At 59.3% G+C, this 228883-nt stretch carries 210 protein-coding genes, 6 tRNA genes, 3 rRNA genes, 1 other RNA gene and 9 pseudogenes (1 of these 229 running past the window's edge); 121 read left to right on the top strand and 108 right to left on the bottom strand.

Annotated features, from left to right (window positions below; translation table 11 throughout):
* Positions 1-115: 115 nt before the first annotated feature.
* From ACUN0G_RS03870 to ACUN0G_RS03850, 5 genes are all read right to left on the bottom strand, one after another.
* Positions 116-1027: an SDR family oxidoreductase gene (locus tag ACUN0G_RS03870; protein WP_258343771.1), complete on the bottom strand. Its 912-nt coding sequence runs from the start codon at positions 1025-1027 to the stop codon at positions 116-118.
* Positions 1028-1973: 946 nt separating this feature from the next.
* Positions 1974-2876, bottom strand: coding sequence for an alpha/beta fold hydrolase (locus ACUN0G_RS03865; protein WP_017476031.1), 903 nt, complete (start codon positions 2874-2876; stop codon positions 1974-1976).
* Positions 2876-3658 (bottom strand): class II aldolase/adducin family protein, encoded by a 783-nt coding sequence (locus tag ACUN0G_RS03860; protein WP_445572723.1) that lies wholly within the window; start codon positions 3656-3658, stop codon positions 2876-2878. Before ACUN0G_RS03860 ends, ACUN0G_RS03865 begins: the two co-directional genes overlap by 1 nt.
* A gap of 164 nt (positions 3659-3822) precedes the next feature.
* The gene (locus tag ACUN0G_RS03855) at positions 3823-4509 is read right to left on the bottom strand and encodes an LrgB family protein (RefSeq protein WP_445572722.1); all 687 of its coding nucleotides are present in this window, start codon (positions 4507-4509) and stop codon (positions 3823-3825) included.
* Positions 4499-4885, bottom strand: coding sequence for a CidA/LrgA family protein (locus ACUN0G_RS03850; RefSeq protein WP_177022708.1), 387 nt, complete (start codon positions 4883-4885; stop codon positions 4499-4501). The genes ACUN0G_RS03855 and ACUN0G_RS03850 overlap by 11 nt, the downstream gene beginning before the upstream one ends.
* 99 nt (positions 4886-4984) lie before the next feature.
* On the opposite strand from ACUN0G_RS03850, the gene ACUN0G_RS03845 reads away from it, so the two are divergent.
* On the top strand, positions 4985-5881 hold the full coding sequence (locus tag ACUN0G_RS03845; protein WP_258343768.1) for a LysR substrate-binding domain-containing protein: 897 nt from the start codon (positions 4985-4987) through the stop codon (positions 5879-5881).
* Here ACUN0G_RS03845 and ACUN0G_RS03840 read toward each other — a convergent pair.
* On the bottom strand, positions 5862-6317 hold the full coding sequence (locus tag ACUN0G_RS03840) for a flavodoxin (protein WP_003208486.1): 456 nt from the start codon (positions 6315-6317) through the stop codon (positions 5862-5864). The two genes, ACUN0G_RS03845 and ACUN0G_RS03840, sit on opposite strands and share 20 nt — an antisense overlap.
* A 112-nt stretch (positions 6318-6429) precedes the next feature.
* Between ACUN0G_RS03840 and ACUN0G_RS03835 the strand changes: the two genes are divergently transcribed.
* Positions 6430-6897 carry a PAS domain-containing protein gene (locus ACUN0G_RS03835; protein WP_445572721.1) on the top strand — a complete coding sequence of 156 codons (468 nt, stop codon included), beginning with the start codon at positions 6430-6432 and terminating at the stop codon, positions 6895-6897.
* Positions 6898-6955: 58 nt separating this feature from the next.
* Positions 6956-7561, top strand: coding sequence for a hypothetical protein (locus ACUN0G_RS03830; protein ID WP_445572720.1), 606 nt, complete (start codon positions 6956-6958; stop codon positions 7559-7561).
* Between the two features lie 2 nt (positions 7562-7563).
* Here ACUN0G_RS03830 and ACUN0G_RS03825 read toward each other — a convergent pair.
* A pseudogene (locus ACUN0G_RS03825) lies at positions 7564-8519 on the bottom strand (MerR family transcriptional regulator).
* 215 nt (positions 8520-8734) lie between these two features.
* On the opposite strand from ACUN0G_RS03825, the gene ACUN0G_RS03820 reads away from it, so the two are divergent.
* From ACUN0G_RS03820 to ACUN0G_RS03795, 6 genes are read left to right on the top strand one after another with little or no spacing between them, the layout of a single operon-like run.
* On the top strand, positions 8735-9295 hold the full coding sequence (locus tag ACUN0G_RS03820) for an antibiotic biosynthesis monooxygenase (protein ID WP_258343765.1): 561 nt from the start codon (positions 8735-8737) through the stop codon (positions 9293-9295).
* A gap of 57 nt (positions 9296-9352) precedes the next feature.
* A complete protein-coding gene (gene folM / locus ACUN0G_RS03815) occupies positions 9353-10063 on the top strand; it encodes a dihydromonapterin reductase (protein WP_445572719.1) in 711 nt (236 codons plus the stop codon).
* 20 nt (positions 10064-10083) lie between these two features.
* Entirely contained in the window at positions 10084-10644 is a 561-nt protein-coding gene (gene folE / locus ACUN0G_RS03810; protein WP_258343761.1) for a GTP cyclohydrolase I FolE, read from the top strand.
* Between the two features lie 2 nt (positions 10645-10646).
* Entirely contained in the window at positions 10647-11018 is a 372-nt protein-coding gene (folX, locus tag ACUN0G_RS03805) for a dihydroneopterin triphosphate 2'-epimerase (RefSeq protein ID WP_003208474.1), read from the top strand.
* A 23-nt stretch (positions 11019-11041) separates the two neighbouring features.
* Positions 11042-11338 (top strand): DUF1244 domain-containing protein, encoded by a 297-nt coding sequence (locus ACUN0G_RS03800; protein WP_008432302.1) that lies wholly within the window; start codon positions 11042-11044, stop codon positions 11336-11338.
* Positions 11331-11669, top strand: coding sequence for a HopJ type III effector protein (locus ACUN0G_RS03795; RefSeq protein WP_421525096.1), 339 nt, complete (start codon positions 11331-11333; stop codon positions 11667-11669). Before ACUN0G_RS03800 ends, ACUN0G_RS03795 begins: the two co-directional genes overlap by 8 nt.
* A 186-nt stretch (positions 11670-11855) precedes the next feature.
* Here the strand turns inward: ACUN0G_RS03795 and trxB are convergent, their stop codons facing one another.
* A complete protein-coding gene (trxB, locus tag ACUN0G_RS03790; RefSeq protein ID WP_010176992.1) occupies positions 11856-12818 on the bottom strand; it encodes a thioredoxin-disulfide reductase in 963 nt (320 codons plus the stop codon).
* Between the two features lie 293 nt (positions 12819-13111).
* Between trxB and cysZ the strand changes: the two genes are divergently transcribed.
* Together cysZ and ACUN0G_RS03780 are read left to right on the top strand one after the other, a co-directional pair.
* Positions 13112-13867, top strand: a complete 756-nt coding sequence (gene cysZ, locus ACUN0G_RS03785; RefSeq protein WP_177045937.1) for a sulfate transporter CysZ — start codon at positions 13112-13114, stop codon at positions 13865-13867.
* Positions 13868-13931: 64 nt separating this feature from the next.
* Positions 13932-15134, top strand: coding sequence for a glycosyltransferase family 4 protein (locus ACUN0G_RS03780; RefSeq protein WP_445572718.1), 1203 nt, complete (start codon positions 13932-13934; stop codon positions 15132-15134).
* Here the strand turns inward: ACUN0G_RS03780 and ACUN0G_RS03775 are convergent.
* The 3 genes from ACUN0G_RS03775 to ACUN0G_RS03765 all read right to left on the bottom strand — a co-directional run bounded on the left by ACUN0G_RS03775 (position 15103) and on the right by ACUN0G_RS03765 (position 17560).
* The gene (locus ACUN0G_RS03775; RefSeq protein WP_258343754.1) at positions 15103-16206 is read right to left on the bottom strand and encodes an NADH:flavin oxidoreductase; all 1104 of its coding nucleotides are present in this window, start codon (positions 16204-16206) and stop codon (positions 15103-15105) included. The genes ACUN0G_RS03780 and ACUN0G_RS03775 overlap by 32 nt on opposite strands.
* A 250-nt stretch (positions 16207-16456) precedes the next feature.
* Positions 16457-16939 carry a glutathione peroxidase gene (locus ACUN0G_RS03770; RefSeq protein WP_421553682.1) on the bottom strand — a complete coding sequence of 161 codons (483 nt, stop codon included), beginning with the start codon at positions 16937-16939 and terminating at the stop codon, positions 16457-16459.
* A gap of 135 nt (positions 16940-17074) precedes the next feature.
* Positions 17075-17560 carry an FKBP-type peptidyl-prolyl cis-trans isomerase gene (locus tag ACUN0G_RS03765; RefSeq protein WP_003208457.1) on the bottom strand — a complete coding sequence of 162 codons (486 nt, stop codon included), beginning with the start codon at positions 17558-17560 and terminating at the stop codon, positions 17075-17077.
* Between ACUN0G_RS03765 and ACUN0G_RS03760 the strand changes: the two genes are divergently transcribed.
* From ACUN0G_RS03760 to ACUN0G_RS03750, 3 genes are read left to right on the top strand one after another with little or no spacing between them, the layout of a single operon-like run.
* Positions 17529-17867 (top strand): DUF3565 domain-containing protein, encoded by a 339-nt coding sequence (locus ACUN0G_RS03760; protein WP_258343751.1) that lies wholly within the window; start codon positions 17529-17531, stop codon positions 17865-17867. The two genes, ACUN0G_RS03765 and ACUN0G_RS03760, sit on opposite strands and share 32 nt — an antisense overlap.
* 60 nt (positions 17868-17927) lie before the next feature.
* Positions 17928-20027 carry a phosphate acetyltransferase gene (gene pta, locus ACUN0G_RS03755; RefSeq protein ID WP_017476010.1) on the top strand — a complete coding sequence of 700 codons (2100 nt, stop codon included), beginning with the start codon at positions 17928-17930 and terminating at the stop codon, positions 20025-20027.
* Positions 20028-20930, top strand: coding sequence for an acyltransferase (locus tag ACUN0G_RS03750; protein WP_421525098.1), 903 nt, complete (start codon positions 20028-20030; stop codon positions 20928-20930).
* 165 nt (positions 20931-21095) lie between these two features.
* On the opposite strand, the gene cysN is transcribed toward ACUN0G_RS03750, so the two are convergent.
* From cysN to ACUN0G_RS03735, 3 genes are all read right to left on the bottom strand, one after another.
* Positions 21096-22994 (bottom strand): sulfate adenylyltransferase subunit CysN, encoded by a 1899-nt coding sequence (cysN, locus tag ACUN0G_RS03745; protein ID WP_008432291.1) that lies wholly within the window; start codon positions 22992-22994, stop codon positions 21096-21098.
* 9 nt (positions 22995-23003) lie between these two features.
* Entirely contained in the window at positions 23004-23921 is a 918-nt protein-coding gene (gene cysD / locus ACUN0G_RS03740; RefSeq protein WP_003208447.1) for a sulfate adenylyltransferase subunit CysD, read from the bottom strand.
* A gap of 194 nt (positions 23922-24115) precedes the next feature.
* Positions 24116-24874, bottom strand: a complete 759-nt coding sequence (locus ACUN0G_RS03735; RefSeq protein WP_063033108.1) for a Nif3-like dinuclear metal center hexameric protein — start codon at positions 24872-24874, stop codon at positions 24116-24118.
* A 103-nt stretch (positions 24875-24977) separates the two neighbouring features.
* On the opposite strand from ACUN0G_RS03735, the gene algW reads away from it, so the two are divergent.
* The 3 genes from algW to ACUN0G_RS03720 all read left to right on the top strand — a co-directional run bounded on the left by algW (position 24978) and on the right by ACUN0G_RS03720 (position 29084).
* Positions 24978-26132, top strand: coding sequence for a Do family serine endopeptidase AlgW (gene algW / locus ACUN0G_RS03730; RefSeq protein WP_063033109.1), 1155 nt, complete (start codon positions 24978-24980; stop codon positions 26130-26132).
* Between the two features lie 108 nt (positions 26133-26240).
* Positions 26241-28352 (top strand): TonB-dependent siderophore receptor, encoded by a 2112-nt coding sequence (locus ACUN0G_RS03725; RefSeq protein WP_445572717.1) that lies wholly within the window; start codon positions 26241-26243, stop codon positions 28350-28352.
* Between the two features lie 12 nt (positions 28353-28364).
* Complete coding sequence (locus ACUN0G_RS03720) at positions 28365-29084, top strand: DUF4198 domain-containing protein (protein WP_445572716.1); 720 nt, start codon at positions 28365-28367, stop codon at positions 29082-29084.
* Between the two features lie 465 nt (positions 29085-29549).
* Here ACUN0G_RS03720 and hemH read toward each other — a convergent pair whose 3' ends face one another.
* Together hemH and ACUN0G_RS03710 are read right to left on the bottom strand one after the other, a co-directional pair.
* On the bottom strand, positions 29550-30575 hold the full coding sequence (gene hemH, locus ACUN0G_RS03715; protein WP_445572715.1) for a ferrochelatase: 1026 nt from the start codon (positions 30573-30575) through the stop codon (positions 29550-29552).
* A gap of 14 nt (positions 30576-30589) precedes the next feature.
* Complete coding sequence (locus ACUN0G_RS03710; RefSeq protein WP_445572714.1) at positions 30590-31489, bottom strand: TIGR01777 family oxidoreductase; 900 nt, start codon at positions 31487-31489, stop codon at positions 30590-30592.
* A gap of 209 nt (positions 31490-31698) precedes the next feature.
* Here ACUN0G_RS03710 and ACUN0G_RS03705 point away from each other — a divergent pair, with 209 nt between their 5' ends.
* The 12 genes from ACUN0G_RS03705 (at position 31699) to ACUN0G_RS03650 (ending at position 41703) form a co-directional block, all read left to right on the top strand.
* Complete coding sequence (locus ACUN0G_RS03705; RefSeq protein WP_258343743.1) at positions 31699-32685, top strand: NAD(P)/FAD-dependent oxidoreductase; 987 nt, start codon at positions 31699-31701, stop codon at positions 32683-32685.
* Positions 32682-32897, top strand: coding sequence for a TIGR02450 family Trp-rich protein (locus ACUN0G_RS03700; RefSeq protein ID WP_003208432.1), 216 nt, complete (start codon positions 32682-32684; stop codon positions 32895-32897). Before ACUN0G_RS03705 ends, ACUN0G_RS03700 begins: the two co-directional genes overlap by 4 nt.
* A gap of 112 nt (positions 32898-33009) precedes the next feature.
* Positions 33010-33981, top strand: a complete 972-nt coding sequence (locus ACUN0G_RS03695) for a YbgA family protein (protein WP_421525103.1) — start codon at positions 33010-33012, stop codon at positions 33979-33981.
* A gap of 3 nt (positions 33982-33984) precedes the next feature.
* Entirely contained in the window at positions 33985-34914 is a 930-nt protein-coding gene (locus tag ACUN0G_RS03690; RefSeq protein WP_258343741.1) for a MerR family transcriptional regulator, read from the top strand.
* On the top strand, positions 34915-36360 hold the full coding sequence (gene phrB, locus ACUN0G_RS03685; RefSeq protein ID WP_258343740.1) for a deoxyribodipyrimidine photo-lyase: 1446 nt from the start codon (positions 34915-34917) through the stop codon (positions 36358-36360).
* Positions 36353-36775: a nuclear transport factor 2 family protein gene (locus ACUN0G_RS03680; RefSeq protein WP_445572713.1), complete on the top strand. Its 423-nt coding sequence runs from the start codon at positions 36353-36355 to the stop codon at positions 36773-36775. Before phrB ends, ACUN0G_RS03680 begins: the two co-directional genes overlap by 8 nt.
* Positions 36772-37554 (top strand): SDR family NAD(P)-dependent oxidoreductase, encoded by a 783-nt coding sequence (locus tag ACUN0G_RS03675; RefSeq protein ID WP_421525107.1) that lies wholly within the window; start codon positions 36772-36774, stop codon positions 37552-37554. The genes ACUN0G_RS03680 and ACUN0G_RS03675 overlap by 4 nt, the downstream gene beginning before the upstream one ends.
* A complete protein-coding gene (locus ACUN0G_RS03670; protein ID WP_445572712.1) occupies positions 37551-38798 on the top strand; it encodes an NAD(P)/FAD-dependent oxidoreductase in 1248 nt (415 codons plus the stop codon). The genes ACUN0G_RS03675 and ACUN0G_RS03670 overlap by 4 nt, the downstream gene beginning before the upstream one ends.
* Positions 38795-39601: a DUF1365 domain-containing protein gene (locus tag ACUN0G_RS03665; RefSeq protein WP_445572711.1), complete on the top strand. Its 807-nt coding sequence runs from the start codon at positions 38795-38797 to the stop codon at positions 39599-39601. Before ACUN0G_RS03670 ends, ACUN0G_RS03665 begins: the two co-directional genes overlap by 4 nt.
* The gene (locus ACUN0G_RS03660) at positions 39588-40859 is read left to right on the top strand and encodes a class I SAM-dependent methyltransferase (protein WP_445572710.1); all 1272 of its coding nucleotides are present in this window, start codon (positions 39588-39590) and stop codon (positions 40857-40859) included. The genes ACUN0G_RS03665 and ACUN0G_RS03660 overlap by 14 nt, the downstream gene beginning before the upstream one ends.
* Positions 40852-41343: a DUF2878 domain-containing protein gene (locus ACUN0G_RS03655; protein ID WP_445572709.1), complete on the top strand. Its 492-nt coding sequence runs from the start codon at positions 40852-40854 to the stop codon at positions 41341-41343. The genes ACUN0G_RS03660 and ACUN0G_RS03655 overlap by 8 nt, the downstream gene beginning before the upstream one ends.
* Positions 41344-41397: 54 nt before the next feature.
* Positions 41398-41703 carry a YkgJ family cysteine cluster protein gene (locus ACUN0G_RS03650; RefSeq protein WP_421525112.1) on the top strand — a complete coding sequence of 102 codons (306 nt, stop codon included), beginning with the start codon at positions 41398-41400 and terminating at the stop codon, positions 41701-41703.
* A 138-nt stretch (positions 41704-41841) separates the two neighbouring features.
* On the opposite strand, the gene ACUN0G_RS03645 is transcribed toward ACUN0G_RS03650, so the two are convergent.
* The 6 genes from ACUN0G_RS03645 to hemA all read right to left on the bottom strand — a co-directional run bounded on the left by ACUN0G_RS03645 (position 41842) and on the right by hemA (position 47207).
* Positions 41842-42360 (bottom strand): acyloxyacyl hydrolase, encoded by a 519-nt coding sequence (locus ACUN0G_RS03645; protein ID WP_258343732.1) that lies wholly within the window; start codon positions 42358-42360, stop codon positions 41842-41844.
* Between the two features lie 111 nt (positions 42361-42471).
* On the bottom strand, positions 42472-43266 hold the full coding sequence (gene murI / locus ACUN0G_RS03640; protein ID WP_445572708.1) for a glutamate racemase: 795 nt from the start codon (positions 43264-43266) through the stop codon (positions 42472-42474).
* A complete protein-coding gene (locus tag ACUN0G_RS03635) occupies positions 43259-44014 on the bottom strand; it encodes a molybdopterin-synthase adenylyltransferase MoeB (RefSeq protein WP_445572707.1) in 756 nt (251 codons plus the stop codon). The genes murI and ACUN0G_RS03635 overlap by 8 nt, the downstream gene beginning before the upstream one ends.
* Positions 44008-44838 (bottom strand): peptide chain release factor N(5)-glutamine methyltransferase, encoded by an 831-nt coding sequence (gene prmC / locus ACUN0G_RS03630; protein WP_445572706.1) that lies wholly within the window; start codon positions 44836-44838, stop codon positions 44008-44010. Before prmC ends, ACUN0G_RS03635 begins: the two co-directional genes overlap by 7 nt.
* On the bottom strand, positions 44839-45921 hold the full coding sequence (gene prfA, locus ACUN0G_RS03625) for a peptide chain release factor 1 (RefSeq protein ID WP_003208405.1): 1083 nt from the start codon (positions 45919-45921) through the stop codon (positions 44839-44841).
* Positions 45918-47207: a glutamyl-tRNA reductase gene (hemA, locus tag ACUN0G_RS03620; protein ID WP_076014969.1), complete on the bottom strand. Its 1290-nt coding sequence runs from the start codon at positions 47205-47207 to the stop codon at positions 45918-45920. The genes prfA and hemA overlap by 4 nt, the downstream gene beginning before the upstream one ends.
* Positions 47208-47510: 303 nt before the next feature.
* On the opposite strand from hemA, the gene ACUN0G_RS03615 reads away from it, so the two are divergent.
* From ACUN0G_RS03615 to ACUN0G_RS03525, 19 genes are all read left to right on the top strand, one after another.
* Positions 47511-49235, top strand: coding sequence for a tetratricopeptide repeat protein (locus ACUN0G_RS03615; protein WP_258343725.1), 1725 nt, complete (start codon positions 47511-47513; stop codon positions 49233-49235).
* A gap of 4 nt (positions 49236-49239) precedes the next feature.
* Positions 49240-49857 carry a lipoprotein insertase outer membrane protein LolB gene (gene lolB / locus ACUN0G_RS03610; protein ID WP_063033130.1) on the top strand — a complete coding sequence of 206 codons (618 nt, stop codon included), beginning with the start codon at positions 49240-49242 and terminating at the stop codon, positions 49855-49857.
* A 1-nt stretch (position 49858) separates the two neighbouring features.
* On the top strand, positions 49859-50710 hold the full coding sequence (gene ispE, locus ACUN0G_RS03605) for a 4-(cytidine 5'-diphospho)-2-C-methyl-D-erythritol kinase (RefSeq protein WP_063033131.1): 852 nt from the start codon (positions 49859-49861) through the stop codon (positions 50708-50710).
* A gap of 36 nt (positions 50711-50746) precedes the next feature.
* Positions 50747-50821, top strand: a tRNA-Gln gene (locus tag ACUN0G_RS03600).
* Between the two features lie 45 nt (positions 50822-50866).
* Positions 50867-51808: a ribose-phosphate pyrophosphokinase gene (locus ACUN0G_RS03595; RefSeq protein ID WP_003208392.1), complete on the top strand. Its 942-nt coding sequence runs from the start codon at positions 50867-50869 to the stop codon at positions 51806-51808.
* Positions 51809-51946: 138 nt separating this feature from the next.
* A complete protein-coding gene (locus ACUN0G_RS03590; protein ID WP_275710145.1) occupies positions 51947-52552 on the top strand; it encodes a 50S ribosomal protein L25/general stress protein Ctc in 606 nt (201 codons plus the stop codon).
* Between the two features lie 165 nt (positions 52553-52717).
* The gene (gene pth, locus ACUN0G_RS03585; RefSeq protein WP_017475979.1) at positions 52718-53302 is read left to right on the top strand and encodes an aminoacyl-tRNA hydrolase; all 585 of its coding nucleotides are present in this window, start codon (positions 52718-52720) and stop codon (positions 53300-53302) included.
* Between the two features lie 23 nt (positions 53303-53325).
* Positions 53326-54426 (top strand): redox-regulated ATPase YchF, encoded by a 1101-nt coding sequence (gene ychF, locus ACUN0G_RS03580; protein WP_258343724.1) that lies wholly within the window; start codon positions 53326-53328, stop codon positions 54424-54426.
* A 420-nt stretch (positions 54427-54846) separates the two neighbouring features.
* Positions 54847-55770, top strand: a complete 924-nt coding sequence (locus tag ACUN0G_RS03575) for a sigma 54-interacting transcriptional regulator (protein ID WP_445572705.1) — start codon at positions 54847-54849, stop codon at positions 55768-55770.
* Positions 55771-55953: 183 nt separating this feature from the next.
* Entirely contained in the window at positions 55954-56130 is a 177-nt protein-coding gene (locus ACUN0G_RS03570; protein WP_445572704.1) for a type III secretion effector protein, read from the top strand.
* Positions 56131-56192: 62 nt separating this feature from the next.
* Positions 56193-56567: an EscI/YscI/HrpB family type III secretion system inner rod protein gene (locus tag ACUN0G_RS03565; protein ID WP_445572703.1), complete on the top strand. Its 375-nt coding sequence runs from the start codon at positions 56193-56195 to the stop codon at positions 56565-56567.
* A 6-nt stretch (positions 56568-56573) separates the two neighbouring features.
* Positions 56574-57353 (top strand): type III secretion system inner membrane ring lipoprotein SctJ, encoded by a 780-nt coding sequence (gene sctJ, locus ACUN0G_RS03560; protein ID WP_421525120.1) that lies wholly within the window; start codon positions 56574-56576, stop codon positions 57351-57353.
* On the top strand, positions 57346-57885 hold the full coding sequence (locus ACUN0G_RS03555; protein WP_445572702.1) for a type III secretion protein: 540 nt from the start codon (positions 57346-57348) through the stop codon (positions 57883-57885). The genes sctJ and ACUN0G_RS03555 overlap by 8 nt, the downstream gene beginning before the upstream one ends.
* 16 nt (positions 57886-57901) lie before the next feature.
* On the top strand, positions 57902-58492 hold the full coding sequence (gene sctL, locus ACUN0G_RS03550) for a type III secretion system stator protein SctL (protein WP_445572701.1): 591 nt from the start codon (positions 57902-57904) through the stop codon (positions 58490-58492).
* A 104-nt stretch (positions 58493-58596) separates the two neighbouring features.
* A complete protein-coding gene (locus ACUN0G_RS03545; protein WP_445572700.1) occupies positions 58597-58815 on the top strand; it encodes a hypothetical protein in 219 nt (72 codons plus the stop codon).
* Between the two features lies 1 nt (position 58816).
* Positions 58817-59209, top strand: a complete 393-nt coding sequence (locus ACUN0G_RS03540; protein WP_445572699.1) for a type III secretion protein — start codon at positions 58817-58819, stop codon at positions 59207-59209.
* Between the two features lie 14 nt (positions 59210-59223).
* Entirely contained in the window at positions 59224-61365 is a 2142-nt protein-coding gene (gene sctC / locus ACUN0G_RS03535) for a type III secretion system outer membrane ring subunit SctC (RefSeq protein WP_445572698.1), read from the top strand.
* Positions 61362-61565, top strand: a complete 204-nt coding sequence (gene hrpT / locus ACUN0G_RS03530; RefSeq protein ID WP_445572697.1) for an HrpT family type III secretion system protein — start codon at positions 61362-61364, stop codon at positions 61563-61565. Before sctC ends, hrpT begins: the two co-directional genes overlap by 4 nt.
* A gap of 5 nt (positions 61566-61570) precedes the next feature.
* Entirely contained in the window at positions 61571-61933 is a 363-nt protein-coding gene (locus ACUN0G_RS03525; RefSeq protein ID WP_445572696.1) for a transcriptional regulator, read from the top strand.
* On the opposite strand, the gene sctU is transcribed toward ACUN0G_RS03525, so the two are convergent.
* Genes sctU through ACUN0G_RS03470 form a run of 11 tightly spaced genes read right to left on the bottom strand, consistent with a single transcriptional unit; the run spans position 61930 to position 72069 of the window.
* Positions 61930-63027, bottom strand: a complete 1098-nt coding sequence (sctU, locus tag ACUN0G_RS03520; RefSeq protein ID WP_445572695.1) for a type III secretion system export apparatus subunit SctU — start codon at positions 63025-63027, stop codon at positions 61930-61932. The two genes, ACUN0G_RS03525 and sctU, sit on opposite strands and share 4 nt — an antisense overlap.
* Positions 63024-63812, bottom strand: a complete 789-nt coding sequence (sctT, locus tag ACUN0G_RS03515; protein ID WP_421525129.1) for a type III secretion system export apparatus subunit SctT — start codon at positions 63810-63812, stop codon at positions 63024-63026. Before sctT ends, sctU begins: the two co-directional genes overlap by 4 nt.
* 10 nt (positions 63813-63822) lie before the next feature.
* A complete protein-coding gene (gene sctS / locus ACUN0G_RS03510) occupies positions 63823-64086 on the bottom strand; it encodes a type III secretion system export apparatus subunit SctS (RefSeq protein WP_179449122.1) in 264 nt (87 codons plus the stop codon).
* 7 nt (positions 64087-64093) lie between these two features.
* Positions 64094-64747 carry a type III secretion system export apparatus subunit SctR gene (gene sctR / locus ACUN0G_RS03505; protein ID WP_445572694.1) on the bottom strand — a complete coding sequence of 218 codons (654 nt, stop codon included), beginning with the start codon at positions 64745-64747 and terminating at the stop codon, positions 64094-64096.
* Positions 64744-65757 carry a FliM/FliN family flagellar motor switch protein gene (locus ACUN0G_RS03500; RefSeq protein WP_445572693.1) on the bottom strand — a complete coding sequence of 338 codons (1014 nt, stop codon included), beginning with the start codon at positions 65755-65757 and terminating at the stop codon, positions 64744-64746. Before ACUN0G_RS03500 ends, sctR begins: the two co-directional genes overlap by 4 nt.
* Positions 65754-66212, bottom strand: coding sequence for a type III secretion system HrpP C-terminal domain-containing protein (locus ACUN0G_RS03495; protein ID WP_445572692.1), 459 nt, complete (start codon positions 66210-66212; stop codon positions 65754-65756). Before ACUN0G_RS03495 ends, ACUN0G_RS03500 begins: the two co-directional genes overlap by 4 nt.
* Positions 66184-66624 (bottom strand): type III secretion system stalk subunit SctO, encoded by a 441-nt coding sequence (sctO, locus tag ACUN0G_RS03490; protein ID WP_421553293.1) that lies wholly within the window; start codon positions 66622-66624, stop codon positions 66184-66186. The genes ACUN0G_RS03495 and sctO overlap by 29 nt, the downstream gene beginning before the upstream one ends.
* A complete protein-coding gene (locus ACUN0G_RS03485) occupies positions 66611-67957 on the bottom strand; it encodes a FliI/YscN family ATPase (protein WP_445575514.1) in 1347 nt (448 codons plus the stop codon). The genes sctO and ACUN0G_RS03485 overlap by 14 nt, the downstream gene beginning before the upstream one ends.
* A gap of 8 nt (positions 67958-67965) precedes the next feature.
* Positions 67966-68865 (bottom strand): FHA domain-containing protein, encoded by a 900-nt coding sequence (locus ACUN0G_RS03480; protein ID WP_445575513.1) that lies wholly within the window; start codon positions 68863-68865, stop codon positions 67966-67968.
* A 10-nt stretch (positions 68866-68875) separates the two neighbouring features.
* On the bottom strand, positions 68876-70978 hold the full coding sequence (gene sctV, locus ACUN0G_RS03475) for a type III secretion system export apparatus subunit SctV (RefSeq protein ID WP_445572691.1): 2103 nt from the start codon (positions 70976-70978) through the stop codon (positions 68876-68878).
* Positions 70975-72069 carry a TyeA family type III secretion system gatekeeper subunit gene (locus tag ACUN0G_RS03470; protein WP_445572690.1) on the bottom strand — a complete coding sequence of 365 codons (1095 nt, stop codon included), beginning with the start codon at positions 72067-72069 and terminating at the stop codon, positions 70975-70977. The genes sctV and ACUN0G_RS03470 overlap by 4 nt, the downstream gene beginning before the upstream one ends.
* 264 nt (positions 72070-72333) lie before the next feature.
* Between ACUN0G_RS03470 and ACUN0G_RS03465 the strand changes: the two genes are divergently transcribed.
* Positions 72334-72885, top strand: a complete 552-nt coding sequence (locus tag ACUN0G_RS03465; protein WP_258343703.1) for an RNA polymerase sigma factor — start codon at positions 72334-72336, stop codon at positions 72883-72885.
* A gap of 108 nt (positions 72886-72993) precedes the next feature.
* Here the strand turns inward: ACUN0G_RS03465 and ACUN0G_RS03460 are convergent, their stop codons facing one another.
* The gene (locus ACUN0G_RS03460) at positions 72994-74211 is read right to left on the bottom strand and encodes an MFS transporter (protein WP_008430708.1); all 1218 of its coding nucleotides are present in this window, start codon (positions 74209-74211) and stop codon (positions 72994-72996) included.
* 426 nt (positions 74212-74637) lie between these two features.
* Between ACUN0G_RS03460 and ACUN0G_RS03455 the strand changes: the two genes are divergently transcribed.
* The 3 genes from ACUN0G_RS03455 (at position 74638) to rimJ (ending at position 75943) form a co-directional block, all read left to right on the top strand.
* The gene (locus tag ACUN0G_RS03455) at positions 74638-74958 is read left to right on the top strand and encodes a DUF6124 family protein (protein ID WP_445572689.1); all 321 of its coding nucleotides are present in this window, start codon (positions 74638-74640) and stop codon (positions 74956-74958) included.
* 269 nt (positions 74959-75227) lie between these two features.
* Positions 75228-75304 (top strand) — tRNA-Met (locus ACUN0G_RS03450).
* An 84-nt stretch (positions 75305-75388) separates the two neighbouring features.
* Positions 75389-75943 carry a ribosomal protein S5-alanine N-acetyltransferase gene (gene rimJ / locus ACUN0G_RS03445; protein ID WP_421553288.1) on the top strand — a complete coding sequence of 185 codons (555 nt, stop codon included), beginning with the start codon at positions 75389-75391 and terminating at the stop codon, positions 75941-75943.
* Between the two features lie 5 nt (positions 75944-75948).
* Here the strand turns inward: rimJ and ACUN0G_RS03440 are convergent, their stop codons facing one another.
* A complete protein-coding gene (locus ACUN0G_RS03440; protein ID WP_445572688.1) occupies positions 75949-76560 on the bottom strand; it encodes a hypothetical protein in 612 nt (203 codons plus the stop codon).
* Between the two features lie 34 nt (positions 76561-76594).
* Positions 76595-76999, bottom strand: a complete 405-nt coding sequence (locus ACUN0G_RS03435) for a hypothetical protein (RefSeq protein ID WP_258343683.1) — start codon at positions 76997-76999, stop codon at positions 76595-76597.
* A gap of 308 nt (positions 77000-77307) precedes the next feature.
* Here ACUN0G_RS03435 and ACUN0G_RS03430 point away from each other — a divergent pair, with 308 nt between their 5' ends.
* From ACUN0G_RS03430 to ACUN0G_RS03420, 3 genes are all read left to right on the top strand, one after another.
* On the top strand, positions 77308-77823 hold the full coding sequence (locus tag ACUN0G_RS03430) for a sigma-70 family RNA polymerase sigma factor (protein WP_445572687.1): 516 nt from the start codon (positions 77308-77310) through the stop codon (positions 77821-77823).
* A complete protein-coding gene (locus tag ACUN0G_RS03425; protein ID WP_445572686.1) occupies positions 77820-78764 on the top strand; it encodes a FecR family protein in 945 nt (314 codons plus the stop codon). Before ACUN0G_RS03430 ends, ACUN0G_RS03425 begins: the two co-directional genes overlap by 4 nt.
* A 75-nt stretch (positions 78765-78839) precedes the next feature.
* Positions 78840-81248 (top strand): TonB-dependent siderophore receptor, encoded by a 2409-nt coding sequence (locus ACUN0G_RS03420; protein WP_445572685.1) that lies wholly within the window; start codon positions 78840-78842, stop codon positions 81246-81248.
* Between the two features lie 42 nt (positions 81249-81290).
* Here the strand turns inward: ACUN0G_RS03420 and ACUN0G_RS03415 are convergent, their stop codons facing one another.
* On the bottom strand, positions 81291-82181 hold the full coding sequence (locus tag ACUN0G_RS03415; protein ID WP_445575512.1) for a bifunctional helix-turn-helix transcriptional regulator/GNAT family N-acetyltransferase: 891 nt from the start codon (positions 82179-82181) through the stop codon (positions 81291-81293).
* Positions 82182-82375: 194 nt separating this feature from the next.
* On the opposite strand from ACUN0G_RS03415, the gene ggt reads away from it, so the two are divergent.
* The 4 genes from ggt (at position 82376) to ACUN0G_RS03395 (ending at position 85729) form a co-directional block, all read left to right on the top strand.
* Positions 82376-84202, top strand: a complete 1827-nt coding sequence (gene ggt, locus ACUN0G_RS03410; RefSeq protein ID WP_445572684.1) for a gamma-glutamyltransferase — start codon at positions 82376-82378, stop codon at positions 84200-84202.
* 23 nt (positions 84203-84225) lie between these two features.
* A complete protein-coding gene (locus tag ACUN0G_RS03405) occupies positions 84226-84948 on the top strand; it encodes a polyphenol oxidase family protein (protein WP_445572683.1) in 723 nt (240 codons plus the stop codon).
* A 237-nt stretch (positions 84949-85185) separates the two neighbouring features.
* Positions 85186-85428: a hypothetical protein gene (locus ACUN0G_RS03400; RefSeq protein ID WP_218166266.1), complete on the top strand. Its 243-nt coding sequence runs from the start codon at positions 85186-85188 to the stop codon at positions 85426-85428.
* Positions 85415-85729: a helix-turn-helix domain-containing protein gene (locus tag ACUN0G_RS03395; protein WP_017478621.1), complete on the top strand. Its 315-nt coding sequence runs from the start codon at positions 85415-85417 to the stop codon at positions 85727-85729. Before ACUN0G_RS03400 ends, ACUN0G_RS03395 begins: the two co-directional genes overlap by 14 nt.
* A 13-nt stretch (positions 85730-85742) precedes the next feature.
* Here ACUN0G_RS03395 and ddlA read toward each other — a convergent pair whose 3' ends face one another.
* Genes ddlA through ACUN0G_RS03375 form a run of 4 tightly spaced genes read right to left on the bottom strand, consistent with a single transcriptional unit; the run spans position 85743 to position 88337 of the window.
* The gene (gene ddlA, locus ACUN0G_RS03390) at positions 85743-86837 is read right to left on the bottom strand and encodes a D-alanine--D-alanine ligase (protein ID WP_445572682.1); all 1095 of its coding nucleotides are present in this window, start codon (positions 86835-86837) and stop codon (positions 85743-85745) included.
* A gap of 43 nt (positions 86838-86880) precedes the next feature.
* Complete coding sequence (locus tag ACUN0G_RS03385; RefSeq protein WP_445572681.1) at positions 86881-87519, bottom strand: LysE family transporter; 639 nt, start codon at positions 87517-87519, stop codon at positions 86881-86883.
* 40 nt (positions 87520-87559) lie between these two features.
* On the bottom strand, positions 87560-87775 hold the full coding sequence (locus ACUN0G_RS03380) for a helix-turn-helix domain-containing protein (RefSeq protein ID WP_010177071.1): 216 nt from the start codon (positions 87773-87775) through the stop codon (positions 87560-87562).
* Between the two features lie 7 nt (positions 87776-87782).
* On the bottom strand, positions 87783-88337 hold the full coding sequence (locus tag ACUN0G_RS03375) for a DUF2975 domain-containing protein (RefSeq protein WP_134325736.1): 555 nt from the start codon (positions 88335-88337) through the stop codon (positions 87783-87785).
* Positions 88338-88540: 203 nt separating this feature from the next.
* Here ACUN0G_RS03375 and ACUN0G_RS03370 point away from each other — a divergent pair, with 203 nt between their 5' ends.
* Together ACUN0G_RS03370 and ACUN0G_RS03365 are read left to right on the top strand one after the other, a co-directional pair.
* The gene (locus ACUN0G_RS03370; RefSeq protein WP_076014932.1) at positions 88541-89344 is read left to right on the top strand and encodes an AraC family transcriptional regulator; all 804 of its coding nucleotides are present in this window, start codon (positions 88541-88543) and stop codon (positions 89342-89344) included.
* Positions 89345-89606: 262 nt separating this feature from the next.
* Positions 89607-89825 (top strand): annotated as a pseudogene (locus ACUN0G_RS03365) (LysR family transcriptional regulator); the annotation flags it as partial.
* Between the two features lie 74 nt (positions 89826-89899).
* On the opposite strand, the gene ACUN0G_RS03360 reads toward ACUN0G_RS03365, so the two are convergent.
* From ACUN0G_RS03360 to ACUN0G_RS03345, 4 genes and pseudogenes are all read right to left on the bottom strand, one after another.
* Positions 89900-90475, bottom strand: a complete 576-nt coding sequence (locus ACUN0G_RS03360; protein ID WP_258343669.1) for a flavin reductase family protein — start codon at positions 90473-90475, stop codon at positions 89900-89902.
* Positions 90476-90530: 55 nt separating this feature from the next.
* Positions 90531-90959 (bottom strand): annotated as a pseudogene (locus ACUN0G_RS03355) (methyl-accepting chemotaxis protein); the annotation flags it as partial.
* 111 nt (positions 90960-91070) lie between these two features.
* Positions 91071-91847, bottom strand: a pseudogene (locus ACUN0G_RS03350) (PAS domain-containing protein); the annotation flags it as partial.
* Between the two features lie 107 nt (positions 91848-91954).
* Positions 91955-92287: a DUF2790 domain-containing protein gene (locus ACUN0G_RS03345; RefSeq protein WP_258343667.1), complete on the bottom strand. Its 333-nt coding sequence runs from the start codon at positions 92285-92287 to the stop codon at positions 91955-91957.
* Positions 92288-92525: 238 nt separating this feature from the next.
* Here ACUN0G_RS03345 and ACUN0G_RS03340 point away from each other — a divergent pair, with 238 nt between their 5' ends.
* The 4 genes from ACUN0G_RS03340 (at position 92526) to ACUN0G_RS03325 (ending at position 96571) form a co-directional block, all read left to right on the top strand.
* Positions 92526-93854: an OprD family porin gene (locus ACUN0G_RS03340; protein ID WP_445572680.1), complete on the top strand. Its 1329-nt coding sequence runs from the start codon at positions 92526-92528 to the stop codon at positions 93852-93854.
* 236 nt (positions 93855-94090) lie between these two features.
* Entirely contained in the window at positions 94091-94276 is a 186-nt protein-coding gene (locus tag ACUN0G_RS03335) for a hypothetical protein (protein ID WP_445572679.1), read from the top strand.
* A 220-nt stretch (positions 94277-94496) separates the two neighbouring features.
* Positions 94497-95171 carry a heavy metal response regulator transcription factor gene (locus ACUN0G_RS03330; RefSeq protein ID WP_445572678.1) on the top strand — a complete coding sequence of 225 codons (675 nt, stop codon included), beginning with the start codon at positions 94497-94499 and terminating at the stop codon, positions 95169-95171.
* Positions 95168-96571, top strand: a complete 1404-nt coding sequence (locus tag ACUN0G_RS03325; RefSeq protein ID WP_445572677.1) for a heavy metal sensor histidine kinase — start codon at positions 95168-95170, stop codon at positions 96569-96571. Before ACUN0G_RS03330 ends, ACUN0G_RS03325 begins: the two co-directional genes overlap by 4 nt.
* A gap of 139 nt (positions 96572-96710) precedes the next feature.
* On the opposite strand, the gene ACUN0G_RS03320 is transcribed toward ACUN0G_RS03325, so the two are convergent.
* Genes ACUN0G_RS03320 through ACUN0G_RS03310 form a run of 3 tightly spaced genes read right to left on the bottom strand, consistent with a single transcriptional unit; the run spans position 96711 to position 102244 of the window.
* Positions 96711-99872, bottom strand: coding sequence for a CusA/CzcA family heavy metal efflux RND transporter (locus ACUN0G_RS03320; RefSeq protein ID WP_445572676.1), 3162 nt, complete (start codon positions 99870-99872; stop codon positions 96711-96713).
* An 18-nt stretch (positions 99873-99890) separates the two neighbouring features.
* Positions 99891-101003, bottom strand: coding sequence for an efflux RND transporter periplasmic adaptor subunit (locus ACUN0G_RS03315; RefSeq protein ID WP_445572675.1), 1113 nt, complete (start codon positions 101001-101003; stop codon positions 99891-99893).
* Positions 101004-101020: 17 nt separating this feature from the next.
* Positions 101021-102244, bottom strand: a complete 1224-nt coding sequence (locus ACUN0G_RS03310) for a TolC family protein (protein WP_445572674.1) — start codon at positions 102242-102244, stop codon at positions 101021-101023.
* A gap of 160 nt (positions 102245-102404) precedes the next feature.
* Here ACUN0G_RS03310 and ACUN0G_RS03305 point away from each other — a divergent pair, with 160 nt between their 5' ends.
* The gene (locus tag ACUN0G_RS03305) at positions 102405-103079 is read left to right on the top strand and encodes a heavy metal response regulator transcription factor (RefSeq protein ID WP_008437506.1); all 675 of its coding nucleotides are present in this window, start codon (positions 102405-102407) and stop codon (positions 103077-103079) included.
* Between the two features lie 3 nt (positions 103080-103082).
* On the opposite strand, the gene ACUN0G_RS03300 is transcribed toward ACUN0G_RS03305, so the two are convergent.
* On the bottom strand, positions 103083-103988 hold the full coding sequence (locus ACUN0G_RS03300; protein WP_063033176.1) for a cation diffusion facilitator family transporter: 906 nt from the start codon (positions 103986-103988) through the stop codon (positions 103083-103085).
* A gap of 217 nt (positions 103989-104205) precedes the next feature.
* On the opposite strand from ACUN0G_RS03300, the gene ACUN0G_RS03295 reads away from it, so the two are divergent.
* The gene (locus ACUN0G_RS03295) at positions 104206-105576 is read left to right on the top strand and encodes a GntT/GntP/DsdX family permease (RefSeq protein ID WP_023659163.1); all 1371 of its coding nucleotides are present in this window, start codon (positions 104206-104208) and stop codon (positions 105574-105576) included.
* Positions 105577-105682: 106 nt separating this feature from the next.
* Here the strand turns inward: ACUN0G_RS03295 and ACUN0G_RS03290 are convergent, their stop codons facing one another.
* Positions 105683-106966: an MFS transporter gene (locus ACUN0G_RS03290; protein ID WP_445572673.1), complete on the bottom strand. Its 1284-nt coding sequence runs from the start codon at positions 106964-106966 to the stop codon at positions 105683-105685.
* A gap of 188 nt (positions 106967-107154) precedes the next feature.
* Between ACUN0G_RS03290 and ACUN0G_RS03285 the strand changes: the two genes are divergently transcribed.
* Positions 107155-108573, top strand: coding sequence for a short-chain fatty acid transporter (locus ACUN0G_RS03285; RefSeq protein ID WP_063033179.1), 1419 nt, complete (start codon positions 107155-107157; stop codon positions 108571-108573).
* A 23-nt stretch (positions 108574-108596) separates the two neighbouring features.
* Here the strand turns inward: ACUN0G_RS03285 and ACUN0G_RS03280 are convergent, their stop codons facing one another.
* A complete protein-coding gene (locus ACUN0G_RS03280; RefSeq protein WP_445572672.1) occupies positions 108597-108941 on the bottom strand; it encodes a HepT-like ribonuclease domain-containing protein in 345 nt (114 codons plus the stop codon).
* Positions 108938-109228, bottom strand: a complete 291-nt coding sequence (locus ACUN0G_RS03275) for a nucleotidyltransferase family protein (protein WP_003214393.1) — start codon at positions 109226-109228, stop codon at positions 108938-108940. The genes ACUN0G_RS03280 and ACUN0G_RS03275 overlap by 4 nt, the downstream gene beginning before the upstream one ends.
* 159 nt (positions 109229-109387) lie before the next feature.
* Between ACUN0G_RS03275 and ACUN0G_RS03270 the strand changes: the two genes are divergently transcribed.
* The 3 genes from ACUN0G_RS03270 to ACUN0G_RS03260 all read left to right on the top strand — a co-directional run bounded on the left by ACUN0G_RS03270 (position 109388) and on the right by ACUN0G_RS03260 (position 113077).
* Positions 109388-111088 (top strand): acid phosphatase, encoded by a 1701-nt coding sequence (locus ACUN0G_RS03270; protein ID WP_445572671.1) that lies wholly within the window; start codon positions 109388-109390, stop codon positions 111086-111088.
* A gap of 122 nt (positions 111089-111210) precedes the next feature.
* The gene (locus ACUN0G_RS03265; protein ID WP_445572670.1) at positions 111211-112380 is read left to right on the top strand and encodes a hypothetical protein; all 1170 of its coding nucleotides are present in this window, start codon (positions 111211-111213) and stop codon (positions 112378-112380) included.
* 172 nt (positions 112381-112552) lie between these two features.
* Positions 112553-113077: an SET domain-containing protein-lysine N-methyltransferase gene (locus ACUN0G_RS03260; RefSeq protein WP_445572669.1), complete on the top strand. Its 525-nt coding sequence runs from the start codon at positions 112553-112555 to the stop codon at positions 113075-113077.
* On the opposite strand, the gene can is transcribed toward ACUN0G_RS03260, so the two are convergent.
* Positions 113074-113718 (bottom strand): carbonate dehydratase, encoded by a 645-nt coding sequence (gene can / locus ACUN0G_RS03255; RefSeq protein WP_003214385.1) that lies wholly within the window; start codon positions 113716-113718, stop codon positions 113074-113076. The genes ACUN0G_RS03260 and can overlap by 4 nt on opposite strands.
* Before the next feature lie 151 nt (positions 113719-113869).
* Here can and ACUN0G_RS03250 point away from each other — a divergent pair, with 151 nt between their 5' ends.
* Positions 113870-114274, top strand: coding sequence for a hypothetical protein (locus ACUN0G_RS03250; protein ID WP_063033183.1), 405 nt, complete (start codon positions 113870-113872; stop codon positions 114272-114274).
* Between the two features lie 120 nt (positions 114275-114394).
* Here ACUN0G_RS03250 and rimI read toward each other — a convergent pair whose 3' ends face one another.
* Together rimI and ACUN0G_RS03240 are read right to left on the bottom strand one after the other, a co-directional pair.
* Entirely contained in the window at positions 114395-114847 is a 453-nt protein-coding gene (gene rimI, locus ACUN0G_RS03245) for a ribosomal protein S18-alanine N-acetyltransferase (protein ID WP_003214382.1), read from the bottom strand.
* The gene (locus tag ACUN0G_RS03240) at positions 114840-115577 is read right to left on the bottom strand and encodes an energy transducer TonB (protein WP_445575511.1); all 738 of its coding nucleotides are present in this window, start codon (positions 115575-115577) and stop codon (positions 114840-114842) included. The genes rimI and ACUN0G_RS03240 overlap by 8 nt, the downstream gene beginning before the upstream one ends.
* Before the next feature lie 206 nt (positions 115578-115783).
* Here ACUN0G_RS03240 and mksB point away from each other — a divergent pair, with 206 nt between their 5' ends.
* The 3 genes from mksB to mksF are packed head-to-tail and all read left to right on the top strand — an operon-like array spanning position 115784 to position 120595.
* A complete protein-coding gene (gene mksB, locus ACUN0G_RS03235; protein ID WP_445572668.1) occupies positions 115784-117061 on the top strand; it encodes an Mks condensin complex protein MksB in 1278 nt (425 codons plus the stop codon).
* Positions 117051-117758 (top strand): Mks condensin complex protein MksE, encoded by a 708-nt coding sequence (gene mksE / locus ACUN0G_RS03230; RefSeq protein ID WP_003214375.1) that lies wholly within the window; start codon positions 117051-117053, stop codon positions 117756-117758. The genes mksB and mksE overlap by 11 nt, the downstream gene beginning before the upstream one ends.
* On the top strand, positions 117755-120595 hold the full coding sequence (gene mksF, locus ACUN0G_RS03225; RefSeq protein ID WP_017478597.1) for an Mks condensin complex protein MksF: 2841 nt from the start codon (positions 117755-117757) through the stop codon (positions 120593-120595). The genes mksE and mksF overlap by 4 nt, the downstream gene beginning before the upstream one ends.
* Before the next feature lie 170 nt (positions 120596-120765).
* Here mksF and ACUN0G_RS03220 read toward each other — a convergent pair whose 3' ends face one another.
* The 17 genes from ACUN0G_RS03220 to mrcB form a co-directional block, all read right to left on the bottom strand.
* Positions 120766-123069, bottom strand: coding sequence for a PqiB family protein (locus tag ACUN0G_RS03220; RefSeq protein ID WP_063033188.1), 2304 nt, complete (start codon positions 123067-123069; stop codon positions 120766-120768).
* Entirely contained in the window at positions 123062-123685 is a 624-nt protein-coding gene (locus ACUN0G_RS03215; protein WP_003214366.1) for a paraquat-inducible protein A, read from the bottom strand. The genes ACUN0G_RS03220 and ACUN0G_RS03215 overlap by 8 nt, the downstream gene beginning before the upstream one ends.
* Complete coding sequence (locus ACUN0G_RS03210) at positions 123672-124331, bottom strand: paraquat-inducible protein A (protein ID WP_177022667.1); 660 nt, start codon at positions 124329-124331, stop codon at positions 123672-123674. Before ACUN0G_RS03210 ends, ACUN0G_RS03215 begins: the two co-directional genes overlap by 14 nt.
* A 170-nt stretch (positions 124332-124501) precedes the next feature.
* Positions 124502-124617 (bottom strand): 5S ribosomal RNA (rrf, locus tag ACUN0G_RS03205).
* A 171-nt stretch (positions 124618-124788) separates the two neighbouring features.
* A 23S ribosomal RNA gene (locus tag ACUN0G_RS03200) occupies positions 124789-127682 on the bottom strand.
* 249 nt (positions 127683-127931) lie between these two features.
* Positions 127932-128007 (bottom strand) — tRNA-Ala (locus ACUN0G_RS03195).
* A gap of 30 nt (positions 128008-128037) precedes the next feature.
* Positions 128038-128114, bottom strand: a tRNA-Ile gene (locus ACUN0G_RS03190).
* A gap of 82 nt (positions 128115-128196) precedes the next feature.
* Positions 128197-129733: ribosomal RNA gene (locus ACUN0G_RS03185) — 16S ribosomal RNA — on the bottom strand.
* The 16S, 23S and 5S rRNA genes sit together here with 2 tRNA genes alongside, the layout of an rRNA operon.
* 544 nt (positions 129734-130277) lie before the next feature.
* A complete protein-coding gene (gene msrQ / locus ACUN0G_RS03180; RefSeq protein WP_445572667.1) occupies positions 130278-130898 on the bottom strand; it encodes a protein-methionine-sulfoxide reductase heme-binding subunit MsrQ in 621 nt (206 codons plus the stop codon).
* Positions 130898-131911 (bottom strand): protein-methionine-sulfoxide reductase catalytic subunit MsrP, encoded by a 1014-nt coding sequence (gene msrP / locus ACUN0G_RS03175; RefSeq protein WP_445572666.1) that lies wholly within the window; start codon positions 131909-131911, stop codon positions 130898-130900. The genes msrQ and msrP overlap by 1 nt, the downstream gene beginning before the upstream one ends.
* 63 nt (positions 131912-131974) lie before the next feature.
* Positions 131975-132832 (bottom strand): CDP-diacylglycerol--serine O-phosphatidyltransferase, encoded by an 858-nt coding sequence (gene pssA / locus ACUN0G_RS03170; RefSeq protein ID WP_003212123.1) that lies wholly within the window; start codon positions 132830-132832, stop codon positions 131975-131977.
* A 144-nt stretch (positions 132833-132976) separates the two neighbouring features.
* The gene (gene ilvC / locus ACUN0G_RS03165; RefSeq protein WP_003212125.1) at positions 132977-133993 is read right to left on the bottom strand and encodes a ketol-acid reductoisomerase; all 1017 of its coding nucleotides are present in this window, start codon (positions 133991-133993) and stop codon (positions 132977-132979) included.
* 50 nt (positions 133994-134043) lie between these two features.
* A complete protein-coding gene (ilvN, locus tag ACUN0G_RS03160) occupies positions 134044-134535 on the bottom strand; it encodes an acetolactate synthase small subunit (RefSeq protein WP_003176102.1) in 492 nt (163 codons plus the stop codon).
* A 2-nt stretch (positions 134536-134537) separates the two neighbouring features.
* Positions 134538-136262, bottom strand: a complete 1725-nt coding sequence (locus ACUN0G_RS03155; protein WP_003212127.1) for an acetolactate synthase 3 large subunit — start codon at positions 136260-136262, stop codon at positions 134538-134540.
* Between the two features lie 431 nt (positions 136263-136693).
* On the bottom strand, positions 136694-137023 hold the full coding sequence (locus ACUN0G_RS03150; RefSeq protein ID WP_445572665.1) for a YqcC family protein: 330 nt from the start codon (positions 137021-137023) through the stop codon (positions 136694-136696).
* Positions 137023-137757, bottom strand: coding sequence for a tetratricopeptide repeat protein (locus ACUN0G_RS03145; protein WP_258343643.1), 735 nt, complete (start codon positions 137755-137757; stop codon positions 137023-137025). Before ACUN0G_RS03145 ends, ACUN0G_RS03150 begins: the two co-directional genes overlap by 1 nt.
* 16 nt (positions 137758-137773) lie before the next feature.
* Positions 137774-140098 (bottom strand): penicillin-binding protein 1B, encoded by a 2325-nt coding sequence (gene mrcB, locus ACUN0G_RS03140; protein WP_063033193.1) that lies wholly within the window; start codon positions 140096-140098, stop codon positions 137774-137776.
* Between the two features lie 118 nt (positions 140099-140216).
* On the opposite strand from mrcB, the gene ACUN0G_RS03135 reads away from it, so the two are divergent.
* The 3 genes from ACUN0G_RS03135 (at position 140217) to ACUN0G_RS03125 (ending at position 142685) form a co-directional block, all read left to right on the top strand.
* Positions 140217-141773, top strand: coding sequence for a bifunctional aminoglycoside phosphotransferase/ATP-binding protein (locus ACUN0G_RS03135; protein WP_445572664.1), 1557 nt, complete (start codon positions 140217-140219; stop codon positions 141771-141773).
* 94 nt (positions 141774-141867) lie between these two features.
* Entirely contained in the window at positions 141868-142212 is a 345-nt protein-coding gene (locus ACUN0G_RS03130; protein WP_258343641.1) for a pentapeptide repeat-containing protein, read from the top strand.
* A gap of 200 nt (positions 142213-142412) precedes the next feature.
* Entirely contained in the window at positions 142413-142685 is a 273-nt protein-coding gene (locus ACUN0G_RS03125) for a TfoX/Sxy family protein (RefSeq protein WP_010206563.1), read from the top strand.
* Positions 142686-142933: 248 nt separating this feature from the next.
* On the opposite strand, the gene ACUN0G_RS03120 is transcribed toward ACUN0G_RS03125, so the two are convergent.
* The 3 genes from ACUN0G_RS03120 to ACUN0G_RS03110 are packed head-to-tail and all read right to left on the bottom strand — an operon-like array spanning position 142934 to position 145613.
* A complete protein-coding gene (locus ACUN0G_RS03120; protein ID WP_445572663.1) occupies positions 142934-143701 on the bottom strand; it encodes a heme ABC transporter ATP-binding protein in 768 nt (255 codons plus the stop codon).
* Positions 143701-144738 carry a FecCD family ABC transporter permease gene (locus ACUN0G_RS03115; protein ID WP_258343638.1) on the bottom strand — a complete coding sequence of 346 codons (1038 nt, stop codon included), beginning with the start codon at positions 144736-144738 and terminating at the stop codon, positions 143701-143703. Before ACUN0G_RS03115 ends, ACUN0G_RS03120 begins: the two co-directional genes overlap by 1 nt.
* Entirely contained in the window at positions 144735-145613 is an 879-nt protein-coding gene (locus ACUN0G_RS03110) for a heme/hemin ABC transporter substrate-binding protein (protein WP_421524262.1), read from the bottom strand. The genes ACUN0G_RS03115 and ACUN0G_RS03110 overlap by 4 nt, the downstream gene beginning before the upstream one ends.
* A gap of 206 nt (positions 145614-145819) precedes the next feature.
* Between ACUN0G_RS03110 and ACUN0G_RS03105 the strand changes: the two genes are divergently transcribed.
* Entirely contained in the window at positions 145820-146137 is a 318-nt protein-coding gene (locus ACUN0G_RS03105) for a Rieske (2Fe-2S) protein (RefSeq protein ID WP_258343636.1), read from the top strand.
* On the opposite strand, the gene sfsA is transcribed toward ACUN0G_RS03105, so the two are convergent.
* On the bottom strand, positions 146134-146847 hold the full coding sequence (gene sfsA / locus ACUN0G_RS03100) for a DNA/RNA nuclease SfsA (RefSeq protein ID WP_421524261.1): 714 nt from the start codon (positions 146845-146847) through the stop codon (positions 146134-146136). The two genes, ACUN0G_RS03105 and sfsA, sit on opposite strands and share 4 nt — an antisense overlap.
* Positions 146847-148019, bottom strand: coding sequence for a pyridoxal phosphate-dependent aminotransferase (locus ACUN0G_RS03095; RefSeq protein WP_445572662.1), 1173 nt, complete (start codon positions 148017-148019; stop codon positions 146847-146849). Before ACUN0G_RS03095 ends, sfsA begins: the two co-directional genes overlap by 1 nt.
* Positions 148020-148340: 321 nt before the next feature.
* Between ACUN0G_RS03095 and dksA the strand changes: the two genes are divergently transcribed.
* From dksA to ACUN0G_RS03020, 15 genes and pseudogenes are all read left to right on the top strand, one after another.
* Positions 148341-148775, top strand: coding sequence for an RNA polymerase-binding protein DksA (gene dksA, locus ACUN0G_RS03090; RefSeq protein ID WP_010174401.1), 435 nt, complete (start codon positions 148341-148343; stop codon positions 148773-148775).
* A gap of 84 nt (positions 148776-148859) precedes the next feature.
* Positions 148860-149747: a tRNA glutamyl-Q(34) synthetase GluQRS gene (gene gluQRS, locus ACUN0G_RS03085; protein ID WP_445572661.1), complete on the top strand. Its 888-nt coding sequence runs from the start codon at positions 148860-148862 to the stop codon at positions 149745-149747.
* 84 nt (positions 149748-149831) lie between these two features.
* Positions 149832-150008 (top strand): hypothetical protein, encoded by a 177-nt coding sequence (locus ACUN0G_RS03080; protein WP_003176118.1) that lies wholly within the window; start codon positions 149832-149834, stop codon positions 150006-150008.
* Positions 149992-152946, top strand: coding sequence for a sensor histidine kinase (locus ACUN0G_RS03075; RefSeq protein ID WP_173860361.1), 2955 nt, complete (start codon positions 149992-149994; stop codon positions 152944-152946). The genes ACUN0G_RS03080 and ACUN0G_RS03075 overlap by 17 nt, the downstream gene beginning before the upstream one ends.
* 22 nt (positions 152947-152968) lie before the next feature.
* Positions 152969-154405, top strand: coding sequence for a sigma-54-dependent transcriptional regulator (locus ACUN0G_RS03070; protein WP_063033203.1), 1437 nt, complete (start codon positions 152969-152971; stop codon positions 154403-154405).
* A gap of 712 nt (positions 154406-155117) precedes the next feature.
* Complete coding sequence (locus tag ACUN0G_RS03065; RefSeq protein ID WP_445572660.1) at positions 155118-156524, top strand: polynucleotide adenylyltransferase PcnB; 1407 nt, start codon at positions 155118-155120, stop codon at positions 156522-156524.
* Between the two features lie 4 nt (positions 156525-156528).
* Positions 156529-157017, top strand: coding sequence for a 2-amino-4-hydroxy-6-hydroxymethyldihydropteridine diphosphokinase (gene folK / locus ACUN0G_RS03060; RefSeq protein WP_445572659.1), 489 nt, complete (start codon positions 156529-156531; stop codon positions 157015-157017).
* A gap of 339 nt (positions 157018-157356) precedes the next feature.
* Entirely contained in the window at positions 157357-158157 is an 801-nt protein-coding gene (gene panB / locus ACUN0G_RS03055; RefSeq protein WP_421524257.1) for a 3-methyl-2-oxobutanoate hydroxymethyltransferase, read from the top strand.
* Positions 158154-159005: a pantoate--beta-alanine ligase gene (panC, locus tag ACUN0G_RS03050; RefSeq protein ID WP_445572658.1), complete on the top strand. Its 852-nt coding sequence runs from the start codon at positions 158154-158156 to the stop codon at positions 159003-159005. Before panB ends, panC begins: the two co-directional genes overlap by 4 nt.
* Positions 159006-159230: 225 nt before the next feature.
* Complete coding sequence (gene pgi / locus ACUN0G_RS03045; protein WP_076013744.1) at positions 159231-160895, top strand: glucose-6-phosphate isomerase; 1665 nt, start codon at positions 159231-159233, stop codon at positions 160893-160895.
* 105 nt (positions 160896-161000) lie between these two features.
* Positions 161001-162938, top strand: a complete 1938-nt coding sequence (gene acs, locus ACUN0G_RS03040; RefSeq protein ID WP_445572657.1) for an acetate--CoA ligase — start codon at positions 161001-161003, stop codon at positions 162936-162938.
* A gap of 6 nt (positions 162939-162944) precedes the next feature.
* A complete protein-coding gene (locus tag ACUN0G_RS03035) occupies positions 162945-163820 on the top strand; it encodes an oxygenase MpaB family protein (RefSeq protein WP_330208400.1) in 876 nt (291 codons plus the stop codon).
* 43 nt (positions 163821-163863) lie between these two features.
* Positions 163864-164880, top strand: a complete 1017-nt coding sequence (locus ACUN0G_RS03030) for a class I SAM-dependent rRNA methyltransferase (protein ID WP_421524253.1) — start codon at positions 163864-163866, stop codon at positions 164878-164880.
* A gap of 108 nt (positions 164881-164988) precedes the next feature.
* Complete coding sequence (locus ACUN0G_RS03025; protein ID WP_445572656.1) at positions 164989-167922, top strand: DUF748 domain-containing protein; 2934 nt, start codon at positions 164989-164991, stop codon at positions 167920-167922.
* Positions 167923-167955: 33 nt separating this feature from the next.
* Positions 167956-168045, top strand: a pseudogene (locus tag ACUN0G_RS03020) (outer membrane lipoprotein carrier protein LolA); the annotation flags it as partial.
* Between the two features lie 152 nt (positions 168046-168197).
* On the opposite strand, the gene ACUN0G_RS03015 reads toward ACUN0G_RS03020, so the two are convergent.
* From ACUN0G_RS03015 to rlmE, 16 genes are all read right to left on the bottom strand, one after another.
* Entirely contained in the window at positions 168198-168818 is a 621-nt protein-coding gene (locus tag ACUN0G_RS03015) for a BON domain-containing protein (protein WP_069078285.1), read from the bottom strand.
* A 296-nt stretch (positions 168819-169114) separates the two neighbouring features.
* Positions 169115-171220: a polyribonucleotide nucleotidyltransferase gene (gene pnp / locus ACUN0G_RS03010; protein ID WP_003212180.1), complete on the bottom strand. Its 2106-nt coding sequence runs from the start codon at positions 171218-171220 to the stop codon at positions 169115-169117.
* A gap of 194 nt (positions 171221-171414) precedes the next feature.
* Entirely contained in the window at positions 171415-171684 is a 270-nt protein-coding gene (gene rpsO, locus ACUN0G_RS03005) for a 30S ribosomal protein S15 (protein WP_003176135.1), read from the bottom strand.
* 115 nt (positions 171685-171799) lie between these two features.
* Positions 171800-172717 (bottom strand): tRNA pseudouridine(55) synthase TruB, encoded by a 918-nt coding sequence (gene truB, locus ACUN0G_RS03000; protein ID WP_003212182.1) that lies wholly within the window; start codon positions 172715-172717, stop codon positions 171800-171802.
* A gap of 3 nt (positions 172718-172720) precedes the next feature.
* Positions 172721-173122, bottom strand: coding sequence for a 30S ribosome-binding factor RbfA (gene rbfA, locus ACUN0G_RS02995; protein WP_017478568.1), 402 nt, complete (start codon positions 173120-173122; stop codon positions 172721-172723).
* Positions 173123-173281: 159 nt separating this feature from the next.
* Entirely contained in the window at positions 173282-175804 is a 2523-nt protein-coding gene (infB, locus tag ACUN0G_RS02990) for a translation initiation factor IF-2 (protein ID WP_003212186.1), read from the bottom strand.
* Between the two features lie 27 nt (positions 175805-175831).
* Positions 175832-177313: a transcription termination factor NusA gene (gene nusA / locus ACUN0G_RS02985; RefSeq protein WP_003212187.1), complete on the bottom strand. Its 1482-nt coding sequence runs from the start codon at positions 177311-177313 to the stop codon at positions 175832-175834.
* Between the two features lie 47 nt (positions 177314-177360).
* Positions 177361-177819, bottom strand: coding sequence for a ribosome maturation factor RimP (rimP, locus tag ACUN0G_RS02980; protein ID WP_003235029.1), 459 nt, complete (start codon positions 177817-177819; stop codon positions 177361-177363).
* Positions 177820-177959: 140 nt separating this feature from the next.
* A tRNA-Met gene (locus tag ACUN0G_RS02975) sits at positions 177960-178036 on the bottom strand.
* Positions 178037-178132: 96 nt separating this feature from the next.
* Positions 178133-178218 (bottom strand) — tRNA-Leu (locus ACUN0G_RS02970).
* 21 nt (positions 178219-178239) lie between these two features.
* Positions 178240-178623: a preprotein translocase subunit SecG gene (secG, locus tag ACUN0G_RS02965; RefSeq protein WP_445572655.1), complete on the bottom strand. Its 384-nt coding sequence runs from the start codon at positions 178621-178623 to the stop codon at positions 178240-178242.
* Between the two features lie 4 nt (positions 178624-178627).
* The gene (gene tpiA, locus ACUN0G_RS02960) at positions 178628-179383 is read right to left on the bottom strand and encodes a triose-phosphate isomerase (RefSeq protein ID WP_063033212.1); all 756 of its coding nucleotides are present in this window, start codon (positions 179381-179383) and stop codon (positions 178628-178630) included.
* Positions 179384-179449: 66 nt separating this feature from the next.
* A complete protein-coding gene (gene glmM, locus ACUN0G_RS02955) occupies positions 179450-180787 on the bottom strand; it encodes a phosphoglucosamine mutase (RefSeq protein WP_421524251.1) in 1338 nt (445 codons plus the stop codon).
* A 16-nt stretch (positions 180788-180803) separates the two neighbouring features.
* The gene (gene folP, locus ACUN0G_RS02950) at positions 180804-181655 is read right to left on the bottom strand and encodes a dihydropteroate synthase (protein ID WP_445572654.1); all 852 of its coding nucleotides are present in this window, start codon (positions 181653-181655) and stop codon (positions 180804-180806) included.
* A gap of 8 nt (positions 181656-181663) precedes the next feature.
* Complete coding sequence (gene ftsH, locus ACUN0G_RS02945) at positions 181664-183574, bottom strand: ATP-dependent zinc metalloprotease FtsH (RefSeq protein WP_017478564.1); 1911 nt, start codon at positions 183572-183574, stop codon at positions 181664-181666.
* A 199-nt stretch (positions 183575-183773) separates the two neighbouring features.
* Positions 183774-184424 carry a 23S rRNA (uridine(2552)-2'-O)-methyltransferase RlmE gene (gene rlmE, locus ACUN0G_RS02940; RefSeq protein ID WP_003212203.1) on the bottom strand — a complete coding sequence of 217 codons (651 nt, stop codon included), beginning with the start codon at positions 184422-184424 and terminating at the stop codon, positions 183774-183776.
* 105 nt (positions 184425-184529) lie between these two features.
* Between rlmE and yhbY the strand changes: the two genes are divergently transcribed.
* A complete protein-coding gene (gene yhbY / locus ACUN0G_RS02935; RefSeq protein ID WP_003212205.1) occupies positions 184530-184838 on the top strand; it encodes a ribosome assembly RNA-binding protein YhbY in 309 nt (102 codons plus the stop codon).
* Positions 184839-184847: 9 nt separating this feature from the next.
* Here the strand turns inward: yhbY and ACUN0G_RS02930 are convergent, their stop codons facing one another.
* The 8 genes from ACUN0G_RS02930 to grpE all read right to left on the bottom strand — a co-directional run bounded on the left by ACUN0G_RS02930 (position 184848) and on the right by grpE (position 195314).
* Positions 184848-185252: an MFS transporter gene (locus ACUN0G_RS02930; RefSeq protein WP_076013756.1), complete on the bottom strand. Its 405-nt coding sequence runs from the start codon at positions 185250-185252 to the stop codon at positions 184848-184850.
* A 28-nt stretch (positions 185253-185280) separates the two neighbouring features.
* Positions 185281-185757, bottom strand: a complete 477-nt coding sequence (gene greA / locus ACUN0G_RS02925) for a transcription elongation factor GreA (RefSeq protein WP_122540392.1) — start codon at positions 185755-185757, stop codon at positions 185281-185283.
* On the bottom strand, positions 185754-188975 hold the full coding sequence (gene carB, locus ACUN0G_RS02920) for a carbamoyl-phosphate synthase large subunit (protein ID WP_003212212.1): 3222 nt from the start codon (positions 188973-188975) through the stop codon (positions 185754-185756). Before carB ends, greA begins: the two co-directional genes overlap by 4 nt.
* A 105-nt stretch (positions 188976-189080) precedes the next feature.
* Positions 189081-190217 (bottom strand): glutamine-hydrolyzing carbamoyl-phosphate synthase small subunit, encoded by a 1137-nt coding sequence (gene carA, locus ACUN0G_RS02915; protein WP_258343621.1) that lies wholly within the window; start codon positions 190215-190217, stop codon positions 189081-189083.
* Positions 190218-190476: 259 nt separating this feature from the next.
* Positions 190477-191283 (bottom strand): 4-hydroxy-tetrahydrodipicolinate reductase, encoded by an 807-nt coding sequence (dapB, locus tag ACUN0G_RS02910; protein WP_445572653.1) that lies wholly within the window; start codon positions 191281-191283, stop codon positions 190477-190479.
* 10 nt (positions 191284-191293) lie between these two features.
* Positions 191294-192418, bottom strand: coding sequence for a molecular chaperone DnaJ (gene dnaJ / locus ACUN0G_RS02905; RefSeq protein ID WP_063033218.1), 1125 nt, complete (start codon positions 192416-192418; stop codon positions 191294-191296).
* A 316-nt stretch (positions 192419-192734) separates the two neighbouring features.
* The gene (dnaK, locus tag ACUN0G_RS02900) at positions 192735-194651 is read right to left on the bottom strand and encodes a molecular chaperone DnaK (protein ID WP_063033219.1); all 1917 of its coding nucleotides are present in this window, start codon (positions 194649-194651) and stop codon (positions 192735-192737) included.
* Between the two features lie 102 nt (positions 194652-194753).
* On the bottom strand, positions 194754-195314 hold the full coding sequence (gene grpE / locus ACUN0G_RS02895; RefSeq protein ID WP_003212224.1) for a nucleotide exchange factor GrpE: 561 nt from the start codon (positions 195312-195314) through the stop codon (positions 194754-194756).
* Positions 195315-195567: 253 nt separating this feature from the next.
* Between grpE and recN the strand changes: the two genes are divergently transcribed.
* Positions 195568-197241, top strand: a complete 1674-nt coding sequence (gene recN / locus ACUN0G_RS02890) for a DNA repair protein RecN (protein ID WP_017478557.1) — start codon at positions 195568-195570, stop codon at positions 197239-197241.
* Between the two features lie 97 nt (positions 197242-197338).
* Here the strand turns inward: recN and fur are convergent, their stop codons facing one another.
* On the bottom strand, positions 197339-197743 hold the full coding sequence (gene fur / locus ACUN0G_RS02885) for a ferric iron uptake transcriptional regulator (protein ID WP_003212228.1): 405 nt from the start codon (positions 197741-197743) through the stop codon (positions 197339-197341).
* Positions 197744-197841: 98 nt separating this feature from the next.
* On the opposite strand from fur, the gene ACUN0G_RS02880 reads away from it, so the two are divergent.
* Complete coding sequence (locus tag ACUN0G_RS02880; RefSeq protein WP_421524245.1) at positions 197842-198369, top strand: outer membrane protein assembly factor BamE; 528 nt, start codon at positions 197842-197844, stop codon at positions 198367-198369.
* Positions 198370-198431: 62 nt separating this feature from the next.
* Here ACUN0G_RS02880 and ACUN0G_RS02875 read toward each other — a convergent pair whose 3' ends face one another.
* Positions 198432-198746 carry an RnfH family protein gene (locus ACUN0G_RS02875; RefSeq protein ID WP_445572652.1) on the bottom strand — a complete coding sequence of 105 codons (315 nt, stop codon included), beginning with the start codon at positions 198744-198746 and terminating at the stop codon, positions 198432-198434.
* A complete protein-coding gene (locus ACUN0G_RS02870; RefSeq protein WP_177019335.1) occupies positions 198739-199173 on the bottom strand; it encodes a type II toxin-antitoxin system RatA family toxin in 435 nt (144 codons plus the stop codon). The genes ACUN0G_RS02875 and ACUN0G_RS02870 overlap by 8 nt, the downstream gene beginning before the upstream one ends.
* Before the next feature lie 166 nt (positions 199174-199339).
* On the opposite strand from ACUN0G_RS02870, the gene smpB reads away from it, so the two are divergent.
* Positions 199340-199822 carry an SsrA-binding protein SmpB gene (gene smpB, locus ACUN0G_RS02865; protein ID WP_017478553.1) on the top strand — a complete coding sequence of 161 codons (483 nt, stop codon included), beginning with the start codon at positions 199340-199342 and terminating at the stop codon, positions 199820-199822.
* A 55-nt stretch (positions 199823-199877) separates the two neighbouring features.
* Here the strand turns inward: smpB and ACUN0G_RS02860 are convergent, their stop codons facing one another.
* On the bottom strand, positions 199878-200645 hold the full coding sequence (locus ACUN0G_RS02860) for an FCD domain-containing protein (protein WP_063033222.1): 768 nt from the start codon (positions 200643-200645) through the stop codon (positions 199878-199880).
* 261 nt (positions 200646-200906) lie between these two features.
* Here ACUN0G_RS02860 and ACUN0G_RS02855 point away from each other — a divergent pair, with 261 nt between their 5' ends.
* The 6 genes from ACUN0G_RS02855 to ACUN0G_RS02830 all read left to right on the top strand — a co-directional run bounded on the left by ACUN0G_RS02855 (position 200907) and on the right by ACUN0G_RS02830 (position 208026).
* Positions 200907-202601 (top strand): lactate permease LctP family transporter, encoded by a 1695-nt coding sequence (locus tag ACUN0G_RS02855; RefSeq protein WP_445572651.1) that lies wholly within the window; start codon positions 200907-200909, stop codon positions 202599-202601.
* Between the two features lie 70 nt (positions 202602-202671).
* Positions 202672-205482 (top strand): FAD-binding and (Fe-S)-binding domain-containing protein, encoded by a 2811-nt coding sequence (locus ACUN0G_RS02850; protein ID WP_445572650.1) that lies wholly within the window; start codon positions 202672-202674, stop codon positions 205480-205482.
* A 186-nt stretch (positions 205483-205668) separates the two neighbouring features.
* Positions 205669-205953, top strand: coding sequence for a hypothetical protein (locus ACUN0G_RS02845; RefSeq protein WP_008436825.1), 285 nt, complete (start codon positions 205669-205671; stop codon positions 205951-205953).
* 102 nt (positions 205954-206055) lie between these two features.
* Positions 206056-206453, top strand: a transfer-messenger RNA (tmRNA) gene (ssrA, locus tag ACUN0G_RS02840).
* A 119-nt stretch (positions 206454-206572) separates the two neighbouring features.
* Positions 206573-207400: a hypothetical protein gene (locus tag ACUN0G_RS02835; RefSeq protein ID WP_445572649.1), complete on the top strand. Its 828-nt coding sequence runs from the start codon at positions 206573-206575 to the stop codon at positions 207398-207400.
* A 314-nt stretch (positions 207401-207714) separates the two neighbouring features.
* A complete protein-coding gene (locus tag ACUN0G_RS02830; RefSeq protein WP_445572648.1) occupies positions 207715-208026 on the top strand; it encodes a hypothetical protein in 312 nt (103 codons plus the stop codon).
* Positions 208027-208918: 892 nt separating this feature from the next.
* Here the strand turns inward: ACUN0G_RS02830 and ACUN0G_RS02825 are convergent.
* Both ACUN0G_RS02825 and ACUN0G_RS02820 read right to left on the bottom strand, forming a co-directional pair.
* Positions 208919-209683 carry a DNA adenine methylase gene (locus ACUN0G_RS02825; RefSeq protein ID WP_445572647.1) on the bottom strand — a complete coding sequence of 255 codons (765 nt, stop codon included), beginning with the start codon at positions 209681-209683 and terminating at the stop codon, positions 208919-208921.
* A 38-nt stretch (positions 209684-209721) separates the two neighbouring features.
* Positions 209722-210054 (bottom strand): annotated as a pseudogene (locus tag ACUN0G_RS02820) (DUF4113 domain-containing protein); the annotation flags it as partial.
* A 135-nt stretch (positions 210055-210189) separates the two neighbouring features.
* Between ACUN0G_RS02820 and ACUN0G_RS02815 the strand changes: the two are divergent.
* A complete protein-coding gene (locus ACUN0G_RS02815; RefSeq protein WP_421552233.1) occupies positions 210190-210603 on the top strand; it encodes a hypothetical protein in 414 nt (137 codons plus the stop codon).
* On the opposite strand, the gene ACUN0G_RS02810 is transcribed toward ACUN0G_RS02815, so the two are convergent.
* Positions 210596-210796 (bottom strand): hypothetical protein, encoded by a 201-nt coding sequence (locus ACUN0G_RS02810; protein WP_445572646.1) that lies wholly within the window; start codon positions 210794-210796, stop codon positions 210596-210598. The two genes, ACUN0G_RS02815 and ACUN0G_RS02810, sit on opposite strands and share 8 nt — an antisense overlap.
* Positions 210797-210831: 35 nt before the next feature.
* On the opposite strand from ACUN0G_RS02810, the pseudogene ACUN0G_RS02805 reads away from it, so the two are divergent.
* From ACUN0G_RS02805 to ACUN0G_RS02730, 16 genes and pseudogenes are all read left to right on the top strand, one after another.
* Positions 210832-211071: pseudogene (locus ACUN0G_RS02805) on the top strand (site-specific integrase); the annotation flags it as partial.
* A 26-nt stretch (positions 211072-211097) separates the two neighbouring features.
* Entirely contained in the window at positions 211098-211841 is a 744-nt protein-coding gene (locus tag ACUN0G_RS02800; protein WP_197900569.1) for a hypothetical protein, read from the top strand.
* A 482-nt stretch (positions 211842-212323) separates the two neighbouring features.
* Complete coding sequence (locus tag ACUN0G_RS02795; protein ID WP_445572645.1) at positions 212324-212617, top strand: DUF6124 family protein; 294 nt, start codon at positions 212324-212326, stop codon at positions 212615-212617.
* 235 nt (positions 212618-212852) lie between these two features.
* Positions 212853-215219, top strand: coding sequence for an EcoAI/FtnUII family type I restriction enzme subunit R (gene hsdR, locus ACUN0G_RS02790; protein ID WP_445572644.1), 2367 nt, complete (start codon positions 212853-212855; stop codon positions 215217-215219).
* 88 nt (positions 215220-215307) lie between these two features.
* Positions 215308-216777, top strand: coding sequence for an N-6 DNA methylase (locus ACUN0G_RS02785; RefSeq protein WP_445572643.1), 1470 nt, complete (start codon positions 215308-215310; stop codon positions 216775-216777).
* Positions 216774-217799: pseudogene (locus tag ACUN0G_RS02780) on the top strand (restriction endonuclease subunit S); the annotation flags it as partial. The gene ACUN0G_RS02785 and the pseudogene ACUN0G_RS02780, both read left to right, overlap by 4 nt.
* Positions 217788-219059 (top strand): restriction endonuclease subunit S, encoded by a 1272-nt coding sequence (locus ACUN0G_RS02775; protein WP_445575510.1) that lies wholly within the window; start codon positions 217788-217790, stop codon positions 219057-219059. The pseudogene ACUN0G_RS02780 and the gene ACUN0G_RS02775, both read left to right, overlap by 12 nt.
* 548 nt (positions 219060-219607) lie before the next feature.
* The gene (locus tag ACUN0G_RS02770; RefSeq protein WP_445572642.1) at positions 219608-219901 is read left to right on the top strand and encodes a DUF6124 family protein; all 294 of its coding nucleotides are present in this window, start codon (positions 219608-219610) and stop codon (positions 219899-219901) included.
* Between the two features lie 354 nt (positions 219902-220255).
* The gene (locus ACUN0G_RS02765) at positions 220256-221188 is read left to right on the top strand and encodes a chemotaxis protein CheV (protein WP_445572641.1); all 933 of its coding nucleotides are present in this window, start codon (positions 220256-220258) and stop codon (positions 221186-221188) included.
* A gap of 268 nt (positions 221189-221456) precedes the next feature.
* Entirely contained in the window at positions 221457-222410 is a 954-nt protein-coding gene (locus tag ACUN0G_RS02760; RefSeq protein ID WP_445572640.1) for an HD-GYP domain-containing protein, read from the top strand.
* 155 nt (positions 222411-222565) lie between these two features.
* A pseudogene (locus ACUN0G_RS02755) lies at positions 222566-223828 on the top strand (PDC sensor domain-containing protein); the annotation flags it as partial.
* Entirely contained in the window at positions 223823-224728 is a 906-nt protein-coding gene (locus tag ACUN0G_RS02750) for a methyl-accepting chemotaxis protein (RefSeq protein ID WP_442968487.1), read from the top strand. The pseudogene ACUN0G_RS02755 and the gene ACUN0G_RS02750, both read left to right, overlap by 6 nt.
* 27 nt (positions 224729-224755) lie before the next feature.
* Positions 224756-224998, top strand: a complete 243-nt coding sequence (locus ACUN0G_RS02745) for a hypothetical protein (protein WP_258343601.1) — start codon at positions 224756-224758, stop codon at positions 224996-224998.
* 83 nt (positions 224999-225081) lie between these two features.
* Positions 225082-225630: a nucleotidyltransferase family protein gene (locus ACUN0G_RS02740; protein ID WP_445572639.1), complete on the top strand. Its 549-nt coding sequence runs from the start codon at positions 225082-225084 to the stop codon at positions 225628-225630.
* A 111-nt stretch (positions 225631-225741) separates the two neighbouring features.
* Positions 225742-227199 (top strand): ArnT family glycosyltransferase, encoded by a 1458-nt coding sequence (locus ACUN0G_RS02735; RefSeq protein WP_445572638.1) that lies wholly within the window; start codon positions 225742-225744, stop codon positions 227197-227199.
* Positions 227200-227291: 92 nt separating this feature from the next.
* Positions 227292-228883, top strand: the 5' end (the start) of a protein-coding gene (locus ACUN0G_RS02730; protein ID WP_445572637.1) for a membrane-targeted effector domain-containing toxin. The gene runs 4153 nt beyond the window's last position; 1592 of the gene's 5745 nt are visible here — the first part of the coding sequence; it begins with the start codon at positions 227292-227294; its stop codon lies off the right edge, out of view.

Raw genomic sequence — 228883 nt, 5'->3', positions numbered from 1 at the left:
GCTCCTTGATCAAACGTCTTACTTCAGCCGCTGCCTTTGCAGCGGCTTTTTTTATGCCTGAAATAAACCGGGGCGCCATGGCGCCCCGGTTGATTAAAACTTTTTCATGCAACGATCACAGGCTGTATTTCTGCAGGTTGGCCATCATCTCTTTCAAGGCTTCGATGTTGTCCTTGGGGTGAGCGGCCCCTTCAAAATCGCAGATTTGCTGCCAGTGGGCGGCGACGTCATCCGGCGAGAACCCTGCCTCAGGGTCGAAGCCAACCCCCAGGCTGCGCTCCCAGCGGGTCTTGCCGATCCAGCCACCGCCCACCTCGAACAGCCCGGAGGTTTCCTGGCATGCCTCGCTGCCCAGGTACACCACCAGCGGGCTGACCAGTTCCGGCTTGAGGCGTTCGAAGACTTGCGGCGGGATCAGGCCTTCGGTCATGCGTGTGCCGCCGGTGGGCGCGATGGCGTTGACCAGGATGTTGTTCTTGCGGCCTTCCAGCGCCAGGGTTCGGGTCAGGCCGTACAGGCCGAGCTTGGCCATGCCGTAGTTGGACTGGCCGAAGTTACCGTAAATGCCTGAGGTCGAGGCGGTGAAGATCACGCGGCCGTAGGCTTGTTCGCGCAGGTGGGGCCAGGCGGCGCGGGTGACTTTGTAGGCGCCTTCGACGTGAACGCGGTAGACCAGGTCCCAGTCGCTGTCTTCCATTTTGTGGAAGGTTTTGTCCCGCAGGATCCCGGCGTTGTTGACGACGACGTCGATGCGGCCGAAGGCGTCGAGGGCGTTCTGGACGATTTTGTCGCCGTCGGTGACGGAGTCGTGGTTGGCTTCGGCGATACCGCCGGCCTCGCGGATTTCGGCGACGACGCGGTCGGCCGCCGAGGCGTTGGCGCCTTCGCCCTGGGTTGAGCCGCCAAGGTCGTTGACCAGCACTTTGGCGCCGTGTTTGGCGAACAGCAGTGCGTGGGCGCGACCCAGTCCGCCGCCGGCACCGGTGACGATCACGACCTTGTCTTGGAACTGCACAGGCTCACTCATTGGGGACTCCAGGGGGGGTTAGGGGTGGATGGGTTGAGTGTCAGGCACGGGGCTTGTGGTCACAATAAATACGGTTGGGGGTGAATGGTGCGCGATAAGGCTGGGGGATGATTGGTGTGGGTTGGATGGGGTACATATCCGTTATTTAGGTAACGGCGGCTTATGGTTCCGCTCTTACAGCGGCTCACTTTTGAAGAGCGCAAAAGTAAGCAAAACGCTCTTGCCCCACCACTCGGCTCCTCGCCTAGGCTCGGTGTGCCCTCACTCCGGCTTTGGACCGTGGGCCGCCGTCATGGGCCATCCCTGGCCCAGGACGGCTAACCTGGCGTCCTGCCAGGTTACCCACGCTCCAAAGCCTGCGTTCGGCCAGCGTGGTTTAACGGGGCGCCTAAGATCAAGATCAAAAGCAAAAGCACAGCGGCCTACCGGCCGGCTTGAGTGTTAAAAGCAAAATCAAAATCTAAAGCGGGCACGGTCCAAAAAATGTGGGAGCGGGCTTGCTCGCGAAGGTCGTTAACGATGACGCGGGCATTCTGGATGAACGCGGCGCTCTCAGGTTTTTCGCGAGCAAGCCCGCTCCCACAGAAAAGCAGATCTGTTTTCGCTCTGGTCTTTGCTTTTGCTTTTAACACTCAAGCCGGCCGGGAGGCCGCTGTGCTTTTGCTTTTGATCTTGATCTGACTGCCCCAATAAGCCCGAGGCCGAACGCAGGTATTGCGGAGCGGGTAAACCGGCAGGACGCCGGTTTAGCCGCGCCGGGCCATGGATGGCCCGTCGCGGCGGCCCGCGGAGCAATGCCGGAGTGAGGGAACACCGAGCCTAGGCGAGGTGCCGACAGGCGGGGCAGAGCCCTTTGCTTACTTTGGGGCTTTTCCAAAGTGAGCCGCTGTAAGAGCGGAACCATAGGTGGCCGTTACCTAAATAACGGATATGTACTCAACCCCAATCAAGAATAAGCCACCCGAGAAGCCCCCACCCCAAGCCCCTCCCGAAACGCCAGATAATGCTTCAACACCTGCACCGGCGCCTCAATCTGCGGATAGTGCCCAATATTCGCCAGCAACACCGTATCCGCATGCGGCACCAGTTCACGATACCGCTGAACCATATGCCCCCCAGAAATCGGATCAACCTCCCCATCGATCACCCGCAACGGCACCTCCCCCCGCTGCATGGCCGCCACCCATCGATCCCGCTGCCGCCGACGCTGAGGAATATACGCAATCAACTTGTGCAAAATCCGCGGCCCATCCTGGCTCTCGATCAAGCTCCAGAAATCATCCAGCGCACTTTCACTGGGCCGGGTCGAAGGCCCGAAAATCTGCCCGAAACTATTGGCCAGCGCATTACGCCCAAACGCCCGCCCGATCATCCACCCCAACGGGCTCAGCAACAGCTTCTGCACCAACGCCGGACGATGCGTCTCCGGAAACAACCCACCGTTGAGAAACACACCACTGGCCATCTGAAACCGCCCTTCGTAATGCCGCGCCAACAATTCCTGCGCAACACTGTCACCGTAATCATGAGCCAGCACATGCACCGGCTGCTGCACCCAAAGATGCTCCAGCAACGCCTGCTGCAAATCCGCCTGCTCCAGCAGGCAATAGGTGTGATCCAACGGCTTGGCCGAATCGCCAAACCCCAGCATGTCGCACGCAATCACTTGATAGCGCTGGGCCAACGGCTGCCAGAGGTAATGCCAGTCCCAACTGGCGGTAGGAAAACCATGGATCAGCAGCAACGGCTCGCCCTGCCCCGCCACCCAGTACCGAATGGTGCGGCCGCGAAACTCGAAGCTCTGGGCGCGCTGGCGCCAGATGCGCAGCGGGATCTCGGCGAGTGGCATCAGCTTTTATACCCGGGGTCGAGTGCGTCCAGTTTGCGCAGCAGCGCCGGCCAGGCCAGCGCGCCGCCCATGCCTTGGGCGCTTTTGGTGACCCCGGCGATCATCGCCCGGGCACCGGCCAATATCTGTGGTGCAATCGTGATCAATTCCGCACCACCGTTCTGCGCCATTACCTGGATATCGCAGGTGCGCTGGAAGATGAACATCATCAGGAACGTATCGGCGATGCTGGCGCCACAGGTCAGCAGGCCGTGGTTGTGCAGCATCAGGAAATTGTTTTCGCCAAGGTCAGCCTGCAAGCGGGCCTTTTCCTCGTGGTTCAGCGCCACCCCTTCGTAGGCGTGGTAGGCCAGGCTGGACAGCACAAACAAGGATTGCTGGCTGATGGGCAACACACCTTGCTTCTGCGCGGAAACGGCGATGCCGGAAGCGGTGTGGGTGTGCAGCACGCAGACCACGTCGTGGCGAACTTCGTGTACCGCGCTGTGGATGGTGTAGCCCGCCGGGTTGACCTCGTAGGGACTGTCCATCAGCTTGTTGCCGGCCTGGTCGACCTTCACCAGGCTCGACGCGGTGATCTCGTGGAACATCAGCCCATAAGGGTTGATCAGGAAGTCTTCGGTGCCCGGCACCTTGGCCGAGATATGGGTGAAAATCAGGTCATCCCAACCGTGCATCGCCACCAGTCGGTAGCACGCGGCGAGGTCGACGCGGGTCTGCCATTCGGCAGCGCTGACCTGATCTTTTACGCTGTGTATCGATTGAACAGTAGCTAGGCTCACGGCATGACCTCCTTGGCGCGCTTTATTATTTTTTTGAGTGAAGGGGCAATCCAGGCAGAAGAGGCAGTCTAGTCAGACGTCGAGGCTGCCGTAGTTGCATTGGCAGCCACCTTGATGACCGAGCGGGTCAGTCCTGAGAATAGTTCGAATTTGCTCAATGCGTGTCAGAGAAGCGACGCCAATAAAGGCGCGGCAAACAGGTTGAGCAACCCGGTCAGCACCATTACCAGGCCCGCCACCGAGCCCTCCTCGCCCCCCACTTCATGGGCACGGCTGACGCCGGCGCCATGAGCGCCCACGCCGAACAACGCGCCGCGAGCCAATGGCGTGCGCAACGGCAGCCACTTGAGCAGTACACCGCCGAGCATGGCGCCGAACACTCCGGTGAACATCACGAATACGGCCGTCAGCTCCGGCACGCCACCCAAGTCGGAAGACACCGGCATGGCGAACGGCGTGGTGATCGAACGGGGCACCAATGACATTGTCACCGAGCTGTCGAGTGCCAAGGCTTTGGCCAGGCCGTACGAAGTGCCAATGGACGCCGCGCTGCCCGCCACCATCCCCAGCAACAACGCTGACCAATGACGCATCAGCAATTGGCGCTGTTGCCAGATCGGAATGGCGAACGCCACGGTCACCGGGCCCAGCACCAGCATCAGCCAGTGGGTGTCGGTGGAGTATTCGGCATAGGCCGTCTTCATCGGCACGGCCACGGCCAGTAACAGCGCGGGCACCAGGATCAGCGGCGACAGCAGGTAACGCCCGGTGCGCCGGTAGATCCAGCGGCTGAAGGCGTAGGCGCCGAGGGTCAGCGCCAGCCAGAACATCGGCATCAGCTCAAGCTTCATGGCGCAGCTTCCAGCGGCAGACGAATTCGACGGTAAACGCCGTCACCAGCATTACCGACAAGGTGCTGAAACCGATCACCAACATGATCCGCCAGCCGTCGTGCTTTACCAGGCCGCCGTAGTCCAAGAGGCTCATCAACGCAGGAATGAAGAACAGCAGCATCTCCGCCATCAACACACCGGCGCCCAATTGCAGGGCCGCCGGCTTGACCAGGCCAGTGGCGAAGGTCAGCAGCAACAGGCCCAGGCCGACTACGCCACCGGGAATAGGCCAGCTCAGCCAGGCCGCCAGTTGGCAGCCCAGAAAGTAAATGGCCAGCAGGATGATCAGTTCAGCCAGCAACCGACCGACGAATTTGAAGGTGAAACGTTTCATGAGCTTTGGGTCCTCCCAGGGCACCCATTTTAAAGAGGCGCCTGGCATCTCCACAGCGAATTGTTAGACTGCAATCTATTCCAAACTGGAATCAGGCGAATGGAATTCAAACAGCTGCGCAGCTTTGTCGAAGTGATCCACCGGGGCGGTTTTACCCAAGCCGGTAAAACCCTGCACATCAGCCAGTCCGCGGTCAGCAAGCAGGTGGCGCAATTGGAACAAAGCCTGGGCACGCCGCTGCTGGATCGCCTGGGTTCGCAGATTCGCCTGACGGCGGCCGGGCAAGTGGTGTTGCAGCGGGCAGAAGCGATGCTGCGCCAGCAAGCCGAGTTGCTCAGTGAGCTGGATGACTTGAATCAGCTGACCCGTGGCGAACTGCGCATGGGCTTGCCGCAGTTGGGTGGCGACACGCTGTTTGCCGGGTTGTTTGCTGAATACCGCCGGCGTTATCCGAACGTCACCATCCAATTGCTGGAAGGCGGCAGCCGCAGCATCGAGCAGGCAATCTTGAGTGGAGAACTGGAGGTGGGCGGTAGCTTGATGCCCAGCGACCCGGCATTCGCCTGGCAGGCATTCTGCGATGAGCCGCTGGACGCCCTGCTGCCCATGGATCACCCGCTGGCCGATAACGCGCACATCCGCCTGGAAGAACTGGCTGATACGCCGTTCCTGATGTACCAGCGCAGTTTTGTATTGAACGACCGCCTGTTGCAGGCCTGTCAGCAGGTGGGCTTTACCCCGAAGGAAAGCGGGCGCAGTGGCCAGGCGGATTTTCTCGCCGCATTGGTAGCCGCCGGCCAAGGCGTGGTGCTGCTGCCCAGCGTAGTAGCCCGGGGCCTGGTAAGGCCCGGCGTGGTGCGCCTGACGCTCAAGGCACCGGAATACCTGCGCTGGGACATTGCCTTTATCTGGCGTGAGGGCGCCTATCTGTCGAAAGCCGCCCAGGCCTGGCTGGCGTTGTTGCGCGAGTTTCCGGTCAACCGCGCAGTGCAGTAACCAGCTCGGCCAGCCACGGCTCGGCGTCGGCTTCCGGGGTCACGCTTTCGCTGGCGTCCAGGCGCAGCATCGGCAGCACTTCGTGCACGCCCAACTCGGCAAACAGCTCGCGCATTTGCTCGCCGCCGCCGCAGAAGGTGTCGCCATAGCTGGCGTCGCCCAGGCCGATCACCGCGCCCGGCAGTCCGCGCCAGGCGGCCGGCAGTTGGTCGCGAATGGTCGAATACAGCGGTTGCAGGTTATCGGGCAATTCGCCCATGCCGGTGGTGGAGGTCACGGCTAAAAAGGCCTCGGGGGCAAAACCCTGCACATCGGCCAGGGTGGCGCGCGGGTTGTGCCAGGCGTCGAAACCGGCAGCGTTGAGAATGCTTGCAGCGTGACGGGCGACTTCTTCAGCGGTGCCGTACACCGAGCCGGAAAGGATGGCGACTTTCATCAATCTGATCCTGTAGCTGACTAAAAGCCTGGGATATTAACAGCTAGGGCAAGTGGACAGGCTGCTGGCATGTCTTAAACTGCAAATCCCCGAGACAAGCCCTGGACCGCTAATGATTAACGCCAAGCTGATGCAACTGGTGATCAACGCTTCCAACGACGGCATCGTTATCGCCGAGCGCGAAGGCAAGGATATGCCACTGATTTACGTAAACCCGGCGTTCGAGCGTATGACCGGCTACACCCTCGACGAAATCCTCTATCAGGATTGCCGCTTCCTGCAATCGGGTGACCGTGACCAGCCGGGGCTGATGGCGATTCGCGAAGCCTTGGAGAGTGGCGGCTCCTGTCGGGAAATCCTGCGCAATTACCGCAAGGACGGCACGCATTTCTGGAACGAGCTGTCGTTATCGACGGTTTACAACGCGGCCGACAAGCAAACCTACGTTGTGGGCGTGCAGAAGGATGTGACCGTTCAGGTCAAGGCCCAGCAGCGTGTCGCGCAACTGGAGGCCCAATTGAAGGACCTCAAGGCGGAGCTTGCGGCACTCAAGTCGACGAGCGGATCTAACAAAAACTAGAAAACGCGGTCTTTAAAGAGATAATGGCGTTTTAATACCTTTTTCTTGAGCAAGATCAATGCAACGCGACGCGCTTTTGACGCAGGACGAGCTGGATTTTATTCAGACCATGCACCATAACCCGCAACTCAACGTGCGGGACGCGTCGTCGAGCCTGACGGTCAATGGCGGTGCGCAAATTCGTGATTTGCTCACCCGCCTGGCCGCCCATGACCATGTCACCCTCCAGGCGCAATTCGACAACCAGCAAATGACCTTTCCGCTGCAATTGGTGGAAGACGAGTTTCATGCCGTGCATTTGCGGCTGGGTGTACCGAGTATTTTCGAGGACGGGCCGATGATTCGCCCGTGGCGCCTCGCGCTTGAAGGGCCGGTGCCGTTGGAAAATATCAAGGGCCAGCCGGGGGCACTCTGGGTGCATGAGGTGTCATTCAAAGGGTTGCTGGTGGAAATTCGCGGGCGGATCAAGGCGCCAAAAACCTTTTCCCTGTGGTTCAGCCCGTCCGGGTACGAGCGTATCTCGGTGCGGGGCACCCTGGAGCGGGAAACATCCCGAGGGTTGTTCGCCTATCGCCTAAACCAGAGTGATGTGGATGAAACCGAGCGCCTGCGCCAGTTTATCCTGCAGCAACACCGCCTGTTTCATCCCGAAGTCCACGCCTGACGTCAGGTATCCAGGCTGCCGCGTAGAAACTGCTGCAAACGGCGCTGCATCAACCGCCCTTCATTACCCAGGCAGCCGACGGGCGACCTCTTCAGTTGCTCCTGGGCCAATTCCGACGCATCGCCGGCCAGCAAAAGCGGGCAGTCGATGGTCAAGGCCAGCCGCTCGAGGCGCCCGGGCAACTCAAGGGTGGGCGAGTGATTGGAGAACACCACGAGGGCTTGTGGCTTGGTTTTTTCGCAGATAAGCGTCAGTTCATCGATCGGTTGGCCCACGCTCAAGACCTTGACCGCCAACTCGTCACTGCTCAGCAGCAAACCTGCCACCAACAGTTCAAGCTCTCGGCATTCTCCGGCGATTGCGGCCAGTAGTACCCGGGGCGCCGGGGAAGCGCAGCCTATTTGCAGGCGTTTCCAGGTGCGGCTGCGCAAGAACCCATCAAAAAACAGCCATTCGCTGGTTTGGCCAAAGAGTCCCTGGTGACGCAGCAACTGCTGCCAGAGGGGCATCAGGATGTCCTGAAAAACCACCGCAACCGGGTATGCCGCGAAAATCTGGCCATACAACCGATCCAGTTGCCGATCGTCGAAGGCACCGACGGCCGTTCGCAATTGCTGCTGCCACTGGCTCCATTCATGCTCGGCGCCTGCTGGCGTAACCGTCGCAACAGCGGCTTGCTGATCGTCGCGGCGAGGATTTTCCCGACTTTGCTCACCGCCACGCCACGCTCGATCCAATCGAGAATGCGATGAACGGTCTCTATGTCGGTGCGTGAATACAGACGATGCCCGCTTTCGGTGCGAATCGGCTGGATCAGCCCATAACGACGCTCCCAGGCACGCAGGGTGACAGGGTTGATGCCTGTCAATCTTGCCACTTCACGAATCGGGAACAGCTCATCGGAATCAGCGGAGTTGCCAAGGGCGATATCGGGGCATGGAGCAGTCATTACAGACATCAGGGCACTAATATACTGTGAGGAACTTGGATCCCATTTAACGCCGATACGACTGTCCGTTTCAAGGTCTTAGGCCAGCCGACCAATGTCGCTGGTGTATTTCTTCAAAACAGGAATAATCCTTGCCTGTTTTTTCAACGTGGCTGCTTACCCCGCAGCTTCGTTCGTGCGCCACCTACCCGGTTCAGCGCACCCGATCCTTATGGAGATACACAATGTCTACCTCCCCCGTTACCCTGATGGTTGCGCGCCGCGTGGCCAAGGGTCGTTACGAAGAGTTGATGGCCTGGCTGCGCGAAGGCGAGCAATTGGCCACGGACTTTCCCGGTTACCTGGGCTCCGGCGTGCTTGCACCGCCGCCCAACGATGATGAATTCCAGATTATTTTCCGCTTCGCCGACGAAAAGACCCTGCATGCCTGGGAGTTTTCCGCATCCCGTGGTGCATGGCTCGGGCGTGGCAGTGAGCTGTTTGCTGCGCCGTCGGAGCATCGCGTACGCGGTATCGACGGCTGGTTCGGCGCCGCCGCCGCACGACCGCCGCGCTGGAAGCAGGCCGTGGCCATCTGGCTGGCGTTTTTCCCGGTGTCGCTGCTGTTCAACTTCGGCCTTGAGCCGCTGCTCAGCGAGTTGGGTTTGTTGAGCCGTGTGCTGGTCAGCACCCTCGCGCTGACCCCGCTGATGGTTTACTTCTTTATTCCGTTGTCGACCCACCTGCTGGCCGGCTGGCTGCATCCGGCTCCGGCCCAGGTAAAGGCCACCGAAGCCACCGCTTGAGTACAAGGGAGGCCGCGCGCTGGTATAGTTTTAGCCTGCCAGCGACTCGAGCTTCCCATGTCTTCAACTCCCGCCCCGATCCTGATTACCGGTGCCGGCCAACGTGTCGGCCTGCATTGCGCCCTGCGCCTGCTGGACGAAGGGCAGCCGGTGATTTTCAGTTACCGCAGCGAACGTCCCGGCGTGCAGACCCTGCGCGAGCGCGGTGCGATTGGCGTGTTTGCCGACTTCTCCTGCGAGGCGGGCATTCTCGCCTTCATCGACGAGCTGAAGACGCACACCCAGAGCCTGCGGGCGATCATCCACAATGCTTCGGCCTGGGAGGCGGAAACGCCCGGCGACGAGCCCCGCGCCTTTGCCGATATGTTCAGTGTGCACATGCTTGCGCCCTACCTGATCAACCTGCATTGTGCTTACCTGCTGCAACGCTCCACGCCTGCGGATATCGTGCACATCAGCGATGACGTGACCCGCAAGGGCAGCCGCCAGCACATTGCCTACTGCGCCACCAAGGCCGGGCTCGACAGCCTGACCTTGTCGTTTGCCGCGCAACTTGCACCAACGATCAAGGTGAATGGCATTGCCCCGGCAATGGTGATGTTCAACGAGGGCGACGACGCGGCCTACCGCACCAAGGTCCTGGCCAAGGCGGCACTGGGCATCGAACCCGGCCCCGAGGTGATTTACCAGAGCGTGCGTTACCTGCTGGATAACCCGTATGTCACCGGTACCACACTGACCGTCAACGGCGGGCGGCATATCAAGTAAGCCGTTTGCGAGGATGTTGTATGACCTTATCCCTGCCCCACCACTACCGCGAGATCCTCAAGGGCCTGGGTGAAGACCCCGAGCGCGAAGGTTTGCTCGACACGCCAAAGCGCGCTGCCAAGGCCATGCAGTATTTGTGTCATGGGTACGAGCAGAACCTGGAGGAAATCGTCAACGGTGCGCTGTTCGCCTCCGACAACGACGAAATGGTGATCCTCAAGGACATCGAGTTGTATTCGCTGTGCGAGCATCACCTGCTGCCCTTTATCGGCAAGGCCCATGTGGCCTATATTCCGACCGGCAAGGTCCTTGGCCTGTCGAAGCTGGCGCGCATCGTCGACATGTTCGCCCGGCGCCTGCAGATCCAGGAGAACCTGACGCGGGAAATCGCCGACGCTATCCAGCAAGTCACTCAAGCAGCGGGTGTGGCGGTGGTGATCGAAGCCAAGCACATGTGCATGATGATGCGCGGCGTGGAAAAACAGAATTCAACCATGAACACCTCGGTGATGCTCGGCGCCTTCCGTGAGTCGAACACCACGCGCATGGAGTTCCTGCAACTGATTGGACGGAGCAAGTAGCAATGCCACAACTTCAGCCAGGCATGGCGCGCATCCGGGTCAAAGACCTGTGCCTGCGCACGTTTATCGGGATCAACGAGGATGAAATCCTCAACAAGCAGGATGTGTTGATCAACCTGACCATCCTGTATGCCGCCCAGGAAGCCGTACGTGACAACGACATCGACCACGCGCTGAACTACCGCACCATCACCAAGGCGATCATCGCCCATGTGGAAGGCAACCGCTTTGCCCTGCTGGAGCGCCTGACCCAGGAGATCCTCGATCTGGTGATGAGCAATACGTCGGTGCTGTACGCCGAAGTCGAAGTCGACAAACCCCATGCGTTGCGTTTTGCCGAATCGGTGTCGATCACCCTGGCGGCCAGTCGCTAACCCTTACCTTTGCAGTGAGTACCATGAACGATCAACAACGCCTCGAACTCGAAGCTGCCGCCTTCCGCCGGCTGGTGGCCCACCTGGACAGCCGCAAGGATGTTCAGAACATCGACCTGATGAACCTCTCGGGCTTCTGCCGCAACTGCTTGTCCAAGTGGTACAAGGCCGAGGCCGACGAGCGCCAGATCGAGCTGAGCCTCGATGACGCCCGTGAAGTGGTGTACGGCATGCCGTACGCCGAGTGGAAAGCCCAATACCAGCAAGAGGCCAGTGCCGAACAGCAAGCGGCATTCGCCAAAGGAAAAACCCATGACTGACCTGAACACCCTGCGCGCCAGCCTCAACAGTGGCGAACATGTTTTTGCCGATACCCTGGCCTTTGTAGCTGCCGGTTACGACTACCAGCCACAAGCGTTCACCAATGGCAACGTGGAAAACGCCGCCGGGCAGAATGAAGGTTCGTGCAAGACCCTAGGCCTGGCGTTGCTGGAAGGCTTGAGTGATGAGGAAGCGCTGTTGGCGTTTGGCGAGCATTACCGTTCGGTACTGGCCACGCCTGAAGGCAGCGACCATGGCAACATTCGTGCGCTGATCGAGCATGGGTTGGCGGGTGTGAAGTTCACTCAGCAGCCATTGACGCGCCGCTGATTCAATTTGAAACCCGGTCAATGTGGGAGCCGGGCTTGCCCGCGATGGCGGTGGTGACTGATACACCGCCATCGCAGGCAAGCCAGCTCCCACAGTGATTGGGTTACCAAGTTGAGATAGCGCTGAATCATCAAATCCCGCGCATAAAAAAACCGGCCTCGCAGCCGGTTTTTTTGTTTCAGCGGTTTAGAACGCAGCGTCTTTCAAACCGTCGAGGTAACGCTCGGCATCCAGGGCCGCCATGCAGCCAGCGCCGGCGGAGGTGATCGCCTGGCGGTAGACGTGGTCGGCCACGTCACCGGCAGCGAAGATGCCTTCGATGTTGGTGGCCGTCGCGTTGCCTTCACGGCCGCCCTGCACGATCAGGTAACCGTCTTTGGCATCCAGCACGCCTTCGAACAACGAGGTGTTCGGGGTGTGGCCGATGGCGATGAACACGCCGTCGACTTTCAGTTCGTCGAAGCTGCCGTCGTTGTTCTTAAGGCGAGCACCGGTCACGCCCATGTTGTCGCCCAGGACTTCGTCCAGGGTGGCGTTGAGCTTGAGGATGATCTTGCCTTCGGCCACGCGGGCATGCAGCTTGTCGATCAGGATCTTCTCGGCGCGGAAGGTCTCGCGGCGGTGAACCAGGGTCACCGTGCTGGCGATGTTGGCCAGGTACAGCGCCTCTTCCACCGCGGTGTTGCCGCCACCGACCACAGCCACTGGCTTGTTGCGGTAGAAGAAACCGTCGCAGGTCGCGCAGGCGGAAACGCCCTTGCCCATGAACGCTTCTTCCGACGGCAGGCCCAGGTAACGAGCGCTGGCGCCGGTGGCGATGATCAGCGCGTCACAGGTGTACACGCCGCTGTCGCCGGTCAGGCTGTAAGGCTTCTTGGAGAAGTCGACCTTGTTGATGTGATCAAACACGATTTCGGTTTCGAAACGCTCAGCGTGTTCTTTCATGCGCTCCATCAGCACCGGGCCGGTCAGGCCGTGGACGTCGCCCGGCCAGTTGTCGACTTCGGTGGTGGTGGTCAACTGACCGCCCGCTTGCATGCCGGTGATCAGCAGTGGCTTGAGGTTGGCCCGGGCAGCGTAGACGGCAGCGCTGTAACCGGCAGGGCCGGAACCGAGAATAATCACTCGCGAATGACGGGTATCAGACATGACTCACTCCTATCGACCGCCCGGACTACAGAACGGCTGGAATAAAAAAGGACCGCGAAGCACTTGGGGAAGGCTTGAACTCGCAGATCCTGAAAATAATGGGTGCAGCGTATAGAGGGAGGCAAGATTAAGGAAATACGGAATAACAATCCAGCTCATAGGTGGTCTCTATCCCGTGCCCTCTATTAATCGACACCTTTGTTACCGTTAATGTCGCGAGGCGGGCCGTGCTTTCCCGGTACTCCCAAAGCCGGTAAGGTCGGCGCGTTCGCCCCCATTGCCCGGAGTCACCCATGCCCGCCCCCGTTCTTTCAGGCCCACAATACCTGCGCGAAGGCCTCAAACTGGTACTCAGCCCCGGTTTGCGCCTGTTCGTGCTGCTGCCGCTGGCGATCAACCTGATCCTGTTCGTCGGATTGATCTACTTCGCCGGCCATCAGTTCAGCCTGTGGGTCGACACGCTGATGCCGACCCTCCCGAGCTGGCTGAGCTTCCTCAATTACCTGTTGTGGCCTTTATTTGTGGTGCTGGTGGTGCTGATGGTGTTTTTCACCTTCACCATGCTCGCCAACATCATCGCCGCGCCGTTCAACGGCTTTCTGTCGGAAAAGGTCGAAGTGGTGGTACGCGGCACCGATGATTTCCCGGCGTTCAGCTGGGGCGAACTGGCGGCCATGGTCCCTCGCACCCTGGCCCGGGAAATGCGCAAACTGGGCTACTTCCTGCCCCGGGCCATCGGCCTGTTTATCCTGTCGTTTATCCCGGTGGTCAACCTGGTGGCCGCGCCGCTGTGGCTGCTGTTCGGCGTGTGGATGATGGCGATCCAATACATCGACTACCCGGCCGACAACCACAAGCTGGGCTGGAACGAAATGCTCGCCTGGTTGCGCCAGAAGCGCTGGCAGAGCATGAGCTTCGGCGGCATCGTTTACCTGGTGCTGCTGGTGCCGGTGGTGAACCTGCTGATGATGCCAGCGGCGGTCGCTGGGGCGACGTTGTTCTGGGTGCGTGAGCAAGGCGCCGAGGCGATGATCGTTAAAAAGGCCTGAGCCGTCACAAATCCATCATCCAAAAGACACAATGACGACATGGCCCACGCCGACACTGTGGGTCATGACGACAGCTTCGCTCCACATCACCCTGATCACCGAAACCTTCCCGCCTGAGATCAACGGGGTGGCCAATACCCTTGGCCGCCTGTGTGACGGTTTGCGCGCGCGCGGGCATCAAGTTGAACTGGTTCGCCCACGCCAGGGCAGCGACCAGAGCCGGCCCAGTGACGATGGCCTGATGCTTTGCCGCGGCTGGCCGTTGCCGGGTTATCCGGGGCTGCAATGGGGCCAGTCGTCGATGCACAAGCTGTTGCGGCGCTGGACCCGCCAGCGCCCGGATGTGCTGTACATCGCCACTGAAGGGCCGCTGGGTTTGTCGGCGTTACGCGCGGCGCGGCGCCTGGGGATCAGTGTGGTGAGTGGCTTTCATACCAACTTCCAGCAGTACTCCAACCAGTACGGCCTGGGCATGTTGAGCCGGGCGTTGACCCACTATCTGCGCTGGTTCCATAACCGCTCGACCTTGACCCTGGTGCCCAGCGCCAGCCAGCGGCTGGAGCTGGAGCGCCGCCATTTCGAGCGCCTGGGCATGCTCGCCCGCGGTGTCGACAGCCAGCTGTTTCATCCGGCCAAGCGCGACAATGCGCTGCGTGAAAGCTGGGCATTGAACAGTGACCAGATCGCGGTGCTGCACGTGGGCCGCCTGGCCCAGGAGAAAAACCTCGGGCTGCTCAAGCGATGCTTTGAAACGCTGCAGGACACCTATCCACTGCGCCAGATGAAACTGATCATCGTCGGCGATGGCCCACAACGGGCGATGCTCGAGAAGGAACTGCCGGAGGCGATTTTCTGCGGCACCCTGCGCGGTGAAGAACTGGCCCGGCATTATGCGTCCGGGGATCTGTTCCTGTTTCCCAGCCTTACTGAAACCTTCGGCAACGTGGTGCTGGAAGCCATGGCGTCGGGGTTGGGTGTCGTGGCGTACGACCAGGCGGCCGCAACCCAGCATATTCGCCATGGCTACAGCGGTGTGCTGGCGATGCCGGGGGATGAGGAAGCGTTTTGCGATGCGGCCAATTGGCTGCTGGAAGAGCGGGAAAGTCTGAGGCGGGTGCGGCTCAATGCCCGGCAACACGCCAGCCGTCAGGGTTGGCCAGCGATTATCGAGCAGTTTGAGCGGCAGTTACGCGGGGTATGCGAGGACGAGCAACCGGTGCCCGTCCTGTCGCCCCTTACACCAACGTCGTCAACGCCTCACGACTGAACGGCAGGATGTCGCCTTCACGGCCTTCGCGAACCTTCAGCGCCCAATCCGGATCCACCAGCAGCGCGCGACCGACAGCCACCAGATCAAACTCGTCGTTGTTAAGGCGCTCCAGCAGGTTTTCCAGGCTGGCGGGTTGCGCGACCTTGTCGGTGTTGACCATGAACTGCAGGAATTCGCCGTCCAGGCCGACGCTGCCCACGGTGATGGTCGGCTTGCCGGTGAGCTTGCGGGTCCAGCCGGCCAGGTTCAGCTCGGAGCCTTCGAATTCCGGCTCCCAGAAACGGCGGGTGGAGCAGTGGAAAATATCCACGCCCGCGTCAGACAGCGGCTTGAGGAATTCACCCAGCGCTTCCGGGGTTTGCACCAGGCGCGCGGTGTAGTCCTGCTGCTTCCACTGGGAGAAACGCAAGATGATCGGGAAGTCCGGGCCCACGGCGGCACGGATGGCCTGGATCAATTCGATGGCGAAACGCGAACGGTTGGCCAGGCTGCCGCCGTATTCGTCGGTGCGCTGGTTGGTGCCTTCCCAGAAGAACTGGTCCACCAGGTAACCGTGGGCGCCGTGGATTTCCACGCCATCCATGCCGATGCTCTGGGCATCCTTGGCAGCTTGGGCGAACGCGGCGATCACGTCCTTGATGTCTTGTACGGTCATGCCGTGGACGACGACGGTGCCGTCCTTGAGTTTTTCGGTCGGGCCGTAAGCCGGGACGCTGGCATCCGGCTCGGTGCCGATGCGCCGTACGCTGCCCACATGCCACAGTTGCGGGACGATCTTGCCGCCTTCGGCATGTACGGCGTCGACCACTTTCTTCCAGCCGGCCAGGGCGGCCTCACCGTAGAAATGCGGGACGTTCGGATAGCCGTTGGACGCCGGGTGGCCGACCACGGTGCCTTCGGTGATGATCAGGCCGACACCGGCAGCGGCGCGGCGGCGGTAGTACTCAATGACTTTGGCGTTAGGCACGCCGCCCGGGGAGAACGAACGGGTCATCGGCGCCATCACCACGCGGGTCGGCAGTTGCAGTGCGCCGAGCTGGAACGGTTTGAACAAGGCTTGGACAGGCATGGGAGCACTCCATCAGAAAGGAATTTATGATGTGGATAATATGGAGTGGGCAGCGTGTTGGATAGCACTATTGATTGGGGTGATTAAGGGGTAAAAGCGGAAAGACTTTGGTGACTGGCTTTGTGGCGAGGGGGCTTGTCCCCCGTTGGGCTGCGTAGCGGCCCTAAAAAAAGCGGGAGCGCTTCGCACTCCAACGGGGGACAAGCCCCCTCGCCACAGGACAAGCCCCCTCACCACAGGACAAGCGCGCTCAGCTCAATGCTTTTTCAATCGCCTGCACGATGGTGGGATCGTCCGGCGGTGTACGCGGCGAAAAACGCGCCAGCACCCGGCCGTCTTTACCCAGCAGGAATTTTTCGAAGTTCCAGGTGATGTCCCCGGGAAATTCGGCGCCCTCGCCCGCCAGCAATCGATACAGCTGGTGGCGATCAGGGCCATTCACGTCGAGCTTGCTGCCCAGGGGAAAGGTCACGCCGTAGTTGAGGCTGCAGAATTCCTGGATTTCTTCTTCAGTGCCCGGTTCCTGCCCGGCAAATTGATTGCACGGCAGCCCTAGGACGGTGAAACCCTGGCTTTTGTATTGCTGATAGAGGTTTTCCAGCGCAGCGTACTGTGGTGTCAAACCACATTTGGAGGCGACGTTGACCACCAGCACGACTTGCCCCTTGAAGGGCGCCAGAGGCAGCTCCTGACCATCCAGGGCTTTGAGTTTAAGGTCGTGGAAAGCACTCATGACGAACTCCAGATATCCCATGTTCTTTGTAACGGCCACTCGAGATTACAGCCGCCAAGTCGGCAAGAATAGCCGCCAAATGAAAAAGGCGCCCGAAGGCGCCTTTTTCCAACTGACAGAGCGTCGCTCAGTCAATTAATGGTGGTGACCACCTTCGCCGTGCACGTGGCCGTGGGCCACTTCTTCCTGGGAAGCGTCACGGATAGCGACGATCTTCACCTGGAAGTTCAGGCGCTGGCCAGCCAGCGGGTGGTTGCCGTCGACGGTCACGTCGTCGCCGTCCAGGTCACGGATGGTGACGATCTGCATCTGGCCGTCCGGAGCGGAAGCGTGGAACTGCATGCCCACTTCCAGCTCATCGACGCCTTCGAACATGCTGCGGCTCAGGGTGCTGACCAGTTCGGCAGCGTATTCGCCGTAGGCATCTTCAGGTTCTACGGCAACGGTCAGTTCGTCACCGACCTCTTTGCCTTCCAGAGCCTTTTCCAGGCCCGGGATGATGTTACCTGCACCTTGCAGGTAGACCAGCGGCGCGCCGCCGGCAGAACTGTCGATGACCTCACCAGCGTCGTTGGTCAGGGTATAGTCAATGGAGACAGCCTTATTGGCGGCGATCGGCATGGGGCGAGACCTTTTGCAGAAGAATGAAGAACGGACAAGTCTAAACAAGGATTTGCCCGAAAGCGAACACAACCCGGACGGACGGGGTCGAACAACTGACCCGACGGTCGTCGGATTTCACCAGGACGAAGACCGGCACTGGGTCGTCGAGCTTTCCTGTGGCCACACCCAGCACCTGCGCCACCAGCCACCCTGGCAATCCCGCGCGTGGGTCACGGACCCGGCGCAACGCCTTGAAAAAATAGACAAGCCCTTTACGTGCGGCTGGTGTGCGCAAGGCTCAGATAGAGATAACCTTGGCACCTGATTCCCGGTAGGCAGCCAGCCATAGGCCGCCACCGAAGCCATGCACCTCCAGAGAATTCGCATGCAGACTTTTTTTATCGCGCCCACCGATTTTGGTGTGGGTCTGACCTCCATCAGCCTTGGGCTGGTGCGTACCCTTGAACGGGCCGGGCTGAAAGTCGGCTTCTTCAAACCGATTGCCCAGCCGCACCCCGGCGACACCGGCCCCGAGCGCTCCACCGAACTGGTGGCCCGTACCCACGGCCTGAAACCACCCCAACCCTTGGGCCTGGCCCACGTGGAGCGGATGCTCGGCGACGGCCAGCTGGATGAGCTGCTGGAAGAAATCATCACCCTTTACCAGCAAGCCGCCGTGGGCAAGGACGTGTTGATCGTCGAAGGCATGGTGCCGACCCGCAGCGCCAGCTATGCGGCCCGGGTCAACCTGCACCTGGCCAAGAGCCTGGACGCCGAAGTGATCCTGGTCTCGGCCCCGGAAAACGAAGTGCTCACCGAACTCTCCGGCCGCGTGGAATTGCAGGCCCAGTTGTTTGGCGGCCCGAAAGATCCAAAAGTGTTGGGCGTGATCCTCAACAAGGTGCGCACCGACGAAAGCATGGAGGCGTTCTCGGCACGGCTCAAAGAGCATTCGCCGTTGTTGCGCAGCGGCGATTTCCGTCTGTTGGGCTGCATCCCGTACCAACCGGAACTCAACGCCCCGCGCACCCGCGACGTGGCCGACCTGATGGGCGCGCAGATCCTCAACGCCGGTGACTACGAAACCCGGCGCATGACCAAAATCATCATCTGCGCCCGCACCATGCGCAACACCGTGGAGCTGCTCAAGCCCGGCGTTTTGGTGGTGACCCCCGGTGACCGCGACGACATCATCCTCGCCGTCAGCCTGGCCGCCATCAACGGCGTGCCGTTGGCCGGCCTGCTGCTGACCAGTGACACCCTGCCCGACCCACGGATCATGGACCTGTGCCGGGGCGCGTTCCAGGCGGGTTTGCCGGTGCTGTCGGTGAGCACCGGCTCCTACGACACCGCCAACCAGCTCAACAGCCTGAACAAGGAAATCCCGATTGATGACCGCGAGCGCGCGGAGATCATCACCGATTTCGTCGCCAGCCACCTCGACGCCCGCTGGCTGCACCAGCGCTGCGGCACGCCACGGGAGATGCGCCTGTCGCCGGCGGTGTTCCGCTATCAACTGATCCAGCGCGCCCAGGCCGCCAACAAGCGCATCGTGTTGCCCGAAGGCAGCGAGCCGCTGACCGTACAGGCTGCGGCCATCTGCCAGGCCCGCGGGATTGCCCGTTGCGTGCTGCTGGCCAAGCCGGCGGACGTGGAAGCGGTGGCCCGCGCCCATGGCATCGAGCTGCCCGAAGGCCTGGAGATTCTCGACCCTGACTTGATTCGCCAGCGCTACGTGGAGCCGATGGTGGCCCTGCGCAAAACCAAAAGCCTCAACGCGCCGATGGCCGAGCAGCAGCTGGAAGACACGGTGGTGATCGCCACCATGATGCTCGCCCTGGATGAAGTCGACGGCCTGGTCTCCGGCGTCATCCATTCCACCGCCAACACCATTCGCCCGGCCCTCCAGTTGATCAAGACTGCGCCGGGCTGCACCCTGGTCTCGTCGGTGTTCTTCATGCTGTTCCCGGAGCAGGTGCTGGTGTACGGCGACTGCGTGATGAACCCGCACCCAAGCGCCGCCGAACTGGCGGAAATCGCCCTGCAAAGCGCCGACTCGGCCGCCGCATTCGGCATCACGCCACGGGTGGCGATGATCAGTTATTCCAGCGGTGATTCCGCCACGGGCGAAGAAGTCGAGAAAGTCCGCGAAGCCACCCTGCTGGCCCACGAAGCCCAAAGCTCACTGCTGATCGACGGCCCATTGCAATACGACGCCGCCGCCAACGAAACCGTGGCCCGGCAACTGGCGCCCAATAGCCTCGTAGCGGGCAAGGCCACGGTGTTCGTGTTCCCCGACCTGAACACCGGCAACACCACCCACAAGGCCGTGCAACGCAGTGCCGATTGCGTCAGCCTCGGCCCGATGCTGCAAGGCCTGCGCAAACCGGTGAACGACCTGCCCCGTGGGGCGCAGGTGGACGACATCGTGTACACCATCGCATTGACCGCGATTCAAGCTGCCAACCGACCTATGGATGTCTAAATGCTGGATTTTCTACCTGCTGCCGTGCGCGGGGTGATCGCCTCGCTGTTGCTGGCGTTGAACACGATCCTGCTGTGCTCGTTCCTGTTTATCGTGGCGCTGTTCAAGGCGTTGCCGTTTGCCAAGCGCTTCAGTGAATGGCTGATGAACCAGACTCACGAGGCCTGGATCAGTAACAACAAGGCCTGGATGAACCTGGTATGTCGCACCCGCTGGCACCTGAAGGGCCTGGAAGGCCTGGACTATGAGCACTCGTACCTGGTGACCAGTAACCACCAGAGCTGGGTCGATATCATGGTGCTGCAATACGTGCTCAACCGGCGTATTCGTCCGCTGAAGTTCTTCCTCAAGCAGGAGCTGATCTGGGTCCCGGTGATTGGTTTGGCGTGGTGGACACTGGGCTTCCCGTTCATGAAGCGCTACACCAAGGCGTACCTGGAAAAGCACCCGGAGAAGAAAGGCAAGGACCTGGAAACCACCCGCAAGACTTGTGCGAAGTTTCGCCACAACCCGGTGGGCATTTTCAACTTTGCCGAAGGCACACGGTTTACCCCCGGCAAGCATGCACAGCAGAAGTCACCGTTTCGTTATCTGCTCAAGCCCAAGGCCGGTGGTATCGCGTTTGTGCTGGATGCCATGGGTGAACAGCTGAAATCGCTGGTGAACGTGACCATTCACTATCCTGGTGGGCGCCCCGGTTATTGGGATTTGCTGTGTGGGAATGTGAAGGAGGTGGTCGTGCAGTTTGAGGAAGTGCAGATTCCGGCCGAGTTCATCGGCAAGAATTATGAGCAGGATGGCGAGTATCGGCTGGCGTTCCAGGGTTGGATCAACCGGTTGTGGGAAGAGAAGGATGAGTTGCTCGAAAAACTTCACCGCGACTTTCCTGCTCGACACCTGTAGGAGCGAGCTTGCTCGCGAAGGTCGTTAACGATGACGTTGGCATCCTGATTCAACGCGGCGCACTCAGGTTTTTCGCGAGCAAGCTCGCTCCTACGGAGATCACGGTTCGCATGAAAAAGCCCGCCACCGAGTGATCGGTGGCGGGCTTTTTTGTGCACTTGAGGCTTAGATCGCGCCGCGCTGGCGCAGCAATTCCAGCACTTGCTTCACGCTGTCTTCCAGTGACAACGCCTGAGTGTCGATCACAAGGTCAGCATTCAACGGCACGTCATACGGGAAGGACTCACCGGGGATGTTATCCCCGCCCGCCGCGTACAAGCCTTGCGGATCTCGCTCGGCACACACCAGCGGCGAAGCCTGCACGTACACGGTCAGCAAACGATCACCGCCGATCAGCGCCTTGGCCTGTTCACGCCCTTCAGCATCCGGGGCAACGAACGCTGCCAGCGTCAGCAAGCCGGCTTCGTTGAACTGACGCGCCACGTGCGCGGCACGACGCCAGTTCTCGGTACGCCCGGCACGGTCCTGTGGCAGCCCCTTGTTCAGGTCGTGGCGCAGGTTCTGGCCGTCCAGCACAAACACCGCACGGCCCATGTCGAACAGCTTGCGCTCAACCGCGTAGGCCAGGGTGCTTTTGCCGGCGCCGGACAAACCGCTGAACAACACGGTCGCCGGTTGCTGGCCGAAGCGCTGGGCGCGCTCCTCAGTGGCCACGTGAGCCAACTTGCCATGCTGCGCCGCGCTGCCGTGAGTTACCGGCGGCGCGATGATCATGCCTGCGGCCACGGTGCCGTTGGTCAAACGATCGATGACGATAAACGACCCGGTGGTGCGGTTGCTCGCGTAACCGTCCAGGGCGATGACCGTGTCGAGGCTGACCTTGACCCGGCCGATCTCGTTCAACTGCAAGGCGCTCGCCGGGCCTTCTTCCAGGGTGTTCACATCAACGCGATGCACGATGCTGGTGATGGAACCCGGCACGTAGCTGGTGGCGCGCTTGATGTCGTATTTCTTGCCCGGCAACATCGGTTCTTCAGCCATCCACACCAGCATGGCGTCGAAGGCGTCGGTCACTTGCGGCACGTTGTCGGCATGCACCAACAGGTCGCCACGGGAGATGTCGATCTCGTCTTCCATGGTCAGGGTCACGGCCTGGCCTGGGCCGGCGTTTTCCAGTTCACCTTCAAAGGTGACGATGGATTTGACGCGGCTGCTCTTGCCCGACGGCAGCACCACGACTTCGTCGCCCTTGTGCACGATGCCACTGGCCAGGGTGCCGGCGAAACCACGGAAGTTCAGGTTCGGGCGGTTGACGTACTGCACCGGGAAACGCAGGTCGGTGTAGTTACGGTCGTTGGCGATCTCGACGGTTTCGAGAATCTCCATCAGCGACTGGCCGGTGTACCAGGGCGAACGCTCGCTCTTGTTCACCACGTTGTCGCCCTTGAGCGCCGACATCGGCACGAAGGCCAAGGTGCTCGGCTTGAACGCGATACCGTCGGCGAACTTCAGGTAATCGGCCTTGATCGACTCGAATACGCTTTGGTCGAAGCCGTTGATGTCCATCTTGTTGACGGCCACCACGATGTGTTTGATCCCCAGCAACGAGGCGATAAAGCTGTGGCGACGGGTCTGGGTCTGCACGCCGTAGCGGGCGTCGATCAGGATGATCGCCAGGTCACAGGTGGAGGCACCGGTGGCCATGTTGCGGGTGTACTGCTCATGGCCGGGGGTGTCGGCGATGATGAATTTACGCTTGGCGGTGGAGAAGTAGCGGTAGGCAACGTCGATGGTGATGCCCTGCTCACGCTCGGCCTGCAGGCCGTCGACCAGCAAGGCCAGGTCGATGTCGTCACCGGTGGTGCCGGACTTCTTCGAATCGCGGGTGATAGCTTCCAGGTGATCTTCGTAGATCATCTTGGAGTCGTGCAGCAGGCGCCCGATCAGGGTGCTCTTGCCGTCGTCGACGTTGCCACAGGTCAGGAAGCGCAACATTTCCTTGCGCTCGTGCTGGCCCAGGTAGGCGAGGATGTCCTCGCTGATCAAATCAGATTGATGCGACATGACAGCCCCTTAGAAATAGCCTTGACGTTTTTTATCTTCCATCGAGCCTGCACCATCGTGGTCGATGACACGGCCCTGGCGCTCGGAAGTTCGCGTCAGGAGCATTTCCTGAATGATGTCCGTCAGCGTCTCGGCTTCGGACTCCACCGCGCCCGTCAACGGGTAGCAGCCAAGGGTACGGAAACGTACTTTCTTTTTGACGATTCGGGCTTTGTCTTCGTCGGACAGGTGCTCGAGGATGCGGTCGTCGTCGATCATGATCAACGTGCCGTTTTTCTCGATCACTTCGCGTTCGGCGGCGAAGTACAGCGGCACGATCGGGATGCCTTCCAGGTAGATGTACTGCCAGATGTCCAGTTCGGTCCAGTTGGACAGCGGGAACACACGGATCGACTCGCCCTTGTTGACGTTACCGTTGTAGACGTTCCACAGCTCCGGGCGCTGGTTTTTCGGGTCCCAGCGGTGCTTGCTGTCGCGGAACGAGTACACGCGCTCTTTGGCGCGGGATTTCTCTTCATCGCGACGGGCACCGCCGAATGCGGCGTCGAAACCATATTTGTCGAGTGCCTGTTTCAGGCCCTCGGTCTTCATGATGTCGGTGTGCTTGGCGCTGCCGTGGGTGAACGGGTTGATGCCCTGCGCTACGCCGTCCGGGTTGACGTGGGTGATCAACTCAAGACCAAGCTCCTCGACCATCTTGTCGCGGAACTTGTACATCTCCTGGAATTTCCAGCGGGTGTCGACGTGCATCACCGGAAACGGCAGCTTGCCCGGGAAAAATGCCTTGCGTGCCAGGTGCAGCATCACGGCGGAGTCTTTACCGATCGAGTAGAGCATCACCGGGTTATCGAACTCGGCGGCGACCTCGCGGATGATGTGGATGCTTTCCGCCTCCAGCTGTTTCAGATGCGTCAGTTTGTCGACCATGGCTACTCACGGAAAAACGATCTTATGGACGGCCAGCGGGCCGTGTTCGAGCGGGGCATGCTAGCACAGCACCTGATTCTATTGAGGGAGCTGGCTAGATCGAAACGGTATATCAATATACCGCCCGGTTTGGCTCAACTCGATCAAATGTGGGAGCGGGCTTGCTTGCTCCCACATGTGTCCGGTGGTGTTCGTCAGATCGGGTTTGGGCAATCGATGAAGAGGTGTTCGAGGGCGAAGCGTCGCGCCAGGTAATCACCCAACGCCTGTACACCATACCGTTCGGTAGCGTGATGCCCGGCCGCTATGAAGCTGATGTCGTTTTCCCGGGCGCTGTGGAAGGTCTGCTCCGAAGCTTCGCCGCTCAGGTAAAGGTCGACACCGGCCAGCACCGCCTGGTCGATATAGCCCTGGCCACCACCGGTGCACCAGCCGACTCGGCGGATCATCTCGCTGCCTTCGATCAGCAGCGGTTCACGGCCCATGGCTTCCTGCACACGGCGGGCGAAGTCGCGGGGCGACACCGGTTCGGCCAGGGAGCCCACCAGGCCGACGATCTTGAGGTTGTCCGGGTCCAGTGGGCCTTCGACGGTGATGTCCAGTTGCCGGGCCAGTTGCACGTTGTTGCCGACTTCCGGGTGCAGGTCCAGGGGCAAGTGGTAGGCCAGCAGGCTGATGTCGTGCTTGAGCAGGGTTTTCAGGCGGCGCTGCTTCATGCCGGTGATGCACGGGCTTTCGCCTTTCCAGAAATAACCGTGGTGCACCAGCACCAGGTCGGCCTGGGCTTCGACCGCCGCGTCCAGCAGTGCCTGGCTGGCAGTCACGCCGCTGACGATGCGCAGCACCTGCGGGCGGCCCTCGACCTGCAGGCCGTTGGGGCAGTAATCGGCGATTTTTGCACTATTAAGGTAGCGGTCCGCTTCCTCGACTAGGGTGCTCAGGGCAACGGCCATAAAAGACTCCTAAATATCCCGTTCAGAGGCGCTCACGGCCTCGTATAATGCGCGACATTATGGGCGCTCTCCCGCCCCCTGCAACCCGTCAGGATTTTTCTTAATGCTCAAGGCACTGCGTTTTTTTGGATGGCCATTGTTGGCTGGCGTGCTGATCGCGATGCTGATTATTCAGCGTTATCCACAACTGGTCGGCCTGCCGACCCTCGATGTCAACCTGCAACAGGCACCGCAAACCAGCGCGGTGGTGCAAGGCCCGGTGACTTATGCCGATGCGGTGGTGATCGCCGCGCCCGCCGTGGTGAACCTGTACACCACCAAAGTCATCAACAAACCGGCGCATCCGCTGTTTGAAGACCCGCAGTTCCGGCGCTTTTTCGGCGACAACTCGCCCAAGCAGCGACGCATGGAATCCAGCCTCGGCTCCGGCGTGATCATGAGCCCGGAAGGCTACATCCTGACCAACAACCACGTGACCACCGGCGCCGACCAGATTGTGGTGGCCCTGCGTGATGGCCGGGAAACCCTGGCCCGCGTAGTCGGCAGCGACCCGGAAACCGACCTCGCGGTGTTGAAAATCGACCTGAAAAGCCTGCCTTCGATCACCATCGGTCGTTCCGAAGGCTTGCGCGTAGGTGACGTGGCGCTGGCCATCGGCAACCCGTTCGGTGTGGGCCAGACCGTGACCATGGGCATCATCAGCGCCACCGGGCGTAACCAGTTGGGCCTCAACAGCTACGAAGACTTTATCCAGACCGACGCGGCGATCAACCCAGGCAACTCCGGCGGCGCGCTGGTGGATGCCAACGGCAACCTGACCGGCATCAACACCGCGATCTTCTCCAAGTCCGGTGGCTCCCAAGGCATCGGCTTCGCCATCCCGGTCAAACTCGCCACGGAAGTGATGAAGTCGATCATCGAGCATGGCCAGGTGATTCGTGGCTGGCTGGGGATTGAAGTCCAACCGCTGACCAAGGAACTGGCCGAGTCGTTTGGCCTGACCGGGCGCCCTGGCATCGTGGTCGCCGGGATTTTCCGCGACGGCCCGGCGCAGAAAGCCGGCCTGCAACTGGGGGATGTGATCCTCAGCATCGACGGCGAGCCGGCCGGTGATGGCCGCAAATCGATGAACCAGGTGGCGCGGATCAAGCCGACCGACAAGGTGGCGATACAGGTGATGCGCAATGGCAAGGAAATCAAGCTGTCGGCAGAGATCGGCCTGCGTCCGCCGCCGGCGCCGGTGAAAGAAGAGGAATAACCTGGGAAGGAGCCCGCTCGCGGGCTCCTGTTACCTAATGTTTCAGAAGAAAATTACTCTCAATAGAGATGTTATATTGTTTCAATATCGCTATTGGAACGTTCTATCATGTCGTCTCGAAGATTTGCCCCACTGGCGGGAATCGCCCTGGGTTTGTTGGTAGACCCGGTCTACGCCGAAGACACTGCCACCCTTGAACTGGAGGCCACCCGCATCACCAGCGAGGCGTACGAATCAGCCACTGGCCCGGTCAAGGGCTATCGCGCCACCCGCTCCGCCAGCGCTACCAAAACCGACACCGCCCTGCGAGACATCCCACAATCCATCAGCGTGATTCCCGCCTCGGTGCTCACGGACCTGGGCAGTACCAACGTCGAGCGCGCCCTGGAATTTGCCGGCGGCGTATCCAGACAGAACAACTTCGGCGGCCTGACGCTCTACGAATACAGCGTTCGCGGCTTCACCACCTCTGAGTTTTACGTGGACGGTTTCAGCGCCAACCGCGGTTACCCAAGTACGCCGGATGCGGCCAATATCGAGCGCATCGAAGTGCTCAAGGGCCCCGCCGCCAGCCTGTATGGCCGTGGCGACCCGGGCGGCACGGTGAATATCGTCAGCAAGAAGCCGCAACCCGAAGCTTTCACCACCGTGCAGACCAGCGCCGGCAGTTGGGACCGCTATCGCACTGCGCTGGACGTGAACACGCCGCTCGACAGCGAGGGTAACGTGTTGTCACGGGTCAACCTGGCGGTGGAAGACAACCACAGCTTCCGCGACCACGTGGAGGCCAAACGGGTCTTCGTCGCGCCCTCCATCAGTTGGCAACTGGACCCGGACACCCGCCTGCTGGTGGAAAGCGAATTCGTGCGCCACCGCTCCACCTTCGACCGTGGCATCGTCGCGCCGAACAATCGCTGGAGCGGCGTCTCCCGCTCGACCTTCCTCGGCGAGCCCAACGACGGCGATATCCGCAACCACAACAACCGCCTGCAAGCCACCCTCGAACATCACCTCAACGATGCCTGGCAACTGCGCCTGGCCAGCCACTACAAACAGGGCAGCCTGTGGGGCGACGCCTCGGAAAACCGCCCACTGAGTGCCGACGGCCACACCCTCAACCGCCGCTACCGCGAACGCTCCACCGGTTGGCACGACAGCATCACCCAGTTCGAACTGCGCGGCCTGTTCGACATCGGCAGCTGGCAGCACGAGTTGCTGATCGGCACCGAATACGAGGATTACCGCAAGAAAGAACGAGTCACCGCGATTGCTGGCGGCGACTACACCATCGACATCTATAAGCCGGTCTATGGCAAGCCAAAACCCAACGGCGGACGCTCGGGCACCGACTTTTTCGAACAGGTGAAAAGCCAGGCGCTGAACCTGCAGGATCAGATCATCTTCACCGACCGCCTGCGCGGGATGATCGGCGCACGCTTCGAACACTTCGAGCAACACACCGACGACTTCGCCCGCAACCACGCCAAAAGCCGGCAGACTCATGATGCCCTGACCCAACGCGCCGGCCTGCTCTATCAGTTGACGCCCGAAGTGGGCCTGTTCGCCAACGCCTCCACCTCGTTCAAACCCAACAATGGCCTGGACGCCGGCGGCAAATCCTTCAAGCCCGAAGAGGGCGTGGGTTATGAAGTCGGGATCAAGAGCGAGCTGTTCGACGACCGCCTGAGCACCACCCTCGCCGCCTTCCATATCGAGAAGGAAAATGTTCTGACCCAAGACCCGGCCACCGACACCCAGCGGGCCATGGGCAAAGCACGCAGCCATGGTTTTGACCTGCAACTGACCGGGCAACTGACTGACGCGATACGGGTGATCGGCGCCTTTGCCTACATCGACGCCGAAGTGACCAAAGGCGACAAAGACATCCCTGCGGGCAGCCGGATTCTCGGCGTGGCCAAACGGAGCGGCAGTTTGCTCGGGGTGTATGAATTCCAGGATGGCCTGTTGCGTGGCTCCGACCTCGGCGCGGCCTTTACCTACATCGGCGACCGCTCCGGCGAAGCCGGCAAAAGCTTTGAATTACCGGCCTACCACACCGTCGATTTGCTGGCCCATTACAAGGCCAGCGACAACGTCACCGTAGGCCTGAACCTCAACAACCTGTTCGATGAAAAGTACTACGAGCGCTCCTACAGCAATTACTGGGTCAACCCCGGCGAGCCGCGCAATTTCACCGTCAGCCTGACCCTCAACCTGTAAAAGGACGTCTCCATGCAAGCCTTCAAATCCCTGGCCGTGCTCGGCCTGCTGTTTGCCACTCAAGTCTCGGCCCACGGGCTGTGGACCGAACAACGGCGCGGCAATATCGAAGTGATCTACGGCCACGGCGCCGAAGACAACGCGTTCAAGGCGCAGAAAATCAGCGGCGCCTGGGCTTATGACGCGGGCGGCAAAATGATCCCGGTGACCGTGGAACGCCTGCCCGACCATGCGCGCCTGAAGCCTCTCAAATCGCCGGCTGTATTGGCGGTCGCCCTGGATAACGGGATGTGGTCACAGACGCCTGACAAGAAGTGGATCAACGAGGGCCGCAGCAAAGTGCCGGGGGCGATTGAGTCGACCCAGACCTTCAAGTACAGCCTGGCGATCTACCAGCCGGGGGCGAAGTTGCCGAAGCTGGATCAGATCAAACTGCTGATCTTGCCGGAAGTTGATCCGCTGACGGTCGGCCCGGGTAAATCACTGCCGGTACGGGTGCTGCTGGATGGCAAGCCGGCGGCAGGAATCAAGCTGATCGGAGACTATCGCAACGCACCGAACACCCTGAGCACCGAGACCGATAAAGACGGTCGCGCCCAGGTACTGGTGAGGAATGAAGGATTGAATGTGATTGCGGCGCAGGTTGAGATCCCGCTTAAAGACAATGCTGATGTCGCGACTCGCGGACTGTTCAGTTCCCTGACCTTCCTCGGAGAACCACATCACGAGTAACACCAAAATTCAAAGTGGGCACAGCCCGCTCCCACATTCAGCCCTCACTCGGCTTGATTACAGTGCAACCGGCGCTTTTTCCAGTTCCCTGACCTTCCTGGGCGAGCCGCATCACGAGTAACACCGAAAATTCAGAGTGGGCACAGTCAGTGTGGGAGCGGGCTTGCTCGCGAAGGCGGTGGGTCAGTCGCTATCTTCATTAACTGACCCTCCGTATTCGCGAGCAAGCCCGCTCCCACATTCAGTCCTCACTTGGCTTGATTACAGTGCAACCGGCGCTTTTTCCAGTTCCCTGACCTTCCTGGGCGAGCCGCATCACGAGTAACACCGAAAATTCAGAGTGGGCACCGTCAATGTGGGAGCGGGCTTGCTCGCGAAGGCGGTGTGTCAGTCGCTATCTTCATTAACTGACACACCGTATTCGCGAGCAAGCCCGCTCCCACATTCAGTCCTCACTCGGCTTGATTACAGTGCCACCGGCGCTCTTTCACACAAGGTATTGAGCGCCACCGCCCACTGCGGGTCATCATTCAGGCAAGGCACCAACACCAGCTCCTCGCCCCCCGCTTTGCGGAATTGTTCCAGGCCACGATCGCCGATCTCTTCCAACGTCTCGATGCAGTCCGCGACAAACGCCGGGCACATCACCAGCAACTTCTTCACGCCTTGTTGAGCCAACGCTTCAAGGCGTGCCTCGGTGTAGGGTTCGATCCACTTAGCCCGGCCCAGCCGCGACTGGAACGCCACCGACCACTTGCCATCCGGCAACCCCAGGCGCTCCGCGAAGTCCCGCGCAACACTGAAGCACTGCGCGCGATAGCACGTGGCAAGCACCTCGGGTGAGGCGTTCTGGCAGCAGTTGGCGTCCTTGAAACAGTGCTGGCCAGTAGGGTCGAGCTTTTTCAGGTGGCGCTCGGGCAACCCATGAAAGCTCAGCAGCAGGTGATCGAAATCCTGCTCCACATAGGCCCTGGCACTGTTGGCCAAGGCATCAAGGTATTCCGGCTCATCGTAGAACGGCTGCAGAATCGAAAACTCGATCGCCAGCTTTTTGTCCCGCACCACGCGTCGGGCTTCTTCGATCACCGTGGTCACGGTGCTGTCAGCAAATTGCGGGTACAACGGCGCGAGGGTGACTTTCTTGATGCCCTGGGACGCCAGGCGCGTCAGTACGCTTTCAATCGACGGCTCGCCATAACGCATTGCCAGTTCCACCGGCCCCTGAGTCCACTGCGCGGTCATCTGTTGTTGCAGGCGGCGGCTGAGGACTACCAGCGGCGAGCCTTCGTCCCACCAGATCGAAGCGTACGCATGGGCCGACTGCTCGGGGCGCTTGATCAGGATCAGTGACACCAGCAAGCGCCGCACCGGCCACGGCAGGTCGATGACGTAAGGGTCCATCAGAAATTGATTAAGGTAGCTGCGCACATCCGCCACCGAAGTGGAGGCCGGTGAACCCAGGTTGACCAGTAACAACGCGTGATCCGTCATGCAACATCCTATTTCTAGAGGCGGCTGGACAAGTCGTCCAGGGCCGCGTGCAACTCAGTGAACTGGAAAGTGAAACCGGCGGCCAACAGCCGCTGTGGCAACGCCCGCTGGCCGCCCAGCAATAAACCGGACAGCTCACCCAGGCCGATGCGCAAGGCAAACGCCGGCATTGGCATGAACGCCGGGCGGTGCAGCACCTTGCCCAGGGTCTTGGCGAATTCGAGGTTGCGCACCGGGTGTGGCGCGCAGGCATTATAAGGACCGCGGGCATCGCTCTTGTGCAGAAGAAAATCAATCAGGGCGATTTGATCCTTTATATGGACCCACGGCATCCACTGCCGACCATTGCCGATCGGCCCGCCCAGCGCCAGTTTGAACGGCAATAACAGCCGCGACAAAAAGCCGCCCTCGGCCGCCAGCACCAGCCCGGTACGCACCAGAACTACGCGGATACCCAAAGCCTCGGCGCGCTGGGCGGTTTCTTCCCAGGCGATGGAGAGCTGGCTGGCGAAATCGTCCTGTACCGGGCCGCTGTCTTCGGTCAGCTCACGCTCGCCGCCGTCGCCGTACCAGCCCACCGCAGAACCGGAAATCAACACCGCCGGTTTTTGCTCAAGGCCCTCAAGCCACGCCAGCAAGGTTTCGGTGAGGCCTATGCGGCTGCTCCACAGCAGCGCCTTGCGCTTATGCGTCCAGGGCCGATCGGCAATCGGCGCGCCGGCCAGGTTGACCACCGCGTCCACCGGCTCGTTTACGTCTTGCAGGCGAGCAATGCCGCGCACTTGGGCGCCACACAATTTGGCTACTTGTTCAGGATGGCGGCTCCAGACCGTAAGGCGATGGCCCTGAGTAAGCCAGTATTGGCAAAGTTGGCGGCCGATCAAACCCGTACCGCCGGTCAGCAAAATGTGCATGAGTCGTTCCTCGTGTAACGTTCGCCGACCACCGTTAGTCTATTTTATAGACAGGGATGTTTTAATCAGGCGCAACGGTGGTTAAACCCTCACGGTTAACCATAGGTCACGCCAAACGATCAGGTACGCCAAAACTTATACCAAAAAACAATATTGTACAGCTATTGGTGTCGGCGTAGTCTGTACCCAACGGTAAAACGAGGCCTCCCATGACTGTTCCCATCGCGATCATCGGCACCGGCATCGCCGGTCTCTCCGCCGCCCGAGCGTTGAAAAACGCGGGGCACGTTGTACAACTCTTTGATAAAAGCCGCGGCAGTGGCGGCCGCATGTCCAGCAAGCGCAGCGATGCGGGGGCATTGGACATGGGCGCGCAGTACTTCACCGCCCGCGACCGGCGCTTCGTCAACGAGGTGCAACGCTGGCAGGCCGATGGTTGTGCCGAGCAGTGGAAGCCGCAGCTGTACAATTTCAAGTCCGGGCAACTGACGCCCTCCCCCGATGAACAGATCCGCTGGGTCGGCACGCCGCGCATGAGTGCGATCACCCGCGCCCTGCTGGATGACTTGCCGGTGCAATTCGGTTGCCGCATCACCGAAGTGTTCCAGGGCAAACACCACTGGAACCTGCTGGACGCCGACGGCGAAAACCACGGCCCGTTCAGCCACGTGATTATCGCCACGCCGGCACCACAAGCCACCGCCCTGTTGGCTGCCGCCCCCAAGCTGGCGAGTGCCGCCGCCGGCGTGAAAATGGACCCGACCTGGGCCGTCGCCCTGGCCTTCGACAAACCGTTGGATACCCCGATGGAAGGCTGCTTCGTGCAGGACAGCCCGCTTGACTGGCTGGCCCGCAACCGCAGCAAACCCGGGCGCGACACCACCCTCGACACCTGGGTACTGCACGCCACCAGCACCTGGAGCAAGCAACACCTGGACCTGTCCAAGGAAGCGGTGATCGAACACCTGCACGGTGCCTTCGCCGAACTTTTGCACAGCGCCATGCCCGCGCCGTCCTTCACACTCGCCCACCGCTGGCTGTATGCACGGCCGTCCACCAGCCATGAGTTTGGAGTGCTGGCCGACGCCGACCTGGGCTTGTACGTGTGCGGCGACTGGTGCCTGTCGGGCCGCGTGGAAGGTGCCTGGCTCAGCGGCCAGGAAGCGGCACGGCGCTTGATCGAGCATCTGCAATGAACCGGATCAATCCCGCCAAGTTGCTGCTGTCGAAGTGGACAGCAGCCCGCCCGCAGCACAAGGAAAAACACTTCCTGGTGACCAAACTGTTGCGCGACGACGAAGGCGATGTGCAGGAAATCGAACTGGAAGCGGTGATGAGCCATCGCGTTCAGCGCCTGGCCTGGCAAACCCTGCAAAACGCCGAAGACTGGAAAATCGGCTGGAAATAGCCATCTTGCAAATACCTGTACAAATTATTTGACTTGTACAGCTTCAAACCTATGATGAGATCAAGTTGTACAGAAATTTAACTCTGTACAGGAATTTCACTGAGGTTTGGCCATGTCCAGCACCCTGCCCGCCACCGGAAAACCGAAAATCGCCATCAGCGCCTGCCTGTTGGGCGAGAACGTGCGCTTCAACGGCGGTCACAAACAATCTCAACTGTGCAGCCAGACCCTCGCCGACTATTTCGACTTCGTGCCGCTGTGCCCTGAGGTCGCCATCGGCCTGGGCATTCCCCGCGAGCCGATTCGCCTGGTGGGTGACCCGCTTAATCCCCAAGCTGTCGGCACCGTGCACCGCGAACTCAACGTGACCCAGCCACTGGATGATTACGGCCAGCAAATGGCCGCTGAACACACCGACCTCTGCGGTTACATCTTCATGCAGAAATCCCCGTCCTGCGGCCTGGAGCGGGTGAAGGTTTATCAAGACAACGGCATGCCCATCGACGGCGGCGGGCGCGGCATCTACGCCCAGGCATTCTGCGCGCGCCACCCCAACCTGCCGGTGGAAGAAGACGGTCGGCTGAATGACCCGGTGCTGCGGGAAAACTTCCTGACCCGGGTATTCGTCTATGCCACCTGGCAGCAACTGCTCGCCGAAGGCCTGACCCGTCACCGCCTGCTGGAATTTCACTCGCGCTACAAATACCTGCTGATGGCCCACAGCCCGGTGCATTACAAAAGCCTGGGCAACCTGCTGGGCAGCATGCCCAAGGACGTCGACCTTGACGCCTTGGCCGCCGGCTACTTCAGCGAACTGATGAGCGCCCTCACCCAGTGCGCCACCCGCGGCACCCACACCAACGTGCTGCAACACATCAGCGGCTACCTGAAGCAAGCCATCAGCGCCGAAGACAAACAGGAAATGCAGACCATCATTGGCCAATACCGCCAGGGCATCGTGCCGCTGGTGGTGCCGCTGACGCTGCTCAAGCACCACTTTCGCCAGCACCCGGACCGCTACATCGCCCAGCAGGCCTACCTGCAACCGCACCCGGAAAACCTCAGCCTGCGTAATGCGATTTAACCTATGACTTTCCCCCTGCAAGCACCTGTGGAAGACATCGCCGAGGCCCTCGAACAAGGCTGGCTGCCGATCCGCGAAGTGGCGCGCCAGACCGGTGTCAACGCCGTGACCCTGCGCGCTTGGGAGCGGCGCTACGGCCTGATCGTGCCTCAGCGCACGCCCAAGGGGCACCGCCTGTTCAGCGCCGAGCATGTCCAACGCATCCACACCATCCTCACCTGGCTCAACCGCGGGGTGCCGGTCAGTCAGGTCAAAAGCCTGATCGACACCGCGCAAACCGCCAGCGAACCGCCGGTGGAAAACGAATGGCACAATCGCCGCCAGCACCTGTTGCAGGCCATCAGCGAGCTGGCCGAGCGCCGGGTGGATGACGCCTTCAACCAGGCGATGGCGCTGTACCCACCGCGCACCCTGTGCGAGCAACTTCTGCTGCCGTTGCTCAAGGAACTTGAGCTACGCTGGCAAGGCCAATTCGGTGCGCAGATGGAGCGGGTGTTTTTCTATTCCTGGCTGCGCAGCAAATTCGGCGCGCGGATGTATCACAACAACCGCCAGCTCAACGGCGCGCCCCTGCTGCTGATCAACCATTCCGACCTGCCGCTGGAGCCGCACCTGTGGCTCACCGCCTGGCTCGCCAGCAGTGCCGATTGCCCGGTGGAAGTCTTCGACTGGCCATTGCCGGCGGGCGAACTGGCCCTGGCCGTCGAACACCTGCAACCCCGGGCAGTACTGCTGTATTCGAGCAAGACGCTCCATACATCGGCGCTGGAAAAACTGTTGAGCGGCTTCAGTTGTCCGAAACTGATAACCGGACCAGCGGTATGCATCCACCAGGCGGAGCTGTCCGTATTAACCCAAGACATTCCTGAATTGCTTCTGGCCGAAGACCCGTTGTCGGCCCATCAGGTACTGATCCAGCGTGGACTTATTTAAATGCACTTGATCTGGCTGCGCACCGACCTGCGCCTACATGACAACACCGCCCTCGCCGCCGCCGCACAGCGCGGGCCGACGGTGGCTGTCTACCTGATCAGCCCGGAGCAATGGCTGGCCCACGATGACGCGCCGTGCAAAGTCGACTTCTGGCTGCGCAACCTCAAGAGCCTGAGCGTGGCGCTGGGGGAGTTGAACATTCCTCTATTGATCCGCCATGCATCGACCTGGGACCAGGCACCGCAAGTCCTGGCAGACCTGTGCCAGGAACTGTCGGTCGAGTCGGTGCACGTCAATGACGAATACGGCATCCACGAAGAGCGCCGCGACGCCGCCGTGGCCCAGGCCCTCGAAGCCCGCGGTGTCACGTTTTACAATTACCTGGACCAGTTGTTTTTCCAGCCCGGCAGCGTGCTGACCAAGACCGGCACGTACTTCCAGGTGTTCAGCCAGTTCCGCAAGGTCTGCTACAACCGCCTGCACGGCGCCTTGCCGCGTTTGGTCGCCACACCCAAGGCGCAGGCGCCGCTCAAACTCAAAAGCGACCCGGTCCCGGATCACGTCGAGGGCTTCGCTACCCCGAGCGAGGCCCTGCGCGCCCTGTGGCCGGCGGGTGAGGCCGAAGCCCGGCGCCGTCTCGATCAATTCGCCGACGCGCAAATCAGCTATTACAAGGACGAACGCGACTTCCCGGCCAAGCCCGGTACCAGCCAGCTCTCGGCCTATCTGGCCGCCGGTGTGGTTTCGCCGCGCCAATGCCTGCATGCCGCGCTGCAAAGCAACCAGGGCGAATTCGAAAGCGGCGACATCGGCGCGATTACCTGGATCAACGAGCTGCTGTGGCGCGAGTTCTACAAACATATTCTGGTGGGTTACCCACGGGTCTCGCGCCACCGCGCGTTCCGCCCTGAAACCGAGGCCGTGGCCTGGCGCAACAGCCCGGAAGACTTGAAGGCCTGGCAGGAGGCACGCACCGGCCTGCCGATCATCGACGCGGCCATGCGCCAACTGCTGGAAACCGGCTGGATGCACAACCGCCTGCGCATGGTGGTGGCGATGTTCCTGACCAAAAACCTGCTGATCGACTGGCGCGAAGGCGAGCGCTTTTTCATGCGCCACCTGATCGACGGCGACCTGGCAGCCAACAACGGTGGCTGGCAGTGGAGTTCGTCCACCGGCACCGACTCGGCGCCGTACTTCCGGATCTTCAGCCCCTTGAGCCAGTCGGAAAAATTCGACGGCGAAGGGGTGTTTATCAAGCACTGGCTGCCACAACTGGCAGCGCTGAACAAAAAGGAAGTGCACAACCCCGATGCCGTGGGCGGCTTGTTTGGCGTGGCCGACTATCCTCGTCCTATTGTCGATCTGAAAAAGTCCCGCGAGCGCGCGCTTGCCGCCTTCCGCAGCCTGCCTTCACGCCAAGCGGTCGGGGGTGGTTATGAGTGATTTCCTGCGCCGCTTCGCCCAGACCTTTGCCAGTGTGGACAAACACAACCTGCACCTGCTCGACAGCCTGTACAGCAAGGACATCAGCTTCACCGACCCGCTGCACGAAGTGCACGGGCTGCCGGCGCTGCACCGTTACTTCGCCGAGCTGTACGACAACGTTACCCAGTTGCGCTTTGACTTTCATGGCTTCGATCAAGTGGCTGAAGGTGAGGGCTACCTGCGCTGGAAAATGAGCTTCTGCCACCCCCGCCTGGGCGGGGGTAAAGTGATTCGTGTCGAAGGCTGCTCGCACCTGTTATGGCGCGAGCAGGTGTACCACCACCGGGATTATTTTGATGCGGGTGCGCTGTTGTATGAACACGTGCCGGTCCTCGGCGGCGTGGTCAGCTGGTTGAAAAGGAGAATGGGATGAACCTCGTGCCGCCTCGTCGTTACTGGTTGACCGGTGCCAGCAGTGGCATCGGTGCCGAACTGGCCAAAGCGCTGCTCGACAGCGGTGCCCACGTGGCTGTCAGCTCCCGCTCCAAAGCGCCGCTGGAACAGCTCGCCCAGCAATACCCCGGGCAGGTGCTGGTGGTGGCGGGCGACCTGACCAACAGCCAGACCGTGCGCGAAATCGGCGAGCACATCGCCGTAGTCTGGGGCTCGCTGGACACTGTGATTCTCAATGCCGGCACTTGCGAATACGTGGACGCCAAGCAGTTTGATTCCTCGATCATCGAGCACGTGGTGCGCACCAACCTGCTGGCCAGCAGTTACTGCATCGAAGCCGCCCTGCCGCTATTGCGGGCCGGCCACACACCGCACCTGGTCGGCGTGGCCAGCGCCGTGACCTACCTGCCGATGCCCAGGGCTGAAGCCTACGGTGCCTCCAAGGCCGGCCTGCGTTATCTGTTCGAATCCCTGCGCATCGACCTGTCGCCCGAGGGCATTGACGTCACCGTGGTCAGCCCGGGCTTCGTCGACACACCGCTGACCGCCCGCAATGACTTCCCGATGCCCTTGAGCTGGCCGGCGGACAAGGCCGCGCGACATATCTTCGCCAAGCTGCAAAACCGCCCATTGGAAATTGCCTTCCCGGCCCTGTTCATTGCCGCGCTATGGCCGCTGTCGAAACTGCCGAACCGCGCCAAGCTGATCATCGGTAAACGCATGCTGCGCAGCCCGCCGCCGAGAAAGGATGACCTGTGAAGATCGCGATCATCGGCAGCGGCATTGCCGGGCTGACCAGCGCCTATCTGCTCAGTCGCCGCCACGACATCACCTTGTTCGAAGCGGGGGACCGCATCGGCGGGCACACCCACACGGTGAATGTCACGGTGGATGGCAAAAGCCATGCGGTGGACACCGGCTTCATCGTGTTCAACAACTGGACCTATCCCAACTTCATCAAGCTGCTGGGGCAGATTGGCGTGACGTTCAAACCCACCGAGATGAGCTTTTCGGTGTGCGACCCGAACGCCGGGTTCGAGTACAACGGCAACAACCTCAACAGCCTGTTCGCCCAGCGCCGCAATATCCTGTCGCCGGGGTTCTGGGGCATGTTGCGCGACATCCTGCGCTTCAACCGCCAGGCGCCGCTGGACCTGCAAGCGCAACGCATCAGCGCCGAGATGACCCTGGGCGAGTATCTGCAAGCGGGCGGCTACGGCCAGCGATTTATCCAGCACTACATCGTGCCGATGGGCGCGGCGATCTGGTCGATGTCCCTGGCTGACATGCTCGGGTTTCCCCTGCAATTCTTTGTGCGGTTCTTCAAGAATCACGGTTTGTTATCAGTGAGTAATCGGCCGCAGTGGTGCGTGATCGAAGGCGGGTCCAGCCGCTATATCGAGCCGCTGACCCAATCCTTCCGTGAAAAAATTCGCCTCAATTGCCCCGTCACCCGGGTTGAGCGCACACCGATCGGCGTGGTTATCCACAGCGCGGCGGGCAGCGAGGCGTTCGATAAAGTCGTGTTCGCCTGCCACAGCGACCAGGCCCTGGCATTGCTGGGCGACGCGAGCCTGGCCGAGCAGCAGATCCTCGGTGCCCTGCCCTACGCCGACAACGACGTAGTCCTGCACACCGACACCCGCTTGCTGCCCGAGCGCAAACTGGCCTGGGCCAGCTGGAACTATCGCCTGGACAGCAGCACGCAAAAACAGGCTGCCGTGACCTACGACATGAACATCCTGCAGGGCATCGACAGCGCCACCACCTTTTGCGTCAGCCTCAACCAGACGGCGATGATCAACCCGCTCAAGATTCTCGCCCGCTACACCTACGCCCACCCGCAATACAGCCTGGCCGCGGTGGCCGCTCAAGCGCGCTGGGAAGAATTGCACGGCGCACAGCACACTTATTACTGCGGCGCCTACTGGGCCAACGGTTTCCACGAAGACGGCGTGGTCAGCGCGTTGCGCGTGGCCAAAGCGTTTGGGGAAGCGCTGTGAACAGCGCCCTGTACAGCGGCTGGATCGCCCATCGGCGGTTTACGCCCAAGGGCCACGCCTTCCGTTATCGGATCGGCCTGCTGTACCTGGACCTCAGCGAACAGGACAACGTGTTCGCCTTGTCGCCGCTCGCTGGCGACCGCTGGGCACCGTTTGCATTTCGCCAGCAGGATTACCTGCGCGAATTTACCCGTCACGGCATGAGCTTGACCGATGCCGTACGCCAAGAAGTCGGCAAGGCCCTCGGGCGCATCCCCGAGGGCGCAATCTGCCTGCTGACCCAGGCCCGCAGTTGGGGCCTGGCTTTTAATCCGGTGAGTTTCTTCTACTGCTTCGAGGCCGATGGCACCTTGGCCGCGATTCTGTGTGAAGTGACCAACACCCCGTGGCGCGAACGCTATCACTACGTGCTGCCGGCCATGGCGCTGCCTGCCGGTGAACATCAGCACTTCGCCGTGGCCAAGGCGTTTCATGTCTCGCCGTTTTTGCCCCGGGACCTGGAATACCGCATGAGCTTCAGCCCGCCCGCCGCCAGACTCGGCGTGCACATGGCCGACTGGCAAGGCGACCTGAAAGTGTTCGACGCCACCTTGAGCCTGCAACGTGAAGCACTGAACCGCGCCAGCCTGCACCGTTATTTGTGGCGCTTCCCGTGGATGACCGCCAAGACCTGCCTGGCCATTTATTGGCAGGCCCTGCGCCTTCTGCTTAAACGCACGCCGATTTTTTCCCATCACGCCGCCGAAGGCGCTTCTCGCACCGCAGTCGGGTACACCAAGGATCGCCGCCATGAAATCCCCTAGCTTATCGGTCAAATCCAATCGCTTGAACGTCAACGGCATGACCGCCGCACTGCTGCGCAAAGCGGTGCTGCGCCAGCTCGGCCAACTGCGCCACGGCCAGTTGGTGGTGGTCGAGGACGGCGAGCGGCAAGTCTTCGGCGCACGGGAAGCGCACCTGCTGGGGGAAATCCAGATCCTCGATTCGGCCGTATGGGGGCTGGTGGCGGCCAACGGTTCCATCGGCGCGGGCGAGGCATTTATTCACGGCTACTGGAGCAGCCCGGACCTGACCGCCGTGGTGCGGGTGATGGTCAGCAACCTCGACGTGCTGGATGCACTGGAAGGTGGCCTGGCCAAACTGGCGCGACCCTTCACCCAAGGCCTGCACTGGCTCAACCGCAACACACGCAAGGGCTCGCAGAAAAACATCGCCGCCCACTACGACCTGGGCAACGACCTGTTCGAAGAATTCCTCGATCCCACCATGATGTATTCGGCCGCACAGTTCCTCACCGCCGACGACACCCTGGAACAGGCACAACTGAACAAGCTGGAGCGGATTTGCCAGAAGCTCGCGCTGAAATCGTCGGACCATCTGCTGGAAATCGGCACCGGCTGGGGCAGCATGGCGATCTACGCCGCGCAGCAGTATGGCTGCAAGGTCACCACCACGACCTTGTCCAAAGAGCAGTTTGCCTACACCGAAAAACGCATCGAGGCCCTGGGTTTGCAGAATCAGGTGACACTGCTGCTGGAGGACTACCGCGACCTGACCGGCCAGTACGACAAGCTGGTGTCCATCGAGATGATCGAAGCCGTGGGCCATCGCTTCCTGCCGACCTACTTCAAACAATGCGCGCAGTTGCTCAAGAGCAACGGCCTGATGTTGCTGCAAGCCATCACCATTCGTGAACAGCGCTACGAGCAGGCCAAGAGCAGCGTGGATTTCATCCAGCGCTATATCTTCCCCGGCGGCGCCCTGCCCTGCGTGCAGAAAATGCTCGAGATCGTCAGCCGCGACACCGACATGAACCTGCTGCACATGGAGGATTTCGGCCTGCACTACGCACGAACCCTGCGCTTGTGGCATGAGAACTTTCGCCGCGCCCACAGCCGCCTGACGGAAATGGGCTACGACGAATATTTCCTGCGTCTGTGGGAGTTTTACCTGTGCTACTGCGAGGGCGGCTTTATGGAGCGCACCATCGGCACCGCCCAGATGCTGCTGGCCAAGCCGGCGGCGCTGACCCAACCGCTGCTCGGGCGCTTTGATGCTTAAACCGCTGGCGAATGCCGTGCTGTTTCAGTGCGGTTGGTTTGCCTGTGTGCTGGGTGGCGACAGCCCGTGGCTGTTGGTGGGAGTCGCGGTGCTGGCGGTCCACCTGCTGTGGATAAGTTCGTGGTCGGAAGAAGGCCAGGTGATTCTTGCCGTGACCCTGCTGGGCACGGTGGTCGACACCGCGTTGCGCGCCTTGGGTGTATTTCATTTCAGCTTGCCTGGGCCACTGGCACCTTTGTGGCTGATCCTGTTGTGGGCGCTACTGGCGACCACCCTGCGCCATTGCCTGGCCTGGAGCGCACAACCCTGGTGGCGCGCCAGTCTGTTGGGCGCAGTGGGTGGACCGTTGTCCTATTACGCAAGCAGCCAGTTGGCCGGCGTCAGTTTCGGCTATGGCACGCTGCCGACCGTCATCGGTCTCGCGTTGCTCTGGGGCATGATCTTCCCGTTGCTGCACTGGGTCGCCAGGCAGTTGTCACACTGACGTCCGTCAGGCCTTTCACACAGATGCAAGCCGCTTGCCTTACACTGCGCGCCTATGACCAACATCCCCCACACACAAATCGGCGAACCCGCCGTCACCTGCTCCACCTGCGCCGCCTGCTGCTGCCAGCTGGAAGTCATGCTGATCACCGACACGGGCGTGCCTGATCGCTTTATCGATACCGACGATTGGGGCGGCGAAGTCATGCTGCGCCTGGATGATGGCTGGTGCGCGGCGCTGGATCGCGACACGATGATGTGCACGATTTATGAGAAGCGGCCGCTGATCTGCCGCGAGTTCGAGATGGGCGCACCGGAGTGCATCGATGAGCGCCAGGGGCTGGCGACGGTGTATCGCTGATTTTGAAAAACCAACGATGAGCAAATGTGGGAGCGGGCTTGTTCGCGAAAGTGGTGTGTCAGTCAACTGATTCGTCGCTGATACGCCGCTTTTGCGAGCAAGCCCGCTCCCACAATGGTTTTGCAGTGTTCTGAGGAATTACAGTGGCATCGTGTAGTGCAGCGAATAGCTCTCGACACCATCGTTGTTGCTGCTGATCCCGGCATTCGAGTAATGGGTGGCCCGAATCCCCACCTCACTCCCACCGACAAAGCGCAGGCCAAAGCCCAGTCGGTCTTCAAACTGGAAAGCCTGGCCGATGTTGTTGTCTTCAACCTGCGTGCGCGAGAACAGCGCCACGCCGACCCCGGCCTCTATGTAGGGCTTCACCCTCTCCCCGGCAAACTCATACACAAACACCGGCGAGAACGACAGGCTGCTGACACTGGCGCGCTTGTCACCGTCCCAAAAGGTGTACGCGCCGCTCCAGTAACCCGTGAGACGACCCGTATTGCTCTGCAACCAGCTTTTATCCCAATCCGACGTCAGCCCCAGGCGATAGGTCATGGTCGAATTGCTGGTGCTCCCCACCCCAAACTCCAGACCCGCTGCTTGCGCGGAAAAAGAGTGCCCCAACATGGCGGCCGCAATCGCAGCCAAACAGAACAAGCGCTTCATAAGAAACATCCTTTCCGAACGAAGTTGTATGGTTTTGTACAGGCTAACTTGCTATAGAAGCTGCCGCATAGGCAGAAGTTCAGCGAAAAACAGCGCTATTTCACGTTTTTTTCACACGCCAAAATTACGCACAACGCCGGGAAATTTCCATAGGGTCGGTAGGATATTTCTTAGGTGCTGAGGATCGCCGCTGGTCCAGAGCTGCGCCGGCTGTGGATTGCCGGTGGCCAGCAGTTCGCGATCACTCAACAGGCGCTGTAATTGACGCGCTACGGCAGCGCCGGTGTCGATCAGAATGATCGTCGGCGGGAGCATCCCGGCAAGCAGTGGTTTGAGGAAAGGGTAGTGGGTGCAGCCGAGGATGATGGTGTCGCAACCGGCAGCGATCAACGGTTCGACGTAACCCTGCAACATCACACGCAAGGCCGGGCTGTTCAGGTCGCCGGTCTCGATCAGTTCCACCAGGCCTGGGCACGGCTGGGTGATCACCCGTACATCGGTGGCAAAGCGGTCGAGCAAGGCGGCGAACTTGGCGCTTTGCAGGGTGCCAGTGGTTGCGAGCACTCCGACTACCCCACTGCGGGTCGCGGCGGCGGCGGGTTTGACCGCCGGCTCCATGCCCACCAACGGCCAGTCGGGATAGTCCTGGCGCAAGTCGGCGACCGCAGCGACAGTCGCCGTGTTGCAGGCAATCACAAAGGCTTTGGCGCCCTTCTGGCGAAAAAACTCCGCCACCCGCCGCGAGCGCTCAAGGATGAAGGCCGGGGTTTTCTCGCCGTACGGGATGTGCCCGCAATCCGCCACGTACAGCAGCGATTCGTGGGGCAGCAGGCGCTGAATTTCGTCCAGCACCGACAGGCCACCGACGCCGGAATCGAACACACCAATCGGCGCGTCCTTAACCATGGTGGCTACCGCAGACGCTGCAACCGGGGTCACGCTTGACCCGCAGCTCGCGAAAACGCGTGGTCAGGGCGTCGATCAACAACAGCCGCCCCACCAACGGCTCGCCGAAACCGGCCAGTAACTTCAAGGCTTCCAGGGCCTGCAGGCTGCCGACCAGGCCCACCAACGGGCCGATGACGCCGGCTTCGCTGCAGGTCAGTTCGGTTTCGCTGCCGTGCCCGTATAAGCAGTGGTAGCACGGGCTTTCGGCGCGCCGTGGGTCGAATACCGACAGTTGGCCCTCGAGCCGAATCGCGGCGCCGCTGACCAGAGGTTTCCCGGCGGCAACGCAGGCGGCGTTGACTGCTTCGCGAGTGGAGAAGTTGTCACTGCAATCGAGCACCACGTCAACCGCCGCCACGGCAGCCGCGAGGGAATCGACATCCAGCGCACTGCGATGGGCGACCAACTGTATTTCAGGATTGATCGCACTCAGGCGACGAATCGCCGAATCGACCTTGCTCAGGCCGACGCTGTCGGTGTCATGGATGATCTGGCGTTGCAGGTTGGTCAGGTCGACGGTGTCGAAATCCGCCAAATGCAGCTCACCCACACCCGCCGCCGCCAGATACAGCGCCACTGGCGAACCAAGACCACCGAGCCCGACAATCAGGGCGCGGCTGTTTTTCAGACGCAACTGGCCTTCGATGTCGACATGCTGCAACAGAATCTGTCGGCTATAGCGCAACAGCTCCTGATCATTCAGCACGGCCGACGCCCCAGGGTGATGCGTTCGTGGCCACCGAGGTCGATGCGGCTGTGGACTTCTTCGAAGCCTTCCCCCAGCAGCAGGTCGCGCACGGCGGGCGCCTGGTCGTAACCGTGTTCCAGCAACAACCAGCCCGCGGCGTCGAGGTGCGCGGGCGCCTGAGCGATGATCAGCCGCAGGTCGTCCAGGCCGTCATGGCCGGCCACCAGCGCACTGGCCGGCTCAAAGCGCACATCACCGGCCACCAGATGCGGATCGGTGTCGGCGATATAAGGCGGGTTGCTGATGACCAGGTTGTAGGTGCGGCCTTCAAGGGCGCTGAACCAATGGCTGTTCAGCACCGTGGCGTTATTCAGGTGCAGGCGCTGGCGGTTGCGTTCGGCCAGGGCCACGGCTTCCAGCACGCGGTCGACAGCCGTGACTTGCCAGGCCGGGCGTTCGCTGGCCAGGGCCAGGGCAATCGCGCCGCTGCCGGTGCCGAGGTCGAGGACTTTGGCCGGTGTGGCAGGCAGCAATTCCAGGGCGGCTTCCACCAGCATCTCGGTTTCCGGACGCGGGATCAGCGTGTGCGGCGCCACTTCCAGGTCCAGCTTCCAGAAGCCTTGCTGGCCGAGGATGTAGGCCACAGGCTCGCCGGTGCGGCGGCGTTGCAGGTAGGCGGCAAAGGTCAGTGCATCTTCGCTGCTGACGATTTTTTCCGGCCAGGTGTGCAGGTAACTGCGAGACTTGCCCAGGGCAGCCGCCAGCAACAATTCCACGTCCAGGCGCGCTGTGGGTGAGTCTGGCAGGTCGGCGGCGCGTAACAGGCTGGCGATAATGGTCATTTATTCACCTATCGCCGCGAGCTGGTCGGCCTGGTATTCGGCCAACAACGGCTCGATCACCGCGTCAACGCCACCGGCGAGGATTTCATCCAGGGAGTACAGCGTCAGGTTGACGCGGTGGTCGGTGACACGGCCCTGGGCGAAGTTGTAAGTACGGATACGCTCGGAACGGTCGCCCGAGCCGACGAGCAATTTACGCTCGCTGGCAATCGCGTTGGCGGCGGCGCTGGTCTGCTGGTCATTCAGCTTGGCCGACAGCCAGGACATGGCCCGCGCACGGTTCTTGTGCTGGGAGCGTTCTTCCTGGCATTCCACCACGATGCCCGAAGGCAAGTGAGTGATACGGATCGCAGAGTCGGTCTTGTTCACGTGCTGGCCACCGGCACCCGATGAGCGGTAGGTGTCGACCCGCAGGTCTGCCGGGTTGATCTCGATGGCTTCCTGCTCGTCCGGCTCGGGCAATACGGCCACGGTGCAGGCAGAGGTGTGGATGCGGCCCTGGGATTCCGTCGCCGGAACCCGCTGCACGCGGTGCACGCCCGACTCGAACTTCAGTTTGCCGTAGACATTCTCGCCTTCAACCCGGGCGATGACTTCTTTATAGCCGCCGTGTTCGCCTTCGTTCTCGGACAGAATCTCCACCCGCCAGCCGCGACGCTCGGCATACCGCGAGTACATGCGGAACAAGTCGCCGGAGAAAATCGCCGCCTCGTCGCCACCGGTGCCGGCGCGGATTTCGAGGAACACGTTGCGCCCGTCATTCGGGTCCTTGGGCAGCAGCATGCGTTGCAGGTCGCCTTCCAGTTCGATCAGCTTGTCCTTGGCTTCTCGCACTTCTTCAACGGCCATTTCACGCATGTCCGGATCGCTGTCCTTGAGCAGCGCCTGAGCGCCTTCTAGGTCAGCCTGAACCTTGAGCAACTGTTTATAGGTGCCCACAATCGGTTCAACTTCCGCGTATTCCTTGGAATAGGTACGGAACTTGGTTTGATCGGAGATGACCTCGCCATCGCCGAGCAAGGCGGTCAGTTCTTCGAAACGGTCCTGAAGGACGTCCAGTTTATTGAGCAGTGACGCTTTCATTGCGGTTTTTTATCCGAAGAGCTTTCTGTCGCGCCCTCACCGAGGGCAAAGAGTTCCTGGGCCATGGCCAGCGCATCGAGGCGGCCTTCGGCGGTAAGCTTTTTCAACTGAACACTGGGGGCGTGCAGCAATTTGTTGGTCAGGCCGCGCGCCAGTTGCATCAGCACGTCTTCGGCGCTGCTGCCATTGGCGAGCATACGCTGGGCCTTGATCAATTCCTCGTCCCGCAGGCGTTCGCCTTGCTGACGGTAGGCCTTGAGCACGTCCACTGCCGCCAGTTCACGCAGGCGCACCATGAAATCGTCGGCACCGGTGCTGACCATCTCCTCGGCGGCCTGGGCTGCGCCCTGGCGACTCTTGAGGTTTTCGGCGACCACTTCGTGCAGATCGTCGACGCTGTAGAGGTAAACGTCGTCCAACTCGCCGACTTCAGGCTCGATATCCCGGGGAACGGCGATATCCACCATGAAAATCGGCTTGTGCTTGCGCAGTTTCAGGGCGCTTTCCACCGCGCCTTTGCCGAGGATCGGCAACTGGCTGGCGGTGGAGCTGATGACGATGTCGCTGCGCACCAGCTCGGCCGGGATGTCGGAAAGCAACACAGCATGGGCACCGAACTGTTCGGCGAGGATACTGGCGCGCTCCAGGGTACGGTTGGCGACGACGATGCGCTTTACGCCCAGCTCATGCAGATGGCGGGCGACCAGGGTGATGGTCTCGCCGGCGCCGATCAGCAGGGCCTGGCTGCGTTGCAAGTCACTGAAAATCTGCTTGGCCAGACTGACGGCGGCAAATGCCACGGACACCGGGTTTTCACCGATGGCGGTGTCGGTACGCACCTGCTTGGCCGAATTGAAGGTGGCCTGGAATAAACGCCCCAGCAGCGGGCCGATGGTGCCGGCCTCGCGGGCCACGGCGTAGGCCGATTTCATCTGGCCGAGAATCTGCGGTTCGCCCAACACCAGCGAATCGAGCCCGGAGGCGACGCGCATCATGTGACGAACTGCCGCATCCTCTTCGTGCACATAGGCGCTTTGGCGCAGCTCATCGAGGCTCAAATGGTGGTAATCGGCCAGCCAGCGCAGCACCACATCCGCTGAAAGATGTTCCTGCTCTATATAGAGCTCGCTGCGATTGCAGGTCGAAAGGATCGCAGCTTCGCGACTGTCGGTGAGCCGGCAGAGCTGCTGCAAGGCCTCAACCAACTGCTCGGGAGTAAAAGCCACGCGCTCGCGGACGTCTACAGAAGCAGTCTTGTGGTTAATACCGAGTGCAAGGAAGGCCATTCAATATCGCTGATGATGTCGGGAAGCCGACAATTGTCCTACTTCGAATGATTCAGAACAACCACCGTAGGCTATTGTCCTAATGCCTTGTGTCTATAAAGGCATCCTGTAGGAGCAAGCTTGCTCGCGAAAAACGCTCAGGCAACGCGTCAATCCAGAATGAACGCGTTACCGTTGACGATCTTCGCGAGCAAGCTCGCTCCTACAGGGAAAGCAATAAGCGTATTACGGGCGCCCCGGTTATGTTTGGCCGAAGGCTTGTGTCATGATGATCCGACCGCAGGTTAGTCGTCCTCTTCCTATATGAATAGATCTTCCGCGTTGCTCCTTGCTTTTGTCTTTCTCAGCGGCTGCCAGGCCATGGCACCCGTGTCGCCGGACGGTACGCCGCCGGTAGAAGACAGCACCCCCGCCCCTGAAAAGCCCAAGGTTTATTCCTCGTTCAGTGAAGAAACGGTCTTCAGCCTGCTGAGCGCGGAGCTGGCCGGCCAGCGCAATCGTTTCGACATTGCCCTGGATAACTACGTGACCCAGGCCATCAATACTCAGGATCCGGGGATTTCCGAGCGCGCGTTTCGTATCGCCGAGTACCTGGGCGCTGATCAGGCTGCCCTGGACACCTCGCTGATCTGGGCGAAAAACGCCCCGGACGATCTCGAAGCGCAGCGGGCAGCCGCCATTCAACTGGCCCGCGCCGGGCGCTATGACGACTCCATGGTGTATATGGAGAAAGTCCTGCAGGGCAAGGGCGACACGCATTTCGACTTCCTCGCGCTGTCGGCTGCCGACACCGATCAGGACACCCGCAACGGCCTGATGAAGAGTTTTGACCGCCTGCTGCAAAAACACCCGAACAACAGCCAGTTGATCTTCGGCAAGGCGCTGTTGTTGCAACAGGATGATGAGCCCGAGGCCGCGTTGAAGCTGCTGGAGCAACACCCGCCGGAAGAGGGCGAGATCGCGCCGATCCTGCTGCGTGCCCGCCTGCTGCAAAACCTCAACCGCGGCAAGGAAGCGATTCCGTTGCTGGAAAAAAGCATCAAGAAGTACCCTGGCGACAAACGCCTGCTGCTGACCTATGCGCGCATGCTGGTTGAACAGGACCGCATGGAAGACGCCAAGGTGCAGTTCGCCAACCTCGTCCAGCAATACCCGGACGATGATGAATTGCGTTACTCCCTGGCGCTGGTGTGCCTGGAAGCGAAGGCGTGGGATGAGGCCAAGGGTTACCTGGAGGACTTGATCGCCCGCGAGAGCCACGTGGATTCGGCGCACCTGAACCTGGGCCGCATCGCTGAGGAGCGTAACGACCCGCAGGCTGCATTGCTTGAATACGCCCAGGTGGGCCCCGGCAATGATTACCTGCCGGCGCAACTGCGCCAGGCCGATATCCTGATGAGCAACGGCCGCACCGACGAGGCTGAAAAACGCCTGGCTGCCGCACGGGATGCCGAGCCGGACTACGCGATCCAGCTGTATCTGATCCAGGCCGAGACCTTGTCGGCCAACAAGCAAGGCGATCGCGCCTGGAAAATCCTCCAGCAAGCCTTGCTGCAATACCCCGACGACCTGAACCTGTTGTACACCCGCGCCATGCAGGCGGAAAAACGCAATGACCTGGCGCAGATGGAAAAAGACCTGCGCCTGATCATCAAGCGCGACCCGGACAACGCCATGGCACTGAACGCCCTGGGTTACACCTTGTCCGACCGTACAACGCGTTACGCCGAAGCCAAGGAGCTGATTGAAAAGGCTCACCAGCTGAACCCGGAAGACCCGGCCGTACTCGACAGCCTCGGCTGGGTGAATTACCGCCTGGGCAACCTGGACGAAGCCGAACGCTTGCTGCGCCAGGCGCTGGAACGCTTCCCCGACCAGGAAGTGGCCGCACACCTGGGCGAAGTGCTCTGGGCCAACGGCAAGCAGCGTGAAGCACGACAAATCTGGGAGAAGTTCCTCAAGGAACAGCCCGAAAGCCCAATCCTGCGCAGCACCATCAAGCGCCTGACCGGATCCGAGACCCTTTAATTTTATGTTTTTGCGCCACGTCATCGTTTTCAGCTTTATCGCCCTGCTCGCCGGCTGCTCCGGCCTTGGCACCCGTGAATCTGTCGAAGGCCCGGGCAACCCGGCGCAATGGCAGCAGCACAAGGATCAACTGAGCAGCCTGGATGGCTGGCAGATCGAGGGCAAGGTCGGCATTCGCGCCCCGAAAGATTCGGGCAGCGGCACCTTGTTCTGGCTGCAACGCCAGGACTATTACGACATTCGCCTGTCCGGCCCGCTGGGCCGCGGTGCAGCACGCCTGACCGGCCGACCGGGGCAAGTCAGCCTGGAAGTGGCCAATCAGGGCCGCTTTGAGGCGCCGACACCGGAAGCCCTGCTGGAAGAACAGATGGGCTGGAAACTCCCCGTATCGCACCTGGTGTGGTGGGTGCGCGGCCTTCCGGCGCCAGACAGCAAGAGCCGCCTGAGCCTCAATGGCGACAGCCGCCTGGCTTCCCTGGAGCAGGATGGCTGGCAGGTCGAGTACCTGAGCTATGTGCAACAGAACGGTTACTGGCTGCCCGAGCGCATCAAGCTGCATGGCACCGACCTTGACGTCACGCTGGTGATCAAGGACTGGCAACCTCGCAAACTGGGGCAGTGACATGACCGCGCAACGTCTGACCCTGCCCTCCCCGGCCAAACTGAATTTGATGCTGCACATTCTCGGGCGCCGTGAAGACGGTTATCACGAGCTGCAGACGATTTTTCAATTTCTCGACTACGGTGATGAGCTGACTTTCGCCGTTCGCGATGACGGCGTGATTCAACTGCACACCGAATTCGAAGGCGTGCCTCACGACAGCAACCTGATTGTGAAGGCCGCAAAAAAACTTCAGGAACAATCCGGTTGCCCATTGGGCATCGACATCTGGATCGAAAAAATCCTGCCCATGGGCGGCGGCATCGGCGGCGGCAGCTCGAATGCCGCGACAACGTTGCTCGGCCTGAACCACTTGTGGCAACTGGGTTGGGACCACGATCGCCTGGCGGCGCTGGGCCTGACACTGGGCGCGGACGTCCCGGTTTTCGTGCGTGGGCACGCTGCTTTTGCCGAAGGCGTGGGGGAGAAACTCACCCCTGTAGACCCCGAAGAGCCGTGGTATGTCGTGCTTGTTCCGCAAGTATCTGTAAGTACAGCAGAAATTTTTTCAGATCCACTGTTGACACGTAACTCTCCTCCCATTAAAGTGCGCCCCGTTCCCAAGGGAAACAGTCGAAATGACTGCTTACCGGTTGTAGCAAGGCGTTATCCCGATGTACGTAACGCTTTGAATTTGTTAGGTAAATTTACCGAAGCAAAATTAACCGGAACTGGAAGTTGTGTGTTTGGGGGCTTCCCAAGCAAAGCTGAAGCTGATAAAGTCTCGGCCCTTCTTACAGAGACCCTTACAGGGTTTGTAGCAAAGGGAAGCAACGTTTCGATGTTGCATCGCAAGCTGCAAAGTCTGCTCTAAAGGAACCGAGTACTGGGTACTCGTTGCAACAGATACAGGGGCGTCGCCAAGCGGTAAGGCAGCAGGTTTTGATCCTGCCATGCGTTGGTTCGAATCCAGCCGCCCCTGCCATTTTCTATACTCATCCAGGTTACCCTCAGCCTCTAGGTACTGCGCGTGTCCAAGATGATGGTCTTTACGGGGAATGCTAACCCCGATCTGGCTCGGCGTGTTGTACGTCAGCTGCATATCCCTCTCGGTGACATCTCTGTCGGTAAATTCTCCGACGGCGAAATTACTGCCGAGATCAATGAAAATGTCCGCGGTAAAGATGTTTTCATTATTCAGCCGACTTGCGCTCCGACCAACGATAACCTGATGGAACTCGTCGTGATGGCTGATGCCTTCCGCCGCTCCTCAGCGACTCGAATCACAGCTGTAATCCCTTACTTTGGTTATGCCCGTCAGGATCGCCGTCCGCGTTCCGCACGTGTGGCTATCAGCGCGAAAGTCGTTGCTGACATGCTGACCGTGGTAGGCATCGACCGTGTTCTCACGGTTGACCTGCACGCTGACCAAATCCAGGGGTTCTTCGATATTCCGGTAGATAACATCTACGGCTCCCCCGTCCTGGTGGATGACATCGAAGACCAGCGCTTTGAAAACCTGATGATTGTGTCCCCGGACATTGGTGGCGTCGTGCGTGCACGGGCTGTTGCCAAATCCCTGGGCGTGGATCTCGGGATCATCGACAAACGCCGTGAGAAAGCCAATCACTCTGAAGTGATGCATATCATCGGTGATGTCGAAGGGCGTACCTGTATTCTGGTTGATGACATGGTCGACACCGCCGGCACCCTGTGCCACGCGGCGAAAGCCTTGAAAGAGCACGGTGCAGCAAAAGTCTTCGCCTACTGCACACACCCTGTGCTGTCGGGCCGAGCGATCGAGAACATCGAGAACTCAATGCTGGACGAACTGGTGGTGACTAACACCATCCCGTTGTCCGCTGCCGCTCAAGCCTGTTCGCGTATCCGTCAACTGGATATCGCACCGGTAGTTGCCGAAGCGGTTCGCCGCATCAGCAACGAAGAATCGATCAGCGCGATGTTCCGTTAAGGGTCAAACCTTAGCTGCATCAACCTGACGAAAAGCGCCCCGCCCCAGCATTCTGCCGGGGCGGGGCTTTTTTGCCCATATCGCCTTTAGCGCTGGTCGCAAACGCTAGGGCGAATGTGGTTATTTTGGAGATACAACATGAACGATTTTACTTTGAATGCTGAACTGCGTTCCGACCTGGGGAAAGGTGCGAGCCGCCGCCTGCGTCGTCTCGCAAGCCTGGTTCCAGCTGTAGTTTACGGTGGCGAAAAAGCCCCTGAATCCATCAGCATGCTGGCTAAAGAAATCGCCAAACTGCTCGAAAACGACGCGGCCTACAGCCACATCATCGAGCTGAACGTTGGTGGCAAGAAGCAGAACGTCATCATCAAGGCACTGCAACGTCACCCAGCCAAGGGCCACGTACTGCACGCTGACTTCATTCGCGTTGTAGCCGGTCAAAAACTGACCGCTATCGTGCCTGTGCACTTTGTTGGTGAAGAAGCTCCGGTCAAGAAAGGCGGCGTTGTGTCCCACACTGCCACCGAGCTGGAAGTAACCTGCCTGCCGAAAGACCTGCCTGAGTTCATCGAAGTCGACCTGTCGGCTGCTGAAATCGGCACCATCATCCACCTGTCGGACCTCAAAGCCCCTAAAGGCGTTGAGTTCGTAGCACTGGCTCACGACGACGACAAGGCTGTTGCCAACGTCCACGCGCCACGTGTAGTAGCAGAAGATGAAGAAGGCGAAACCGCTGCAGAGTAACTTTCTCTGTAACGTCGGAGCTTGAGGAAACATCGCGGACCGGAACGTAGCGAGAAAGCGGGCGAGAATGCGAAGTTGGCCTCTAACGGTTAATAAGCTTTTGTCGTCCACTTTCGCCGCACCAACGGCGATGTTATCCACAACTCCAAAGGAAGGGCCCCTGTCGTGACTGCCATTAAACTGATCGTTGGCTTGGGAAATCCAGGCGCCGAATACGAACAGACCCGGCATAACGCGGGGGCCCTTTTTGTTGAGCGCATCGCCCACGCACAAGGTGTAAACCTTACGGCCGATCGCAAATATTTCGGCCTGACCGGACGCTTTTCGCATCAGGGTCAGGATGTTCGTCTGTTGATTCCCACCACCTACATGAACCGCAGCGGCCAGGCTGTCGCGGCGCTTGCAGGCTTCTTCCGGATCAAACCCGAAGAAATCCTGGTGGCCCATGACGAACTTGACCTGCCACCCGGCGTTGCCAAGCTCAAGCAAGGCGGCGGCCATGGCGGGCATAATGGCCTGCGCGACATCATCGCGCAGTTGGGCAATCAGAATACGTTTTACCGCTTGCGGCTTGGCATTGGCCACCCAGGCGTTGCCAGTATGGTTTCAAATTTCGTCCTGGGTCGTGCGCCACGCGCCGAACAGGAAAAACTCGATGCCAGCATCGATTTTGCCCTCGGCGTGCTGCCGGATATCTTCGCCGGTGAATGGAACCGTGCGATGAAAAACCTGCACAGCCAGAAGGCCTGACTCTTTACCCGAGGGGAAACACCATGGGATTCAATTGCGGCATCGTCGGCCTACCTAACGTCGGCAAGTCCACCCTGTTCAACGCCCTGACCAAATCCGGGATTGCGGCGGAGAACTTCCCCTTCTGCACCATCGAGCCGAACACCGGTATCGTGCCGATGCCCGATACACGCCTGGACGCCCTGGCGGCCATCGTGAATCCAAAGCGCATCCTGCCGACCACCATGGAGTTCGTCGACATCGCAGGCCTGGTTGCCGGCGCGTCCAAAGGTGAAGGCCTGGGCAACAAATTCCTCGCCAACATCCGTGAGACCGATGCCATTGCGCACGTGGTCCGCTGCTTCGAAGACGAAAACGTGATTCACGTCTCCAACAGCGTCGACCCGAAACGCGACATCGAGATCATCGATCTGGAACTGATCTTCGCCGACCTCGACAGCTGCGAAAAGCAACTGCAAAAGGTCACGCGCAACGCCAAGGGCGGCGACAAGGACGCAGTGGTCCAGAAAGCCTTGCTGGAGCAGTTGATTGCCCACTTCACCCTGGGCAAGCCGGCACGCAGCCTGATGAAGAGCATGAGCACCGACGAAAAGGCCGTGATCAAGGGCTTCCACCTGCTGACCACCAAGCCTGTGATGTACATCGCCAACGTGGCTGAAGACGGTTTCGAGAACAACCCGCTGCTCGACGTGGTCATGGCCATTGCCGAAGAAGAAGGCGCGATGGTCGTACCGGTCTGCAACAAGATCGAAGCGGAAATCGCCGAGCTGGAAGACGGCGAAGAGAAAGACATGTTCCTCGAGGCCCTGGGCCTGGAAGAGCCTGGCCTGAACCGCGTGATCCGCGCAGGCTACGAAATGCTGCACCTGCAGACCTACTTCACCGCCGGTGTTGAAGAAGTCCGCGCCTGGACCGTCAAGGTCGGTGCCACTGCCCCGCAAGCCGCTGGCGTGATCCACACCGACTTCGAAAAAGGCTTCATCCGCGCCGAAGTCATCGCCTACAACGACTTCATCCAGTTCAAGGGAGAAGCCGGTGCCAAGGAAGCCGGTAAATGGCGCCTGGAAGGCAAGGAATACATCGTCAAGGATGGCGACGTGATGCACTTCCGCTTCAACGTGTAAGCGTCACCTGCGGCCCATGCCGCAAACAAAAAGCCGATGCAATGCATCGGCTTTTTTGTGGGCGAACACTTTTGCATTGAACAACCAGGCAGCAAGACACATTCGTTAACTTTATATATTAAAAAACAAAAACACTCACAAAACCAATACCTCATCACTTGGCGACAAAAAAACTTCAGACTCCAAAATTCCCGAGCCACTTTAGGATTTATCCTTCGCATAATTAGAAATCAAACTAACAAAACGAGTTGCCTTCTTTTCACCCTGCCTACCCTTAATCTTTTCTGCACACTGAGCGCCACCTCTTGACCTCTTGCCCAAGATGACAAAGCAGCTATTTTCCGATTTACTTCCCGCCATTCGAAAGGACTAACAAAGTCTAACAACAGTGATGCGACCCAATATTGGAGCAACAACAATATGCCGGCCTCCTATCACAACGAGGATGTAACAGACTCACCCCTTACCGAATGCCCCGCCATTGAAGCCACTATCCATAATACCGCCACACTTAATATCGATATGCTACTGCTGGGCGAAACCGGGACAGGTAAAGACACCTTGGCACAACGCATACATTTGCTGTCCCGCCGAAAGGGCAACTTTGTTGCCGTCAACTGCGCCGCGATACCGGAAAGCCTGGCTGAAAGCCAACTGTTTGGGGTCAACAGCGGCGCCTATACCGGTGCGATGCAATCCCGGGCAGGGTTTGTCGAAGCCGCCCACCTGGGTACCTTGTACCTCGATGAAATTGACAGCATGCCCCTCAACCTGCAGGCCAAGCTGCTGCGAGTGCTGGAGTGCCGGGGCGTTGAGCGCCTGGGCTCTACGCGGTTCATTCCGGTGGATATGCGGGTCATCGCCTCCGCACAGCAATCGCTGCATGAAATGGTCGAACAGGGAGCGTTCAGGCGCGACCTGTACTTTCGCCTGAACGTTGTGGATATCCAACTGCCGCCCCTAAGGGAACGCCGCGAGCGGATTGTGCCGTTGTTCTTGAACATGGTCCGCGAAGAGTCAGAGTACTTCAAGTGCGCCGCTCCCACTCCCCCCAGTGCACTGCTGCAACGGTTGCTGTGCCATCCCTGGCCGGGCAACGTTCGTGAACTGCGTTCGGCGGCGAAGCGTTTTGTATTGGGCATGCCGCCGCTTTCAGAGTCGGTGGCGGGCCATCAAAAGACAGAAACCTGCCTCAAGGAACGGTTGCAGCAAATCGAGAAGACACTGATTGAAGAGTCGCTTCGCCGTCACGACCAATGTGTTGATGGCGTGGCCGTTGAACTGGGCGTTGCAAAACGCACGCTCTATTACCGCATGAAGCAACTGGATATATCACTGGGCTAGTGCCCGGTATGGCGAGAAATATTCAGATACAGCGGCCCTTCCGAAAATGTGGAACGCCACCGTCGCTGGAACCACACAAGCTACGGGCCTTGCTAGAGCTAACGTGAACGCCCGACAAGGTGCGTACACACCAAGTACGGCCACGAGTACTATCCCTTTCATTCGCAATAATGGAGTAACTATATGTCCCGTATCGGTGATGCCGCCCCGGCAAGTACCTATCCGTCTCAGGGCTTTGGCGGCGGTGAAAACGACGACCTTAAGCAGTTAAGAAAAGCAGAAGCCCGAGAGTCGCTCAAAGACGGTATTGAGGCTTTTAAAATTACCGAAAAGAAAAAAAATATTGAAGCAATTCGCTAACCAACAGACCGCCCTGCCTCTAGGCAGGTGCGGTTTTTTTATTTAGACCCAAGGAGCTTTGTATGCAAACAAAAAATGATGTTTCGTTAGAAAACACCAAAGCCACTACAACTTCCTGGATTCAACCGGCATCCCGCCCCTCACAAAAAACTGAAGATGCACATTTTTTCGAATCCGAGATGGAGCACTCGACACGTGCCGTTAATACCGCCGCGCCAACGGACAGCTCGAATATCCTGACAGATGCATCAGCCTTGCTGGTCAAGTCGACAAACCGTATGAGCAGAGGCCTGAAAGCCTTCAACACCACCAACAACGAAAAAGAAAAACTTAACTACTCCACCGAGCTCTCAAACACGATGCTGTTAACTCAGGTACTTACGAAGTGTGTGGGGAAAACCGCACAGTCTGTCGAAAAAATCAGCAACCTGCAGTAGGTAAAAATGATCCGTCCCCTGTTCACCGGGCTCATCGTATTCCTGACACTCATGCTTAATGGCTGCGGCGAAAGCGTCGAACTTCATCGCCAGCTCTCCGAACAAGAAGCCAACGAAGTCATCGCAGAATTGGCAGACAAGCACATACGCGCGCAAAAGATCCCCGCCAAAGACGGTGTTGTTGTGCGGGTTAAAGGTGCCGACATCAGCCGAGCCGTACGCACACTGGAGGCCGTCGGGTTGCCCAGAGTGGCCCGCACCACCATGGGCGATACCTTTCGCAAGGAAGGCGTTATCTCCACCCCACTTGAAGAACGCGCCCGCTATATTTATGCCTTGTCCCAAGAGCTGGAAGCCACCTTGTCAAACATAGACGGCGTGATTGTGGCTCGAGTACACGTCGTACTGCCTGAACGCATAGCACCCGGGGAACCGGTACAGCCCGCGTCCGCGTCGGTATTTATCAAACATGACCCGCGGCTGGACCCCGACAATATCCGGGCGCGTGTCCGCAGGATGGTCGCCAGCAGCATCCCCGGTATGACCACCGCTGTGGATAACTCACAAAAGCTGACGGTGGTCTTTGTACCGGCAACGGCCTATCAGGAACAGCAGCGCCTGAGCTACTTGGGGCCCTTCCTAATTCCAGAGAGCGACCAGAGTTTTTGGCGAACCAGCATCCTGTTGTCACTGGCCGGCTTCGTTCTCGCGATCATCGCGGCAGCGTTCTGGCGTAAACAGCGTCGGCAAACCGCACTTGCGCCGGCCCAGCCGCCCAATGACTGAACAATTGAACTGGGTCCAGTGGTGGGCCTTCCCCTGGAGGTCTGCACATGCGGACTGGAACGTCGCCGACACGTATCGCGCTCTGGACGCACTCTGTCGCAGCAATCACGCCTTGGCGAGCACAACATTGGGCATCCCGCCCTGCCTGCCCGCCACACCCCACGTCACGGTGCTTCGACTGGCCCTCGCATCAGAAGCGCAGCTCGAACTGATGCTGGCGCTGCTGAGTGACACCTGCCATCGCCCGATTGACGGGGTGTTGAGCGAAAACCAGCACCTGTGGTGCCTGAGCCTATCGAAGGCACTGAATCCAAACACGGTACTGTCCCACGACGACGATCCACTGCAGCTACTGCGTGCGTGGGTCGAACCCACTGTCTGGCAGCGACTTCGCCTGCGCTTTGCGCGTCATCGTGTGCTGGCACTGGAGCAAAAAAACGCCGACTTTTACGACGTCCACAATCGGCTCGATATCCTCTGGCAAGCAGTCGTCTGGCGTGTCACGACGACAAACGACGAACGCCGCCCCTGACGGAACTGCCCCCATCATGTTACGCCGACACAAAATTGCCCTGCACGATGGAACGTCTGGCCCGACACGCCTGTTGATCACGCGAGAAGAAATCAAGGAGAGTGCCCACGCCAATCAACTGTTGGAGCGCGCAAAAGTCCAGGCTGAGCACCTGCTGCAACTGGCAGCAGAGCAACGCGAAGAACTGCACCAAAAGGCCAGCGTGGAGTTCTGGCAGCGCGCCAACTCCCAGCTAAAACGATGGGAGAGCCGGCATCAAATGCTGAGCGACAACATCGAACAATACGCGACGTCCATCGCCAACCAGGCCCTGCTCTGCCTGCTGGATGATGTCGCACCAGCGCAACGCGTCAGCGCCTTGATCAAACAATTGATGGCCGCACAAATGCCGGCGGTCAAGGCGACGCTCCTCTGCCATCCACTTGAGCGTGAGACCGTTGAGCGCTGCCTGGCCAGGCATGGGGCCACGCCCTGGATAGTTCGTACGGAGGAGTTGGTCAAACCCCAGACGCTCGTACTGGAAACGGATGAAGGGGACTTTCGTATCGACTGGCTCTCAATGCGCGACATTTTGCTCGCACCCAAGGTCGGCAAGCACAGTGAATGAGACTGCCGTCGACAGCTCCTCCGTGTGTTGCAAAAAACTCAATGTGGAGGGAACTGACAGCCGGAGGCAAACCACACAGCTCAAACACATCTGGAGTGAAATCTATGAATTTTTACGGGAACTTGAGAAGCCAACTTTTAAGACAACTCAACGCCGATACTCATCGTGTTGCCGCCGTCGCCAATGAGCCGGAAATCGACAACGTGGACATGGCCTATTTCGGCGATCTCATTAAACAAGAACGCCTCTCTTCGTTCGCATTTCACGAACAGGTCCGCGTCCAACACTCACTGTTCAAGACTGTGCTCGACGGCGTGCAGTAAGTTGCAGTCGCTGATTACTCGCTGGGTGAACGGCACAGAAGACCAGCTCAGGCTGTTCGAAGGCGATGACGAGATTATTTTTCAGCGTATATCGAACACCGTGCAACTGAGTGTCCAACTGACTCAAAGTCGCCCGGACACCTTACGCCTGCAAACCTTGATGCGCCTGGGAGGCGCCAGCCTGAACCACTTTCACGGCGCACTTGCCATGGAGCCGGCCAGTGGCGTGCTCTGGCTCGTCCAGTGCCTGCGGGAGGGGGCCGACGAGAAGCGCCTGCTGGGGTGTCTCGAAGCTCTGCTCAACCAGCGTGACACCTGGCGCGCCATCGTCGCACGCCTCGCAGCCCCAACCCGGAAACCCATGCCCACGTCCCTACGCTCGCTGCCGTACTAACTCAGAGAACGATCATGTCTAACAAGAATTACAAGCACCCTCGCTTGCGCGCCGACTCGCCTGCAGACCGCACGAAACGAGCCCATTGGCGTGGCCTGATCCTGCTGCCCTGGTTGCTGACCCCGTTGGAAAGCACCTTGGCCGCCGTCCCCAGTGAATGGAAAAACACCGCCTATGCGTATGAAGCCGAACACAAGCCACTGCGGGAGGTACTGGAAGATTTCGCCCAGTCGTTTGGCACACAGCTGCAAATCGACGGCCTGCTGGAAGGCATTGTGAACGGCAAGATACGCGCCAATACCCCGCAATCGCTGCTCGACAGGCTGGGCGTAGAACATCGCTTCCAGTGGTACCTGTACAACAACACCCTGTACATCAGCACCCTGGACCAGCAGGAGTCAGCGCGCCTGGAAGTCTCCTCCGAGACCCTCGCCGACCTCAAGCAGGCTTTGACCGATATTGGCCTGCTGGACAGCCGGTTTGGCTGGGGTGAGTTGTCCGACGATGGCGTGGTGCTGGTCTCGGGGCCAAAGCGCTATATCGAGCAGATCAAGCAATTCAGCAGTCAGCGCAAATCCGCCGACGAAAAGCAGAGCATCCTCACCTACCCGCTGAAGTTCGCCAACGCAGCGGACCGCCCGATTGATTATCGCGGTGAAAAGCTGACCATCCCCGGTGTCGCCAGCATGCTGCGCGGTTTGTTGGAACCTCGCCCCACCTCCACCCTCTCGACGCTGAGCCAGCGCCCCGCGTCAGCCTCGCAACCTTCGCCCATCACGCCGAGCTTTCCTCGGCTGGGCAACCCGATGCTGGGGCAGATGCTCGGCCCGTCAATCAACCCGGGGCAGTGGGACAGTGGCTTGTCGCTCACCCCACGGGCACCGGTGTCCACCAGCAGAATCCGGGTCGAGGCCGATGTTCGCAACAACGCCGTGCTGATCTATGACGTGCCGGAACGCCAGGCGATGTACCGCGAGCTGATTGCCCAGCTCGACGTGGCGCGCAAGCTTGTGGAAATCGACGCAATTATCCTCGATATCGAACGCACCCAATTGCGCGAATTCGGGGTCAACTGGGGCTTTCAAAACAGCCGCTTTCGTGGCGGGGGAGCCATGGCTCCCGGTACCTCATCGCAGCTGTCGATCGAAAAGCGTGACCGTTTCTATGCCGACATCCGCGCATTGGAACAACGCGGCCTGGCGACGATGGTGTCGAACCCGTCGGTGCTCACCCTGGAAAACCAGCCGGCGGTGATTGACTTCAACCGCACCCAATACCTGACCGCCGGCGCAGAAGTCGCAACCGTCCTGCCCATCACAGTGGGCACCAGTTTCCAGGTCGTGCCCCGGGTGATCACCAGCCGAGGTCAACACCAGATTCATCTGGTGGTGGATATCGAGGACGGTAACTTCGATGAGTCCAACTCCGAGCGCATCGGCCCCGATGTGCGCCGAGGCAAGGTCAGCACCCAAGCGGTGATGGCGGAAAAACGCTCGCTGGTGGTGGGTGGTTTCCATGTCACCGAACGCACCGACAAGCAGAACAAGGTACCGCTGCTGGGCGACATACCGTTGCTGGGCAAGGCGTTGTTCTCCTCCACCGAACGCCAGAACAACCGGCGCGAGCGTCTGTTTATCCTGACCCCGCGGGTCATCGGCGATCAGGCCGACCCTTCACGCTACTTGCCCCAGGAAGACCAGGCCGAACTGCAGGCGGCGCTCAAGCCTCTGGCAAGGCGCCATGCGGAGCATCAACCGGTGATCAAGCGCAGCGACATCACCAGCACCCTGGCTCACCTCGTCAGCGGCCAAGTGCCCAAGGCCTTCAAGGCGGCGCCGATGCCACTTGGCCTGGATACCTTGTGCGCCACCCGGGACCTGTTGGCCCTCAATACCGAGCGCAGCCAGTGGTATGCCGGCCCGCAGTTCAACGTGGCCGTGGTGGTGGTGCGCAACCAGTTCAATCGCCACGTGCGCATCGATGAAAAGGAATGCAGCAACTCCCAGACCCTGGCGGTGAGCGTCTGGCCACGTGCCTGGCTCAAGCCGGGTGAAGAGGCAGAAGTGTTTATCGCCATGCGCCCTGTCATCAAAGATGAGCACATCGGCATGCCCCGCCCTTCCCTGCTCACGCCAGCCCGGAGCAACCCACAATGAAACGACCACTGTCCTGCGTCACCTTGATCGGCCTCGCGCTGCTCATTGTCGGTTGCACGCCAACGTGCAAGGGCGACTCCTGCTCACGTCCGCAATCCAGCGCCGATAAAATGGTGGTCTGGTGGCCGCCACAAATGCGCATAGAACCCGGCCCTGCCGGCGAACGCTCGGATTATCAGACCATATCCCTGGAGCGGTGAACCCCATGGGATTACCCGACGATGATCAACATCGCCAGGTGTTCCTGGACCAGCTGGTGAGCGGCAATGACGCTCACCTGCCCCTCTCTCCAGGCATTACCCTGCTCCCGATAAAGGCCGGTACCCAGCGGGGCCTGGCCTTGCAGATAGCCCCCGAGGCCTTGCAGGCCGGGCAGTTGCAGCACGTGCTTGAACGGCGCTTTGAACATGCGCTGGCGTTCGACGGGTGCTTTGTCTACCTGGACGCCAAGGGCGCGCTGGTGATCTGGCACGCCTTACCGGCGGGCGGCGCGGCGCTTCATGACACGCTCAGCCGGATACTGTCCCTGGCCAGGCTTGAAGCGCTGGATGTACGCCGCCCGCGTTAACGCTGTTCCAGCTCCGGCAAATGCAGGGTGTCGCGTTTGGCCTCATCATCCAGCTCCCGCAGCGTCCGGTAGATGAAGGCCACCGCCTGCAACGTCTCCCGGGGGATGGGGGCCCCCAGTTTCTTCTCATAGAGCGTACGCGCCAGCCACACGCACTGGATCACCGGCACATCGGCAGCCTTGGCCCGATCAATCAGTTTACGAGCCCCGGCATCCGTGCCCTTGTCCACCAACATCGGCAGCGGGGTTTTCCCCGGGCGGTAGTAAAGCGCAACGGCAAAGTGCGTCGGGTTGACCACCAGCATGTCGGACTCTTCAAGCTTGGGCAGCTTGACCTTCGGCTCTTCCTGGGCCAGTTGGTAGGCCAACTGACGCCGCTGGCCCTTGACGTGGGGGTCGCCTTCCATGTCCTTGTATTCCTTCATCACCTCCACCTGGGTCATGCGCATGCGCTTGGCGAAGAAGTGTTTTTGCAACGCCATATCGATCAACGCCAGCACCAGCAGCAACCCCAGGCAGGCGTGCAGCAAATGCCGGAACAAGGTGATCAGTGCCAGGATATAGCTCTGCAAATCGCTGGTGGCGAGGTTGATCAACGCCGACAACGACGGCCCGATCACCACGTACAGCACCAGGGTCAGCAACAGCGCCTTACCCAGTCCCATCAATAGGTTCATCACCGACTGGGCGGAAAACATCTGCTTGATCTGGCTGAGCGGGTTCAGGCGACTGAAGTTCGGCGTCAAGCTTTCCGGCGCGAACAGGAAGCCGAACTGCAACCAGCTGCTGATCAGCTTCACCGCAATCGCCACCCCGGCCATCAACAGAGCAAACGAAAAAAACATCAGCAAGCCTTCCAGCAACACCTCTTCCAGGGCCCGCACAAAGGGCCGGCCGATGCCCGACATCGCCAGCATCATCAATTGCTGGAAACGCTGCATGCTGGTTTCAGCGGTGAGCAAGGCGATTTCACTCAAGGCAGTCAGCACCAATAACTTGCCGACATCCTGGCTTTGCGCGACCTGGCCTTTCTTGCGCTGATCCTTGAGTTTCTTGGGGGTGGCGGCGTGTTTTTTCTCCCCCGAATCACTCATGGTGCAACCCCCTGAAACATCAGGCCGATGGAATGCTTGAGGTCTGCCAACTGCGCCATGCGGGTGACGATCAAATCCTGCAGCAATGGAAAATACAGCAGCAGAATCCCAAGCCCGGCAAGGCACTTGACCGGCGTTGCCAAGGTGGAAACCTGCAGCTGCGGGCTGTACAGGCCCAACACCGCGAAGCCGAATTCGAGAAACAGCAGCACCGCAATAAACGGTGCGGCGTACAGCATCATGTAGGTAAAGGTGTCGCCCAGCACGCCAAGAAAAACGCTGAACCCATTGATGGCCGGCAGCGGCAGCCAGGCGGTGGCCGGCCAGATCAGGTAGCTGTCCCAGATCACCTGGGTCAACACGCTCAGCCCCAGCACCACGATCAGCAGATAAATCACCAACTGTTTGAACAGGTGCCCGATGGGTGTGGCATCCGGCCCCAGCGACGGGTTGAGTTGGCCACCCGCCAGGGCTCCGCGCTGGTTATCCAGCAGCGCGCCCACCGACTCGAACATCCAGAACGGCATGGCCAGCAAGATCCCCAGCAAAAAACCCAGGGCCGCTTCCTTGAGTACCAGCCCGCTGATCATCAGCGCAGAGTAATCCTGGCCACTCATGACGGCATGAATTCCGGGCGCCGGAATCAACGCCATGACCATTACGATCACGTGCCGGGGCATGCCGCGTATGTGTTGAAAACTGAACGCCGGCACCAGGAACGCACAGGGATAAATGCGCGCCATGGCCACCAGCAGGCTGGGCAAATAGTCAAGATAAAGCAGCACGCGCAGTCCCTCAGTTCAATGCCGAACGGGCGATCATGTCGAACATCAGGTTGATCAGCTGGATCAACTCCAGGCCGATCCAGCGGCCGGTCAATACCAGTGTGACACCCACCGCCACCAGCTTGATGCCGAAGGGCAGCGTCTGGTCCTGGATCTGCATCAGGGCCTGCACCAGGGAGGTCAGCACACCGACGATCACCGCCACGATCAGCGGCGGTGCCGACAGCACCACCACCAGCAGCATGCCCTGCTTGAACAGCACGATGGGTTCCATAGGTCACTCAGAGGTAAGAAAGGAACAGGCTGTCGAGCAATCGCGACCACCCGGAAACCATGACGAACAACAGCAGCTTGAGCGGCAGGGAAATGGTCATGGGCGAGACCATTTGCATCCCCAGGGCCAACAGCAGGTTGGAGACAATCAGGTCGATGACGATGAAAGGGATGTAGATCAGGAAGCCGATCTCGAACCCTGCCTGCAACTGCGACAACACAAACGCCGGGATCAACAGAATGAGGTCTTCGCGCTGGGTGCTTTGCGCCATTTCAGGTGGCCACATGCGCGCGCTGTTTTCCAGCAAGTGGGTCAACACATCCGGGTCGGTGTTGCGCAGCATGAACGCGCGCAGCGGTTGTATGGCCTCACGCCCGGTCTCCAGCAGCGTCTGGACATTGCTCATGTCCACAGGCGCAGCCTTGACGTTCTGGGCGATTTCATAGCCCACGGGCGCCATGATAAACAACGTCGCGGCCAAGGCTATTCCGTTGATAGCCATGCTCGGCGGCACCTGCTGCACGCCGATGGCATTGCGGGTAATCATCAGCACGATGACGATCTTCAAGAAGGCCGTGCAGATGATCAACAACATCGGCATCAATGATAACGCGCCGAGGAATACTGCCAGTACAAGGGGGTCAATCCCCTGAAGCGTCATCGAGCGAAAATCACACGTGACAACTGCAGCCCCAGGCGCCCGTCCACTTCCACCAACTGCCCCTGGCCGATCGGCCGGTCGCCGTAATAGAGCCCGGCCATGCCCGGGGCGTAACCGGAGATGCCCAACACCGCGCCAGGTGCCAGGTTACGCAGTTCGCCGAGCGTCAGGTTCAGGGTGCCACAGCGCACATCCAGGGCCATGTTCAACTCGTCGAAGGGCTCATGGCCGAAGACGTCCATCACGGGCTGGTCACCCTCCTGCACCGGGTATTGCTGTGTTGCAAAATCCTCGTCCATGGACGTTTCCTCGATCGAAATAAGCGTCAGGCACAACGGCCCGGATTCATCATCAATACAACCGTGCAGCCGGTGCCTGCCGACGTGCAGCTGGCCATTGCCCTGTGGGTCGAACAGGGGTTGTTCAAGCATCACCACATCACCGACACGCAGGTGGCGCACCTGCTGAATCGGCAGACGCAGGCGCCCCAGCTTCAATGCAAGCGCCAGTTGAAACGACGCAGGCAGGGGCCCGGCAATGGGTCGCCAGGGGCCGGCGTCGCACAGCGCCAGGAAGGTCTCGGGCGCCAGCCACAGGTAACTCACCACGCGGGACGCACCCAGCGTCACCGTAAACCGGCAGCCGAACGTCAACGTCCTGGGGGCAGGCAGCAACCGCAAGTAACCGAACAGCGTCCGCACTTCGGGGCTCAGGTGATGGTGGAACAATTCCCAGAACCAGGAATCCGGGTCATTGCCGGACTCTGCCAATGTCACAGGGCACTCCCCCAACAGGCTGAACAGCGGCCCAGGCTCGGCGAATGCCAGTGCCCCGCTGGTACTCTCGAAACACAGCGGTTTGACACCCGTGGGCGCATGGCCGGGCGCCATCAGCAACTCACCGTGCTGCTCCGAAACTCGAAACGCCATGCGCATGCCACGCCCCAGTCGGCGCTGCGCCGCTACGGTGTTTGCGTTGACCACAGGCACGCTCAAAACCGGCATGATCATGCCGAGGACACGTCTGCCAGGTGCACGTGAACCGGCTGCGCCAGCGCCCCGGCCAGGCCGTCTTCCAGGCGTTGCCGCACGCCGGGCAACCAACGTGCGGTGTGTGTTTCCTCAGGCGTCAGCTCAACGTTCCAGGCGCCTTGCTCGCGGCGCACGCTGGCGTTGATCCGCCCCAGGCGCGGCAGGTACAGCATCGCTTGCAACGGCCACTGCGCGGCGGCCTGTATACGGGGTGCCAACTGCTCGGTCAGCGCCTCGATCATCAGCGTCTCAGTCGGCGCCGTCAGCGCCGTGCGGGAGGAACCGTAGCCGCCGCCCTCACGGTCGCGGGTAAACAGCTGGGTAAATAACAGCCTCTGCTCCACGGGCACGAACGCCCCCGTACCGGGCTCACGTTCATCTCGAGGCTCGCGCGAACGCGGGCGCTCAGGTTTGTTCGCTGGAACTTGCGTCATCGTTCTCTTCCTGCACCAACAAAAGGGATAGCTCCTGGAGTTTTTCAACCTCGCGCAAACACTGGCTAACGTGCCGCTGGGCGCTGTCGATATGGGTGAGTTGCTCCTCCTGCTGGCCGTGCAAGGCATGCAGCTGCCCTTCCTCACGCCGGGTGTCGGCCGAAAAGCTGCGCTCCTGGGTATTCCAGGACGTGAGATCGCGAAACGAGATCACTTGCCCTTGATGCTTGCCTAACAGCTCTGCGGTTTTGCGCGCTTCCTCCTCGCGGGTGTGCTCCAACACTTCCTGTGCCTGCTGGATTTGCAACAGCAGCGCTTGTTGAAGCCGCTTTGCCGCCCGCAACGTGCGTTCGGCGCGATCGGCCCGATGCTTGCGCAGGCGCCGCAGGGTGTCGATTTCAGAAAGGGACATCGCAGGTCAGCTCCATCAGCAGATCCAGGGTGGTATCCATCGGTGCCGGCTCACGCAAGTCCTGGCGCAGGAAACCATCGACCGCCTGCCGGCTGTTCACCGCCAAATCCGTCAGGGCATCACTGCCAGGCTGGTACTCGCCCAGCTTGAGCATCAGCTCGATCTGCTGGTAGGCCGATAACAACCGTCGCAATCCGGTGCCGGCCTTGATATGCGCGGGCTCGGCCACATTGCTTAGAATTCGGGAAAGGCTGGCCAACACGTCCACCGCCGGGTAGTGGCCGCGCTCGGCCAGCTTGCGCGACAGCACGATATGGCCATCGAGCAGCGAGCGGACTTCATCGGCCACCGGGTCGTTCATCGAGTCCTGCTCGATCAGCACGGTATAGATCGCGGTGATCACCCCGTCGCGTGTCAGCCCGGCGCGCTCCACCAGGCGCGGCATCAGGCTGTACACCGAAGGCGGCAGACCGCCACGGCCCAACGGCTCACCGGCAGCCAGGCCGATTTCACGCTGGGCCCGGGCGAATCGGGTCAAGGAGTCAATCAACAGCAACACGCGCTTGCCCTTGCGCCGAAACCCTTCGGCCAAGGCTGTCGCCGTAAAGGCGGCGCGCGCGCGCTCCATGCTGGAACGATCGGAAGTCGCACACACCAGCACAGCCTTGGTCCGCAGTTGATCATCCAGCTCATGGTCGAGGAACTCGCGCAGCTCACGGCCGCGTTCGCCGATCAGGCCGAACACAATCACGTCGCACGCCACGTTACGGGCGATCTCGGCCAGCAAGGTGGTCTTGCCGCAACCGGCACCGGCGAACAGGCCGACACGCTGACCTTCCCCCAGCGTCACCAACCCATCGATCGAACGCACCCCGGTGGACAGCGCTCGGTTGATCCGCGGCCGCTCGGTCGGCAAGGGCGCCTCGCACAGCACAGGGCTCGCCTCTTCGGCGTCATCCTCGACAAAGGCACTCGGCCCTTCGCCCGCAATCGGCCGGCCAAAACCGTCCAGCACCCGCCCCAGCAGATCGTCCCCCACCCGCACCCGGTGCGGCACCCCAAGGCGCTGCACGCTGGCGCCCACACGCACGCCTTCCAGGTTGCCCAGGGCACTGAGCACTGCATCCTGCTGATCGAACCCGATGATCTCGGCGAGCATGTAGTCGCCCACGGTTTTTTCGACCTGGCATAAGTCGCCAATGCGCGCCTGAGGCAACCGGCATTGCAGCAACATGCCGTTGACCCGCTGGATACGACCGCGCACCGCCACCGGCGCAAAGCTGGCCAACGCACTCGCCTGGCGCTGCTGCCAGGCCTCAAGACGAGCCCGCATCTCCTCGCTCACCAGCGCACCTCGATCCGTTGCACGCCGTCGAATACCACCTTGGTGTTATCGATCATCACCAGTCGTAAACCTTCCACCTCATCACCGACAAACAAGCGGCTGCCCTGGTCCAGAACCACGTGCCCGTTGGGCCCGCCGACAATCTGCAGAATCTTGAAGGGCAGTACACTGTTGTGTTCGCTGACACGGCTGAGCACCGGTACCGAGGTATCGAACTGCTCGCCAAAACGGCTGAGCATGCGCGACACCAGTTCCACCTCATCCCGGGAAACATCGCCGCTGAGGGTGACCTGGCCATTGATCACTTGCAGGCTGATGCGGTGGCTTAACTCTCGCTCGCCGAGCATCTTGAGCAACTGCTGACGCACCTCGTAGGGCGAGCCCAGCTCATGCTTGCTGACCACTGGCGGCATCAGCGATGCCTGTGCCTGGCGCTCGCCATTGGAGGCCATACCGATCGCCGTGATGATGACTGCAGCCACCACCACCAGGCTGATCAAGCGCTTCTGCTGCGGCCTCGAGATCGAGGACAAGGTCAGCGTCGGCGGCGCCTCACTGGCCGGTGCCGGCTCCGGCGCCGTCACCACAGGAGCCTTGGGCCAGGGCTGATCGGCTCGAGTGACGCAGAGCCGAATCTGGCCAATCGAAAAAGGCTCGTTGAGTGGCAAGTCACTGATCTGAGCGACGAACTGACCCTCGACGTTCTGCACCAGCCCTTGCTCGGCCTGCACCAGCCATTGCCCTCCCGCAAGGCGCAACCACACGTGCCACTCGGCAATGCCCGGGTCGGAGAGGGAAAGGTCGGTATCAGGATGGGCCCCCATACTCCACTGCTCGCCAAACAGCGGCAACGCCGCCCCCTGATGCTGGCCATCAAGCACGCGCAACTCAAACATCATCAAGCCCTCATGCCACTGCGCCGCGCAACAAATCATCCTGCCCCAGATCAAAGCGCCCCAGCACCTTCACCTTGGAGGAACTGCCCAGCTCGGCAAACGACAGCACCGGCACATGGTTGAATTCCTCCAGCAGCAAGGTACGCAAAGGGCTGCGCAAATCCTGCGCGACCAACAGCACGCTCTTGCTCTTGGCCCGTACGGGAAAGGCTTGTTTGAGCAGGCTGACCAACACCGCACTGCTGTCGTTGTCGAGGGAAAAGAACACCCCGGTCTGGGTCTGGCGCAACGCATCACGCAGCACGTTTTCGCTGTGGGGCGACAACAGCCAGGCATGCAGGCCGTCCGCTTCGCTGTACTGATGGAAGATCTGCGACTTGAGGGCAATGCGTGCGTAGTCGGCCAAGGCATCCGGCTCACGCTCATGCTGGCCGTACTCGATCAAGGCCTCGACGATCAGCCGCACCGCCCGCAGGGGTACGCCCTCGCTGGCCAGGCGCTGCAACACCGCCGAAAAACGTGAAAGCGGCATGATGCGTTGCAGTTCCTGCACCAGCTCCGGCTGATTGAATTCAAGCCAGCTGAGAATCGACTTGCTCTCCTGAATCCCGAGGAACTGCGGCCCGCTCAACAGCATCGCCCGGGTCATGCGCTCGATGATCAAGCCCTCTGCAGTGAAGCGCTCCAGTTGCTCGTCGTCGAGCAGTGGGTCGTCGGGCGCCAGCCACACCCAGTCCTGTTCGTCGCGCTCAGGCAGTCCCTTGGCGCCCTCTTCGGGCTCGGCGGCCAAGGTGTCGAGGGCCACCGCTACCCGGTGCCCCAGAGTGGCTTTGATCATCGGCACTTCATGCACGCAGAAGCGGAACTCATCCTCGGCCAGTACGGAGGCGGGTGCGAACTCGACTTCAAACGGCGGCAGCGTCAAACCAATTTGCGTGACCAGGCCATTGCGCGCCTGGCGAATACCGTGGGTGGCCTGCGCCACCTGTGCGCTGCCTTGCAAGGCTGCCGGGAACTGCAACAGATAAGGCCGCGATGGATCAAAGCCCCGCAGGTCTTCTTCACCGTTGTCTTGCGGGGCGACCGCATCGGCGTCCGCTTGCTCCGGCTGCTCGCGCTTCTGGCGCTGGCGCACCAGGAAGTAACCCAGGGAACCGGTGATCAGCGAGATGAGGATAAACACCACCGTCGGCATCCCCGGAAGCGCCGCAAAGGCGAGCATGCCGACCGAGGCGATGATCCAGCTCTTGGGTTCGCTGGTCATTTGCCGGGCGATCTCGGCGCCCATGTTGTTAGCGCCCTTGTTACGCCCGGACGGCGCCACACGCGTGATGATCATGCCCGCGGTCAAGGAAATCAGCAGCGCGGGAATCTGCGCGATCAGGCCATCACCAATGGTCAGTACCGAGTACAGCGCCATGGAATCGCCAGCGCTCATGCCGTGCTGGAACATGCCGGTGGAGAAACCGCCCAGCAAGTTGATCACCACGATAATCAGCCCGGCGATGGCGTCGCCCTTGACGAATTTCATGGCCCCGTCCATGGCCCCGAACAGCTGGCTTTCGCGGGATAATTGCTCGCGTTTGTCCCGGGCCTGCTCGCCATCGATTAGGCCTGCACGCAAATCACTGTCGATAGACATTTGCTTGCCGGGCATGGCATCCAGGCTGAACCGCGCCGCCACTTCAGCGACACGCTCCGAACCCTTGGTAATCACCAGGAAGTTGACGATGGTCAGGATCATGAAGATCACCAACCCTACCGCCAGGTTGCCGCCCACCACGAAGTTGCCGAAAGCCTCGACAATATCGCCGGCATCCTGCTCCAGCAGGATCAATCGCGTGGTGGCGATCGAGAGGGCCAGGCGAAACATGGTAGTCAGCAACAGGATCGACGGAAACGAAGAAAACGCCAGCGGCCCCGGCAGGTACAACGCCAGCACGATCAACAGGCACGAGATACAGATATTCAGGGCAATCAGGATGTCCACCAGCCAGGTGGGCAGCGGCACAATAAAGATAAACACAATGGCCATGATGACCACCGCGCCCATGACTTCGGCACGTTGTGCAACCTTCAGCAGCACGCCATTGATAACCCGTAATGCGCTCATGCATCGGGGCTCTGCGGGGCCATACCCTGCCGGGTCCCGCGCTCAGTGCGTGCGTATTCGTCCATCACCAGCAAAAAGCTGTTCAGGCAGTCCTCACGGCCCCTGTTATCACGCCACACGGCCAGCGGCAGGCTCTTGAGCATCGGGTAAACGCTGTTGAGTGAAATCAACTGATTGAGTACATCAACCCCGCCCAATTCAATGGCCAGGCGCTGGATCTCGGCAGTCGCAATCCCGGTGTTCGAGTAACCCAGCAAGCGTTGGAGCAGGGCCACTGCGTCCCGTGTCACTTCGGGATAGGTGAGGGCCAGGCGATTGATCAGGTCCCGGCAATTGCACAAGATGCCACCCAGTTGGTCGCAGCCACGCAACCCCACCAGGAGCGTGAGCAATTTGGCCGAGGCGATCGACGGCGTCAGTGCTGCAATGTCATCGGCCAGGGCGCGACGCATCAGCTTCAGCCCCTGGCCAAGGTCTTCGCCGCCGAACAACCCCAACAGCGCCTGCAGCATCGTTGCCAGGGATTGCCGGGTGACCACGCTGGCGTAATACACACTGCGCACCGCCTGACGCAGATGCGGGTCATCACTGCTGGCCTGCAACGCCAGCGCCGTGTTCAGGCCCGCCTGGATCTGCGGCTTGAAGCCCATCTCCAGCCTCACCAGCGCCTCACGAGCCAGCTTCGCCTCGTTGGTGCGCACCTCGGCATCGGCCTGCGCGGCCACTTGCTGGAGCACCACGTAGGCCCGAGCCGGGTCATTGCCGGTGATCTCCAGAAACTTCTCGACGCTGGGGTTCACCAACATTTGAACCCTGACACTGCGCGCAATGGTCGCCAGTGTTGCCTGAGCCGGATGCCCCAACTGTTCATAGAGTTGCGCCAGTTGCTCCACCGGCATAACGCGCAGCCCTATCTGCCGCCGTCCAAGCGCGCGACTGTTGAGCTCGACCTCTTGGTTGAACAGCGAACCGAGGTCATCGCCGATCGGCGGCGTGCTCGTCTGGGAAGGTGGGCGGTTATCAACCCTTGCAGGCGCAGGCTGATCCAGGCTCTGGGGCTTTTGCACATCAACGTGGGGATCGACTTTCATGGGGAATGCCAGGACAGGGAGATTCGTGTCCTTGTGTGGAGGGCAAACCCATTACGGTTCCATCTTGCCGGCAATTCAGAGGCTTATGAAAAAACCGGCACAAACCTGCGGATGTTTGTGCAAGACCTTGCATGAAAAGGCATCAAAACAAGATATTTCACTATATATATCAATAAGTTATACATATTTATCGCTTGGCACAGGCAGTGCTAAGGGGGTTCCCGTCGGAATTATTTCGATCGTGTCTACCCTGAGGAAAAATTCATGGATATCCCAGTCGATGTTCTAGTTCACCTTACACCTGACCCGCACCGCTCCATCCAGAACCTGTCGGAAGACCACCACAAGAAACTTCGCCGCTTCATTCATAAACGCGTACTGAACCCGGAAGATGCCGACGATATTCTGCAACTGACGTACCTGGAGGCCTGGCGTAACCGGGACCGCTTCGGCGGCCAGGCCACCCTGAGCACGTGGATGTGCGGGATTGCCCAGAACCTGATCCGCAATCACTTCCGGCGCCTGTATGCCAAACCGGTGCATTGCGAGTTCGATGAAGCGCTGTGGCATGGGCAGGAAGAAAACAACAACCTGGACTGGCAGTTCGAAATCAACCGCAGGCTCGAAAGAACCCTGCGGGCGATTACCCACTTGCCGCCGGAAATGCGTAAAACCCTCTACGCCTCGCTGGAAACCGACGGCAGCTACCAGGACACCGCCGACGCCATGGACATCCCCATCGGCACCGTGCGCTCACGCTTGTCCCGGGCGCGGGAACAGTTGAAGCGAGCCACCTACAACCCGCTACAACCGTAAATCAGGGCACCGGCGCAACGCCGACACCCTTTGCAGGAGCAGTTGATTTACCCGTTTGACGCAAACGTTGGGCAGCAAGGATATCTGCCCGACTCGATTGACCCGATATCAGGCCTTTTTGGTACGCGGCAACAGAATCGCCAACACCCCGAACAGCGGCAGGAACGAGCACAGCGTGTACACGTACTCGATGCCGTGGATGTCAGCCAGGTGCCCCAGCAGCGCCGCACCAATCCCGCCAAAACCGAACATCAAACCGAAGAACACCCCGGCGATCATCCCCACATTGCCCGGCACCAACTCTTGCGCATACACCACAATTGCCGAGAACGCCGAGGCCAGGATAAAGCCGATCACCACGCTCAGAATGCTGGTCCAGAACAGGTCCACGTGGGGCAGCAGCAAGGTGAACGGCGCCACCCCGAGGATGGAGAACCAGATCACCGCCTTACGGCCGATCTTGTCGCCAATCGGCCCGCCAAAGAACGTCCCCGCCGCCACCGCCCCCAGGAACAGGAACAGATGCAACTGGGAACTGGCCACCGACAGGTCGAACTTCTCGATCAGGTAGAAGGTGAAGTAACTGGTGAAACTGGCCATGTAGAAGTACTTGGAAAACACCAGCAGCCCCAGCACCACCAACGCACTCAGCACCCGGCCCTTGGACAGGCCATGGGTGGCCGCCTGGCCTTGCTTGAGCTTGAACAGATTCAAGTGGTGCGCGTACCAGCGGCTGATCGCATACAGCACAAACAACGCAAATACCGCGAACAGACCGAACCAGGCCACATTGCCCTGGCCGAACGGAATGATGATCGCCGCCGCCAGCAAAGGACCGAACGCCGAGCCGGCATTACCGCCCACCTGGAAGGTCGACTGCGCCAGGCCATAACGCCCGCCCGACGCCAGGCGCGCCACACGGGATGCTTCCGGGTGGAAGGTCGACGAGCCGATCCCGATCAGCCCCGCCGCCAGCAGTATCAGCGGGAAGCTGCCCACCTGGGACATCATCAAAATGCCCACCAGCGTACAAATCATCCCGCAGGGCAACAGGTACGGCTTGGGATGCCGGTCGGTGTAATAACCCACCCACGGTTGCAGCAGGGACGCGGTGAGCTGGAACGTAAGAGTGATCAGGCCGACCTGGGTGAACGTCAGGCCGTAATTGGCCTTGAGCATCGGGTAGATCGAAGGCAGTACCGACTGAATCAAGTCATTGATCAAATGCGCCAGCGCCACCGCGCCGATCACACGCATCACCAACGGGCTGGTTTGCCCGGCGGCAGGCGCCGTAGCCACGGAGGGCTGGGAATTGCTCAGAGCCATGGGAGGTTTTCCGTACAGCAGATGGATGCACAGGTGCAGGTGCGACAATGTGCCACTTTTGGATGCAGGAAGGCTATCCCGTTAGCAGGCTAACGAGTAGGTGAATCGATGCAGCGGTCATGGCTTGTAAAGGGCCAGCAAGATGAATCCCTTTAATTTGCGGAACGTTTCCTAGAGAATCTTTCGGCCTTGTGCCTGGGGGAGTCGGTGACTAGTCTTCGGTCCGTCGCTGGTTTTCAGTGATCGGGTTTAGTCGCCCGGACTTATATCAGGCGCATGCTTTCATGAGGTTTCATGGTGGCTGTGCGCAGGGCACCTTCGGGTGCGCCGGGTTTTCCTGATTAGCCGGTCGACTAACCTGCGTACAGCCGCCACCCTTCGTTTAGTCGCGAACGGTACGGCTCCAAGTTAATCAGGAGCTATGCCATGTTTAAAATTGTCCCCGATCCACCCCGTGACCAAGCCAAAGACCGCGCCGCCTTCAACCGAGCGCTCGACCACTACCTACCCACTGACCCGCCGCAACCCTCGACAAACTTCTACGCCATCAGCGACGAAATCAGCTTCGAAGACTCCCTGCTCTTCACCGCCGACCTGCTGCACAGCGCCTCGGCCACCGCGCTCGACTGTGGCGAACAACTGCAAAGCCCCGAGCGTGCCAAAGTGCTTGCCGTGTGGCACCTGCTGGAAATGGCCAAAGCCATGGTCGACCGCTCGATAGAGTGCCTGCACCCGCGCAAAACCTGACGCACGAACGCCAGAACACCGCAGATCAACTGTGGGAGCGGGCTTGCTCGCGAAGGCGGTGGACCAGCCAATACCTCTGCTGACTGACACACCGCATTCGCGAGCAAGCCCGCTCCCACCTTTTGATCTTCGCCGCCTTGGGACCTGCGCAAACCCCAACCGCTCGTCACCAAACCCGGTGTTTCCCGTTAAACAGTTGATAGCGTAGATAAATTTTCAAAAAAAGCGCTTGACGCATTCCCGTTCTCCGCGAATAATGCGCGCCACTTGGCTACATAGCTCAGTTGGTTAGAGCATAGCATTCATAATGCTGGGGTCCGGGGTTCAAGTCCCTGTGTAGCCACCAAGTACTAAAAACGGCTTACCGAAAGGTAGGCCGTTTTTTTATGCCTGAAGAAAAGTACACTGCCCCACCACATGGAGGTGACGCATGACATTCCCCGCCACCGGCATCCACACCGACCGGCTTTTACTGCTCCCCGCCCACCCTTGCCACGCACGTGCCGTGCAAGCGTACCTGCTGCAAAACCGCGATTTCCTCCAGCCTTGGGAACCGTCGCGTGATGACGCCTTTTTCGAACTGGCCGCCATCACCGAACGCCTCGAAACCCTGGCCGACAAAACCGCCAGCGGTGAAGCGTTGCACCTACTGATATTCAGCCACGGCAACATCATCGGCGCCTGCAACTTCAGCAATGTCGTACGCGGTGCGTTCCAGGCCTGTCACCTGGGTTATGCGCTGAGCGAGTCTGGCCAAGGCCAGGGTCTGATGCATGAAGCGCTGACGGCGGCGATTGCCCATGTGTTCGACGCAATGCAACTGCACCGAATCATGGCCAACTACCGCCCGGAGAATCAGCGCAGCGCGCGCCTGTTGGCGCGGCTGGGGTTTGAACGCGAGGGGGAAGCGCGGGCGTATCTCAAGATCAACGGGGTTTGGGCGGACCATGTACTGACCGCCCTGATCAACCCCGACGATATTTAAACCACTCAGTCGCTGTGGGCGGCATCACTTGGTGCACCCGGACAAGGATTCACCAACTCCGAATACTCAAACTCCGTGAAGTACGGAATCTTTGTCCCCGGGATCATCCCTCCGCCGTACTTCTTCTTGCCGCTCGGCCTGACTGCTTTCGCGCCGGTGCCAATCAACAACGGCTGACCATCAGCCAACAAATAATCCACCATTTCCCGATGCATCATTCCATTCCAGTGTTTGTCTGCATCCAGCGGCAGCAACACAAAGTTAGAGTCCGCCGTGAACATGTTCAACGCTTCCGCAGCTTCCCGGGAAGTAGCGGTATGGCCACACAGCACTTCGGCGGTTTTCAGGGTGTAGGCCGGCACGTACCGGCTACTTTGGTACTTGCTGAGGATCAGCCCTTTGCGGGTCAGCACCGCTATGCCTTGCTCGGCATGGCAGATCGCCTCGTCGCCATACTTCAGTTTGCAGAAGTTGGTGTAGGAGATGTCGATGATGTCACTGCCGGAAACGCCCAGGTCCTGCTGTATCTGAGCGCGGGCTTCAGGGGTTTGGTAGGGGATGCTGCAGCCGCTCAACAGCAGTGCGGCAACGACGAAAACCAGCGGTAAAGTACGCATGAAAACTCCAAAAAAGATGAGGCGTGGCAATCCATTAAATCCCTACCGGTAAAACCAGGTCCTTCTGCCCTTCCACCGTCACGTCATAAATCTTCTCGCTGCACACTGAGAACCCCTGTAAATCAAACTCCACCAGGTAGGTCTTGTTCGCTTTCGGCAAGAAGCTGCGCGATAACGGCCCGCACTTTTCCAGGGTGTACGACGTGCCGTGATCGCTGCGCCAGTTCGCAACGCCCTCCACCACGGTCAACTGATCCGCCGGCACCAGCATCTCCCGGAACGGCCGCGCACGATAAACTCCATGGGCCAGGCCCTTGTACAACCCTCGGGCAAACGCCGGCATTTGCTGCTCTTGGGCATCGTTGTAAACAACCCCCACGTTGCTCAAATTTCCCACGGGGCCAGCGCTGAAGCTCACCTGCGATTCAGTGCTGAGCATTCTGAAAATCACCTTTGCGTGGTGGTCGTCTGCCATCAGCACGACTGGCTTGGGTTTGGCCGGTGGCGGGCCTTTTTGAGAGGAACAACCCACACCCAAAACGGCCACCACACACAACGGAATGACCCAAGCAAACGAACGATCCATAGATAAACTCAAGTCCTGTTAGATACCGCGAAGGTTAAGCGGCGGATAGCTTAATGCCATCACCTCGAAAAAGTCTCTCTCAACCGATCATGTGCCGTCTATTGCAGGCCGAAGTTTGAAACAACTAGAATAGGATTAATTCTCACTTACGACTCTCTCTCATGAAGCTGTCTTCGGCTACCGACGCTCCTACGCTCGATGCGCTGTACCGCGACTACCACGGCTGGTTGTTGACCTGGTTGCGGCGTCGTGTGCATTGCTCCCATCAGGCGGCCGACGTGGCGCAAGACACTTTCGTACGCTTGCTGGCAGCGGGTACTTACGTGGCGCCGGGTGAGCCACGGGCTTATCTGGCCACCATCGCGCGCCGGTTGCTGATGGACAATGGCCGCCGCCGACGCCTGGAACAGGCCTACCGCGAAGAGCTCGAACGCTGCGCCGCGTACCTTGAACAGGCGCCTTCACCGGAGCAGATCCTGCAAGCCGCGCAAATGCTTGAAGCGATTGATCGGGCCTTGGCGCGCATGAACAAGCGGATACGCGACACCTTCATCCTGCGTTACCTCGAAGGCCTGGACCAGGCGCAAATCGCCCAGCGCCTCGGGGTCTCGGTGCGCACGGTACAGAACGACCTGGTGGAAGCCTTGCTGGCGTGCGATGCGTGCGCCCAGCCATGAACCAGCCTCTGCCCCACGCTGTGCTGCGCGAGGCTGCCGAATGGCTGGTACGACTGGATCACGAAGGCAACGACGCCAGCGAACAGGCGTTTCGCGCCTGGCTGGCCGCCGACCCGCAGCACCCACAAGCCATTGCCCGCCTTCAAGGCCACTTGCTGCCCCTCAAACAAGCGCCGGCCCGTGCCGCATTGCGCCGGGCACGCCAGCCGCGCCACGCGGCAACGCTGGTCAAGTGTCTCGCCCTGGCCCTGCTGCTGGCAGGCGTGCCGGCGTACCAGTACGAGCAACGTGGCTATCTGTTCGCCGACCTGAGCACCGGCCGTGGCCAATGGCGCCAAACGCTGCTGGCCGACGGCAGTGACCTGCAACTGGAAGGCAACTCCGCCGTGAACCTGCACCTGGACGCTACCGAACGCCGCGTGCAACTGCTGCACGGCGAACTCCTGGTGGCGGTGGCCAAGGATGCCCAGCGGCCTTTTTATGTCGACACCCCGCAGGGCAGCATTCGCGCCCTGGGTACGCGTTTTATCGTCGAACTCAGCGACACCGCCACGGTGGTCAAGATGCTCGAATCTTCAACCCGCATCGACAGTGCCGGGCACACGATCACCCTCGCCCCCGGCGAGCAAGTGCGCCTGGATGCAAACGGGCCGGGCACGCCGAAAAGCGTCGATGTGCAAGCGCAGCAGCAAGCCTGGACGGCCCACCAGTTGCTGGCCAATGACGAGCCGCTGGCGGATGTGCTTGAGCGCCTGGCGCGGCATCGCCCGGGTGTGCTGATGTTCGATCGCAAGGCGCTGCAAGGCATTCGGGTGACCGTGATGCTGCCGACGGACGACAGCGACCGCGCGTTGCGCCTGCTCACGCGCACCCTGCCGATTGAGGTCAGCACCTACACCCCGTGGCTCACGCGTGTGCGCCTGAAAGTCCCCGCCGGATAATTCTTACGCAGCGTTGCGTGTTTTCGGTTTTACCGCGTCCTTTCCTTGGCCAACATCCAAAGGAGCACCGATAACATGTCTTCAACCCCCACACGCGGCGGCCTGTTACTGGCCAGTCGACTGTTGCTTGGCTGCCTGCCGCTGGCGGTGCCGGGCCTGGCTTACGCGCAACAGCAGGTACAGGCGTTCGACATCGCGCCCGGCAAACTCGGTGATGTACTGACCCGCTTCGCCCAGGCCGCCGGTGTGCCGATTTCGTTCCTGTCGCAACAGGTGGCCGGGTTGAACAGCCCCGGTGTGCGCGGCAGCTACAGCGTGGCGGACGGGTTCGCGCAGGTGCTGGCCGGCACCGGTTTCGCCGCAACCGGCAATGCCGATGGCTATCAGTTGGAAAGCCTGCCGGTAGCCGGCAGCGCGCTGTCGCTGGGCGCCACAGAGATCACTGCCAACCAGTTGGGCACCATCACCGAAGGCAGTGGTTCCTATACCCCGGGCACCATCGCCACCGCCACGCGCATGGTGCTGACCCCACGGGAAACCCCGCAGTCGATCACCGTGATCACGCGCCAGCACATGGATGACTTCGCGCTCACCTCAATCGATGACGTGATGCGCCATACGCCGGGCATCACCGTGTCGACCTTCGACAGCGAGCGCAATAACTACTACGCACGCGGCTTCTCGGTGGAGAACTTCCAGTACGACGGCATTCCTACCCTGCGCAACTCCGCCTACTCGTCCGGCCAGACCCTGACCGACATGGCGATCTATGACCGCGTGGAAATTCTCAAGGGCGCTACCGGCCTGCTCACCGGCGCTGGCGCCCCTGGCGCGACGATCAACCTGATCCGCAAAAAGCCCACCCGCGACTTCAAGGCCAGCGTGGAACTCGGCGCCGGCAGTTGGGACAACTATCGCTCCCAGATCGACGTGAGTGGCCCGCTGACCGACAGCGGCAACGTGCGTGGCCGCGCGGTGGCGGCGTATCAGGACAAGCACTCGTTCATGGACCACTACCAGCGCAACACCAATGTGTATTTCGGCACGCTGGAAGCCGACCTGACCGAAGACACCCTGCTCACCGTCGGCTTCGATTACCAGAACAGTGACCCGCAAGGCTCGGGCTGGTCCGGCAGCCGTGCGCTATTCGACCGCAGCGGCAACCGCATCGACGTGAAACGCTCCTACAACAACGGCGCCAAGTGGAGCCGTTGGGAGCAGTATTCCCGCAGCGCGTTCTCCACCCTGGAACACAACTTCGACAATGGTTGGGTGATCAAGGGCCAATACACCCACCAAATCATGGGCTACGACGCGCCACTGGGCTCGATCATGAGTGGCCCGTTCCCCGTCACCGGACTGTCGTCCCTGTACGCGAACAAGTTCACCGGCAATACCCGCGCCGACTCGGGCGATGTCTACGCCAGCGGCCCATTCAGCCTGCTGGGCCGTACCCATGAACTGGTGATTGGCGCGTCGGCCTCGAATTCCCACTGGACCGGAAAGGACTACGGCGCCCCCACTTCTGTGGGCAACAACCAGATCGATTTCTGGAATTTCGACGGCGATGTGCCGGAGCCAGACTGGGGCGCGCCGACCCGCACCATCGATGCCACCACCCGGCAATCCGCCGGCTACATGGCCGCACGTTTCAACCTCACGGACGACCTGAACCTGTTCCTCGGCAGCCGCGTGGCCAACTACAAATTGCGTGGCGACGACGACTCTACCGAGACCGGCAAGCTGGTGCCCTACGCCGGGGTCACCTACGACCTGAACGACAACTTCACCGCGTATGCCAGCTACACCGACATCTTCATGCCGTCGAGCTACAGCCGCTCCCGCAACAACAAATTGCTGGAACCGGATGAAGGCAAGAACTACGAGACCGGCCTCAAGGGCGAGTTCTTCGAGGGCCGGCTCAACACCAGCGTGGCCTACTTCGAAGTGCATGAAACCAACCGCGCGGAGCCGGACGCCGAATACAACGCCGCGCCTACCAATCCGTCCCTGGGTTATGCCGAAAAAGGCATCAAGGCCAAGACCAAGGGCTTCGAGGCCGAGATGTCCGGCGAACTGGCGCCGGGCTGGCAGGCCCAGGCCGGCTACACCCACAAGATCCTGCGGGATGAGCATGGCGACAAGGCTTCGACCTGGGAGCCGGAGGACCAGCTCAGCTTCTTCACCTCGTACAAGCTCAAGGGCCCGCTGGACCGCCTGACCCTCGGCGGCGGCGCACGCTGGCAGAGCAGAAGCTGGCAAGTGGTGTACAACCGGCCCAAGGCGCAAAACGAAGAGTTCTCGCAGGAAGCGTATTGGGTGGTGGACGCGATGGCCAAGTATCAGGTCAGCGAACATCTTTCCGCGACGCTGAACGTGAACAATCTGTTCGACAAGCAGTACTACACCAACATCGGCTTCTATAACACGGCCTATTACGGCACCCCGCGCAATGTGATGCTCACCACGCGCTGGGACTTTTAACCCGCCAGGCAACAGCGCCCCGTGACATGGGGCGCTGTTGCGTCAAACAGCGTGCCGCACAAAACACTGCTCCACCACCGACTTGCCCCACTGCTGCCCTTCCTGCTCGGACTCCAGCACAAAGCCCGCGTTTTCATAGAGCTTGCGCGCCACATCCAGGCCCTTGAACGTCCACAGCCGCACCGCCGGGAACCGGTGCCCGTCACAGAAATCCAGCGCCTCTTGCAACAGCCGTTTGCCCAAGCCCTGGCCCTGGGCCGACGGGTCGAGGATGAAGCAGCGCAAGATCGCCTCGCCGTTTTCGCCCTCGCCATCAATGGCAATCGAACCCACAATCTGCGTCCCATCCAGTACCGCCCACACTTCGTTGCGCGGGTTGACCAGGCGTCCCATCAACTCGGCCATGTCCGCCGCCACCAGGCTTTCAAATGGTTGGCCAAAATTGGCGTGTTTGGCGTAGTACTCGGCGTGCATCTGCGCGATGCGCCCAATCACCCCAGGCCGATAGCCCCGGGCGATGCTGTAGTGCCTTGGCTGCCGGGCGCCGGTGCGTTGGGTTTGCAGGGCTGCGGCGTACTGATCAAGCCCGCGGCTGACGGCCTGTTGCTGTTCGCTGGACAAGCCGCCAATGGCCTCGCCCACCTGGCGCCGGGCAAATGTTTCGATGTCGCGTAACGTCTTCTGGCCTCGTGTGGTGAGCCGCAGCTTTTTCGAGCGGGCATCGTCCTCGTTGGCAAACTCTTCCAGCTCGCCCGCCTCGATCAGCTTGCGCACCATGCGGCTCACCGACGATTTTTCCAGGCCCAGCAAGGTGACCAGTTCAGCCGCTGTCAGTGCGCCACGCTCGCCGATTTCAACAATCGTGTGCACCGACGACGGTGGATAACGGCTGGCTGCCAACTTCGGCTGCATGAAACCCAGCTCTCGCACCATGAGGCGTGAGGCACAGCGGATCTGATCGATAAGATCTGGCCTGGAACGGTTCACGTGGAAAACCTCTTGCCCGAATGAAGAGATATAGTTGTATCGCACAACCATATGCAGATCAATCTCCCTTCCAGCAAATCACTGAGGTACATTCCCTCCCCACGGACAACAGATCATTCTCAAATGAACGGAGTCATCGCGTGCTTTCGATTTTCCACCGCCAACGCCTTACCACCCTCTCGCTGATCACCGCCGCCCTCACCCTCGCCGCCTGCCACAGCGCCACCGCGCCTGAACTGCCGCCCGCCCCGGAACTCGGCTCGGGCTATCGCACCGACATGAGCACCCGCCACGCCGAGCGCCATATGGCCGCCGCCGCCAACCCGCTGGCCGCCGAAGCCGGGCGGGAGATCCTGCGCAAGGGCGGTTCGGCCATCGATGCCGCGATTGCCATGCAGACCGTACTGACGCTGGTGGAACCGCAGTCGTCCGGGATCGGCGGCGGCGCGTTCATCATGCTGTGGGACGGCAAGCAGGTGCACGCCTATGACGGTCGTGAAACCGCACCGGCGGGCGCTACCGAGCGGTTGTTCCTGAAGGCCGACGGTACGCCGATGGCCTTCCCCGAGGCTCAGATTGGCGGGCGGTCCGTGGCAACTCCGGGCGTGTTGCGCGCCCTGGAGATGGCCCACAAAAAGACCGGCCATCTGCAATGGGCGACGCTGTTCGAGCCGGCCATTCGCCTGGCGGAACAGGGCTTCCCGATTTCTGCGCGCCTGCACAGCCTGATCGCCGCCGACCGCTATATCACCCGCTCGCCGGAAATGACCGCGTACTTCCTGAACGCCGATGGCAGCCCGAAGGCCACCGGTACGCTGCTGAAAAACCCGGCGCTGGCCAACGTGTTCAAGCGCATCGCCAAGGAAGGGCCGGACGCGCTGTACTACGGCCCGATTGCCGAAGAAATCACCCGCAAGGTGCAGGGCAACAGCAACGCCGGCAGCCTGACGCTGACCGACCTCAAGGGTTACAGCGCGGCTGAGCGGGCGCCGTTGTGCACTGACTACAAGCGCTGGAAAGTCTGCGGCATGCCACCGCCGTCGTCAGGCGGGATTGCTATTGCACAGATCCTCGGCACATTGCAGGCCCTGGAAGCCCGCGACCCGCGCATGGCCCTCGCGCCGTTGAAGCCGGTGAAAACCGATTCCCCGGCAGGCCTGGAGCCGGTGCCCGAAGCGGTGCACCTGATCGCCGAGGCCGACCGCCTGGCCTACGCCGACCGCGCCCAGTACGTGGCCGATTCGGACTACGTGCCGGTGCCGGTTGCCGGACTGATCGCTCCGAATTACCTGGCCAGCCGCGCTGCGTTGATTGGTGAGCGCAGCATGGGCGTCGCCAAGCCGGGCAAGCCGGCCGGGATTGAAGTGGCCTATGCGCCGGATCGCTCGCCGCTGCGCATTTCCACCTCACAAGTGGTGGCAGTGGATGACCTGGGTGGCGCGGTGTCGATGACCACTACGGTGGAAGCGGCGTTCGGTTCTCATGTGATGGTCCAGGGCTTTTTGCTGAATAACCAGATGACCGACTTCTCCTTCATCCCCGAAGAGAACGGCCAGCCGGTGGCCAACCGGATCGAGCCGGGCAAGCGCCCGCGTTCGTCCATGGCGCCGACCCTGGTGTTTGATCGTCAGAGCGGCGAGCTGGTGGCCACCGTTGGCTCGCCGGGCGGTTCGCAGATCATCGAATATGTGAGCAAATCCCTGGTGGCCATGCTCGACTGGAACCTCGACCCGCAAGCGGCCGTCGGCCTGCCCAACTTTGGCAGCCGCAACGGCGCGACCGAGCTGGAAACCGGTTTATTCAGCGCACCGTTGAAACAGGCGCTGAAGGACAAGGGCCACGCCCTGAGCGAAATCGACATGACCAGCGGCGCCCAGGCGATCGTCCGGGTGCGCGATGCGCAGGGCAAAGCGTCGTTGATCGGCGGGGCTGATCCACGCCGTGAAGGCGAAGCGCTGGGGGATTAAGTTGACTCATTGGAGAGCTGCGCGTGCACAAGGCAAATAACCTCGGCGCCCTGATGGGCGTCGATCATGGGTTTTGTTCGATTGACGATCCATTGCGGCCTGACGAGGTGTTCATCTGCAAGCAGGTACACAGCGCCACGACCATTGAATGGCGCGCGGAGCTGGCAGCCAATACGGTTGAAGCCGATGGGGTTTTCAGCCGGGATACGCAGCCGATTGCGGTGATTACCGCCGACTGCCTGCCGCTGCTGATGGCCTCGGAGGACGGGGGCTTTGTCGCGGCGATTCATGGCGGTTGGAAGGGACTGCAAGGCGGGATCATCGCCAATGCCATGCAACGGTTTACCGCCGAGGGTGTGGCGCTGGATCAGTTACGGATTGCGATTGGGCCTTCGATCAAGCCTTGTTGTTATGAGGTGAGTGGCGAGTTTGTGGCGCAGTTGCAGGCGAGTCAGGGGCATTTGTGGCGGGATGGGGATGCGCCGTGGACGTTTGAGCAGCCGGGGCCTTTGTTGGCACCGGAGATTCAGCCGCCAGAACCCAGGCAGGCCTTGAGTGCGTGGTTTGATTTGAGCCGTTATGCGCTGATCTTGCTGGAGGCGGCAGGGATAAAACGTGAGCAGGTTGAGGTGAGCGAGGTGTGTACGTATTGCACCTCGCCGGCGTTTGCGAGTTATCGCAGAAGGACCCATGACAGTGCGGAGCGCAAGACGTTGTTGTACTCGTGGGTTGCTCGCGCAGTGTAATGGGACGACGCCCACAGCTCTCTTAGCTATTAGCCTTAGAAAATCTGTGGGCTGTCATTTTTTGCGAAACAACGTTTCTTGAATCCCTCTCCATCCGCTGACATTTTCTGGCCCCGCCCCTTCTTGCCAGAGGCTACGTCAAAGACGTAGAATTTTTGCGTGTTAACGATCATCGAGTCACCATTATTCAGCAAGCTATGGCCCGATTACTGGACCTAAGAAGAACGGGGTATTTTTATGGCTTTTCTAGCCAACCACCCCGATTCAGGTACTGTCATTCCAGGTTCTGGTGGCTGCCGAAAAGTACGCTGGAGCTTGGAAGGCCGGGGCAAGAGCAGCTCAGTACGGATCATTTACACAACGCAATTGGCGTGCGGCGCACTAGTTGCCTTGCTGATTTATGGCAAAGGTGCCACCGAGAATATTCCCGCGCATGTCCTCTACAAAATCGCCAAGGAGATGAACCATGCCACTCACTGAGAAACAGCTGAAGGAACGTGACGCCAAGCGCAACATCGGCGAGGAATTGCTGGCTGCCGTTATCGACGTCAAGGAAGGGCGTCATGGTCACGTCCATCACGTCGAAATTACCCAAGCGGCTGAGGCGCGCAGCAAGACCGGGTTGTCACAGCCCAAGTTTGCCGAACTGCTGGGGGTCTCTGTACGAACGCTTCAAGAATGGGAGCAAGGGCGCCGTTCTCCTTCCGGCGCAGCACGTTCCTTGCTGCACATAGCAGCCATCAGGCCAGACGTTTTTCGAGAAGTCCTCAGTAACGCCTGATGGCGTTACTGGTCTACCGGCTAATCTTCAACCCCTTGCGCCCCGCATGCCGCTCCAGCGCCAGCTCGATCAAGCGGCTCACCAGCTCGCTGTAGCTCATGCCTGCCGCCTGCCACAACTTCGGGTACATGCTGATGCGGGTGAACCCAGGCAACGAGTTGATTTCGTTGATCAGCACCTCGCCCTCATCCGTCAAGAACACATCCACCCGCGCCAGCCCGGCACAGCCCAGGGTTTCAAACGCTTCGATGGCCAACGCACGAATGCGCTCGCTGGCTTCAACACTGATGGCCGCCGGCACCACCACTTGGGCTGCCTGGTCATCGATGTATTTGCTGTCGTAGGAATAGAACCCGTCGCGCACCACGATCTCGCCGCAGCCGCTGGCGATGGGGTTCTCGTTACCCAACACGGCACATTCAATTTCCCGGCCTTTTACCGCCGACTCCACCAGCACCTTTTCATCAAACCCAAGTGCCAGCTCTACAGCAGCGTGATATTCAGCCTCGCTGCCCACCTTGCTCACCCCCACGGACGACCCTTGGTTCGCCGGTTTCACGAACATCGGCAATCCGAGTTTCTGTTGGGCGTGTTCGAAGGTGGTACGCGCCGCATTCCTGCGGTTGAGGGTGATGAACGGCGTCACGGCAATCCCGGCATCGCGCAGCAGGCGTTTGCTGATGTCCTTGTCCATGCACACCGCCGAACCCAGCACGTCGGAGCCGACAAACGGCAGGTCCGCCATGCGCAGCAGGCCTTGCAGGCAGCCGTCTTCGCCGAGGGTGCCGTGGACGATCGGGAAGATCACATCGACGTGTTCCAATGAGGCCTGGCTCGAGGTTTCCACCAGTTGCTGGCTGGCCTTGCCCGGCACGACCGCCAGTTCACGATTGGATTGATTGAGGGCGATCAGCGCCGGGTTTTCTTCGTTGAGCAGAAAGCCCGAGGTGTCGTTGAGGTGCCAGTGGCCGGCCTTGTCGATGCCGATCAGGATCGGCTCGAAGCGCGAACGGTCCAGCGCATCGACGATGTTGCGCGCCGACTGCAGCGACACTTCATGCTCGGCCGAACGGCCACCAAAAATAATCCCTACCCGCAGCTTGCTCATGATCGGCCTCACATTTGAAAGTAAGGCTTCTTACCATGAGCCGTCAGCGATTCGCTACCAGCGTGGCGCCGAACAGCACATAACAACCGCCGGCAAACCGGTCCAGCCACTTGCGCGAGCGGCTGTAGGCGTTGGCCATCCGTTCACTGGAAAACACCAGTGCCACGCAGGTGTACCAGCTGAATGACAGCGTCGCCATGGTGATCACGGCCAGGGTCAGCAGCATCGGCGACGGTGATGGGGGCATGGTGGACGCAAAGATCGTCGCGACGAACAGCGCCGCCTTGGGGTTGGACAGGTTGCCCAATAACCCCAGGCGCCAGGCGGAAAACAGCGAGCGCCGAGGTTCGTCGGGCAACAGGTTCTGGGCCATGGCCGGTGCCGAGCGCCGGAACAGTTTCAACCCCAGGTAAATCAGGTAGCAGCCGCCGATGATCTTGAACGCGAGGTACAACACCGGCGCTGCGGTGAACAGCGACTTGATCCCCAAGCCGCCGGCCAGGCCCCACATCACGGTGCCGGTGGCCACGCCAGCGGACGCCACTACGCCATGGCGACGTGAGCAACTGGCAGCCAACTGCGCGGTATTGAAAAAGTTCGGGCCTGGCGTCACGACCGCGACGGTCCAGAGCAAGGCCAGCGACAGAAGAGGCGCGGCGTACGGCAGGCTTGGGAAAAGCATCGGTTGATCCATCCTTCAGGGAATTAAAGATCCTTGCCGTTTACAGCTCAGGTTCGGGTTCATGCACCAGCAGGTCGCCCGGCTGACACTCCAGATACTTGCAGATTGCATCCAGGGTCGCCAGCCGTATGCCCTTGACCTTGCCTTGCTTGAGCAATGACAGGTTTTGTTCGGTGATACCAATGGCGGCGGCCAGGTCCTTGGACTTGACCTTGCGCCGGGCGAGCATAACGTCCAACTCAATCACAATAGACATGCTGTTCTCAAACAAACGTGCGGTTTTCAGAATCCACTTCACTGGCCTGCCACAGGATACGCGCGATCACCGAGATGCAGCCGGCGAGAAACAGCGCCACGATGCTGGGCGGGGTAAAACTCAAGGTGAGCAGCCGCTGGCCAACCGGCTCGTTCATCGTGACCCAGACACTGAGCAAGGGCTCACACAGAAAATCCAGCAACACCCACAGTGCCACGGCCCGGCCTACTTTACCCAAGTGCTGCGCGGCGGCGCAGGAAAAATACTCCCCACGAGCATAGTTCTGGAACAGCTGGCGCAAATGATTCAAGCCGGACACCAGCGCCATCAAGGGAATGCTGGAGAGCAGGACGCCGCCCAGTGTCTGCCACCAAGGGAACGTCGCAACGATCTCCGCCCGTCCCTCGATCTGTTGACCACTCAGGGCGAAACCAAACCCGAACGAAGCGCTTTGCACCGGGTAAAGCCACGCGGCGGTATTGAGCAGCAGTATGGCGACGATCAACAACAGGGTAAGCAATGCCATGCGCTGGCTGAGCTGGGCAAGACGTTGGGAATTCATGGGTAAGCCTCTCAGAAATTTGAGGCGGAAAAATAAACGATTAATTATCGTAAAACAATCATTTTTTAATGATTAACGATACCTTAACCCAAAACTGATACTGCCCCCCAAAATTTCAGCAGTGGCACAATCGTTCAAGACCGCAGCAGACAGCCCGGTCACACTGGGGTAACGTATTTGCGTCCCGACCTGCGACTGACACCATGATCAAACCCTCTCTCGACTGGCTGCACCGCGCGCCCCACGCCAGTGGCCTGGAGCGTATCGAGGCGTATTTTGCCGGGTTTGGCTTCGACCCTCATCGCCACGACACTTACGCCATCGGCCGCACCTTGTTCGGCGTGCAGAGCTTTCACTATCGCGGCGGCATGACCCACAGCCTGCCGGGGCGGACCATGGTGATCCATCCCGATGAAGTGCATGACGGCTGGGCCGGCAGCGAGGAAGGTTTCAAATACCGGATGATTTACGTGGAGCCGGCGCTGATCCAGCAGGTGCTCGGCGGCAAGCCGTTGCCGTTCATCCCCGGCGGATTGTCCAGCGACCCGTGGCTGTACCGCGCCAGTGAAGTGTTGCTGCAAAGCCTGGATTGCCCGATTGATCCGTTGCAGGAACAGGACGCGATGTTCGACCTGGCCCAGGCGCTGAATAACGCGTCGGGCATCACGGTGAATCGCAAGACCTTCGACTACCGCGCCGCCGAGCGCGCGCGGGAGTTTATCCACAGCGCCCTGGGCCGGCCGATTACCCTCGATGAAATGGCGGAATACGCCAACCGCGACCGCTGGGCGTTGTCGCGGGATTTTCGGTTGTTGTTTGGCACCAGTCCCTATCGCTACCTGACCATGCGCCGCCTGGACCTGGTGCGCAGTTTGTTGGGCCAGGGCCAATCACTGGTGGATGCGGCACTGACCGCCGGTTTCACCGACCAGAGCCACATGACCCGACAATTCCGCAGCACCTTCGGCATGCCGCCGTCGCGTTGGGTGAAGATGCTCGGGCGCTGAAATCCCGCCTTGAAACGCGATCAACCTGTGGGAGCGGGCTTGCTCGCGAATGCGGTGTGTCAGCTACTGAATGCATTGACTGATCCACCGCCTTCGCGAGCAAGCCCGCTCCCACATTTGAACTATGTCGCTGCCGAAATCGTATTCGACGCTGGAGCTCGTTCTTTAAGGGCCAACGCCAGCACCGCCCCCGCCAATGCAATCGCCGCGCTCCACCACAACGCCAGCTCAATCCCGCTCGCCTGCGCCGCCAATCTGCTGGCTGGTGGACTGGCAGTTCATGCTGGAAGGCAAGGTGCAGGACGTGAGCGTCGAGGGACGGTTGATCTTTGATATTGGCGATGCGCTGGTGGACGGCGCGCTGGGCGGGTTTGGCATCGCCCAGGTGATGGATTTTGCGGTGCGGGAGGACCTGGCGGCCGGGCGCCTGGTGCCCTTGCTGGAGGACTTTGCCGAGGCGCTCAGCAAAACCCAGTGGTAACACAACCTTTGTGGCGAGGGAGCCTGCTCCCTCGCCACAAAACCAGGCTTTACCGGAAGAATTAGGCACTGGGCTTAAAGCTGTCGCCCATCAATAGGCTCACCAATCGTCAGGAAATGCCCGCCCGCCACATGGTGCAAGGTACGCAGCCCATCGTGCCCTTCAAAATGCCAACGACCGTCGCTGAACACCCGCTCATCCGCCTCGGCCGCCACGACTTCGGCGAGGAACAGATCATAGGTCTGCTGGTTATGCGGCTCCGGCAGCAACCGGCACTCCAACCAAGCCACGCAGCCTTCGAGCATCGGTGCTTCGGTGTGTTCGCCGCTGAAGGTCTGCAAGCCGTACGCCGCGAACTTGTCCGTCTCGCTGCCGGTGGTGTTGCCCACGGTCTGCACGATATCCGCCTGGGCCGCGCACGGCACGTTGAGCACGAAGGTGCCGGCGCCTTCCAGCAGGTGCCGGGTCCAGGTGGCCTTGTCGAGTACGACGGCGACTTTGGGCGGTTCGAAATCCAGGGGCATGGCCCAGGCCGCCGCCATGATGTTGCGCTGGCCGTTGTGCGCAGCGCTGACCAGCACGGTCGGGCCATGGTTGAGCAAGCGGTAGGCCTTGGACAGTGGGACGGGACGGCGATGGTTAGGGCTCATGGACAAAAGGCTCGGAAAAAAAAACCTACGATACCTCAAGCATGAGCCCCGGTGACTAACTGCTCAGCTGATTGGCGAATTGCCCAACGGCGCTGACCACCTTCTGGGCACCGTCCTGGATCTCGACGATCACCGTACCCGCCTCGGCCGCCAAGGCCAGGCCCTGTTCGGCCTGCAGACGGCCATCGGTCATCAGCGCCACTGCATCGCGGGCCATGTCCTGGTTCTGGCGCACCACGCCGACGATTTCCTCGGTGGCCTTGCTGGTACGCGACGCCAGTTGCCGAACCTCATCGGCCACCACCGCAAAACCACGGCCTTGCTCACCGGCGCGGGCGGCTTCGATGGCGGCGTTGAGCGCCAGCAGGTTGGTCTGTTCGGCGATGCCGCTGATGGTCTTGACGATGCTGCCGATCACCTGGGACTGGGCGTTCAGCGCTTCAATGCCGTCGCCCGCCTGCTGCATGTGCTTGGCCAGGTCGCGCATCACGTCCACCGCCTGGGTGACCACGGTGGTGCCGCGCTGGGCGCTGCTATCGGTGTGCAGCGAGGTGCTGTAGGCGATACTGGCCGCGTCGGCCACGGCCTGTTCCCGGTTGACCTGTTCGGTGATCACGGTGGCGAACTTGACCACTTTGTACAGCCGCTCATTGGCGTCGAGCACCGGGTTATACGAGGCCTCCAGCCACACCACGCGCCCGTGGCTGTCCACGCGTTTGAAGCGGCCGGCGACGAACTCGCCGGCGTTCAGGCGCTTCCAGAACTGCTGGTACTCGACGCTGTTGGCGTCCTGCGGTTCGCAAAATATCCGGTGATGTTTGCCCTGGATCTGCGCCAGGCTGTAACCCATGCCGTTGAGGAACCGGTCGTTGGCCGTCAGCACGTTGCCGTTGAGGTCGAACTCGATCACTGCCGTGGAGCGCACCAGCGCGGTAATCAGGTTTTCGTGCTCGCGGGAGGCCTCGATGGTGCGGGTCAGGTCGCTGGAAAACATCGAAATATGCTTGATACGCCCGTCGCTGCTGCGCACCGGTTGCACGATGGAACGCAACCACGCCTCGTTGCCGTTGCCCCGCGTCAGGCGCACCGTACCGGCGAAATGTTCGCCCCGCACCAGGGCGTTTTTGAAGCGCAGTTGAAACGCGTCCTGCTTGACGTGCGCCGGCATCAGGTCTTCGATCAAGCGGCCTTCCAGCTGGCTGCCCTGGTAACCCATCTCTTGAAGAAAGATGGCATTGACCGACTCGATACGCCCTTCGGGATCCAGGGTCAGGGCCATCATTTCGCTTTCCAGGCTCTCTCTCACTTGCTGAAGGCTGGACAATTCTTCGCGAAGAGCAGACAGCTCCTGCTTGAGACGGGTGTTGAACATGGAGGCACCGGTGGGCAAGTAAGGACGTGGGTCTGACCTGCATCGGCGCTGCCGGCATTTTCTGAAGAGCGCTTTAGTGCGTTGCTCAACTATATTTTTGCGGCCCCTCAACTGCCGTTGTTACGGCAGATGCCCATGACCTGGTACTGGAGCGTGTTGAGCTTGCCGGTGGAATCTTCATAGGTCATGCGCGACGGCACTGCGTTGCACGAACGGATCGGCGGCGTGACGTTGACCACCTTGGCAATGTCCAGCTTCATGCCGTAGCGATAGTCCTGGACCACCGGCATCGCCTTGCCTTTTCTCGCGGCATAGGCGGCCATGGCTTGCTCGTTGCTTTGCATCAACTGGGCGAAGGTACGATCACCGCCGCCTTCAGCCAGCGCGCCGACGGAAACGATCAGGGCCAATGCAGCGACAGTGGTTTTCAGGGTGTTCATGAGGTTGTCCTCGTCTGATTTCATTGATTGAAAGTTCAGAGCCAGAGTAACTAACCACGCCTGTCGCAAAGTTCACCGAACGATTACTTATCCGTTATGTTCTGTTGAAATTCCAAAATTGTAATCTGTGCGCCACCTCGTCGTTATCTCGTGTTTGCAACTATCTGCGCGGGCACCACTAAAACAAGAATGCCCCATCGATAAGAAGCTAATAGCTGCCACTACCGAGGAGCGCTACATGAGTACTCACCGCACACGTTCGCTTTCCATAATTGCCGCACTCGCGGGGCTTACCCCGCTTTCAAGCATGGCCGTTGAAGATAAACCCGAAGGGTTTATCGAAGGCAGCACCTTGAACGTGCTGGCCCGCAACTTCTACTTCAACCGGGACGATCGCAAGGGCCAGTCCAGCCCCACCGGCAATGGCTACTCGGAAGCCTGGGCCCAGGGGTTTATCGGCAAGTTCGAGTCCGGATTCACTCAGGGTTCGGTGGGTTTCGGCCTGGACGCGTTTGCGATGTATGGCCTGAAACTCGACTCCGGCACCGGCCGCAGCGGCGGCAAGGGCTCGTTCGGCGTGCTGCCCGTAGACAGCGACAACCACCCCGAGGACGGCTACAGCAAGCTCGGCGGCGCGGTAAAAATGCGCCTGCTGGATACCGTGATCAAGGCCGGCGATGTATTCCCGCTGACCCCGGTGGTGGCCTATGGCGACTCGCGGGTATTGCCGGAAAGCTTCCGTGGCGTCACTGCACAAAACACCAGCATCGAAGGCCTGAGCCTGCAAGGCGGACACCTGAGCGGCATGAGCCAGCCCTCCCAAAGCGGCATGGATAAAGGCTTTGCGACGTTTTATGCGGGCAAGGTGGACTCGCCCTGGATCGGCTACGCCGGCGGCGACTATCAAGTCAACAAACACCTCAGCGTCAGCCTGTACACCAGCCGTCTGAAGGATGCCTGGGACCAGTACTACTTCGGCAGCGCCGCCAGTTACCCGCTGAACGATGACGTGTCGCTGTTTGGCGACTTCAACTATTACAAGGCGGTGGACGAGGGCAAGAAACGCCTGGGCGAGTTCGATAACAACATCTGGAGCGCCAGGATCGGGGTCAAGATGGGCGCCCACAGCCTGGCCCTGTCCCACCAGCGCAACAACGGTGATGACGATTTTGACTACCTGCGCATGTCGGACTCGATCTTCCTCAACAACTCGATCCAGTACAGCGACTTCAACTCGCCCAAGGAACGCTCGTGGATGCTCGCCTATAACCTCGACATGCAGGCCTTCGGCATTCCTGGGCTGTCCTTCATGACCCGCTACGGCAAAGGCACCGGCGCCGACTACAGCAACGCCAACGCGGTGTACATGCGCCGTGACGCGGCCGGCGACCCGTTGACCGACCAACGCCGCTGGGAGCGGGATATCGAGGCCAAGTACGTGGTACAGGGCGGCAACTTGAAAGACCTGTCGCTGCGGCTGCGCCAAGCGACGGTTCGTTCAAGTTCCTTTGAGTCGGATTTGGAAGAAGTTCGACTGATTGTCGAATATCCATTGGCGATTCTCTAAACACTGCCCTTTGTAGGAGCGAGCTTGCTCGCGAAGAACCTGAGAGCGCTGCGTTAAACCAGAAGCCCCGCGTTATCGTTAACGACTTTCGCGAGCAAGCTCGCTCCTACAATTGAATAACATCTGTTCACAATTTGAAGCCTGTCAGAACTGTAATATGCGCCTCACCTTCTCGTTAAGTTGCGCTTCTTATACTGGCTACAACTAACGGCACACGCCTTATTTGGAGACCCGTCATGAAGCCCTCTCACTTGTTATTGATCAGTTTTCTCGGCGCCACTTCCAGCCTCGCATTGGCCGACGACGGTGCCGACCGTTCCCGGCAGTTCCTCGCCGACTTCCGCCAGCAACAGCAGCAGGTCCACGGCGAACAGTCCGTGGCCGAGACCGCGCCCGCCGACGCACAGAAGCAGTCGATCTGAACGGCGCACACCGAGCACATTCATCTCTGAAGCTTTTGTGTAGCTCCTTTGGAAAGAGATGAATTTTTTACGCCCCGCATGGGGCGTTTTTTTTGCCTGCCGGTTTTGCAGCGCAACAACCAGTCACAAACTGCCTGGTTGACCCTGTAGCTACTTCAGCCTTCAGGCTTCGGAAAATCCGAATCACAGTCTCTCTCTATCAATAAAAGGTAAATCCCCCATGCGTATCCTTGTGGTTGAGGACGAGCAAAAAACCGCCGCCTACCTGCAGCAGGGCCTGACCGAAAGCGGTTACGTGGTCGACTGTGCCGCGAGCGGCGTGGACGGCCTGTACCTGGCCGCGCAACACGCCTATGAACTGGTGATTCTCGACGTCAATCTGCCGGCCAAGGATGGCTGGGAAGTGCTTGAGCAATTGCGCCGCAACAGCAGCCAGCGGGTGATGATGCTGACAGCCCGTGGCCGGTTGGCCGACAAGATCAAGGGCCTGGACATGGGCGCCGATGATTACCTGGTCAAACCCTTCGAGTTTCCCGAGTTGCTCGCCCGGGTGCGCACCCTGCTGCGTCGCAGTGAGCACATACCGGTGCCGGAAGTGTTCCAGGTGTCCGACCTGGAACTGGACCCGCGCCGCCACCGCGCGTACCGAGGCACCCGACGTATCGACCTGACCACCAAGGAATTCGCGCTGCTGCATGTGTTGATGCGCCAGTCCGGCGAAGTACTGACCCGCACGCAGATTATTTCCCTGGTCTGGGACATGAATTTCGACTGCGACACCAATGTGGTGGAAGTCTCCATCAGCCGCTTGCGGGCCAAGGTCGATGACCAGAGTGACGTCAAGCTGATCCACACCATTCGCGGCGTGGGTTATGTGCTGGAGGCCCGCCAATGAAAGCCAGCAGCCTGTCGATGCGCCTGGGGCTGACGGTGAGCCTGATGGGCGCCGGCCTGGTGGTGTTGCTCGCAACCTTGGCGTACCTGGCGCTGACCCACGAGCTGGAGAAACTGGCGCGCAAGGGCCTGGAAAGCAAAATGGAACAGATTCAGCACAGCCTCGCCCTCGGCCTGGACACCCGTGACATCCGCGCCCGCCCGCACTCGCTGATGGACCTGGTGATGGGGCACGATAATTTCTACCTGACCATCGTTGGCACTGCGCCCAATGAAGCGGTGCTGCTCAGCATCGGCGCCAAGCCCCAGGAACCGTTGCTGACCGACTTCGCCCCGTCCCAAAACCTCGGTTACCTGAACTGGGACGACGGCAACGGCAATCAAGTGCTCAGTGCCTCCAGCCTGATGCGCCTGGCCAGCGGCGAACGCGTGCGGGTCCTGTTATCGCTGGATCGCCGGGACGATCAGGCGCTGCTCAGTGCCTACCTGCGTTCCACCGTGATCGCCCTGCCGCTGCTGTTGCTGCTGATCGGCATCGGCGCCTGGTGGGTGGTGCAACGCGGGCTGGCGCCGCTGCAGCAGTTCAGCCGCGTCGCGGCGAAAGTCACCACGCAGGACCTGACCCACCGCCTGGCTGTGGATAACTTGCCCAAGGAGCTGGGCGAGTTGGCCCAAGGCATCAACTTCATGTTGCAGCGCCTGGACGGCGGCGTGCAGCAGCTGTCGCAGTTCTCCGATGACCTCGCCCATGAACTGCGCGCGCCGCTGACCAACTTGATGGGCAAGGCCCAGGTGACGTTGTCCCGGGAGCGCCCGCCGCAGGAGTACAAAGCGGTGCTGGAATCCAGCACTGAAGAGATGGAACGCCTGGCGCGGATCGTTTCCGACATGCTGTTCCTGGCGCAGGTCAGCCACCCTGCGGCGCGGGTTTCGTTTGCGCCGGTGTCCCTGGCCGCTGAAGCGCGCCGGGTGATGGAGCTGTTTGCCTTGAGTGCCGAAGACAAACAACTGACCCTGAGCCTCGACGGCGATGCGTCCGTGCATGGCGACCGCTTGATGATTCAGCGGGCGATTTCCAATTTGCTGTCCAATGCCATCCGTCATACACCCCACGCCTCCACTGTTTCGGTGCGGGTGGAAACCCACGGGCAGCAAGTGTCGCTGTCGCTGGGCAATCCCGGCCCGGGGATCGAAGCGCAACACCTGCCGAACCTGTTCGAACGCTTCTACCGCGTCGACAGCAGCCGCGCCCGCTCCGAAGGGGGGACCGGGCTGGGGCTGGCGATTGTGCGGTCGATCATGACCCTGCATCAAGGCCGGGCAGAAGTCAGCAGCGAGCCCGGCGATTTCACTGTGTTTCGGTTGGTGTTTCCCCTTCATACCAACGCTATCTGCCCATAAACCAGTGTGGCGAGGGAGCTTGCTCCCGCTGGGTTGCGCAGCAACCCTAAAAAGCCCACCGCATTCTTTCAGCTGAACGTGGGTCGCCGGTGTTGGGGCTGCTGCGCAGCCCAGCGGGAGCAAGCTCCCTCGCCACAGGTTATTGGTCAGGCATCAGGCGGTCTTCCTGTTCTTCACGCCGATGCGCCCAGTGATACAGCGCCGGCAATACCAGCAGGGTCAGCAGCGTCGACGAAATAATCCCGCCAATCACCACCGTCGCCAACGGGCGCTGTACTTCGGCGCCGGTACCGGTGGCGAGGGCCATGGGGATAAACCCGAGCGACGCCACCAGTGCCGTCATCAACACCGGGCGCAAGCGCGTCAGGGCGCCTTCGTTGATCGCCACCGACAGTGAACGCCCCTCCTCCCGCAGGCTACGGATGAACGCGATCATCACCAGCCCGTTAAGCACCGCCACCCCCGACAGCGCGATAAAGCCCACGCCCGCCGAGATCGACAGCGGAATATCCCGCAGCCACAGCGCCATGATCCCGCCGGTCAACGCGAAGGGAATCCCGGTAAACACCAGCAGCCCATCCTTGAGGTTGTTGAACATCATGAACAACAGCCCGAACACCAGCAGCAACGCCACCGGCACCACGATGCGCAAGCGCTCGGAGGCCTCCTTCAACTGCTCGAACTGGCCGCCCCAGCTGGTCCAGTAGCCCGCAGGAATTTTCACCTGGGTGCCGATGGCCGTCCCGGCTTCCTCGACAAACGAGCCGATATCCCGCCCACGCACGTTGGCGCTGACGATCACCAGGCGCTTGCCGTTTTCGCGGCTGATCTGGTTGGGGCCGAGCACCAGGTCCAGGCTGGCGACTTCCGACAGCGCGATAAACCCCAACTGCCCCGCCGCGTTATTCGCCAATGCCGGAATCGGGATCAACAGCCGCGACAAGCCTTCGATATCGGTACGCAGGGCGTCGGACAAACGCACCACCATGTCGAAACGCCGGTCGCCTTCGTACATCGTCCCGGCCTGGCGCCCACCCACGGCGACGGCAATCGTGTCTTGCACATCACCCACGTTCAGGCCAAAGCGCGCGGCCTTGTCGCGGTCGATATTGATGGTCAGCACCGGCAAGCCGGAGGTCTGTTCCACCTTCACTTCCGAGGCGCCCTTGAGGGTTTGCAAGGTCTCGGCGATTTCCCCGGCGGTCTTGTTGAGTACCGCCATGTCGTCACCAAACACCTTCACCGCGACGTCACTGCGCACCCCGGAAATCAGCTCGTTGAAGCGCAACTGGATCGGTTGCGACAATTCATACACGCTGCCCGGCACAATCGCGCTGGCGCGCTGGATGTCAGCGATGATCGCCTCGCGGGACTTCTTCGGGTCGGGCCACTGGTCCTTGGGCTTGAGCATCACGTAGCTGTCGGAGATATTCGGCGGCATCGGGTCGGAGGCGATTTCCGCGGTGCCGGTGCGCGCGAATACCCGCTCGATTTCCGGCACCTCGGCCATCAGGTTTTTTTCCAACTGTTGCTGCATGTGCACCGATTGCGTGAGGCTGGTGCCCGGAACGCGCATGGCCTGCAGGGCGAAGTCACCTTCGCTCAGGCTGGGGATAAATTCGCTGCCCATACGACTGGCCACCGCACCCGACACCACGATGGTCAGCACCGCCAGGCCGAACACCAACGGGCGGCGCGCCATCACCCAATCCAGCACCGGCGCGTAGACGCGACGTGCGGTGCGCATCACCAGGTTTTCTTCTTCCTTGACCTTACCGGTGACGAACAGCGCAATCGCCGCCGGCACGAAGGTCACGGACAAAATCATCGCCCCCAGCAGCGCGATTACCACGGTGAACGCCATCGGGTGGAACATCTTCCCGGCCACCCCGGTAAGGGCGAAGATCGGCAGGTACACCACCATAATGATCAGTTGCCCGAAGATCAGTGCGCGCCGCGCTTCCTTGGCCGCCGCGAACACTTCATGCAGGCGCTCGCTGCGGGTCAACAGTCGCCCGTGGCGCTGCTGGGCATGGGCCAGGCGGCGGATGGCGTTCTCGACGATCACCACCGCACCATCGACGATAATCCCGAAATCTAACGCGCCGAGGCTCATCAAATTGGCGCTGACCTTGTTGGTGAACATCCCGGTAAAGGTGAACAACATCGCCAGGGGAATCACCATCGCGGTGATCAGCGCGGCGCGGATATTGCCGAGGAACAGGAACAGCACCGCCACCACCAACAGCGCCCCTTCGAAGAGGTTTTTCTTCACGGTGCTGATGGCTTTTTCCACCAGGTTGGTACGGTCGTAGACGGTGACGGCGACCACACCTTCAGGCAGCGAACGGTTGATCTCTTCGAGTTTTTTCGCGACCGCCAGGGACACGGTGCGGCTGTTTTCACCGATCAGCATAAACACCGTGCCCAGCACCACTTCGCGGCCATTTTCAGTGGCGGCGCCAGTACGCAACTCACGGCCGATATCGACCTGGGCGACGTTGCGCACGCGAATCGGCGTACCGTCTGAGGTGGTGATCACGATGTTGGCGATGTCGTCGATGGACCCGACTTGCCCTGGCGCACGAATCAGCAATTGCTCGCCGCTGCGCTCGATGTACCCGGCGCCGACGTTGGCGTTGTTGCGCTCCAGCGCCGTGACCAGGTCACCCAAGGTCAGGTTGTAGGCCGCCAGGCGCTTGGGGTCCGGGGCGATCTGGTATTCCTTGGCAAAGCCGCCGATGGTATTGATCTCGGCCACGCCCGGCACATTGCGCAGTTGCGGCTTGATGATCCAGTCCTGGATCACCCGCAGGTCGGTCGGCGTGTAGGCGGAGCCGTCCTCCTTGCGCGCGCCGTCTTCCGCCTCCACGGTCCACAGAAAAATTTCCCCGAGCCCGGTGGAGATCGGCCCCATCATGGTTTCGATGCCATCGGGCAATTGCTCGCGGGCCACCTGCAAACGTTCGTTGACCAATTGGCGGGCGAAGAACAGGTCGGTACCGTCCTTGAAAATCACCGTGACCTGGGACAAACCCGAGCGCGACAGCGAGCGGGTCTGCTGCAAACCCGGCAGCCCGGCCATGGCGGTTTCGATGGGAAAGGTGATGCGCTGCTCGGTTTCCAGCGGTGAAAACCCGGCCGCCGCCGAGTTGATCTGCACCTGGACGTTGGTGATATCCGGCACCGCGTCGATGGGCAATTTCTGATAGCTGGCGATGCCGACACCGGCCATCAACAGCACCGCCAGCAACACGATGATGCGCTGCTCGATGGCGAATTGGATAAGGCGCTCAAACATGGGAAATCACTCGCAGGGTCAATGGGCGTGCTCGGCTGAGGCCTTGCCCAACTCGGACTTGAGGATGAAGCTGCCGACGGTGGCCACCTGCGCGCCGGCGTCGAGGCCCTGGCGGACTTCGACGAAACCGTTTTCGCTGACGCCCAGTTCGATATGCCGGGTCATGAAACCGTCGCGGGTGCGCACGAACACCGAGGGTTTGTCTTCGACGGTCTGAATCGCTTCCTGCGGGACCGTGACCTTGGCCTGGTAAGTGTCGGTGGCAACCTGCACGGAGACGAACAGCCCAGGGCGCCACGAGGCATCGGGGTTCGGCACCGTGACGCGCACGGTGGCCGTGCGGGTTTGCTCCCCCAGCAAGTTGCCGACATAGGCCACGGTGCCGAGCACTTCGGTGCCCATTTCCGAGGAGCTGACCTTCACCGGTTTGCCGACTCGGACCTTGTTCAAATCCTTGGGGAACACGCCGAAGGTGACCCACACCTGGGACAGGTCCGACAGGGTGAAGGCGTTGCTGGTCTCGCTCACCACCTCGCCGACACCCAAGTGTTTTTCCACCACCACGCCGTCGAATGGCGCGCGTAATTCGTAGCGATTGCCGCCGACCAATACGGCGCTGCCGCTCAGGGCGTTCATCTTTTGCCGGGCATTGTTCAGGGCGATTTCGGCCTCTTGCAGCGCCTGGCGCGCCAGCAGGTAATCCTGTTCGGCAGAGATCTTGTCCTGCCACAACTGGCGCTCGCGCTGGAAGGTGGTGCGGGCCAGCACCACCCGGCGTTCACTGGCTGCCAGTTCGCTGCGCTGATCGGAAATCTGCTGGCTGGCGATCACCGCCAGCAGCTCGCCCTTCTTTACCGATTGGCCGAGGTTGACCTTCACCGACTCCACTACGCCAGCGGCACGCGGGACGATGTGGGAGGTACGGTCCTCGTCAAAACGCACCTCGCCCGGCAGTGACAGCACGGTGCTGATCTGACGGGATTGCGCCGGGGCCAGTTGAATGCCGGCGGCCTCGATCTGCTGTTCGGTCAGCTCGAGTTTGCCTTCTTCTTCCGCCTCTGCCGCACCGCTGATGGCCGGCCACGCCAGCATCAGCATCATGGCCAGCGCCATCGTGTGTTTGTTGTTCATGGAACGCTCCTGACAATTCAAAACCGGGCGAGGTCGCCGTAAATCCGTTCGATACGCACCCAGGCTTCAGTGGCCTGGGCGGTAGCCGCGAGGTATTGGGTGCGGGCCGCAATCAAGGTGCGCTGGGCGTCGAGCACCTCGAGGAAGTTGAACTTGCCCATCTCGAAGCCACGGGTGGCGCTGTCCACGGCGCTTTGGGCGGCGGGCAGAATCTGTTGGTTGAACGAGCGCACTTCGGTATTCGCGGTTTGCCAGAGGTCCAGGGCCTGGCGGGTTTCGGTGCGCAGGCGCAGTTCGGCGGCGTTGCGCAGGTCACGGGCCTGGTCGGCACGGCGACTGGCGGCGAGCACGTTGCCCTGGTTGCGGTTGAACAGCGGGATTGGCATCGACACGCCCACCACGTTGACCCGCTCACGCACGCTGGCGTCGTACTGGCTGCCGATGGACACGTCGAGATCGGGAATGCGCTGGGCTTTTTCCAGGCCCAGGGCCGCTTCACCCTGGACGATTTGCAGCTCGGCCAAACGCAGTTCGACGGTTTGCTCAAGGCGCCCGAGCAACTGCGCGGTCGGCGGCAATTCAGGTGCCGCCTGGGCTTGGGTGGCGACCGCCTGGAAGTCGGTACTGGCCGCGCCGGTACTGGCAGCGAGGCGGCGATAGGCGTCGGTCAGGCCCATCTGCGCGCGGTTGAATTCGAGGCGGATTTCCGAGAGCTGAACCTGGGCCCGAGTGGCTTCCACTGGCGACGATTTGCCGGCAGTGACGCGACCGTTGGCAACCACCAGGCCGCGCTCGGCCAATGCCAATGAGCGCTGGGCAAGGTCGAGTCGTTCCTGGGCCCGAAGCGCGCCGTAGTAACCGTCAATAACATCCGCCCGCAGGCCGTTGCGACGCTGTTCCAGGGTCAGTGCGGCGGCTTCCTGGGCACGGGTGGCGACATCAATCCGTGCGCCGCGCTTGCCGCCCAGTTCCAGGGTTTGGCTCAGCTTGACGGTGGTGGTGCGCGAATTGCGGCGGGTGTCTTCGGCATCCCAGGAGGCGACCGGGTTCGGGATCAAACCAGCCTGTTGGCGACCGCCCTGGGCGATGTCGATTTCCCACTGTGCAGCGGCCATATCCGGGTTGTTGGCGAAGGCGGTTTGCAAGGCCGATTCGAGGGTCAGGGTTTGCGCATTGACGCCCTGAACCGTCATCAGCAATAGAACGGCGGGCCCAATGAACGTGCTTATAAAAGTTGGCATAACCAGAGTTCCATGCCCATGAATTAACAGGTGGGCAATGTAACTTTCAGTACTTATCAGAGGAGTGGCCAGAACATTACAAATCCGTTAGCAACGGCTCTGCCACGGGCTTTTGCTTTAAGCTCCCGGCAACTTTCCACTGCCCAGCGGGATCCCCGACATGCGTATTCTGGTCATCGAAGACGAACCTAAAACCGCCGATTATTTACATCAGGGATTGAGTGAAAGTGGCTATATCGTCGACTGTGCCGCCACCGGTGCCGACGGCTTGCATTTGTCTCGCCAGCACGCCTATGACCTGGTGATGCTCGACGTCAATCTGCCGCTGATGGATGGCTGGGATGTGTTGCAACGCATCCGCCAGAACAGCAGCACGCGGATCATGATGCTGACCGCCCAGGGCCGCCTCGCCGACCGGATCAAGGGCCTGGACCTGGGCGCCGATGATTACCTGGTCAAGCCGTTTGAATTCCCCGAATTGCTCGCGCGAGTGCGTACCTTGATGCGCCGCAGCGTGCACTCGCCGGTGCCGGATGTGTTGCGGGTGGCCGACCTGGAACTGGACCAGGGCCGCCACCGGGCGTTTCGCGGCTTGCAGCGCATCGACCTGACCACCAAGGAGTTCGCCCTGCTGCATTTGCTGATGCGTCAGAGCGGCGTGGTGCTGTCTCGCACGCAGATCATCTCGTTCGTATGGGACATGAACTTTGATTGCGACACCAATGTGGTGGAAGTGTCGATCCGCCGCCTGCGGGCAAAGATTGATGACCCGTTCGAGCGCAAGTTGATCCATACCTTGCGCGGCGTGGGTTATGTGCTGGAAGACCGTGAGTGACGGTCAGGCGTGCACCTCGTCGTGTTCGTCATGCTGAAAACCTTCGCCCTCGATCTGGATCGTGGCGTGGGAAATATCGAATTGCTCATGCAGTAACTCCGTCACCTGGCTGAGGATCTGTTGCTCGGTGCCTTGCGCCGAATCCGCCACCAGATGAGTACTCAGCACATTTTTGCCGCTGGTGAGGGCCCATATATGCAGGTCGTGCACGTCCTTGACGCCGGGAACGCCGCGAATCGCCTGCTCCACCTTGTCGATATCAATGCCATCCGGCACGCCTTGCAGCAGCACGTTCATGCTTTCCTTGAGCAGCGTCCAGGTGCGTGGCAACACCCAGAAGCCAATCGCCGCCGCCACCACCGAATCCACCCAGCCCCAGCCGGTGTACATGATCACCAGCGCAGCGATGATCACGCCGACGGAGCCAAGCATGTCGCTCCAGACCTCCAGGTACGCGCCCTTCACATTCAGGCTTTCGCCGCTGGCCGCACTCAGCAATCGCATGGAAATCAGGTTGACGATCAGCCCCAGCACCGCGATCACCAGCATGCCGGTGGACTGGATCTCAGCGGGCGCCTGCAAGCGTTGATACGCCTCATACAGGATGTAGAACGCCACGCCGAACAACAGCAACGCATTAAACGCCGCGGCCAGAATCTCAAACCGCGCATAGCCGAACGTACGCTTGCGGTCGGCGGCGCGCTTGGCGACCTGGATCGCTACCAGGGAAATCCCTAGCGCCAAGGCGTCGGTCATCATGTGCGCGGCATCGGACAACAGCGCCAGGCTGCCGGTGATAAAGGCGCCGATCACCTCGGCAATCATGAAGCTGCCGGTGAGTGCCAATGCGATCCATAACAGCCGTTCGTGACCGGCGCGTACTTGGGCGTGGCTGTGTCCTGCACTCATGAAATGTCCTCGTGGGTCGTGGTCCGGTTGATCATAGAGCTATAGGTCAAAACCACCGGCATGGGTTGCGAAATTGTCATCCTGCCGTCAGTTGGGCGTTACGCCATGCGCACCAAAATTGAACATGAACGCTCTGGAACCGTTGTATCAGGTATGCTTTTCGAGCAGGAAACAAAAAGAAACATATTAGCCAACCTGTTCGATAAGGAGTCCCGTTTTGGAGTTATCGACTGCCGCGTGGATGGTTCACGACACCCGCCTCATGTTCTGCGTATTACTGGCCATCGCCAGCATCATTGTGTTGATCAGTGCGACCAAGCTGCCGCCCTTCCTGTCGATCCTGATCGGTACGTTTATCGCCGGTGTCGGCGCCGGCTTGCCGCCGGAAGAAGTGGCCAAGGCGTTCAGCAAAGGCGCCGGGGCGATCCTCGGTGAAGCCGGGATCATCATTGCCCTGGGCTCGATGCTCGGCGCGTTGATGGCCGAGTCCGGCGCTGCCGACCGTATCGCCACCACCCTGCTGGGGTTGGGCAAGGGCAAGTCGTTGCCCTGGGTGATGGCGCTGGTGGCGATGGTGATTGGCTTGCCGCTGTTCTTCGAAGTGGGTCTGGTGATGATGGTGCCGATCATCTTTGTGATGGCCAAACGTTCGAACCAGCCGCTGCTGAAAATCGCGATTCCGGCGCTGGCGGGCATGACCACCTTGCACGCTTTGATGCCGCCGCATCCGGGGCCGCTGATTGCAGTGGGCGCATTGCACGCCGACCTGGGCCTGACCATGTTGCTGGGCTTCTGCCTGGCGGTACCGGCCGTGATTCTGGCCGGCCCGCTGTACGGCAACTGGCTGTCCAAGCGCATGCACGTGGATGAGCCGGCCGACATTGGCGCGCTGTTCAGTGCACCGCCCAAGGCGCCGCGCCAGCCGAGTTTTGGTGTGTCGCTGCTGATCATCTTGTTGCCGGTGATCCTGATGCTTGGCAGCACTTTGGCCAAGGTCGCCATGTCGCCGGAAAGCCCGGTGGCACTGACCTTGAAATTCCTCGGTGAGCCGTTGATCGCGCTGGGCCTGGCGGTGATTGCCGCAGTGATTTGCCTGGGCTGGGCCAGTGGCATGCCGCGGGCCGATGTCGGCAATACCTTGCGCAAGGCGCTGGCGCCGATCGCGGTGCTGTTGCTGACCATCGGCGCGGGCGGCGGGTTGAAGCAAACCCTGCTGGATGCCGGCGTGAGCCAGACCATCAGCAAGGTGGCCGAAGGCGCGCACATGCCGTACCTGTTGCTGGCCTGGTTGATTGCGGTGGCGCTGCGTCAGGCCACGGGGTCGGCGACCGTCGCCACCACGACAACGGCGGGCATCCTGGCGCCGATGATGGCGGGGTTGGCGGCGACGCAAAGCTCACTGGTTGCCCTGGCGATTGGTGCCGGCTCGGTGTTCTTCTGCCACGTCAACGATGCCGGCTTCTGGATGGTGCGGGAGTACTTCGGCTTGCAGCTGAAGCAGACGATCTGGGTGTGGTCGGTGTTGCAGACCATTGTGTCGGTGGTGGGCCTGGTGGGCACATTGCTGATGTGGCATTTCCTGACGTAATGATCGTTCCCACGCTCCGCGTGGGAATGCATTCCGTGAGGCTCAGCGTCACAAGAGCGGACGCGGAGCGTCCAGTGAGGCGTTCCCACGCAGAGCGTGGGAACGATCAGGTGGGGTGGCGCTTGCCAAAATGTACTGCACTCACTGCGCCCACCGCGCCCATCACCACGCAATACCCCACGCAGATCCACGGACTGGTAGGCATCAGTGCGATCAACATCAGCGGCGTGGTACTCGCCCACAGCGCATAGGCAATGTTGTAAGTGAAGGAAATCCCCGACACCCGCACCTGCGCCGGGAACAGGCTGACCATCACCGACGGCACCGCGCCCACCACCCCACAACTCAATCCGGCAATCGCATACGCCGCGCCCAGCCATACGCCGCCGGCAATCAGGCTGGCATAGAGCACGGCAATCCCCACCGGCAGCAGCAGGCTATAGACCAACACCGCACGCCAGGCGCCGATGCGGTCCACCAGCAGGCCGGCCAGCACACAACCGATGTTCAGGAACACGATGCCCAGCGCGCTCAGGGCGAAGGTGTGGCTGGGGCTCATGCCGAAGGTTTTCTGCATCATGGTCGGGGTGATGACCACCAGCACTACGACCGCCGAGGTGAGTACGCAGGTCAGGATCATCGCCGGCAGCAGCGCGCTGCGGTGCTCCCGCAAGACGGTGCGCAGGGGCAGTTCGGCGCCGGCCTGGCGGCGGGCCTGCATCTGCAGGAACACCGGGGTTTCGCTGAGCCAGCGTCGCAGCCAGACACCGATCACACCAAACACGCCGCCCAGCAGGAACGGGAAGCGCCAGGCGTAGTCGAGGATTTCTGCCGGGGTGAAGACTTGCGCCAGCAGCGTCGCCGTCAGCGCGCCGAGCAGGTAGCCAAAGGTCAGCCCGGCTTGCAGGAAGCCGAGGGCATAGCCGCGATGATTATCTGGCGCGTGTTCGGCGACAAACACCCAGGCGCTCGGCACTTCCCCGCCCACCGCCGCGCCCTGGAGGATGCGCAGTGCCAGCAGGATCAAGGGCGCGAAATAACCGATTTGTGCGTAGGTGGGCATGATCCCGATCAGCAGGCACGGCAGCGCCATCATCAGGATGCTCAGGCTGAACACCCGCTTGCGCCCCAGGTGATCGGCGAAGTGCGCCATCAGGATTCCGCCCAGCGGGCGCGCGAGGTAGCCGGTGACGAAGATGCCGAAGCTTTGCAGCAGGCGCAGCCACTCGGGCATTTCCGGCGGGAAAAACAGCTGGCTGAGGGTCAGCGCGAAAAATACGAAGATGATGAAGTCGTAGATTTCCAGGGCCCCGCCCAAGGCGGCCAGGCCCAGGGTTTTGTAGTCGGAGCGGGAGAAACGCTGCGCCTGTGGATAAGAGGTGGCAGTCATGGAAAAGCTCGGCAGACAAACGAAATGGACTGCAGGTTATGAGCTGGGCCGAGTGATGGCAATCACACTGGATATATTTGCTTTACTCATTGATCAATGAAGATAACTACATTCCCAAATGAATAGCCGTAGAGGAACATGCAGCAAAACTGCCGCCCCCATAATAAATACAAATAGAGGTACTGAACGTGGCCGATGCTATCGAAGACAGCCGCTACGCCCGATTCGCCCTGCGTTGTTCAAACTTCGCCGAGCGCTGGTTTCCGGACTCCTGGGTGTTTGCCGCCCTCGCCGTGATCATTGTCGCGGTGGCGACCCTGGGCATGGGCGCCGCGCCGACCGAGGCCGCCAAGGCCTTTGGTGACGGTTTCTGGAGCTTGATCCCGTTCACCATGCAAATGGCTTTTGTGGTGATTGGCGGTTACGTGGTCGCCAGCTCCCCACCCGCCGTGAAACTGATCGATCGCCTGGCGCGCATCCCGAAGAACGGCCGCTCTGCGGTGGCGTGGGTGGCGCTGATTTCGATGGTCGCCTCGTTGCTCAACTGGGGCCTGTCGTTGGTGTTCGGCGGTTTGCTGGTGCGTGCACTGGCCCGTCGTACGGATTTGCGCATGGACTATCGCGCGGCCGGTGCTGCGGCCTACCTCGGTCTGGGTGCCGTTTGGGCGCTGGGGCTGTCGTCATCGGCGGCGCAGTTGCAGGCCAACCCGGCCAGCTTGCCGCCGTCGATTCTGTCGATCACCGGGATGATTCCGTTCACCGAGACAATCTTTCTGTGGCAATCCGGCGTGCTGTTGCTGGCGCTGATTGTGGTCTCGCTGATCATCGCCTACGCCACCGCGCCCGGGCCGAACTCCGCCCGTGATGCCAAGGCCTGCGGGGTCGACCCGGCCTTCAACCTGCCCAAGCCGCATCCGCCAACCCGCCCGGGCGAATGGCTGGAACACAGCCCGTTGCTGACCATCCTGCTGGCGTTGCTGGCGGCCGGGTGGCTGTTCCATGAGTTTTCGACCAAGCCGGCGATCAGCGCGATCTCGGGGCTCAACACCTATAACTTCCTGTTCCTGATGGTGGGTGCGTTGCTGCACTGGCGCCCGCGCAGCTTCCTGGATGCGGTGGCCCGTGCGGTGCCGACCACCACCGGGGTGCTGATCCAGTTCCCGTTGTATGGCTCGATTGCGGCGTTGATGACCGTGGTCAAAGGCAGTGACGGCGCGACCCTGGCGCACCATATCTCGACCTTCTTCACCTCGATTGCGTCCCACGACACCTACGCGCTATTGATGGGCGTGTACTCGGCGGTGCTGGGCTTCTTTATACCGTCGGGCGGCGGCAAGTGGATCATCGAGGCGCCGTACGTGATGCAGGTCGCCAATGACCTGGAATATCACCTGGGCTGGGCGGTGCAGATCTACAACGCCGCCGAAGCGCTGCCGAACCTGATCAACCCGTTCTATATGTTGCCGCTGCTGGGCGTGTTGGGGCTGAAGGCGCGGGACTTGATCGGCTTTTCGTTTGTGCAGTTGCTGGTGCATACGCCGCTGGTGTTGTTCCTGCTGTGGGCGTTGGGCACGACGCTTAAATATTTGCCGCCGGTGATGCCTTAATCTCCCGAAGCTGCACCCGCTCTTCAGGCGGGTGCGGCTGGCAGGTTGCTCAGCAGCTCAGGTAGCGCGTGCTGGACCGTGTCCCATACCACTTCAAGATTTATATCGAAGTAACCATGGGCAATCCGGTTGCGCATCCCTCGCATACTGCGCCAAGGCACCTGCGGTTGGGCGGCTGCAAACTCTGGATGTTGATCCATTATTTTGGTCGACGCTTCGCCGATGATGATCAAACTCATGATCACGGCTTGCTGGGTACGCTTGTCTTCAAAAAACTCAGGTTTGCTCACCCCTTCGACAAAGGTGATCGCGTCGGACGATGCCTGGCGCATGTGCTCCAGATAGTCGCCAATCCGATTTGAGATCATACGGGCCGGGCCTCAGCCAAGACTTGAGCACGAAACTTGAGAGGCAGATCGCCAGGCGTCAGCAAATCGACGTTTACCCCGAGCAAGTCTTCCAACTCCACCTGCAGCCCACCAAGGTCAAAAAGGGTCGCTCCCGGTAGCGCATCAACCAGTAAATCGAGATCACTGCCGTCTTTATCAGTCCCCAACAAAACGGACCCAAACACCCTTGGGTTGGAGGTATGGAAACGTCCTACTACTTCACGCACGGCAGCCCTCTTGAGATCCAGGGCAGTTGAAGGTTTCATGGGACACCTCTGCGGTATGCAATATCGGGCCAGTCTAGCAGTGCTTGGGATCAGGAAGCATGCCCACATGATCACACCGCTGTCTTCATTCCGTCACATTCCATTGCTACGGTTCCGGCGAAACATATTGCAACAACTAACCCGCATGGACTCCCAGCAATGAGCGACGAGCACGAAGACCGCCCTTCCCAAGACGTTCAAGCCAAACCGCCAGTGGACACCAGCCGGCGGCGCTTTCTGGGAGGCGCGGCCGTGCTGGGGGTCGGTGCGACCTTGAATGCCTGTGGCAATACCAGCGAGGCACCGGGCAAGCCGGTGGAGCGGCCGCTGACCCCGCAAGAGCTGGACAAGGCCCTGCACGAACAGGTTAAAACCGTGGTGGTGATCTACGCCGAAAACCGCAGTTTCAACAACCTGTTTGCGGATTTCCCCGGGGTCGAGAAACCATTGTCGGCCCTCGCCCCTGCGGACTATCAGCAGCGCGACCGCGACGGCAGCCTGCTGAGCACCCTGCCCCCGACCTGGGGCGGCGTGTTGCAAGTTGGCCCGCAGACCGTGGATGGCGTCACGTACCCCAGCGAAGTGCAATACCAGGAAAACCTGCCCAACGCTCCGTTCGCCCTCAAAGGCCCGAATGGCGAAGACCAGCCCCTGAGCCTGGTGACCCGGGATTTGTGGCATGTGTTCTATCAGAACCAGATGCAGATCAATGGCGGTAAAAATGACGCGTTCGTGGCCTGGGGCGACTCTGGCGGTCTGCTGATGGGTCATTACGCCCAGAGCCGTTACGCCCTGCGCTTGTGGGACGTGGCGAAGGAGTTTGTGCTCTGCGACAACTTCTTCCAGGGCGCCTTTGGCGGATCATTTCTTAACCACCAATACCTGATCAGTGCCACCCCGCCGGTGTACCCAAATGCGGCCCAATCGGTGGCCAAGGCACAGATCGCCACGCTGCAGAGCGACGACCCGACGGACCCGCGCCTCAAGCCGCTGGACAAATCCCCGGCCAGCGCCATGACCGGCCCGCCGCAATTTGGCCCCAGCGCACTGACCCCGGACGGTTTCGGCGTGAACACCCTGGCCCCGCCTTACTGGCCGACCTGGATTCGCGACCCCGAGCGCCCCGATTACTCCAAGCCCGACTTGCCTAACGTGTTGGTGCCACAAACCCACGAACATATCGGCGACAAGCTGTCGAAAAAGAACGTCGACTGGGCCTGGTACGCTGGTGCGTGGCAAGCGACGCTGGATCAGTTCAAGGACTCGGGCGGCATTCCGAAGATTCCGAACTTCCAGTACCACCACCAGCCGTTCAACTACTTCAAGCAGCAAGGCCCGGAAAACCCGGCCGAGCGTAATAAACGCCTGCGCGATGGCGGCCTGGGGGATGACGCCAGCACCAACAAGTTCTTCGCCGATGCCCAAGCCGGCAAGCTGCCTGCCGTGACCTTCTACAAACCCCAGGGCAACCTGAATATGCACGCCGGTTACGCCGACGTCGCCTCGGGCGACCGGCATATCACCCGCGCCTTGAAGGTGCTGCAGGAAAGCCCGCAGTGGAAGAACATGGTGGTGATCGTCACCGTCGATGAAAACGGCGGCTGGTGGGACCATGTTGCACCGCCGAAAGGCGACCGCTGGGGCCCGGGCACGCGGATACCGGCGTTGGTGGTCTCGCCGTTAGCACGCAAGGGCACGGTGGACCATACCGTTTACGACACGGCGTCGATCCTGCGCCTGATCACTCGGGTGTTCCAGCTGGAAACCCTCGACGGGCTCAAGCAGCGTGACGACGCGATGACCGCACGCGGCCAAAAACCCATGGGAGATTTGAGCAACGCCCTGCACTTCCCGGTGTAGACGCACTTGCTCAAAAGCGACAAGCGCGCATTTTTTCTACGCCTTTTTCCCGGTCAACCGCTACTGTGTGAGGGTGGGCATTCACCCCGCGCAGACGGGCTTTCGCTGACAGGGAATCATCCATGTTTAAACTCTCCAGGTTGTCCTTCACCCTGGCCGCACTGACCTTGAGTGCGGTCGTACAGGCTGACATCACCGTACCGCTGGGTACCCCGCAACGGGTCACCCAGTTGTTCGCCTACCCGAACAATTGCAGCGTCATCTGCTTTCGTCCCTGGACGCTGGAGCAGACCGTCGAGCACTACCTGAACCAAAGCCTGCAACGAGACGGTTACAGCCGGGGCAAAGTCAGTGTAAAAACCGAGCATGATCAGGTGCTTGCCACCTTCAGCGGCGTGCCGGACGGTTATGGCCAGCCGCTGACCACCTTGCTCGACACCGCCGACCTGGCTTACCAGGGCGCCAGCAAGCTCAATGGCGATGGCAAGTGGCAGTTCAACTGGTACCTGTTCCTGCCGCTGGGCATGGCCCTGGAAAACCGCAAGAGCATCGAGCTGCTGCACTTCCCGCCGGATTACTCCCTGACTCACTTCCAGGACTATCTGGAGTCGGCCACCACCGACCGCTGGGCGACCCTGCTCACGGCCAACGGCATCCCGGCAACCCAGACGCCGGAATACCAGACCATCATCGACATCGCCCCAATCGCCGCCCCTGCTACGGCGGGCAAGGACCTGGAAGGTGTGTACGGTTACTTCACCGACTACCAGACCCGCATGGTCAAGGAGCTGAGCCTGCACGCGGGCGGCGCATTGCCAATGGTGGCTTTTGGGGCGCCGGTGCGCAGCTGGATCAAGCAGCAATACGGGCAAACCGTGGGTGTGTTGGGCCTGGCGCAGATCAGCCCGGCCGATGGCAGCAAAGTCGCCGTGCTGGGGGCCAACCACCCGAGTTACATCTGGTATGCAGCCAACCCCGACACCTATGACGGTGACGAGCAAAAGGCCGACGAGGCCGGCTTGAAGGTGATGGGCCAGGACTTGAGCGCCGCCTGCTGGCAGGCCTCGATGGGCCAGAAGCCCGCCAGCGATCCGAATGTGCAGCTCAAAGGCTGCATGAACACCTGGCAGGTGACGCGCAAGGAGCAGACCTGCGAACTGTTCTACACCTCGATCCGCGAACTGACGCCCGAACAAGCGAACGCCAAGTGCGCCCAGCCCGCCATCAAGACTCAGCTACGGCAATTGAAAAGCGCAGTGCCGGCACCGGCGGTTGATGCACCGGCGCTTTGATGCTTGCTGCAAAAGGGTCGTTTTCCTACATAAAAAATAGCCAATTTCTACTGTCAGATTTGACAGTAGAAATTGGCTCTTACTTCGGCGAGTCTTGAGCGGCGCCCATCCGCTGCAAGACTGGCAGTCCAGACACCACCGGCAGGTCGATGCAGCCCCATCCTGGAGAGCCATGAAAACTCAAGCCATGGATCAGGCTAAAACCGCTGCGAGTGACTGCCTTTACCCCTTCGCGACCGTGCTCACCGAACACGGCTACCCCCGCGCTTGCGACTATGAAGTGGTGCGTACCCGGGAGGGTTCCGGCGAAGGGATCAAGACGCGCGTCGCCTTCGATAGCCGCCTGCTCATCGCAAAGGTGTCCGGCTACGCGCTGAGTGAGCGGCGCCTGCATACGGTGCAGATGTCCGCGCGCATCCACTTGTACGACCCGTGGTTCAGCGGCTTGCTTTCGCACTCGTGCAACCCGAACGTATTTCTCGACATGACCTACCTGGAGCTCTGGTCCGTTCAGCCGGTGCCCGCCGGCGCCCTGCTGACCATGGATTACGCCCACACCGAGGACGTGCTGTTCCGACAGTTTCGCTGCCAGTGTGGCGAGCTCAACTGTCGGGGCTGGATCACCGGCATGAAGGAGCCGTTGAATGCCGAAGGTCAACAGTTCATGGAGCAGTGGCGCAAACGCAAAAGCCCTTAGACCGCTCCCAGCGGACGCAGGCGGTATTGCGGCGGCAATTGCTCGAAGCCACTGATGGTGGTGTTCAGGCTTTTCCAGCGGCCATCCTTGATCCCGTAGATGCAGCCGTGAACCGACAGGCTCTGCCCACGGTGCCAGGCGTTTTGCACAATGCTGGTGTGCCCGACGTTGGCCACTTGCTGGATTACGTTCAGCTCGCACAGGCGGTCGACGCGTTCCTCTTCCGTGGGCAACTGGGCCAGCACGTCGCGGTTTTCGTAGTACAGGTCACGGATCGTGCGCAGCCAGCCGTCGATCAGGCCCAACTGGTTGTCCTGCATCGAGGCGCGTACACCGCCGCAGCCATAGTGGCCGGTCACCAGGATGTGTTTGACCTTGAGCACGTCAACCGCGTACTGGATCACCGACAGGCAATTGAGGTCGGTGTGCAGCACCACGTTAGCCACATTGCGATGCACAAACAGGTCGCCCGGCAGCATGCCGACGATCTCGTTGGCCGGTACGCGGGCGTCGGAACAGCCGATCCACAGGTATTCCGGGGTTTGCTGGCGGGCGAGCTTGGCGAAGAATTCGGGATCTTCCTGTTTGATCGCATCCGCCCAGCGTTCGTTGTTATCAAGCAGGTCTTGTAGTTCGTTCATCAGGGAAAGCCTCAGGAATGATGCGCAGCTTTGACAGACGACCGCCCATCCGGGTCACGCCGAGAATAAAGATAGCCGGCTGGCAATTACTTGAATCTTGGGGAGCCATGCCTGTCCACACACTATAAGCCCCACAGTATGAGGAATCGCCATGACTGATTCACGACGTCCTTTCGGCGCCACCCAACCGGAGCCGATTGATGATAACGAAGACCGCATGGGCTCCATGCGGGAACTGGATTTTGACGAGGAAGAACCGACGGCGGAGATCGGCGACGAGATTCCACCTCGCGAACGCGAGCATCTGATGCCCGACGAACGGGTACGCGAGGCCGGGATGACCGGGGCTTCCACCGCTGATCATGAATCAACCGATGATGACATGAGCCCGGAAACCCTGATCCGCGAGGATGGTGCGCGGGATGCGCGGGAAGAAGGTGAAGATGGACAGGCCGATTGGGACCTGAGCATCGTCGACGAAGACGAGATTGGCGGCGGCAATGGCCTGGATGAAGCCGAACTGGCCGATATCGATCCAGTAGACGGCAACCGCTGACACGCTGCCGAACTGAATGTGGGAGCGGGCTTGCTCGCGAAGGCGGCGTGTCAGTCATTACATCTGGCGACTGGACCACCGTATTCGCGAGCAAGCCCGCTCCCACAATGGGCCCCGCGTTTAGTCGACCAGGGTGCAGGCCATCACGACCGCATCTTCGCGACCACCAACAGCGGGGTAATAGTCCCGCCGGCGGCCAATCTCGTTGAAACCGTAACGTTCATACAGCCGGAACGCGCCGGTGTTGCTGTCGCGCACTTCCAGGAAACATTCCCGCGCCTTGGCCTCGTAGGCCCGGGACATCAGGTGCTCCAGCAGGCTTAAACCCAGGCCACGGCCCTGGTTTTCCGGCTTGACGGTGATGTTCAGCAAATGCGCTTCATCGAGGATGATCTGCACCACCCCGTGGCCCACCTGCTGCTCACCTTCGAACATCAGCCAGATCTGGTACTTGCCCAGCCCATCGAGAAAAATCCCGCGGGTCCAGGGGTGGCTGAACGCTGCGTATTCGATCTTCAGTACAGCGTCGAGGTCCGCCTCGGTCATCGGGCGGAAAGATAAAGCTTCACTCATCGGTACTTTTCCAGCGCGCCATCAGCCGGCGCATGGCTTGCCAGACATCAGCCTTACGCTGTGGCTCTTCCATTAATAGTTCCAGGCCCGGCAGGGCCCAGACAGAGCCCAGGCCTTCGACCTGCAGTTCGCGGTACCAGGCCTCGGCGTTGGCTTCGCCGGCAAAACGCACGGCGGGCAGGCCGATCAGCCACAGGCACACGCAGGGTTCGTCTTCCAGGCGCGCCGAGACAAAACCTTGTACAAAATCCCGCGCGGCTTCCGGCCCCTGGTCCATGGTGCCCCGGGCCAGCAGCGGCCAGCGCACCGGCTCGCCGACGATCTGCGGACTGTCGGGCAGGCCGGCGGCGCGCAACATGTCCTTGAGCAGCAGATAGGCCGGGTCGCGGGTCTGGAAGCGCTCGCCTGTCGGCAACTCCACCAGCAACAGGCATCGCCCGGCCCGCAGCAGTTGCAGGGCAAAGCGCGGCGGCGGCACGACTGGAGCCTTGACCACGGCAGGCGCCTCTTCGGCGACGACCGGCTTGGCCACCAGCGACGGCCGGGGGACTTCGACCTTTGGCCGAACCACCGGGGTTTCAGCCACAGGCTTGACCAGCGGCACCGGCGCAGCCGCCTCCTCACCCGAAGGCCCGAAAGCCTCGAACGGCTCCGGGGCCTCCAGCAGCTCGGGCCGCGAGGGGGCGGCGAACGGTAATTCAGTGCGCGGCAGCCAGTTGACCACCTGCATGGCGGTCAAGTAAGCGCGACGTCGGGACTCGATAAGCAAAGGTCGGCCACTTGTGGATAACTAAAGAACGGGGATTCTACCGCCCTTCGACGAAGATCGCCCGCAGTTGATCGCTCCGGTGAGCGCCTCACGACCGGCTGTGGATAAATCCCACCCCCGATGCAGTACAATCGCTGCTTTTAATCGCTAACCAGCCGGCCATTCCGATGATCGAACCCAAGCGCGTCTTGCGCGCCCTCGCCGAACACTGGGCCCTGCTTGAGCCACTGTGCGAACACTTCGACCAAGGCACCCTGAGCCTCAGCGAACTGCGCGCCCAACTGGCCGCCCAACAACTGGACAGCACGCCACAGGACATCACCAGCCTGCTGGACGTGTGGATTCGCCTGGATATCCTGGTGCCTGTCGCCAAGAGCCCGAACCGTTTCGAGCTCAATGCGCAGATCCACGACTTCCTGGCGTATCTTCGCAAGGAGCACCGGCTAGGCCTGTGCCTGGAGATCGAAGCCTACCTGCGCCACCTTGAGCGCCTGGCGGGCTATATCCAGGACGCCTTCGACATCCGTGACGGCCATGACCTGGCGCGCCAACTGCGCCTGCTGGACATGCGCGTGCGCGACGTGCTGAAAAAACTCGCCAACGACGAACAGGCCCTCGCAGCCGTGGCCGACCGCGCCAAGACCAGCGACCGGCAGATCCCGTTGCGTCAGCGTTACGCCGAAGTACTGGCGACCTGGGACGAATACGTCGAACCGATGATTCAGTTGGTGAATGCCGACGGCGCCTTCGAACAAGGCGTGCGCAAGGTCGAGAACGTGCTGTTGCGCATGCTTACCGAACAACAGCGTCTCGGCCACCTGGTGGACGACGACATGCTGCTGCGCACCCACGCGCGCATCCTCGAAATGCAGACCAGCGCCCAGCTGACCTTGCGTCACGCCCGGGAACTGCTGCTGCCGCTGCGGGAAGAAGCGCGCCGGCACAACGCCGTGACCCGTGGAGCCGCGCTGGCCTTGTCGGCGATTCGCCGCAAGGGCCTGGACGCGGTGCCGCAAGCGGCGATGCCGATGTTCACCCGGCCGCAAAGCACCTTTCTTGGCAGTGCGAGCCAGGTTGAAGCCTATGTGTACGCCCTGGCCAACTTCGAACCGAAGCCGGCGCGTTTCCCCAAGGCGCACAAATCCCACAAGGGCGAAGCCCCTCGCGCGCCGCGCACGGTCAAGGAGATGCTCGAGCGCTGCGAAGACGCGCTGCCGATGCCCGACCTGATGACCTGGCTGCTGGAGCAGGAGCCGGACGGCGCAACCGACGAGTTGCTGTACTGGTTCTCACGCCTGTCGCGGGAGAAACGCTTCAAGCGCGAACGTCTGGAACGACGGGATTACCACACTCACGAGCACCAGGTCAGCCTGCGCTCATTCGCCCTGCTTCCAGCCAGTACTGATACGGCCGGGAATTCTGCGAGCACCCCTCATGCATCTTGATCTATCCGAACTGTCCCAGCTGGCGCCGATCTTTCGCGAGCTGTTCAAGGGTTACCACGTCAGCCGGCGCGACCCGGAGCTGTACGCCCAACTGTCGAACTTCCAGGACCAGTACCGCACGCTGTTCAAGGCCCTGGGCTTTGAGTTGGTGTGCGACACCCGGGGTTTCTACTACTTCGTACCGGACTCGGCCGTGGCCGCCGCGCAGGTCAACAAGACCGCCCAGCGCCTGGCGTTGTTCACCTTCATCATCGTCGAGCACCTGGCCGACCAGGGCCGCGACCCGATCGCCGTGCTTGACGGTGGCAGCCTGGGCCGTGATGAGCTGCCGTCGTTGCTGGAAAAGTACCGCGACCTGTTTATCCAGGCCGAAGTGCAGACCGTCGAGGAACTGGAAGAAAAAATCATGCGCCGCATGACTCAGCTGGGTTTTGCCGGTGAAGAGAACGGTATCTACCGCTTCCTGCCGCCGATGCACCGTTTCCTCGATGTGTGCCTCTCGGTGCAGCAGGACCGCGACCTCGCCGCGAGTATCCACAGCGTGTTGCCGTTGCCGGCCCCGGTGATCATCGACGAAGACAGCGATGAAAAACTGCTGAAGACCGATGACCCGCTGGACTTGAGTGACTTTGCGGAAGAAAGCGAAGAAGACGCCCTGGCCCGTGCCATTGCCGAAGAACAGGAGACCGATGCATGAGCAAGGAACGCTACGGCATTCGCCGCTTCGCCCTTTTGAACACCGCCGGTTACAGCCTGGGTTTGTTCCCGCTGGAAGAGCCGTTGTCGGTGTATGGCGCGAACAACCTCGGTAAATCAGCGTCGATCAACGCCTTGCAGTTCCCGATTCTGGCGCGCATGTCGGACATGAGTTTCGGCAAGTACACCCTGGAGCAATCCCGGCGTTTCTACTTTGCTACCGACACCAGCTACATCCTGGTGGAAGTGGCCCTGCCCCATGGCCCGCACGTGATCGGCGTGGTCGGTCGCGGCCCGGGCGGTGGTTTCGGTCACCAGTTCTTCGCCTACGCCGGCAAACTGGATTTGGCGCACTACCAGAAGAACGACACCTGCCTGCGCCAGAAAGAGCTGTTCACCAATCTTGAGCGCGAAGGCCTGAAAGCCTACGAGCTGAAGCCGGATGAACTGCGACGTTTGCTGGTGGGCGGCCACACGTCGATCCCACTGGACCTGACCCTGATTCCGCTGCGCTCCACCAGCGAGCAAAGCCTGAAGACCTTCCGTGCGTTGTTTATCAACTTGCTGCACATGCGGGAAATTACCGCGGCCAAGTTGAAGCAACTGTTCCTGGATGCGTTCGAACACAGCCTGCGTTCCGGCAGTGTCGATTACATCGCGGCGTGTGAAGAAGCCTTCCGTGATGTACGACGCATGGAGCAGGACTACAACTCATTGGTAGCCGCCGGGCCGCTGGTGGAAGCGCTGTCCAATGGCGTGAAACAGCGGGAAATCCTGCGGGGCAAACTGCATCGCCTGTCGCCGCTGCTGGATTCGTTGCTGGGCACTTGGTCGGACTACGCCAGTGCTCGCAAGGAAGAGCTGACGATTCAGGCCGAGCATTACCGCAACGAGCAAGACGCACTGCAGAACGACCAGCGCGGCGGCACTCAGGAGCTGATGCGCCTGGAGCGGGAAATCAGCGGCATCCAGCGCTGGCTCGGTGAGCTGTCGGTGCTCAAGCATCGCTTCGCCCTGGTGGATGACGTCAAGGTGCTGGAGCAGCAGTTGCTGGCCGCCAAGGATGCTCACGATGAATTGGCCGGGGCCTTGGCGCAGTCGCGCCAGTTCAGCGCCGAGGATCTGGACGAGCGTCTGCGGGACCTGGAAAAACGCCTGAAGTCGGTGAAACAGCAACTCGATCACGCCGACAACAACAGCTACGCCAAGCTGCGGGAAGAATTCTCGCAGCAGGATGTCGAGCGTCTGATGCGCTTGTTCAACAGTTCGCTGTTCAGCTTGCCGTTGGGTGAGCATGGCATCACGCTGGACGAGGAAGGCCTGTGGGTGAAATCCCTGGAGCAGATCCTCGACGGCTTCAAGGGCGAGCGTTTTGAAGTGCCGGGGTTGGCCATCGACATCTCGCATATCGAGCCGCCGGCATTGCAGGCCTTGGCTGACCGCGCTGCGTTGCGCGACCAGAAAGAACGCTTGGAAAAAGAACTCAAACAACTGAAAACCCAGCAAGCCGTGGCGGCTGACCGCGCGGCGAGCAAGACCCAGACTGAAGCCCTGTACCAACAGGTATTGGACGCACAGAAGGCGCTGGAAGATTTCCGCCGCTCGCAAACCCTGAGCGCAGAAGAAGGCGAGAAGCTGGAAAGCCTGGCGCAGATGGAGGCGGCCCAGGACGAATTGAAACGTTCCAGCGATGCGTTTACCGAACGCGTCCAGCAACTGTCGGCCAAGCTGCAACTGGTCGGCCGCCAGATTGGTGATATGGAAGCCAAGCAGCGCACGCTGGATGACGCGTTGCGTCGTCGCCAGCTGCTGCCGGCGGACTTGCCGTTTGGTACGCCGTTCATGGACCCGGTCGACGACTCCATGGAAAACCTGCTGCCGCTGCTCAATGACTATCAGGACAGCTGGCAGGGCTTGCTGCGCGCTGACGGCCAGATCGACGCACTGTACGCACAGGTGCGCCTCAAGGGCGTGGCCAAGTTCGACAGTGAAGACGATATGGAGCGCCGCCTGCACCTGCTGATCAACGCTTACGCGCACCGTACCGATGAAGCCCTGACGCTGGGTAAGGCGCGGCGTGCGGCGGTCACCGATATCGCACGCACCTTGCGCAATATCCGCAGCGACTACGACAGCCTTGAGCATCAGTTGGCGTTGTTCAACCGCGAGATCAACAAGCGCCAGGTGTCCAACCTGCAGAGCTTCCGCATCGTGCTCGCGCCGAACAAGGAAGCCCTCAAGCATATCGACCAGATCATCCACAGTGCCGGTCAGTATGAAGAAGGCGAAACCCTCTCGGTCTTCGACCTGAGCCAGAGCGCCGAGCAGGACAACAAGAACGAGGAAGCCAAGGAATACCTGGCGCGCCTGGTTGCGGCCAACCATAACCAGTTGGGCCTCAAGGACCTGTTCGAATTGGCGTTCGAGATCACCAAGGTCAACGGCCAGCCGATCATTCACACCGACATTGATGGCGCCGCCTCTAACGGCACCACCATGACCATCAAGGCGCTGACCAACATGTATTTGTTGCTGCACTTGATGGACCGCGACCAGGCCGGGCGCGTGCGCTTGCCGTACTACCTCGACGAGGCGGCGGATATCGATGAGAAGAACCAGGCGGCGTTGCTGGAAACCAGCTTGCAGCTGGGCTTCGTGCCGATTCTGGCCAGTGTGAAGCCGCAGGTGTCCGCCCAGGTGGCGATTGACCTGGAAGGCGGCAGCGGGCCGAACGGGATCTACATTGATGAGGCGGACTGGAAATACATCCGTCGTCACGATGTGGTGAAGGCGACGGTGAATGTGCAGGCGGATGAGCCGGAGTTGGACGAGGTTTAATCAGCCGCGCTGAAATGCAAAAAGGCCGCGATCTTCTGGATCGCGGCCTTTTTTTGGTGTTTTTGAGGGCCTCTTCGCGAGCAAGCCCGCTCCCACATTCAATCGGGTTCCTTCAGGGGGAACTGGGTCAAATGTGGGAGCGGGCTTGCTCGCGAAGGCCGCGCCTCGGTCTATTTGCCGAGTGGGATTTTAGGCGCCCAGGTCAGCCATTCGTCTTCAAACTTGTCGAACAGCGGGAAGGTCTGCTGGGGCCGTGCAGCGTTGCCCATGCGCTCGCCGTCCGGCGTGGCAAAGGCGATGCCGCCGGCGACCAGGGTTTCCAGGGATTCGGTGCGTACCGTCGCGCCCTTGAACAGGCCGAAGTCGAGACCGAAGCCGCTGGTGTTCCAGAACCGGCTGCCACTGCGCACCAGCGGCGCATACTTGGGCTCGATCAGGATGTGGACCAGCACGCGGTCGGCGGTCTGGCCCAGCTCGTAGCCGGTAACTTTGCCTACGGTGACTTCGCGGTAAGTGACCGGAACGCCTTCCTTCAATGAGCCACGGCGTGCGGCGCTGAGTACCAGGCTCAGGCCCGCTTCCTGATGAACGGCCTCAGGCGGTTGGTCGAGGGCAACGAAGCTTTTTTGCGGGCCGGCGTTTTTCACCGCTGGCTGCACTTCGATGTATTGACCGGTGACCAGGGTTTCCAGGTTCGACGTTTTCATCAGCCCGAGTTCAGGCTTGACCACCCAGAACTGACTGCCGGCCCGGGCGATGCGATCGGCCACTTGGGTGATGCGCGCGCTGAGCAGGACCGATTGCATGTCGGCACTCAAGTCGACGCTTTCGATCTTGCCTACATCCAGGCCTTTGAAGCGTACCGGCGTACCTGGGCGCAGGCCGTCGGCGCGGTCGACCTTGATGGTCACCAGCGTACCGTGCTGGTTGGCGGCTTCGCGGTCCGGGAACAGACGGAAACGCGGGATGCGCTTTTTCAGCGGTACATTCGGCTCCGGGGTTTCGAAGGCGATACCGCCCGCCATCAGGCTGGCCAGGGATTCGCTTTTCACCTGGATGCCACCAGTGAGTCCGCCGGTCAGGGTCACGCCGCTGGCATTCCAGAATCGGGTGGAGCCGTTGACCAGGCCTTCGTACTCTTTCTCGATATGGACGCCGATCACCAGCTGCTTGTTCTTGCGGGAGAACTGGTAGCTTTGTACGGAACCGACCTTGACCTGTTTGTAGAGGATCGGGCTGCCGACATCCAGGGAGCCGAGGTTGTCGGTGAAGAGCACCATGTGCAGGCCGGGGGAACGCAGGTCCAGTGGCGGCGCCTTGGCCCGGGCGACGTACTCCCGTTGTGGCGCGCTGCCCTTGTCGCCGGGACGGATGGCGATGTAGTTACCTTTGACCAACGCTTCCAGCCCGGTGATGCCAGCCAGGGAGATGGACGGTTTGACCACCCAGAATTGGGTGTCCTGAACGAGGTAGTCTTCGGCCAGTGGGTCGAGGGTCAGTTCGGCATTGGCGCTGGAAAGATCCGGGTCGATCTTCAGGGTCTTCAAGCTACCGACCTGGATGCCTTTGTACATCACTGGCGTGCGACCCGCCTGGAGGCCTTCGAAGTCGGTGAGTTTGACTTTGACCTTGATGCCTGCGGCGGCTGCATCAAAGTCTTCGTACAGGCGGAACGGCAGGCTCGGGTCCGTCGGCGGGCTGTCCTTGCGGTTCTCCGGCGTGGCGAAGGCGATACCGCCGGCAACGATGCTGGCCAGGGATTCACTGCGCACTTTTACGCCGGACAGGTTGGCGTCGATGCTGATGCCGCTGGCGTTCCAGAAACGCGTGTGTTTGCGCACCAGGCTGGCGTAGGTCGGCTCGATGTAGACCTTGATTTCAACGGTGGTCTGGTCTTCGGAGAGCAGGTAGCTTTTGACCTGGCCGACCTGGATCTGCTTATAGAACACCGGGCTGCCGCGGTTCAGCGAGCCGAGGCGATCAGCTTTGATCGTCAGGTGCAGGCCGGGCTTGGCGTCGGATAAGGGCGGTTCTTCGGACAGGGCCTTGAACTTGCGCGTCGGCTCGCCATCGCCCGGGCTGGCGGCGATGTAGTTACCCGAGACCAGGGTTTCCAGACCGGTGATCCCGGCCAGGCTGACGCTCGGCTTTACCAGCCAGAAGCGGGTGTTGGTCTTGAGGTATTGCTCCACATCCTTGTTCATCTCGATGGTGGCAATCACCCCACGATTGTTACCTTCGTCATCCAGGGCCAGGGTTTTCACCTTACCCACGGACATGCCTTTGTAGACCACTTCGGTCTTGTTGGCCTGGATGCCTTCGCCGCTTTCAAAGCGTACCTGAATCTCGATACCTTGCTGGTTGTACGCACGCCATCCCAACCAGCCACCGATGATCAGGGCAATCAGGGGCAGCACCCAAATGGCCGACCAGTTGGAAGCTGGGCGGGTTTTAGCCTTAGGCAAATCACTCATGGTCGTCGTCCGACTCCGTATTATCCCAAATCAGTCGGGGATCGAAAGTTACTGCGGCAAGCATCGTCAAGATCACCACACTGGCGAACGCTACGGCACCGAGATTGGCCTCGACACTGGCAAGTCGCCCAAAGTTTACGACCGCCACCAGGATGGCAATCACGAAGATATCCAGCATGGACCAACGGCCAATGAACTCGATAAAGCGGTACATGATAATGCGTTGTTGCGCGGAAAGTGGTTGGTGACGTTGCACCGAGAACAGTAACAAGCCGATGCCCACCAGTTTGAAGGTGGGCACCAGAATGCTGGCGATGAACACTACAGCGGCGATCGGGAACATGCCGTGCTGCATCAACTGGATCACGCCGGACATGATGGTGCTCGGATCGCCTTGGCCCAGGGAGCTTACGGTCATGATCGGCAACAAATTGGCCGGGATGTACAAGATGGCTGCCGTGATCAGCAGCGCCCAGGTGCGCGTCAGGCTGTTCGGACGACGGGCGTGGACCAGCGCGCCGCAACGGGTGCAGGTTTGCTCGTCGGTGTCCGGGTCTTGTTTGTTTAGTTCGTGGCATTCGGTACAGATCAGAATGCCCGCATCAATCGCCCGCATGAGCATCCTCTCCTGACAGCGCTTCCCAGATCTGGTGAGGTGACATGACCACCTCCAGCAGTATCTGGACCATTAACAGACTTACGAAGCAGGCCAGGCCCAGCCCAACGGTGATGGTGGCCATGTCGGCCAGCTTTACGATCGCCACCAGCACGCCCATCAGGTAGACCTCGAGCATCCCCCAGTCCTTGAGGTGGTGGTAGATGCGATAAAACAGCAGACCGTAGCTGCGGCCGATGTTCCAGCGGATGCTCAGCAATACCGCCAGTTGGCACAGGAGCTTGAGCAATGGAATGCCCATGCTGCAGAGGAACACCACCACGGCGACGCCTTGCATACCAGTGTCGAACAGACCGACCACGCCGGTCCACACGGTGTCCTGCGAGGACTGCCCGAGTAGATTGAGCTGCATGATGGGTAAAAAGTTCGCGGGGACGTACAACAGCAGTGCGGCAATCACTAACGCCAGGCTTCGTTCAACGACGTTGTGGCGGTGAGCGTACAGCTCGTAGCCGCAGCGTGGGCATTGGGCCTTTTCACCGCGGGCAAGCTCCGGCTTGCGCATCAACAAGTCGCACTCATGGCATGCCACGAGTTCGTCCAGCGGTAAGTCTGACGCCTCAAGGGCATCAACCGGGTCGGGCATATAGGGCTCGGACTCTAAAAAAGGTTAGGTGCCTATTCTAGTGTTCTGGTTCAGAAATAACTGTGCAAATTTGTCGGGGTGCCGCTGTATATCGAGCATGTCGGGAAAGTTTTCGACCGCCCAAAACAAAACCCCTGATTGCGTTAGCAATCAGGGGTTTTGGAATTTAATCTTGACGATGACCTACTCTCACATGGGGAAACCCCACACTACCATCGGCGATGCATCGTTTCACTGCTGAGTTCGGGATGGGATCAGGTGGTTCCAATGCTCTATGGTCGTCAAGAAATTCGGGTACTGAGTCGTGACCAGCTGGCCTCGCTTCAGCAAATTGGGTATGTGATAGCTTTCGGTGTTTGTGAGTCTCTCGAACTTTCGGTTCGTTTCGTCTTCACACACCGCAATCTGGTGCTCTTTCGCTTTTCAGCTCGAAGCCTGCAAATTGCTTGGGTGTTATATGGTCAAGCCTCACGGGCAATTAGTATTGGTTAGCTCAACGCCTCACAGCGCTTACACACCCAACCTATCAACGTCGTAGTCTTCGACGGCCCTTCAGGGAACTCAAGGTTCCAGTGAGATCTCATCTTGAGGCTAGTTTCCCGCTTAGATGCTTTCAGCGGTTATCTATTCCGAACATAGCTACCCGGCAATGCCACTGGCGTGACAACCGGAACACCAGAGGTTCGTCCACTCCGGTCCTCTCGTACTAGGAGCAGCCCCTCTCAAATCTCAAACGTCCACGGCAGATAGGGACCGAACTGTCTCACGACGTTCTAAACCCAGCTCGCGTACCACTTTAAATGGCGAACAGCCATACCCTTGGGACCGGCTTCAGCCCCAGGATGTGATGAGCCGACATCGAGGTGCCAAACACCGCCGTCGATATGAACTCTTGGGCGGTATCAGCCTGTTATCCCCGGAGTACCTTTTATCCGTTGAGCGATGGCCCTTCCATACAGAACCACCGGATCACTAAGACCTACTTTCGTACCTGCTCGACGTGTCTGTCTCGCAGTCAAGCGCGCTTTTGCCTTTATACTCTACGACCGATTTCCGACCGGTCTGAGCGCACCTTCGTACTCCTCCGTTACTCTTTAGGAGGAGACCGCCCCAGTCAAACTACCCACCATACACTGTCCTCGATCCGGATAACGGACCTGAGTTAGAACCTCAAAGTTGCCAGGGTGGTATTTCAAGGTTGGCTCCACGCGAACTGGCGTCCACGCTTCAAAGCCTCCCACCTATCCTACACAAGCAAATTCAAAGTCCAGTGCAAAGCTATAGTAAAGGTTCACGGGGTCTTTCCGTCTAGCCGCGGATACACTGCATCTTCACAGCGATTTCAATTTCACTGAGTCTCGGGTGGAGACAGCGCCGCCATCGTTACGCCATTCGTGCAGGTCGGAACTTACCCGACAAGGAATTTCGCTACCTTAGGACCGTTATAGTTACGGCCGCCGTTTACCGGGGCTTCGATCAAGAGCTTCGCGTTAGCTAACCCCATCAATTAACCTTCCGGCACCGGGCAGGCGTCACACCCTATACGTCCACTTTCGTGTTTGCAGAGTGCTGTGTTTTTAATAAACAGTCGCAGCGGCCTGGTATCTTCGACCGGCATGAGCTTACGGAGCAAGTCCTTCACCCTCACCGGCGCACCTTCTCCCGAAGTTACGGTGCCATTTTGCCTAGTTCCTTCACCCGAGTTCTCTCAAGCGCCTTGGTATTCTCTACCCAACCACCTGTGTCGGTTTGGGGTACGGTTCCTGGTTACCTGAAGCTTAGAAGCTTTTCTTGGAAGCATGGCATCAACCACTTCGTCATCTAAAAGATAACTCGTCATCAGCTCTCGGCCTTAGAATCCCGGATTTACCTAAGATTCCAGCCTACCACCTTAAACTTGGACAACCAACGCCAAGCTGGCCTAGCCTTCTCCGTCCCTCCATCGCAATAACCAGAAGTACAGGAATATTAACCTGTTTTCCATCGACTACGCTTTTCAGCCTCGCCTTAGGGACCGACTAACCCTGCGTCGATTAACGTTGCGCAGGAAACCTTGGTCTTTCGGCGTGGGTGTTTTTCACACCCATTATCGTTACTCATGTCAGCATTCGCACTTCTGATACCTCCAGCAAGCTTCTCAACTCACCTTCACAGGCTTACAGAACGCTCCTCTACCGCATCACCCGAAGGTGATACCCGTAGCTTCGGTGTATGGTTTGAGCCCCGTTACATCTTCCGCGCAGGCCGACTCGACTAGTGAGCTATTACGCTTTCTTTAAAGGGTGGCTGCTTCTAAGCCAACCTCCTAGCTGTCTAAGCCTTCCCACATCGTTTCCCACTTAACCATAACTTTGGGACCTTAGCTGACGGTCTGGGTTGTTTCCCTTTTCACGACGGACGTTAGCACCCGCCGTGTGTCTCCCATGCTCGGCACTTGTAGGTATTCGGAGTTTGCATCGGTTTGGTAAGTCGGGATGACCCCCTAGCCGAAACAGTGCTCTACCCCCTACAGTGATACATGAGGCGCTACCTAAATAGCTTTCGAGGAGAACCAGCTATCTCCGAGCTTGATTAGCCTTTCACTCCGATCCACAGGTCATCCGCTAACTTTTCAACGGTAGTCGGTTCGGTCCTCCAGTTAGTGTTACCCAACCTTCAACCTGCCCATGGATAGATCGCCCGGTTTCGGGTCTATTCCCAGCGACTAGACGCCCTATTAAGACTCGCTTTCGCTACGCCTCCCCTATTCGGTTAAGCTCGCCACTGAAAATAAGTCGCTGACCCATTATACAAAAGGTACGCAGTCACAGAACAAAGTCTGCTCCCACTGCTTGTACGCATACGGTTTCAGGATCTATTTCACTCCCCTCTCCGGGGTTCTTTTCGCCTTTCCCTCACGGTACTAGTTCACTATCGGTCAGTCAGTAGTATTTAGCCTTGGAGGATGGTCCCCCCATATTCAGACAAAGTTTCTCGTGCTCCGTCCTACTCGATTTCATGACTAAGAGATTTTCGCGTACAGGGCTATCACCCACTATGGCCGCACTTTCCAGAGCGTTCCGCTAATCTCAAAGCCACTTAAGGGCTAGTCCCCGTTCGCTCGCCACTACTAAGGGAATCTCGGTTGATTTCTTTTCCTCAGGGTACTTAGATGTTTCAGTTCCCCTGGTTCGCTCCATACACCTATGTATTCAGTGTAAGGTAACCATCTTATGATGGCTGGGTTCCCCCATTCAGACATCTCCGGATCAAAGTCTGTTTGCCGACTCCCCGAAGCTTTTCGCAGGCTACCACGTCTTTCATCGCCTCTGACTGCCAAGGCATCCACCGTATGCGCTTCTTCACTTGACCATATAACCCCAAGCAATCTGGTTATACTGTGAAGACGACATTCGCCGAAAATTCGATTCTTGCTCATAAAGAGCAACTCACAAATTTTACCTTAGCCTGATCCGTTACCAGTGAAAGTAACGCTCAGTCTATCTTTCTATCACATACCCAAATTTTTAAAGAACGATCTAATCAAAGACTAGAAATCAACATTCACCATCATAACAATGGAATGCTCATTTCTAAGCTTTCATAACGTAGAAGCAGTAGTGGTGGAGCCAAACGGGATCGAACCGTTGACCTCCTGCGTGCAAGGCAGGCGCTCTCCCAGCTGAGCTATGGCCCCGTATTTCTACAGGCGTTTCCCACACAAAATTGGTGGGTCTGGGCAGATTCGAACTGCCGACCTCACCCTTATCAGGGGTGCGCTCTAACCAACTGAGCTACAGACCCAATTTCGGGCTGCTTCTTATCGTCTTCTTCAATGAATCAAGCAATTCGTGTGGGAACTTATGGAGCAGCTGATGTCGTCGATTAAGGAGGTGATCCAGCCGCAGGTTCCCCTACGGCTACCTTGTTACGACTTCACCCCAGTCATGAATCACACCGTGGTAACCGTCCTCCCGAAGGTTAGACTAGCTACTTCTGGTGCAACCCACTCCCATGGTGTGACGGGCGGTGTGTACAAGGCCCGGGAACGTATTCACCGCGACATTCTGATTCGCGATTACTAGCGATTCCGACTTCACGCAGTCGAGTTGCAGACTGCGATCCGGACTACGATCGGTTTTCTGGGATTAGCTCCACCTCGCGGCTTGGCAACCCTCTGTACCGACCATTGTAGCACGTGTGTAGCCCAGGCCGTAAGGGCCATGATGACTTGACGTCATCCCCACCTTCCTCCGGTTTGTCACCGGCAGTCTCCTTAGAGTGCCCACCATTACGTGCTGGTAACTAAGGACAAGGGTTGCGCTCGTTACGGGACTTAACCCAACATCTCACGACACGAGCTGACGACAGCCATGCAGCACCTGTCTCAATGTTCCCGAAGGCACCAATCTATCTCTAGAAAGTTCATTGGATGTCAAGGCCTGGTAAGGTTCTTCGCGTTGCTTCGAATTAAACCACATGCTCCACCGCTTGTGCGGGCCCCCGTCAATTCATTTGAGTTTTAACCTTGCGGCCGTACTCCCCAGGCGGTCAACTTAATGCGTTAGCTGCGCCACTAAGAGCTCAAGGCTCCCAACGGCTAGTTGACATCGTTTACGGCGTGGACTACCAGGGTATCTAATCCTGTTTGCTCCCCACGCTTTCGCACCTCAGTGTCAGTATCAGTCCAGGTGGTCGCCTTCGCCACTGGTGTTCCTTCCTATATCTACGCATTTCACCGCTACACAGGAAATTCCACCACCCTCTACCATACTCTAGCTCGTCAGTTTTGAATGCAGTTCCCAGGTTGAGCCCGGGGATTTCACATCCAACTTAACGAACCACCTACGCGCGCTTTACGCCCAGTAATTCCGATTAACGCTTGCACCCTCTGTATTACCGCGGCTGCTGGCACAGAGTTAGCCGGTGCTTATTCTGTCGGTAACGTCAAAACAGCAAAGTATTAATTTACTGCCCTTCCTCCCAACTTAAAGTGCTTTACAATCCGAAGACCTTCTTCACACACGCGGCATGGCTGGATCAGGCTTTCGCCCATTGTCCAATATTCCCCACTGCTGCCTCCCGTAGGAGTCTGGACCGTGTCTCAGTTCCAGTGTGACTGATCATCCTCTCAGACCAGTTACGGATCGTCGCCTTGGTGAGCCATTACCCCACCAACTAGCTAATCCGACCTAGGCTCATCTGATAGCGCAAGGCCCGAAGGTCCCCTGCTTTCTCCCGTAGGACGTATGCGGTATTAGCGTCCGTTTCCGAACGTTATCCCCCACTACCAGGCAGATTCCTAGGCATTACTCACCCGTCCGCCGCTCTCAAGAGAAGCAAGCTTCTCTCTACCGCTCGACTTGCATGTGTTAGGCCTGCCGCCAGCGTTCAATCTGAGCCATGATCAAACTCTTCAGTTCAAACATCTTTGGGTTTTTAAGAAACCCTAAACTTGGCTCAGCAATCGTTGGTTACATCTTTGATTTCTCGCGGAGTAACTTGTGATGCTGATAATCTTGTTGACTATCAGTCTGACTCCACAAGCACCCACACGAATTGCTTGATTCAGTTGTTAAAGAGCGGTTGGTTAAGATCTTTCGTCTCAACCGAGGCGCGCATTCTACAGCAGCCCCTGTTGCTGTCAAGCGGTTTTTTTAAGAAGTTTTCAAAGTTTCCTTTGTAACTTCAACCACTTGCGCTTCCGATCTCTCGTTAGCGGGAGGCGAATTCTACAGCGTTACACGCTGCTGTCAACACCTCTTTTTCTCCGCTTTCGACCGAGAAGATCGAACCGTTAATAGAGCTAAACAACACTGCCTTACTAACTCCTTCTGGGCCTCGATGATCTGAAGCAGCTCGCTGTCGAAACCTACATAACCCTTTGTTTACCAAGGAGTTTTCCGTTTCGACTGCGCCGGAAGTGGGGCGAATTATAGACTTCCAGAATCTGCCGTCAAGGGTTAATTACGCTTTTGTTGCAGAAGATGGTTTTTTAGCAATAAGACGGGGAATCCGGCGCATTACAGGCGGCACACGCAGCACTAGAAGCAGCGCTCCTATGGATGCATAGATAGCCCATTCCTTTAGATCAGCCCGTACGATCCACAACATGTGCAGCAAACCAAGCCCGAGAATCACGTAAACCAAACGATGCAGTTTCTTCCAGCGTGCCCCAAGGCGACGCTGACTGTAGCGGTTTGAGGTGACTGCCAGCACTAATAGAGAAAGGAACCCTAAGGTACCCACAATAATGTAAGGCCGCTTCCGCAGCTCGACACCCAACTGCGACCAATCCAACCCAAGGATAAACACACAGTAAGCAGCAAGATGCAAAACCACATACGCAAAGCACCACAGCCCCAGCTGCCGTCGCACAGCAATCCACCCCGCCCAACCACTGAGTTTCTGCAGCGGCGTCATGCACAGAGTGATCAGCAGTAGAATCAGGGTCCCAAGCCCGAGCCGATCCATCAGCACCTTCCCCGGGTCAGGCCCCAAAGCAAAACTCCAGGCCTCGTACAACCAGAACAGCGGCCACACCGCCGCTGCTATAAAGACGCTTATGCGCCACACCGGGTAGCGCATCAATAGTTCTTCCGCAGATCAAGGCCCGTATATAGAGAGGCAACTTCATCGGAGTAGCCGTTGAACATTTGCGTCTCACGCACATTGGGACTGAACAGCCCACTGGGCAAACGCCGCTCCCGCGCCTGAGTCCAGCGCGGATGGTCGACGGTAGGATTCACGTTCGCATAAAACCCATACTCACTCGCCGCAATGCTTTGCCAGGTGGTTTTCGGCTGTTCGCTGACGAGGCTGATGCGCACGATCGACTTCACGCTCTTGAATCCATACTTCCATGGCACCACCAACCGCAACGGGGCACCATTCTGATTTGGCAATTCCCGCCCATACATCCCTACCGCCAGAATCGCCAGGGGATTCATCGCCTCATCCAGTCGTAGCCCTTCTACATAAGGCCAGTCGATCAAAGCGAAGTTGGAGCGCTGCCCCGGCATGCTCTTGGGATCCTGCAGGGTTTCAAAGCGGATGTATTTGGCCTTGGAGGTCGGCTCGACGTGCTTGAGCAATTCCGAAATAGGGAAACCCATCCACGGAATCACCATCGACCACGCCTCTACGCAGCGCAGTCGATAGATTCGCTCTTCCAACTGATACGGCTTCATGAAGTCTTCAAGCGCGTAACGCCCGGGCTTGGCGACCTCACCATCGATCACCACGCTCCACGGCTCAGTCTTCAGAGACCCGGCATTCGCCGCCGGATCGCCCTTATCCGTACCAAACTCATAGAAGTTGTTGTAATGGGTCGCATCCTTGAACGGAGTGATCGCCTCATCCTTGACGGTTACCGCCTGCCATTTCGTACCTGGCAGCTTTTCGGCAAACCATCCAGGCGCCTTGCCCGGTTCGACATCCGCGTAACGCGCAGCATCATCCGCACGGGCCCAACGCGGCAGGCTGCTGGCAGCAAGGCCGGCAAGCGCACCACCGAGCAAGCTGCGGCGAGAGAAATAGAGGGATTCAGGCGTGACGTCCGATTCTTTGCAATCAGACGCTTTGGGGAACTTGATTAACATGGCAACTCCGCAGCTTTGGAGGACAGATGCACCAATAGACTGCGGAGTATGGGGGAAATTACATTAAGGCAACGTTTTGCGCTGACGAAGATGCAGCAAGTACTGCACCGGGCCGGACGCGGCATAGACGAGGAACGCCAACAGCAGGATTCGCGGCGGGTCACTGAAGACCACGGCGAACACCAGCACCACTGCCAGGATGGCCACAAACGGCACGCGCCCCTTGAGGTCCAGCTCCTTGAAGCTGTTGTACTTGATGTTGCTGACCATCAGCATGCCGGCCGCCGCGACCATCAAGGCCACCAGGAATGACATCTTCGAGCCCTGGATACCGTAGTCGCTGAATGCCCAGACAATACCGGCTACCACACCCGCCGCAGCCGGGCTGGCCAAGCCAATGAAGTAGCGCTTGTCGGCGGTCCCTACCTGAGTATTGAAGCGCGCCAGACGCAATGCCGCGCCAGCCACATAGATGAAGGCGACCATCCAGCCGACTTTGCCCATGTCACCCAGCGCCCAGGCGAATGCGAGCAACGCCGGCGCCACACCAAAGGCAACCATGTCCGACAGCGAGTCGTACTCGGCACCGAAGGCACTCTGGGTGTTGGTCATACGCGCCACACGCCCATCCAGGCCATCAAGGACCATGGCAACGAAGATAGCAATTGCGGCGAAACCAAAGTACTTGCTGGCCCCGGCAGCATCGCCGGCCGCCAATGCACTCTGGGCGCTCATGGAATTGATGATGGAGTAGAACCCCGCGAACAGGTTCGCAGTGGTAAACAGATTGGGCAGAAGATAGATGCCACGATGCCGGACTTTACGGCCTTCAGCATCGTGCCCTTCTTCGACATGTTCATCGATCGGTAGCAGGCTTTCGGCGTCAGAGGCCTGGTTTGGCTCTTCGGGACGTTCGCTCATGGACTTTACCTTGCAACGGTGTGAAAAATTTCGACAGAAACTTGCGGCGAGTGTTCGCCCGCAAACGATGCAGCTTTATACCAGAACCTGCCCCGCAAACGAAAAAACGCGGCCTAAGCCGCGTTTTCCCTTGATACGTACGACTTAGTTTTTGGCTTTGTCGACGATCTTGTTGGCACCGATCCACGGCATCATGGAGCGCAGTTGCTCGCCGATGATTTCGATACCGTGAGCGGCGTTGTTACGACGCTTGGCGGTCATCGAAGGGTAGCCGGTTGCACCTTCGCTGATGAACATTTTGGCGTATTCGCCGTCCTGAATACGTTTCAGGGCGTTGCGCATGGCCTGACGGGACTCGGCGTTGATCACTTCCGGGCCAGTCACGTACTCGCCGTATTCGGCATTGTTGGAGATCGAGTAGTTCATGTTGGCGATACCGCCTTCGTACATGAGGTCAACGATCAGCTTCAGTTCGTGCAAGCATTCGAAGTAGGCCATTTCTGGCGCGTAGCCAGCTTCAACCAGGGTTTCGAAACCGGCTTTGACCAGTTCAACGGTACCGCCGCACAGAACGGCTTGCTCGCCGAACAGGTCGGTTTCAGTCTCGTCCTTGAAGGTGGTTTCGATGATGCCGGTACGACCGCCACCAACGCCAGCAGCGTAGGACAGTGCAACGTTTTTGGCGTTGCCCGAGGCGTCCTGGTAGATCGCGATCAGGTCAGGGATGCCGCCGCCTTTGACAAACTCGGAACGCACGGTGTGGCCCGGTGCTTTCGGAGCGATCATGATCACGTCGAGGTCAGCGCGTGGCACAACCTGGTTGTAGTGGATCGCGAAGCCGTGGGAGAAGGCCAGGGTGGCGCCTTTCTTGATGTTCGGCTCAATTTCGTTCTTGTACAGCGCGGACTGGAATTCGTCCGGGGTCAGGATCATGACCAGGTCGGCAGCAGCAACAGCGGAAGCAACGTCAGTCACTTTCAGGCCGTGAGCTTCAGCCTTGGCAACAGTGGCCGAGCCTTTACGCAGGCCGACAGTCACGTCAACGCCGGAATCTTTCAGGTTGCACGCTTGAGCGTGGCCCTGGGAACCGTAGCCGATGATGGCGACTTTTTTGCCCTGGATGATCGACAGGTCACAATCTTTATCGTAATAAACTTTCATGAGGTTCCTCTATATATCCAGGCCGTTTAAGGCCATTCGCTAAATTTGAGTTAGATGCTGAGTACTTTGTCGCCACGAGCAATCCCGGTGACGCCACTGCGTACAGTTTCCAGAATCGAGGCCGTCCCGATCGACTGGATGAAGCTGTCCAGCTTGTCGCTTGTACCGGTCAGTTGAACGGTATAAACGCTGGCGCTCACATCGACGATCTGCCCGCGATAAATGTCGGTAGTGCGCTTGATCTCGGCCCGTTGTGCACCCGTGGCCTTGACCTTGACCAGCATCAGCTCACGCTCGATGTGGGCACTCTCCGACAAGTCGACCAGCTTGACCACTTCGATCAGCTTGTTGAGGTTTTTGGTGATCTGCTCGATCACCTCATCATGGCCAACGGTGGTCAAGGTCAGACGCGACAAGGTCGGGTCTTCGGTCGGCGCCACGGTCAGGCTTTCGATGTTGTAGTTGCGTTGCGAAAACAGTCCGACCACACGTGACAGAGCGCCCGGTTCGTTCTCCAGAAGCAGGGAGATAATGTGCCGCATGATTAGGTACGCTCCGTCTTGTTCAGCCACATATCGCGCATGGAGCCGTCTTTGATCTGCATCGGATAGACGTGCTCGCTGGTGTCGACCTGAATATCAAGGAACACCAGGCGGTCCTTCATGGCGAACGCCTCTTCCATCATCGGCTTCAAATCCTTCAAATCGGTGATGCGCATACCGACATGGCCATAGGCTTCAACCAATTTGACGAAGTCCGGCAGAGACTCCATGTAGGAATGGGAGTGACGGCTGCCGTAGCTCATGTCCTGCCACTGGCGAACCATGCCCAGTACGCCGTTGTTCAGGCAGACGATCTTCACCGGCAAACCATATTGCAGGCAGGTCGACAGTTCCTGGATGTTCATCTGGATACTGCCTTCGCCGGTGACGCAGGCAACGTCGGTGTCCGGGAAGCTCAGCTTCACACCCATGGCCGCAGGGAAACCGAAGCCCATCGTGCCCAGGCCACCGGAGTTGATCCAGCGGTTAGGCTTGTCGAACTTGTAGTACTGCGCCGCGAACATCTGGTGCTGGCCGACGTCGGAGGTCACAAAGGCATCGCCCTTGGTCACTTCGCACAGGGTTTCGATCACGGTCTGTGGCTTGATGACGCTGCCGTCGCCCTTGTCGTAAGGGAACAGGCCGCGATCACCGCGCCACTCGTCGATCTGCTTCCACCAACTGGCAACGGAGTCCTTGTTCGGGGCTTCGCCGATTTCCTTCAGCGCAGCGACCATTTCGGTCAGCACGCTTTCCACAGGACCTACGATAGGCACGTCGGCCTTGATGGTCTTGGAGATGGATGCCGGGTCGATATCGATGTGGATGATCTTGGCATTCGGGCAAAACTTGCTCGCGCCGTTGATCACCCGGTCATCGAACCGCGCACCGACGGCGAGGATCACGTCAGCATGGTGCATGGCCAGGTTGGCGGTGTAGCTGCCGTGCATGCCGAGCATACCGACGAACTGACGGTCCGAACCCGGGAATGCGCCGAGGCCCATCAAGGTATTGGTGACTGGCAGGTTGAGCATCTTGGCCAGTTCGGTCAGCGGTGCAGAACCGCCGCCCAGAATCACGCCACCACCCGAGTAGAGCACCGGGCGCTTGGCCGCCAACAGCATTTCTGCCGCCTTGCGGATTTGCCCCGAGTGCCCGCGAACGGCCGGGCTGTAGGAACGCAGCTTGGCTTTCTTCGGGAAGATGTATTCGAATTTTTCCGCCGGGTTGGTCATGTCTTTCGGGATATCGACCACCACAGGACCCGGGCGACCGGACTGTGCGAGGTAGAACGCCTTCTTCATGACTTCCGGGATTTCCGAGGCATGCTTGATCATGAAGCTGTGTTTCACGATCGGCCGGGAGATACCGATCATGTCGGTTTCCTGGAATGCGTCGGTACCAACCATGGTGCTCGCCACCTGGCCGGAAATGATCACCATCGGGATGGAGTCCATATAAGCCGTCGCGATGCCGGTGATGGCATTGGTCGCGCCAGGGCCGGAAGTCACCAGAACTACACCGGCTTTACCGGTGGCACGGGCGTAACCGTCAGCCATATGGGTAGCAGCTTGTTCGTGGCGAACCAGGATGTGGGTAACAGCCGGTTCCTTGAACAGTGCGTCGTAGACATGCAGCAGAGCACCGCCTGGGTACCCGTAGATATAGTCGACGCCTTCGTCACGCAAAAAGCGGACGAGCATCTCACCGCCAGATAAAAGCTCCACGTTGTTCACCTCTAAAACGCCAGAATACCGTCCGTTAAAAACCGACGGGTCTTAATAGGTTTACTTCTCAGCAGAGCATGAGCGACGGTGGTCGCCGACTACGTCAGCACTGACTGAGCAAGTATTGGGAGCGTCCCAAGTGTTGCGGGATTTTCCCACCCAGCGCGAGGTAACGCGTTGCGGGTGTAACAGGTCGGCGCGGGTGTGCGCCTCATGATCTGCTGAGTGGGTCTGCTTCTGGCAGTCCCTCTACAGCGGACTTTGGATTCTTCTGTTTCAGCCTCTCCAAGTCAAGCAATAATTGCGCTTTTTTCCAACTAAGCGCATGAGAACGTAGAAGAAAGCGGCTTGAGGAGGGATAAAACTCGCCTGAATGGCGCAAAGCGGTAGAAATATGCGCAAGACTGCCGGAAAAACCGGCAGCCAGGCAATTAACGAGCGTCGACGATCAGTTGATCGAACTTTTTCAGCGCAGTCCGTAGGCCAAGGCTCTCGAGCGGACGATCGGCGTAAACCATCTCGGCCATTTCCAGAATCCCCGACGCATTGGGCAATGGCAGGTCCTGCTCAAGGATCTGCTTCATCCGTGTCAGGAAAATCCATTGCAGCCACTGGTGAAAGTCCAGGGTGTCAACGGAAAAGGGTTCAACGCTGCTCAAGGCTTCAGCACTGGGGGACACTTCGTCCCACCAGCCCTGCAAGCGCAGCTCGCGCTCGATCAACAACAACTGTACGGCAATCGCCGGAAAGCGTGCATCCATCAGAGGCTTACCTTGGCTTTTTGCCGAGCCTGGGCTGCACCGGCAGCATCGCCCTGCTTCTCACGGGCGTCACCGATCAAGCTCCACAGGCTGGCCTGCAGATCAGGACGGCCATTGGCCAGGGTCAGGCCACGGCGGGCAAATTGTTCTGCTTGCGGGGCATCGCCTTGGGCCATGCGCACCTGAGCCAGGCGGTAAAGCACTTGTGGCTCGCGAGGCGCTACGCGCTGGGCGCGTTCGAGGCTCGACGATGCGCCGTTCAAGTCGCCACCCGACTGCTGTTGTTGAGCAGTAGTCAGCAACGCCAGAACCGGGCCGTCCAACTGCTCATCGGCCGACAAGCCACCGGCGCTGCTGGCGGACGGAATCCCGCTTGGCGTCGACGGCATGTTGTAGGTGCCCTGATTGATTGGCGCCGTTTGAATCGGCGCAGAGTCCGCCGGGCCCGAGGTGCTCGGGCCTGGAGTCCACGGCTGAGTACTGATCGGTGCCGAGGTCGCTGCGCCGGCGCCCGGGATCATCACCACGACGCCCGAATCCTGAGGCACGGCTTGCGCCTTAGCCTGGGCTGGGCGGTTGGTGACGGTTTGACGGAAGCCGCCATTGGCCGAGATCCGGTCGTTGTTGGACACCGTTGTACTGGAATCCACCACCGGAATAGAGCCACGCTCCACGCTGGCGCAACCACCGAGCAATGCCAAAACTGTAATAGCTGGAATCAACAACTTGTTCACGTGAAACCCTCTTTGCTTAATTCATCCAGCCCTTGACCCAATCCATCACCGATTCAGCGCTCGCGGGTGCACTGGCACCGCACGCTGCACCGGGTGGCGGTTCGCTGCCGCGAATATACGGCATCTGCACCGCGCCCGGACAGTTGGCATCGGAACCCTGCCCGGTATGCGGATCGATCCAGGCCTGAACGATATTGTCCGGCTGCGGCATGTTCAGCGGCAGTGGATCGGCCTTCTTCATGAAACTGGTCCACACCTGCAATGCGCCGGTGGCACCGGTGAACGGCGTCTTGCCGTTGTCGTCGCGCCCCAGCCAGACCACCGCCAGCAGGTCCTGGCTGAAACCAGCGAACCAGCTGTCCCGGGAATCGTTACTGGTACCACTCTTGCCAGCCAGTGTCAGATTGGCCGGCAACACGTTGTAGGCCGAGCGTCCGGTACCTTCACGCATAACGCGCTGCATGGCGTTCTGGATCAGGTAGATCGAAGCCGGGTCAAAGCGCTGCTGAATCTGGAACGGATAACGCTTGAGCGGTTCGCCTTCCGCCGTCAAAACGCTGCGGATCCCGCGCATCGGCGTATTGAAACCACCGTTGGCCAGGGTCTGGTACATGGTCGCCACTTCCATCGGGCTCATTGCACCCGCACCCAACAGCATCGACGGGAACGCAGGGAACTCGCGAGTGATGCCCAGCCGACCGAGTGTCTTGAGAACATTCGGCACGCCCAGCTCAAGGCCAAGACGGGAGGTCGAGATGTTGTAGGAATGCGCCAGGCCCTGGTACAGGAAAATCGTACCGTGGGAGCGACGATCAAAGTTATGCGGCGTCCACATCTGGCCATCGGCACCTTTGACCGACAACGGGTCATCGGACAGCCAACTGGTCAGCGTGTACTTGCTCGGTTTTTCCAAAGCAGTCAGATATACCGCCGGCTTGACCAGCGAGCCGATCGGACGCACCGCGTCCAGCGCCCGGTTGAACCCGGCAAAGCTGGCCTGGCGACTGCCGATCATGGCCTGGACCTCACCGGTTTCCGGGTTGGTCACCACCATCGCCGCCTCGACGTCGTCAGAGCCTTTACGGCCTGCCAAGCGTTTGAAGGTGTCATTGACCGAAGCTTCAGCCTTCATTTGCAGGATCGGGTCGAAACTGGTGAAGATCCGCAGGCCTTCTTCGGTCAAGTCTTCGTCACGGTAGTCTTCACGCAACTGGCGTTTGACCAGGTCGATGAAGCCTGGGAATGAGCTGTCGGCAAGCTTGCCGCGGGTGGTCACACCCAGTGGCATTTTCTTCGCGGCAGCGACTTGTTCAGGAGTGGCGACGCCTTGCTGCTCAAGTACATCAAGTACAAGGTTGCGCCGTTCAAGCGCGCGCTCCGGGTTACGACGCGGGTTGTAGTAGGACGGCCCCTTGACCATGCCCACCAACAGCGCCACTTGATGCAGTTTCAACTCGGACAACGGCTGGCCGAAGAAGAACTGGCTGGCCAGACCGAAACCGTGCACCGCACGCTGGCCGTCCTGCCCGACGAACACTTCATTGAGGTATGCCTCAAGAATTTCCTGCTTGCTGTAATGCAGCTCCAGCAACATCGCCATCATGGCTTCGGTCAGCTTACGGGTCAGGCTGCGTTCGTTGGTCAGGTAGAAGTTCTTGACCAATTGTTGCGTCAGCGTACTGCCGCCCTGGGTCATCTTGCCGCCGGAGGTGTTGACCCACACGGCGCGAGCGATGGACTTCGGTGATACGCCCCAGTGGCTGTAGAAATCCCGGTCTTCTACGGCAATCAGGGTATCCAGCAGGTAAGGCGGTACCTGATCGATCTTGATCAGGATGCGGTCTTCCAGGTTTTTCGGATAAATCCCACCGATCATTAAGGGTTCCAGGCGCACCACCGGCAGCTTCGAGCCGTTGAGCGAGGACAGTTCAGCTACATAGTCGCCAGAGAAACGCACGCGCACCGGCTGGGGTTTTTCCAGGCCTTCATAGAACTGGAAACCGCGGGTGTTCAAGTCGACGGTGTTACCGGAGACGGCAGCGGCACCGGGGCCGTTGCTCACGGGTTCGCGGCGATAGCCCAGGGCATCGAGTTCGGTGAGGAAGTCATCCTTGCTCAGCTTCTGGCCGGTGAACAGTTCCAGCGGGCGCGCGTATACCTTGGCCGGAATGGTCCAGCGCTTGCCGGAGAACTTCTCCTGGACCACGGCATCGAGGTAAACCGCGAAGCCGGCGATCACTACAAGCCCTACCAGGCCGAGCTTAAGCGCCCAGCCCAGCCAAGGGCGCAGGCCGCGGGAAGGAGGTTTTTTACGGGAACGGGGAGATCGGGTACGAGTCATGGCGGCGGATTATACGCACTTTATTGATGACCAACATGAGCCGGACAGCGGTTTGCATGACCGTCTGTAGCCGCCATAATGCCCGCCATGAATTTTCCCAGACTCTGAAGGATCGCCCGTGAGCCAGTCCCTGATTGCTGCCCTGCAAAACCCGGCCCTGTTTCCCCATCCGGTGGATCAGTTCCAAGTCATCGAGACCCATATTTCCTGGGTCCTGCTCACGGGTGACTACGCCTACAAGATGAAGAAACCGGTGAATTTCGGCTTCCTCGATTTCACCACCCTGAAAGCACGGGGCCACTTCTGCAATGAAGAGCTGCGCCTCAACCAGCGCCTGACCGATGATTTGTATCTTGAAGTGTTGCCAATCACCGGCAGCGCCGAAGCACCGCAATTGGGTGGCGACGGGCCGGTGGTCGACTACGTGCTGAAAATGCGCCAGTTCCCGCAGAGCCAACTGCTCAGCACCTTGCAAGCCAACGGCGAATTGACCAACGCGCACATCGACGAAATGGCCAGGCAGATCGCGCACTTTCACCTGAACGCCCCGAAAGTGCCGGCCACCCACTCCGCCGGCACCCCGCACGACGTCATGGCGCCGGTGCTGCAGAACTTCGAGCAGATCCGCCCGTTCCTCAGCGACAAAGCCGACCTGGCTCAACTGGATGCCTTGCAGGCCTGGGCCGAAAGCAGCTTCGAACGCCTCAAGCATCTGTTCGAACAGCGCAAGCTCAACGGCTTTACCCGCGAATGCCACGGTGATATCCACCTGGGTAACGCCACGATGATTGATGGCCACGTGGTGATCTTCGACTGCATCGAGTTCAACGAGCCATTCCGCTTCACCGACGTATATGCCGACACCGGTTTCCTGGCGATGGACTTGGAAGACCGTGGCCTCAAAAGCCTGGCGCGACGCTTCATCAGCCAGTACCTGGAGCTGACCGGCGACTATCAAGGCCTGGAAGTGCTGAACTTCTATAAAGCCTACCGCGCCCTGGTACGCGCCAAGGTCGCGCTGTTCAGCATGCCTTCCGAGGCGGACGCCGTGCAGCGTGCTACCACCCTGCGCCAGTACCGCAACTACGCCAACCTTGCGGAAAGCTACAGCACCATCCCTTCGCGCTTCCTGGCCATCACCCACGGCGTATCGGCCGTGGGTAAAAGCCATGTATCCATGCGCCTCGTAGAAGCATTGGGGGCGATTCGCCTGCGTTCGGACGTGGAGCGCAAGCGCCTGTTCGGTGAGCAGAAGGTCGAGAACACCCCACAGGCCGGGATCTACGCCGCAGACGCCAGCGCCGCCACCTATGCGCGCTTGAACGAGATCGCTGACACCGTGCTGCGCGCAGGTTTCCCGGTGGTACTGGACGCGACATTCCTCAAGCGTGAACAACGCGACGCTGCGGCGAAGATCGCCGAGGCCACCGGCGCACCGTTCCTGATCCTCGACTGCAATGCGCCACAGGCTGTTATCGCCGCTTGGCTGGCACAACGTCAGGCGGACAAAAATGATCCGTCCGACGCCACCCTGGCCATCATCGAAGAGCAGCAGGCCACCCGTGACCCACTCAGCGCTGAAGAGCTACTGCTGAGCAAACGCGTGGAAACCAATGAAAGCGGAACCCTCGACGCATTGGTGGCACATATCCGCCAACGTCTGCCGGGCCTGTAAGAAATATTTCTTGGTCGTGTAGCCTTCCGGGGCTCACGGCTGAGCAATAGTGGCACTATAATGGCGTCATAATTCCAACACGGGAGTCGCCATTGTGAGCCATCCGAAGCTACTTGATACCCCGCTGTACGCGCTTCTGCATAAAGATGACATCCGCGGCTTCAACCAGGAGCGTCCGAAAGACGGTCCGATCGATATGCGCGGCGGGGACTTTCGCGGCCTGGACCTGCGCGACCTGAACGCCCAGGGCGTGGATTTCACCGACGCTTATTTCCGCTCCGCCGACTTGCGCGGCCTGGATTTGCGTGACTGCCCACTGGAAGGCGCGAGCCTGGCGCATGCCCAGATCTCCGGCACTTATTTCCCCCCTGAATTGAGCGCTGACGAGATCCTGATGTCCGTCAATTTCGGCACGCGCCTACGTTACCGCACACGGTAAAAGCGCTGTATCGCCTCCCGGTTACGCCCAAGGCGTACCGGGGGCCTCACCCTTTCCTACGCCAAAATCCCCGCCTGCCTTAGAAGCTTTAGGTCGTTGCCGACCAAAGAACTACGCTTTTCCTACTGAGCGCTACACTCCTTTCAGGCTTGCCTGGTCACGATACCCACCGAACCATTCGGCCGTCGCAAGGAGGCTTGATGAATGATGAGCTGCAACACCTGAAAAACCTTGGCAAGACGTCGGCACAATGGCTGCATGCGGTGGGCATCCACAGTGCGTCCGACTTACGCCGTCTGGGGGCTGTAGACGCGTACCGTGCCGTACGCACCCGTGGCTTCAGGGCATCCAAGGTATTGCTGTACGCCATTGAAGGCGCGCTGATGGATGTGCACTGGAATGACATTCCCGCTGAACGCAAGGAGGCTTTGAACCGTCAGCTGGACGCTCTTTCGGCACGCCAAAAGAATTGAGACGGCAACTTGCCCCCACGTTTCCGGGGATTCCAAACGAATGTTTGAGGAAATTCAAAAAGGTCGCAAAAACAAATGTTGACTCTCAAATGAGAATCGTTATGATTATCACAACTGGTCGCGAGATCAGCCGATAACTGAAAGACCATTGGTTCGGACTCTCAGATTATCTCCTCATCAGGCTAATCACGGTTATTTGACCCGGCTCTTGCCGGGTCTTTTTTTGCCTATGAAAAACGGCGGCGATTTCAGCGTGCAATGATCAACGGATGGCCGCGCTCCGGATGCGGCTGCACCAACACATCCAACCCGAATACCGCCTTCAGCGGCTCAGGCCTCAGCACCTGCGCAGGCGTATCCAACGCATGGGGTCGTCCATCCTCCAACAACAGGATACGATCGCAGTAACGTGCCGCCAGGTTCAGATCGTGAAGGATCACCAGCACGGCCGCCCCACGGTCGGCAGAGGTGCGGATCGCCTGCAAGGTTGTGTGCTGGTGCAACGGATCAAGCATCGACGTCGGCTCATCCAGCAACAAGGTCTGCCCCGCCTCACCTGGCCAGAGCTGCGCCAGCACCCGTGCGAGGTGCACACGCTGCCGCTCGCCGCCCGACAACGCCAGGTAGCTGCGCCCGCTCAAGTGGCCGACGTCGGCAGCCTGCAAGGCAGCATTGATGATTTCATCGTCACGCACCCGGCCAGTCTGATGAGGCAAGCGACCCATGCCCACAACCTCTTCGACGCGAAAGGCAAAGTCCAGGGTCGAGGTCTGCGGCAACACCGCCAGGCGCTGGGCACGCTGCGCTCCGCCCCAGTCTTTCAACTCACGCTCATCCAGCCACACACGGCCTTGGTCGGGCTGCAACTCACCGCATAACGCACCGAGCAATGTACTTTTTCCCGCACCGTTGGGGCCCAGCACGCCGAGCACTTCACCTGGCAGCAGGTCCAGGGTGACGTCCGCCAACACGGTTTTGCGCCCACGGCGGATCTGCAGGTCGTCTACTCGCAACATCAGGCGCGCCCTCGTAACAACAGGTAGAGAAAAAACGGCGCACCGATAAACGCGGTAACAATGCCGATAGGTAATTCCGCCGGCGCCAAGGCCAGGCGCGCCACCAGATCGGCAAACAACAGCAAACTCGCCCCCGCCAACACCGAGGCTGGCAGCAGCACCCGATGATCGGGCCCCGCCAGCAGGCGCACCAGATGCGGCACCACCAACCCGACAAAGCCGATCATCCCCGCCGCCGCCACCGCGGCGCCCACGCCCAACGCGGTGCAGAACACCAGCTCGCGCTTGAGGCCTTCAACATTAATGCCCAAGTGGCTGGCTTCCGACTCACCCAGCAGGAGTGCATTCAGCGCCTTGGCCCGGCGCGGTAGCCAAAGGGCGACGCCAGCGCTCACCAGCAACAGCGGCCATAACCGCGAGTAGCTGGCGCCATTCAGGCTGCCCAGGTTCCAGAACGTCAGGGTGCGCAAGGTGGCGTCATCCGCCAGGTAGGTGAACAGGCCCACCGCCGAACTGGCGAGCGCCGTCAGGGCGATCCCCGCCAGCAACATGGTCGCGACATTGGTTTGGCCGTTGCGCCGCCCCAGACGATAGACCAGCGCGGTTACCCCCAGACCACCGAGGAAAGCACACAGCGACAGCAGATAAGGCCCAAAGGCATCCGGTAATCCGCCGAAAAACGAACCACCGACAATCGCAATCGCCGCGCCCAGCGCCGCGCCGCTGGACACCCCTACCAACCCAGGATCAGCCAAGGGATTACGAAACAGGCCCTGCATCGCAACGCCGGAGAGTGCCAGAACCCCGCCGACGGCCAGGCCCAGCAACGTACGCGGCAGTCGAATCTGCCCGAGGATCAACTCCGCCTGTTCCAGGCCGTGCGCGTCGATGGGCACACCCAACAAGCGCAACGCCGCCCGGAGCGTGTCCATCAACGGCAAGCTGACCGGCCCAAGGGCCAATGACAGCCAGATCGCCAATACACACAGCAGACTCAAGCCGATAAACAGGGTTCGCGGTTTAACCAGAGTGGTCATGGGGCGGTTTTAGCCTGGGACGGATAGAACCCGGCAGACAGCTTCACCAGGCTTTGCGGCAAGCGCGGCCCAAGCCCGCCCACCAGCAGCGTCGGGTCCAGTTCATAGACGCGTCCATTCTTGGCCGCCGGCGTCGACGCCAGGATCGGATTTTCCTTGAACAATGCTGTACGGGCCGCATCCCCCGTCAGGGCACGATCGGCAAACACCAGCACTTCAGGATTCAGACCCGCCAGGGACTCCACGGAAAACGGTTTGTAACCATTGTGGGTTGCCAGGTTATGGCCGCCGGCCTGCTGCAACATCCAGTCAGCCGCCGTGTCTTTGCCGGCGATCAGCGGTTTGCCGCCGGCATGCCCCAGCAGCAACAGCACTCCAGGCGCTTTTTGCGTGGCCTGGGCCTTGGTCACCCAGTTCTTTTGTTGATCCAGTTGTTGCTGATAGTCGCTGAACAGCTCCGCAGCTTTGGCTTCACTGCCCAGCAGCTTGCCCAAATGCTGAAGGTTGCCCTGCAGCGTCGGCAGATCCGGCTCGGCCGAAAACAGCTCCACGTTCACACCAGCATTGCGGATTTGCGCCAATACCGGCGGCGGCCCCATTTCCTCCGTACCGACCAGGATTTGCGGGCGCAGGCTCAGAATGCCCTCCGCCGACAACTGACGCTGGTAACCAATGCTCGGCAACGCCTTGAGGGATTCAGGATGCTGACTGGTGGTATCCACGCCCACCAGCTTTGACTCACCGCCCAGGGCCGTCACCCATTCCGACAACGCACCACCGGCGCTGACCCAACGTTGTGGCAGTTCAGAGGCCTGGGCCCCAGCGTTGACCAGCAGTCCGACAACGAGCGCGATAGCACTGGCACTCAGGCGCATAAAAGGGTTTCCTTCCAAGGGGTGAGCCCGCTGAAACACTCGCAATGTGACAGATCAAGGCTGCCCGACATCGTACAGAGCGCCCAGTCAGCTAACGGGCGAAGCCAGCATTTGATAATTGTTTGCATTTGCACGTCAAGCGCCGGGCTCTTCGGCCAAATCAGGATAGCCTTGCAGCCCGCAAACGGCGGCACTTAAGGACCGATATGAAGTTTCTCTGCACCTCCAGCGAACTCGCACCCAACGCCAGCCTCGGTTTCGATATCGACGGCCGCAAGCTGTTTGCCGTGCGCCGCGAAGGCATTGCCTACTTCTATATCAACCGTTGCCCACATCGCGGGGTGCCGCTGGAATGGCAGCCGCACCAGTTTCTCGACCCGAGCGCGAGCATGATCCAGTGCGCCACCCATGGCGCACTGTTTCTGATCGAAAGCGGTGAGTGCGTCGCCGGGCCTTGCGCAGGTCAAAGCCTGACAGCCCTGCCCGGCCGCGAGGACGAACAGGGCCTGTGGGTGCAACTCTAATCGCCGAGTAATACTTCCAGACGGCGGTCGACACAGATTTCCTCTGACGTCACCCGCACGCCATAGGCCAGCACCTCGACGCCCGCCGCCTTGGCCTCACGCAATGCAGCCGCATAAGCGGCATCAATTTCTTCGGCAGGACGCACCGCATCAATCCCCGAGAGGTTGACGCAATACAACTGCACCGCCCGCACACCCTCACGCGCCAGATGCGCCAGTTCTCGCAAATGCTTGGCCCCGCGCTGGGTTACGGCATCGGGAAACGCCGCTGTTGAAGTCCCATCAAACCCGAGGGTGACGCTTTTGACTTCGACATACGCCGCGCCCAATGGGTAATCCAGACGGAAATCGATCCGACTGTTTTCCTGGCCGTAGGCTACTTCGCGCTTCAGCGCCGTAAAGCCGTTGAGCTCAGTGATAACCCCGGCCCGCAGCGCCTCTTCCACCAACTGATTGGCCCGCGCAGTGTTCACACACGCCAGGCGCCCCTGCGGGGTTTCGCTGATTTCCCAAGTGCCGGGCAGCTTGCGCTTGGGGTCATTGGAGCGGCTGAACCAGACTTGGCCACCTTCCACCATGCAATTGAACATCGAGCCGGTGTTCGGGCAGTGAATGGTCAGGAACTCGCCGGTAACGGTTTCGATATCGGCGAGAAAACGCTTGTAGCGGCGGATCAGCCGGCCTTCTTCGAGGGGAGGATTAAAGCGCATCAGCCTTGCCAACTCCGCAAGCCACGGGCAATCCGTTCGACGGCTTCCTGTAGGCGATCAAGGTTTTGTGTGTAGGCAAAACGCACATGATGACCGGCTTGATAGCGACCGAAATCCAGGCCTGGAGTGAACGCAACGTGCTCGGTTTCGAGGAAGTGTCGGCAGAAGGCGAAGGCATCGCCGCCGAATTTGCTGATATCGGCGTACAAGTAGAACGCACCTTCCGGCTCGACAGCGATGCCGAAGCCGAGCTCCCGCAGGGCTGGCAGCAGGAAGTCGCGACGACGACCAAACTCGGCCCGGCGGTCTTCAAGAATATTCAAGGTTTCCGGGGTAAAGCAGGCCAGGGCCGCATGCTGGGCCATGCTCGGTGCGCTGATGTAGAGATTCTGCGCGAGCTTTTCCAATTCACCCACAGCAGCCGGCGGCGCCACCAGCCAGCCCAGGCGCCAGCCGGTCATTCCGAAATACTTCGAAAAACTATTTAGAACGAAGGCTTCATCCTCGACCTCCAGCACGCTGGCGGCATCGGTGCCGTAGGTCAGGCCGTGATAGATCTCATCCACCACCAAATGCCCATTGCGCGCCTTGATGGCGCTCGACAGTCCGGCCAACTCTTCGCGCGTCAGGATGGTGCCGGTAGGGTTGGCGGGCGAAGCGACCAACGCGCCCACGCTGTCCTGATCCCAGTGACGAGCCACCAGGTCGGCGGTCAGTTGATAACGCACGTCGGGGCCGACCGGGACCAATTGCGCCGCGCCTTCCACCAGCCGCAGGAAGTGGCGGTTGCACGGGTAACCGGGGTCTGCCAGCAGCCAGTGCTTGCCGGGGTCCACCAACAAGCTGCTCGCCAGTAGCAGGGCACCTGAACCACCGGGGGTGATCAAAATTCGCTCAGGGTCGATATCCAGCCTGTAGCGCTGCTGGTAGAAACCACTGATAGCCTCACGTAACTCCGGCAGGCCACGGGCCGCGGTATAGCGGGTCTTGCCATTGGCCAGCGCCGCCTGCCCGGCCTTGATGATAGGTTCGGCGGTGGTGAAGTCCGGCTCGCCGATTTCCAGGTGAATCACGTCGTGACCGGCGGCCTGCAATTCATTGGCCCGCGCCAGCAACGCCATGACATGGAAAGGTTCGATAGCGCGACTGCGCGCACTGTAGGGCTGAGCCATTAGCCTTCCTTAACTGTGAGGACAAACCCCGATTCTACCCAACCCGCCGCACAAAACCTGCTCTATTGCCCGAAGCCATGTAGCACGCACGGCGAGCAACTACCTGCAAAACAGCTAAAATCAACATTCGAGACCGTACAAGCCCGCCCCGCTGGGGCCTGCGGCGGTTTTCAACCCTCAAGAGAAGGTGCCTCGACAACCGGGAGTGGCGCACCCTGAATCTATCTGGTAAGTTCGCCCGCTTGCAGCCGCAGGGCCGGCAGGTGTCGGTGATGTTGCAATCCTGCGCAATGGATTAGAAGAGTGAGAGGCGGTCCATTCATGCCCACCCAAGCAAAGCAACAGAGCATCAGCGGCTTCCAACCCTACGTCGAATCGAAGGGTGAGGAATACATGGGCAAGCCCATGCGCGAACACTTCTCCAAGATCCTGAAGCAGTGGAAACAGGACTTGATGCAAGAGGTTGACCGTACCGTTGACCATATGAAGGACGAAGCGGCCAACTTCCCTGACCCGGCAGACCGTGCCAGCCAGGAAGAAGAGTTCGCCCTTGAACTGCGCGCCCGTGATCGCGAGCGCAAGCTGATCAAGAAAATCGACAAGACCCTGCAACTCATCGAAGACGAAGAGTATGGCTGGTGCGAGTCCTGCGGCGTCGAGATTGGTATTCGCCGCTTGGAAGCGCGTCCTACCGCCGACTTGTGCGTGGACTGCAAGACCTTGGCTGAAATCAAGGAAAAACAGGTCGGCAAGTAATCATCGCCGAGCTGTACAAATGGGGCGTGCGAACGCTCCATTTTTGTTTCTGGCGTTTGCTGGTTTTCCAGTAATATCCGGCCCATGACAGCCTCCTCCTATATCGGGCGTTTCGCCCCCACGCCCAGCGGACACCTGCACTTCGGCTCCCTGGTCGCTGCCCTCGCCTCCTACCTCGACGCCCGCGCCAATCAAGGCCGCTGGCTGATGCGCATGGAAGACCTCGACCCGCCACGGGAAGAACCTGGCGCCCAGGCCGCAATCCTCAATGCCCTTGAACGCTACGGCTTCGAATGGGATGGGGAATTGGTCCGACAAAGCGAGCGGCACGATGCCTACGCCGAAGTGCTCAACCGCCTGTTCAATCAGGGCCTGGCCTACGCCTGCACCTGTTCGCGCAAACAACTGGAACCCTACAACGGGATTTATCCCGGCCTGTGCCGCAATGCCGGGCATGACCAGCAAGATGCCGCCATTCGTCTGCGGGTGCCGGAGTTGGACTACCACTTTACCGACCGTGTACAAGGCGAATTCCGACAGCATCTGGGGCGCGACGTAGGCGATTTCATCATCCGCCGTCGCGATGGCCTGTATGCCTACCAACTGGCGGTGGTGCTCGATGACGCCTGGCAAGGTGTGACCGACATCGTGCGTGGCGCCGACCTGCTCGACTCCACGCCGCGCCAGCTGTACCTGCAAGAACTGCTGGGCCTGCGCCAACCGCGTTACCTGCATGTGCCCCTGATCATCCAGCCGGACGGTAACAAGCTGGGCAAATCCTACCGCTCACCGCCCTTGCCCACCGACCAGGCCACGCCTTTGCTGTTAAGAGCGCTGCGTGCCCTGGGCCAGCCAGCGGACGACGAACTGAACCACGCCAGCCCACGTGAACTGCTGGATTGGGGCATTGCGCACTGGGACGCCGCACAGATCCCGCGCACACTCACGCTGGCCGAAGCGCAATTGCGCTGAAGGCGCTTGCAGCTTGCGAGCCATCCGTTACCATCGCTCATACAAAAAATCGTTATATTTCCGCAATTTCAATCAAGGGCCAACATGTACATCTATCGATTGGTCCTGCTGTTGGTCGTCGGGATCTACCTGTTTTCTCCCGCCATCATGGATTGGTGGATCGACGCCACAGGCGCCTGGTACCGGCCCTATCTGCTTTGGCTGATTCTGATCGTCGTGACTTTCATCCTGCAGAGCCAAAAAGATGCCGATGAGCTTTAGCCTGACCGAGATGCTGCTGATCAGCGCCGCCTACCTGGCCGCGCTGTTCGGGGTAGCCTGGATCAGTGAGCGCGGAATGATTCCGCGAGCGATCATTCGCCATCCGTTGACCTACACCTTGTCCTTGGGCGTGTACGCAAGCGCTTGGGCGTTTTACGGCACGGTGGGCCTGGCCTATCAGTATGGATACGGCTTTCTTTCGAGTTATCTCGGGGTGTCCGGGGCGTTCTTGCTGGCGCCGGTGCTGCTGTATCCGATCCTGAAAATCACCCGCACCTATCAGCTGTCGTCACTCGCCGACCTGTTTGCGTTCCGCTTTCGCAGCACTTGGGCCGGCGCGCTGACCACGATCTTCATGCTGATCGGCGTGCTGCCGTTGCTGGCGTTGCAGATCCAGGCGGTAGCCGACTCCATCAGCATCCTCACCCGCGAGCCGGTGCAGCACCGCGTTGCATTGAGCTTCTGTGCGCTGATCACCCTGTTCACGATCTTCTTCGGCTCACGGCATATCGCTACCCGTGAGAAGCATGAAGGCCTGGTGTTCGCGATCGCATTTGAGTCGGTGATCAAGCTGATCGCCATTGGCGGCGTTGGCCTGTATGCGCTCTACGGTGTATTCGACGGCCCGCAACAGCTGGAACTGTGGTTGCTGCAAAACCAGACCGCCCTGGCCGCCCTGCACACGCCGTTGCAGGAAGGCCCATGGCGCACGCTGCTGCTGGTGTTTTTCGCCTCGGCCATCGTGATGCCGCACATGTACCACATGACCTTCACCGAAAACCTCAACCCGCGTTCACTGGTCAGCGCCAGCTGGGGCTTGCCGTTGTTCCTGCTGCTGATGAGCCTGGCGGTGCCGCTGATTCTCTGGGCGGGCCTGAAGCTTGGCGCCACCACCAATCCGGAATACTTCACCTTGGGCATCGGCATTGCCGCCAACAGCAAGTCACTGGCCCTGCTGGCCTATGTCGGCGGATTATCGGCCTCCAGCGGCCTGATCATCGTCAGTACCCTGGCCCTGTCGGGGATGGCGCTCAATCACCTGGTACTGCCGCTCTACCAGCCGCCAGCCGAAGGCAATATCTACCGCTGGCTGAAATGGACCCGCCGGGCGCTGATCGTCGCAATCATCATGGCTGGCTATGGCTTCTACCTGATGCTGGGTGCCGAGCAGGACCTGGCCAACCTGGGCATCGTGGCCTTTGTCGCCACGCTGCAGTTCCTGCCGGGGGTGTTGTCGGTGCTGTACTGGCCGACCGCTAACCGCCGTGGGTTCATCGCCGGGCTGCTGGCCGGCATCCTGGTGTGGACCGTAACCATGCTGCTGCCCTTGGTGGGCAATCTGCAGGGTTTCTACATCCCGCTGCTGAACATGATCTACGTGCTGGATGACACCAGTTGGCACATGGCGGCGATTGCTTCGCTGGCGGCCAACGTGCTGATGTTCACCCTGATCTCGCTGTTCACCAACGCCAGCCCCGAAGAAACCAGCGCCGCCGAAGCCTGCGCTGTGGATAACGTGCGCCGCCCGCAACGCCGCGAACTGCACGCGGCCTCGCCCCAGGAGTTTGCCACGCAACTGGCCAAGCCCCTGGGCGCCAAGGCTGCGCAAAAGGAAGTCGAGCAGGCCCTGCGCGACCTTTACCTGCCATTCGACGAACGCCGGCCTTACGCGTTGCGCCGCCTGCGCGACCGTATCGAGGCCAACCTTTCCGGCTTGATGGGCCCGAGTGTGTCCCAGGATATGGTCGAGACCTTCCTGCCCTACAAGGCCGGCGGCGAAAACTACGTGACCGAAGATATCCACTTCATCGAGAGCCGGCTGGAGGATTACCACTCACGCCTCACCGGCCTAGCCGCCGAACTCGATGCCTTGCGCCGCTATCACCGCCAGACGCTGCAGGAGTTGCCAATGGGCGTCTGCTCCCTGGCCAAGGATCAAGAGATCCTGATGTGGAACAAGGCCATGGAAGAACTCACCGGGATCGCCGCCCAGCGCGTGGTGGGTTCGCGCCTGAATACCATTGGCGACCCATGGAAAGAACTGCTCCAGGGCTTCATCAACCTGCCCGACGAACACTTGCACAAACAGCACCTGGCGCTGGACGGCCAGACCCGCTGGCTCAACCTGCACAAGGCCGCCATCGACGAGCCCCTCGCTCCCGGCAACAGCGGCCTGGTATTGCTGGTGGAAGACCTGACCGACACCCAGATGCTCGAAGACAAACTGGTGCATTCCGAGCGCCTGGCCAGCATCGGTCGTCTGGCGGCGGGTGTGGCCCATGAAATCGGCAATCCGATCACCGGTATCGCCTGCCTGGCGCAAAACCTGCGGGAAGAGCGCGAGGAAGACGGCGAGATCATCGAAATCAGCGGGCAGATTCTCGAGCAGACCAAGCGTGTCTCGCGCATCGTGCAGTCGCTGATGAGCTTTGCCCACGCGGGTGCCCATCAGAATCACGACGAAGCGGTGTGCCTGGCCGAAGTCGCCCAGGATGCCATTGGGCTGCTGGCCTTGAACCGGCGCAATTTCGAAGTACAGTTCTTTAACCTGTGCGACCCGGAACATTGGGTCGACGGTGATTCACAACGCCTGGCCCAAGTGCTGATCAACCTGCTGTCCAACGCCCGCGACGCGTCGCCGGCCGGCAGCGCAGTACGGGTCAAGAGCGAGGCTTTCGAGCACACGGTCGACCTGATCGTCGAGGACGAAGGCAGCGGCATTCCACAGAACATCATGGATCGATTGTTCGAACCCTTCTTCACCACCAAGGATCCGGGTGAAGGTACCGGTCTGGGCCTTGCACTGGTCTATTCCATCGTTGAAGAGCATTATGGACAAATCACCATCGACAGCCCGGCTGACACCGAAAGCCAACGCGGCACCCGTATTCGGGTGACCTTGCCGCGTCATGTCGAAGCGACGTCCGCTGTGAACTGAGACCGTCGAGAGAGTTGAATCAATGCCGCACATTTTGATCGTCGAAGACGAAACCATTATCCGCTCTGCCTTGCGTCGCCTGCTTGAACGTAATCAGTACCAGGTCAGCGAAGCCGGCTCGGTGCAGGAAGCCCAAGAGCGTTTCAGCATTCCCACGTTCGACCTGATCGTCAGTGACCTACGTTTGCCGGGCGCCCCTGGCACCGAGTTGATCAAACTCGGCCAAGGCACGCCGGTGCTGATCATGACCAGCTACGCCAGCCTGCGCTCGGCAGTGGACTCGATGAAGATGGGCGCGGTGGACTACATCGCCAAGCCTTTCGACCACGACGAAATGCTCCAGGCTGTGGCCCGCATCCTGCGTGACCGTCAATCCGCCAGCAGCACACCGGCTGAACGCCCGGCAGCGGGCAAGGCCGTCAACGGCGCTGAAAAGCCCGGCGTGGATAACAGTAATGGCGAAATCGGCATTATCGGTTCCTGCCCACCGATGCAGGACCTGTACAGCAAGATCCGCAAAGTGGCGCCCACTGACTCCAATGTATTGATTCAGGGCGAATCCGGCACCGGTAAAGAACTGGTGGCCCGCGCCCTGCACAACCTGTCAAAACGCGCCAAGGCACCGATGATCTCGGTGAACTGCGCGGCGATCCCCGAATCCCTGATCGAATCCGAATTGTTCGGCCATGAAAAAGGTGCCTTTACCGGCGCCAGCGCTGGCCGTGCGGGTTTGGTTGAAGCCGCCGATGGCGGCACGCTGTTCCTCGACGAGATTGGCGAACTGCCACTGGAAGCCCAGGCACGTTTGCTACGGGTCCTCCAGGAAGGTGAAATCCGCCGCGTCGGCTCGGTACAGTCGCAGAAGGTCGATGTACGACTGATCGCGGCCACGCACCGAGACCTGAAAAGCCTGGCAAAGATCGGCCAGTTCCGTGAAGACCTTTATTACCGCCTGCACGTGATCGCACTCAAACTGCCGGCCCTGCGCGAGCGGGGCGCTGACGTCAACGAAATCGCCACGGCCTTCCTGGCGCGCCAGAGTGCGCGGATCAACCGTACCGACCTGAAGTTTGCTGCCGATGCCGAGCAGGCAATTCGTCACTATTCCTGGCCGGGTAACGTGCGGGAGCTGGAGAACGCGGTAGAACGCGCGGTGATTCTGTCGGAGAGCCCGGAGATTTCCGCCGAACTGCTGGGGATCGATATCGAGCTCAGCGACCTGGATGACGACGACTTCATCGGCCTGCCGCCGCAGCAGGGTGGCAGTAACAACAGCCACGAGCCGACGGAAGATTTGTCACTGGAAGATTACTTCCAGCACTTCGTCCTCGAGCATCAGGACCATATGACCGAGACCGAACTGGCGCGCAAACTGGGCGTCAGCCGTAAATGCCTGTGGGAACGGCGCCAGCGCCTGGGTATCCCACGGCGCAAAACCGGGGTTGCCAGCGAAAGCTGAGTGGGGGCGCCTCCACAGGTAACACTCTGAGATGTGAAAAAACTGTTACCGCTGATTTTTCACGTAACAAAAGCCGGGGCTTACGGTAACGAAGCCCCGGCTTTTTTTCGCGCTCAAAAAACCCGAAAGCGCTCCGAACCCCTTATTTTGCTGGGCCTCGCAAAAGTTGGCACGCACCCTGCTATATGCTTAGTACAAAAACAATAACAAGCAAATGTACAAGACAATAAAAATAAGACGAATCGACTCACGCATAACAAAAACAACACGGCGGAGGCGCAGCTAACTGATTCTTTTGGAGAGGCGTTGCATTTGGGGCTTGCCCTGCAACCAGGCCGAGAACAACAAAAACTGCCCTAAGGCAGAGCCTGAACTGGTTGGATCGTAGATCAGCAACACAGCGACCAAAGCAATCCGTTTGCTCTTGGCTCCCGATTGGGAGTGTCATGAAGGTGAAGCTTCATGGCGAGGGCGATCAACAAAAACAAGAAGCCCGAAACCAATAATAAAAATAGAGCACGCAACTACTTCTGGGGGAGCTTCGGCTCCCCTTGTAGTTTCCGCGATTTGGCACCTGCCACCCTTCTTTTAAGCTTCTGGCTCAAGCCTTGCAGCTAGTTCCTACACCATCCCCTGACTAAATGCTAGAATCCCCGCCCATCATCCGGTCATTCTTCGTTATGGCCGAACATTCCTTCAAACAGTGCATCCCATGCTGAAGAAGTTGTTCCAGTCATTCCGTTCTCCCTTGCGTCGTACGCAACACATCCGCAGCACGCCTGAAGTGCTTAATGCCAACCAGCATTCGTTGCAGCGTGCCCAGTTCAGCCGTTATGCGGTGAACATCGTCGAACGCCTGCAGAACGCCGGCTACCAGGCTTACCTGGTTGGCGGTTGCGTGCGCGACATGTTGCTCAATATCACTCCCAAGGATTTCGACGTCGCCACCAGTGCCACGCCGGAACAAGTGCGTGCCGAATTCCGCAATGCGCGGATCATTGGTCGGCGCTTCAAGTTGGTGCATATCCACTTTGGTCGCGAGATCATCGAGGTCGCGACCTTCCGCGCCAACCACCCGCAAAACGATGCAGAAGAAGACACTAACCAGTCTTCCCGCAATGAAAGCGGGCGCATCCTGCGGGACAACGTCTACGGCACCCTGGAAGAAGACGCGCAACGCCGCGACTTCACCATCAATGCCTTGTATTACGACCCCGTCAGCGAGCGCATCCTCGATTACGCCAACGGCGTGCACGACATTCGCAACAACCTGCTGCGCCTGATCGGCGACCCGACGCAACGCTACCAGGAAGACCCGGTGCGGATGCTGCGGGCCGTGCGTTTCGCGGCCAAGCTGAACTTCGGCATCGAGAAGCACACGGCCGCGCCGATTCGCGACCTGGCGCCGATGCTGCGGGAAATCCCGTCGGCACGCCTGTTCGAAGAGGTGCTCAAGTTGTTCCTCTCAGGCTATGCCGCCGACACCTTCGAAATGCTCGTAGACCTGCAGTTGTTCGACCCATTGTTCCCGGCCAGCGCCGAAGCACTGGAGTACAACCCCACCTACACCCACACGCTGATCAGCGAAGCCTTGATCAACACCGACCTGCGCATCAAGCAGAACAAACCGGTCACCCCGGCGTTCCTGTTTGCCGCCTTGTTGTGGCCTGCGCTGCCGAAGCGCGTGATGCGCTTGCAGGATCGCGGCATGCCGGCAATTCCGGCCATGCAGGAAGCGGCTCATGAGCTGATCGCCGAACAATGCCAACGCATCGCCATCCCGAAACGCTTCACCATGCCGATCCGCGAGATCTGGGACATGCAGGAGCGCCTGCCACGCCGCAGCGGCAAACGTGCCGACCTGTTGCTGGACAACCCGCGCTTCCGTGCCGGCTACGACTTCCTGCTGCTGCGTGAAAGCGCCGGTGAGCAGACCGACGGCCTGGGTGAATGGTGGACCGACTATCAGGACGCCAACGACAGCCAGCGCCGCGAGATGATCAAAGAGCTCAGCAGCAAAGGCGAAGCCACCGGCGATGGCCCGAAAAAACGTCGCCGCAGCAGTGGCAGCAAGCGCAAACGCAGCGCTGGCGACGCCTCGAGCGCGTCTGGCGAGTAAGCCCGTGGAACGTATCTACATCGGCATGGGCAGCAACCTGGCGGCCCCTGAACAACAATTGCGCCATGCAATCGAGGCCTTGGCGCAATTGCCGAGCACTACGCTGGCGGGCGTCTCCGCCTTCTATCAAAGTGATTCCCTGCTCCCGGGCCAGCCGCGCTACACCAACGCGGTCGCGGCCCTGGACAGCGCACTTGCGCCTCTGGAAATGCTTGATGCCCTGCAAGCCATCGAGAATGACCAGGGCCGCGAGCGCCTCGAGCGCTGGGGCCCACGCACCCTGGACCTGGATATCCTGATCTTTGGCGACCGGCTTATCGACGAGCCACGCCTGAAGGTGCCGCACTATCAAATGCACCTGCGTGCATTCGTGCTTTACCCATTGGCAGAACTGGCCCCCGCCAGCCTGCAACTCGCCGATGGCCGCCTGCTCAGCGACCTGTTGGACGCCTGCCCGTTTGTCGGCCTGGAACGCCTGCCTTCACACCTGTAGGAGCGAGCTTGCTCGCGAAAAACCTGAGAACACCGCTGGGTGTCAGGCTTCCCGCATCATCGTTAACGACCTTCGCGAGCAAGCTCGCTCCTACGCATCATTTACTGCTGAATCGCATCAGTAACAGCGGTAACACCCCGGCCGTAACAATGCGGTAACACATCCAATTGACTTCCAGAGTCCTCCTCACGACTATAGGCGTCCCGCTGCCGCCTACCCGGCGCTAAAGGGCGCAATCCAGGCCTTATAAGCACTGATCCTTAAGAAAGTGCGCCTGTATAAACGAAGACTCACGCGCGTTACTCGCTGTTTCCAAGCGCCTGAATGAGGACCCTTTTCATGCCAAACGTTACCCTGAGCACCTTGCAGAGCCTCAAACTCAAAGGTGAAAAGATCACCATGCTGACCTGCTACGACGCCACCTTTGCCCAGGCCAGCTGCCAGGCAGGGGTTGAAGTGTTGTTGGTGGGGGACTCCCTGGGCATGGTTCTACAAGGGAATGACAGCACCCTGCCGGTCACCAACGACGAAATCGCTTACCACACAGCCTGCGTCAAACGTGGCAACGAGGGCGCCTTCATCGTCGCCGACCTGCCCTTCATGGCAGACGCCACCATCGAACAGACCCTGACCAACAGCGCTCAACTGATGCGTGCCGGTGCACACATGGTCAAGGTTGAAGGTGCCGCCTGGCTCGCGGAGTCGATTCGCCTGCTGGCTGAACGTGGTGTGCCGGTTTGCGCGCACATGGGCCTCACGCCCCAGTCGGTGAATATCCTCGGCGGCTACAAGGTGCAAGGCCGCGGCGAAGCCCAGGCGCGTCAGATGCGCGCCGATGCCATCGCCCTCGAGCAGGCCGGTGCGTGCATGATTTTGCTGGAGTGCGTGCCAAGCGAGTTGGCAGCGGAAATCACCCAGGCCGTCAAAATCCCAGTGATTGGTATCGGCGCAGGTTCCGGCACCGACGGCCAGGTATTGGTACTGCACGACATGCTGGGCCTGTCCCTGACCGGTCGCGTACCCAAGTTCGTGAAGAACTTCATGGCTGGCCAGGACAGCATTCAATCGGCGCTCGCCGCCTACGTCAGCGAAGTCAAAGCCGTTACCTTCCCCGGCGCTGAACACGGATTCTCTGCATGAACACCGTCAAAACCGTGCGCGAACTGCGCGCCGCCGTCGCCCATGCCCGCAGCGCGGGTAAACGCATCGGCTTCGTGCCCACCATGGGTAACCTGCACAGCGGCCATGCCACGCTGGTGACCAAGGCTGCGCAACAAGCGGACTTCGTGGTCGCGAGCATTTTCGTCAACCCGCTGCAATTTGGCGCCGGCGAAGACCTGGACAAGTACCCGCGTACCTTGGCAGCTGATCAGGAGAAGCTGCTGCAAGCCGGTTGCAACCTGCTGTTCGCCCCGACCGTCGACGAAATGTACCCCGACGGCATGGCCGGCCAGACGCGCGTCAGCGTGCCGCAACTGTCCGAAGGCCTGTGCGGTGCCAGCCGTCCCGGGCATTTTGAAGGTGTGGCCACGGTGGTCAGCAAGCTGTTCAACATGGTCCAGCCAGACCTGGCGATCTTTGGCCAGAAGGACTACCAGCAACTGGCAGTCATTCGCGCCATGGTCCATGACCTGAACATGCCGATCCAGATTATCGGCGAGCCGACCGTTCGCGCCGACGATGGCCTCGCGCTGTCGTCGCGCAACGGTTACCTCACCGAAGAGCAGCGCGCCATCGCGCCGGTGCTGTACCGCAGCCTCAGCCAGATTGCCTCCGCCATTGAAGCGGGCGACCGTGATTTCGCCCAACTGCGCGCAGCACAGGTCCAGCAGATTGAAGCCGCGGGCTTTCGCATGGACTACCTGGAGGTCCGCCAGGGCCTGCACCTGCGTCCGGCCACCGCTGAAGACAAGGATCTGGTGATTCTGGTCGCCGCCTACCTGGGCGCCACCCGGCTGATCGACAACCTGCATTTGCACCTGAACTGACCTCGCCGCACGCCCCGCCTGTTGCACTGCCTGATCGGCCGGTATAAAAAAGTACCGGCCACAGCGCAGACAAAGCCAAGACAGATCGACACGCTAGGTTTAATGTATTCGCCCTACGCTATTCGTTGGCGTCGACCGGAGCCTGTCATCTTCACAAAGACAGCACATTTCCGGCTTTGAAGTGTCCTACCAGCAGTCCCAGCAATAAAAAGGAAACCCGCAGCGATGGCGTACTACCGCACTCCTCATGACGTTACCGCTCTGCCCGCCTGGCAAGCGCTCAATCAACATCGCCAAGCCATGCAGGATTTCAGCATGCGCGAAGCCTTTAATGCCGATCCCCAGCGCTTTACACAGTTCACCTTGAGCAGCTGCGGACTTTTCCTCGATTACTCGAAAAACCTGATCACCAGCGAAACCCGCGACCTGCTGGTAGGCCTGGCCAAGGAAGTCGACCTTCAGGGCGCGATCAAGTCGCTGTTCAACGGCGAGCCGGTCAACTCTTCCGAAGGCCGCCCAGCGCTGCACACCGCGCTGCGTCGCCCGGTCGGCGACAAGCTGTCGGTCAACGGCGTGAACATCATGCCGGACGTGCACAAGGTGCTGAACCAGATCACTGACCTGGTCGGCCGCATTCACGACGGTCTGTGGCGTGGCTACACCGAAAAGCCAATCACCGACGTGGTGAACATCGGCATCGGTGGCTCGTTCCTCGGCCCGGAGCTGGTGTCTGAAGCGCTGCTGTCCTACGCCCACAAAGGCGTGCGCTGCCATTACCTGGCGAACATCGACGGCAGCGAGTTCCACGAGCTGACCATGAAGCTGCGCGCCGAGACCACGCTGTTCATCGTTTCGTCGAAATCCTTCAACACCCTCGAAACCCTGAAAAACGCCCAGGCCGCACGTGCCTGGTACCTGGCCCAGGGTGGCTCGGAAGCCGAGCTGTATCGCCACTTCATCGCCGTTTCGAGCAACAACGCCGCCGCCGTGGCCTTCGGTATTCGCGAAGAAAACATCTTCCCGATGTGGGACTGGGTTGGCGGTCGTTACTCGTTGTGGTCGGCCATCGGCCTGCCGATCGCGCTGGCCATCGGCATGTCCAACTTCAAGGAACTGCTGTCCGGTGCCTACACCATGGACCAGCACTTCCAGACCGCGCCGTTCGAAGCGAACATGCCCGTACTACTGGGCCTGTTGGGCGTGTGGTACGGCAACTTCTGGGGCGCGCAGAGCCACGCGATCCTGCCGTACGACCACTACCTGCGTAACATCACCAAGCACTTGCAACAGCTGGATATGGAATCCAACGGCAAGAGCGTGCGCCAGGACGGTACGCCGGTGTCCACCGACACCGGCCCGGTTATCTGGGGCGGCGTAGGCTGCAACGGTCAGCATGCTTACCACCAGCTGCTGCACCAAGGCACCCAGTTGATCCCGGCCGACTTCATCGTGCCGATCGTCAGCTTCAACCCGGTCTCCGACCACCATCAGTGGCTGTACGCCAACTGCCTGTCCCAGAGCCAGGCGCTGATGCTCGGCAAGACCCGCAGCGAAGCTGAAGCCGAGCTGCGCGACAAAGGCATGGACGAGGCCGAAGTGCAGAAGCTGGCACCGCACAAGGTGATCCCGGGCAACCGTCCGAGCAACACCATTGTGGTTGAACGCATCAGCCCTCGCCGCCTCGGCGCGCTGGTGGCGATGTATGAGCACAAAGTGTTCGTGCAAAGCGTCATCTGGGGCATCAACGCCTTCGACCAATGGGGCGTGGAGCTGGGCAAGGAGCTGGGCAAAGGCGTCTACAACCGCCTGACCGGCACTGAAGAACAGCCTGCGGACGACGCGTCCACCCAAGGGTTGATCAACTACTTCCGCGGTCGTCACCGCGGTTGATGTAATGCCCGCAAGGCCAACGTCCGTTTGGACGTTGGCCTTGAACCCGCCTGCCACAGGGTGCATCTTTATTGCTTGTCGCAAAAACAAGAATAAGGATCCCTCATGTTCGATATCAGCACGTTCCCCACCGCCGATGCCGTCCGCCGGGCTGCGCAACTCAGTCAAGAGGACTACCAGCGCCTCTACCGCCAATCCGTCGAACAACCCGATACCTTCTGGGCCGAACAGGCCAAGCGCTTTCTCGACTGGTCCACGCCTTGGCAGACCGTTCAGAAATCCGACATCAAGACCGGCGCCGCCCAATGGTTTGCCGGTGGCCAACTGAACGTCAGTTACAACTGCATCGACCGCCACCTGGCGCAACGTGCCGACCAGCCGGCCTTCATCTGGGAAGGCGATGATCCTGCAAAGTCTTCCAAAATCACCTACCGCCAACTCCACCAAAACGTCAGCCGCCTGGCCAATGTGCTAAAAAGCCGTGGCGTAAAGAAAGGCGACCGCGTGTGTATCTACATGCCGATGATTCCCGAGGCGGCCTACGCGATGCTCGCCTGTACGCGGATCGGCGCGGTGCATTCGGTGGTGTTTGGTGGTTTCTCGCCAGACGCCCTGCGCGACCGCATCCTCGACGCCGACTGCCGCACGGTGATCACCGCCGATGAAGGCGTACGCGGTGGCAAGCCTGTGGCGCTGAAACAGAATGTCGACAAGGCCCTGGCCAGTTGCCCAGGCGTCAGCACCGTGCTGATGGTGCAGCGCACCGGCGCGGCGGTCAATTGGACTGAAGGCCGCGACCTCAAGTATCAACAGGCCTTGGACGCAGCCAGCGACGACTGCCCACCCGAGCCGATGGACGCGGAAGACCCGCTGTTTATCCTCTACACCTCCGGCAGCACCGGCAAACCCAAAGGTGTGCTGCACACCACCGGTGGTTACCTGTTGCAGGCCGCGATGACTTTCAAGTACGTCCTCGACTACCGCGACGGCGAAGTGTTCTGGTGCACCGCTGATGTCGGCTGGGTCACTGGCCACAGTTACATCGTCTATGGGCCGCTGGCCAATGGCGCCACATCGCTGATGTTCGAGGGTGTGCCGAGTTATCCGGACAGCTCGCGCTTCTGGCAGGTGATCGACAAACACAAGGTCAACATCTTCTACACCGCGCCTACCGCCTTGCGCGCGCTGATGCGTGAAGGCCACGGTCCATTGGAAAATACCTCCCGCGCCAGCCTGCGCCTGCTGGGCAGTGTCGGCGAGCCGATCAACCCGGAGGCCTGGGACTGGTACTTCAACGCGGTCGGCGAACAACGCTGCCCGATTGTCGACACCTGGTGGCAGACCGAAACCGGCGGCATCATGCTCAGCCCGCTGGTCAGCGCCCAGCGCATCAAACCCGGCTGCGCTACCCAGCCGATGTTTGGCGTAGTGCCGGTGCTGCTTGATGAGCAAGGCAAGGAAATCAGCGGCGCAGGCAGTGGCGTGCTGGCAATCAAATCCAGCTGGCCGGGGCAGATTCGCAGCGTGTACGGCGACCCGCAGCGGATGATCGACACCTATTTCAAACCCTACCCCGGCTACTACTTCACCGGCGACGGCGCCCGGCGGGACGAGGACGGCGACTACTGGATCACCGGGCGCATCGATGATGTGATCAACGTGTCCGGGCACCGTATCGGCACCGCCGAGGTGGAAAGCGCCCTGGTGTTGCATGATCAGGTCGCCGAAGCCGCCGTGGTGGGTTATCCCCACGACGTCAAAGGCCAGGGTATCTATGCCTTTGTCACGCCCATGAATGGGGTCGAGCCCGACGATGCGCTGAAAAAGCACTTGCTGGACCTGGTGAGCAAGGAAATCGGCAGCTTCGCCAAGCCCGAACTGATTCAATGGGCACCGGCCTTGCCGAAAACCCGCTCAGGCAAGATCATGCGGCGGATTTTGCGCAAGATTGCCTGCAACGAACTGGACAGCCTGGGAGATACCTCCACCCTGGCCGACCCGAGCGTGGTGGATGGCCTGATCGACAAACGTCTCAACCGATAGGAACCCATGGAATTCATTCGCAGCCGCATCGAAAACCAGCTGATGAGCCTGACTGGCTTGTCGCTCGGCCAACTCGACCTGGAAAACCCCAAGGGCGATCCAGGTCTCTTTGGCCCGAACTCGGTGAGCTGGAAGGTCCATGGCGACTTCAGCAGCATGTTGATTGGTGGCATCAGCGCGCTGATGTTGCAGGCGTTGCACCCGCTGGCCCTGGCCGGCGTATGGGACCATTCGAACTTTCGGCAAGACATGCTGGGGCGTTTGCGGCGTACCTCGCAGTTCATTTCCGGGACCACATTCGGTTCGCGCCGCGACGCCGAATGGCTTATCGAGAAAGTGCGCACCATTCACCTGCAAGTGGTCGGCCATGCACCTGATGGCCGACCGTATGCGGCCAGCGATCCCGAGTTGCTGACCTGGGTGCATGTGGCAGAGGTCAGTAACTTTCTCGCGGCCCACCTGCGTTATTGCAACCCGGATCTATCCCCCAGGGATCAAGACCGGTACTACAGCGAAATCGCCCTGGTGGCTGAGCAACTGGGGGCGCGCCATGTGCCGCGCTCACGTCAGGAAATTTCCGACTACCTTGAGCGCATTCGCCCGCAACTGTTGTGTGACGACCGCAGCCACGAAGTGCTGCGTCTGCTGCTCAATGCGCCGTCCCCCAGCACCTTGGCCAAGCCGTTTGGCTCGCTGATGATGCAGGCCGGCATCGACCTGCTGCCGGACTGGGCCAGCGACATGCTCGGGCAGAAGCAACGCCCGCTGCAACGCCAGATGATTCGCGCCGGGGTCAAGCGCAGCGCGCCGTTGCTACGCTGGGCCATGCGCAACGGTTCGGTGCAACGGGCCCACAGGCGAATGGGCCTGCTGGAGCCATAACTGTTAAACTCCCGCGCCCCCATTACTCTGCAAGGCGCGCAACATGTCTTCCTTGAATCAGGCGCTGCGCGCCGCCCTCGATCATCGCCAAGACCTGCTCGCTGAGCTGCATGCCCAAGGCACCGATTGCTATCGACTGTTCCACGGCAGCCAGGAAGGCGCCGGCGGCCTGACAATCGACCGCTACGGCCCGCAACTGCTGGTGCAAAGCTTTCACCAGTCGCTGGAAAGCGACGACCTGCTGCAACTGCACCAGTCGATCAACCAGTACCTGGGCCTGGAACTGCTGCTGGTCTACAACGACCGCTCACGGGGCAACTCGCGCATCGACCGTGAAGACACGGTGTACCGCGCCGAACCTGCGGCCTTGGAAGATTTGATCGGCCACGAATGGGACCTCAACTACCGCGTACGCGGCCGCCATGCAGGGCAAGACCCGCTGCTGTTCCTCGACCTGCGCAACACCCGCGGCTGGGTCAAGACGCACAGCGCCGGTAAAAGCGTGCTGAACCTGTTTGCCTACACCTGTGGCGTTGGCCTGAGCGCGGCTGCCGGTGGCGCCCGTGAGGTGTGCAACCTGGACTTTGCCGAGGGCAACCTCGCGGTCGGTCGCGAAAACGGCCTGCTCAATCCGCAATTGCCGTCGATGGAATTCGTGCAGTCCGACTACTTCCCGGCAATCCGCCAACTGGCCGGCCTGCCCATCAGCCAGCGTCGCGGCCAGAAACTGCCGAGTTATCCACGCCTGGAGCAACGCCAATACGACCTGGTACTGCTTGACCCTCCGGCCTGGGCCAAGAGCGCCTTCGGCACCGTCGACCTGCTGCGCGACTATCAGAGCCTGCTCAAGCCGGCACTGCTGACCACCGCCGACAACGGCGTGCTGATCTGCTGCAACAACCTGGCAAAAGTCAGCATGGACGACTGGCGCGACCAGGTCCTGCGCTGCGCCGAAAAGGCCGGCCGCCCGGTCCGTGACTGGCAGATCATGACCCCTGGCGCAGACTTCCCGTCGCAAGACCAGCAGCCCCCGCTGAAGACGCTGATCCTGCAGCTGTAAGATCTGTCCTAAAAGCGCCTGGCCACAGGAATAAAGGCCCGGTTCTTCGGAACCGTAAACCCGTGCCATACTCCAAGGCACTCTTGAATGACATAGATGGCGTCACATATGCCCAAAGGATTGATTCGCGCCGCTGGCGCCTTGCTGACCGCCCTTGCTCTGTACAGTTTGCTGGGCTTCCTTATTCTCCCCGGCATCGCCCTTCGCGTGGCCAACCAACAGCTGGCCAGTTACGCCACCGTGCCGGCGCGTATCGAGCGTATCGAGTTCAACCCGTTCAGCCTCGAATTGACCGTATGGGGATTGAATATCGGCGAGCCTGGCAAGGAGCAAGTGGGCTTTGAACGCCTCTATGCCAACCTGCAGATCGACAGCCTGTGGACCCGCGCCCTGCACCTGGCTGACATACAGCTCGACAAGCCCAAGACCGAGCTGCTGTTCGACAAGTCCGGCCAACTCAACCTGGCGCAACTGTTCAAATTGCCCGCCAGCGAGCCGACGCCCAGCGATCCCAACGCCAAGCCGTTCCCGCTGCGCATCGACAACATCAAGCTGGCAGCCGGCTATGTGCACTTCCAGGATTTGCGCCCCAGCGAACCGATCGAGTTTCTCTACGACAAGCTGGATTTCGAGCTGAAAAACCTCAGCACGCTGCCCGAAGACAACGCTGATATGACCCTGGTTGCGGCCGGCCCTGAAGGTGGGCAGATCGACTGGACCGGTAACTTCAGCCTCATCCCGATTGCCTCCGAGGGCAAACTCAAGGTTACCGACGGCAAGATGAAAGTCTGGTGGCCGTATGTGCGTGATGCGGTGCCGCTGGTTCTGGAAGACGGCATCCTCAACTTCAGCACCGACTACAAGATGAGCCTGGCCAAGGAAACCGAGCTGAACCTGACCAACGTTGCCCTGAGTGTCGCGCCGTTTGCGATCAAGGCCCCGGACGGCCGGCCACTCGCGCGCCTGGAGAAGCTGGACGTCAGCGACACCACTGTAGACCTGGCCAAGCAGCAGGTAATAGTCGGCAAGATCCGCAGCAACAAGCTCGAAACCTGGGCAGCCCTTGAAGCAGACGGCCAACTGGATTGGCAGAAACTGTTCGCCAGCCAACCGAGCAAGCCTGCACCCGCCGCCGAGCCAGCCACCGCACCCGCCACCGCCGACTCGCCAAAGCCTGCACCGGCAGCGCCGAGCAAACCATGGCAAGTGCTGCTGAAGGACGTGCAACTGCGCAACTATCAAGTGCACCTGGCGGACCGTTCCGCCACGCCGGCAGTCGCCCTGGAAGTGGGGCCGCTGAACCTTGACCTGCAGGATTTCGACAGCCTCAACCAAAGCCCGTTTACCCTCAAGCTGGATACCGGCGTAGGCAAACAGGGCAAGCTCCAGGCGACCGGCCAGGTCAACCTGAACCCGGTCAGCGCCAAGCTGAAAGTGGATACCAAGGACATCGACCTGCGCGTCGCCCAGTCCTACATCAGCCCGTTTATCCGCCTGGAACTGCGTAGCGGCATGCTCGGCAGCAACCTCGACGTGAACCTGAAAAGCACCGAGCCTTTGGCGTTCCAGGTGACTGGCCGGGCACAGGTCGATCAGTTGCACACCCTGGACACCATGAAGACCCGCGACTTCCTGAAGTGGCAGCGCCTGGTACTGGAAGGTGTGAATTATCAACATGGCGACAGCCTGTCGATCGACAAGGTCAACCTGCTGCAACCCTATGCGCGCTTCATGATCAACGATGACCGCACCACCAACATCGATGACCTGCTGATCCCACAGCCGGCCGACAGCGGCACCAAGTCCACGGCCAAACCTGCGGCCAGCAAAGAGAAGCCGCTGGGCATTCATATTGGTCAAATTGCGATCAACGACGGTTCGGCCAACTTCGCCGACTTCAGCCTGACCCCGAACTTCGCCACGGCGATTCAACAGCTCAACGGCCAGATCGGCACCATCGACAGTCGCCAGGCCAAGCCAGCGAGCGTCGACATCAAGGGCAAGGTCGACCGTTATGCGCCGGTGACCATCAAGGGCAGCGTGAACCCGTTTGACCCAATGGCCGCGCTGGACATCGCTACCAGCTTCAAACGTGTCGAACTGACCACCCTGACGCCCTACTCGGGCAAGTTCGCCGGGTTCCGTATCCGCAAGGGCCGGCTCAACCTGGACCTGCATTACGTCATCACCAAGGGCCAGTTGAAGGCCGAGAACAAGGTGGTGGTCGAGCAACTGCAACTGGGTGAGAAGGTCGACAGTGCGGATGCCGTGGACCTGCCGATTCGCCTAGCGATTGCGCTGCTCAAGGATTCCGACGGCAAGATCTCCATTGAGCTGCCGGTGACCGGCGACTTGAACAACCCGCAATTCAGCGTGATGCCGATTGTCTGGCAGACCCTGCGTAACCTGGTGGTACGCGCGGCCACAGCACCCTTCAAGTTCATTGGCGGGTTGATTAGCGGTGGTGGTGCACAAGACCTTGGCAACGTGTCGTTCGCCGCAGGTTCCAGCGAGCTGAGCAAGGATTCCCAGTCGGCCTTGGACAGCCTGGCCAAGGCCCTCAAGGAGCGCCCTGCCCTGCGCCTGGAGATCGAAGGCACCGCCGCTGCCAGCAGTGACGGCCCATTGTTGGCCGCACAGCGGCTGGAACGCGAATACCAGTACAACTACTACAAGATCCTCCAGCGCCGTGGCGATAAGGTCCCGGCCCAGGCGTCGCTGCTTGAAGTCCCGGAAAAGGAAAAGGCGCCGCTGTTGGAAGGCATCTACCGTACCCGCCTGAAACAACAGCCGCCGGCCGAGTGGAAAGACCTGAGCAATGACGAGCGCACCGCCAAGCTACGGGACGGTGTGATCAAGTTCTGGAGTGGCAGTGACGTGTTGCTGCGCCAACTAGGCCAGGACCGCGCCAGTGCAATCAAGGACTACCTGGTGGACAAGGGTCAATTGGAAGATGACCGGGTCTACTTTATCGACGCCAATCTTGGACAGGCGGAGAAAGATGGCCGGGTGGTGACCCCGATGCATCTGGATGCCGAATAACTCAAACGGTGTACATCCCCTGTAGGAGCGAGCTTGCTCGCGAAGGGCGTCAACGATAACGGGTGCTTTTTGAGTTACCGTGGCGCTCTCAGGTTTTTCGCGAGCAAGCTCGCTCCTACAATTTCCCGCCCACAATAGAACAGGCCCCGACACAAGTGCCGGGGCCTGTAATGACCACATCCGTGTGGTCGGTCGCATGAACCTGTGAGGTGCATTGAGCGGATATCTAACTCGCTCGTGGCCGCCTCCGCCTAGCTCAGGCGATTCGTTAAGCGTTACTCTGCTTTCAGGCCGTCGGCCGATACAGCTTTAACGCCTTTGATTTTCTTGGTGATGTTCACCGCGGTAGTTTTCTGCGCTTCAGTCACTGCGACGGTCGACGACAGGGAAACTACACCTTTGTTGGTTTCGACTTTGATGTCGGTGCCAGGAATACCTTTCTCGGTTACCAGGTCAGCTTTCACTTTGGTGGTGATCCAAGTGTCCGAGGTGGACTCTTTGGCGTCAGCAGCTGCGCCTTTGGTTTTGTCGACGTTATCAGCCTTGGTAGCGCCGCCAGCCATCAGGCCGTCAGCCGAAACGGCGGTTACGCCTTTGATTTTTTTGGTGATCGCTACAGCAGTGGCTTTCTGCGCGTCGGAGATAGCGACTGTCGAGGACAGGGAAACCACACCTTTGTTGGTCTCAACCTTAATGTCCGAACCAGGAATACCTTTCTCGGTCAGCAGGTCAGCTTTGACTTTGGTGGTGATCCAGGTATCCGAAGTGGACTCTTTAGCCTTGGTGACTTCACCGGCCGCCAAGGTCATTGGGGCTTGGGAAGTCTGAGCAAAGGCTACGTTAGCACCCATGGCCAGGGTCAGAGCGGTAGCAGTAGCGAGAGCGAACTTCTTCATACGAGTAACTCCTGTTTTATTAAAAGTCTGCAGTACGTAAACCTTAATGCTGCAGCGTTAACAGGGATATTGCAGGCAGTGTGCCAACTCGAGACGAGCGATTAAATCCTTATAAAACAACATGTTATGAAAACAGGCAATTTTCGGAATCGTGCAACTTGCATGAAGACGACCGTAACTGCATGCAAGTTGCGGCTTTTGAGATTTGGCTAAACGCCTGATTTCGCGACACTTTCCTACAGGCATGAAAAAAGGACTCCGAAGAGTCCTTTTTTCAGCTTACAGCAACGGGGTGATTAAACTCCCGAAGCCTTGGCTGCTGCTACGTCCTTGATGGACAGCTTGATACGGCCGCGGTTGTCCACGTCCAGTACCAGCACTTCCACTTCCTGGCCTTCTTTCAGGATGTCGGTCACTTTCTCAACGCGAGCATCGCTCAGCATGGAAATGTGAACCAGACCGTCCTTGCCAGGCAGGATGTTGACGAATGCGCCGAAGTCGACGATGCGCTCAACCTTACCGACGTAGATCTTGCCGATCTCGGCTTCAGCGGTGATGCCCAGGACGCGCTGACGTGCCGCTTCAGCCGCTTCCTTGGTTTCGCCGAAGATCTTGATCGAGCCGTCGTCTTCGATGTCGATCGAAGCCTTGGTCTCTTCACAGATCGCACGAATGGTCGCGCCGCCTTTACCGATAACATCACGGATTTTGTCGGTGTCGATTTTCATCGCGATCATGGTCGGAGCATTTTCCGACAGTTCGGTACGGGACTGACCAATGATCTGGTTCATCTGACCGAGGATGTTCAGGCGCGCTTCCAGGGCTTGGCCCAGAGCGATCTCCATGATTTCTTCGGTGATGCCTTTGATCTTGATGTCCATCTGCAGCGCGGTAACACCTTTGGCGGTACCGGCTACTTTGAAGTCCATGTCGCCGAGGTGGTCTTCGTCACCCAGGATGTCGGTCAGGATGGCGAACTTCTCGCCTTCTTTAACCAGACCCATGGCGATACCGGCAACCGGTGCCTTCATCGGTACACCGGCGTCCATCAGAGCCAGGGAAGCACCACAGACCGAAGCCATGGAGCTGGAACCGTTGGACTCGGTGATTTCCGACACAACACGAATGGTGTACGGGAACACGTCGGCGGCAGGCAGCATGGCTGCAATCGAACGACGAGCCAGACGGCCGTGACCGATTTCGCGGCGGCCAGCGCCACCCATGCGACCACACTCACCGACCGAGAACGGAGGGAAGTTGTAGTGCAGCATGAACGGGTCTTTTTTCTCGCCTTCCAGGGTGTCCAGCAGCTGTGCGTCACGGGCAGTACCCAGTGTTGCAACAACCAGAGCCTGGGTTTCGCCACGGGTGAACAGGGCCGAACCGTGGGTTTTTGGCAGAACGCCGACTTCGATGTTCAGCGGACGTACGGTGCGAGTGTCGCGACCGTCGATACGTGGCTTGCCGTTAACGATGTTTTCGCGAACGGTGCGGTATTCGATTTCGCCGAAGGCTGCTTTGACTTCGCTGGACGAAGGCTGGCCTTCTTCACCGGACAGCTTGGCAACAACCTGGTCCTTCAACTCACCCAGGCGAGCGTAACGGTCGGCCTTGATGGTGATGGTGTAGGCGTCGGAGATAGCGGTGCCGAACTCGGAGCGGATAGCGCCCAGCAGTGCGGTGGCTTCTGGCTGAGGAGCCCAGGTCCAGGTTGGCTTGGCAGCTTCAGCGGCCAGTTCTTTAACCGCGTTGATCACAACCTGGAACTCGTCGTGAGCAAACAGTACTGCGCCCAGCATCTGGTCTTCGGTCAGCTCTTTGGCTTCCGATTCAACCATCAGAACGGCTTCCGAAGTACCGGCAACGACCATGTCCAGGCTCGAAGCTTTCTGTTGTTCGTAAGTCGGGTTCAGCAGGTAGCCGGTGCTTTCGTGGAACGCAACGCGGGCAGCGCCGATCGGGCCATCGAAAGGAATACCGGAGATGGCCAGGGCAGCCGAGGTACCGATCATCGCAGCGATGTCCGGATCGGTCTTCTTGCTGGTGGAAACGACGGTGCAGACAACCTGCACTTCGTTCATGAAGCCTTCTGGGAACAGCGGACGGATCGGACGATCGATCAGTCGGGAAGTCAGGGTTTCTTTCTCGGAAGGACGGCCTTCGCGCTTGAAGAAACCACCAGGGATCTTACCGGCAGCGTAAGTCTTTTCCTGGTAGTGAACGGAAAGAGGGAAGAAGCCTTTGCTTGGGTCAGCGGTCTTGGCGCCTACAACGGTCACCAATACGGTGACGTCGTCGTCAACGGTAACCAGCACTGCGCCGGAGGCTTGACGGGCGATACGGCCTGTCTCGAGGGTAACGGTCGACTGACCGAACTGGAATTTTTTGATAACCGGGTTCACGGTGTCCTACCTTCTTTGTGGCTCTTGGGGAACTTGTCTTCTTGCGAAATTCTTGGGCAATGTCGGGAATCGGCCCAACGCCTGTCCAGGGTAAAACGTGTATCCAGATAAAACTTGAGGCTGGAAGCCTGCCATGGGCCAGCGGGAAACCCACTGACACACGACAGCCAACCAACCTCTAGCGCAATCGCTTATTAGCGACGCAGACCCAGGCGACCGATCAGAGCCTGATAACGACCCAGATCCTTGCCTTTCAGGTAGTCCAGCAGCTTACGACGCTGGTTTACCATGCGGATCAGACCACGACGGGAGTGGTGATCTTTACCGTTGGCCTTGAAGTGACCTTGCAGCTTGTTGATGTTGTGGGTCAGCAGTGCAACTTGCACTTCTGGCGAACCAGTGTCACCAACAGCTTGCTGGTAGTCAGCTACGATTTGAGCTTTTTCTTGAACGTCGAGAGCCATGAGGCAATCCTTTTTTCAGGAAACCACCCAAAGGGCAGTTTCAACAGGCCAGGGACAAATCCCTGTATCTAAAAATGAGTAGTGACCGTGCCTGTTAACAGCCACCCTCGTTCGGTCATTCTGACCGAATCAGTCGACGCGGCGCGATGCGCCCGTCTTCGCTCACTTCACCGATACCGATAAAGCGACCGTTGTGATCTTGTACTCGCACCATGCCGAACTTCGGGGCATCCGGTGCACGTACTGGCTGGCCGTTAAGCCAGTAAAACGCGCTGTGCTCCGAGAAGTGCAGCAATGGCCAATCCAGCAAACCGCTGTCCGATGGCATCAGAAAGCGATCAACCGCTTCGTTGCCGCCTTCGGCATGTACCGCTTCCAGCTCTTCCAGCGTGACCGTCTGGGCCAGGGTGAAAGGGCCGGCCTGGGTGCGTCGCAGTTCTGCAACGTATGCGCCACAGCCTAGTTGCTCACCGATATCTTCCACGAGGGTACGGATATAGGTGCCTTTGCTGCAGTCCACCGCCAACCGGGCAGTGTCGCCTTCAGCGGCGAGCAATTCCAAGCGCGCAATAGTAACAGAACGCGGTTCGCGCTCCACCACTTCACCTGCACGTGCCAACTTGTAAAGCGGCTGACCATCACGCTTGAGAGCCGAGTACATCGGCGGTATCTGACTGATTTGCCCACGAAAAGCAGGTAAGGCAGCCTCGATATCAGCACGACCAACGGTCACTTCGCGAACCTGCAAAACATCACCTTCGGCGTCTGCCGTGGTGGTGGTCTTGCCCAGTTGCATCAGGGTTTCGTAACCCTTGTCGGAATCAAGCAGGTATTGCGAAAACTTGGTGGCCTCGCCAAAGCACAACGGCAACACGCCGGTGGCCAAGGGGTCGAGGCTGCCGGTGTGCCCTGCCTTCTCGGCATTGAGCAGCCAGCGGACCTTCTGCAACGCCGCATTGGAGGTAAAGCCAATGGGCTTGTCCAGCAGAATGATGCCGCTGACGTTACGACGGATACGTTTGACCTGAGCCACCGATTACTCCTTGGCGTCTTCAGGCGTAGCAGAGACCGGGTGCTGATTGTCTTCAGCCACGGCCCGCTCGATCAGTGCCGACAGATGCGCGCCACGCACGACGCTTTCGTCGTAGTGGAAGTGCAACTGTGGAACGCTGCGCAGCTTCATTTCACGGGCCAACTGCATGCGCAGGAAGCCTGCGGCAGAGTTGAGCACCTTGATGCTTTGCGCGATTTCTTCGCTGCTGTCCTGACCCATCACGGTGATGAAGATCTTGGCGTGACCAACGTCACGGCTGACTTCAACGGCGGTGATGGTGACCAGGCCAACACGTGGGTCTTTTACTTCACGACGGATCAGCTGTGCCAGCTCGCGCTGCATCTGATCGCCGATACGTTGGGTACGGCTGTATTCTTTTGCCATGTCTTGTTACCTGTTACTGCCACACGGTGAAACCCGTGGGGTCTGAAAGCGGCAAACGCCCGGCCTGACAAAAGCCAGACCGGGCGTTGCGTTTAGAGTCCGAACACGGCGCCAGGCATTTGCATGCCCGGGCGCCGCGTGGCCCTTGAAGTGCGCGAGTTAGAGGCTGCGAGCAACCTGAACCTTCTCGTAGACTTCGATCTTGTCACCCGCCTTGACGTCGTTGTAGCTCTTGACGCCGATACCGCATTCCATGCCGGCACGTACTTCGGAAGCGTCATCCTTGAAGCGGCGCAGGGATTCCAGCTCGCCTTCGAAGATAACGATGTCTTCACGCAGTACACGGATTGGACGGTTACGGTGCACAACACCTTCGATAACCATGCAACCGGCGATCGCGCCGAATTTCGGCGAGCGGAACACGTCACGCACCTCGGCCACACCCAGGATGTTCTCCCGGACGTCGCTGCCAAGCATGCCGGTGAGGGCTTTCTTGACGTCTTCGATGATGTCGTAGATGACGTTGTAGTAACGCATGTCCAGGCCTTCCTGCTCGACGATCTTCCGTGCGCCAGCATCGGCACGCACGTTGAAGCCGAACAGTACAGCGTTGGAAGCCAGTGCCAGGTTGGCGTCGGATTCGGTGATACCACCGACACCGCCACCGACAACACGCACTTGCACTTCGTCGTTACCCAGGCCGTTCAAGGCGCCGTTCAACGCTTCGAGGGAACCACGAACGTCAGATTTGAGGACGATGTTAAGCGTCTTCTTCTCTGCCTGGCCCATGTTCTCGAAGATGTTTTCCAGCTTGCCGGCGTGAGCACGGGCCAGCTTGACTTCGCGGAACTTGCCTTGACGGAACAGAGCCACTTCACGGGCTTTCTTCTCGTCCGACAGCACGCTCATCTCGTCGCCAGCGTCCGGGGTACCGTCCAGGCCGAGGATCTCGACAGGGATGGAAGGACCGGCTTCCTTGATTGGCTTGCCGTTCTCGTCGAGCATGGCCCGTACACGGCCATAGTTCGAACCGACCAGGACCATGTCGCCTTGGCGCAGGGTACCGTCTTGAACCAGAACGGTTGCAACCGGGCCACGACCTTTGTCGAGACGCGATTCAACCACAACACCACGACCCGGGGCCGATGGAGTTGCTTTCAGTTCGAGAACTTCGGCTTGCAGCAGGACGGCTTCGAGCAGCTCGTCTACACCGGTACCGACTTTCGCCGAAACCGAAACGAATGGCGTATCACCGCCCCACTCTTCGGAAGTCACGCCGTGAACCGACAGTTCGCTACGGATGCGATCGAGATCGGCGCCCGGCTTGTCGATTTTGTTCACTGCAACAACCAGAGGAACACCAGCGGCCTTGGCGTGCTGGACAGCTTCAATGGTCTGCGGCATTACGCCGTCGTCCGCTGCAACTACCAGGATCACGATGTCAGTCGCCTTGGCACCACGGGCACGCATGGCGGTAAACGCGGCGTGACCTGGGGTGTCGAGGAAGGTGACCATGCCGCGCTCGGTTTCAACGTGGTATGCACCGATGTGCTGGGTGATGCCGCCGGCTTCGCCTGCAGCTACCTTGGCACGACGGATATAGTCGAGCAGCGAAGTCTTACCATGGTCAACGTGGCCCATTACGGTCACGACTGGCGCACGGGAGAAAGTCTCGCCTTCAAACTTCAGGGACTCGGCCAGGGAATCTTCCAGGGCGGTGTCGCTGACCAGGGTCACTTTGTGGCCCAGCTCTTCAGCAACCAGTTGGGCAGTTTCCTGGTCCAGTACCTGGTTGATGGTCGCTGGGGTACCCAGTTTGAACATGAACTTGATGATTTCAGCAGCCTTGACCGACATCTGATTGGCGAGATCGCCAACAGTGATGGTCTCGCCGATCTGCACATCACGCACGACAGGGCCGGTTGGGCTCTGGAAACCGTGGGCGTTGCGCTTCTTCAGCTTGGCCTTGCCGCGACCACCGCGACGGAAGCTGTCGCTTTCTTCGTCGGTAGTACGTGGAGCAACACGTGGCGCTGGCGCCTTCTCTTTGACCGAAGCACGATGTGGAGCGTTTTTGCGCTCACCATCGCCACTGCCACGACGATTGTTATCGTCGGCACGTGGTTTGTCCGGACGACGAGGTTCTTCGCGTTTGCGAGCGTCAGCTGCAGGAGCCGGCGCGGCGGCAACCGGAGCGGCCTCACGAACAGCTTCAACAGGCGCGCTAGGTGCGGCAACGGCCTCAGTGTTAGCAGGTTGCGCAGCAGCAGGCTGGCGACGCGCTTCTTCTTCGGCGCGACGCTTGGCTTCTTCTTCAGCCTTCTGACGAGCAGCATTTTCTACTGCGCGACGTTCTTCCAGTTCGCGTTTGCGCTCGGCTTCGATTTCTTCCGGGCTGCGCTGTACGAAGACTTTCTTCTTGCGTACTTCAACGCTGATGCTCTTGCTGCCAGCAACACGCAGGGTGCTGGTGGTTTTGCGCTGCAATGTAATCTTGCGCGGTTCTTCCACTTTCGCCTTGTGGCTGCTCTTCAAGTGAGTCAGCAAAGACTGCTTCTCACTATCGCTTACACCTTCGTCGGCGGCGGTGTGCGGCAGACCTGCCTCACGCATCTGCTGCAACAGGCGCTCTACCGGTGTTTTGACCTCATCGGCCAGTTGTTTCACCGTGACTTGCGTCATGCACTTCTCTCCTCAGGCCGCGCCTAATTACTCGAACCAATGGGCTCGGGCGGCCATGATCAACTTGCCGGCACGATCATCGTCAATGCCGTCGATGTCGAGCAGGTCGTCAATAGACTGCTCGGCCAGGTCTTCGCGGGTAATTACGCCGCGCACCGCCAGTTCCATCGCCAAATCCTTGTCCATACCCTCAAGCGAGAGCAGGTCTTCGGCCGGATGGGCGTCTGCCAGCTTTTCCTCAGTAGCGATGGCTTTAGTCAACAAACGATCCTTGGCCCGAGCGCGAAGCTCGTTGACGGTGTCTTCGTCAAAGCCGTCGATGTTGAGCATTTCTTCCAACGGTACGTAGGCAATCTCTTCCAGGCTGGTAAAGCCTTCATCTACCAGCACCTGTGCCAGGTCTTCGTCGACTTCCAGCTCGTCGATAAAGTTGCGCAGGATGTCACCGGTTTCTGCTTGCTGCTTAGCCTGGATGTCCGATTCGGTCATCACGTTCAGGGTCCAGCCGGTCAACTGGCTGGCCAAACGTACGTTCTGACCACCGCGACCGATGGCCTGAGCCAGATTGTCTGCGCCAACGGCGATGTCCATTGCATGGGCATCCTCGTCAACGATAATTGCCGCCACTTCAGCAGGCGACATTGCGTTGATCACAAACTGCGCCGGGTTATCGTCCCACAGGACGATGTCCACACGCTCACCGCCCAATTCGCCCGACACTGCCTGGACGCGCGAACCGCGCATACCAATGCAAGCACCTTGCGGGTCGATGCGTTTGTCCTTGGAGCGGACCGCGATCTTGGCGCGCGAACCCGGATCGCGGGACGCAGCCATGACTTCGATCAGGCCTTCGGCAATTTCCGGCACTTCGATGCGGAACAACTCGATCAGCATTTCCGGCGCGGTACGCGACAGGATCAACTGAGGGCCGCGGTTCTCGGTGCGGATTTCCTTGAGCAGCGCACGCAAACGCACGCCAACCCGGAAAGTTTCGCGAGAAATGATGTCTTCGCGGGCCAGCAACGCTTCAGCGTTGTTACCCAGGTCGACGATCACGTTGTCGCGGGTGACTTTTTTCACGGTGCCGGAGATGATTTCCCCCAGGCGCTCGCGATAAGCGTCAACGACTTGAGCGCGCTCGGCTTCGCGGACCTTCTGCACGATGACTTGCTTGGCAGTCTGTGCAGCGATGCGGCCGAACTCGATGGATTCGATCTTTTCTTCAACGACATCACCGACCTGGGCGCCCGGATGCGTTTCAGCAACCTTGCTCGGCCAGGTTTCGATGGCCGGATCATCAAGATCGGCTTCTTCGACGACCGTCCAGCGACGGAAAGTCTCGTAGGCACCGGTGTGGCGGTTGATTTCCACACGCAGATCAACTTCGTCTTCAAAACGCTTTTTGGTAGCAGTGGCCAGGGCCAGCTCCAACGCTTCAAAAATCACGTTTGCCGGTACGCCCTTTTCATTGGATACCGACTCAACAACCAGCAGTACTTCTTTGCTCATCGTACGCCTCGCCTTTCGCAAGCCATTGGATCCGCGGGATCCGCGTCTCAGTCAAAACTGGGAATAATGTTGGCCTTGTCGATCATATCGATCGGCAACAGGAACTCATGGTCTTCTACCTGCACCACGACGTCCTGCTCTTCTACACCGCGCAGAAGGCCCTGAAAGTTGCGTCGCCCTTCAAAGGGAGAGCGCAGCTTGATCTTCACTTGTTCACCGGCAAATTTTGCAAACTGATCAATAGTGAACAGTGGGCGTTCCATGCCAGGCGAGGAAACTTCGAGGGTGTATTCAACGGAGATCGGATCTTCAACATCCAGGACACCGCTGATCTGACGGCTGACAATGGCACAATCGTCCACCAGCACGCCGCCCTCTTTATCGATATAAACGCGCAACATTGAGTGGCGACCTTGAGCCGAAAACTCAATACCCCAGCATTCATAGCCTAGGGCCACGACCACCGGGGCCAACAAGGCCTGCAACTCTTCTAGCTTGCTCGACACCTGAACCCCCTCGTGCATGTATGTGCATGCTGTGCAAAATAAAAAAATGGGCGAAACGCCCATCCTTGAAACGCCGTCGAACAGCGGCGTTGAAAGTGTCCAGCTAACAAAAAGCCCCTTAAAAGGGGCTCCGCTAAAACTGGTTGCGGGGGCCGGATTTGAACCGACGACCTTCGGGTTATGAGCCCGACGAGCTACCAGACTGCTCCACCCCGCGACAAAGCTGGGGCGGAAGTATACGACCGATCCCTTACAGGGTCAATGTAACCTTCCACCTACAAGAAAGCCCGCAACAGCGGGCTCTCCTGATAATTGGTACCGAGAAGGGGACTCGAACCCCTACACCCTATGGGCACAACCACCTCAAGGTTGCGTGTCTACCAATTCCACCACCTCGGCAATACAGCGTTTACAACCTTCTTACTTCTGCTCTTGAGCTGGAGGTACGTCAGTCGCTGGAGTAGCCGACTTTTGCTCTTGAAGCACCGGGACATCATCAGAAGCCGATTTTGCTTTTGGTACTTCCAACACTGCTGGGTTTGGGAGACCTACTTGAGTCAGCACATGAGCTTTCTCTTTAGCAAAGTAACCTAACCCCAAGCTGGTTATGAAGAAACCGGCGGCAAGTATAGCAGTAAACTTACTAAGAAAGGTAGAGGAACCTTGGCTTCCGAACACAGTATTTGAAGCACCTGCCCCGAAAGACGCACCAGCGTCCGCACCTTTACCCTGCTGCAGCAAAACCAGAGCAACTACGCCCAGTGCACCCAGCAGATGAAAAACAACGATGACTGTTTCCAGCATTTTTTCAGTTTCCCGCGGCGCGACAAATCGCACCGAACTCATCTGCATTCAGGGAAGCTCCACCAATGAGCCCCCCATCGATATCCGGCATGCCGAACAGTTCGACCGCATTGGCCGCCTTCACGCTGCCGCCGTATAGAAGCCGCACACCTCGTGCGACCTCAGAATTCTCTGCCGCCAACTGCGCGCGGATGGCTGCGTGCACATCCTGCGCCTGTTGCGGCGAAGCAGTCAGCCCGGTGCCAATGGCCCAGACCGGCTCGTAAGCGATTACTGCATTTGCAAAGGCACCGACTCCCAGCTCCTCGATGATGCTGCCCAGCTGACGCCCGACAACCTCAAGAGTTTTACCGGACTCTCGTTGCTCAAGGGTCTCCCCTATGCACAACACCGGAATCAAGCCACAAGCCTGTGCCGCTGCGAATTTGCGATTGAGTGTCCCATCACGCTCGCCCATGATCTGGCGGCGCTCGGAGTGCCCAACAAGCACCAGGGAACAACCCGCATCAACCAGCTGACTCGGTGCAATCTCACCGGTCAACGCACCTTGCATGGATTCCACCGCAGAGTTCTGCGCGCCGACCTGGATCGACTTACCTTTCAAGCCATCAATCACTTGATTGATATACAAGCAAGGCGGGAATACCGCGACATCAACACCGCTAGGCAAGGCCAAGTGACGAAGGCCGTTGATCAGCTCAGCGACACTGGCGCGGGTACCGTGCATCTTCCAGTTACCAGCTACCATAGTGCGACGCATGCTGTACCTCGTCGGTCAAAGTGGGCGCAGATGTTACCCAACCACATCATCACTGGCAAGCCGAATTCAGGCGCAAACTTCAGTTACCAGTTTTGCCAGCTCTTCGGCATAGCCGCGAACCTGTGTTTCGTCCTCGCCTTCGACCATGACACGCACCAAAGGCTCGGTACCCGACTTGCGCAACAAGACCCGACCACGACCCGCCATGGCGACAGTGACGCGCTCGCTGGCCTCTTTGACAGCCGGATGCTCGATAGGGTTGTCCCCACCCGCAAAGCGCACGTTGAGCAGTACTTGAGGGCACTTGCGCAACGCCTGGCGCGCCTGGGCCAGGCTTTCTTTGCGACGACGCAGCGCCAGCAGCACCTGCAGCGCGGCGATGATCGCATCCCCGGTAGTCGTATGCTGGAAGCAGACGATATGCCCGGAGTTTTCGCCACCCACCTGCCAATTACGCTCCAGCAGATCAGCGATCACGTAGCGGTCACCGACATTGGCGCGCACAAACGGAATACCCAGATCTGCCAGGGCCAGCTCCAACCCCAGATTACTCATCAAGGTGCCGACGACACCACCTTGCAGCTTGTTACGCTCGTGCAGGTCACGGGCAATAATGAACAACAGGTCGTCGCCATCGACGATCGCGCCAGTGTGGTCGACCATCAATACGCGGTCGCCATCACCATCGAACGCGATACCCAAGTCGGCATGCTCAGCCAGGACAGCCGCCTGCAACTGCCCCATGTGGGTTGAGCCGCAGTTGTCGTTGATGTTCAAGCCGTTCGGCTGAGCCGACAGCACAGTAACGTCTGCACCAAGCTCCTTGAACACACTCGGTGCGACTTTGTAGGTCGCGCCGTGGGCACAGTCGATAACGACTTTCAGCCCGGCAAAATTGGTGCTGCTTGGCACGCTGCTTTTGCAGAATTCGATGTAACGACCGGAAGCGTCGTTAATCCGTGAAACCTTGCCCAACTTGCTCGATTCGACGACGGTCATCGGCGCATCGAGCAATTCTTCGATCATGTGCTCAATCTCGTCCGGCAGCTTGGTGCCTTGGCCCGAGAAGAACTTGATGCCGTTGTCATCGTGAGGATTGTGCGAGGCACTGATCACAATACCGGCTTCAGCGTGGAAGGTACGCGTCAGGTAAGCAATCGCCGGCGTAGGCATCGGCCCCAGCAGCATTACATCAGCGCCGGCAGCGGACAGCCCGGCCTCCAGCGCGGACTCAAACATATAGCCCGAGATACGCGTGTCTTTACCCACCAGGATGCGGCAGGCCCCCATACTGCGGAACGCCATGCCGGCAGCCCAGCCCAACTTGAGCATGAAATCGGGAGTAATCGGGAATTCGCCGACCCGACCGCGAATGCCATCGGTGCCAAAATACTTTTTAGTCATAAGTGCTCCATCATTCTTATTCGGCTGATTCAACCGCTGCGATCATCCGCACTACATCTATTGTCTCGGCGACGTCATGGACGCGCAAGATACGTGCACCCTTGACCACGGCAAGTGCCGCAAGTGCCAGGCCGCCATGCAGCCGCTCACCCACCGGGCGATTCAACGCCAGACCTATCATGCTCTTGCGCGAAACCCCAACCAACAAAGGGCGACCAAGGGCATGCAGGGCTTCCATATGCTTGAACAGGCTTAAATTGTGCTGCAAGGTCTTGGCAAAACCAAATCCCGGATCGAGGATTATCCGCTCGGGGGCAATCCCCACTGCGGCGCATTGAGCCATGCGCCCGGCAAGGAAATCTTTCACTTCACCGACCAGGTCGTCGTAATGCGGGTCGTCCTGCATCGTGCCCGGCTCACCGAGCATATGCATCAGGCAAACCGGCAACCCCGTGGCGGCAGCTGCATCCAGAGCACCATCACGTTGCAGGGAGCGCACATCGTTGATCAACCCTGCACCCAGCCGCGCGGTTTCACGCATGACAGCCGGTGTAGAGGTGTCGACAGAGATGATGACATCCAGCTCTCGATGGATGCGCTCGACAATCGGCGCAACACGCTCCAACTCCTCAAGGGGAGAAACCGCGCGAGCCCCGGGACGGGTCGACTCGCCGCCCACGTCAATCAAGGTCGCACCGGCAGCCACCATGGCTTCCGCGTGGCGCAACGCAGCATCAAGCTGACTGAAGCGACCGCCATCGGAAAAGGAATCAGGGGTTACGTTAAGAATGCCCATCACGTGCGTACGGGCCAAATCAAGAACCCGGCTGCCGCAAGGCAACCGGGTCGAGGACAACGCAGAAGTCATTTCAAACCTTAATGGTCAGCAGCCGGGCCGCCGATTGGAGCTTCAGGGCGTTCGTTCTGTACCACTGGAGGCGTACCCGAAGTCCCCGAACCACCTTCCCAATCGCGAGGCTCGCGAGGCGTACGACCAGCCATGATGTCGTCAATCTGATCGGCATCAATGGTCTCGTACTTCATCAGGGCATCAGCCATGGCGTCGAGCTTGTCGCGGTTATCGGTGAGGATCTGCTTGGCCGTGCCGTAGCACTGGTCAATGATGCTGCGCACTTCGGAGTCGATCAGCTTGGCTGTCTCACCGGAGAAGCTGGCAGCTTGACCGCCACCACCGCGACCCAGGAATACTTCGCCTTCTTCCTCGGCATACATCAAAGGACCGAGTTTTTCCGACAGACCCCACTTGGTCACCATGTTCCGTGCAATCTGGCTCGCACGCATGATGTCGTTGGACGCGCCGGTGGTAACACCATCAAAGCCCAAGGTCATCTCTTCCGCGATCCGGCCGCCATACAGCGAGCAGATCTGGCTGATCAAGGCACGCTTGGAGAGGCTGTACCGATCCTCTTCCGGCAGGAACATGGTGACGCCCAGCGCTCGGCCACGAGGAATGATCGATACTTTGTAGACAGGGTCATGCTCAGGCACGACGCGACCAACAATGGCGTGACCCGCCTCGTGATAGGCAGTGTTCTGCTTCTCTTTCTCGGACATGACCATGGATTTGCGCTCGGCGCCCATCATGATCTTGTCTTTCGCCAGCTCGAACTCTTTCATTTCAACGATGCGTTTGCCGGTACGGGCAGCGAACAGCGACGCTTCGTTCACCAGGTTGGCAAGGTCGGCACCGGAGAAGCCTGGAGTACCACGGGCAATCACGGCCGGAGCCACGTCGTCGCCCATTGGCACTTTGCGCATGTGCACTTTCAGGATTTGTTCACGACCACGAATGTCCGGCAGACCAACCACAACCTGACGGTCGAAACGGCCCGGACGCAGCAGCGCAGGGTCGAGTACGTCTGGACGGTTGGTTGCGGCGATTACGATGATGCCGTCGTTCATTTCGAAACCGTCCATCTCAACCAGCAACTGGTTAAGAGTCTGCTCACGCTCATCATGACCGCCGCCCATGCCGGCGCCACGATGGCGACCAACGGCGTCGATTTCATCGATGAAGATGATGCACGGGGCGTGCTTCTTGGCCTGTTCGAACATGTCGCGAACACGGCTGGCACCGACACCGACGAACATTTCGACGAAGTCGGAACCGGAAATGGTGAAGAAAGGTACTTTGGCTTCGCCGGCAATGGCCTTGGCCAGCAGGGTTTTACCGGTACCTGGCGGGCCAACCATCAGCACGCCGCGAGGAATACGACCACCCAGGCGCTGGAACTTGCCCGGATCCCGCAGGAATTCAACCAGTTCGCCCACTTCTTCCTTGGCTTCGTCGCAACCAGCAACGTCAGCCAGGGTAGTTTTCACCTGGTCTTCGGAGAGCAGGCGCGCCTTGCTCTTGCCGAAACTCATCGGCCCGCCCTTGCCTCCCGCACCACCTTGCATCTGGCGCATGAAGAACATGAACACGGCGATGATCACCAGGATCGGGAAGCTGGCCACCAGGAGCTGGGTCCAGATGCTCTGCTGCTCAGGCTGCTTGCCTTCGACGACTACGTGGTTATCCACCAGGTCGCCGATAAGGCCATTGTCCTGGATTGCCGGACGAATGGTCTTGAAGCTGTCGCCATCGTTGCGCTTGCCGGTAATCACATAGCCATCAACTGCTACGCGCTCGACCTTGCCATCCTTAACTTGCTGGATGAAGTCGGAATAGTTGAGGGTCTGCGGCTCGTTAGGGCTGGAGAAGTTGTTCATCACCGTCACGAGGACAGCCGCGATGATCAACCACAGGATCAGATTCTTTGCCATATCGTTCAATTAACTACCCTCTGAAGCAAGCTCCGCTACTGGCGCGTGCTTCGCATGATATTCACCGGCCTAACTTACTACATTACCTACAACTCTGGCAGGCGCCGTCTGTAACCCTTTGTGAAACTTTGACTACACAATATTCGTAAAGCTTCGTGACGAAAGCGATATAAAAAAACCTATCGCCTCCGTCAATTTCTCAAAAACGCTCTTCACTGGCAGCGCCTTCAATGCCACGGAACCCGCGACCCAGCAAATACTGCTCACGGGACCTGTCCCGGGAAGAGTCAGGCTTGCGTGTCTGTACCTTGTCGAACAGCTTGCGGATGTTCTTGTGATACTCGTCGAAGCCTTCACCCTGGAAGACCTTGACCAAGAAGTCACCACCCGGACGCAGTACCCGTCCCGCCAGATCCAGTGCCAATTCGCACAGGAACATGGCTCGCGGCATATCAACAGCCGGTAATCCACTCATATTGGGGGCCATATCGGAAATCACAAGGTCTACCTGCGAATTACCGACGGCTTCCAGGATCTGTGCCAGCACTTCATCCTGGGTAAAATCGCCGTGAACGAAGGTCACGTCGGGGATACTGTCCATTTCCAGAATATCGGAAGCGATCAAACGACCCTGCCCACCAATCAGACGACTGGTCACCTGGGACCAGCCACCCGGGGCGGCACCCAGGTCGATCACACTCATGCCAGGACGGATCAACTTGTCCTTTTCCTGGATCTCCAGCAGCTTGTAGCTGGCCCGGGAGCGGTAGCCATCCTTTTGCGCCATTTTGACGTAAGGGTCGTTGAAATGCTCTTGCAGCCACTTAAGGCTAGTTTTGGAACGGGCCACGGGCCACCTCGAAAATAAAACGGGTCGTGATTAACTGGGCGGTCCCGGACTCGCTCGGGTAAACTGGCCGCCGCTTTTTACAAGATCAGACGCAGGGGTCAGATTATGCCGCTCACTCAAGAGCAGAAGAAACAGTACAAATCCATTGGCCACCATCTGAAACCAGTTTTGATTGTGGCTGACAACGGTTTGACTGAAGGTGTGTTAGCCGAACTTGAACGCGCATTGGGCGATCACGAACTAATCAAAATCAAGGTCAGCATCCTTGATCGCGAGGCGCGCCTGGCAGCCATTGCAGAACTGTGCAAGGCTGGCAAAGCGGACCTGGTTCAGGTCATCGGCAAGATGGCACTGCTGTATCGCAAGAACTTCAGCGCCAACAAGCAACTGTCGAACGTACACCGCTTCAAGTGAAACAAAGGGTCACGGGCGTGCTTCGCGCGCCCTGCCGCTCCATCCTGGCGCCGGCTGTACAACCAGCACCAACCCGGAAAACCCTAGCACAAGATAGCTGAACAGCTGCCAGCGCAACGCTTCCGGCAGAAAGATGCGCACTACGCAAAACATTGCGCACGCATACAGCGCCATCAACAGCAGTTGCCCGCGTATATCCCGCCACAAACTCTCCAAGCCTTCGGCCTTGATCAGCACCAGCGCCTGAAGCGTCACGCACGCCGCTGCAAACCCCACCAGCAACGCACTCAGTAATCCGCCGACCTCATCGATCAGCAACGGTGCCAGGCCTATCAGGCCCAGCACCGGCAGAACACCAATGTGTAACAGCCATAGGCCGCCAACCCAAAGCATCTGGGCAAACTGCCAAAGCATGGCGCCCGCATGAAGCGGGCGCCGTCTTTCAGATGTGACGAACTTCGACAATCTCGTACTCGATCACGCCACCAGGCGTCTTGACGGCCACCACATCACCTTCTTCCTTGGCAATCAAGGCGCGGGCCAGCGGCGAACCGACGGAGATCTTGCCGAGCTTGAAGTCGGCCTCGTCTTCACCCACGATGTGGTAAACCACGCTTTCGTCAGTCTCGACGTTGGCAATTTCCACGGTGGTACCGAAAATCACCTTGCCGGTATGCGGGATGGTAGTGACATCGATGATCACCGCATTCTGCATACGGCCTTCGATATCACGGATCCGCGCCTCGACCATACCTTGCTGCTCGCGGGCAGCATGGTATTCAGCGTTTTCCTTCAGGTCACCCAATTCCCGGGCCGTGCCGATGTCCTGGCTCAGCTTCGGACGGACGACCTTGGTCAGGTGGGCGTGTTCTTCTTCCAGGGCTTTTGCGCCCTGGACGGTCATTGGGTATTTGATCATGCCTTCAATCCTGCGTGTAGATCCTGCAAGCGACGCACGGTTTTTTCAGGACCGAACTTGAGCGCTTCGCAGATAGCTTCGCCAGCAGCAATGGTAGTGGTGCAGTAGATCTTGTGCTGCAAGGCGTTACGACGAATGGAGTAGGAGTCCGCGATCGACTGGCGACCCTCGGTAGTGTTGATGATCAGGGTGACTTCGTCATTCTTGATCATGTCGACCACGTGCGGACGGCCTTCCGTCACTTTGTTCACGCGACGTACTTTCAGGCCGGCAGCCTCGATCAGCTTGGCGGTCCCGGCAGTAGCCACGACTTCGAAGCCCAAGTTGATCAGATCACGGGCCACGCCTGCAACCAGCGGCTTGTCATCATCGCGCACGCTGATGAACGCAGTACCGCCGGTCGGCAGCACTTCGCTGGCGCCCATCTGGGCCTTGGCGAACGCTTCACCGAAGGTATCGCCCACGCCCATGACTTCACCGGTGGACTTCATCTCTGGGCCCAGGATCGGGTCCACACCAGGGAATTTGGCGAATGGGAACACCGCCTCTTTCACACTGTAGAAGTTCGGAATGATTTCCTTGGTGAAGCCGATTTCCTTCAACGTCTTACCGGCCATCACACGAGCAGCAATCATCGCCAGGGACACACCGATGCACTTGGAAACAAACGGTACGGTACGCGAAGCGCGCGGGTTGACTTCGATGACGTAGATGTCTTCGCCTTGCAGCGCCAACTGCACGTTCATCAGGCCGACCACGCCCAGCTCCAGGGCCATTTTCTTGACCTGTTCGCGCATCTCGTCCTGGATGTGTGCAGGCAGCGAGTATGGCGGCAGCGAGCAAGCGGAGTCACCGGAGTGAACGCCAGCCTGTTCGATGTGCTGCATGATCGCGCCGATCACCACGTCGGTGCCGTCGCAGACCGCATCCACGTCCATCTCGATGGCACAGTTGAGGAAGTGGTCCAGCAGCACCGGGCTGTCGTTGGACACTTTCACCGCATCACGCAGGTAACGCTTGAGTTCGTCTTCTTCGTAGACGATTTCCATCGCCCGGCCGCCCAGTACGTAGGACGGACGCACCACCAACGGGTAACCGATCTTGCTGGCTGCGCGGATCGCTTCGTCTTCGCTGCGCACAGTGGCGTTTGGCGGCTGACGCAGATTCAGACGCTCAACCATCTGCTGGAAGCGTTCACGGTCTTCGGCGCGGTCGATAGCGTCAGGGCTGGTGCCGATGATCGGTACGCCAGCAGCTTCAAGTGCACGAGCCAGTTTCAACGGGGTTTGGCCGCCGTACTGGACGATCACGCCTTTTGGCTTCTCGACGCGGCAGATTTCCAGTACGTCTTCCAGCGTTACCGGCTCGAAGTACAGACGGTCGGAGGTGTCGTAGTCGGTGGAAACAGTTTCAGGGTTGCAGTTGACCATGATGGTCTCGTACCCGTCTTCGCGCAGGGCGAGAGCGGCGTGTACGCAGCAATAATCGAACTCGATGCCTTGGCCGATACGGTTTGGACCGCCACCTAGAATCATGATTTTGTCGCGGCCCGACGGCGCTGCTTCGCACTCCTCCTCGTAGGTGGAGTACATATACGCGGTGTCGGTGGCGAACTCGGCCGCGCAGGTATCAACGCGCTTGTAGACCGGGAAGATATCCAGCTTGTGGCGATGGGTGCGCAGGTTCTTCTCGGTCACGCCCAGCAGCTTGGCCAAACGCATGTCGGAGAAGCCTTTGCGCTTGAGGCGGAACATCAGGTCGCGGTCGATGGAGGACAGACCGAGGGTCTTGACCTTCTCTTCTTCCTTGATCAGATCTTCGATCTGTACCAGGAACCACGGGTCGATCATGTTCATGCCGAAGATGTCTTCGACGGTCATGCCGGCGCGGAAAGCATCGGCCACGTACCAAATACGCTCGGCACCCGGCACGGTCAGTTCGCGCTTGAGCACGCTCATGCTTTCCGGGTTGCTCAGGTCGAGCTTTTCATCCAGACCGCAAACGCCCACTTCCAGGCCGCGCAGGGCTTTCTGCAGGGACTCCTGGAAGGTCCGGCCGATGGCCATGACTTCGCCGACCGACTTCATCTGAGTGGTCAGGCGGGCGTCGGCTTTCGGGAATTTCTCGAAAGCGAAGCGTGGCAGCTTGGTGACGACGTAGTCGATCGACGGCTCGAAGGACGCCGGTGTTGCACCGCCAGTGATTTCGTTCTGCAGCTCGTCCAATGTGTAACCGATCGCCAGCTTGGCAGCGATGCGCGCAATCGGGAAGCCGGTAGCTTTCGATGCCAGCGCCGAAGAGCGCGATACACGCGGGTTCATCTCGATCACAACCATGCGGCCAGTGTCCGGGCAGATGCCGAACTGGACGTTGGAGCCACCGGTTTCCACGCCAATCTCACGCAGCACCGCCAACGAGGCGTTACGCATGATCTGGTATTCCTTGTCTGTCAGGGTCTGCGCCGGCGCAACAGTGATCGAGTCACCGGTGTGCACGCCCATCGGGTCAAAGTTTTCGATCGAGCAGACGATGATGCAGTTGTCCTTCTTATCGCGGACAACCTCCATCTCATATTCTTTCCAGCCGATCAGGGATTCGTCGATCAGCAGCTCTTTGGTCGGAGACAAGTCCAGGCCACGGGCGCAGATTTCTTCGAATTCTTCACGGTTGTAGGCGATACCGCCGCCGGTGCCGCCCATGGTGAAGGACGGACGGATGATGCACGGGAAGCCCAAGCGCTCCAGGACCGCATTGGCCTCTTCCATGCTGTGGGCGATACCGGAACGCGGGCAGTCAAGACCGATGGACTTCATGGCCTTGTCGAAACGCGAACGGTCTTCAGCCTTGTCGATGGTGTCGGCATTGGCGCCGATCATCTCTACGCCGAACTTCTCCAGGACGCCTTCGCGCTCCAGGTCCAGTGCGCAGTTCAGGGCGGTCTGGCCGCCCATGGTCGGCAGCAGCGCGTCCGGACGCTCTTTTTCGATGATCTTGGCAACGGTCTGCCACTTGATCGGCTCGATGTAGGTGGCGTCGGCCATGTCCGGGTCGGTCATGATGGTGGCCGGGTTGGAGTTCACCAGGATGACGCGATAGCCCTCTTCGCGCAGAGCTTTACAGGCCTGGGCGCCGGAGTAGTCGAATTCGCAGGCCTGGCCGATCACGATCGGGCCAGCGCCGAGAATCAGGATGCTTTTTATGTCTGTACGTTTTGGCATGGGTTTGTCACTCAAATCCGCAGGTCAGTCGGCAAGCCGTCTTGAACAATCTTTGAAGAGCCCGAGGGGGCCGCCGGTTTCCCGGGCCACCCTCGGGCCACTCACTTAGCGTCGCTTGGCCATCTCATTGATGAAACGGTCGAACAGCGGCGCTACGTCGTTCGGGCCCGGGCTTGCTTCAGGGTGGCCCTGGAAGCTGAACGCGCTCTTGTCGGTGCGCTCGATGCCTTGCAGGGAACCGTCGAACAGCGACTTGTGAATCGCCCGGACGTTGCCCGGCAGCGTCGCTTCATCCACCGCAAAACCGTGGTTCTGGCTGGTGATCATCACGACGCCAGTGTCCAGGTCCTGCACCGGGTGGTTGGCACCGTGGTGGCCGTGGCCCATTTTCAGGGTCTTGGCGCCGGAGGCCAGGGCCAGCAACTGGTGGCCGAGGCAGATGCCGAATACCGGGATCTCGGTTTCCAGCACTTCCTTGATCGCCTTGATGGCGTAGTCGCAAGGCTCCGGGTCACCCGGGCCGTTGGACAGGAACACACCGTCCGGCTGCAGGGCCAGTACATCGCTGGCCGGGGTTTGCGCCGGCACCACGGTCACGCGGCAACCGCGCTCGACCAGCATGCGCAGGATGTTGTGCTTGATACCGTAGTCGTAGGCCACAACGTGGTACGGCAGCTCGGAAGCTTCGATGGTCGCGTGGCTGTCGGTCTTCAAGTCCCAGACAGTGGAGCGCCACTCGTACTTTTCCTTGGTGCTGACGACTTTCGCCAGGTCCATGCCTTTCAGGCCAGGGAAACCTTGGGCCGCTGCAATCGCTGCTTCTTCGGAGATGTTGTCACCGGCCATGATGCAGCCGTTCTGCGAACCTTTTTCACGCAGGATGCGTGTCAGACGACGCGTATCGATACCGGCGATCGCCACAACGTTATTGGCTTTCAGGTAATCGGACAGGGACATCGTGTTACGCCAGTTGCTCGCTACCAGTGGCAGGTCACGGATGACCAGGCCAGCCGACCAGACACGATCAGACTCGGCGTCTTCCGGTGTAGTACCGGTGTTGCCGATGTGCGGATAGGTCAGGGTAACGATCTGTTGGGCGTAGGAAGGATCAGTAAGGATTTCCTGATAGCCGGTCATGGCGGTGTTGAACACCACCTCTCCAACGGTCTGACCGTCGGCTCCAATGGCTTCGCCGCGAAAAATGCTGCCATCAGCAAGGGCGAGTATGGCTGGCTTAGTCAAGAAGACCTCCCGTAAATAAAGCCTGAAAGGGCGATCGCAGGTTGTAAAAAAGCGGAGTGACGTATGGACACGTCACCCCGCTTCTTCACCGAATTATTCTGCGCGCTTTTAGTGGACACACTAAAGCTGTAGCTTACAGAAAAAGGCTTTTTTGGTCCACCGCTAATGAGCCTTAAAGGCAGGGGAATGCGACAGGACGTCGCTTAGCGGGTAAAAACGGGGCCTCAGCATATTCCTGAGACCCCGTTTTAGCTACTTCTTAATGCAGATCCAGCACGTCACGCATGTCGTACAAGGCCGGCGTACGACCGTCCAGCCACAGCGCCGCACGTACAGCACCCTTGGCGAACGTCATGCGACTCGACGCCTTGTGGGTGATCTCAAGACGCTCACCCTCGGTCGCGAACAGCACGGTGTGATCACCCACCACGTCACCGCCGCGAACGGTGGCAAAACCGATGGTGTCGTGAGCACGAGCACCGGTGTGACCCTCGCGGCCGTACACCGCCACTTTCGACAGATCACGCCCAAGGGCATCGGCAATTGCCTCACCCATGCGCAACGCCGTACCCGACGGCGCATCGATCTTGTGCCGGTGATGCGTCTCGATGATCTCGATGTCAGCCTCATCGCCCATCACGCGCGCTGCCATGTCGAGCAACTTCAGCGACAGATTGACACCGACGCTGAAGTTGGCCGCGAACACGATAGGAATATCCTTGCCCGCCTCCACCAGCAGCTGCTTTTGCTCGGCGCTCAGACCGGTCGTGCCGATCACCATGGCCTTGCCCGCCTTGCGGCAGAACGCCAGGTTTTTCAGCATCACGTCCGGCAGGGTGAAATCGATCAGCACGTCGAATTCGTCGGCGACCTGTTCCAGATTGCCGGACAACGAAACGCCGATCCGCCCCAGGGACGCCAACTCACCCGCGTCCGCACCAATCAAGGTGCTGCCGGGACGAACAATCGCCGCTGTCAGCCCGGAGGCCGGCGAGCGCGCCTGTACGGCCTCGATCAGGGTTTTGCCCATGCGCCCGGCAGCGCCCATCACCGCGATACGTCGCATACTCACTTCCTTACAGGTCGCCGAAGAAACGCTTCACGCCTTCGAACCAACCAGTGGTCTTTGGCGAATGAGTGTCATCGCCGGCCAGGGAGCTGCGGAATTCTTCCAGCAGTTCGCGCTGACGACGACCCAGGTTCACCGGCGTCTCCACCGCCACACGACACATCAGATCGCCAGCACCGCCACCGCGCACCGGCGCAACGCCTTTGCCACGGATACGGAACTGCTTGCCGGTCTGCGTACCCTCAGGAATCTTCAGCTTGACCCGACCGTCCAGCGTCGGAATCTCAAGCTCGCCACCCAGAGCCGCGTCGACGAAACTGATCGGCACTTCACAGAACAGATGCTTGCCGTCGCGCTGGAAGATCGAGTGCTCGCGCACATTGATCACCACGTACAGGTCGCCCGTCGGGCCGCCCTGAGTGCCCGCCTCGCCTTCACCCGACAGACGAATGCGGTCACCGGTATCAACACCCGCCGGCACTTTCACCGAGAGGGTCTTGTACTCTTCGACACGCCCTTCGCCGTGGCACGAGTCGCACGGATCGGAAATGATCTTGCCCTGGCCATGGCAGCGCGGGCAGGTCTGCTGCACCGAGAAGAAGCCTTGCTGCATACGCACCTGGCCGATACCGCCGCAGGTCGGGCAAGTGATCGGCGAGGAGCCTTTCTTGGCGCCCGAACCGTCGCACGGCTTGCAATTGACCAGCGTCGGAACACGGATATTGACGCTGGTGCCACGCACCGCTTCTTCCAGGTTCAGCTCCAAGGTGTAACGTAGGTCGCTACCGCGCTGGGCACCGCCACGCTGGCCACCACGGCCGCCGCCAAAGAAGTCGCTGAACACGTCGCCGAAAATATCCGAGAAGTTCTGACCACCAAAACCTGCACCGCCGCCGCCCATGCTTGGGTCGACACCGGCATGGCCGTACTGATCGTAAGCGGCACGCTTGTTTGGATCACATAGGCATTCGTAGGCCTCATTGGCCTCTTTGAACAGCTCTTCGGATTCTTTGTTATCCGGATTACGGTCCGGGTGGTGCTTCATTGCCAGGCGACGGTAAGCCTTTTTCAGGTCCGCCTCGCTGGAGCCGCGCTCCACACCCAACACTTCGTAATAGTCACGCTTTGCCATAAGTCTTTGCACTCTTAAGGACGTCCGGCAAAACCCTCCTGAGCCTTGCCAAACTCGTTGAGCCCCAATACAGGCCCGGACCCAACTCACGTCAATTCAACGATCCTGGTCGTTACTGCTTTCAGCCGGCAACCGGCCAAAAACGCGGTGACTGTCGTCCGGAAAGCAGGAGCATTCCCGATCACACCGCCAGCATCCGAGCGTCGTCGCATGCTGTAAAAATTCGCGTACCCCAGACACGCCAACGCGGGAGCAAGCTCCCGCGCGGCGACATCCTACCAGTCACCGCTTGTGAGCGGTCAACCGGGCGACCAAGTTACTTCTGGTCTTTGACTTCTTCGAACTCAGCATCGACAACATCGTCGTGCTTGGCTTCAGGTTCTGCCTGGTGTGCAGCACCGTCAGCCGGCTGGCCTTGTTCGGCGTACATTTTCTGAGCCACTGGCGCAGAGACTTTCGACAGCTCTTCAACCTTGGCTTCGATAGCAGCCTTGTCGTCGCCTTTAACGGCGGCTTCCAGGGCAACTACGGCGGCTTCGATTGCAGTTTTCTCTTCAGCAGTCACTTTGTCGCCAGCGTCAGCGATCATTTTGCGCGTCGAGTGAACCAGTGCATCACCCTGGTTGCGGGCAGCGGCCAGCTCTTCGAACTTGCGGTCTTCGTCAGCGTTGGCTTCAGCATCACGAATCATCTGCTGAATTTCTTCCTCGGACAGACCCGAGTTTGCCTTGATCACGATCGACTGAGTCTTGCCGGTGGCCTTGTCTTTGGCGCCTACGTGCAGAATGCCGTTGGCGTCGATGTCGAAGGTCACTTCAATTTGTGGCACGCCACGTGGTGCTGGTGGAATCTCGGCCAGGTCGAACTTGCCCAGGGACTTGTTCTGACCGGCTTGCTTACGCTCACCTTGCAGCACGTGAATGGTCACGGCGCCCTGATTGTCGTCGGCAGTCGAGAACACTTGCGATTTCTTGGTAGGAATCGTGGTGTTTTTCTCGATCAGCGCGGTCATCACGCCACCCATGGTTTCGATACCCAGGGTCAGCGGGCTAACGTCGAGCAGCAGAACGTCTTTCACGTCGCCGGCCAATACCGCGCCCTGGATGGCAGCACCCATGGCAACCGCTTCGTCCGGGTTCACGTCTTTACGCGCTTCTTTACCGAAGAACTCGGTAACCAGCTTCTGAACCAGTGGCATACGGGTCTGACCGCCGACCAGGATCACGTCGTTGATCGCGCCAACGTCGATACCCGAGTCTTTCAGCGCAATGCGGCAAGGCTCGATGGTGCGTTGAACCAGGTCTTCTACCAGCGACTCCAGCTTGGCGCGGGAGATTTTCACGTTCAAGTGCTTAGGACCGGTGGCATCTGCAGTGATGTACGGCAGGTTCACGTCGGTCGAATTGCTCGAAGACAGTTCGATCTTGGCTTTCTCAGCGGCTTCTTTCAGGCGCTGCATGGCCAGCGGGTCACCTTTGAGGTTCATGCCGCTTTCTTTCTTGAATTCGTCAACGAGGTAGTCGATCAGACGAATGTCAAAGTCTTCACCACCCAGGAACGTGTCGCCATTGGTGGCCAACACTTCGAACTGGTGCTCGCCATCGACTTCAGCGATTTCGATCACGGAAACGTCGAAGGTACCGCCACCCAGGTCGTAAACGATCACGGTGTGATCGCCCTTGGCCTTGTCCATACCGTAGGCCAGAGCGGCTGCGGTTGGTTCGTTGATGATACGTTTTACGTCCAGGCCAGCAATACGACCGGCATCTTTGGTCGCCTGGCGCTGGCTGTCGTTGAAGTAGGCCGGAACGGTGATCACCGCTTCAGTCACTGCTTCACCGAGGTAGTCTTCGGCGGTTTTCTTCATCTTTTTCAAGATTTCAGCCGAGATTTGCGGCGGTGACATTTTCTGGCCGTTCACTTCAACCCAGGCGTCACCGTTGTCAGCCTTGGCGATTTTGTACGGGACCATCTTGATGTCTTTCTGTACGACTTCTTCGTCGAACTTACGACCGATCAGACGCTTCACCGCGTACAGGGTGTTATGCGGATTGGTCACAGCTTGACGCTTGGCGGACTGGCCAACCAGGATTTCGCCGTCGTTGGCATAAGCCACGATGGACGGGGTGGTACGTGCGCCTTCGGCGTTTTCAATAACTTTGGATACGCCGTTTTCCAGCACGGAGACGCAGGAGTTGGTAGTCCCCAGGTCGATACCGATAATTTTGCCCATGATTTACTCTCCCGAAACTTAGATTTTGTTGCCACAGCAGTGGTGGCTAACTGCGGCAGTACTTAAACGCTTGACTTATAGATGGGGCCGTTACGACTTATTTCAAGCCTGCTCATCAATAGAAGGTGCAACCGGTGCAGGAGCCTTGCTCACCACAACCATTGCCGGGCGCAGCAAGCGACCGTTGAGCTGGTAACCCTTCTGGAACACCTTCAACACGCTGTTCGGCTCAAGATCAGCGTTTTCCTGCATCGCCATCGCTTGATGATGCTCGGCATTGAACGGCTCGCCGCCTTGTGGATCGATGGCTTCCAACTGATAACGCTTCAGGGTGTCCTGGAACATTTTCAGGGTCAGTTCGATCCCTTCGCGCATTGGACGGATGTTTTCGTCGTCCGGGTTGGACAACTCAAGGCCACGTTCCAGGCTGTCGATAATCGGCAGCAGATCACCGGCAAATTTTTCCAGGGCGAACTTGTGAGCCTTTTCTACATCCTGCTCGGCGCGGCGGCGGACGTTCTGCAGATCAGCGGCAACACGCAACGATTGATCCTGTGCGCCTGCCAACTGCTCTTCGAGCACTTGCACACGAGCTGCCAGATCTTCACCTGCGGCCTGGTTGGCGTCTGGATTTTGCGTATCCTGCGTCTGTTCGTCAGCCATAGATTTCTCCTTTCAAAATCATGCGCGAACTCGACTCGCGCTTCTGTTCCGGTATATGGGGCCACAATTTTCAGGTTCAAGGGCTGGGGCGTTACCAAAAGTCTTTCACTTGTCCTGGATCAATTTCCCCCGATCATTCCCTGTCGCACTTAAAAAGACAGTTATTCAAGCAAATCGGACTAAGCATCAGGATTGTCACCCCCAAACAAAACACTGTATAAATAACCAGACCTAAAGCCTGGGAGCGGCCGTCATGCTGGTGCACCTGTCCGTACATAACTACGCCATCGTTGAACATCTGGATCTTGAACTGGATCGCGGGATGAGCGTAATCACAGGCGAAACCGGCGCCGGCAAGTCGATCATGCTCGACGCCCTGGGCCTGACCCTGGGCGATCGTGCCGACAGCGGCGTGGTTCGCCCCGGCGCCGACAAAGCCGACATCCTCGCCACCTTTGACCTGGCCGACATCCCGGAAGCCGAAGCCTGGCTTGCCGAGCGCGACCTCAATAATGAAGGCCCGTGCATCCTGCGCCGGGTGATCACTGCCGAAGGGCGCTCCCGCGGCTATATAAATGGCACCCCCTGCCCCCTCGGCGACTTGAAAGCCCTGGGCGAACTGCTGATCGACATCCACAGCCAGCATGAACACCAATCCCTGCTGAAAACCGACACCCATCGCCGACTCCTCGACGAGTACGCCGGCGCCACGGACCTTGCGCGCCAAGTGCAACTGGCCGCGCAGCGCTGGCGCCAGACCCGCCAGGAGCTGGAGCGCCTCTCCAACTCCGGCGATGAGCAGCGTGCCCGCCACCAATTGCTCAGCTACCAACTGGAAGAGCTGGAAAGCCTGGGGCTCGGCGAGACAGAACTGGAGCAACTGGAACAGGAACACAAGAACCTCACCAACGCCGAAACCCTGCTGGGCATCTGCCGGCAAGTGGTGGAACAGTGCAGCGAAAGTGATTCCGGCAATGTGCTCAACGCCCTGACGGCGAGCCTCAATCGCCTGTCCAGCGTGAACAATGCCTCCGGCTCGCTGAATGAAGCCACCACGCTGCTGACCAGCGCGCAAATCCAAGTCGAAGAAGCTGTGGGCGAGCTGAACCGCTTCCTCGATCACTTCGATGCCGACCCGGCCCGCCTGCAGGATATAGAAGAGCGCCTGGACACCATCTACACCCTGGCGCGCAAACACCGGATCCAGCCGACCGAAGTCGCGACCATGCAGCAAAAACTGCTGGATGAAATCGAAACCCTGAACGCTAATGACGAATCCATCGAGCGACTGGGTGAAGAACTAGCGTCGTTTGCTCGCCATTATCAAGAGAAAGCCCGAGAGCTCAGCGACCTGCGCCATCAGGCAGCGACCGGCCTGGCCAGCGCGGTGGAACAAGAGATCCAGCGCCTGGGGATGCCCGGCGGGCGCTTCACCATCGAGCTGCACACCAACACCAGCAATGAGCTGCTGCCCAATGGTCTTGAACAGGTAGAACTGCTGGTCAGCGCAAACCCGGGCCAGCCATTGAAGGCACTGGCAAAAGTGGCGTCCGGCGGCGAGCTGTCACGGATCAGCCTGGCGATCCAGGTGATCACCGCCCAGACCTCACGCGTGCCAACGCTGGTATTCGATGAGGTGGACGTAGGGATCGGTGGCCCGACTGCCGAGATCGTTGGCCAGCTGCTGCGCCGACTGGGCGATCGTGGCCAGGTGCTGACCGTCACTCACTTGCCACAAGTGGCCGCCCAAGGGCATCAACACTTGTTCGTGCACAAAGTCCGGGGCAGTGATGCGACCCATACCGCCGTATCCAAACTGAACAAGACCGAACGGGTAGAAGAAGTGGCGCGGATGCTCGGCGGCATTGACCTGACCAAGGAGTCCTTGGCTCACGCGAAAAAAATGGTGGTGACCGCGAAGGTCTGAAGCCTGACTTACTGAGCACTTTTCTTTCTATAGAAAGCACGAAGGCGACCCTAGGGTCGCCTTCGATCGTTTCGCAGAGCGAATCTGCGTAGCTTTCTTACTTTTTCTTACGTATGTAGAGAACCAGATTGTGGTCCACCAAATCGAATCCATGCTGCTCAGCGATCATGTGCTGGAGCTTCTCGATTTCCGGACTGGTGAACTCGATAACCTCATTGGTATCCAGGTCAACCATGTGGTCGTGATGACCGCCGTCGGCCAGTTCAAACACTGCATGACCGCCGTCGAAATTATGACGAACCACCAGTCCTGCTGCTTCAAACTGGGTCAGTACACGGTAAACCGTGGCCAGGCCGACGTCCTCGTTAGACTCCATCAGTGCCTTGTATACATCCTCGGCACTCATGTGGCGCTGCTCAGCAGAATCGAGCATTTGTAGAATCTTGACTCGTGGCAGAGTCACTTTAAGACCGGCTTTGCGTAGTTCGCTATTTTCAACCATGGTTAGCTTTCTCGCGGATGCTGCTTCGCAGCTTCTCTTAATACGGGTATGATCGGCGTTTACGTTGTCCCAGCCAAGATAGTGGAAGTCGCCCACCGATGCAAAACACCAAGCTCTTGCTAACCAGTTTCACCTTTGTGGGACTGCTCGCACTCGCCGGTTGTTCATTCCCCGGGGTTTACAAAATCGACATCCAGCAGGGCAATGTCGTCACGCAGGACATGATAGACCAGTTACGCCCGGGAATGACCCGACGGCAAGTACGGTTTATCATGGGTAATCCCCTGCTGACCGACACATTCCATGCCGATCGCTGGGATTATCTCTATAGCATCCAACCTGGTGGCGGTGAACGCCAGCAGGAGCGGGTCAGTGTCATCTTCAATGGCAATGACCAGCTCGTCAGCCTGTCGGGGGACTTCAAACCGGGCGTAAGCCGCGATGAAGCCTTGCTGGGCAAAGACACCGGCACCACGGCTCCTGCGCCCGCGCAGAACGAGGAGAAGCCGAAGTCCGAAGTACCGGCCAAGCCTGGCTCCTTGCTGGACGAGATCCAGAAAGGCGTCGACGGCGTGCAAACCGTTCCAGTGCCAACTCCAGAACCTCTGGACGCCAGCCCGCAGTAAGTTTGTAACGCTCGATAAAAAGCCCGGCATGCCGGGCTTTTTGTTGCCTACCGTTTCTCAAGCTATGAATTCTGCTGTTTTGCCTTGGCAGCCTTCGCCGCACGCAAGCGACGTATCTCCATCGGATCTGCCAACAACGGCCGGTAGATCTCGATTCGGTCTCCAGCCTGCACACAACGAACATCCGCGTCCGCAACCACCTTGCCGAAAATCCCCAAAGGGCAATTCTCCAAATTCAGCTCCGGGAATTGCGCGGCCACTCCAGAACCCTGCACCGCCGCCCTGAGGCTTGAACCCGGCGCTACTGCCAGGCTCATCAACACCTGGCGATCCACCGCGGCGTACACCACCTCGATATCAACCAATGGCTCAGCCATGCATTTGCTTGGCGCGTTGGCAGAACGCGTCCACCAGGGTATTGGCCGCTTGATTGAACAACGGGCCCAAGGTGGCACGCACGATAGGGCCGGCATAGTCGAACGACAGGTCCAGGCTGATCTTGCAGGCCTTCTCGTTCAACGCCTTGAACACCCACACGCCATGCAACTGAGTGAACGGGCCTTCTTCGAGATTCATCTCAATGGACTGCCCGGGCACCAGCGTGTTGCGCGTGACAAAGTGCTGGCTCAAGCCGCCCTTCGCCACCCCCACGCTGGCAACCATATGCTCATCACTGTTCTCCAACACCTCGGCAGTCGAACACCAAGGCAGGAACTCCGGGTAACGCGCCACGTCGTTGACCAGGTCATAGAGCGCCTGTGCCGGGTAAGGCAGCAGGGCCGAACGTTGAATATGCGTCGTCATGTGAGCGTTAGTTCCACAGCTGAGCGGCAAACATCGCGAAAGGACAAGAAGATTCGCGAAAGAAAAAATCAAAAACAGCCTACATTGTCCGGGATTCATTCAACACGCTCAAGCACGCAGGTTGACCGTAGCCGACGCGCTCGCAACTCCCTATAATGCCGCCCCTATGGCTAAACAAAAGAAACACCCAACAGGGACCATCGCGCAAAATAAAAAGGCGCGACACGATTACTTCATCGAACATCGGTTCGAGGCTGGTCTGGTCCTGGCCGGCTGGGAAGTAAAAAGTCTGCGTGCCAGCAAGCTGCAACTGGTCGACAGTTACGTGCTGCTCAAAGACGGTGAGGCATGGCTGCTCGGCAGTCATATCACGCCGCTGATGACCGCCAGCACCCACGTGATTGCCGACCCGGTGCGCACGCGCAAGCTGCTGCTCAATGCTCGCGAGCTGGAAAAACTCCAAGCTGCCGTGCAGCAAAAAGGCTACGCCTGCGTTTGCCTGTCGTGGTACTGGAGCAAGCACCTGGTCAAGTGCGAGATCGCACTGGGCAAGGGTAAGAAGGAATACGACAAGCGTGACACCGAGCGCGAACGCGATTCCAACCGGGAATTGCAGCGCGCCGTGCGTAACAAGGGCAAGGAAGACTGAATTTCTTGTGACTTGATGTGGCTGAGGGAGCCCGCTCCCTCAGCCACAACAATTGCTAGATCCCCTTGCGCCGCTCCGCCCGCGCCATGCGCTGAACCTCCTGACGCACTTCTTCCAGCACTTCCTGCACATACAGCAAGTGACGTGTTGAAACCTCCCGCGCCTGCTCGGCACGCCCTTCGATAATCGCCAGGTACAGATCACGGTGCTGATTGATCAGCATGTCCCGTGTTTCGGTACGCTGCTGATACATGCCACCAATGTTGGTCACCACGTTACGCTTGAGCAGATCGAACAGCCCGCGAATGGTGTGCAGCAATACCGCGTTATGGCTGGCCTCGGCGATTGCCAGGTGAAACCTCGCATCCGCCGCACCCTCTTCCGCCCGGCTCACCTCATCTGACCGCGTATAGCAATCCTGCAGCTCTTCGAAGGCCGCCGTCAGCCGCTCGCGGTCCACCTCAGTGGCGCGCAACGCTGCGTAATACGCGCACGAGGCTTCTAGAGTCTGACGAAACTCCAGAAGATCGCGCTGAGCCTCGGGATTATTTTCCAGCAGATGCAGCAGCGGATCGCTGAAGGTTGAACCCAGCGACTCCACCACATAATTGCCCCCGCCCTGACGACTGATCAGCAAACCTTTGGCCGCCAGCTTCTGGATCGCTTCACGCAACGACGGACGCGACACCCCGAACTGCTCAGCCAGTGCGCGCTCGGCCGGCAAGCGCTCGCCCGACTTCAACGTGCCCTCAAGGATCATGCCCTCGAGCTGCTCGACGATATCGTCAGACAAACGGCGCTGACGCACCTGATCAAACCCCATAACTCACTCTCCACCATCCCGACCACTCGCCGGGGCCCCTATTCTGGCCTATTGCCGTGTATCCGGCACCTATCAGAACGTCCTCGTTTCAGCCAATCAGCATCCACTCACGCTGACCTACGACCAAAGATTCGCAAGCGGCAAATTGACACATCCCCCTGAAGGCTTTTAACCTAGCCAACGGTGATTGTAAATTGGTAATACCAATTACCCAAACCACCAAAGCAGTGCCTGACCAACAACAATTAGGGGCCACCCCATATGCAAACCTGGCAACAGCTCTACAGCCCGCTCGGCAGCCTCGGCCTGTCCGCACTGGCCGCCGTCATTCCCATCGTATTTTTCTTCCTGGCCCTGGCGGTGTTTCGCCTCAAAGGCCATGTTGCGGGCAGCATCACCTTGGCACTGTCGATCCTGGTGGCGATCTTTGCCTTCCAGATGCCGGTCGATATGGCACTCGCCGCCGCCGGTTACGGCTTTGCCTACGGCCTGTGGCCCATTGCTTGGATCATCGTCGCCGCCGTATTCCTCTACAAACTGACGGTCAAGAGCGGCCAGTTCGAGATCATCCGCAGCTCAGTGCTGTCGATTACCGACGACCAGCGCCTGCAAGTACTGCTGATCGGCTTCTGCTTCGGCGCGTTCCTGGAAGGTGCAGCCGGCTTCGGTGCACCGGTGGCGATTACTGCCGCATTGCTGGTAGGACTGGGCTTCAACCCGCTGTACGCCGCCGGCCTGTGCCTGATTGCCAACACTGCCCCCGTCGCATTCGGGGCACTGGGGATTCCGATCATCGTCGCCGGCCAGGTGACGGGCATCGACGCGTTCAAGATCGGCGCCATGGCCGGCCGCCAGTTGCCGCTGCTATCTCTGTTCGTGCCGTTCTGGCTGGTGTTCATGATGGACGGCGTGCGCGGCGTCAAGGAAACCTGGCCTGCCGCGCTGGTTGCGGGCCTGAGCTTCGCCGTAACCCAGTTCTTCACCTCGAACTTCATCGGCCCGGAACTGCCGGACATCACCTCGGCCCTGGCCAGCCTGATTTCCCTGACCCTGTTCCTGAAAGTCTGGCAGCCCAAGCGCACTGCCGGCGCGCAAATCGCTGGCGCAACGTCCGGCACTGCCGTCACTGCCAGCGCCGGTGGCTTTGGCCTGCCTCGCAACACCCTGGCTTCGCCTTACAGCCTGGGGGAAATTTTCAAAGCCTGGTCGCCATTCCTGATCCTGACCGTGCTGGTCACCATCTGGACCCTGAAGCCGTTCAAGGCGATGTTCGCCGCTGGCGGTGCGATGTACAGCTCGGTGTTCAACTTTGCGATTCCGCACCTGGATCAACTGGTGATCAAGGTTGCGCCCATCGTTGCTACGCCAACGGCCATCCCTGCGGTATTCAAGCTTGATCCGATTTCCGCAACCGGCACGGCGATTTTCTTCTCCGCCCTGGTGTCGATGCTGGTGCTGAAGATCGATTTCAAAACTGGTCTGACCACCTTGAAAGAAACCTTTTATGAGCTGCGCTGGCCGATCCTGTCCATCGGCATGGTGCTGGCCTTTGCCTTCGTCACCAACTACTCAGGCATGTCATCGACCATGGCCCTGGTGCTCGCAGGTACCGGCGCAGCCTTCCCATTCTTTTCGCCATTCCTTGGCTGGCTCGGCGTGTTTCTGACCGGCTCCGACACCTCGTCCAACGCGCTGTTCAGCTCACTGCAAGCCACCACCGCGCATCAGATCGGCGTCAACGACACCTTGCTGGTAGCGGCGAACACCAGCGGCGGCGTGACCGGCAAGATGATCTCGCCGCAGTCGATCGCCGTGGCATGCGCCGCGACGGGTCTGGTGGGCAAGGAGTCCGACCTGTTCCGCTTCACCCTCAAGCACAGCCTGTTCTTCGCGACGATTGTCGGGCTGATCACCTTGGCCCAGGCCTACTGGTTCACCGGTATGCTGGTGCACTAAGACCTGCACGTAATAGGGTAAGAACCGACGCCGGACAGCGATTCCGGCGTCAGCTATTTCTGGAGGACCGATGAGCCTGCCTGCTGCTTTTCTGAGCGACGCCGCACAACTGATCCCGCAGGATCGTCGTTTCGACGATCCACTTTCCACCCTCGCCTTCGGCACCGACGCCAGTTTTTACCGACTGATCCCACAACTGGTAATCCGGGTTGAATCGGAAGATGAAGTGGTGGCCCTGCTGCAACTGGCCCAGCGCGACCGCGTGCCGGTGACCTTTCGTGCGGCGGGCACCAGCCTTTCGGGACAGGCCATCAGCGACTCGGTACTGATCGTGCTGGGGGACAATTGGAACGGGCGCGAGATTCGCGGCCAGGGCACACAAATCCGCTTGCAGCCCGGCGTGATCGGCGCGCAAGCCAACGCCTGGCTGGCGCCATTCGGGCGCAAGATCGGCCCGGACCCGGCGTCGATCAATGCCTGCAAGATTGGTGGCATCGTCGCCAACAACGCCAGCGGCATGTGCTGCGGCACGGCGCAGAATACCTATCACACCCTGGCAGGAATTCGCCTGGTGCTGGCCGACGGCAGCCGCCTGGACACGGAAGATCCGGCCAGTGTTGCGGCCTTTCGCCAACATCACGGCGAACTGCTTGAGCGCCTGGCGAACCTGGGCCGCGAAACGCGGGCCAACGCCGAATTGGCTGCGAAAATCCGCCACAAATACCGTCTGAAAAACACCACCGGCTTGTCACTCAACGCCCTGGTGGATTTCGACGAGCCACTGGATATCCTCAGCCACCTGCTGGTGGGTTCCGAAGGTACCTTGGGCTTTATCAGCGCAGTGACCTATGACACGGTGATCGATCACCCAAACAAAGCCTCGGCCCTGATCGTGTTCCCCGATGTGGAAACCTGCTGCAACGCGGTGACCGTACTCAAAACCCAACCTGTTTCAGCGGTTGAACTGCTGGACCGCCGCAGCATGCGTTCGGTGCAGGACAAACCCGGCATGCCGGCTTTCGTACAGCAGCTATCGGAAAATGCCTGCGCCCTGCTGATCGAATCCCGCGCCGCCTCGCCCTCGCTGTTGCATGAGCAACTGGCACTGATCATGGCCTCCCTGGCCAGCTTTCCGGTGGAGAAACAAGTCGACTTCACCGAAGACCCGGTGGAAAACGCCCGCCTGTGGGCGATCCGCAAAGACACCTTCCCCGCCGTCGGCGCCGTGCGTAAAACCGGCACCACCGTGATTATCGAAGACGTGACCTTCCCGGTGGAACAACTGGCCATTGGCGTTAATCGCCTGATCGAGCTGTTCGACAAACATCACTACGACGAAGCGATCCTTTTCGGACACGCCCTGGAAGGCAATCTGCACTTTGTGTTCACCCAAGGCTTCAACAGCGCGGAAGAAGTCGCACGCTACCAGGCATTCATGGACGACGTCGCCCAGTTGGTGGCCGTGGAGTTTGGCGGCTCGCTGAAGGCCGAGCACGGTACCGGTCGCAACATGGCGCCCTTCGTCGAACTGGAATGGGGCAGCGATGCCTACCAGTTGATGTGGCAACTCAAGCGCCTGCTCGACCCCAACGGCATCCTCAACCCGGACGTGGTGCTCAGCGAAGACCCGCAAATCCACCTCAAGCACCTCAAGCCACTGCCCGCCGCCGACGAGCTTGTGGATAAGTGCATCGAGTGCGGCTTCTGCGAGCCGGTTTGCCCATCAAAGGGACTGACCCTGAGCCCGCGCCAACGCATCGTAATCTGGCGCGATATCCAGGCCCGGAAACGCGCAGGCATCGATACCACCGAACTGGAAGCGGCCTATCAATACCAAGGCATCGACACCTGCGCGGCCACCGGGCTTTGCGCCCAACGCTGCCCGGTAGGCATCAATACCGGCGACCTGGTGAAAAAGCTGCGCAGCCGCGACGCCGACCGTACGAAAACCGCCGAATGGCTGTCGACGCATTTCGCCACGGCACTGCAAGGTGCGCGCTTCACCCTGCACGTAGCCAACGGCGCGCGCATGCTGCTGGGCGCGCCGCGACTGGCGAAGCTCTCGGCCACGGTAACCCGCCTGTCCAAGGGGCAAATCCCCCAGTGGACCAACGCCATGCCGCAACCGGAAAAGGCCATTCGCTTCAGCCCCGCCGTGAGCGATGAGCGTCCACGGGTGGTGTACCTCGCGGCCTGCGTATCACGCGCCATGGGCCCGGCAGCCGGCGACCACGAACAGATGTCGCTGTACGACAAAACCCGCCGCCTGCTGGAAAAAGCCGGTTACCAGGTAGTCTTTCCCGACAATCAGGACAATCTCTGCTGCGGCCAGCCTTTCGCATCCAAGGGCTACGCCGAACAAGCCGAACACAAACGCCAAGAGCTGATCGGCGCCCTGCTCCACGCCAGCCGTGGCGGCCTCGACCCGATCTACTGCGACACCAGCCCGTGCACCCTGCGCCTGGTCCAGGACCTGGCCGAAACCCGCCTCGACCTCTACGACCCCGTGCGTTTTATCCGCACCCACCTGATGGACCGCCTCGACTTCACCCCCCAGGAAGCCCCGATCGCCGTGCATGTCACCTGCAGCACCCAGCATTTGGGAGAAAGCCAGGCACTGATCGACCTGGCCAGGCAGTGCAGCAAAAACGTGGTGATCCCCGAAGGCATTCATTGCTGTGGGTTTGCCGGCGACAAAGGCTTCACCACGCCGGAGCTGAATGCGCACTCACTGCGCAGCCTCAAAGACGCCGTGCAATATTGCAGCGAAGGCATCTCCACCAGCCGTACGTGTGAGATAGGCCTGACGCAACACGGTGGAATTGATTACCACGGCCTGGTGTACCTCGTGGACCGAGTAACCCAGGCGCGGACCCATTAGAGCCGCCCCTTTTTGGTGCCAAACCTAATGATTTCGGGGTTTTTCGACTAATCCAGCGACAAAACAGAACCCCTGCGCGCCGGTGTAGTCATCTGCATAGGCCTCGACAAACGAGGCTCATCAGTGACCTCGCTGGCTGCACGGAAAACCGGCAGCATCGAGCCCTATTTGCACAAGGAGATACCCATGAAGCGTTCCGCTCTTGCTGGTTTGTTCATTACCGCTGCGATGCTGGCGTCCCCCGCGTTTGCCGCCGGAACAAAAGACGATCTGTGCCAAATCAACCTGGACAAAATCAACAACGGGAAAGCGTTGCTCGCCACCGACACCAGCGGCAAATCTGGCGAAATCGACACCGCCGTTTCCCAAGCCAAGGCAGCCCATGCGGCAGGCGATGACAAAAAATGCATCGAGATCACCTCCAAGGCGCTGCAAAGCCTGCAGGACTCGGACAAAGGCGGCAATCAGTAACCCACTGACTGCTTAGGCCAACCTTCGGGTTGGCCTTCTGTGACCGATTGGCGTACACTGCACAGGCTTGTCACTCACTAAGAAACAACGAGTTACAAGCACGGGGCCGTTTAGGATTCGACGCCGGTTGCGAAACTTTAGGTGCATGCCGAGTTGGTAACAGAACTCGTAAATCCACTGTTGCAACTTCTTATAGTTGCCAATGACGAAACCTACGGCCAGGAATTCTCTCTCGCTGCGTAAGCAGCTTTAGATCCTGAGCTTCTGGTACCTTCGGGTCCAGCAATCACCAGGGGATGTCTGTAAACCCAAAGTGATTGTCATATAGAACAGAATCGCCGTGCAGTACGTTGTGGACGAATCGGCTAAAACTTACACAACTCGCCCAAAGCACCCTGCCCTTCGGGTCGCTGAGGGTTAACTTAATAGATACGGCTAAGCATGTAGTACCGACAGCGGAGTACTGGCGGACGGGGGTTCAAATCCCCCCGGCTCCACCAAATAAGCTATACAAATTAGGCACTTAGCGTTTACCGCGAGTGCCTTTTTTGTGCCTGAATGGGTGGTTTTGGCTCGGTTATGCCAGCTTAATGACAGCATCATACAGAGGTGTGACAGGATGGATTCGGTAGCTGCTCGGATCAGGGCGAGAGCCACTGGCAGGAAGACTGTTGAGGATTTATATCAAGACTCTAGCCGAGTCTACTTCATCCACTATGCTTGCGAGTCATTCGAAAAAAACGCTGCGACCGGCTCGGTCAAAGTGGTATTGATTGCTATCCGCAACCTACACAACGGCCAAACGAAATCGTGGTCGATTCTCAAATCAGCGGAGCTCGATGGATGCCTTACCGCAATCCCGTCCAATATCAATCGCCTCGAAAAAATAATGCTGGACGGGTTCTTTGGCTTCTTAAATGAGCATCCTGATTGTCGTTTTGTTCACTGGAACATGAGAGATGATCATTTCGGATTCTCGGCCCTTGAACATCGCCACAGGGCGTTGGGTGGTGTTCCATTTGTCGTCCGAGATGGTCAGAAAGTAGATCTCTCCAGGTTGCTTTGGACCCTTTACGGAGATAATTACGCCTCCCACACCTCGAAAAGCGGCAGACCGGGAAGGATGTTTAGTCTCGTCGAGATGAACAACATCGGTGATAAAGGCGCGTTGAGCGGCGATGATGAGCCGAAAGCTTTTGAATCCGGAGACCACCTGAAGATGCAACAATCCACGCTTAGGAAGCTGGAAATTTTCAGCTGCATCTTTGAGCTCGTCCACCGCAAAAAGCTAAAAACTGAAGCAAGTTGGCTTGATGTGAATGGGCTCCACCCCGCCTATATCCTCGATTCAATCAAGCGCCATTGGATAGTGTCACTCTTCGCGGTTACGGGGACAGTTATTGGCGCTCTCTTAACCTGGTGGAAAGCGATAAATGCGTTTTTTTGAGATTGAATACCGCTGATAGCTCGGCCGGCAGTGGAAACCGCGATAGTGCAGCAGTATGAGCTGGAGAAGTGCTTAAACCTTGCACTGTGTGGCTTACAGCGATTCAGCGTCTAAACTTGTCAGCGAGATAGCGCCCGCTTGGGCCAATGAATCGAGAATAGATCGAGGTAGTTTTAGACAGCAAAAAACCTCGCCAGATGAGCTGAAATACCTACTTACGTGTTTGAAGGTTGCCTCAGCTTGAAAATCACACCTATTGCCATCATTTAGTCATCATATCAATTCCGAGGCGTTGCCTGAGGCAGGACACGAACATGGCAGATTTTCTTATCGAAAAGGTTGCGTATAGCGAAGACGGCGAGCACATCGAGTGGGTGCTGGTGCGCGAGGACAAAGGGGATAAGGCTGGTCCTCGTATCCCAGTGCCAAGGCTATTCATCGCAGATCTAATTCGTCTTGGCAAAGCGGAGTTTCAAACTGTGGTCAAAGCAGCGAATGGCAAACTGGATAGGGGCTCGGAGGTCCGTTTGTACGACGGCAAATTTCTAACCACAAGCCCGAACAAGACTGACAGGGATAATCTTGAAAACCTCCCGACTTTCGAGTTTCCCCCGGTAACGACGTAAGGTAAACCCCGATCATCCGGCAGCTTTGTAGTGGATCCGCCGCCTATGCGCAAGCAGTAGGGTACGATATTTCGAGCGTTATAATGAATTTTACCGTTTTCTCTAAATGTAATGAGGTCACGCTAATTTTCACGAAAATGGATATATGTCAGTGCGCGCGAGCCTTGACGTATATCTGGCATGCACGCAGTCCTACCTTGTGCGGCGGCTGCCAATCTTCTGCGTACGTTTGCCAATCAGCCATGCATTTCAAACTAGAACGCTAAAGCTTTGGCTGGACCGGCCGAGTCTATAGATACAGCCAATAACTTAAGGATGGAACCCGTGGCATTCGATGATCGCGATACAGCAGCAATCAATACAGCAAACGCAGCCGGCATCAGTTGCAACCGCGGGGACACTGTTGGGGATAGCACTCATCAGGTATTTTTGCACACCATTCGGGTTCCATGCGTGCCCAACGGACCGGATCACGCGAAGTTACTCGCGAATGCTATCGAAGCATTCACGAGGGTTTATCCAGGAGATACAGTTTGGGTCGACGTAGTCTGTCAGGGTTTGCCAGGGTATGTTCAAGATGCAATTGACAGCCTGAATGGATTCGGTTGCCGAATAATCATTACTCACAACGGCAGTTCTTCCCATGGAAACGTCCAACCTTTGACCAACTCTCTCTGCAAGTCTGTCAGGTCGGCAAATATCGGCGGAATGGTTTGGCATCCGATCGAGAACAAGTTTGTCAGCTCCGTTTGAAGCTCAACTATACTCAGCTAATACACCATAATTTCCTAACGGTATAATGCTTCCCTTCCTCTTATTGTTCATTTTCAGGCAGCACCCTGGCCGCAGGCGCCTGCGGCTAGATATGCCATAGCTCTGACTGCAATCACTACTAATTCATGATCGCCAGTTCACCTGTTTTTTCTGCTACACCCTTCCTCGGATTGGCCGTGCTGTAGCGAATATCCATCGCCTCCATGCGTCCCCCCTCAAACACACGGCGGATATCTGGGTAATCATTGATGCTTACCATCACCTTCCCTTCGCTGGCGCGCATGAAATCGGCCATCAGCTCGTACTGGTCAAATCCAAACTCAGCTCCGTACCCCTGGGTTTTCCAGTACGGGGGGTCCATATAGTGAAACGTGTGTGGTCGATCGTATTTTTGGGCGCACTTCAGCCACGGAAAATTCTCGACGTATGTGCCGGATAGACGCTGCCAAGCTTGCGATAGGTTTTCCTCAATGCGCAGCAGGTTGATGGGTCGGCCGGTTGTCGCGGTACCGAATGTCTGTCCCGTGGCCTTAGCGCCGAACGCGTGGTGTTGGAGGTAGAAAAACCTGGCCGCTTTCTGGATATCCGTCAGTGTCTCGGCCGCCGTCATCTTTTGCCACTCGAAGATCTGCCGGGAGCTTAGTGCCCACTTGAACTGACGAACGAACTCCTCGAGGTGGTGCTGCACTACTCGGTAGAGATTCACCAGGTCGCCATTGAGGTCGTTAAGAACCTCAACTTTTGCCGGCTCCTCCCGCTTGAAATACAGCGCCGCGCCGCCGGCGAACACTTCGACGTAGCACTCGTGATCAGGGAACAGCGCCAGTAGGCGTTTCGATAGCCGGCGCTTGCCGCCCATCCATGGAACGATTGGGTTTGTCATTTGCAGTCCTTTGCAATGGGGTTTCGTGGTGGTGGTGCTTATTTGCAGCTGACCGTCCATAGCTGATCAAGCCGCGTGGTATAGCTCTGGCTCATCATCTCCCGACGCATGCCCCAGTCCGGGTTTGCCGGTACGCTGGCAGCGCGGAGCGTTCCACGCCCCCATCGGTCGTTGATTTGGTCGAGGACCGTCATAACCCGGGTCGACTCGGCCGGCTGCGAAATTGCAAAAAGATCGTCGGTGTATTCGCCAGGCTGGCACAGGTTGAGCAGCATCACTTCGGCTTTGCTGTATTTGAACCCGGGCCGGAAGATCCTATCGACGGCGTCCACCGCCGCCTTAGTTAGAAGGCGCACGTCATCAGTGGGATATCTAATCCGCCTGCCATCTGTTGTCTCCCGACAATAATTTCTGAGGTGCCGCGCAGATAATTCGTCTGCGCGGAAATAATTGCATAAGCTGCGTGAGTTCAGGCCAAAAAGACGGCCCAAAAGGGGAACACCTTCATGAAATGGATGCACGCGTTGTTGGGGGCTATGGCCCTCCTCTCCAGCCAAGCCTTTGCCGACAGCTGCTGGATTATCACGGACCTGAAGGGGAAAGCAGCCTTCGCCAGCGATAACTATTCTGTTACCGATGACAAGATCGGTAACACCGTGTTTTGGTTGAACATCAGCGAGCACAGCCCCTCGATCGCCGTGAACGGCGCAAAGGCTTCGTACGAAAGCGGCGAACTGATGAAAATCAACGAAAGCACGCTTCTTTATGCGTACCCGAACGACCAAGCGGTAGTTGAAACCTGGTCGATCGACGCAAACGCTGGCAAGGCGTACATGACGCAAACAAGGTCCGGTGCCGGATCGAGAAATAAGGCATCTTTTTACATCGGGAATGCAAAGACTGGCTGTGCGGCTACATAAATGAGCCGGCGATATACCCTATGCCGGCGCCGATCGCGGTACCAATTGGGCCAAATGCAGAACCCACCATTGCACCGGTGGTGGCCATGCCTACCTGGCTAGATTGCGTGTTAGCCTTTGCCTGCTGATTCATCTGGTCCTCGGCCTGCTTTGCCTGCTGCTGCTGTTGTGACAGTTGGGAAAGGCCTTGCATAGCCTCCCCCTGCATTTCTTGCTTCAGTCCAACTAGTCCGTATGCCATCGCCTTACCAAACCCGACACACCTACGCATCGATGATGCTCTCCGCCGGTGAGCACCCGATGTGGGTGGCGAAACAGATGGGGCACAGTGACTGGACGATGATTGCTAGGGTGTATGGCAGATGGATGCCTTCAGCTGAAACCGACTCCGGGTTGAAAGCTGTAAACCTTTGGGCGCCGGACGCACACATAGGCATAATGCCATCGTCAGGCCAGTCGAATGAATAGGCCAATCGTATAACTAAGGAGCAGTTATGGCAGGACAGTTCGCTATTGGTGATAAAGTATTCGTTCCGAGTTCTCGGATCGGCATAGACGATCTTCCATCAGTATTTTGGGAGACCACAATATCTGCCGTTGCCAACAAGAAAATCCAAGTAAATATGCGAGGCGGCGCCACATCCGATTGGATCGGGACAAGTCTATGCCATAAAAATGTTGGAGTGCTCATCCTCACGATTGGTGACCTAGAGACTGAGCATACCCTCTTAGATCCACTTGCAAAGTCTGTACTTCAATACTGCCGTCTTCTTGTCCCAGATGATTACGTCAGAGCATACAAAATAAGATCGCTGAAAGAGCTGAAAACGATTTGGCAAGTGGAGCAGAAAAACTATTCACACGTAATATTGATCGGGCACGGAAGCCAGGAAGGAATAAAATTTGCAAATGATGACTGGGCTTCGCCAGAAAAGATTGAGCAAGCACTTCGAGTACGTGGCGCGCCGCGAAAGATCTTTATCTCGCTTTGCTGCCAAACTGGCTACAAAGTCGTAGGTAGCGCCCTGTCAAAAATGGCGATCAGCAGTCATTTCATTGCACCGTTCCACAGCGTGCACGGTGCGGTTGCCTCCCAGTTTGCTCAGACATTCTTGGCTCATCATCTACTGGATGGGAAAACTACGCGGGTCGCGTTCCGCCATGCCAGAGAGAGCACGCCAAACGGGGCGAGCTTTAGGCTCTGGAAAAACGGCACCCTTACAGCCGGCCCTAAATGATTCGAGCCGGGAAATGACAGCTTTATGGCAACCTTAGCTCTGCTGCCCCCATAGCGCCCGGTTTAGACGGGGGTTCAAATCCCCCCGGCTCCACCAAATACGAAGCACCACCAAAACCCGCCTTGTGCGGGTTTTGTTGTTTCTGGGCCCCTGGAAACGCACCGCCGAATGGACCTTCGGATTTTTCCTGCAAGACGTCGCGCCTGGCATGAACTGGCGCGAGCCACCCCACGAAGATAGCCTTCCCTGGTTGCTGCTCATCAGCAACCGGCTTTGACAGGCCGAAAAGTGTAACCTTTCACTCCCCTTGATAAGTCGGCATGCTTCGCGCATTCCGCCTCTGTCATGGCGGCTGTGCGTGGGGCATCTTCGGGTGCGCCGGGCTCCTACACTTCCGGTCTGTCAACCCGCGTACAGCTGCCACCCAAACCTGTTTGACAGCAGGGGATGGCAGCTCCCGTCACCAGTGTAGGAGCGTCACCATGAAAAAGATCACTCCCAATCCTCCATGCTCGAGCCAATCTGGCGCGGATATCTTCTGTATCGCCCAAGACGTCGACCCCGAAACTCTTCTGGTACAGGCCTGCGAAACCCTCGCCTCGCTAAACTCGCTTACTACTGATCTGGCTTTCGAGTCCGATGGATCCTTTCGCCATAAGCTTCTGGCCACCCAGCAATTGAGCGTTTTGGGAGAGTTGCTGGTGACGCGTGCACTGGACATCCTTGTGCCAACGGCTGATTCAGAAGCTGCTGGTAGGACGGCCTTCAGACACTAAAAGAGCCATCCTGCGGGGACATACCAAAAAGTCAAAAAAGGTGAGCGGGTATTTTCCTCAAGAATAAATCCGCCACCTTTTTCCGATGATCTCAACTCCTCTTACCTACAGCTTCAGCCAACATAATCTGATCTTCCCCCGTGCCACTATCAAACAAGGTACATTTACGCCCATCGAGCACGATCAGCAGTGCCGGAATGGAGCGACCAGGCCGGCTTGAAAGGGAATTGGGGTTATGGACAAAAAGTCGCTTTCCGAGCGGGACATCTGCAGCAAGTACATTGCCCCAGCCGTTCAGCAAGCTGGATGGGACATGCACAAGCAGGTGCGCGAGGAAGTCAGCTTTACCAAAGGCCGCATTATCGTTCGGGGCAAACTGCACAGCCGCGGCGAAGCACGCCGCGCAGACTTCATCCTCTACCATCAGGCCAACCTGCCTATCGCTGTAATCGAGGCAAAGGACAACAAGCACTCTATTGGCTCCGGCATGCAGCAAGCTCTGGGCTATGCAGAGGCGCTGGACGTACCGTTCGTGTTCTCCAGCAATGGCGATGGCTTCCTGTTTCACGACCGCAGTGGCACAGGCGGCCAGGTAGAAACCGAACTTACCCTTGATCAATTCCCCAGCCCTGCCGAACTTTGGCACCGCTACTGCCAGTGGAAGGGGCTGGATACAACAGCCCAACACAAGATTGAAGCGCCCTACTACGACGACGGCTCCGGGCGCATGCCGCGCTATTACCAGATGAATGCCATCAACCGCACCGTCGAGGCTGTGGCGCGCGGCCAAGACCGTATCCTGCTGGTGATGGCTACGGGCACCGGCAAGACATACACAGCCTTCCAAATCATCTGGCGGCTGTGGAAATCGAAACAGAAGAAACGCATCCTGTTTCTGGCCGACCGCAACATCCTGGTCGACCAGACCAAGAACAATGACTTCAAGCCCTTCGGCCAGGCGATGACCAAAATCGCCAAACGCCAGATCGATACCTCCTACGAAATCTACCTGTCGCTCTATCAGGCCGTCACCGGCACCGATGAAGAGATGAACATCTACAAGCAGTTCTCCCGCGACTTCTTCGACCTGATCGTGATCGACGAATGCCACCGTGGCAGCGCCTCCGAGGATTCCGCCTGGCGTGAAATCCTCGAATACTTCTCCAGCGCCACCCATATCGGCCTTACTGCCACACCAAAGGAAACCAAAGAAGTATCCAGCATCACTTACTTCGGTGAACCGATTTACAGCTATACCTTGAAGCAAGGCATCGAAGACGGCTTTCTCGCCCCCTACAAAGTGGTGCGTATCGACTTCGATAAAGACCTGCAAGGCTGGCGGCCGCCCAAAGGCATGCTCGATAAGAATGGCGAGCTGATCGAAGACCGCATCTACAATCTCAAAGACATGGACCGCACCCTGGTTATCGAGGCGCGCACCCAACTGGTGGCGCAAAAAGTTACCGAACTCCTCAAGGCCACAGATCCGTTTCAGAAAACCATCGTCTTCTGCGACGACATCAACCACGCCGAGCGCATGCGCCAGGCCCTGGTCAACCTCAACCCCGAGCGTGTGGCGGAGAATCGCAAATACGTCATGCGTATCACCGGCGATGACCAGGAAGGCAAGGCCGAGCTGGATAACTTCATCAACCCGGAAGAGCGCTATCCGGTCATTGCCACCACCAGCAAGCTGATGACCACCGGCGTCGATGCTCAGACCTGCAAGCTGATCGTGCTTGACCAGCACATCAAATCGATGACCGAGTTCAAGCAAATCATCGGTCGCGGCACTCGCATTAACGAGGACTACGGCAAGTACTGGTTCACCATCATGGACTTCAAAAAGGCCACCGAGCTGTTTGCCGACCCGGCCTTCGACGGCGACCCAGTAGTGATCTACGCCCCAGAAGGCGATGACTCCCCCGTACCGCCGGATGACCCGCTTGCCGATGAAGATGGCATAAGCGCAGGCAACGATAACGAGGGTGATGACCTGGATTTCACCGGCGAAGATGAGGGCAAAAAACGCATCAAGTATGTTATCGACAACGTCCCGATTTATGTCATCGCCGAGCGTGTGCAGTATTACGGTCCGGATGGCCGACTGATCACCGAGTCACTGCACGACTACACCCGCACCTGCGTGCAAAAGCAGTTCGCCTCGCTGGATGACTTCCTCCGGCGCTGGAGTGATGCCGAACAAAAGAAAGTCATCATCGAGGAGATGGCCGTCCAAGGCGTGATGTGGGAAGCATTGGCCGAAGAAGTGGAAAAGAAACAGGGCAAGCCGCTCGATCCGTTCGACCTGATCTGCCACGTCGCCTTCGATCAGCCTGCACTATCACGCCGCGAGCGAGCAGAGCAGGTGAAAAAACGTAACTATTTCGCTAAGTATTCTGGCGCAGCCCGCCAGGTACTGGAGGCCTTGCTGGATAAATACGCCGATACCGGCATCGAGCATATCGAGGACATCAAAATCCTGCAGCTTGACCCTTTCAGCCAGTTCGGTGCGCCCATCGAGTTGGTCAAGGCTTTTGGTGGCAAAGCTGGCTACAACAAAGCTATCCACGAGCTGGAAGACGAACTTTACGCAAGCTAAGGGCTACGCACCGACGACATGCCAAGGCAGTCGTCCACACTATCCGGTAGAATTTCGCCCCCCTTGCGGTACGCGTTGAGAGAACTTCATGTCCATTAGCTCCACCATCAAGTCCATCCAGGACATCATGCGCAAAGACGTTGGCGTAGACGGCGACGCCCAGCGTATCGGCCAACTGGTTTGGCTGCTGTTCCTGAAGATCTTTGATGACCGTGAGCTGGAATGGGAGCTGATGGACGACAACTACCGCTCGCCCATTCCCGACAGTTGCCGCTGGCGTACCTGGGCAGCCGATCCGGAAGGCATGACCGGCGATGCGCTGAAGGACTTTATCGACAACAATCTGTTTCCCCAGTTGCAGAATCTGCACGAGTACAGCAACACGCCGTCAGCCTTTGTGGTGCGCAGCGTGTTTGAAGACGCGTACAACTATATGAAGTCCGGGCAGTTGCTGCGCCAGGTGATCAACAAGATTCAGGAAGGCGTGGACTTCAACAAGGCCCAGGAGCGCCACGAGTTCGGCAACCTCTACGAACAACTGCTGCGTGACCTACAGAACGCGGGTAACGCTGGTGAGTTCTACACCCCGCGTCCGGTCACTGAGTTCATGGTGCGCATGGTCGACCCGAAGCTGGACGAAAAGGTTATGGACCCAGCCTGTGGCACGGGCGGCTTCCTCACCTGCGCCATCGAACACAAGCGCAGCCGCTATGTAAAAACCGCCGAAGACGAACGCATCCTGCAAGCCAGCATCTTCGGCGTGGAGAAAAAGCCGCTGCCGCACCTGCTGGCAACCACCAATATGATCCTGCACGGCATCGAAGTGCCGAATCAGATTCGCCACGACAATACCCTGCGTAAACCGCTGATCAGCTGGGGCCCGAGCGAACGCGTGCACTGCATCGTCGCCAACCCACCGTTCGGCGGCATGGAAGAAGACGGCATCGAGACCAACTTTCCAGCAGCCTTCCGCACTCGTGAGACAGCAGACCTGTTTTTGGTGTTGATCATGCAGTTGCTGAAAGACGGGGGCCGCGCCGCCGTGGTGCTACCCGATGGCTTTCTATTTGGCGAAGGCATCAAAAGTCGCATCAAGGAAAAACTGCTGACCGAGTGCAACTTGCATACCATCGTTCGCCTGCCCAACGGCGTGTTCAACCCCTACACCGGCATCAAGACTAACCTACTGTTTTTCACCAAGGGCACACCGACCAAACAGGTGTGGTTCTACGAACACCAGTACCCGACAGGCGTAAAGAACTACTCCAAGACCCGCCCCATGCGAATCGAAGAGTTCGCCGTGGAGGAAGCCTGGTGGGGCAGCGAGGCCGATGGTTTTACTGCGCGAGTGGAGAACGAGTTCGCCTGGAAGGTCAGTGTCGAAGACCTTAAAGCGCGCAACTGGAACCTGGACTACAAAAATCCGCATATCGGCCAGCAAATCTGTCACGATCCAGACGAATTGCTAGGTAAATACGCCCAGTTGCAAGGCGAGATTATCGACCTCCGCGACCAGCTCAAGGCGGTGCTGGCCGAAGCTCTGGAGCGCCAGGTATGACGGCTTTGATGACCGATAATCTGCCTCTACTGGCAGATACACCAAACGGCATGAAAAAGCTGCGCGGGCTGGTTCTAGAGCTGGCGGTGCGCGGCAAATTAGTGCCGCAAGATCCGAGTGATGAACCGGCTAATGAGTTGCTGAAGCGGATAGCCGTGGAAAAGGCGCAGCTGGCAGCGGAGGGCAAGCTCAAGAAGCAGAAGGCGCTGGCGGAGATTGCTAAAGAGGAACAACCATATGCTTTGCCAGCCAACTGGAAGTGGGTACGACTTGACGCTCTGCTTAAAAAAATTGGGGCCGGAAGCACTCCATTGGGTGGATGACAGGCTTACGTCGCAAATGGGGTCAAATTCCTTCGGTCTCAGAACATTTGGAATGAAGGGCTTCGACTCAATGAAGTTGCTTTCATAACTGAAGAAACCCACCAAAAAATGTCGGGAACACATGTTGAAGCAGGTGATTTGCTTTTCAACATAACTGGTGCGTCTATTGGCCGGTGTGCCGCGGTTCCAACTGACTTTGATACGGGCAACGTAAGTCAGCACGTGACTATTATTCGACCGGTCTCTGGTGAAATCCAACCGTTCCTTCATGTGGTGCTGATCTCACAACTGGTTCAGCAGACCGTAATGGATGTGCAGGTAGGGGTTTCGCGTGAAGGGCTCAGCATCGGTAAGTTGGCTCAATTCCTAATACCTCTCCCACCAGAGGCCGAATAACACCGCATCGTTACCAAAGTCGATGAGCTGATGGCCCTGTGCGACCGCATGGAAGCTCAGCAGGTCGACTCCGAAAGCGCCCACGCCCAACTGGTGCAAGTGCTGCTCGACAGCCTGACCCAAGCCAGCGATGGCACCGACTTCGCCACCAACTGGCAGCGCCTGACTGACCACTTTCACATGTTGTTCACCACCGAATCCAGCATCGACAAACTCAAACAAACCCTGCTGCAACTGGCAGTGATGGGCAAGCTGGTGTCGCAGGAACCCGATGACGAACCTGTAGCATGCTTGTTACAGCGCAACGGCATCAAAGGCCAACCCCATACACTACAAGGATGGGCTGAGGTTCCACTAGGGAGTCTGGGCAAAATTCTTGGTGGTTCAACACCGAACAAAGCCAATGTAGAGTTCTGGAACGGTGATATTCCCTGGGTCTCCCCAAAGGATATGAAACGTCCTGTGATCCAAGACTCTGAGGACCACGTTTCAGCGCGAGCCTTAGCGGAAACCTCGCTTAAAACAATCCCTCCCAGAAGTCTACTTATGGTTGTGCGGGGTATGATCTTGGTGCACTCCTTCCCTGTAGCACTCACCGCGCGGGAAGTAACAATCAACCAAGACATGAAAGCATTGGTGCCACCACAAGAACTCAGCGACTATCTGTTGATGTACCTGCAGGCCGCCAAGGCGATAATGGTTAGGCTTGTAGATCGGTCGAGTCATGGTACCTGCAAGCTGATCTCAGAAAAGCTGTGGTCGCATATTGTTTACTTACCTCCTCTTGCCGAACAACACCGCATCGTTGCTAAAGTCGATCAACTAATGGCCCTCTGCGACCAACTCAAAACCCGCCTAACCCAGGCCCGTAAACTGAACGAACAGTTGGGCAGCACTTTGATCGAACGAGCCATTGCCGAAGATCGCCAACGGTCCCCCATTGCCACGGATCGGCAAGCAGCCCGCACCCTGCTCGCCGCAGAAATCACTCATCAGCTACATAGCCAACGCACCTTCGGCCAACGCAAGCTGCAGAAGGTAATTTACTTGGCCGAACACACGGCCAGGCTCGCAGCTATCCAAGGTAACTACCTGCGCGACGCCGCCGGCCCCCACGATCGTCAGTTGATGAATAATGTCGAAGGCGAACTGCAAAACCAACAGTGGTATGAGCGCATCGAGCGCGATATTGTTGGCCATGCTTACCGCCCCCTCTCCCAAGCAGGGCAACATCGGCAGGCGTATCGCAGCGCCTGGTCGGCCGCTGAACGCACCAACATTCAGCAGGTCATCGAGCTAATGCGGGACTGGGATACGGATCGTTGCGAAATGACTGTGACGCTCTATGCCGCATGGAACGACTTTATTCTCGAAGGCTGCCCGGTTTCCGATGAAGCCATCGTGGAGGAAGTCATGCATAGCTGGAACGACACCAAGCTGCGCTTTGGCAAAACAGAATGGTTGGCGGTACTCGGAGAGATGAAGAAGCATAAAATCCTCATGCCCAGCGGCTTTGGAAAACGCACCACAGGGGGCATGCTCAGCTTGCCCGGTTTCGAGTAAACAGAGATTGGGCCGTCCTCGAAAAGATACGAATACGAAGCATATTGCTCAATCCAGCTCCTCGCGGTATTCCAGTTGGTATTCCAAAGAAATTTACAAACTCACATTAGTCAATTAAATCAAATATCTAAGAATCCAATTCAACTTACCCCGGCACCAAATACGAAGCACACCAAAACCCACCTTGTGCGGGTTTTGTTGTTTCTGAGCTCCTGGAAACACACCGCCGAATGGACCTTCGGATTTTTCCCGCAAGACGTCGCGCCCTTGGTGAACTGGTGCTCATCAATCGACACGACTAGCCTTGAAACGTCGCTGCAAAATCAGCGACCGGGTTTAGCAGCTCGGTTAATATCAAGGCATGCAATGCCACCATCCGTTCAAGCGAAGCATCTTGCGTTCGCTTGTCCACGTTATGGCGGCTGTGCGTGGGGCACTTTCGAGTGCGCTGGGTTCCTTGATTCCTGGTCTGCTAACCCGCGTACAGTCGCCACCCTTTTCGTTTAGCAGCGATGTCTGGCGACTCCACCAATCAAGGAGTTGCAGTCATGAAAAAGCACAGCCCCAATCCCCCATGCCCAAGCCAATCCGGCGCGGATATCTTCTGTATCGCCCAAGGCATCGATCCCGAAACCCTGCTCGTACAGGCCTGCGAAACCCTCGCCTCATTAAACGCGCTCACTACCGACCTGGCTTTCGAGCTGGATGGCGCCTATCGCCATAAGCTTCTGGCCACTCAGCAACTGGGCGTCCTGGGTGAGTTGCTGGTGACGCGCGCACTGGACATTCTGGTGCCAACAGCAGATTCAGAAGCAGCGCGAAGGACCGCTTTCCAATCCTGAAATAGCCATCCAGCCGGGACGCACAAAAAAGTCAGAAAAAGGTGAGCGACCAATTTCCCAACAATAACGCCGCCACCTTTTTTCGGACGACGAATAATCAGGTCTTCAGAAAAACTCTCTTCGCCAGTGCATGGACAATTGACCCGCTAAATTAAAACACTTCTCAATCGCTCACAAAACAAATTAGCCAGCTAACTTTCTAATATCCATTCGAATAGACGAACAACAGTACTTTAACTTTTCTGGCACTCCCCGCCCAAATACCCTCTTTATTTTCACAAATATTTTACATAGCCCTTTTTAAGATGATTCCACTACGACATTATCGTCATACGAGTCGTTTAAGGAGTGGGTATGGCAGGCTTAATGGCGTCAGTTAACAGTCGCACCCAGCTGGTAGGTCAAAATCGCCTGGAACTACTGCTATTCCGATTTAACGACCGCCAGCTGTACGGAATAAATGTATTTAAAGTCCGGGAAGTCATTCGCTGCCCAAAGCTATCGGTACTACCTAAGTCTAATATTAATATTTGCGGAGTGGCGAATATTAGAGGCACCAGTATTCCAATACTGGACCTGGCGATGGCGACCGGACTGCCGGGTGTCAAGGACACTGAAAGTGCCTTCGTCATTCTGACGGAATATAACAGCCGCGTGCAGGGGTTCCTGGTCTTTGCCGTTGAACAGATTGTCAATTTGAACTGGGAAGACATACATCCACCGCCCAAGGGCAGTGGCGAAAACAACTACCTGACGGCTGTTACTCACATCGGTAACCAACTGGTAGAGATTATTGATGTAGAAAAAGTCTTGACCGAGATATCGCCATCGTCCGAGGAAATCTCATTGGGTGTAGTCGATGACGAGGTGAGCCGGTTGGCGCGACAGTTACGCGTTCTGACCGTAGACGACTCCATGGTGGCCCGTAAACAGGTCACCCGTTGTCTGGAAACCGTCGGCGTTGAGGTCGTCGCATTGAATGATGGTCGACAGGCTCTGGACTATCTTCGCGCAATGCTCGAGGAAGGCCGCAAGCCGGATGAGGAGTTTTTGATGATGATTTCAGACATCGAAATGCCAGAGATGGACGGCTACACATTGACTGCCGAAATCCGCAACGACCCTCGCATGGCGAACCTGCACATTGTGCTGCATACCTCGCTGTCCGGTGGGTTCAACCAGGCCATGGTCAAGAAGGTGGGCGCCGATGACTTTCTGGCGAAGTTTCGTCCCGATGACCTGGCTGGCCGCGTGGTAGCCCGTATCAAAGCCACCAGCGTCTGTTGATTTTCAAAGATCGTACGTTCGAGCCAAGGAGGCTTTATAGGAAACACCATAAAAATAAAGAGGTCAGGTCATGTTGAAATGCAACGAGCTCTATCCAGTGGCCTCCGAGAGCGAGGCAAGACCCTTTTGGAGAAACTCTCCTTCCCATTCTGACTTGAGTGTCCGCTGCGCTGTGGGTTGCGCCAGCGACACGCCAAAACACTCGAACGCCTCGCAGCCTTTGCCGTCCGAGGACCGTGCCTGCTACCGGCAAGACCCGCGAACGCCAATGAAAGACGAATTGGTCGCCGCCATGCACATTTGTGCAGCGGCCAAAGCCGCGGTTATTCAGATGTTCAGTCATGCGCGCATGGGGCGGGCCCTGGAACTTGAAAACGTCCGCGCGCTGGTCGAAGACATCTCCAATTCAATCGCCCGCCATCCAGACGCATTTATCAGCCTAGCCCGGCTTAAAAGTCTCGATGACTACACCTATATGCATTCGGTCGCGGTCTGCGCCTTGATGATTGCCCTGGGCAATCAATTGGGTCTGCCTGAAACGCTGATCCAACGGGCAGGGCTCGCCGGCCTGCTGCACGACATCGGCAAGATGGCCATTCCAGGCGCTATCCTGAACAAGCCCGGCAGGTTGAGCCGCGAAGAGTTACAACTGGTTCGCACCCACCCGTTGGAGGGGGAGCAAATGCTCTCAGGCACCGCACAAGTGTGCGAGATGGTCGTGGATGTTTGCCTGCACCATCCTGAAAGGATCGATGGCAAGGGCTACCCGCATCAATTGGCGGGGGACCAGATCAGCTTGTTTGCCAGGATGGCCGCGGTCTGCGACGTGTATGACGCCATCACCTCCGACCGCTCCTATAACGAGGGTTGGGATCCGGCTGTCGCGATGCAGCAGATGTCCACGTGGGAAGGACACTTTGACGATGAAGTATTCCGGGCTTTTTTAAAGTCTGTTGGCATTTACCCTGTCGGGTCCATTGTTCAACTTAAAAGTGGTGGCATCGGAGTGGTGACTGAACAGCACAGTCATTCGCTCCTGACACCAAAAGTTAAGGTGTTCTTCCTGCCGGTGTTGAATATTTATATAACACCTAGAACCGTCGACCTGAGTGATCCATTACAGAAGGACCAAATCGCTGCACGCGTTCCTGCCCAGCGTTATGGTTTTAAAAACACCGAGTCACTATGGCTCGAAGATAATGCAGTGCCTGAACACGTTTAACCTAGACCCCAAGCTGTACCGTCAACTGTAGCTGGACTTTTAAGTAACAGCTCAGCGACGCAAGCAGCAGATGATTATTTAGCCGCGCGTGCAAAACATATTGGCTTGTCAACATCAGAGGATGCTGGCAACTATTACTGTGGGCGGGAGACATCATGAAATTCAACTCATTGCAGACTCGGATCTGTTTCACTGCAGGCATCTGCCTGTTTATATCATCGGCGAGCCTGGTGCTATATGGACTGTTCTCTTCCACGGCCAACGAAAAATACGTAGCCGGCGAAGTATCTGCACTTATTGAGAATTCAACCATACGCGAAGTGCAGAACCTGGCAGAGTCACGGGCCAATGCTATTCAGGCAAAACTGCAAAATGCACTGGATGCGGCGAGAACACTGGCCAATACATTTGCGGCCAGCAAAACCGCACAAAGCTCACTGTCATTAGGCCGTGAACAGATCAATACGATGTTGCTCAGCGTGCTTAAGGATAACCCCGACTTCAACGGCACTTATTCCTGCTGGGAGCCGGACGCCGTGGACGGCCAGGATCAGGCGTTCCGCAATGGCGAAGGCGGCAATAACCCACTGACCGGGCGCTTCACGCCTTATTGGACACGCAGTTCGGACGGCCATATCGCGGTTCAACCCTTGGTGGAGTATGACTCCCAGGCCCGTCATCCCAATGGCGTCCCCAAAGGCGGCTGGTACACGGGGCCCCGCGACACCCAGAAAGAAAGTGTATTGGACCCCATCCCGTACGTCGTTCAAGGCAAGAACGTATGGCTGACCACGCTTTCAGTGCCGATTACCGCCAATGGCAAATTTTATGGCGTAGTCGGCGCAGACTTCGATATTGCCTTCATCCAGAAGCTCAGCGAACAAATGTCAGCCGACCTTTACGGCGGCAAAGGCTCCGTCTCGATCCTGAGCAATCAGGGGCTGGTGGTTGCGGACAGCCAGAGGACCGATTTGATCGGCCAACCCTTGAAGGGATTACTGCCCGATACCTGGGAAAAAGTCCTGGCCGATATCCAGAGCGCGCGCGGTGTCGGGCAGTTCAACAAAGACAGTCAGAACATCGAAGTGTTGATGCCGATTCAGCTGGGCCGCACTGGCAAGCCATGGGCCATATTGATTCGCCTGCCCAAGGCCGTGGTGATGAGCCAGGCGATCGCCCTGGAGCAGGAAATGCAATCGCGCAGTGTCAGCAACAGTGTCTGGCAGGTGTCGGTGGGCGTAGTCATTTCCTTGCTGGCCCTGGTGGCGCTGTGGTTTGCCACCGCAAAAATTGTCGGGCCGATTCGTGAGGCCGCCGCGCTGGCGGCGAGTATCAGCTTGGGTGATTTCTCACGCCGTCTGGTTCAAAAGTCTGAAGATGAAGTCGGACAGTTATCTTTTGCCCTGAATGACATGTCAGAAAGTCTGCAACGCCAGGTGCGAATCGCCGAGCGCATTTCCGAAGGTGACCTGGACCTGGAGGTTCGCCTTTCATCTCCCCAGGACGCCCTCGGCAAATCACTGGAGAAGATGGTCAGCAACCTGAATAACCTGATTTCGGAAGTCCAGGTCAGCGCGACTCAGATCACCGGCAGCTCCGCCCAAGTCACCGAGTTGAGTCAGTCGCTGTCCGATGGGGCGTCCAATTCGGCCTCGTCGATCACCGAAATCAGCGCCGTGATGACGCAGATGGCCGCACAGACCACCGACAACGCCGCCAATGCGAGGAAGGCTGACGAACAGTCCCAGGCTTCACGGGCCGACGCTGGCGAAAGTGACAAGTTAATGAGCGAGTTGATTGCCGCCATGGCCGAAATCGACAACTCCGGCAAAGACATCACCGCCATCATCACCACCATCGACAACATCGCAGCCCAAACCAACCTGCTGGCGTTGAACGCTGCGATTGAAGCGGCCAGGGCCGGGGAGCTTGGCCGGGGATTTGCCGTGGTCGCCGACGAAGTCCGCAGCCTCGCCGCACGTAGTGCTGAAGCTGCTCAGCAAACCGCCGCCCTGATCGCCGACTCTTCAGTCAAGACCCAGCGCGGCATGGTCATTGCCGGCCGTACCGCCGACTCGCTGAGAAATATCGTCAGCGGAACCAGTGCGGTTTCGAGCCTGGTGTCATTGATCTACCAGGCATCAAGCGAGCAGGCATCCGGCTTGCAACAGGCCAGCATCGGCCTTGAGCAGATCGATGAGGTCACTCAGCAGAATCAGTCCAACTCCCAGGAGTGCGCGGTGGCGGCCAAGAACCTGTCGGAACGGGCGAATACCATGCAACGCGGTCTCAGCCGCTTCAAAGTGAAGAGTTCCTAGCAGGTCGGTTACCGTCAAGGAGAAGCTATGCCTGAACCAAAAAACTACAAGATCAGCTTTATCCATCAGGGTCAGGAGAGGGAGATCTACCTCACTTTGATGGATTGTCACGATGCCTACAAATGGCGATACATTGCCGATAGCCTGGGCATCAGCTATTGCAGTTCCGACGGGCGCTTCATGCTTTCACATGCCATAAAAAACCTCGTAGAAGCCAAGGGAGTCAGCAAGGTCGTGGTACAAACAATGCCAGAGCCGGTCGACCACTAACCCTGGGGCAGGCTGACCATTGTCGCCAGACGCCGTCGAGGCAATTCACAGGACTGGCGTCAGCATACAAGGACCGCCATACCGTGCTCAGACACCGCCTCCAGACCCTGATCAGCCGCGACGCCCAGCGTTGGTATCTGCTGGGCGTCGTCCGCACCCTGGCCCTGCCCGATTGCTGGATCGGCGCTGGCTTTGTACGTAACGCCGTGTGGGATCATCTGCACGGTCGCGCGCTATCGCCACTGACGGGTGACGTCGACGTGCTGTGGTTCGACGCCACCTGCACCAACCCCGACGAAGACCGCCGCTTCGAAGCCCTCTTACACGCAGCCGCCCCCTCCATCGCCTGGTCCGTAAAAAACCAGGCCCGCATGCACCTGCGAAACGGCGATGCGCCCTATCGCGACGCCAGCGATGCCATGCGCTTCTGGCCGGAGACCGCCACCGCAGTCGCCGTCAGAAGAACCGCAGCGGATGTATGCGAAGTTTCAGCGCCACTTGGCCTGGAGGACTTGTTCAATCTGCAACTCAGACCCACCCACCGCTTTGTCGAAGATAAACACGCCATTTACCAACAACGCATCACCTCCAAACGCTGGCTAACCCACTGGCCACTGCTGAAACAACCCTGACCCTACAAAAACCTCACATTCATTCACGAATTATTAAGAATCGCCCTCGTATACTCGCCGATCGCCCGGGCCGTTCCCCCGAACGGCCCCCTGCCCCGGTAGCCAGAATCCATGACGCGTTCCGCTCCTCTGCTGCTCCTGCTCGCTGCGCTGTTGTTCTTCTTTGCCCTTGGCAATCACGAGTTGCAAGGCTCGACCGAGGCCCGTGTGGCCGGGATCGCCATGGCCATGCACCTGGATAACGACTGGGTGGTGCCGCGACTGTTCCGTGAACCCTTCCTGGAGAAACCGCCACTGAGCCTGTGGCTCGACGCCGGGGCGATCCGGCTGTTTGGCGGCACCACTTGGGCAGTGCGCCTCGCGTCAGCCTTTGCCGGGTTGTTCAGTGTGATGCTGCTGTACGGGATGCTACGCAAGTTTGGCCGGCCCAAGACCCTGGCGTTTGTCGCGGCGCTGATGCTGGCGACCATGGCCAGTTACTGGAGCAATGTGCGCGGTGTGGGTGAAGACTCGCTGCTCACCCTCGGGGTCACCATGGCACTGCTGGCGTTTTATCAGGCCAACCGCCCCGAGTCGGAGCGCGACCGTTCCAACCTGGACACCTGGTTACTGTTCACCTTGGGGATGGTCATCGCCACACTGAGTAAAGGTGTTCTGGGCCTGGCCATGCCGGGCGTGGTGATCTTCGTCTATCTGGCCAGCACCAGCCTGATGGATAAACGGTTCAAGCTCGGCGATTGGATCAAACCCGGGCTGTTCACGCTGCTGGCGCTGGTGCCGCTGATGATCTGGCTGGGTTTCCTGTACCAGCGCGACGGGCTGCAAGCAGTACGTGAAGTGCTGCTGACCAACAGTGTCGGGCGCTTCAGCGGTTCGTTTGTCGAAGCCGGTCACTACGAGCCGTTCTATTACTACATCGTCAAACTGCCCGAAGCCTTTTTGCCCTGGAATATTCTGGTGTACCTGGGGCTGTGGCACTTCCGTAAAAGCCTGGTGCGCAACCGCTACCGGCTGTTTTTCAGCGTGTGGCTGGTGGCGCAGTTCACCCTGCTGACGCTCGCCTCCAGCAAGCGCACGGTTTACCTGATGGCATTGACGCCCGCTGCGGCAGTGCTGGCCGCCGAGTATGCCGGCGTGTTGCTGGGCTGGCTGAAAAGCCGCGGGCAGGTTTCCAACGTTGCCGAACACGTGTATGCCCACCGCCGCGGCCTGGTGGGTGGCTTCTTCACCGTGGTGGTGGCCTGCTACCTGATTGCCGCTTTCTGGTTCGCGCCCAAGGCCGATGTGCGCCAGTCGTTTGTGCCGGTGATCAGCCAGATCCAGGCGATGCAGGCGCAGGGCAAAGAGGTGGTGTTGTATCAGGCCAACGAGCGAATCGCCGGGGCCGGGGTATTTTACATGCAGGGTTATTTGACGATCCTGCAAACGCCGGAAGAACTCAAAAGCTACCTCGCGGCCAAGCCCGGCAATGTGGCATTGGTGGACAATACTGACCGGCTGAACGTACCGGTGACGGTGGTCAAGGAGATGGCGATTAACCGTCAGCCGTACTATTTCGTCGAGCAGTGATGAAAGAGGTGCCTGCCACGAGTAACTAACTACCGCCATCGACACTGCAAGACTGCGCACCCTCAGGGATCAATCAACCCTGAGGACCGGCCATGCCCGCCCTGCCCCCGAGCACATCACCACTTACCCCCGAACAACTGAACAACTACCTGCTGCAAATCGGTCATCGCTTGCAGGTTTTCCCCAATGGCCAGGCGCCCGCAGCACAATCCTCTGCCGAGTTGCTGGAGATGCAGGCGCTGCACGCAGCCCTGGCAGAAGAGAGCCGCTGGAGCCTGCAGAACGCACAAGTGCATTACACCGTCCCCGGCAATTGGGTGATCCAGGGCGAACCCGGCCGATTGAACCGCACGCGCATCAGCCAGGCATTGCACAAGAAGTTGGCCGCCCAGGAAATCGAACGGCGGCCCAACGGCCATTTACGCAAGAACTGGATACTCGACAGCCATCAGCCGATGCTGGAGGCCGAGGCCAGGCTGAAGGTCAAGGATCGCCTGCTCAGCCCTGCCGACCAACTGCTGGTGACGAATATCGTCAGCGGTCCCGAGCTGCGCCCGGGCATCCATCGCCTGACGTTTCGCTACCGCCAGCAGACCATCGAGTTCGCCGGGGTGTTCATACTCACGCGCAGCCAGACACCGGTCACCCACCTGGAGATCGAGGACGGCGATGTGTTGCTGTTCACCCCGTCCAGAGGCCTGGAGGCTTTCACCTCGCTCAAGCATCTGGATCGCACGCTGCAGGAGCGCATGAAGCAGTCGACCTGGCGTCAGGAACTGCTGCAACACTTGCCGCGCCGTTACCAGCACTTGCGCGCGGCGAGTATCTGGCCGCTGGTGCCAGGCCCTATCGACAGCCTCCCGCTGAACGAACACACCTACAACGCCCTGCAGGACAAACAACATCAGGACATCGCGTTTGCCCTTGGCCTGGACGGCCACCCCGCACCGACAGACGTCGCCAGAATGACCCTCGAACTGGACCAGGCGCTGCGCTGCTCGCCTTGGGACCTGGCCTCGCGCCTGGAACTGCGCGCGCAACAGTTACTGGAAAAACTGCTCCACGAATCCGCCCCCGACTGGTACCGCAGCGCCAATGAGTCTCAGCGCAAAACCCTCGCCGAACACCTGCGCACTTACGAACACCTCAGCCTGCAAGTGCTGGCACTGCTCGGCCCGGCGGCCTCGCCCGAGGCCATGGCGCGCCTGCAACTGCTTGAGCACTTGGACGACGACCTGGATATCCAGGGCCTGATTCCCGAGCAGTTGCAGATCAGCACCGAGCGCACCCTGAAGTCAGGCAACTCGTACAACCAGCACAACAACCTGGTGCAACTGGCGGTACGTGGCTTGCACCGTGGCGATGAACACGCCGGTTCCGAGTTTCTCGAGCACACCCAACTGAGCTACGCCCAGCAGCCATTGCCGCCCGAGTTCCAGGACGTCACCCCGGCTTACCTGGCCGAGCTGCTGGCCAAGGTTCAACCAAGCCTGACCTTCGCCGAAGAACAAAAACGCGCTCACAGTTTGCCCGCAGTGCAGGAGGCCATGCAGCAGATGCTCGACAGCCGCCTGCACGCGCTGGCCTACAGTGCATCGTTGCAAAACCACATCAGCACTGACGACTACGCACTGCTGCAAACCCTCAGTGAAGGCCCCTCGCCCACACTCACTGCCTGCTGCCT

The sequence above is a fragment of the Pseudomonas sp. 32A genome, assembly GCF_052682255.1.
This window is presented reverse-complemented; position numbering and strand designations above follow the sequence as displayed.

Bases quoted from the DNA above. Each gene is read 5' to 3' on its own strand.
- ACUN0G_RS03150 (WP_445572665.1), bottom strand. From the start codon at position 137,023: ATGGATGCACGCTTTCCGGCGATTGCCGTACAGTTGTTGTTGATCGAG.
- ACUN0G_RS03430 (WP_445572687.1), top strand. From the start codon at position 77,308: ATGAAGCTGTCTTCGGCTACCGACGCTCCTACGCTCGATGCGCTGTAC.
- ACUN0G_RS03675 (WP_421525107.1), top strand. From the start codon at position 36,772: ATGAACCTCGTGCCGCCTCGTCGTTACTGGTTGACCGGTGCCAGCAGT.
- folM (WP_445572719.1), top strand. From the start codon at position 9,353: ATGTCTTCAACTCCCGCCCCGATCCTGATTACCGGTGCCGGCCAACGT.
- ACUN0G_RS03030 (WP_421524253.1), top strand. From the start codon at position 163,864: ATGTCTTCCTTGAATCAGGCGCTGCGCGCCGCCCTCGATCATCGCCAA.
- sctR (WP_445572694.1), bottom strand. From the start codon at position 64,747: ATGACGCTTCAGGGGATTGACCCCCTTGTACTGGCAGTATTCCTCGGC.
- can (WP_003214385.1), bottom strand. From the start codon at position 113,718: ATGAACGAACTACAAGACCTGCTTGATAACAACGAACGCTGGGCGGAT.
- ACUN0G_RS03770 (WP_421553682.1), bottom strand. From the start codon at position 16,939: ATGAGTGCTTTCCACGACCTTAAACTCAAAGCCCTGGATGGTCAGGAG.
- ACUN0G_RS02850 (WP_445572650.1), top strand. From the start codon at position 202,672: ATGAGCCTGCCTGCTGCTTTTCTGAGCGACGCCGCACAACTGATCCCG.
- dapB (WP_445572653.1), bottom strand. From the start codon at position 191,283: ATGCGACGTATCGCGGTGATGGGCGCTGCCGGGCGCATGGGCAAAACC.
- ispE (WP_063033131.1), top strand. From the start codon at position 49,859: ATGACCGCGCAACGTCTGACCCTGCCCTCCCCGGCCAAACTGAATTTG.
- ACUN0G_RS03070 (WP_063033203.1), top strand. From the start codon at position 152,969: ATGCCGCACATTTTGATCGTCGAAGACGAAACCATTATCCGCTCTGCC.
- ACUN0G_RS03680 (WP_445572713.1), top strand. From the start codon at position 36,353: ATGAGTGATTTCCTGCGCCGCTTCGCCCAGACCTTTGCCAGTGTGGAC.
- ACUN0G_RS03210 (WP_177022667.1), bottom strand. From the start codon at position 124,331: ATGCCCGACCCGGTTGATGCCCTTGAGGCGTCAGACTTACCGCTGGAC.
- ACUN0G_RS03330 (WP_445572678.1), top strand. From the start codon at position 94,497: ATGCGTATCCTTGTGGTTGAGGACGAGCAAAAAACCGCCGCCTACCTG.
- ACUN0G_RS03835 (WP_445572721.1), top strand. From the start codon at position 6,430: ATGATTAACGCCAAGCTGATGCAACTGGTGATCAACGCTTCCAACGAC.
- ACUN0G_RS03465 (WP_258343703.1), top strand. From the start codon at position 72,334: ATGGATATCCCAGTCGATGTTCTAGTTCACCTTACACCTGACCCGCAC.
- ACUN0G_RS03335 (WP_445572679.1), top strand. From the start codon at position 94,091: ATGAAGCCCTCTCACTTGTTATTGATCAGTTTTCTCGGCGCCACTTCC.
- ACUN0G_RS02765 (WP_445572641.1), top strand. From the start codon at position 220,256: ATGGCAGGCTTAATGGCGTCAGTTAACAGTCGCACCCAGCTGGTAGGT.
- dnaJ (WP_063033218.1), bottom strand. From the start codon at position 192,418: ATGGCAAAGCGTGACTATTACGAAGTGTTGGGTGTGGAGCGCGGCTCC.
- ACUN0G_RS03415 (WP_445575512.1), bottom strand. From the start codon at position 82,181: ATGGTGCGAGAGCTGGGTTTCATGCAGCCGAAGTTGGCAGCCAGCCGT.
- panB (WP_421524257.1), top strand. From the start codon at position 157,357: ATGCCAAACGTTACCCTGAGCACCTTGCAGAGCCTCAAACTCAAAGGT.
- hsdR (WP_445572644.1), top strand. From the start codon at position 212,853: ATGGACAAAAAGTCGCTTTCCGAGCGGGACATCTGCAGCAAGTACATT.
- ACUN0G_RS03425 (WP_445572686.1), top strand. From the start codon at position 77,820: ATGAACCAGCCTCTGCCCCACGCTGTGCTGCGCGAGGCTGCCGAATGG.
- ACUN0G_RS03440 (WP_445572688.1), bottom strand. From the start codon at position 76,560: ATGCGTACTTTACCGCTGGTTTTCGTCGTTGCCGCACTGCTGTTGAGC.
- ACUN0G_RS02795 (WP_445572645.1), top strand. From the start codon at position 212,324: ATGAAAAAGATCACTCCCAATCCTCCATGCTCGAGCCAATCTGGCGCG.
- ACUN0G_RS03800 (WP_008432302.1), top strand. From the start codon at position 11,042: ATGAACGATCAACAACGCCTCGAACTCGAAGCTGCCGCCTTCCGCCGG.
- ACUN0G_RS02810 (WP_445572646.1), bottom strand. From the start codon at position 210,796: ATGCAAGGCCTTTCCCAACTGTCACAACAGCAGCAGCAGGCAAAGCAG.
- rpsO (WP_003176135.1), bottom strand. From the start codon at position 171,684: ATGGCTCTCGACGTTCAAGAAAAAGCTCAAATCGTAGCTGACTACCAG.
- fur (WP_003212228.1), bottom strand. From the start codon at position 197,743: ATGGTTGAAAATAGCGAACTACGCAAAGCCGGTCTTAAAGTGACTCTG.
- glmM (WP_421524251.1), bottom strand. From the start codon at position 180,787: ATGACTAAAAAGTATTTTGGCACCGATGGCATTCGCGGTCGGGTCGGC.
- greA (WP_122540392.1), bottom strand. From the start codon at position 185,757: ATGATCAAATACCCAATGACCGTCCAGGGCGCAAAAGCCCTGGAAGAA.
- ACUN0G_RS03310 (WP_445572674.1), bottom strand. From the start codon at position 102,244: ATGCCAACTTTTATAAGCACGTTCATTGGGCCCGCCGTTCTATTGCTG.
- ACUN0G_RS03690 (WP_258343741.1), top strand. From the start codon at position 33,985: ATGACTTTCCCCCTGCAAGCACCTGTGGAAGACATCGCCGAGGCCCTC.
- ACUN0G_RS03850 (WP_177022708.1), bottom strand. From the start codon at position 4,885: ATGAAACGTTTCACCTTCAAATTCGTCGGTCGGTTGCTGGCTGAACTG.
- ACUN0G_RS03780 (WP_445572718.1), top strand. From the start codon at position 13,932: ATGACGACAGCTTCGCTCCACATCACCCTGATCACCGAAACCTTCCCG.
- ACUN0G_RS03705 (WP_258343743.1), top strand. From the start codon at position 31,699: ATGACTGTTCCCATCGCGATCATCGGCACCGGCATCGCCGGTCTCTCC.
- mrcB (WP_063033193.1), bottom strand. From the start codon at position 140,098: ATGACTCGTACCCGATCTCCCCGTTCCCGTAAAAAACCTCCTTCCCGC.
- secG (WP_445572655.1), bottom strand. From the start codon at position 178,623: ATGCTGGAAACAGTCATCGTTGTTTTTCATCTGCTGGGTGCACTGGGC.
- ACUN0G_RS02860 (WP_063033222.1), bottom strand. From the start codon at position 200,645: ATGGGGTTTGATCAGGTGCGTCAGCGCCGTTTGTCTGACGATATCGTC.
- ACUN0G_RS03125 (WP_010206563.1), top strand. From the start codon at position 142,413: ATGAATGATGAGCTGCAACACCTGAAAAACCTTGGCAAGACGTCGGCA.
- lolB (WP_063033130.1), top strand. From the start codon at position 49,240: ATGTTTTTGCGCCACGTCATCGTTTTCAGCTTTATCGCCCTGCTCGCC.
- ACUN0G_RS02825 (WP_445572647.1), bottom strand. From the start codon at position 209,683: ATGACAAACCCAATCGTTCCATGGATGGGCGGCAAGCGCCGGCTATCG.
- ACUN0G_RS02880 (WP_421524245.1), top strand. From the start codon at position 197,842: ATGCAAAACACCAAGCTCTTGCTAACCAGTTTCACCTTTGTGGGACTG.
- murI (WP_445572708.1), bottom strand. From the start codon at position 43,266: ATGGTTAAGGACGCGCCGATTGGTGTGTTCGATTCCGGCGTCGGTGGC.
- carB (WP_003212212.1), bottom strand. From the start codon at position 188,975: ATGCCAAAACGTACAGACATAAAAAGCATCCTGATTCTCGGCGCTGGC.
- ACUN0G_RS03845 (WP_258343768.1), top strand. From the start codon at position 4,985: ATGGAATTCAAACAGCTGCGCAGCTTTGTCGAAGTGATCCACCGGGGC.
- ACUN0G_RS03725 (WP_445572717.1), top strand. From the start codon at position 26,241: ATGTCGTCTCGAAGATTTGCCCCACTGGCGGGAATCGCCCTGGGTTTG.
- ACUN0G_RS03300 (WP_063033176.1), bottom strand. From the start codon at position 103,988: ATGAGTGCAGGACACAGCCACGCCCAAGTACGCGCCGGTCACGAACGG.
- ACUN0G_RS03115 (WP_258343638.1), bottom strand. From the start codon at position 144,738: ATGACCACTCTGGTTAAACCGCGAACCCTGTTTATCGGCTTGAGTCTG.
- mksF (WP_017478597.1), top strand. From the start codon at position 117,755: ATGAGCAAGGAACGCTACGGCATTCGCCGCTTCGCCCTTTTGAACACC.
- ACUN0G_RS03565 (WP_445572703.1), top strand. From the start codon at position 56,193: ATGCAAACAAAAAATGATGTTTCGTTAGAAAACACCAAAGCCACTACA.
- ACUN0G_RS03570 (WP_445572704.1), top strand. From the start codon at position 55,954: ATGTCCCGTATCGGTGATGCCGCCCCGGCAAGTACCTATCCGTCTCAG.
- ACUN0G_RS02835 (WP_445572649.1), top strand. From the start codon at position 206,573: ATGGATTCGGTAGCTGCTCGGATCAGGGCGAGAGCCACTGGCAGGAAG.
- dnaK (WP_063033219.1), bottom strand. From the start codon at position 194,651: ATGGGCAAAATTATCGGTATCGACCTGGGGACTACCAACTCCTGCGTC.
- phrB (WP_258343740.1), top strand. From the start codon at position 34,915: ATGCACTTGATCTGGCTGCGCACCGACCTGCGCCTACATGACAACACC.
- ACUN0G_RS02875 (WP_445572652.1), bottom strand. From the start codon at position 198,746: ATGGCTGAGCCATTGGTTGATATCGAGGTGGTGTACGCCGCGGTGGAT.
- ACUN0G_RS03075 (WP_173860361.1), top strand. From the start codon at position 149,992: ATGCCGATGAGCTTTAGCCTGACCGAGATGCTGCTGATCAGCGCCGCC.
- grpE (WP_003212224.1), bottom strand. From the start codon at position 195,314: ATGGCTGACGAACAGACGCAGGATACGCAAAATCCAGACGCCAACCAG.
- hemA (WP_076014969.1), bottom strand. From the start codon at position 47,207: ATGGCCTTCCTTGCACTCGGTATTAACCACAAGACTGCTTCTGTAGAC.
- sfsA (WP_421524261.1), bottom strand. From the start codon at position 146,847: ATGCGCTTTAATCCTCCCCTCGAAGAAGGCCGGCTGATCCGCCGCTAC.
- ACUN0G_RS03105 (WP_258343636.1), top strand. From the start codon at position 145,820: ATGAAGTTTCTCTGCACCTCCAGCGAACTCGCACCCAACGCCAGCCTC.
- ACUN0G_RS03275 (WP_003214393.1), bottom strand. From the start codon at position 109,228: ATGAAACCTTCAACTGCCCTGGATCTCAAGAGGGCTGCCGTGCGTGAA.
- ACUN0G_RS03750 (WP_421525098.1), top strand. From the start codon at position 20,028: ATGCTGGATTTTCTACCTGCTGCCGTGCGCGGGGTGATCGCCTCGCTG.
- sctV (WP_445572691.1), bottom strand. From the start codon at position 70,978: ATGAGCGCATTACGGGTTATCAATGGCGTGCTGCTGAAGGTTGCACAA.
- ACUN0G_RS03865 (WP_017476031.1), bottom strand. From the start codon at position 2,876: ATGCCACTCGCCGAGATCCCGCTGCGCATCTGGCGCCAGCGCGCCCAG.
- ACUN0G_RS03485 (WP_445575514.1), bottom strand. From the start codon at position 67,957: ATGCGGGCTCGTCTTGAGGCCTGGCAGCAGCGCCAGGCGAGTGCGTTG.
- cysN (WP_008432291.1), bottom strand. From the start codon at position 22,994: ATGTCGCATCAATCTGATTTGATCAGCGAGGACATCCTCGCCTACCTG.
- ACUN0G_RS03035 (WP_330208400.1), top strand. From the start codon at position 162,945: ATGGAATTCATTCGCAGCCGCATCGAAAACCAGCTGATGAGCCTGACT.
- yhbY (WP_003212205.1), top strand. From the start codon at position 184,530: ATGCCGCTCACTCAAGAGCAGAAGAAACAGTACAAATCCATTGGCCAC.
- sctC (WP_445572698.1), top strand. From the start codon at position 59,224: ATGTCTAACAAGAATTACAAGCACCCTCGCTTGCGCGCCGACTCGCCT.
- ychF (WP_258343724.1), top strand. From the start codon at position 53,326: ATGGGATTCAATTGCGGCATCGTCGGCCTACCTAACGTCGGCAAGTCC.
- ACUN0G_RS03345 (WP_258343667.1), bottom strand. From the start codon at position 92,287: ATGAACACCCTGAAAACCACTGTCGCTGCATTGGCCCTGATCGTTTCC.
- ACUN0G_RS03645 (WP_258343732.1), bottom strand. From the start codon at position 42,360: ATGAAGCGCTTGTTCTGTTTGGCTGCGATTGCGGCCGCCATGTTGGGG.
- ACUN0G_RS03700 (WP_003208432.1), top strand. From the start codon at position 32,682: ATGAACCGGATCAATCCCGCCAAGTTGCTGCTGTCGAAGTGGACAGCA.
- ACUN0G_RS03575 (WP_445572705.1), top strand. From the start codon at position 54,847: ATGCCGGCCTCCTATCACAACGAGGATGTAACAGACTCACCCCTTACC.
- ACUN0G_RS03760 (WP_258343751.1), top strand. From the start codon at position 17,529: ATGGAGACAGCCTTATTGGCGGCGATCGGCATGGGGCGAGACCTTTTG.
- ACUN0G_RS03870 (WP_258343771.1), bottom strand. From the start codon at position 1,027: ATGAGTGAGCCTGTGCAGTTCCAAGACAAGGTCGTGATCGTCACCGGT.
- ACUN0G_RS03240 (WP_445575511.1), bottom strand. From the start codon at position 115,577: ATGCAGGTGGTCAACTGGCTGCCGCGCACTGAATTACCGTTCGCCGCC.
- ACUN0G_RS03455 (WP_445572689.1), top strand. From the start codon at position 74,638: ATGTTTAAAATTGTCCCCGATCCACCCCGTGACCAAGCCAAAGACCGC.
- ACUN0G_RS02830 (WP_445572648.1), top strand. From the start codon at position 207,715: ATGGCAGATTTTCTTATCGAAAAGGTTGCGTATAGCGAAGACGGCGAG.
- sctL (WP_445572701.1), top strand. From the start codon at position 57,902: ATGTTACGCCGACACAAAATTGCCCTGCACGATGGAACGTCTGGCCCG.
- ACUN0G_RS03650 (WP_421525112.1), top strand. From the start codon at position 41,398: ATGACCAACATCCCCCACACACAAATCGGCGAACCCGCCGTCACCTGC.
- rbfA (WP_017478568.1), bottom strand. From the start codon at position 173,122: ATGGCAAAAGAATACAGCCGTACCCAACGTATCGGCGATCAGATGCAG.
- ACUN0G_RS03315 (WP_445572675.1), bottom strand. From the start codon at position 101,003: ATGAACAACAAACACACGATGGCGCTGGCCATGATGCTGATGCTGGCG.
- ACUN0G_RS03360 (WP_258343669.1), bottom strand. From the start codon at position 90,475: ATGAGCCCTAACCATCGCCGTCCCGTCCCACTGTCCAAGGCCTACCGC.
- cysD (WP_003208447.1), bottom strand. From the start codon at position 23,921: ATGGTCGACAAACTGACGCATCTGAAACAGCTGGAGGCGGAAAGCATC.
- smpB (WP_017478553.1), top strand. From the start codon at position 199,340: ATGGCTAAACAAAAGAAACACCCAACAGGGACCATCGCGCAAAATAAA.
- ACUN0G_RS03280 (WP_445572672.1), bottom strand. From the start codon at position 108,941: ATGATCTCAAATCGGATTGGCGACTATCTGGAGCACATGCGCCAGGCA.
- rimJ (WP_421553288.1), top strand. From the start codon at position 75,389: ATGACATTCCCCGCCACCGGCATCCACACCGACCGGCTTTTACTGCTC.
- ACUN0G_RS03435 (WP_258343683.1), bottom strand. From the start codon at position 76,999: ATGCTCAGCACTGAATCGCAGGTGAGCTTCAGCGCTGGCCCCGTGGGA.
- ACUN0G_RS03395 (WP_017478621.1), top strand. From the start codon at position 85,415: ATGCCACTCACTGAGAAACAGCTGAAGGAACGTGACGCCAAGCGCAAC.
- ACUN0G_RS02770 (WP_445572642.1), top strand. From the start codon at position 219,608: ATGAAAAAGCACAGCCCCAATCCCCCATGCCCAAGCCAATCCGGCGCG.
- ACUN0G_RS02760 (WP_445572640.1), top strand. From the start codon at position 221,457: ATGAAAGACGAATTGGTCGCCGCCATGCACATTTGTGCAGCGGCCAAA.
- infB (WP_003212186.1), bottom strand. From the start codon at position 175,804: ATGACGCAAGTCACGGTGAAACAACTGGCCGATGAGGTCAAAACACCG.
- ACUN0G_RS02855 (WP_445572651.1), top strand. From the start codon at position 200,907: ATGCAAACCTGGCAACAGCTCTACAGCCCGCTCGGCAGCCTCGGCCTG.
- ACUN0G_RS03460 (WP_008430708.1), bottom strand. From the start codon at position 74,211: ATGGCTCTGAGCAATTCCCAGCCCTCCGTGGCTACGGCGCCTGCCGCC.
- ACUN0G_RS03025 (WP_445572656.1), top strand. From the start codon at position 164,989: ATGCCCAAAGGATTGATTCGCGCCGCTGGCGCCTTGCTGACCGCCCTT.
- ACUN0G_RS03325 (WP_445572677.1), top strand. From the start codon at position 95,168: ATGAAAGCCAGCAGCCTGTCGATGCGCCTGGGGCTGACGGTGAGCCTG.
- ACUN0G_RS03655 (WP_445572709.1), top strand. From the start codon at position 40,852: ATGCTTAAACCGCTGGCGAATGCCGTGCTGTTTCAGTGCGGTTGGTTT.
- ACUN0G_RS03545 (WP_445572700.1), top strand. From the start codon at position 58,597: ATGAATTTTTACGGGAACTTGAGAAGCCAACTTTTAAGACAACTCAAC.
- ACUN0G_RS03385 (WP_445572681.1), bottom strand. From the start codon at position 87,519: ATGCTTTTCCCAAGCCTGCCGTACGCCGCGCCTCTTCTGTCGCTGGCC.
- ACUN0G_RS03495 (WP_445572692.1), bottom strand. From the start codon at position 66,212: ATGACGCAAGTTCCAGCGAACAAACCTGAGCGCCCGCGTTCGCGCGAG.
- ACUN0G_RS03525 (WP_445572696.1), top strand. From the start codon at position 61,571: ATGGGATTACCCGACGATGATCAACATCGCCAGGTGTTCCTGGACCAG.
- pgi (WP_076013744.1), top strand. From the start codon at position 159,231: ATGGCGTACTACCGCACTCCTCATGACGTTACCGCTCTGCCCGCCTGG.
- panC (WP_445572658.1), top strand. From the start codon at position 158,154: ATGAACACCGTCAAAACCGTGCGCGAACTGCGCGCCGCCGTCGCCCAT.
- ACUN0G_RS03265 (WP_445572670.1), top strand. From the start codon at position 111,211: ATGTTTAAACTCTCCAGGTTGTCCTTCACCCTGGCCGCACTGACCTTG.
- sctS (WP_179449122.1), bottom strand. From the start codon at position 64,086: ATGGAACCCATCGTGCTGTTCAAGCAGGGCATGCTGCTGGTGGTGGTG.
- ACUN0G_RS03470 (WP_445572690.1), bottom strand. From the start codon at position 72,069: ATGAAAGTCGATCCCCACGTTGATGTGCAAAAGCCCCAGAGCCTGGAT.
- ACUN0G_RS02815 (WP_421552233.1), top strand. From the start codon at position 210,190: ATGAAATGGATGCACGCGTTGTTGGGGGCTATGGCCCTCCTCTCCAGC.
- ACUN0G_RS03215 (WP_003214366.1), bottom strand. From the start codon at position 123,685: ATGCGGGCGATTGATGCGGGCATTCTGATCTGTACCGAATGCCACGAA.
- ACUN0G_RS03095 (WP_445572662.1), bottom strand. From the start codon at position 148,019: ATGGCTCAGCCCTACAGTGCGCGCAGTCGCGCTATCGAACCTTTCCAT.
- ACUN0G_RS03795 (WP_421525096.1), top strand. From the start codon at position 11,331: ATGACTGACCTGAACACCCTGCGCGCCAGCCTCAACAGTGGCGAACAT.
- ilvC (WP_003212125.1), bottom strand. From the start codon at position 133,993: ATGAAAGTTTATTACGATAAAGATTGTGACCTGTCGATCATCCAGGGC.
- ACUN0G_RS03420 (WP_445572685.1), top strand. From the start codon at position 78,840: ATGTCTTCAACCCCCACACGCGGCGGCCTGTTACTGGCCAGTCGACTG.
- pta (WP_017476010.1), top strand. From the start codon at position 17,928: ATGCAGACTTTTTTTATCGCGCCCACCGATTTTGGTGTGGGTCTGACC.
- ACUN0G_RS03320 (WP_445572676.1), bottom strand. From the start codon at position 99,872: ATGTTTGAGCGCCTTATCCAATTCGCCATCGAGCAGCGCATCATCGTG.
- pssA (WP_003212123.1), bottom strand. From the start codon at position 132,832: ATGAGCGAACGTCCCGAAGAGCCAAACCAGGCCTCTGACGCCGAAAGC.
- recN (WP_017478557.1), top strand. From the start codon at position 195,568: ATGCTGGTGCACCTGTCCGTACATAACTACGCCATCGTTGAACATCTG.
- ACUN0G_RS03695 (WP_421525103.1), top strand. From the start codon at position 33,010: ATGTCCAGCACCCTGCCCGCCACCGGAAAACCGAAAATCGCCATCAGC.
- ACUN0G_RS02735 (WP_445572638.1), top strand. From the start codon at position 225,742: ATGACGCGTTCCGCTCCTCTGCTGCTCCTGCTCGCTGCGCTGTTGTTC.
- ACUN0G_RS03120 (WP_445572663.1), bottom strand. From the start codon at position 143,701: ATGTTGCGAGTAGACGACCTGCAGATCCGCCGTGGGCGCAAAACCGTG.
- ACUN0G_RS03110 (WP_421524262.1), bottom strand. From the start codon at position 145,613: ATGCGCCTGAGTGCCAGTGCTATCGCGCTCGTTGTCGGACTGCTGGTC.
- ACUN0G_RS03375 (WP_134325736.1), bottom strand. From the start codon at position 88,337: ATGAATTCCCAACGTCTTGCCCAGCTCAGCCAGCGCATGGCATTGCTT.
- nusA (WP_003212187.1), bottom strand. From the start codon at position 177,313: ATGAGCAAAGAAGTACTGCTGGTTGTTGAGTCGGTATCCAATGAAAAG.
- ACUN0G_RS03260 (WP_445572669.1), top strand. From the start codon at position 112,553: ATGAAAACTCAAGCCATGGATCAGGCTAAAACCGCTGCGAGTGACTGC.
- ACUN0G_RS02800 (WP_197900569.1), top strand. From the start codon at position 211,098: ATGGCAGGACAGTTCGCTATTGGTGATAAAGTATTCGTTCCGAGTTCT.
- ACUN0G_RS02870 (WP_177019335.1), bottom strand. From the start codon at position 199,173: ATGACGACGCATATTCAACGTTCGGCCCTGCTGCCTTACCCGGCACAG.
- ACUN0G_RS03500 (WP_445572693.1), bottom strand. From the start codon at position 65,757: ATGATCATGCCGGTTTTGAGCGTGCCTGTGGTCAACGCAAACACCGTA.
- ACUN0G_RS03250 (WP_063033183.1), top strand. From the start codon at position 113,870: ATGACTGATTCACGACGTCCTTTCGGCGCCACCCAACCGGAGCCGATT.
- sctJ (WP_421525120.1), top strand. From the start codon at position 56,574: ATGATCCGTCCCCTGTTCACCGGGCTCATCGTATTCCTGACACTCATG.
- ACUN0G_RS03290 (WP_445572673.1), bottom strand. From the start codon at position 106,966: ATGACTGCCACCTCTTATCCACAGGCGCAGCGTTTCTCCCGCTCCGAC.
- ftsH (WP_017478564.1), bottom strand. From the start codon at position 183,574: ATGGCAAAGAATCTGATCCTGTGGTTGATCATCGCGGCTGTCCTCGTG.
- ACUN0G_RS03840 (WP_003208486.1), bottom strand. From the start codon at position 6,317: ATGAAAGTCGCCATCCTTTCCGGCTCGGTGTACGGCACCGCTGAAGAA.
- hrpT (WP_445572697.1), top strand. From the start codon at position 61,362: ATGAAACGACCACTGTCCTGCGTCACCTTGATCGGCCTCGCGCTGCTC.
- ACUN0G_RS03400 (WP_218166266.1), top strand. From the start codon at position 85,186: ATGGCTTTTCTAGCCAACCACCCCGATTCAGGTACTGTCATTCCAGGT.
- ACUN0G_RS02930 (WP_076013756.1), bottom strand. From the start codon at position 185,252: ATGCTTTGGCAGTTTGCCCAGATGCTTTGGGTTGGCGGCCTATGGCTG.
- ACUN0G_RS03305 (WP_008437506.1), top strand. From the start codon at position 102,405: ATGCGTATTCTGGTCATCGAAGACGAACCTAAAACCGCCGATTATTTA.
- mksB (WP_445572668.1), top strand. From the start codon at position 115,784: ATGATCGAACCCAAGCGCGTCTTGCGCGCCCTCGCCGAACACTGGGCC.
- cysZ (WP_177045937.1), top strand. From the start codon at position 13,112: ATGCCCGCCCCCGTTCTTTCAGGCCCACAATACCTGCGCGAAGGCCTC.
- ACUN0G_RS03765 (WP_003208457.1), bottom strand. From the start codon at position 17,560: ATGCCGATCGCCGCCAATAAGGCTGTCTCCATTGACTATACCCTGACC.
- ACUN0G_RS03735 (WP_063033108.1), bottom strand. From the start codon at position 24,874: ATGGCCGTTGCCCTGAGCACCCTAGTCGAGGAAGCGGACCGCTACCTT.
- ACUN0G_RS02785 (WP_445572643.1), top strand. From the start codon at position 215,308: ATGTCCATTAGCTCCACCATCAAGTCCATCCAGGACATCATGCGCAAA.
- gluQRS (WP_445572661.1), top strand. From the start codon at position 148,860: ATGACAGCCTCCTCCTATATCGGGCGTTTCGCCCCCACGCCCAGCGGA.
- msrP (WP_445572666.1), bottom strand. From the start codon at position 131,911: ATGTTAATCAAGTTCCCCAAAGCGTCTGATTGCAAAGAATCGGACGTC.
- ACUN0G_RS03480 (WP_445575513.1), bottom strand. From the start codon at position 68,865: ATGTTTGAGTTGCGCGTGCTTGATGGCCAGCATCAGGGGGCGGCGTTG.
- ACUN0G_RS03080 (WP_003176118.1), top strand. From the start codon at position 149,832: ATGTACATCTATCGATTGGTCCTGCTGTTGGTCGTCGGGATCTACCTG.
- hemH (WP_445572715.1), bottom strand. From the start codon at position 30,575: ATGACGGATCACGCGTTGTTACTGGTCAACCTGGGTTCACCGGCCTCC.
- sctU (WP_445572695.1), bottom strand. From the start codon at position 63,027: ATGAGTGATTCGGGGGAGAAAAAACACGCCGCCACCCCCAAGAAACTC.
- msrQ (WP_445572667.1), bottom strand. From the start codon at position 130,898: ATGCGCTACCCGGTGTGGCGCATAAGCGTCTTTATAGCAGCGGCGGTG.
- sctO (WP_421553293.1), bottom strand. From the start codon at position 66,624: ATGTCCCTTTCTGAAATCGACACCCTGCGGCGCCTGCGCAAGCATCGG.
- prfA (WP_003208405.1), bottom strand. From the start codon at position 45,921: ATGAAAGCGTCACTGCTCAATAAACTGGACGTCCTTCAGGACCGTTTC.
- ACUN0G_RS03710 (WP_445572714.1), bottom strand. From the start codon at position 31,489: ATGCACATTTTGCTGACCGGCGGTACGGGTTTGATCGGCCGCCAACTT.
- ACUN0G_RS03340 (WP_445572680.1), top strand. From the start codon at position 92,526: ATGAGTACTCACCGCACACGTTCGCTTTCCATAATTGCCGCACTCGCG.
- folP (WP_445572654.1), bottom strand. From the start codon at position 181,655: ATGACTTCTGCGTTGTCCTCGACCCGGTTGCCTTGCGGCAGCCGGGTT.
- algW (WP_063033109.1), top strand. From the start codon at position 24,978: ATGCTCAAGGCACTGCGTTTTTTTGGATGGCCATTGTTGGCTGGCGTG.
- ACUN0G_RS03220 (WP_063033188.1), bottom strand. From the start codon at position 123,069: ATGAGTGATTTGCCTAAGGCTAAAACCCGCCCAGCTTCCAACTGGTCG.
- folX (WP_003208474.1), top strand. From the start codon at position 10,647: ATGCCACAACTTCAGCCAGGCATGGCGCGCATCCGGGTCAAAGACCTG.
- ddlA (WP_445572682.1), bottom strand. From the start codon at position 86,837: ATGAGCAAGCTGCGGGTAGGGATTATTTTTGGTGGCCGTTCGGCCGAG.
- ACUN0G_RS03380 (WP_010177071.1), bottom strand. From the start codon at position 87,775: ATGTCTATTGTGATTGAGTTGGACGTTATGCTCGCCCGGCGCAAGGTC.
- ACUN0G_RS03615 (WP_258343725.1), top strand. From the start codon at position 47,511: ATGAATAGATCTTCCGCGTTGCTCCTTGCTTTTGTCTTTCTCAGCGGC.
- rimI (WP_003214382.1), bottom strand. From the start codon at position 114,847: ATGAGTGAAGCTTTATCTTTCCGCCCGATGACCGAGGCGGACCTCGAC.
- folE (WP_258343761.1), top strand. From the start codon at position 10,084: ATGACCTTATCCCTGCCCCACCACTACCGCGAGATCCTCAAGGGCCTG.
- ACUN0G_RS03855 (WP_445572722.1), bottom strand. From the start codon at position 4,509: ATGAAGCTTGAGCTGATGCCGATGTTCTGGCTGGCGCTGACCCTCGGC.
- ilvN (WP_003176102.1), bottom strand. From the start codon at position 134,535: ATGCGGCACATTATCTCCCTGCTTCTGGAGAACGAACCGGGCGCTCTG.
- ACUN0G_RS03590 (WP_275710145.1), top strand. From the start codon at position 51,947: ATGAACGATTTTACTTTGAATGCTGAACTGCGTTCCGACCTGGGGAAA.
- ACUN0G_RS03555 (WP_445572702.1), top strand. From the start codon at position 57,346: ATGACTGAACAATTGAACTGGGTCCAGTGGTGGGCCTTCCCCTGGAGG.
- trxB (WP_010176992.1), bottom strand. From the start codon at position 12,818: ATGTCTGATACCCGTCATTCGCGAGTGATTATTCTCGGTTCCGGCCCT.
- ACUN0G_RS03015 (WP_069078285.1), bottom strand. From the start codon at position 168,818: ATGAAGAAGTTCGCTCTCGCTACTGCTACCGCTCTGACCCTGGCCATG.
- acs (WP_445572657.1), top strand. From the start codon at position 161,001: ATGTTCGATATCAGCACGTTCCCCACCGCCGATGCCGTCCGCCGGGCT.
- ACUN0G_RS03270 (WP_445572671.1), top strand. From the start codon at position 109,388: ATGAGCGACGAGCACGAAGACCGCCCTTCCCAAGACGTTCAAGCCAAA.
- ACUN0G_RS02750 (WP_442968487.1), top strand. From the start codon at position 223,823: ATGTCAGAAAGTCTGCAACGCCAGGTGCGAATCGCCGAGCGCATTTCC.
- ACUN0G_RS03065 (WP_445572660.1), top strand. From the start codon at position 155,118: ATGCTGAAGAAGTTGTTCCAGTCATTCCGTTCTCCCTTGCGTCGTACG.
- ACUN0G_RS03370 (WP_076014932.1), top strand. From the start codon at position 88,541: ATGATCAAACCCTCTCTCGACTGGCTGCACCGCGCGCCCCACGCCAGT.
- dksA (WP_010174401.1), top strand. From the start codon at position 148,341: ATGCCCACCCAAGCAAAGCAACAGAGCATCAGCGGCTTCCAACCCTAC.
- ACUN0G_RS03830 (WP_445572720.1), top strand. From the start codon at position 6,956: ATGCAACGCGACGCGCTTTTGACGCAGGACGAGCTGGATTTTATTCAG.
- ACUN0G_RS02745 (WP_258343601.1), top strand. From the start codon at position 224,756: ATGCCTGAACCAAAAAACTACAAGATCAGCTTTATCCATCAGGGTCAG.
- ACUN0G_RS03660 (WP_445572710.1), top strand. From the start codon at position 39,588: ATGAAATCCCCTAGCTTATCGGTCAAATCCAATCGCTTGAACGTCAAC.
- ACUN0G_RS03775 (WP_258343754.1), bottom strand. From the start codon at position 16,206: ATGCCTGTCCAAGCCTTGTTCAAACCGTTCCAGCTCGGCGCACTGCAA.
- ACUN0G_RS03720 (WP_445572716.1), top strand. From the start codon at position 28,365: ATGCAAGCCTTCAAATCCCTGGCCGTGCTCGGCCTGCTGTTTGCCACT.
- prmC (WP_445572706.1), bottom strand. From the start codon at position 44,838: ATGACCATTATCGCCAGCCTGTTACGCGCCGCCGACCTGCCAGACTCA.
- mksE (WP_003214375.1), top strand. From the start codon at position 117,051: ATGCATCTTGATCTATCCGAACTGTCCCAGCTGGCGCCGATCTTTCGC.
- tpiA (WP_063033212.1), bottom strand. From the start codon at position 179,383: ATGCGTCGCACTATGGTAGCTGGTAACTGGAAGATGCACGGTACCCGC.
- ACUN0G_RS03820 (WP_258343765.1), top strand. From the start codon at position 8,735: ATGTCTACCTCCCCCGTTACCCTGATGGTTGCGCGCCGCGTGGCCAAG.
- ACUN0G_RS02845 (WP_008436825.1), top strand. From the start codon at position 205,669: ATGAAGCGTTCCGCTCTTGCTGGTTTGTTCATTACCGCTGCGATGCTG.